The sequence below is a fragment of the Allobosea sp. NPDC055332 genome, from assembly GCF_053645455.1.
On the sequence record NZ_JBSHMO010000006.1, the window covers coordinates 57084 to 282098 of the forward strand.

The following is a 225015-nucleotide window of genomic DNA, read 5'->3' on the forward strand; positions in this document are numbered from 1 at the left end:
GCCCTCGAGGAGGATGCGGCCGGCCGATCCCTCCACGAAACCGGCGATGAGACGCAGCGTCGTGGTCTTGCCGCAGCCGGACGGCCCGAGAAGGACCAGCATCTCTCCGCGGCGGACGCTGATGTTGACGTTGTCCACGGCCACGGCCGGACCATAGGTCTTCGTCAGGCCTTCGATTTCGAGAAAGGTTCCGTGGGCTTCGGTCATGACACGACGCTGCTCAGCTTCACATAGCGATCGATCGCCAGGAGCAAGGCACCAATCACAAGGGTTTGGGTGACGACGACCGCTGCCGCGAGCGGGTCGTAGCGGTATTCGAGATATTGCAGCACCGAGATCGGAAAGGTGATCGTGCCGGGGCTGATGAGGAACAAGGTCAGTTCGATGTTCTCGAAGGACACGATGAAGGAAAACAACGCGGCAGCGACGACACCTTGCTTCATCATCGGAAGTGTAACGCGAAGAAGAACCTTGAGTGGCGTGGCCCCCAGATTGGCGGCTGCCTCTTCGATCGATCTGTCGAGATGCATCAGGTTGGCGATGCACAGCCTGATGACCCAAGGCGTAGTGATAAGCAGATGGGCGAGAACCAGGACGACCGGAGAGCCGATCGTGGAAACGCCGCTGATGCGATCGACCTCGACCGTCTGGATATAGATGCCGAGCCCGATGACCACGCCTGGAACGCTGAGCGGAGCGAGCAGCAGGACGTTCAGGCCGGCACGTCCGAAGAAGCGGTATCTGACCAAGGCGATGCTCGCCGGCACGCCGATCAGAATGCTGCCGGCCGTGGAGAACAGCGCGATCTTCAGGCTGGTCGCGAGGCCGCTTGCGAAGTTTGGAAATTCGGCTAGCCGCGCATACCAGTCAAAGGTGTAGCCGCTCGGCGGGAAGACAATGACGCCGTCGGCGAAGAAGCTCATATAAGCGGCCATCACCAGCGGGATGGCCATGATCAATGCGCCGGCGAAGCATAGAAGGTTTAAAAGCAGTCGAGTCCATGTCGGCCAGACATGATAACCCGAGCCAAAGCCTGCATATGAGCGCATTATGGCTAACAAAGCTTCCCCCTCGCGCATTGGTCATGCGCGGTATTATTGATAATTGTTCGCTCAGGCTGACGTTTCAGCCTGGGAGAGGTATCGCCTCGGGGAGGAGATTGGGTCAATTTTGGCGTGGTTATACGGCTATACGTGCTCGTTATGACCGCAGGCGCCTCTGAGGTCGCTCGGTATCAGAGGGCACCTTCAGAGGCTTTGACATCATTGCTGCGGCGTTCGTTCGCAGCGGCTGCAGGTCATAGGCCTCGGCGATGTTGCCGGCGCCGGCTTCGCCTGCCTCGACAGGCGGTCAGAACGCCTGGACCGAACGCAGGGCAGGATCACATCCAGGGCAAAGCCCCTTTGGATCAGCGCGCGACCATGAGGCAGTCGATAAAATCCCTGACGAGATTGGATTTGGGCCGCCCCAGCGGCAACAGCAGCAGGCTCTTGATCCTGACCTCCGGCTCGAACGGCCGCAGGACCACACCGGCAATATTCAACGCGGGAAGAACGTGCGGGTGGACGAGTCCAACGCCGACGCCTTCGGCCACGAGCGTACACACGGTCGTGGCATAGATCGTCTCGACCACTGTCCGGGGCGGCTCGACACCGGCCTCGCTCATCACATGATGAAAGCGCTGCCTGGCCCTGTCTTCCGGGACATACTCGATGAAATCGACCCCTGACAGATGATGCGGCCGGATGACATCGTATTCAGCAAGAGGATGGCCTTGGGGGATCGCGCACAGCGCGGCAGGCGACACGAAGGGTTGATAGCTGACGCCCGTGGTGTCGATCTCGTCGGCAGCGAGCCCCAGATCGAACGCACCGGCCGCGACACCGTCCCTTATGTCCCTGGAGGTCAGCACCATCAGCGTGACGGCAATGCTCGGTTGAATGCCGCGAAAGCGCCCGATCGCTCGCGGTACAAGCGCCGATGCCAGGGCAGAGAGCGACCCGATCCGGATCTGGCCGGCACCATGATCGCGTATCCGCGCCGCGCTTGCGCGCAATTTGTCCAGTCCTCGGAAGTGCAGCTCGACCTCGGCGAGGAACTGCATGCCTTCCGGGGTTGCGACAATGCGGCTTTTAACCCGGTCGAAGAGCAGGAAACCCAGGGCTCGTTCGAGATCGGCGATCGCTCTGCTGACGGCTGGTTGGCTGATCCCGAGCGTTTCGGCGGCGCGGGACACTGTTCCGACTTTGATGACCGCCAGAAAAATCTCGATCAGCCGAGTGCTTATCGCATCGCGAGGATTCTGCCCGTCCATGCTCCGGAGCTAGCACGCCGATCCACCGGGTGTCGATGCGTCCGCCATGGCCCCGATCAGTGACGCGTGGAGCGATCCCGAACCATCCCGTTGCGACGATGGATCGAACGCCAACTGGGGCGACCGTCCAGCCATGAGCAGCGAATTGGCGCGAAGCTCCGTGGATTCCGGCGTAAAAACCAGACGGCCGACGGCTCAGGATAATGCCGCCGGCATGGCGATGATCTCCGGCTCGCTTCAGGCCATCGACACAGGCTTCGCAGCCTGAAGCGAGCGGCGCGGTTCCACGCGTCCGGACGTGAAGCGGGATTCGTCCCGCTCTACGCCGGCGCCAGCTCCGTCCGCCTCTCGGGGAACGGCCGGAACGTCCACAGGATCAGCATCGCCGCCAGGCCCATCACCCAGGAGCCGACATACATCGGCGCATAGGTGCCGAACCGGTCGTAGATCACGCCACCGAGCAGCGGGCCGGTCGACATGCCGAGGCTCCCGGCCATCGCCGTGCCGCCGATGATCGTGCCCATCATCTTCAGCGGGAAGTTCTCGCGGATGATCACGGCGTAGAGCGGCATCGTGCCGGCGTAGATGAAGCCGACGATCACCGCCACGGCGTAGAAGCCGGCGAGCTGGCCGACGAAGGCATAGGCGAGCACGCCGAAGGCCTGCGCCAGCAGCCCGAGGACGAGCACGCGCTGGGCGCCGAAGCGATCCCCCGCGACGCCGAAGCCGAGGCGGCCGAACATGCCGGCCAGGCCCTCGACGCTGTAGATCGACACGGCCGCGAGCATCGGGATGCCGCAGGTCACGGCATAGCTCACCGTGTGGAAGATCGGGCCGGAATGGGTGGCGCAGCAGAAGAAGTTCGCCAGCATCAGCGTGACGAATTGCGGCGAGCGCACCGCCTGGGCGACGCTCATCTCCCCTTGCGTCTCCTCTGTCGCTGTTGCCTGGGCAGCGGCCTCCAGGGCCGGCGGGCGGCGGACGAGGAGCGCCGCCGGGATCATCAGCGCCGCGGCGATGCCGGCAATGATCTGCATGGAGGTGCGCCAGTCATGGATGGTGACGAGCCAGGCCGCGAGCGGCGCCATCGTCATCGGCGCCATGCCCATGCCGGCTGAGACGAGCGAGACGGCCAGGCCGCGCTGGGTGTCGAACCAGCCGGTGACGCAGGCCATCATCGGTGCGAAGACGGCGGCGGTCGCGGCGCCGACCAGGAGGCCGAAGAGCAGCTGGAACTCGATCAGCGAGTTCGCATGGCTGGCGAGCGCCAGGCTGGCGGCGAGGACGACCGATCCGGTGAGCACCACCGGGCGTGGCCCGTAGCGGTCGGAGAGGTTGCCCCAGGCCATGCTCGCGGCCGCCATGGCGAGGAAGCCGATCGTCATCGCCGTCGAGATGCCGGTGACGGACCAGCCGGTGTCCTGCGACATCGGCCGCAGGAAGACGGGCAGCGAGAACATGGCGCCGATCGCGACGCAGCCCAAAAGGCCGCCTGCTGCGACGATCACCCAGCGATAGGACTGGTTCATGGGAGACTCCGGGGCGTTTCGCGTGCCGCCTGCGATGTCTGGCGGCAATCCGCGCGGTCGATGCCCCAAGGACGCAGCGGCACCGGCCTTGCCGACATGCCGCTGCGGATTTTTTGAGCGACGCGGAGCGATCAGCCCTGCGGCGGCTTCCAGTCGCCGGACGGAATGGTGTTGACCATCCAGGGGACGCCGAACTTGTCGACCAGGGAGCCGAAGCCGGGCGACCAGAAGGTCTCGCTGAACGGCATCACCGCCCTGCCGCCGTCGGCCAGCTGCTCGAACCAGCGCTGGCCTTCCGCCTTGTCGTTGGTGTGCAAGGTGACGTCGAAGCCGTTCTTGGGCTTGTCGACATTGGGAGCCCAGGCGGTGTCCATGTCGGCGCCCATCAGCGCCTGGTCGCCGACATCGAGCCAGCAATGCATCAGCCAGTTCTTGTACTTGCCGTCGGTGTCCGGCATGCCCATGCCGGGCGGGGCATCGCCGTAAGGCATGGCTGCGGTGATCTTGCCGCCCAGCACCTTGGCGTAGAACTCGAACGCCTCGCGGCATTGGCCCTGGAAACTCAAGCTGGTCACGATCTTCATGGTCGTCTCCTCTTTCTGTGTGCCCGGCGCAGGTCAGGCGAGGTTGCTGCAGCCCCGGGCGCCTGGTTTGTCCGTCCGTCTGAGCGCCATCTCGAGAACCTCGTCATCGCCGAGCAGCGAGACATAGAGCCTCGACATGGCTTCGGTGCGACCGCCCCCGGAACATCAGGAATGGCTGCATCGCGAGCATGAGCGCTGCTTCTCGACCGCACCTTTGAGAGTGCGGTCGTCGGCGCAGCCGCGGCTCGCGATATAGATTGATATCAACGTAATTACGCCCGGGATGTCAACCTCCCAGGTGGCGGTCGTCGGCTCGCTGGTCGCGCTGCTCGGGTTCAGGATCGGCCGTGCGGGTTCTTGTCGTGCGCGCTCCGGCCGATGTCTCAGGGGCTGCTTCGCCTCAATCGTTGATGATCGCCCGCAGGAAGCGGCGGGTGCGCTCCTGCGTCGGATTGGTGAAGAAGCTCCGGGCCGGCGCTTCCTCGACGATCTCGCCGGCGTCGAGCAGCATCGCCCGGCTGGCGACGCTCTTGGCGAAGCCGATCTCGTGGGTGACCACGACCATGGTCATGCCGTGGTCGTGATGGACCTGGCGGATCACCTGCAGCACCTCCTCGCGCATCTCCGGATCGAGCGCCGAGGTCGGCTCGTCGAACAGCATGAGCGTCGGCTGCATCGCCAAAGCGCGGGCGATCGCGACGCGCTGGCGCTGGCCGCCCGAGAGCTGGAACGGATAGGCATCGGCCTTGTCGGCCATGCCGACGCGCTCGAGCAGCCGCCGGCCTTCATCATTGGCCTCGCGCGCTGATTGGCCGAGGATCTTCATCGGCGCGATCGTGATGTTCTGCAGCGCGCTCATATGCGGGAACAGGTTGAAGTTCTGGAAGACGAAGCCGGTCGAAAGCCGGATCTGCTGCAGCTCCGCCGCGCTCGCGGTCGCGACATTGCGGCCGCCGACCGAGATCTCGCCGGCATTGATCGTCTCCAGCCCGTTGATGCAGCGCAGCAGCGTGCTCTTGCCGCAGCCGCTCGGCCCGCACAGCACCAGCACTTCGCCCTCGGCGACGTCGAGCGAGAGCCCGTTGAGGACCTTGACCGCGCCATAGGATTTATGGACGTCGCGAATGCGAATGAAGCTCTTGGCCGCCGGCGCGGCGGCGGTCGCCACCACTTTCAGATCGGTTGCCATTTCTGCAGCCTTTCGATCATCCGCATCATGATGGTGTAGCCCCAGATCAGCGCGACATAGAGCAGCGCCGCCCCGGTGTAGAATTCGAGCGGGCGGAAGAACTGCACCGTCAGCTCCTGCGCCCGGAACATCACCTCGGGCACCGCGATCAGCACGGTCACGGTGACGTTCTTGATCACGGTGATGTGGACATTGGTCAAAGAGGGCAGGGTGGCGAAGAAGGCCTGCGGCAGGGTGATGTAGCGCATCACCTTCCAGCGCGAGAAACCGAGCGACTGCGCCGCCTGGACCTGCGTCTGCGGGATCGCCTCGAGCCCGCCGCGGAAGGCTTCGCAGGCCAGCGCCGCGCCGTTGAGCGAGAGCGCGATGACCGAGCTCATCGTCGGCGAGAACGAGGCGCCGGTCAGGATCGGCAGGACGTAATGGATCCAGATCAGCAGCACCACCACGGGCAGCGTGCGGAACAGGTCGACGAAGACGACGGAGACGCCGCGCACCAGCCGGCGGCGCGACATGCTCATCGCGGCGAGCACGACGCCGATCAGGGTCGAGAACAGGATAGCCGGGAAGCTCGTCCACCAGGCATGCCAGAGGCCGCCGGCGAGATACGGCCCGTAATCGCTGAGAACGCCGAACTGGAAGGTGTAGTTCATGTCCTGACCCGATCGGGACTGCAGGCGAGGCGGGACGCGCCGGGGCGCGGTGCGTCCCGGGACGAGATCAGCGCGGCCCGGTGGCCAGCTCGGGCGGCAGCTTCCACTTCTCGGCGAGCGTGCGATACCAGCCGCGCAGCTGCATCGCCCGGACATAGGTGTTGAGGAACACCACGAGGTCGAGATCGGAATAGCGGACGGCGTGGTTCATGCTCGTCCACTCGGTCTTGTCGGCGGCGAAGCGGATGTTGCGCAGCTCGGTCGGACGCTCCTCGGCGCGCATCGCATTCGAGACGGAGTCGCCGATATAGGCCGTGGAGCGGCCCTGCATCACTTCCAGCACCGCCGCGGCGGTGTCGGAGAGCGGGTTCACCTTGGCGTTCTTGAAGGTCCGCTGGGCGAATTGCTGGGCGGCCGTGCCGCTGACCACCGAGACGGTGTTGCCCGCCTTGTCGAGATCCTCGAAGCCCTGCACCGGGCTGTCGGCGCGCACCATCGCGGTCGAGGACAGGTAGCCGATCGGGTCGGTGAAGGCGACGGCAGTGGCGCGCTCGGGGGTGGCGCCGAGGCCGCTCATCACCACGTCCCATTGCCCGGCCTGAAGCCCGGCGACCAGCCCGCTCCAGGTCGTGTTGACCAATTGGACCTTGATCCCGGTCATCTGCTCGAAATTGCGGATGTCGTCGGCGATGAAGCCCTCATACTCGCCGCTCTTCGGATTGAGCAGGACGAAGCGGTTCCAGGGCGCGACGCCCACGACCATCTTCTTGTCCTTGATGATCCGGTCGAGCGTCGGCCCCGCCTTGGCGGCCGAGGCCGAAAGCGCGGCGATCGCGGTGATCGCCACGGCCATCGTCATCGCTGCAATGCGTCTCAACATGGTCTTCCCCTCCCTGTTGCGGGCCGTCTCTGCGGCAGCCCCTTGCTGGCTCGCGAACCTCAGTGGACGGCGTCGGCGGCGAGGATGCTCTCGAAGCCGACGATCGGCGCGGTGGCGTCGGGATCGATCACGACGTCGAGCACGTAAGGCCCCTTCGCCGCCTGGCCGCGGGCGAGGCCGGCGGCGATATCGGCCGGATCGCTGATGCGCTCACCCCCGCATTTCAGCGCGCGGCCGAGCTCGGCGAAATCGATGTCGAGGAAGTCGCATTCGAGATAGCGGCCCATCACCTTCTGCTCCCAATGGCGCTGGAAGCCGAGCGTGCCGTTGTTGAAGACCACGACCAGGACCTCGACGCCGTAGCGCGCGGCGGTCTCGAGCTCGTTGAAGACATAGCCGAAGGCGCCGTCGCCGGTGACGCAGACGATGTTGAGCGAGGGATCGGCCAGCTTGGCGCCGATCGCCGCCGGCAGGCTCCAGCCGATGCCGCCGGTGCCGCGCGGCGAGAGGATGAAGCGGCCGGCCTTCGGCACATCGATATGGCTCATCGCCCAGCCGGTGACATAGCTCGCATCGGTGACGATCAGGGTCTTCCCGTCGGCACGGGCTGAGATCTCGGCAAGCAGCCGCTCGGGCCGGATCGGCACCTGGCCGGAGGTGGCGACGGGCCTGAATTCCTCGCGCCAGTCGCGTGTCAGGCTATCCAGGCGCTCGCGGCCGCCTGCGTCGGTGCGCGCCAGCCCATGCTCGGCGCAATGGGCGAGGAGGTCGCGCAGCGTGTCGCGGACATCACCGACCATCGCGATGTCGGTCGAGAAGTTGCGGCCGATCTCGGCCGGGTCGATGTCGAGATGGATCAGCCTGGTGCCGGGCTTGGGCAGGGTCCAGTCGCTGTAGCAGAGCTGCCCGGTGCGCGAGCCGAGCACGAAGACGACATCAGCCTCGGCGAACAGCGTGTTCGAGATCCGGCCGCGGCCATAGCGCCCGCCAGTGGTCGAGCCGAGCGGGCCGGCAGCGAGGGGATGGGCATCGGGGATGGCGCCGCGCCCGGTCATCGTCGTCGCGACCGGCATGTCGAACAGCTCCGCCAGGAGGCGGACCTCCTCCTCGGCGCCGGAGATGATCGTGCCGCCGCCGGCGATCAGCAGCGGCCGGCGCGCCGAAGCCAGCAATTGTGCGGCGCCGGCGATCGCTTCCCGGTTGGCCCGGACCCGGTTGGCCGGGAAATGGGTATAGGCCGGGTCGGCAGAGGTCTCGGCCTCGGCCTCGGCCGCCATCACGTCGCCGGGGCAGAGCAGCACGACCGGGCCGGGGCGCCCCGTCGTCGCGATCCGGAAGGCCTTGCGCACCGCGTCGCCCGCCTGCTCCGGCATGTCGATGCGGATGACCTCCTTGACGTAAGGGCTGAGCGCCACGGCGTGGTCGAGTGCGCTGCTGGCATGCTTGTTCTTCAGCCGCAGCGCATGGTCCTGCACCAGCGCGACCACCGGAACGGAGGAGCGCTGCGCCTCGAGCAGGCCGGTGATGAGATTGGTCGCGCCGGGGCCGAAGGTCGCCGCGCAGACGCCCGGGCGGCCGGTCACCTGGGCATAGCCATGCGCCATGATCGCCGCATGCTTCTCGTCGCGCACCGTGACGATGCGGGTGAAGGATCGATCGACCGCGTGGAAGACGTGGATCGGGTCTTCCATGCCGAACAGGCACGTCACCCCATGGCTCTTCAGGGTCGCGTAGAGCAGCGCGCCGCCGGTTCCTCGCATCGTCGTCTCCCGTTGACGTCTTGTTTGTGTTGCGTATTATGCAACATGTTGTTTATTCATCGTGGCGGCGCTTTGCCGCCGCGTCAAGCCGCAATGCGAGGCCCGATGAAGTCGATCGAGAAGGCGGTCAGCGCCCTGCAACTCATGGTCGAATCGGGCGGCGAGCTGCGGGTCGGCGATGTCAGCCGCCACCTCAAGGTCAATCGCAGCACCGCCTCGCGCCTGCTCGCTTCGCTGGCGGGCGGCGGCCTGATCGAACAGGATCCGCTAACCCAGCGCTATGGCGCGGGAATCCTCGCCGTCCAGCTCGCCGCCGGCTTCCATCGCAAGTTCGACCTGGTCGAGCAGGCGCAGAAGGACATGGAGGGGCTAGCCCGCGAGACGCAGCACACGGTCTGGTTGGGAGTGCTCTCCGGCGCGGAGGTCGTCGTGCTCAAGACGGTGCGTGGCTCGCAGCCGATCCAGTTTGCGGTCGAGCCCGGTCACAGGCTGCCGGCCCATGCGGCGGCGATGGGCAAGGCGCTGCTCTCGCTCAAGCCTGATCAGGAGATTCGCGGCCTGTTCGAGGGGCCGCTGGCTCCCACCACCAGGCAGACGCTGCACTCGGTCGACGACCTCTTGCGCGAGCTCGCGCTGACGCGCCTGCGTGGCTATGCGGTCTCCGATCAGGAGCTCTTCGACGGTGTGAGGGCGGTCTCGATCGCGCTGACGGAGCGGCACAAAGGGACGTCGATCGCGGTCAGCGTCTCCTATCCGCTGTTTGCCCTGACCGGCGGCGACGATCGCCTGATCATCGAAACCCTGCTCGCCTTCGGCCGCCATTTCGGCGCCCGCATCGGCGATGCCCGCTGGACACGCTGAGCCGGCTCGCTGGCGCGCGAGGGCGCCAGTCTGTAAGCGGTGATGCAGGTGAGGGCAGGGCGCGCGGCGCGGCGGATCGTGGCAGGGGAGCAGAAGCAGCTTCTGAGACTGGCGCTCGGCACGGGCGACGCGGGCTATGCCGGCATGCTCGTCCTCGTTCTGGGGGCGACCGCTCTGGCCGGGCTGATCGTCTGGTTCGCGCCGCTGGAGAGCGTCTCGGCGATCTACATGCTGCCGGTGCTGGTCGCCGCGATCCGCTACGGCACCGGCCCGGCGATCGCCGCCGCGCTGCTCGGCGCGGTGATGACCTCCCTGTTCTACCCGCCGCTGTTCAGCGTGCTGGTGTTCCGGCCGGCGCAGATCATCGACCTCGTCGCCTCGCTGGCGGTGGCGCTGACCTTGGGCTGGCTTGCCGGCCATCTGCGCACCGAGATGGTCAAGGTCCGCGAGGAGGAGCGCCGTATCCGCCAGCTCTATCGCCTCAGCAGCGAGATCGCCGGCGCCGTCGACGTCGCGGCGATCTATGACATCGTCGCCGCCCATATGGCCGACCTGTTCGGGCGCGAGGTGGCGCTCTTCGTCGCCGCCGATGGCCGTTCCTGGCGCATGATCCGCGCCCCGGCGGCGGGAGCGCCGGTCGAAGCGCTCGGGCGCGCGGTCGAGAGCTTCACCAGCCGGACCGGCGACGCCGGAGGGGCGGAGGTCGAGGTGCTGGCTCTCGGACCCGAGGCGCATTGGCTGCTCTGCAATCTCGGCGGTCCGGACCGACCGAAGGCGGTCCTCGCGGTGCCGCTCGGCAGCGATGACGTCGGCGCGACCGACACGGTCGTCGCCCAGGCCCGCTCCATCCTCGCCGAAGGCGAAAAATCGCTCGAGCGGCTCGGCCTGAGCCGCGCGCTGGAGGAGCGGCAGCTGCGGCAGCGCAGCGATGCCCTGCGCGACATCCTGATCGAGGCGGTCTCGCATGAACTGCGCACGCCCGTCGCCGGCATTCTGGGCTCGGCGAGCGTGCTGTCGGTCGCCTCGCCCGTCGCTTCCGAGCCCCGCCTGTCCGATCTGTCGAAAGCTATCGCCAGCGAAGCCGGCCGCCTCGACCGCCGCATCCAGAATCTGCTCGACGTCACCCGTATCCGCGCCGGCGCCCTGCAGCCGCGCTTCGACGAGCTCGACCTGGCAGATATCGTCAATGCCGCATTGGACAGCGCCGCGGAGCGGTTGGCTGGCCGCAAGGTCGTGCTTGATCTGGCGCGGGACCTGCCTTTCGTCCGGGTCGATCCGGTGCTGGTCGAGCAGGCGCTGGTCAACATCCTGGAGAACGCCGCCAAGTTCGCGCCGGACTCGGCGCCGATCGCGATCGGCGCCAGCGAACGCGACGGCAGGCTGGTGGTGGAGGTCCGCGATGAAGGGCCCGGTCTCGACCGGCACGAGGCCGAGCAGATCTTCGAGCGCTTTCATCGCGGCGAGCGTCATGCCGATATTGCCGGCGGCAGCGGTCTGGGGCTTACCATCGCGAAGACCTTCGTCGAGGCGAATGGCGGCGCCATCGAGCCGCTGAGCGAAGGCCCGGGCAAGGGCACGACGATGCGGATATGGCTGCCGCTCGCAGCGCGGCGCGTGAAGGAAAGCGGTGATGACTGAACCCCGGCAGCAGGCTGGCCCGCTCGTCCTCGTGGTCGACGACGAGCCGCAGATCCGGCGCTTCCTCAAGACCGGCTTCGAGATGCAGGGCTTCCGCATCGCCGAGGCCGAGACGGCCAAGCAGGCGCTCGAGCTCGCCGTCATGCGCCGGCCGGATCTGGTCGTGCTCGATCTCGGCCTGCCCGATGCCGACGGTGCGAGCGTGCTGGAGGCGCTGCGCGGCTGGTTCCACGGCGCGGTCATCGTCCTCTCCGTCCGCAGCTCGGAGGAGGAGAAGGTCGCGCTGCTCGAGAAGGGCGCCGACGACTACGTCGTCAAGCCTTTCGGCATGGCCGAGCTCCTGGCCCGGGCCCGGGTCGTGCTCCGGCGCGTCGCCCAGCCGGGCGCAGCCGAGCCGGTGCTGCGGGTCGGCAGGCTGACGGTCGATCTCGCCCGGCGCCTGGTCAGCCTCGACGGCAGCCCGGTCGTGCTCTCGCCGAAGCAGTTCGCGCTGCTGCGGGTGCTGGGCAGCCATCACGGCAAGGTTCTGACCCATCGCCAGCTGATGAAGGAGCTCTGGCCGCAGGACCCCGACGAGGACGTGCAGTATCTGCGCATCCTGATGAAGAAGCTGCGCGACAAGATCGAGCCCGATCCGGCCCGCCCGGCCTATCTCGTGACCGAGCTCGCCATCGGCTACCGGCTGAGGACGCAGGAGCAGCTCGACGCCATCGGCTATGCGCAGGCTATGCGCTAGCCCGGTTGCCGACATGGAACGGCTAAGCGCGTAGCTGCTAGCGACGAGGTCCGAGAAGCACGCGGGGACGTGCCCGGAGCCGGGAGCAGAAGCAATGGTGGGCCTGAAGGGCGTCCCGCCGCGCCGTCGCGCGGCGCAGCATGGCGCTGGGGAATCCTGAATGTTCAAGCTTTGGTTGGCGCTCGCCACGGTGGGCGGCATGGCAGCCGTGGTCGGCATCGCCTGGACCTTCTGCCGCCAGCTGATGCCGCTGGCGCGGGCGATCGACAAGCTCGGCAGCTCCCTCGGCGTCATCGCGAGCTGGCTCGTTCTGCTCGCCTGCCTGATCAGCGCCGGCAATGCGACGATCCGCTATGTCTTCTCCTACAGCTCCAACGCCTGGCTGGAGCTGCAATGGTACATGTTCGCGGGCATGGTGCTGCTCGGCTCGGCCTATACGCTGCGGGTCAACGAGCACGTCCGCGTCGACCTGTTCTACGGCGCGGTTTCTGACCGGATGCGGCACTGGATCGATCTCGTCGGTGGCGCGGTGTTCCTGCTGCCGATGTGTCTGGTGATGATCTGGTTCACCTGGCCCTGGTTCGTGCAGTCCTGGACGCTGAACGAGGCCTCCAACAACGCCGGCGGCCTGATTCGCTGGCCGGTGATCCTGCTCCTGCCGGTCGGCTTCACCCTGATTCTGCTGCAGGGCCTCTCCGAGATGGTCAAGCGCGCCGCAGCGCTGCGTGGCTTCCACCAGCACGAATACGCTTACGAGAAGCCGCTGCAATGATCGACGCCATCCGCGCCAATCTCGGCCCCATGATGTTCGGGGGCCTGATCGTCTTCCTGCTGATCGGCTATCCCGCAGCCTTCTCGCTCGCGGCGGTCGGGCTGTTCTTCAGCTTCATCGCGATCGAGATGGGGGTGATCGCGCCCCAGTACATGGGCAATCTCACCTTCCAGCTCTACGCGATCATCTCGAACGACCTTTTGCTCTCGATCCCGTTCTTCACCTTCATGGGGGCGGTGCTCGAGCGTTGCGGCCTGGCCGAGGACCTGCTCGATTCGATCGGCCAGCTCTTCGGCAGCGTCCGCGGCGGCCTGTCCTATGCCGTGATCTTCGTCGGCGCGATCCTCGGCGCCATCACCGGCACGGTTGCAGCCTCGGTCATCGCCATGGGCGTGATCTCGCTGCCGGTGATGATGCGCTACGGCTACAACATGCAGCATGCCACCGGCGTCATCGCAGCTTCCGGCACCATCACGCAGCTGATCCCGCCCTCGCTCGTCCTCGTCGTGCTCGCCGACGTGATGGGCAAGTCGGTCGGTGACATGTATGCCGGCGCGATCGGCCCCAGCATCGTCCAGGTCGCGCTGTTCTGCATCTGGGTCGCCATCCTCAGCATCATCAGGCCCGCCCAGGTCCCGGCCCTGCCGCCGGAGGCGCGCACGCTGAAGGGCTGGGCGCTCGCGATCAAATGCGTCCGCGGCATCGTGCCGTCGGCGGCGCTGATCTTCCTCGTGCTCGGCACCATCTTCATGGGCCTGGCGACCCCGACGGAAGCGGGCGCCATGGGCGCGGTCGGCGCGCTCGCTTTGGCTGCGATGTATCGCACGCTGACCTGGAAGCTGACCTATCAGGCGATGTCCTCGACCATGCGCATCACCGCGATGGTGACGATGATCCTGATCGGCGCGCGCGTCTTCAGCCTGGTCTTCCAGGGTGTCGGCGGGGGCTTGTGGATCGAGCATATGCTGACCGGGTTGCCCGGCGGTCAGGTCGGCTTCCTGGCCTTCAGCATGGTGTTCGTCTTCTTCATCGCCTTCTTCCTCGATTTCTTCGAGATCGCCTTCATCATCATCCCGCTGCTGACGCCGGCGGCGGCGAAGCTCGACATCAATCTGATCTGGTTCGGCCTTCTGGTGTGCGCCAACATCCAGACCTCGTTCATGCATCCGCCCTTCGGCTTCGCGCTGTTCTACCTGCGCGGCATCGCGCCCCCGACGGTGAAGAGCCGCGACATCTATCTCGGCTCGATCCCCTGGATCGTGCTGCAGCTCATCCTGGTCGCGCTGATGATCGCCTTCCCGGAGATGGTGACCTACTGGCTCGACAAACCGGTGGCCGTCGATCCCGCGGCGCTGGAGCGGCAGCTCAACAACATGCCCGGCCTCGGCACGATCGAGCTCGACGGGTTGAGCCTGCCCAAGCCCTGAGCGGCTAAGGCCCCGCTGTCGCCCTCAAGAATCGAGGCCGGCGAGCATCCGCGTCAGCGCCGCCGAGGACATCGGCCTGGCGAGCGGGAAGGCCTGGCCGGCCCAGAGCAAGGTGAAGTCGTCGCGGCCGGCCGCCTCGGCGGCGCTGCGCAGCGGGCCGAGCGCCGTACCGGCGGTCGGGAAGGCCGGGGCGAGCTCGGAGATCGGGCCGAGCTCCGCCATCGCGCGATTGACGATGCCGCGCGCCGGCCGGCCGGTGAACAGGTTGGTGAGCGCGGTCGGTCGATCACTCATGCCGAGCGCCTTGCGATAGATCGGCGAGATGCTCGCTTCCGGCGTGAACATATAGGCGGTGCCGACCTGGACGGCGGCTGCCCCGAGCGCGAAGGCTGCTTCCACGCCACGGCGGTCGGTGACGCCGCCGGCGGCAATGACCGGGACGGAAACGGCGTCGACGACCTGCGGCACCAGCGCGAAGGTGCCCACCTGCTCGGAGATCCTGTCGTTGAGGAAGATGCCGCGATGGCCGCCGGCCTCGGCGCCCATGGCGATGACGGCGTCGACGCCGTGCTCGGCGAGCCAGCGCGCCTCGGGCACGGTGGTGGCGGAGGCGATGATCCTGGCGCCGGTGCGCTTCACCCGCTCGAACAGCTCGAGCGCCGGCAGGCCGAAATGGAAGCTGACGACCTCGGGGCGGTATTCCTCGACGACACCAGCAAGGGCGGCGTCGAAGGGCGTGCGTCCGCTCGGCGTCTTCGGCATGTCCGGATCGAGCCCGGCCTCGGCATAGTAGCGGTCGAGGTGCTTCAGCCAGGCCGCCTGCCGCGCTGGGTCGTCGGCCGGCGGCGTATGGCAGAAGAAGTTGACGTTGATTGGCCGGCGGGTCGCAGCCCGCACCTTGTCCAAGGCGGTTCGTAAGCCCGCCTCGTTGTATTGCGCGCCGGCCAGCGAGCCGAGGCCGCCGGCTTCGCTGACGGCGATGACCATCTCCGGCGTCGAGGCCAGGGCCATCGGCCCCTGGATGATCGGCAAGTCGATGCCGAACAGGTCGAGCAGTCGCGCTTGTGCGGTGCTGGTCATGATCGTTCCTCAAAAAGGCCGGACGGGCAGCGGCCAGTGTCCGCCGCGGCCCGCCGATTTCAAAGGCGAAGGTCAGCCCAACCGCAGTGCAGGATTGAGCGAGACCGGTTCCGGATGGCTGGCGGCGAGACTAGCTCGCCGCGCGCCGCTTGCGGTACTCCGCGGCGGGCAGGCCGCCCCAGCCCCAATTGTCGAGCTCGACCTCCTCGATCACGACGAAGGTCGCCTCGAGTGGCTTGTTCAGCACGTCGAGCAGGAGTTGGCTGGCGCCGGCGATGAGCCTGGCCTTCTCCTCGGGCGTGACCGAGGAGCGGCCCGGGCCCGAGCCCTCGCGCGTGACCTGGATGGTGACGATCGGCATGGAAGCCTCCTTCTCGGCTTGGCGTCAGTGGCCGGCGCTCTGGCCGCCATCGACGTGCAGGATCTCGCCGGTGACGAAGGGGGCGCTCTCCAGGAACAGCACGGCGTCGACGATGTCCTTGATCTCGCCCATGCGCTTGACGGGATGCAGGTTGGCCAGGAACTCATGCGTCTGCGGCGCGTGCATCGGCGTCTTGATGATGCCGGGCGAGACCGCGTTCACGCGGATGCCCTGGGTGGCGTATTCGACCGCCAGCGCCTTGGTCGCCGAGTTGATGCCGCCCTTGGTGAGATTGGCCAGCGCGGCCGGGACACCGGCGATCGCATGATCGGTCAAGCTCGTGGTGATGCTGACGATGTGGCCGGAGCCCTGCTTCAGCATGGTGGCCGCGGCCTGCTGGGTGACGTGGAAGAAGCCGGCGAGATTGGTCGCGATCTTGGCCTGGAAGTCCTGTGCCGTGTAGTCGGCGAAGGGCTTTGCGATGAAGATGCCGGCATTGTTGACCAGCGTGTCGACGCGCCCGAAGCGGGCAATCGCCTCGCGAACGACCGCTTCGGCCGTGGCCGGGTCGGCGATGTCGCCGGGAACGGCGAGAATGTCCGGGTCGCTGCCCTGCCTGATCGAGCGCGATGTCGCGACGACCCGGTAGTTGCGGTCGCGGAAGCCCTTGACCAGCGCGGCGCCGATGCCCTGCGAAGCACCGGTGATGATGGCGACCTTCCGTTCGTTGCTCATGATGATCCTCACTGTTTCGTCAGCGAGCAGGATTGCCGCTGATGGCCTTGTCCGGCCTGGTGAGGGAAATCTGGAGTATCGCGCTGCTTGATTGAATGTCCGCTGCTCGGCGGTCATTCTTCCCTGGATCGGAAGAATAGCTCAGGACATCAGGCGTCCATGGCGACCGCTTCGGCCGATAGCCGGGCGAAGGCGGCGCGCAGCGGCGGGACCGCAAAATCCAGGAAGGCGCGGACCTTCGGGACAGCGTTTCGCCCTTGCGGCATCAGCAGGGTGACCGGCCTCGCCGGCGGCTCGGCATCGCGCAGCAGGAGGCGGAGCGAGCCGTCCTGGATCCGCTCGCCGACATGGTAGCTGAACAGGCGTGTGACGCCGAGGCCGTCGGCGGCGGCCCCGCGGGCGGCGCGCACGCTGTTGACGATCAGGCGCGGCTTGAACTGGACCGAGCGGGGTACGGAACCGCCTTTCGCCGGCGGGAACACCCAGGAATCGCGTCCGAAATCGGTGCAGGCGATGATGGTGTGCTTGAGGAGGTCGCTGGGCTCGTCGATGCGCGGATGCTGGGCGAGGTAGCGCGGCGAGGCAACGATGACGGGTTTGACGCCGCCGCCGATATGGACCGCCGTCATCGCCGAATCCGGCAGTTCGGCGATCCGCAGGGCGATGTCGATGCCCTCCTCGACCAGATTGGCGAGGCGCACGAGCAGGACGAGATTGACGGTGACGGCCGGGTAGGCCTCGACGAAGGTGTCGATGATCGGGCGCAGGATCTCCTCGCCGCTGATCGGCGGCGCCGTGATGGTCAAGGTGCCGCGCGGGGCGGCTTGCTCGCCGGCACCGACCGCATCGAGCTCCTGCAGGTCGGCCAGGACACGGCGGCAGGCGATGGCATAGTGCTCGCCGATCTCGCTCAGCCGGATCGAGCGGGTCGTACGGTGCAGCAGCGGCGCGCCGGCCTGTTGCTCCAGGAACGCCACGGCCCGGCTGACGGCGGCCGGAGAGCGGCCGAGCAGGCGTCCCGCCCCGGCGAGGCTGCCCTCGTCCAGCGCGGCGATGAATACCTTCATCGCGTCGATGCGATCCATGATGCTCCCGAGCCTCAGGCCTTAAGCTCGGTCAATCCCGCGGGCTGTCAAGCGCAGGCGGCGCCAGCCCAGGCCTCGCCGCGTCAGGCCGGCTTGTGCGGCAGAGCGAGGCCATAGCTCTCGTCGGCGGGCTGCTCCTCGGCCTTGCGCAGCCTGGTATCGCTGAGCTCGTCGGCCGCCTCCAGGATCGGATAGGCGATCGAGGTGATGTGGCCGTGGATGCGCTTCAGGTCGCGCAGCACGTCGAGATGGATCGAAGAGGTCTCGAGCGACTCGGTCACGCCGCTGCGCAGGCGCTCGTAATGCTTCTCGGTCGCCATGCGCTCGGCGACGCGCATCGCGCTCTTCTCGTCGAAGAGCTGGCGGGCGAGGGTGATGTCGCGCGAGGCGAGCACGTTGAGCGAAAGCTGCAGGCTGTGGCTGACCCGGGCGTGGAAGGCGCGGATCTCGGCCAGGCCTTCTTCCGAGAAGCGGTAGCGCTTGCGGATCTTCTTTTCCGCCAGTTCCCGCAGGTTCTTGTCGATGATGTCGCCGATATGCTCGAGATTGGTCGTCGCGGTGATGATCTCGAACAGGCGCCGGCTGTCCTCCTCGCAGAGCGGACGGCGCGAAAGCTGGACGAGATAGAGCTTGATCGCCTCGTGGATCGTGTCGACGCCGTCATCGGCCGCGGCGATCTCGCGCGAGAGTGCGAGCTTGTCCTGCTCCAGCAGGATCAGCAGGTCCTTCAGCATGGCGCCGACGCGGTCGCCGAGATGCAGGGTCTCGCGCTGGGCGCTGGCGAGCGCTTCGGATGGGCTGTCGAGCAGGCTGGGGTCGAGATAGAGCGGGCGCGTGCGCGTCTCCGCTTCGGGCGCAGCCGGGGTCAGGCGCGTGATCAGCGCCGCGATCGGGCCGGTGAAGGGCAGGAAGGCGAGGGCGCCGACGATGTTCAGCGCCAGATGGATCTCGACCGCGAGACGTGTGGGGTTCTGCGAGAGCTGTGAGAACCACCCCGCCAGCGGCTTGGCGAAGGGGATGACGACGAGCGCGATGATGATGCGCGTCAGCAGGTTGGCGAGCGCGACGCGGCGCTGCACGACCGGGGCGCCGAGCTGGTCGATCACCGGCACCAGCGCATTGCCGAGATTGGCGCCGACGATCAGGATCAGCGCGGTCGGGGCCGGGAACAGCCCGCCGGCCCAGAACGAGGCGATCAAGAGGACGATGGCGAGGCTCGAATGGGTCAGCCAGGTCGCCGCCACCGTGATCGCGATGGCGAGCAGGGGCTCGCTGGCCAGAGCCTCGAACGCCATTCGGAAGACCGGCGATTGCGCCAGCGGCGCCGAGGCGGTCTTGAGCTCGGCGAGCGAGAGCAGGATCAGCCCGATGCCGACGATCAGGCGGCCGATATTGCGGGCGCGGTTCATCGCCTCGTTGGCGAGATAGAGCGTCACGCCGACGGCGAGGCACGCCCCCCAGATCCAGCCGAGCTCGAACGAGACCAGGAAGGCCGCCAGCGCCGTGCCGATATTGGCGCCGAGCAGAACGGCGAAAGCCATGGGGAGGCCGATCAGGGCCTGGCCGGCGAAGGAGGAGAGCAGCAGCGTCGTCGCCGTCGAGCTCTGCAGGATCAGGGTCACCACCGCCCCGCTCGCCATGGCCGAGACGCGGTTGCCGGTGAAGCGCGCGATCGCCTGCCGCAGCGACGATCCGAAAGCTCGCGTCGCGCCCGTCCGTACCAGCCTGACCGCCCAGATCAGCAGCGCCACCGAACCGGCGAGATGGATCAGGATGGCGGTGGTGCTCTCGGCGGCGTTCATCGTGGGGAGGGCGCTCTTTCGGCGGAAATCGGGAGGGACGAAGCGGCGGATTATGCCGCCAAATTCATTAGCCGTCTTATAAAATCGGCGAGGGAAATGGTCTACTTCTCTCGCATGTGCACTGGAGTGGAAACGGTCGTCGCACGCTCAAAAGCGCAAGCGCCGGCGGCCGTGGCGATCCACGACAACGCTGGCGAAGCTGTCTTCCTAGCCGGTCAGTGTGGAAGAATTGAGGTCGCGGCCTGCGCAGCGCTGACGGCTATGCGGCCGGAGTTGGCTTCGACTGGGATTTGCTCGCAAGGGCGGCGCGTTCGGCGGCCATCGCCGCGATCAGGCGCGGATAGGCCTCCTGCATGGCGTCGCGGAAAGCCTCGAACGGCATGTCGTCATGGTCGCCGCGGTCGAGCACGTAGTCCATGTGCTGACGCCCTTCCGCGTCGAAGGGCTGGAAGATCGAATCGGTGCTGCCGTCGAAATCAAGCGGCTCGACGCCGAAGCGGGCGCAGAAGGCAAGGTCGAAGGCCGGCGTCGCCTTGACCCAATGGCCTTCGAGATGGAGCAGCGTATAGGCGTGCCAGCGGAAGACGTCGCTGCCCATCAACTCGAGAATGCGCGGCGAAGCCAGATGGTTGCGGACATCGGCGAAGCCAACTCGCGCGGGGATGCCGGCGGCGCGGGCGACCGCCGCGAGCGTTAATGCCTTGGGTACGCAGAACGAACCCTTCGCCTCCAGGCAGCGCGAGGCGACGAAGATGTCGCGCTCGATGCCGAAATAGCGCAGGTCGTAGGGAATGGCGTCGCGGACAGCGTAATAGAGCCGCACGGCGCGGTAGCGGTCCAGGCCGGTGCCGGCATGTTCGTCGACGAAGGCGCGGATCGCCGGCGCATTGGCATCAATGAAGGGCGTGGCCTTCAGCGCCCCGGCGAGCCTGTCGTCGCTCATCGCACCCTCCAGTCTGCGGTCAGCCACGCGGATGCTGCAGCCGCCAGGCGATCTGCGGCAGGCGGTCGGCGCCGAAGAAGCTCTCGCCGTCGAGCGTCACGAAGGGCACGCCGATCAGGTTCGCGGCGCAGGCCTCGTCCACGGCTTCGCCTAGGCGCTGGCGGCCCTCAGGTCCGTCGATCATGGCGCGGATCGTCTCCGAAGTCTCGTCCGCAAGACTGGGCAGGGCGGCGAGCACGGCCGGATCGGTGATGTCCTCGCCCTTGGCGAAGAAGGCTTCGAAGATCTCACTCGCCAGGCGCAAACCGTCCTGCGGCCGTGTCGCGGTCCAGGCGTGGTAGAGCCGGCCGGCGAGATGGGCGGAAATCTGCAGTGGATCGGGGACCCGGAACGGCAGGCCGAAGAATTCGGCCGAGCGCGTCACGTCCTCGAGGAAATAGCGCCGCCGCGCCGGCGTCTCCAGCGGGTTGATGACGCCCTGCCGCTTGAACACCGCCCAAAGCAGGATCGGCCTGAGTTCCAGCACTCGGCCGTGCTCTTCGGCCAGCCGCGCCAGCGGACGAAGCGCGAAATAGGAATAGGGCGAGGCGAAATCGAGATAGAGGCGCAGCGGACCCGGCATGGCCATCAGAACCGGAAGACGCCGTAGCCGGGCGGGCCGAGCGGCGCGTTCAGCGAGGCCGAGATCGCCACGCCGAGTGCATTGCGGGTGTCGAGCGGGTCGATGATGCCGTCGTCCCAGAGCTCGGAGGTCGAGTAATAGGCCGAGAGCTGCTCCTGGTAGGCCTTGCGCGTGTCCTCCCAAAGCTGGTCGATCTCGCTCTGGTCGACCGCGCCGCCATTGCGCTTCATCTGGTTGGCCTTGACCTCCGCCAGCGTGTTCGCCGCCTGATCGCCGCCCATCACGCCGATCTGGTGGTTCGGCCAGGAGAACAGGAAGCGCCCGTCGAAGGCGCGCCCGCACATGCCGTAATTGCCGGCGCCGAACGAGCCGTTGCACATCACGGTGAACTTCGGCACCCGCGAGCAGCTCTGCGCCATGATCATCTTGGCGCCGTCCTTGGTGATGCCACGGCGTTCGTATTCGCGCCCGACCATGTAGCCGGTGATGTTCTGCAGGAAGACCAGCGGCGTGTTGTTCTGGTTGCAAAGCTCGATGAAATGCGCGCCTTTGATCGAGGAATCGTTGAAGAGTACGCCGTTATTGGCAAGAATCCCGACCTTGAAGCCCCAGATATTGGCAAAGCCGCAGACCAGCGTCGTGCCATAGTTCGGCTTGTATTCGTGGAAGCGGCTGCCATCGACGACACGCGCGATGATCTCGCGCATGTCGAAGGCCTTCTTGATGTCGTCGGGCACGATCCCGTAGATCTCGGCGGGATCGTAGAACGGCTCCTCCGGCGCCTCGCGCTGCGCCTCCCAGCGCGGCAGCCGGTCCCATTGCGCGACGATGTCGCGGCCGATCTCGATCGCGTGCTCCTCGCTGTCGGCCGGGTAGTCGCAGGTGCCCGAGACGCTGGTGTGCATCTCGGCGCCGCCGAGCTCCTCGACCGTGACGTCTTCGCCCGTCGCCGCCTTCACCAGCGGCGGGCCACCGAGGAAGACCGCGCCGGTGCCGCGCACGATGACGCTGTAGTCGGAAAGCCCCGGAATATAGGCGCCGCCGGCGGTGCAATGGCCGAAGACGAGAGCGAGCTGCTTCACGCCCATCTTCGACAGCAGTGACTGATTGCGGAAGATCCGCCCGCCCATATAGCGGTCCGGGAACAGCTCCGACTGCAATTGCAGGAAGCCGCCGGCGGAATCGCAGAGATGCACGACCGGCAGCCGGTTCTCCATGGCGATGTCGAGGGCGCGGACGATCTTCTTGACCGTGAGGGGATACCAGGCCCCGCCCTTCACCGTCGGATCGTCGGCGCGGATCATCACCTCGCGGCCGGAGACCATGCCGATGCCGACGATCGAGCTCGCCGAGGGCGATTCTCCGCCATAGGCCATGTTGGCGGCGAGCGAGGACAGCTCCAGAAAGGGTGTGCCGGGATCGAGCAGCATCTCGATGCGCTGGCGCTGCGGCATCTTCTGCTGGCGGGCGAGCCGGTCGAGATCGCGCTGAGGGCGGGCGTGGCGCGCGGCCTCCTGCTTTGCCTTGAACTCGGCGACGAGGCGGCGGTTATGCGCCTCGTTGCGACGGAAGTCGGCGGAGGCGGTGTTGATCGACGATTGCAGTCTGGACATCCGGTCAGCCTTCCGCCGGAGCCGCGAGACGGGCGAGGACGGCGTCCTTGTCGAAGCCCTCGCCCTCGCGCGCCGCGATCTCGGCGATCTCGCCGTCGCGCGGCGCATCGAGTTTCATCTGCAGCTTCATGCTTTCGATGGTGACGACGGTCTCGCCGCGCTGGACCTTGTCGCCGACGCGCTTGTGGACCACGACGACCGTGCCCGGCATGGGCGCGCGCACGACATTCGCGCCGCCACCGGCCGCCGAGGCTTCTGCGGCATCGCGCCGGTGCAGGGCGAAGCTGCGTCCATCCAGGCGGATGATCGCGCCATCGGCGCTGCCGGCCCGGGCGAAGGTGACGGGCTCGCCGTCCAGGGTCAGCCGGCGGCTGCCGTCGCCGGCTTCGTCGAGGCCTTGGACGACATGCCGGCGGCCGTCGACTGAGAGCACCAGATGCGGGCGGCGCGCCAGGATAGTGACGTGATGCACGCTGCCGTCGAGATCGAGCTTGAGGACCATGCTCAGTTCCTCCAGGGCCCGATCGAGGCATGCGGCTCGGGCACGCCGAGGACGAGATCGCGGAAATCGCGCAGGCCGAGCGCCGCGGCGATCAGGACCTTGTCGCGCGTCGCCTCATCCGGCTCTCCGGCGGCAAGCGCCGCCTTGTGCTGCACGACGAAGCCGGTGTGCAGTTCACCGGCGGCGAAGGCGGGGTGGCCGAGCACGCGGGCGAGATAGTCGATATTGGTCTTGACCCCGAGCAGGGCGAGATCATGCAGCGCCGCAATGCCGCGCCGCGTCGCGCCGGCCCGGTCCGGCCCGTGCGCGACGAGCTTGGCCAGCATCGGGTCGAAATCGGCGGTGACGCGCTGGCCGCGATCGAGCGCGTTCTCGAAGCGCAGGTATGCAGCCTGCGGCGCATCGAGATGCAGGATCGTCCCGGTCTCGGGCAGGAAATCATGCTCGGGGTCCTCGGCGCAGATGCGGCATTCGATGGCGTGGCCATCGGCGGTGACGGCTTCCTGCGCGAAGGGCAGGCCGCGCCCGGCGGCGATCTCGATTTGCAGGCGTACGAGATCGAGCCCGGTGATCATCTCGGTGACGGGATGCTCGACCTGCAGGCGCGTGTTCATCTCCAGGAAGAAGAAGCGGCCATCGGCGCCGAGGATGTATTCGACCGTCCCGGCATTGCGGTAGTTCGCCGCCGCCGCGAGACGGACGGCGGAGGCGCAGATCTCGTCGCGTAAGGTCGCCGGCAGGTTTGCAGCCGGCGCTTCCTCGATGATCTTCTGGAAGCGGCGCTGCACCGAGCATTCGCGCTCGAACAGATGGATGGCGCCGCCCTTGCCGTCGCCGAAAACCTGCACCTCGATATGGCGGGGCCGCTCGACGAAGAGTTCGGCATAGACGCGCCCGTCGCCGAAATAGCGCTGCGCTTCGCTCGCGGCGAGGCGGGCGGCGCCTTCCAGCTCCTCGGCGGAGCGCACGATGCTCATGCCCTTGCCGCCGCCGCCCGCCGCCGCCTTGATCAACAGCGGGAAGCCGATCGCCGTCGCCTGGCGGGTGAATTCGGCAAGGTCTTCGGTTGGCATCACCGAGGGCGCCACCGGCACGCCGTGATCGGCCGCGAACTGGCGTGCCGAGATCTTGTCGCCCATCAGCGCGATGGTATCGGCATCCGGGCCGATGAAGGTGATTCCGGCCTCGGCCACTGCGCGGGCAAAGCGGGCATTCTCGGAGAGGAAGCCATAGCCGGGATGGATCGCATCGGCCCCGACCGCGCGGGCGGCGTCGACGATCTGGGCGATGTCGAGATGGGCCGCGACCGGCGTCTCGCCCAAAATCTCGATCGCCTGATCGGCCTCGCGCACATGCCGGGCGCGGGCCTCAACCGGGTGATGGATCGCGACCGAGGCGATGCCCATCTCGCGCAGCGTGCGGATCACCCGGCAGGCGATCTCGCCGCGATTGGCAATCAGGACCTTTCGGAACGGCGGAGTACTCATCGTGCGTCGTCCGTGGTCCTGGAGCCGTGGAGGGGGCCGCCGGGTGCTAGCCAGGCGGCAGGGACGGGCACGGGCAGGCTCATCAGCACCTGCGCCATGGCCTTGCCCTGCGGGTCATGGCGCAGCGAGGCGATGCCGCCGCCGCCGAGCGCCCGATGCATGACGAGGTTGAAGCCGCCGAGGCCTGGCCAGTCGAAGCGTTCGACCGTGCCCGCGACATGGTGGGCGAAGTGCTTTCCGACCGCCTCCGGCGTCAGCGCGCGGCGGAGCCAGGGCAGGAAGGCGGCATCGCGCGCGATCACGCCGATATTGGCGATGTCGCCCTTGTCGCCGCTGCGGCCGAAAGCGAGGGCGATAAGCGGGACGGTGGCGGTCTTACCGGCTGCCTCCGCGATATCCGCGCCTGCGCTGGCGGGAGAGGGAGCATTCGTGGCCGCCGCGGGGATATGTGCCGGCACCGGCAGGCTCGTTTCGCCCAGACTTACGGTCGGCTGCAGTTCGGCCTTGTCGATCAGGAAGGAGAACAGCCTGATCACCGGCTGCGGCTCGGGCCGGCCGCCGGCGAAGCCGGTCAGGCTCTGCGCCATCGCGGTCGCGGCCGGGTAGATCTCGCGGGCGAAGATCTGCAGCGCTTCCTTGCTCGGGTGGCGCACGCCGATCTTGAGCACGACCTCGCGCGTCGCCCGGGCCTGGCTCTGGGCGCCATAGCTCGCTTCGGCGCCGAGCGTCTCGACCGATGTCTCGGCGAAATCGGGAAAGCCGGCCTCGCGGATCAAGCGGCCGCAGCGGGAAAGGATCGCCCTGGCGACCGCTTGCGCCCGCTCGGCCGCGTCATCGCCGACGATCATCATCGTCGCCGTGCAGCGATAGCCGTCGGGATAGGTGGCGCTGACCTTGTAGCTGTTCGACGGCGCCCGGCCGCGGGCGCCGGAGACCCGGACGCGGTCCGGACCTGACGCGTCAAGCCTCACCTGGGACCAGTCGCAGCAGACATCGGGCAGCATATAGGCGGCGGGATCGCCGACCTCGTAGACGACTTGCTCGGCGATGGTCGAAGGGGTGACGCGCCCGCCGGTTCCCTCGGGCTTGCCGACCTCGAAGCTGCCATCGGCGCGGCAATCGGCGAAGGGGAAGCCCATATCGGCCCAGTCGGCCGCGACGTCGCGCCAGTCGGTGACGATGCCGCCGGTCGCCTGCGCGCCGCATTCGAGGATGTGGCCGGCGAGGCTCCCGGCCGAGAGCCGGTCGTAATCCTGCGGCGTCCAGCCGAATTCATGGATCAGCGGGCCGAGCACCACGGCCGAGTCGACGCAGCGCCCTGTCACCACGACATCGGCGCCCGCTGCGAGCGCAGCGGCGATCGGGAAGGCGCCGAGATAGGCATTGATGCTGGCGATCCTGTCGGGGAAGGGCGCGCCGGAGAACATCTCGCGGATGCCGGCGGTGCGCAGGCGCTCGGCTTCACCCGAGAGATCGTCGCCGGTGACGATCGCGACCTTGAGATCGACGCCGACCTCCTTGAAGGCGGCGAGCAAAGCGTCGCGGCAGGCTTCCGGATTGACGCCGCCGGCATTGGTGACGACGCGGATGCGCTTCTCGGCGATTTCGCGGGCGAGCGGCTTCATTACCAGCGAGACGAAGTCGGTCGCGTAGCCGAGCGCCGGGTTCTTCGCCTTCATCCGGGCGAGGATCGACATGGTGATCTCGGCCAGATAGTCGAGCACGAGATAGTCGATGCCGCCCTGTCGGACGAGCTGGCGTGGCCCTTCCGGGCTGTCGCCCCAGAAGCCGGCGCCGCAGCCGATGCGGATGCTCTCGCGCATAGCATTCACCGTCCGGTCCAGGCCGGCGGACGCTTTTCTGCGAAGGCGGCGAAGCCCTCGCGCGCATCCTCGGTACGGGCCATGTTGGCCAGCATGAACTGGGCGTATTCGAGCGCCGTATCGGTCGACATCTCCCTGATCTTGGCGAGGCTCTGCTTGCCCAGGCGAATGCCGGTCGGCGACTTGTCGACGAGTCGGCCGACCAGCCAGTTTGTCCTGGCGTCGAGCTCAGCTGCCGGCACGGCGTAGTTGACGATCGCGCCGGCTTCCGGATCGCCCGCCCGAATGGTCTCGCCCGTGAGGCAGAGCTCCATCAGCCGGCGATAGGGCAGCACCCGCATCAGATAGGGTAGGATCATCATCGGGAAGAGCCCGACCTTGACCTCGGTCACCCCCAGCAGGGCGTCGTCGCGCGCCACCACGAGGTCGCAGGCGCAGACCAGGCCGAAGCCGCCGGCGAGCGCATGGCCGTTGACCCGCGCCACCAATGGCAGCCGGCAGGCATCCATCCGGCGCAGCAAACGGGCGACGTAGTGGCGGGGATCGGCCGCCTCGATGGTGAAGGGCGTTCCGTCCGCGTTCGGCTTGAGGTCGCCACCGGCGCAGAAGGCCTTGTCGCCGACGCCGGTCAGGATGACGGCACGCACCTCGGGGTCGGCCTCCGCCCGGTCGAGCGCGGCGACGATGCCCTCGGCGACCGCTTCGTTCAGGGCATTGCGGCGGCTCTCGCGATTGATCGTGACGACCAGCGCCGCGCCTTCGCGTCGGGTGATGACCTCTTCGCTCACGGTTCCATCCCTGCGCGGCTCGCTGAGGGAGCCTTCGCGAAATAAATGATTTCAATTCATTTGATGTGTCAATAGCCGTTCGTATGGCGAAGCATGGGAAACGGCACTCAAACGGATTATTCGATTTTACCGGATCAACCTCGCGTTGACAGCGCTGCGCGTCACTGATGAAATGAGCTCAATAAGATTGAAGGAGCCGAATGGCTCGCTGCCCGCACCGCTGCGTGACGAGGCGAGGGAGGAGATCGACGTGAACGCCGTGAACGGTAGCAACCGCGCCAACGCCTTCGGCCTCGACGAGGAGCAGAATGCGATTCTCGATGGTGCCGACCGCTATGCTCGCGCCGAGCTCTATCCGCTGTCGCAGCGCATGGACGACGAGGAGTGGTGGCCGGACGAGGCCTTCCGCCAGATCGGCGCCAGTGGCTTTCTGGGCGCGACGATCCCGGAGCAATATGGCGGGGCGGGGCTCGACCTGCTTCAGGCCGGGCTGGTGCTGCAGGGCTTCAGCCGCTGGAACCACGCCATGGCGCTCTCGGTCGTCGCGCATGACAATCTCTGCGCCAACAACATCTATCGCAACGGTAACGAAGAGCAGCGGCGCAAGTACCTGCCCGATCTCTGCTCAGGGAAAACGATCGGCGCGCTCGGCCTGACCGAACCGGGGGCCGGCTCGGATGCGCTCGGCTCGATGCGCACCACCGCCCGCCGCGAGGGCGACCATTACATCCTCAACGGCAGCAAGATCTTCATCACCAACGGCCCGGTCGCCGACGTGCTGCTGGTCTATGCCAAGACCGACAAGGAGCGCGGCGCCCACGGCATCTCGGCCTTCATCGTCGAGAAGGATTTCCCCGGCTTCAAGGTGGCGCAGAAGCTGGTGAAGATGGGCTATCGCGGCAGCCAGACGGCGGAATTGCTGTTCGAGGATTGCCGCGTTCCGGCCGCCAATCTCGTCGGCGCCGAGAACCAGGGCGTCGCGATCGTGATGAGCGGGCTCGATCTCGAACGGGCGATGATCTCGCCGCTCTGCCTCGGCGTCGCCGAGCGGGCGCTCGAGCTCTCGATCGACTACGCCAGGACGCGCAAGCAGTTCGGCAAGCCGATCGGCGCCTTCCAGATGGTCCAGTCGATGCTGGCCGAGATGTATGTGCTGGTCGAGACCATGCGCAGCTTCAGCTACCGCACTTTGGCCGAAGCTGCGCCGCTCGAAGTCGGCGGCGGCGGGCGCGGCGACATCCATCGCCTGACCGCGGCCTCGGTGATGTATGCGGCGCAGGCCTGCCACGATGTGCTCGACAAGGCTGTGCAGGTCCATGGCGGCGCCGGCTATATCTGGGAATCCGAGATCAACCGGCTCTTCCGCAGCACCAAGCTGCTCGAGATCGGCGCTGGCACCACCGAGGTGCGCAAGATGATCATCGCCGGCGAGTTGCTGAAGGGGATGGACCGCCATGGCTGAGGCCGATGCCCGCGAGCTCGGGCTGGAGGATGCCGATCTCGCCAAGCTGCCGACGGTCTACGGGCCGGAGGCCTTCGCCGGCCGCACTGTCCTGATCTCGGGTGGCGCTGGCGGCATCGGCCGGGCCACCGCCTGGCTGCTCGGCCGGATCGGCGCGCAGGTGATCATCGCCGGGCGCGACGAGGGCAGGCTGGAGGCGGCGGCCGAGGCGATGCGCGCCGCCGGGCTCAAGGCGGCGGGCAAGGCGGTGAACGTCCGCGATCCCGCGACGATCGCGGCGCTGCACGATTGGATCGCCGCCGAATTCGGCAGCATCGACATCCTCGTCAACAGCGCCGGCGGGCAGTTCCCGCAGGCGGCGATCGATTTCTCGACGAAGGGCTGGAATGCCGTCGTCGACACCAATCTCAACGGCACCTGGTACATGATGCAGGAGGCGGCGCGGCGCTGGCGCGATGCCAAGCGGCCGGGCAGCATCGTCTCGATCGTGGTGGTGACCCGTCAGGGCCTGCACGGCGTCGCCCATACCATCGCGGCGCGGGCCGGCGTGGTCGGCCTGACCCAGGCTCTGGCGGTGGAGTGGGCGCCGCTCGACATCCGGGTGAACTGCATCGCGCCTGGCGCGATCGAGACGCCCGGCTGGCGCGTCTATGCTCCCGAGCAGATCGAGGCCTATCCGCGCTCCAACCCGATGATGCGCACCGCGACGACCTGGGAGGTGGCGGAAGCCTGCGCCTATCTTTGCGGGCCCGCCGCGGCTTACGTCACCGGCGAGGTGCTCAACGTCGCCGGGGGCGCGCAGCTCTGGGGCGAGACCTGGACGATCCCGCGCCCAGCCTTCTTCGATGGCCCGGGCAGCGGCGGCGGCGAGTAGGGCGATGATCTCAGCGTGGTCGGGAGGAGCGCTTCGCCGGAGTGATCCCGGCCGCAGCCTCGAGCCGGGCCGTCGCCGTCTCCAGCCTGGCGACCACGCTCTCCATCGGGGAAGCCGGCTCATCGCCGAGTCCCAGGCCGTGATGGACCAGATTGGTGATCGCATCCGCCATCTCGGCCGGGTCGAAGTCGCCTTCGCCGCGCAGGAAGGCCCAGGTGCGATGCTCGATGCAGCCGAAGACCAGGTCGCGCACCAGGTTCGGCGAGGTTTCGGGGCGCAATTCGCCCGCGGCGATGCCCGCCTTGACCACCTCGACCAGGCGATTGGTGTAGGCGCGGTTCAGTTCGAACAGATGCGAGCCGCGATAGTCGGGCGCCGGCCGGATCTCCTGGAACATCAGGCGCGACAGCGCCGGGTCGCGATGGATCGAGGTCAGGTGGGTGTAGACGATGAAGCGGATCTGGTTCCAGCTGCCACGCACGGCGGCGAACTGTTCGGCATCGTCGCGCAGCATCTGTTCGAACCAGTGCTCGACGACCTTGACCAGCAATTCGCGCTTGTTGGCGAAGAAGCGGTAGATGCTGCCCTCGACCACGCCGGCGCGCAGCGCGATGTCGGTGATCAGCGCGTCGTTATAACCCTTCTCGACGAAGACCTGCTTGGCCGCGGCCATGATGTCGGAGATGCGCCGCTCGGGCGGGAGCCGGTTGACCTGTCGCTTCACGGCGCTGCGGGGCGGCATCGATGATCCTTGTCGGGGCGAAGCGGCGGGCCACTCTTTGCTCTGGCCGAGCGGCGGCGCGCTGGGGCGGGGCGTTGCTAATAAATAGCATTCATCATCGGCGCGCACCAGACGGGCATTCGGGCTGCCGGCGCTAGATTGCGTGGGTTCCTTAGGGGAGGTGTCATTGCCGTTGCCTGCCGCTTTTGCCGGACGCCTGCGCGTTCCCATCATCGCCGCGCCGATGTTCCTGATCTCGGGGCCGGATCTCGTCGTCTCCTGCTGCCGCAATGGCGTCGTCGGCAGCTTTCCGGCACTCAATCAGCGCAGCACGGCCGGCTTCTCCGACTGGCTCGACGAGATAGTGGGGCGGCTCGATGGGATGGGCGATGCTGCGCCGTTCGGCGTCAACCTGGTGGTCCACCGCAGCAATCCGCGCCTGGAGGCCGATCTCGCCATCGTGGTCGAGCGCAAGGTGCCGCTGGTCATCACCTCGCTCGGCCTCAACCGCGACCTAATCAAGGCCGTGCATGGCTATGGCGGATTGGTCTTCCATGACGTGATCAACCTCGCCTTCGCCGCCAAGGCGGCCGAGGCCGGGGTCGACGGGCTGATCGCCGTCTCGGCCGGCGCCGGCGGCCACGCCGGGCCGCTCAACCCCTTCGCGGCGCTGGCCGATATCCGTCGCATCTTCGATGGCGCGCTCGTGCTCGGCGGGGCGCTGAGCTCGGGTGCCCAAGTCGCGGCCGCCCGGATGGCGGGTGCGGACATGGCCTATCTCGGCACGCGTTTCATGGCGACGCAGGAGAGCATGGCACCGCAGGCGCTGCGCGACATGCTGCTGGGCGCCTCTGCAGCCGACATTGTCTACACCCCTGCGATCAGCGGCGTGCACGGCAATTTCCTGCGCCCCAGCATCCTGGCCGCGGGGCGCGATCCCGACGATCTCAGTAGGCCCGCGAGCTATGATTTCGGCACGGCGGAAGCCAAGGCCTGGCGCGACATCTGGGCCGCAGGGCAGGGCGTCGGCGCGATCCATGACTTGCCGACTGCGGAGGACCTCTGCCGGCGGCTGGCCAATGAATACGAGGCGGCTCTGGCCGGCGCGTCGCGCCTGTCATGTCGAGCGACTGCCCTTCAGACGAGCTGAGCCCGGTTCATTCAGGGTACTTCCAATGCCCTGGCCGGAGGTGCTGCGCCGAGGATGACGCGGCTTACTCCGGATGCCGCGGTGCGAAAAATCGCAGCTGCCAACGGCACTGAATCCGAGGGGTAAAAGAGTTGACAGCATAAGATGAATTATATTCATTAGCTGCATCGAGCTGACGCTTATCGAAACAACAAGCCAGCGCAGCCGGGGAGGATGCCGTGGGAGTCAACGCCGTTCGCGCGGCGGCGCCGCATGCGCGCCGGGTGCTCGCAGATGTCGCGGTCGGGAGCCTTCCGGCTGGCCGTTCCGGATGCCTCGGATGAATGAGGTTCAATATCGCCCCGCCGCGAGCGTGGCTGACGCTCCAGTTGCGCTCTCCTGCACGGGAATCGAGCGCAGCTTCGGCGGCCTGCGGGCGCTGAAGGGCGTCTCGCTCGATGTCCGCCAGGGCGAGATTCTGGGATTGGTCGGCCCGAACGGTTCGGGCAAGACCACCATGGTCAACGTGATCACCGGCTTCTACCCGCCCAATGCTGGGCAGGTGAGCCTGTTCGGCGAGGACATCACGGCGCTGAAGCCGCATCGCATCGCCGCGCGCGGCGTCGCCCGCACCTTCCAGAACCTCGCCTTGTTCAAGGGCATGAGCGTTCTCGACAACATTCTGATCGGCCGCCACACCCACATGAAGCCGAGCGCGCTCGGGGCGCTGTTCTACTGGTGGTGGGCGGAGCGCGAGGAACTGGCGCACCGGCGGGTGGTCGAAGAGATCATCGAGTTCATGCAGCTCCAGGACATCCGCGACGAGCCGGTCGAGGTCATTCCGCTCGGCCTGCAGAAGCGTGTCGAGCTGGCGCGCGCCCTCGTCGCCGAGCCACGCCTGTTGATCCTGGACGAGCCGATGGCCGGCATGAACCAGGAGGAGAAGGAATACATCGCCCGCTTCATCCTCGACGCACAGGAGGCGCGCGGCGTCACCATCCTGATCATCGAGCACCACATGGACGTCGTCACCTCGATCTGCGACCGCGTCGTCGTGCTGAGCTATGGCGAGGTGATCTCGGAAGGCGAGCCGCAGGCGGCGATCTCGCATCCGAGCGTGGTCAGCGCCTATCTCGGCGAGCGCGCCGCCAAGCGCCACCGGGCCGGGAGCGCGGCATGACGGCGGCGCTCGGCAAGATCGGGGAGGGCGTCCACTGGCCGGTCGCCGCCAATGGCGAGCCGGCGACGCTGATCGCGGCGCTCGCCCGCAATGCTGCTGAGTTCGGCGACCGCGTCGCCTTCCGCGAGCGACGCTATGGCATCTGGCAGGAGCAGAACTGGCGCGAGGTCTTCGACGAGATCGCCGCCATGGCCGCGGGTCTTGAGGAGGCCGGACTGGTCGCCGGCGCCGCGATGACGGTGATCGGCGACAACCGGCCGCGGCTCTATTACGCTATGCTCGCCGCCAACATGCTGCGGGCCTTCCCGTCTCCGGTCTTTCCGGACGTGCCGCTGGAAGAGCTGATCGTCGCGACCCGGTATGGCGCGCCGCCCGTCGGCATCGCCGAGGATCAGGAGCAGGTCGACAAGCTGCTCGAGCTCAGGGCTGCGACCGGGCGCGTCGCCACCATCCTCTATGACGACGAGCGCGGCCTCGACGGTTACGACCTGCCGGGGCTGATGTCGCTCGATACGCTGGTGGCGAAAGGGCGCGAGCGGCTGGCACGCGAGCCGGAACTCCTCCGGCGCTTCGTCGACCAGCCGCAGGCCGACGACATCTCGGTGCTGCTGCATTCATCGGGCACAACCGGCCTGCCTAAGGGCATTCCGCTGCGCCACCGCAACGTCACCGGCGGCCTGCTCAATGCCGGCGCCAGCGGCTATTTCCACCAGCACGAAGAGCTCTACGCCTATCTGCCCACCGCCTGGGTCGGCGACTTCGTCTTCACCCTGGGCGCCGGCATGATGATGGCGGCGACGATCAATATCCCGGAGCGGCAGGAGACGGTGATGCGCGACCTGCGCGAGGTCTCGCCGACCTTCTATCTCGCCGCGCCGCGCGCCTGGGACCAGATGCTGACCCGCGTCCAGGTCGGCATGAAGAACTCGACGCCGTTCAAGCGCTGGCTGTTCGAGACGACGATGGAGCGCGCCGTAACCTACGAGCGCAAGCGGCTCAAAGGCGACACGCTGACGCTGAAGGAGAAGCTGCTCGACGCGGTCGGCAACGTCCTGGTCTATGCGCCGCTGCGCGACCATCTCGGGCTCGGCCGGGCCGAACGCGCCTTCACCGGCGGCGAGGCGCTGGGCGAGGACACCTTCCTGTTCTTCCGGGCGCTCGGCATCAAGCTCAAGCAGTTCTACGGCCAGACCGAGACCTGCGCGCTGACCGCGGCGCAGACCGAAGGCCAGGTCAAGCTCCACACGGTCGGCAAGCCGATGGAAGGTAGCGAGATCAGGATCGACGAGAGCGGCGAGATCCTGGTGCGCTCCACCTCGGTGGTCGACGGCTACTATGACGACCCGCAGAGCAGCGCCAAGGCGCTGGTCGATGGCTGGCTGCACACCGGCGATGCCGGGCGCATCGACGAGGACGGCCAGCTCGTCGTGCTCGGCCGCGTCAGCGAGGTCGTACGCACCGCCTCGGGCGAGCGCTACATCCCGAACTTCATCGAGAACCGACTGAAGTTCAGCCCCTATATCCGCAATGTCGCGGTGATCGGCGCCGGGCGCGACCAGCTCACCGCGATCGTCTGCATCGATTTCGACGCGGTCGGCCACTGGGCCGAGGAGCGCGGCATCTCCTACACCTCCTATGCCGAGCTCTCGCAGAAGCCGGAGGTGCAGGGGCTGATCGGCCAAGTGGTCAAGCACGTCAACGGCACGCAGCCGGAGGGCCTGCGCGTCCGTCGCTTCTCGAACCTGCACAAGGATTTCGACGCCGACGACGGCGAGATCACCCGCACCCGCAAATTGCGCCGCAACGTCATCGAGACGACCTACGCCTCGCTGATCGACGCACTTTACGGCGGGATCTCCGAGACCGTCTTCGACGCCACCATCGCCTATGAGAACGGGGAGCGCGGCGTGATCCGGCGGACACTCAAGATCAGCGAGGTCGTCGCCTGATGGACTGGATCCTGCTCGCGGAACTCTCGACCAATGGCGTCTTCGTCGGCCTGATGTACGCTCTGGTCTCGCTCGGCATCGTGCTGATCTACAAGACCTCCGGCACGGCCAATCTCGCCCAGGGCGCCATCGCCATGACGGGCGGCTACGTCACCTGGGCGCTCGCCACCCTGGTCGGCCTGCCGATGTGGCTGGCGATCCCGGCCGCGCTCGTCGGGATGTTCGGTTTCGGCCTGCTGATGGAGCGCATCGCGCTGCGCCGGATGATCGGCCAGCCGGTGATCATGACGATCATGCTGACGCTCGGCGTCGAGATCATGCTGCGTGGCCTGCTGCCGGGAATCTTCGGCGCGGCAGTGAAGCGTCTCGACATCGGCCTGCCGCAGCAGCCGCTCTTCGTCGGAGAACTCCTGCTCAACCGCTCGACGATGATCGGTGGCTCGATCTCGCTGCTGCTGATCCTGCTCTCGCTGTTCTTCTTCAACTCACGCTTCGGCGTGGTGATGCGCGCCGTCGCCGATGACCAGACCGCCTCCTGGTCGGTCGGCATCAGGGTCGAGCGTGCGATCGCCGTCGCCTGGGGCCTCGCCGCCGTCTCCGCCACCGCTGCCGGCGTGCTCTGGGGCAGCACCCAGGGCATCGACTGGTCGCTCTCGCTGCTGCTGATCAAGGCGCTCGCCATCGCCATCCTCGGCGGGCTCGACTCGATCCCGGGCGTGCTCGTCGCCGGCGTCATCGTCGGCGTCGCCGAGAGCCTCGCCACCGGCGTGCTCGACCCGCTGGTCGGCGGCGGCTCGCGCGACGTTGTCGCGGCCGTGATCATCCTGGTGACGCTCCTGCTCAAGCCGCACGGCCTGTTCGGCCGCCACCATATCGAGAGGGTCTGACGCCGTGTTCTATCGTCGCGCCGGCATCCGCCACACGCGCTATCAGGACGAGCGCCAGCTGTTTCCGCTCGGCTTCGACCGCGGCCTGATCATCGCGGTCATCCTCATCCTGCTGGTGGCGCCGTTCCTGTTCGACCGGCTCTATGTCTCCGGCTACCTGCTGCCCTGGCTGATCTGGACCTCGGCGGCGCTCGGCCTCAACCTCTTGATGGGCTGGTCCGGCCAGATCCATCTCGGCTACGGCGCGGTGATGGGCATCGGCGCCTACGGCTCGGTGCATCTGGTGCGCCTCGGCGTGCCGCTCGAGATCGCCATGATCGCCGGCGGCCTGCTCAGCGCCACCATCGGCACCATGTTCGGCGGCGCGGCGCTGCGCATGAAGGGCATCTATCTCGCCATGGCGACGCTCGCCATGCAGTACGTCGTCGACTTCGTCATCTCGCATTCCTCGGTGATCAGCGGTGGCTCGCTGGCGACGCTGCAGGTGCCGCCGGTGCGTTTCCTCGGTATCCCCCTGCAGGGTGATCTGCCGACCTATTATCTCGCTTTCGGCGTCTGCTTCGTCATCACCCTGTTCATGCTGAACGTCCGGCGCACCAGCTTCGGCCGGGCCCTGGCGGCGCTGCGCGAGAAGGACTACGCCGCGCAGATCCTCGGCATCTCGACCTTCCGCTACAAGCTGCTTGCGTTCTGGGTCTCGTCCTTCATCGGCGGCGTCGTCGGCTCGGTGCTGGCGGTGACCTATCTCAGGGCGATCTCGCCGGACCAGTTCCATATCGAGCTCTCGATCCAGATCCTGGCGATGATCATCGTCGGCGGGCTCGGCAGCGTGCTCGGCCCGTTCTTCGGCACGGCGCTGATCCTGTTCGCGCCGATCCTGCTCAACAACCTGCTCGGCGCCGCCGCCGGCACGTTCGGCTGGTCGTTGCCGATCGACCTGCGCGCCCATTTGCCGCTGATGGCCTATGGCGCGCTGGTGATCGGCTTCCTGCTCTACGAGCCGCTCGGCCTCGCCAAGATCTACGCCAATTTCCGCAATTACTTGCTCGTCTGGCCGTTCCGCCATGCCCAGCGGTGACGGTGTCTCGAACAACAAGAGGGCTGGAGGAAACAGGATGTCGCTCGATCGCCGTTCGTTCATCGCCGGCTCGGCTGCGCTGGCAGCGCCGCTTGCCCTGCCGGTCCAGGTCTTCGCCCAGGAGAAGATCGTCCGCTTCTCGCTGCCGCAGGATTTCACCCGCATCTACACTTTCGTGACCTCGGAATATAACCAGGGCCAGCGCGACTACTTCACGTTGGTCAACGATCGCGGCGGCATCGGCGGCTACAAGATCGTCGCTGACATCACCGACCACGCCAACGACCTGCCGCGCGCCATCGAGGCCTATGAGCGCGGCAAGCGCGAGGGCGCCGTGCTGATCGATCCGCTCTCGACGCCGGTGGCGCGCGCGCTCGTCCCCCGGGCGCTCGAAGACAAGATCAACATGATCACCGCCTATTCCGGCCGCAGCGACGCCGCCGACGGCAGCGCCTTTCCTTACGTGCTGCCGCTCTCGATCAACTATTGGACCCAGGCCGGCCTGATCATCGAGCAGTTCAAGAAGACCGAGAAGGGCAGCCTCAAGGGCAAGAAGATCGTCTTCGTCCACATCGACACGCCCTTCGGCAAGGAGCCGCTGCCGATCCTCAACGTGCTCGCCAAGAAGGAAGGCTACGAGCTCACCGCCTTCCCCTATACGCCGCCGGGCAATGACCAGTCGGCGATCTGGCCGCAGGTTCGTCGGGCGCGGCCCGATTTCGTGATCTTCTGGGGCGCCGGCGTCGGCCAGACCGTGGCGCTGACCGAGGCGATCCGCAACGGCCTGCCGATGGACCGGGTCTCGGGCAGCGTCTGGCTCTCGGAATCCGACATGGACGTGGTCGGGCGCGAGGCGGCCAAGGGCGTGATGAAGGTCGAGCCCTGCGTCGGCGGCCGCGAGCCCAAGGTGATCAAGGACATCCTCGCGGACGTCGTCGGCAAGGGCAAAGGCGCCGGCCCGGAGAACAAGGTCGGCACCGCCTATTACAATTACGGTGTCCAGATGGCGACGCTGATGGTCGAGGGCGTGCGCAAGGCAGCCGAGAAGGCGCCGAACGGCCCGGTCACCGGCCCCTGGCTCAACGAGGGCCTGCGCTCGATCACCAACTTCACCGCCGACGGCCTGCTGCCGCCGACCACGATCACCAAGGACGACCACCAGGGCGGCGGCATGGGCCGGATCGCGCGCTGGGACGGCGCCAAGTTCGTGCCGATCACCGATTGGTTCTCCGCCAACCAGGACGTGGTCTGGGAGGAGATCCGCAAGAACTCCGACGAGTTCAAGAAGACCGGGAAATGACGAGGTCCGGGCGGCGCGTGTCTGACGCGCCGCCCGCCATTATCGGATCGGGCCGATGACGCTGCTGGCGCTGAACAATATCGAGATCGTCTACGATCAGGTCTTCCTCGCGGTGCGCGGCGTCTCGATCGAGGTGCCCGAGAAGGGGCTCGTCGCCGTGCTCGGCGCCAACGGCGCCGGCAAGAGCACGGTGCTGAAGTCGATCTCGGGCCTGCTCAAGCCCGAGCGCGGCGCGGTCACCCGCGGCGAGATCAGCTTCGACGGCCGCTCCATCCTTCAGGTCGATCCGCCGGAGCGCGTGCGCCTCGGCATCGTCCATGTGCTGGAAGGGCGGCGCGTCTTCGGCCATCTGACGCCGAAGGAGAACCTGATCGCGGCGGCGACCATGCATCGCGAGCGCGGCCATGTCACGGCGCTGATCGACCGGATGTTCGAGACCTTCCCGCGGCTCGCCCAGCGGGCCAAGGCCGAGGCCGGCTACCTCTCCGGCGGCGAGCAGCAGATGCTGGCGATCGCCCGGGCGCTGATGACAGAGCCGCGCCTGCTGATGCTCGACGAGCCGAGCCTTGGCCTCGCGCCCTTCCTCGTCGACGAGATCTTCGACATCGTCCGGCGCGTCAACGAGCGCGACGGTGTCGCCGTGCTGCTGGTGGAGCAGAACGCCACCGCGGCGCTGGAGATCGCCCAATACGGCTACCTGATCGAGAATGGCCGCATCCTGATGAGCGGCGAGGCAGCGGTGCTGAGCGCCAATCCCGACGTCGCCGACGCCTATCTCGGCGGCCACGAGAAGGTCGACTACCACGCGGTCAAGCACTACCGGCGCCGCAAGCGCTGGCTGGCTTGAGAGATCAGCATGGCCAAGCACTACGACCGCCTGGAAACCCGCGCCCCCGCGCGCCGCGAGGCCGATCTGTTCCAGCGCCTGCCGCAGGTGCTTGCAGCAGCGCAGCGACTGCCGGCCTGGCGCAGGCGTCTGCGCGGCATCGATCCCGAGGCGGTAGCCGACCGGGCGGCCCTCGCCAGGCTGCCGGTGCTGCGCAAATCCGACCTGCCGGCGACACAGCGCGGAAAGCCGCCCTTCGGCGGTTTGCTGCCGGGCCGCCCGAGCGATTACCGCAGGCTGATGATGTCGCCGGGTCCGATCTTCGAGCCCGAGAGCCACGACGACGATCCCTGGCGGGTCGCACGGGCACTCGCCGCGACCGGCGCCGGCTGGCGCGACGTCGTGCTCAACACGTTCTCCTATCATCTGACGCCCGGCGCCTGGTGCTTCGATGCCGGCGCGCGCGTCCTCGGCTGCGCCGTGATCCCGGCCGGGCCCGGTAACAGCGACGCCCAGCTCGACCTGATCGAGGCCTACCGCCCGACGCTCTATGCCGGCGTGCCGGATTTCCTGAAGATCCTGCTCGATCTCGGCGCGGCGCGCGGGCGCAACCTGTCGTCGCTCAAGCGCGCGGTAGTCTCCGGCGCGGCCTTTCCACCCTCGCTGCAGGCCGAATTCCGCGCGCGCGGCATCGACGCCTATCAGTGCTACGCCACGGCCGAATGCGGCATCATCGCCTATGAGACGCCGGCCCGCGAAGGCCTTGTTCTCAACGAGGACATCATCGTCGAGATCCTGCGCCCCGGCACCGGCCAGCCGGTGGCGGACGGCGAGGTCGGCGAGATCGCGGTGACCATCCTCCATCCGAAGAAGCCGTTGATCCGCTTCGCCGTCGGCGATCTCACCGCGGCGCTGCCCGGGCGCTCGCCTTGCGGGCGAACCAACCAGCGCATTCGCGGCTGGCTCGGCCGGGCCGACCAGTCGGCCAAGGTCAAGGGCATGTTCGTTCGGCCCGAGCAGGTCGCGGCGGTCGCCGCGCGACATCCGGAACTCGGCCGTTGCCGGCTGGTGGTGATGCGTGCCGGCGAGACTGATGCGATGTGCTTCAAGGTCGAGGCCGCCGCGCCGGAGGCGGGGCTGGCGGAGGCGGTGAAAGCCTCCGTTCGCGAGGTCTTCAAGCTGAGCGGTACGATCGAGCTGGTTGCGCCGGGGACGTTGCCGAACGATGGCAAGGTCATCGACGATACGCGGGCGCCGGGCTGAGGCTCGTGGCGCAGACGGGATGAGGATGAGACGATGAGCGATGCGGCAGGCGAGGTGGTGATCACGCAGCGGCAGGGCCCGATCCTGACCGTGACGATGAACCGCCCCAAGGTGCTCAACGTCCTCGACGAGGCGATGGCCGATGCGCTGGTCGCGGCCTTCTCCGGGCCGGCGGCAGATGAAACGATCCGCGCCGTCATCCTGGCCGGGGCAGGGCGCTCCTTCATGGCTGGCGGCGATCTCGCCCGCTTCCAGGCCGACCTTCCGGGCGCGCCGCAGACCGCGACCAAGCTGATCGACCGCTTCCACACGCTGATGCGGCTGATCAAGGCGATGCCGCAGCCGGTGATCGCCGCGGTGCAGGGGCCGGTCGCCGGCGGCGGCGTCGGGCTCGCACTCGCTTGCGACCTCGTGGTGGCGGCACAGGATGCCAGCTTTCTCTCGGCCTATACCAAGCTCGGCACCAGCCCCGATGGCGGCACCACCTGGACGCTGACGCAATTGCTCGGCCCGCGCCGGGCGCTGGAGTTCGTGCTGCTCAACGAGGCTGTGAACGCCGAAACTGCGCTCCAGCTCGGCCTCGTCAACCGCGTCGTGCCGCATGGCGAGCTCATGGAGGCGGCGCACGCCATGGCAGAAAAACTCGCCCGCGGCAGCGTCGGCGCGCAAGGGGCGAGCAAGGCGCTGGTCCAGGCCGCGACTCACGGCTCCTTCGATGCGCAGCTCGATCTGGAGAAGCGGAACTTCGTCGCCAATGCCGGCACGGCGGATTTCCGCGAGGGCATTGCCGCCTTCTTCGAGCGCCGGCCGCCGAAGTTCTAGCCGCGCGGCGCGCGCCAGGCGGCAACCAGCCCGGCGGCGAGCACCACCAGCAGGACGACGTGGAAGGCCTTGTCCGCCAGCGTCTGCGACCCGATGCCGATCGTGATGGTGAAGACGCCGACCAGCGTGCCGAGCAGCGCGAAACCCTGCACCACGAGGGCGATCACGCGCGTCGCCGCCGGACGCAGCAGGCAGATGACTAGGCCGAGCGCCAGCACAGTCCCGATCACTCCTTCCGCCGTCCTGGCCTGGGCATGTTCATAGCCGCCGATCAGGACGCCGGCATGGACCAGCGCGGCTCCGGCGAAGAGCAGGATCTCGACGACCAGAATCGCGGTCAGCGTCGCGGGAGACTTCATCACGCCTCTCCGTCAGCCTCGGCGCGCAGGCCGATCCGGTCGAGGACGCCAAGCAGTATGGCTTTCCGATCGTCTACCGAATCCGACATCCGCCATGCCACGAAGCCGTCCGGGCGGACCAGAACGGCGCCCTGGTTGCCTATGCCGTAGCTGCCGAGCCAATCCTCTGAGCCAGCACCCCAGCTGGCGAGCGGCAGGCTGCATTCGGTCCGGATTGCCTCGGCGGCCGCATGCCAGGCTGGATCGCGGCTGAGCAGAACGAAGTCCTTGCCGAAGAGGTCGAGCAGGGAAAGCGCCTCGCCCTGATGCTCGATCTGATGATGCGGCGCCCGTGTTCCCGGTCGCCCGGACAGCGCCGCGAAAGCTTCGAAGGGCGCTTCGGGCGGCACGCCGTCGCGGAGGATTGCGCCGGCATCGTAGCGTTGGCCGAAGATCACATCGTAATCGGCGACGATCGGCGGTGGCTTCGGCAGGCGCCCGGCCGGGTCCCGGAACCAGGCCTGGAGCCGGGCGAGCGCCTGCGCCAGCGTGGCTGCGATCACCGGGCGACGCTCGCGGTCATAGCTGTCGAGCAGCTCCGCCCGCGCCTCGCCGCGCATGACCAGAGCGAGCTTCCAGGCGAGATTGTGCGCGTCGTGAATGCCGGAATTGCCGCCGAAGGCGCCGGTCGGCGGCATGAGATGCGCCGCGTCGCCGATCAGGAAGCAGCGGCCTTCGCGAAAGCGCTCGGCGATCTGGGCGGCCAGCGCCCAGGGGCGCGCATCGACCAGCTCCGCCTTGACATCCGGGCGTCCGGCGCCCCTGGCAACCAGCTCGCGGCAGCGGCGCGCGTCGAAATCCTCAGGCTTGTCGCCGTTCTCGGGAAAATACTGCAGCGCCAGCAGCCAGCGTCCCTCGCGGCGCGGGGTGAGCGTGGCGTTGAGCTCGGTGACGAAGCAGGAGGTGAAGCGCTTGCCGCCCAGAGTAGGCGGCAGGTCGGTGTCGAAGATCAGGTTCATCCAGTGCTGCAGCACGCCGGGGCCGCTCACGCCGATGCCGAGGCGCTGGCGCAGCAAACCGCCGGCGCCATCCGCGACGATCAGGTAGTCGGCGACGACGGTCTCCTCGGCTCCGCTGGTCCGATCGCGAATCCGGGCGCGGACCTGCCGCGCGTCCTGCTCGACGGCCTCGAACTCGGTGTTGAAGCGCATGGTCGCTCCGAGCCGCTCGGCATGACGCCGCAGGATCGGCTCCAGCACGTTCTGGTCGCAGGTCGCAGGCTGGGTCGGGCTGTAGGGAGTGGCGTCGGGCCAGCCGATCTCGCTCCATTGCACCTCGGGATCGGCGAGGGTCCTCGCCCGGGCGATGCCGCCGCTTTGCTGGTCGCCGGTACGCCGGGCGCGGATCTCCGCTTCCAGCCCGAGGCTGCGGAAGATCTCCATGCTGCGTGGTGAGATGCCGGTGAACTTGTACTGGATCGAGGTGTCGGCATGACGCTCGACAACCATGCAGTCGATGCGATGGTGGGCGAGCAGCGCGGCGGCCGCGAGTCCATTCAGGCCGCCGCCGACGATGAGGACTCCGGTGCTGGTGATCATGATGGTTTCCTCTGGAATGACAAAGCTTTCGCGAGGCAGCGGCAGGAGCGGCGAGGCTCTGTGTGGCGTCGCGAGGGCAGAATATGAATATTAATTTGATGACTCAAAATATTTGATATATCAAAATATGTCAAGACACCGAGGTCCTGAACCGATGACGCGTGATGCGACGACGCCATCTCCCGAAGAGGCGGCCGCTGGAGCCGCCGAGGCCTGGCGGCTGATGTTCGGCTTCCTGATGCGCTCGGCGCCCGAGCGACTGCAGGCCCAGCAGGAGCGGGGGCTGACGCCGAACGATTCCCGCGCGCTGTTCTCGCTCCTCGCTGGCGACAAGCCGATGGGCGCGCTGGCAAAGGAATGGAGCTGCGATCCCTCGACCGCGACCTGGCTGGTCGACCGATTGGAGCGGGCTGGCCTGGCCGAGCGCGTCGCCTCGGCTGCCGACCGGCGCGTGAAGCTCGTCCGGGCGACGCCGAAGGGCAGGGACGTCATGCAGGAGCTGATGGCGGCCTATCACCGGCCTCCGGCCGAGCTCACCCGGTTGGCGCAAGGCGATCTGGATGAGCTCGCCCGCATTCTGAGGATACTGCAACCGGACAAGGCATGACCATCGCCGGATGCCCATGCGAGCCATTCTTGGCCGCGCTGCGCTTACGCCACTGACGTCTGTGCGCGCGTTCCCGGCATAGTGCGACCGAAACTTCGCCCGGGAGATACCGACGCATGACGATGCCTATCCGGATCGGTGCCTTGGCCCCGCTGTCGCCGCCCGGTTGGGCCGAGGCGGGCCGGCATCTGCTCGCAGGGCTCGAGCTCGCCGTCGCAGACATCAACGGTGCCGGAGGGATCGACGGGAGGCCGCTCGAGCTCATCGTACGCGACACCGCGGCCGATCCGCAGAAGGCGGTGGCCGCCGTCGATGAACTGGCCGGCCTGGGCATCGTCGCCCTTGCCGGGGAATACCACAGCGTCGTCGCCCGCGCTGCCGCTGCCAGGGCCGATGCCCTGAGGCTGCCGTTCCTCTGCTCCTCCGCGGTTCTCGATGCGCTCACCGAGCGGCCGACCGATTGGGTTGCGCGCATTGCCCCGGCGCAATCGCGCGGCTGGCGGCTCTATGCCGACTTCCTGCTCGATGCTGGCCATCGGCAGGTCGCCGTCGCCACCGTGCCGAGCGTCTATTGGGCCTCCGGGACACGCATCCTGCAGGACTACATCACGCCGCGCGGTGGCAGCGTCACGGAGTTCGAGATGAACTCGCTCGCGCCTGCCGCGCTCTGTGATGAACTCGCCGGCAAGCGTACCACGGCCCTGCTGCTCCTGGTCGGCCACCCGGAGCCGGCGGTCTCGATCGTCAAGGCCGTCCGCAGCGATCCGCGCCTTGGCGGCGTCCTGATCGGTGCGCCGGCCGGGCCGCCGGAGCTGCCCGAATGGCTGGCGTTGCTGGGCGGGGACGGGGCCGCGATCCCGTTCCTGCGCTATCTGTCCGAGCAGCTTCCTCCGCTCGGTATGCGGGTCGGGGCGGCCCTGCGTCAGCGGCTGGCGCAGGCGCCGTCCTTCGTCGCTTTCGAGGGCTACGACACGATCGCCGTCCTTGCCGCGATGATGCGGTCCCATGGCACGGAGCCGGGACGTCTGGCGCAAGCCTGGTCGGAGGTATCGGTCGAGGGCACGCGCGGGCCGATCCGGTTCTCGCGCGTGCCGGGCATCAGCGTCTGGCAATGGGCCTGGCCGCCGATCCAGGTGGTCGACCGGGACCCGATGGCGCCCGATCGCTTCAGGGTTCTGCACGCCGGCTGAGAACCTGCCCAGCCGGCCGGGCTTTCGTCCTCAGCCGGTCTTGGCCTGGTTGAAGTCCGAGATGCCGCCATGGGCGGCCGACCACTTGGCCGGCTCGTTGAGGAAGCTCTCGACCTCGGCGAGCACCTTCGGCTCGAAATGGCCGCTCGCCTTGGCGACCTTGAGCACGTCCCACCAGGTGGTGAGATAGTGCAGGCCGACGCCGATGTCCTGCATCATCGCGCGGCCCTGCGGGAAGATGTCGTAGTAGAACAGCACGAAGCAGTGATCGACCTTGGCGCCGGCATCGCGCAGCGCCTTGCAGAAATTCACCTTGCTGCCGCCATCGGTGGCGAGGTCCTCGACCAGCAGGGTGCGCGCGCCCTCGACCACCTCGCCCTCGATCTGGGCATTGCGGCCGAAGCCCTTGGGCTTCTTGCGGACATACTGCATCGGCAGCGAGAGCCGGTCGGAGATCCAGGCAGCGAAGGGGATGCCGGCCGTCTCGCCGCCGGCGACGATGTCGATCGATTCATAGCCGATATCGCGCACGATGGTGGTCGCGGCGAAGTCGATCAGCGAGGAGCGCAGGCGCGGGAAGGAGATGATCTTGCGGCAGTCGATATAGACCGGGCTCGCCCAGCCCGAGGTGAAGATGAAGGGCTTGTCGCTGTAGAAGTGGACCGCCTTGATCTCGAGCAGCATCTTGGCCGCTTCGAGCGCGATGGTCTCCCGGTCGACCGGCATGTAAAGATTCGACATGGTCTCGTTCTCCAGGGCCAGCGCGCGCCATCCTTCGCCGTTTGCAGGCGTTGGCGCGGCTCGGATCAAATTCGCAAACGGCCCCTTCTCGACAGGTTGCCGGTGAAGGTCAATCCCTCCCGCGCACTGTCCCCGGCGTGATTGTTTCGATGTGCTCGCGCCGCCTCGCCAAGGCGGCTATGGAAAGCCAGCTCGCCGGCGGATTCGTCTGGCGGGCAGGTCAGCACAGGGGCAGGTCATGAGCGTCACGGAACTCTTCGGCAGCAGCGAAGCCAAGGCAGTCACCACTCCGTCGCAGACGCTGACGATCCGCCGGCCGGACGACTGGCACGTGCATCTGCGCGACGGCGCCATGCTGAAGGCGGTGCTGCCCTTCACCGCCGCCCAGTTCAGGCGCGGCATCATCATGCCGAACCTGGTGCCGCCGGTGACATCAGTCGATGCGGCCTCCTCTTATCGCGAGCGCATCCTCGCGGCGCGGCCGGAGGGCAACGACTTCACCCCGCTGATGACCTGCTATCTGACCGATTCAACGAATCCGGACGAGATCGAGCGCGGCTTCAAGGAAGGCGTCTGGGCGGCCGCCAAGCTCTACCCGGCCGGCGCCACCACCAACGCCCATTACGGCGTTACCGATATTCCGAAGCTCGCCCCGGTGCTGGAGCGCATGGAGAAGATCGGCATGCCGGTCCTGGTCCATGGCGAGGCGACCGACCCGGCCGTCGACATCTTCGACCGCGAGGCGGTGTTCATGGAGACCGAGATGCTGCCGCTGCTCAGGCGGCATCAGGGCCTGAAGGTCGTGGTCGAGCATGTCACCACCGCCGAGACCGTGGAGTTGGTGCGCGCCCATGCCGGCCGCGCGGCGGGTACCGTCACGCCGCATCACCTGATCATCAACCGGACCTCGATCTTCCAGGGTGGCCTGCGGCCGCATCTCTATTGCCTGCCGGTCGCCAAGCGCGAGCGCCATCGCCTGGCCTTGCGCAAGGCGGTCACAGCCGGCGACGGCAATTTCTTCATCGGCACCGACACCGCCCCGCATCTGCGCAGCGCCAAGCAGGCCGAATGCTGCTCGGCCGGCGTCTTCGGCGGCGCCACCGCGCTGCAGACCTATGTCCAGGTCTTCGACGAGGAGGGCGCGCTTCCCCATTTCGAGGCCTTCGCCTCGGAGAACGGCGCGCGCTTCTACGGCCTGCCGCTGAACGAGGGCACGATCACGCTGGAGAAGCGGCCCTGCCGGGTGTCGCCCACCGTGGCGGTCGGCGAGGAGGACGTCGTCGTCTTCCGCGGCGGCGAGGAGCTGCCCTGGGCGCTCGGCGAGGTGAGGGGCTGATCCCAAGCCGTCATGCTCGCCCTTGTGGCGAGCATCCGCGTCTCGAACACCGCCTGCGCTCTATGAAGCGAAGACGTGGATGGTCGGGACAAGCCCGACCATGACGGGAAGGGCGTCCGCGCCCCTGAGGCTCAGCCCACCGCAGCCGGCTCGATCAGCCTGGCGATGTTGAGCAGCTGCTGGTCCCGTCCGGCGACCGCGCTCAGCATGAGCCCGCCCGAGAGCTTGTCGCCGAGCGGCATCGGCAGCGAGATCGAGCACAGGTCGAACAGGTTGCCGAAGGCCGGGTTGCGCAGGATCAGGCGATTGGCCGCGAAGAAGGCCTCGTCACCGGCCTCCATCGCGGCGATCGTCGGCGCCTCGATCGGCACGGTCGGCGCCAGGAAGCCGTCGAGCCCGTCGAGCTGGGCAGCGAGCCGAGCGATCAGCGCCCGGCGCTTCTCCATGGCGATAATGTAGTCGGCCGCCTTGCAGGGCACGCCGATGGCGATCCGGGCCGCGACGCGCCGGTCGTAAGTCTCGGCCTTGCTCGCCAGGAGATCGCGATGCACTGCGGCAGCCTCGACCGTGACGAGCGGCACGGGGGCGACCGCCAGCATTTCCTTGTAGAACCCGTCGAGATCGATCGGCTCGACGGCGATGCCGAGCCGCGTCACGCGCTCGATCGCCGCCTCATAGGCCTTGGCGACGGACGGATCAGCCTCGGCCAGGAAGCCGCCGCGCGCCACGCCGAGACGGATACGACCGGCAGACATACCGTCTGCGAGATCGAACGGCCGGTCGGCCAGCACCGAGAGCAGGCGCGCGCAGCCGGCGACGTCCTTGGCCAGCGGGCCGATCGAATCGAGGCTGGGCGCCAGCGGGAAACAGCCCTCGTCGGGGACCGTCTTGTGCGTCGGCTTCATCCCGGTGATGCCGTTGAAGGCGGCGGGTATGCGGCAGGAGCCGCCGGTATCGGTGCCGACGGTCAGCTCCGACGACCCTTCCGCCACCGAGACGGCCGCGCCGGAGGAGGAGCCGCCGGGGATGCGTGCCTTGTCGAGCGCGCTGCCCGGCGTGCCGAAGGTGGTGTTGAGGCCGATGCCGGAGAAGGCGAACTCGGTCATGTTGGTCTTGCCGATGATCACCGCGCCGGCCCGGCGCAGCCGCGCCACCGAGGGCGCGTCCTGCGTCGCCGGCGGCGCACCCTTCAGCGCGCTCGAACCGGCCCAGGTTGTGACGCCGTTCACGTCGAGCAGGTCCTTGACCGAGACGATCGTGCCGTCGATCGCGCTCAGCTGCAGCCCGGCCTCACGGCGGCGGTCGGCCGCATCGGCCTCGGCGCGGGCCGTGTCGGTAAGGAGCCTGGTGAAGACCGGGGTGCCGTCGCCGATGCGGGTGAGGGTGGCTTCGAGCTTGTCGCGGACGCTGCGGGACATCGGACGGACCTGGCTGCTGGAGGGCGCGCGGCGGACGGCCGCGCCTCTGGTTAGGCCAGTTCGCGATGCGATGGAACCGCTGGGGCCGTCATCCCCGGCTTGCGCCTAAGCCGCTTGCTCGGACTGATGAGCGAGCGCTTCTGCGGCGACGCCACCAGGGCAGGGCAGCAGCGGCCTGCCTTGAAGCAACGCGTTCCGGGCGAACAGTTCGGCCAGCCAGTCGACGAAGACGCGGACCTTGTTGGAGAGGTGACGGTTCGGCGGGTAGATGATGTGCAGCGGCTTCGGCTTGGTGCACCAGTCGGTCAGGACCGGGACGAGCCGGCCGGAGGCGATGTGCGCCCCGGCCATGAAAGTCGGCACCTGCATGACGCCGAGCCCCGCCAGTCCGGCGGCGACATAGCCGGTCCCATCGTTCAGGGAGACCACATAGTCGCCCTGGATTTCGATCGTCTCCTTCGGGCTGGCGAAAGTGAAGGGCATGATGCGGCTGGTTCCGGCCCGGCGATAGCCGATCGCGAGATGGCCATCCTCCAGATCGCGCGGGTGCTGCGGCGTGCCGTGCTTGGCGAGGTAGCCCGGCGTCGCACAGGTGATCAGCATCATCTCGCCGATGCGGCGGGCGATCAGGCTCTGGTCGTCGATCGCGCCGGCACGGATGGCGAGGTCGAGATTCTCGCCGATCAGGTCGGCCGGCCGATCGGACAGGCCCATATCGATCTGGATCTCGGGATAGCGCGCAAGGAAGCCGGGCAGAGCCGGCAGGATGATGTCGGTCGCGAACGAGGCGCTGACATCGACGCGTAGCCGCCCGCTCGGCCGGGCCTGCGAGGAGGTCATGCTCTGGTCGAGCTCGTCGATCTCGCCGAGAACGCGCAGCGCCCGCTCGTAATAGGCGGCGCCATCCATCGTCACGGTGACGCGGCGCGTCGTGCGGTTGAGCAATTGCGCATGCAGATGCCCTTCGAGCTGCTGGATCAGCTTGGTCACGGTCGGCTTGGGCAGGTCGAGCAGTTCCGCGGCCCGGGTGAAGGTGCCGACTTCGACGACGCGCACGAAGGCGCGCATGGCGTTGAGCTGATCCATATCGAGGCCCCGGATGATCCGTCGATTATTTCCATATGGAAATAATGTAGGAGCAGAACGGCGGTTTATTAAGCGCAGAGCATCACCTAAATCGTGATGCACCGCAACATTCACCGGCCATCACCGCCATGCTCGCCCCGTCCGTCCCCGAAAGCCGCTATCGCCGCGCCGTCTTCTGGCGCGAGCAGAGCGTCGCGGTCGGGCGCGACAAGCTCGCCGGCCGGCTCTATGCGCCGGCTGCCGTGCCGGACGAGGCGGGCCTCGTCGTCCATCTGCATGGCGGCACGTTCGATAGCGGCACTCTTGCTTCCGGCGAAGCTGTCGCAACGACGCTGGCCGAGGCCGGCGCGATCGTGATCTCGCTGCCGTATCCACTCGCTCCGGCCAATCCGTTCCCGCAGGCGCTCGAAGCCTCCTATGCGGCGCTCGAGAAGATCGCACGCGACAAGGCGCGCTGGGTCGGCAAGAACGCGCCGCTCTATGTGGCGGGCGAGGAGGCCGGCGGCAATCTCGCCGCGGCGCTCGCTATGATGGCGCGCGACCGGCACGGGCCGCCGCTCTCCGGCCAGATCCTGTTCTCGCCGATGCTCGATTCCTGCCTCGGCACCTATTCCTTCCGCAATGCCGAGGCCGGTCCGGTCGGCTGTCGCTGGGCCGATGGCTGGCATGCCTATCTCGGCTCGCCGGAGAAGGCGGCGCATCCTTACGCCGCCCCGGTCAATGCCGTCAGGCTGACCGGACTCGCCCCGGCGCTGATCGTCACCGCCGAGGACGATCTGCTGCGCGACGAGAGCATCAATTATGCCCACCGGCTGAAGGCGGCCGGCGTCGACACCACCATCCGCGTCGTCGGTGGGCCAAGTCGCTGGCCGGACGCCTTCGCCGAAGGCCCCTGCGACGGCACCTGCCTGTGCGCGGCCTGTCATCACGTCAGCGAGTTCTTCACCGCGACTGCGCCGTCCTAGCGACCGCATCGCCCCCGCTCTTTCAATCTCTCTCCACGAAGGACTAGACCCATGATTCTGGGAACGATCCGTCATGCCCTGTTGGGCGTTGCTCTTACCGCTGGCGTCTCGCTCGCGGCGCTCGCTATTGCCGTCCACGGCTCGAACACGGCACAGGGCGACACTGCCCCTGCCGCGCCGGCCGCGACGCCGGTTTCGGTCGCCACGGTCGAACAGCGCGAGCTGGTCAGCTGGGCCGAGTTCTCCGGCCGGCTCGAGGCGATCGAGCGTGTCGAGATCCGCTCGCGCGTCTCCGGTGTGGTCGAGCAGGTGCATTTCTCGCAGGGTGCGCTGGTCAAGCAGGGCGACCTGCTCGTCAGCATCGACCAGGCGCCGTACCAGGCCGAGTTCGAGCGTGCCCAGGCGCAGTTGCTTGCCGCCGAGGCCCGCGTCGCGCTCGCCGCCAACGAGCATGAGCGCGGCCAGAAGCTGATGTCGACGCAGAACGTTTCGCAGCGCGACCTCGACGCCAGGCTCAATGCGCTGCGTGAGGCGCAGGCGAATGAGCGCGCCGCTCGCGCTGCGCTGCAGTCGGCCAGGCTGAACCTCGACTACACCCAGATCCGCGCCCCGATCGGCGGCCGCATCGGCCGGCTCGAAGTCACCGTCGGCAACCTCGTCGCCGCCGGCGCCAATGCGCCGCTGCTGACGACGCTGGTCTCGGTCGACCCGGTCTATGCCGGCTTCAACGCCGATGAGGGCTCGCTGCTCAAGGCGCTGGCGACCCTGCCGGCTGAAGCTGGCAAGCCGCGCGACCTCAAGCGCATCCCGGTGCAGATGACCACAGCGACGAACGAGGCGGCGCCGATCTCCGGCCATCTCAACTTCGTCGACAACGGCATCGACGCCGCGACCGGCACGGTCCGCGTTCGCGCCATCTTCGACAACAGGGACGGCTCGCTGATGCCCGGCCAGTTCGTGCGCCTGCGCATGGGCCAGGCCAGGAGCGAGCCGGCCCTCGTCATCAACGAGCGCGCCGTCGGTACTGACCAGAACAAGAAGTTCGTCTTCGTCGTCGGCAAGGACCACAAGGCGATCTGGCGCGAGGTCACGCTCGGCACCGCCGCCGAGGGGCTGCGCATCGTTACCAGCGGGCTGGAAGCCGGCGAGCAGATCGTCGTCAACGGCCTGCAGCGCATCCGCCCGGGTGCGTCCGTCGCCCCCGAGCAGGTGCCGATGGCCGAGCGTTCTGAATTGAAGAAGCCCAAGACCGAGCTTGCGCAGCGCTGAACCACCGCCGTCATTCCGGGGCAGGCCGAAAGGCCTGAGCCCGGAACCCAGAGCCGATGCCGGTTCCGGGTTGAATGACCCGATCCCGCGCATCTGAGAGCAAGCGCGTCGGTTCTGGGTTCCAGGCTCTTCGCTGCGCGAAGCCCCGGAATGACGGCGCGGTTCCTCACTCCCTATTCCCCGCCCCGCCGGCCGCTTCGGGACCGGCGGGGCCGCCGCCTTGAAGGGGCACCCTCATGAATCTCTCGAAGTTCTTCATCGACCGGCCGATCTTTGCCGGCGTCCTCTCCGTCCTGATCTTCCTCGCCGGCCTGCTGGCGCTGCGGGCCCTGCCGATCTCGGAATATCCCGAGGTCGTGCCGCCGACCGTGGTGGTGCGCGCGCAATATCCCGGCGCCAATCCGCGGGTCATCGCCGAGACCGTGGCGACGCCGATCGAGGAGCAGATCAATGGCGTCGAGGGCATGCTCTACATGTCGAGCCAGGCGACGACCGATGGCGTGATGACGCTGAACGTCACCTTCAAGCTCGGCACCGACCCGGACAAGGCCCAGCAGCTGGTCCAGAACCGGGTCTCGCAGGCGGAACCGCGCCTGCCGGAGGAGGTGCGCCGCCTCGGCGTCACCACCATCAAGAGCTCGCCGGACCTGACGATGGTGGTGCACATCACCTCGCCGAACGGCCGCTATGACATGACCTATCTGCGCAATTACGCCGTCCTCAACGTCAAGGACCGGCTGGCGCGCATCGACGGCGTCGGCCAGGTCCAGCTCTTCGGCTCGGGCGACTATTCGATGCGCGTCTGGCTCGACCCGCAGAAGGTCGCCGAGCACGGCCTCTCGCCCTCCGACATCGTCCGCGAGATCCGCGCCCAGAACGTCCAGGCCGCGGCCGGCGTCATCGGCGCCTCGCCGAGCGGGCCGGGGCTCGACTTGCAGCTTTCGGTCAATGCGCAGGGCCGCCTCGCCAGCGAGGAGGAGTTCGGCGAGATCATCGTCAAGACCGCCCCGAGCGGCGCGGTCGTGCGCCTCAGGGATGTCTCCCGCATCGAATTAGGCGCCGCCGACTACGCGCTGCGCTCCCTGCTCAACGGCAAGTCGGCCGTCGCCGTGCCGGTCTTCCAGGCGCCGAACTCGAATGCCATCGCCATCGCCGACCAGGTTCAGGCGGTGATGAAGGAGATCAAGCAGAACATGCCCGAGGGCGTGGACTACTCGATCGTCTACGACACCACCCAGTTCGTGCGCGCCTCGATCAAGGCGGTGATCACCACGCTGCTCGAGGCGATCGCGCTGGTCGTGCTCGTCGTCATCGTCTTCCTGCAGACCTGGCGTGCCTCGATCATCCCGCTCGTCGCCGTGCCGATCTCGGTCGTCGGCACCTTCGCGGTGATGTACCTGCTCGGCTTCTCGATCAACGCGCTCTCGCTGTTCGGCCTCGTCCTGGCGATCGGCATCGTCGTCGACGACGCCATCGTCGTGGTCGAGAATGTCGAGCGCAACATCGAGAACGGCCTCTCGCCGCGCGAAGCGACCTACAAGGCGATGCGCGAGGTCTCCGGCCCGATCATCGCGATCGCGCTCGTGCTCGTCGCGGTCTTCGTGCCGCTTGCCTTCATCTCCGGGCTGACCGGCCAGTTCTACCGCCAGTTCGCGCTGACCATCGCGATCTCGACGGTGATCTCGGCGATTAACTCGCTGACCCTGTCGCCGGCGCTCGCCGCGCTGCTGCTGCGCGGCCACGACGCTCCCAAGGACGCGCTCACCCGCGTCATGGACAAGCTGTTCGGCTGGTTCTTCCGCGGCTTCAACCGCTTCTTCAACCGCTCCTCGCAGGCCTATGGCGGCGGCGTCACCCGCATCCTCGGCCGCAAGACGGTGATGCTCGTGGTCTATGCCGGCCTCGTCGGGCTGACCGTCGTGCTCTTACAGAAGGTGCCGTCGGGCTTCGTGCCCGGCCAGGACAAGCAGTACCTCGTCGGCTTCGCCCAGCTGCCCGACGCTGCGACGCTCGACCGCACCGAGGACGTCATCCGCAAGATGGACGCGATCGCGCTGAAGCATCCCGGCGTCGAGAACGCGATCTCGTTCCCGGGCCTGTCGATCAACGGCTTCACCAACTCGTCCAATGCCGGCATCGTCTTCGTCGGCCTGAAGCCCTTCGACCAGCGCAAGACGCCCGAGCTCTCCGGCAACGCCATCGCCATGCAGCTCAACAAGGAGTTCGCCGGCGTCAAGGAGGCGTTCATCGCGATGTTCCCGCCGCCGCCCGTCCAGGGCCTCGGCACCATCGGCGGCTTCAAGCTGCAGATCGAGGACCGCGCCGGCCTCGGCTACAAGGCGCTCGACGAGGCGACCAAGGCCTTCATGGCCAAGGCCGCGGCGGCGCCCGAGCTTGCCGGCATGTTCTCGAGCTTCCAGGTCAACGTTCCCCAGCTCTATGCCGACATCGACCGCACCAAGGCGCGCCAGCTCGGCGTTCCCGTCACCGATGTCTTCGAGACGCTGCAGATCTATCTCGGCTCGTCCTATGTGAACGACTTCAACAAGTTCGGCCGCACCTACACCGTGCGCGTCCAGGCCGATGCGCCCTACCGCGCCTATCAGGAGGACATCGGCAAGCTCAAGGTCCGCTCGAATTCGGGCGAGATGGTGCCGCTCTCGGCCGTGCTCAACGTGCGCACCGATTCCGGTCCCGAACGGGCCATGCGCTATAACGGCTTCCTCAGCGCCGACATCAATGCCGGCCCGGCCCCGGGCTTCTCCTCGGGCCAGGCGCAGGACGCCGTCGAGCGCATCGCGGCCGAGACCCTGCCCAAGGGCTTCGCCTTCGAATGGACCGAGCTGACCTATCAGGAGATTCTCGCCGGCAACTCCGCCATGCTCGTCTTCCCGGTCGCGATCCTGCTCGTCTTCCTGGTGCTGGCGGCGCAATACGAGAGCCTGACCCTGCCGGTCGCGATCCTGCTGATCATCCCGATGGGCCTGATGGCGGCGATGGCCGGCGTCTGGTGGAGCGGTGGCGACAACAACGTCTTCACCCAGATCGGCCTCGTCGTTCTGGTCGGACTATCGGCCAAGAACGCCATCCTGATCGTCGAATTCGCGCGCGAGCTCGAATTCGAGGGCAGGACGCCGGTCGAGGCCGCGATCGAGGCCAGCCGCCTGCGCCTGCGGCCGATCCTGATGACCTCGCTCGCCTTCGTCATGGGCGTGGTGCCGCTGGTGCTCTCGACCGGGGCGGGCGCCGAGATGCGCCAGGCCATGGGCATCGCGGTCTTCGCCGGCATGATCGGCGTCACCGCCTTCGGCATCTTCCTGACGCCGGTGTTCTACGTGCTGATGCGGAAGCTGTCGGGGAACAAGCCGTTGCGCCAGCATGGGGTGGAGGAGAAGGGGGAGATGGCTGAGGCGGCTTAGTAGGAAAAGAGATGTCGCCCAACTGCTCAGAATAGTTCTATTGCCCGCCATGTCTCAGCGCATGGCGGGCGGCTATTTTGGAGAGGGCGCAGGGTTATTCTTGAGGCCTATTATCCTCCCGTCCAGCCTTTTGGATGCGCAATTTTGAGTTCATTCGCCAAATTTGCGAGATCCGGATAAATGTCCCCTCTGCGAAATCCACAAAGTCGAATCTCGTCCGCTAGCGCCTGAACGCTTTCCTGTGGGACGATCATAGATCTTAGATATTCTTCATGATTCGGAGTTTCGTTCAACGGAGTGCTTCTTGAATGAATCGTAAAGCATCCTTGCTGGACAAACATTCGAATATCTGACTCGGCTGCCATGGCCGCTATCACTTTATTGTTCTCTTCGTAGCCGTTGGCGAATGCAGGAATAAGCATCCCAAGGCATTTATTCGCGTCGATCGGTGGTGTAATTGGGCTAAAACCTTCTGATTCATTGAGGCGGAAAGGATTCAGTATCCAAATTTCGGCAGCTTCCGTGCTTGCCGCTCCTTCAATGTAACTCTCTAATGCAAAATAAGTTGCAATCAGAGGAGATCTTGTCCAATCAAGTAATCTTGTCGGCATTCCATAATGTTGCATAAGACTTAGCCAGTGAGCATTGTCGTTATATTTTGGACTATTCGAATAACGAATTCCAGCTCTGGCTCGAAATCGATTAGTGAAATTCCTTTCATCGCTGCGAGAGTACCCTCGCCAAATAGTAGGCGTAACTTTATACTTTATTGATTTATGTCCGCGATACCATAGTTCTTCATCTTCATGTTGTCTAATCGATTGGATATACGAAATTATCTCTCCGACGGTGCGTACTTCATTATTCTCATTCATTAGATATCACCATGGCTTGGTGGTTGTAGAGATTGTCAGTGAATCATAAAGTTTGCAACGATTTCAGATGCAACCGTGCAGGTCGGGACGGCCAAGGTACTGATCCACTAGGCTATTTGCCATCTAACCTGCCTCGTCATCCCCCGCTCGGCAGATGCGCTTCGCCGCTCTCCTTGCGCTTCTTGATCTCAGCACGGGCAACAGTGCGCAGGCGCCTGACCCGTCGATGAAAAGCAGGGCCAGGCTCCGTGGAGGCAATGAAGGCCAGCGATGTATCGTTGGCGAGCCCGCCGGCACGGAGGCCCCGCATCGCTGATCCGCGGCAGCAATCCGTCGCGCCTTCGTGCATGGCGGGGCTCTCGTCGTCCGCGCTAAAACGGCACATCGCCTTGGCCATGGCCCTGTACCACCGGGTGGTCACGCGAAGGGAAGGGGACCTGCCGGTCCTGTGCGGGATGATGCGGATGCGCGGGCGCGACTTCGACAGCGACGATGCAGAGGGGCTACAGCGCTACGCAGCCGCTCCGATGGCGGCGATGATGCCTGAGCGCGGCGGGAGGTTGACCGGCATCGCATCGAGACAGGCCAGGGCCATCGCGGCAGGCGCGCTGATCGCCGGTGCGCTCGCCTGCGCCGCGCCCTCGGCCGCCTCGGCACGCGAGCTGCGCCTTCGCTACGATGTCACGGTGCTGGGCGGGGTCACGCTCGGCGAGATCGAGGTGACCTCGATGCTGGACCGCGCCGGCTATCGCATCGAAATCCGCACGCGCCCCTACCGGGCGGCCCAGCTCGTCGGAGCAGCCGAGCAATCCGGCAAGGTGGAAGGCCGCTGGGGCCGCGCCGGACCCGAGCCGCGGCTCTATCAAGCGAACGGCTCATGGCGCGGCCGGGCCTATGTCAGCGAATTGCACTATCAGCGCGGGGTCCCGACGATCCGGCGGCAGGAGCCGTCGAACGAGGATCGCGAGGCCGTCCCGCCCGAACTGATCCGGGGCACGGTCGACTCGCTCTCCGGCGTCGCCGGCATGCTGAAGAAGGTCGCGGAGAGCGAAAGCTGCGACGGCTCGACGGCGATCTATGACGGGCGCCGCCGCTCGGTCGCGGTGATGACCTCCTCGGCCAAGGTGCAGGTGAGCGACCAGGGCCCGCTGAACGGCCGCGGGCTGAACTGCGGCTTCACCGTCCGGACCATCGCCGGCTTCCGGCATGACGATGATCGCGAGGCGGCGATGCGGCCGCTGAAGGGCTCGGTGCTGATCGCGCTGCGCGAGGGCAGCGAGTTTCCCGTGCCGGTGCGCTTCGAGGTCGAGACGCGCTGGTTCGGCACGGTCGCCGTCCAGCTCGCCGGAGCGCCGGTTGCGGCCGATTGAGAGCTGGCGCCCGGCCGGCGCCAAATCCCCCGGACGGATGCAGGGCGGCCCACCGCAAACGGCAGCGGCGCCGGCCGGCATTTTCGGTCTAGGCTGACGCCATGGCGGCCTTGCGGGGCAGGGCGGCCGGCCGACAGCCCTGGGGAGTGCTCGCGATGGAACTGCGCTGCGTCGATTGCGCGACGGCTTACCCGCCGGTGCTGCTCTATCGCTGCAAGGCCTGCGGCGGCATCCTGGAGACGGTCGGCGACGACGATACGCCGCGCGTCTCGCTCGGCGAGAGCGTCACGCCGCTGCTGCGGGCCCGCCGGATCGAGGCTTCGCTGCCCGGCTTCTCCGGCGAGATCTGGCTGAAGGACGAGACCCGCAACCCGTCCGGCTCGTTCAAGGACCGGCTCGTCGGCGCCGCCATGGGCCGGGCACTGGCGCTCGGGATCGGCAAGGTCGTCTGCGCCTCCTCCGGCAATGCCGGGGCGGCGACCGCCGCCTATGCGGCGCGTGCCGGCATCCCGGCCGTGATCATCGTGCCGGCCCATACCCCGCTGGGAAAGGTGACCCAGATCGCGGCCTATGGCGCGATCCTGCTGCTGGTCGAGGGTCACTACAGCCGCTCCTACGATCTCGCGCTTGCCCTCGCCGAGCGGCACGGCTTCGCCAATTTGACCACCACCTTCATCAACCCCTATGCCGTCGCCGGCCTCACCGCCGTCGGCAGCGAGCTGGTCGAACAGCTCGGCGGCGCGCCGAGCCATGTGCTGGTGCCGACCGGCAGCGGCCCGCTGGTCAAGGGCGTCCGGCAGGGCATCGCCGCTGCCGGCGGCACGACCAGATTGATCGCCGTGCAGGCAGAGGGCTGCGCACCGATCGTGCAGGCCTTCGCGGCCGGGGCCGGGGAGGTGACGGCCTGGGGCACGCCGCAGACCATCGCCTCGGGGATCAGCGACCCGCTGATCGGCTATGAGCGCGACGGAACCTATACGCTGAAACTGGTCCGCGAGAGCGGCGGCCTGGCGATCGCGGTCGGCGACGACGAGTTGCGCGAGGCGATGCGGCTGCTCGCCCGCAGCGAAGGCGTCTATGCCGAGCCGACCGGTGCGAGCCCGATCGCGGCTTTGCCCCGGCTGCTGGCGCAGGGCGCATTGCCGCCGGGCTCGCGCGTCGTCTGCATGGTGACGGGGCACGGCTTCAAGGACGGCAAGGTCTATCAGGAGATGCCGGTGCGGACCCACAAGGTCGCGGACCCCGCCGACATCGCTGCGGTCGCCGGGCTCTGCGAGGCTGCCCTGCAGGCCGCATGAAGGTTGCCTGAAGGTTGCCGGGTCTTCCCTAGCGTCAGGACGCATAATTCGGCTTTGCAGCTGGCATTTTTCTTGCCACGTTCATGCTGCTGCGGGCCGAAGTCTGCAGGGAACGTGGATCAAAAGAGGGGAGTTCGTGATGGGCATTCATGACGACGGAACTTTGGACGGCGCCACTCCCCCGAAAGACGAGGCGGCCCTGATCCTGGAGCGACGCAGCCTGTTCGGCCTCGGCCTCGCCGGCGCCGCGATCGGCGCTGCGGCAAGCGGGCTGCTCACCCCTGCCGCTGCCCAGGCCCAGACGGTGGCCAAGAGCAAGCTCTACGCCGTCAAGGAACGCGGCAAGCTGATCGTCGGCACCGGCAGCACCAATCCGCCCTGGCACTTCCAGGACGCCAGCGGCAAGCTCGTCGGCATGGACATCGACCTCGCCCGACTGCTCGCCAAGGGCCTGTTCGACGACTACGAGAAGGTCGAGTTCGTGCTGCAGGGCTCCGATGCCCGCATCCCGAGCCTGGTCACCGACAAGGTCGACATCGTCGTGCAATGGATGACGGTGACGCCCGGCCGCGCCCAGCAGGTCGACTTCACCATCCCCTATTATCGCGAGGGCGTCGGCCTGCTGATGCTGGCCCGCGGCGGCAAATACAAGAACTACGAGGAGCTGAAAGCGGCCGGCAAGGAGGTCTCCGTCGGCGGCATGCAGAACGTCTTCCTCGAGGAATGGATCCACAAGGCGCTGCCGGCATCCAAGGTCGATGCCTTCGACAGCCCGGACGCGGCGATGCAGGCGCTGAATGCCCGCCGGATCGATGCCTCGATGCAGGATCAGTCGGCCATGCGCTGGCTGATGCAGCAGGCGCCCGGCCGCTTCGTCGATTCCGGCTTCGGCTGGATGCCGAATTCCTATGCCTCGGCGGTCAAGCCCGGCGACCCGACCTGGCTGAATTGGGTCAACACCGCTTACAAGGAGGCGATGATGGGCGTCGATTTCGACTATTTCGCCGCCTCCTACAAGAAGTGGTTCGGCATCGAGCTGCCGATCCCCAAGGTCGGCTTCCCGCAGGAATTCGCCTGATCCCGCATTCGCCTGATCGCAACGTGGCGATGGCGGGCCGGACGTCCGGCCCGCCGCTTTCGGGACCTTCGCGACAGCCATGATCGACTACCATTTCGACTGGTCCGTCATCGCGCGGAACTGGGACAAGCTGACCGACGCGCTTTTGCTCGGGCTCTGGCTGGCGGTGATCTCGCTGGCGATCGGCTGCATCATCGGCATCCTCACCGCCTATGCCCGGCTTTCGGGCAAGAAATGGCTCTCAGGTCCGGTCTGGGCCTATGTCGAGTTCATCCGCTGCACGCCGCTGCTGCTGCTGATCTTCTTCCTCTATTTCGGCCTGCCCGAATTCGACATCAACTTCCTCAACAAGACCCAGAGCTTCGTGCTCTCGCTCTCGCTCTATGCCGGCGCCTACATGTCCGAGGTCTTCCGCGCCGGGCTCTCCTCGATCCCGAAGCAATATGTCGAGGCGGCCAAGGCGATCGGCCTGCGGCCCTGGCAGCGCCAGGCCTATGTCGTGCTGCCGGTGATGTTCCGGATCACTCTGCCGGCGGTCAGCAACAACCTGATCTCGCTGTTCAAGGATACCTCGCTGGCGGCCGCGATCGCCGTGCCGGAGCTCACCTTCGTCGCGCGGCAGATCAACGCCAACACCTTCCGGGTCATGGAGGTCTGGCTCACGGCGAGCGCGCTCTATCTCGCCACCGCCTATCTCATCGCCATCCTGCTGCGCATGGTCGAGCGCCGCTACGCCTCGATCCGCTAGAGCAGGATACGAAAAAGTGGAAACCGGTTTTTCGCGGCAATCCTGCTCTAAACTCTTAGAATCGATCACGTTTTATGATTTTGGATCGACTCAATCCAAAATCATCGTGATCTAGGGGGCACGCGATGGATTTCTCGATGGCTCCCGGCACCTTCTGGTTCGAGGCCTGGCAGGCGCGCGCCTCGCTGCTCTCTGGTCTCGGCGTCACCTTGCTCAGCTCGGCGCTGAGCATCGTCATGGCGACGGTCTGCGGCATCCTGATGGGGGTCGCGCTGTCCTATGGCTGGTGGTGGCTGAAGCTGCTGTCCCGGCTCTATGTCGACCTGATGCGCGGCATTCCGGTGCTGGTGCTGATCCTGTTCACCTATTACGGGCTCGCCCTGTTCGGCGTGAACGTCGCCGCCTTCTGGGCTGGCGTCATCGCGCTCGGCGCCTTCGCCACCGCCCATGTCGCCGAGAACTTCCGCGGCGCGGTCGAATCCGTGCCGGCCGGACAGATGGAGGCGGCCAAGGCGATCGGCCTGACCTTCGGCAAGCGCCTGTACTACGTGATCCTGCCGCAGGCCTTCCGGCGCATGCTGCCGCCCTGGGTCAACACCGGGCTCGAGATCGTCAAGGGCACGACGCTGCTCTCGATCATCGGCGTCGTCGAATTGCTGCTCTCGGCCCAGCAGCAGATGGCGCGCAACTACATGATCGTCGAGTTCTACCTGCTGACGATGGTGCTCTACCTCATCATCAATTTCGCGCTGGCGCAGCTCGGCGCGCTGCTCGAACGCAAGACCTCCTATCTGCGCTACTGAGCATGCTGCGAAAAAGTGGGAACCGGTTTTTCGCGTGAAGCATGCTCTGGAACTCCTGGATTGATCTGAACGGGACGCGACTGCCGATGACAGAGACTGCGCTGCTTCAGGCCACCAATGTCCGCAAGCATTTCGGCCAGATCGAAGTGCTGAAGGGCATCGACCTCACCGTCAGGCAGGGGCAGGTCGTCTCGCTGATCGGCGCTTCCGGCTCGGGCAAGACCACCTTCCTGCGCTGCGTCAACCTGCTGGAGGAGCACGATGGCGGCGAGATCCTGCTCGACGGCGACCCGATCGGCTACCGGATGGCAGGGGAGACCCGAAAGCGCCTGAGCGAAACGAAGATCTCGGCCCAGCGTGCTCGCATCGGCATGGTCTTCCAGCAGTTCAACCTGTTCCCGCACCTGACCGCCGGCCAGAACGTCATGCTCGGGCTGACCAAGGTGCAGGGCAAGAGCGCCGCCGAGGCGCGGGAGATCGCCGACCACTGGCTCGGCCGCGTCGGCCTGGGCGAGCGCCGCGACCACTATCCCTACCAGCTCTCGGGCGGCCAGCAGCAGCGCGTTGCGATTGCCCGTGCTGTCGCCATGCAGCCACGTCTGCTGCTCTTCGACGAGGTCACCTCGGCGCTCGACCCGGAGCTGGTGGCCGAGGTGCTCGGCGTGATGCAGGCGCTCGCCGAATCCGGCATGACCATGCTGCTGGTCAGCCATGAGATGCTCTTCGTCCGTGAGGTCTCGCACCACGTCCTGTTTCTCGACCAGGGCCGGGTCGCGCAGGAGGGCAAGCCGTCAGAAGTCTTCGACAATCCCGAGAGCGAGCGTCTGCGCAGCTTCCTCGGCCGCTTCCACGGCATCTTCAGCCGTTGAAGCGGCCTGCCGGAATGACGGCATGGACCAGGTTGGCCGAGCTCAGGATTCGGTCGGCTTCACCCAAGGCCGCACCACCCCTTGCTCGGCAAAGGTGCTGCGGTTGCTCTCCTTGCGCTTCTTGATCTCGGCGCGGGCGATGGTGCGCAGGTGGACCTCGTCCGGCCCGTCGATGAAGCGTAGCGCCCGGCCCCAGCTGTAGATGAAGGCGAGCGGCGTGTCGTTGGAGAGCCCGCCGGCGCCAAAGACCTGCATGGCCCGGTCGGCGATCTTGGTCTGCAGGCGCGTCGCCGCGACCTTGATCGCCGAGACCTCGGTGCGCGCGGCCTTGTTGCCATGCTTGTCCATCATCCAGGCGGCGCGCAGGCAGAGCAGGCGGGCCTGGTCGATCTCCATCCGCCCTTCGGCGATCCAGTCCTGGACATTGGCGTAGTCGGAAAGGTTGCGCCCGAAGGCCTTTCGCTCCAGCGCGCGCTCGACCATCAGCTCGAGCGCGACCTCGCATTGGCCGATGGTGCGCATGCAATGATGGATGCGCCCTGGCCCGAGCCGCGCCTGCGCCAGCGCGAAGCCCGCACCTTCCTCGCCGAGCAGGTTCGCGGCGGGCACGCGGACATTGGTGAAGTCGGTCTCGGTGTGGCCCTCGATCGAATAATGGTTCAGCAGCGGCAGGTTGCGCATCACCGTAAGGCCCGGCGAATCCATCGGCACGATGATCATGCTGTGGCGCTTGTGCGGATCGGCGTCGGGCCGCGGATCGGACAGGCCCATGACGATGCAGAACTTCACCTTCGGGTGCAGCGCCCCGGTCGTCCACCATTTGCGGCCGTTGATGACGTAATGGTCGCCGTCGCGGATGATGGTGGTCTGCAGGTTGGTCGGGTCGGAGGAGGCGACGCCCGGCTCGGTGATCCCGACGCAGGAACGGATCTCGCCATTGAGCAGCGGGTTCAGCCAGCGTTCGCGCTGCTCAGGCGTCGCGAACATGTGCAGGATTTCCATATTGCCGGTGTCGGGAGCGTTGCAGTTGAACACCTCCGAGGACCAGTAGATCCGGCCCATGATCTCGGCGAGCGGGGCGTATTCGAGATTGCTCAGCCGCGTGCCGGGCTCGTCGGCCTTGAGCGCCGGCAGGAAGAGGTTCCATAGCCCTGCCGCCTTCGCCTTGGCCTTGAGGCCGTCGACCAGCGCGCTGGGGTAGCGCCCGGCCTCGACCTCGTGCTTCCAGGCGGCGTCGGCCGGCTGGATATGAGCATCCATGAACGCCTGCAGTTTGGCGCGCAGTTCCTCGACCCTGGCCGAATAGGCGAAATCCATGGCGTCCCTCGTCAGTTCGTCTGGTCGATCAGCGCCTGCGCGCGCTGCGCAAAGCTCTCCGCCATCGCGCCGACCGCGACTGCATTCTGGGCGGCGGCGTTCCCGGTCTTCGCCCTTGCCGCGATGCCGTCGAGGATGACGGCGAAGCGGAACAGCGAGAAGGCGAGGTGGAAGCGACCCGGGCCCTCAACCCGCCCGGCGGCGGCGCAATAGCGGGCGATGTAGTCTTCCTGCGTTGGTATACCCAGCGCCTCGCGATCGAGCCCGACGATGCCGGCATACATTGATGGCGTCGAATGCCAGGGCAGGCAGGAGAAGGCGACGTCCGAGAGCGGGTGGCCGAGCGTCGAGAGCTCCCAGTCGAGCACCGCGACGACCTTCGGCGCGTCGGGCGCAAACATCAGATTGCCCAGCCGGAAATCGCCATGGACGATGGTCGTGTCCGGCGTCTCGTCGAGGTTTGCGCCGAGCCAGTCGATCAGCCGGTCGATCGCCGGGATCTCGCGCGTCCTGGTCTCGCGCCATTGCCGGCCCCAGCGGGCGAGCTGGCGGGCATAGTAATTCCCAGGCTTGCCGAAATCGGCGAGGCCGGCGCCCTGCCAGTCGAAGCCGTGCAACGCCGCCAGCGCCTCGGCCATGGCGAAATACATGGCGCGCCGGTCCTCAGGCGCGAATCCGGGCAAGCCGGTGTCATGGAAGACACGGCCCTCCAGCCGCTCCATCAGGTAGAACGGCGTGCCGACGACGTCGTCAGCCTCATGCAGCAGCAGGACCGGCGGCACCGGCACGGCCGAACCGGCGAGGGCCTTTAGAATCCGGTATTCGCGCTCGACCGCATGAGCAGAAGGCAGGAGCGGCCCCGGCGGCTTCTTGCGCAGGACGAGCCGCGTGCCGGCATCGGGATAGGAGACGAAGAAGGTCGGGTTCGACTGGCCGCCGCTGATCCGCTCGATGTCCATCTGCCCTGCAGCCCGGCTAGGCAGGGCCGAACGCAGAAAGGCGTCCAGCCGGGCGGGGTCGAATTCGGGTGGGACGGAGGGAGCAGCCGGCATGGCCGGCATATTCGAAGGCGAGGGCGGAGAGGTCAACGCGCCATTGCTCACGCCTCGCTACCACTCTTCACCCGGACCACCGAGACCGAGCAGTGCGCCTCGGCGACGACCTTGGTCGAGACGCTGCCGAGATGGCGGCGCACTGCCGAGGAGGAGCGGGCACCGAGCACGATATGGTCGATGTCGTTGTGTTCAGCATAGCGCAGGATCGCATCGGCGGCGCTGACCGCCTCGATGACATGGTAGCTGACCCGGTCCTCCGGCAGGCGCAGCGGGCGCGCCCAGTCCTTCAGCGCCACCAGCCGGCCGATATAGAGCGAGCGCCCTTCCGCATCGACGGTCCTGGTTTCGCCGATGATCTCGGTCCTGAGCACGGTCAGGCAGGCGAGGGAGGAATCCGGCCGTGCCGCCAAGAGTCGGCTGGTCTCGGCCAGGATCGCCGCGGCGAGCGCGTCGGGCCCTTCCGACAGATCGACGGCGGTCAGCACGATCGACGGGCCGGCCTTGCGTCGCGCCACCGTCGGCGCGCCGGTGACCTCGGCTTCGTCGCGCTTCTGGAAGAGATCGACCAGCCGCTTGCCGAGGCTGCGCTCCTCGGCCGTGCGGCGCTTGCGCGCGACGGTGACCTGCTCGGGATGGCGCAGGTCGAAGGCGAGCTTGCCGGCATCGGCATAGCGCCGGCCGCGATCGACCTCGAGGCAGCGGGAGACGATCTCCTCGAGCCAGGCCGGTGCCTGTTCATTGACGGCGCGCAGCGGCTTGGGCGCGTGATAGAGCCGCCGCTTCATGCCGGGCACGGTCCTCGGCCGGCCGAACGGCTCCTCGCCCGCGGCCAGCTGATAGAGCAGGCAGCCGAGCGAAAAGAGATCGCTCGCCGGGTCGGAGCGCTCGCCCAGCACCTGCTCCGGCGCGATATAGGCTGATGTCCCCATTGGCTCGCGGCTTTCCTCGCCGAGCAGATCCGGCAGTTCGGCATGGCGGGCGAGGCCGAAATCGAGCAGCACCGCGCCCTTATCGGTCAGGATCACGTTCTCGGGCTTGAGATCGAGATGGACGACGTTCTGCCGGTGCAGATCGGCCAGCGCCGTCGCGATCGCGATGCCGATGCGCTGCACCTCGACGAAGGGCAGGGGCGCCTGCTTGATCCGCTCGGCCAAGCTCTCGCCGGCGATGAAGCCCATGGCGATGAAGGGAATGCGGCAGAGATCGCCCGACGCGACGAAGCGCGGCACATGCGGCCCCGACAGGCGCTTGTGGATCAGCACCTCGGTCTCGTAGCCGATGATGGCCGAGACGTCGGCGCCGGGGTCGAGCACCGGGATCTTCACCACGAGCGGGCCGGGATGATCCGGGTGCGTGGCGCGCCAGAGCGTCGCCATGCCGCCGGCCTTCAGCCGCTCGCCGAGCGTGAAGCCGTCGATGACCGAGCCGGTCTGAGGCCGTTCCATCTTGCCCCCTATCTGCCGATCTGCAGGCGCAGGCCGAGCCAGTCCGGCAGGCCGGCCGCCCTGATCTTCCGCGCGGTTTCCTGCGTGTCATAGGGCACGCGGACCATGGTGACTTCCCGCGCCTTCGTATCCAGCAGGGCAAAGCAGGCAGCCGGATCGCCATCGCGCGGCTGGCCGACCGCGCCGACCACGACGACATGCCGGTGCACGGCCGAGAGCGGCGCGGGCACATTGCGCAAGGGGATGAAGGCCACCGGCTCGCGCCCGGCCCTGGCATAGAAGATCGTCGGCAGATGAGTGTGGCCGCAGATGACCGTTCGCGCGTCGGTCGCGGCGAGACAGGCCTCGGCGCTGCCGAGGTCGCGGACATAGTGCCAGGCGGCGGGATCGCGGGCGCTGGCATGGACGAAAAGCACGCCGTCGAACTCCGCCGTCAGCGGCAGGCCGGCGAGGAAGGCGCTCTGCTCGGGGCTGAGCTGCGCCCTGGTCCATAGCGCCGCCTCATGCGCGTTCGGCGTCATGCCGGAAGGGCCATGCACGGCGGCTTCGTCGTGATTGCCACGAATGCCGATAGCGTCGGCCGCGACGAGCTCGCGCGCCGCATCGACGCAGAAGCCGGGCTCGGGGCCGTAACCGACGATGTCGCCGAGCAGCACCAGCCGATCGGGCGCGAGCCGGCGCACCGCGTCCAACACCGCCTCGAGCGCCTCGCGGTTGGCATGGATGTCGGAGAGGATGGCAACGCGCATTCAGTATCCAGCCCGAATCCGGGAGTATCGCATCGTGGCAGCGTCGCCGCCGGCTTGGCCAGCGCGCCTTTCGGCTCAGGCGGCCGCTCGCGGGTTGATCGCGCGAAGTGCGGCTGCGATACTCACCCCACCATGATGATGTTCGCCGTCTTCGATCTCGCCTGACCTGCCTGCGGGCCTGACGCGCGTTTCGCGCTCCGGTACCGCAAACGGACACTCCTTGCGTCCGAAGGTCCTTTGCCAGCCTGCCCGCGCGGCGGGCGCTTTGGCTGGCCTACGTCGAAAGACTTTCAATAATGGCTCACCCTGAATCCGGTGCGCGCGTCCTCGACGCCGCGCAGATCGCCCATTTCGTCGAGCGCGGCTTTGTCCGGCTCGACCATGCCTTCCCACCTGCGCTGGCCGAGGAGGCTCGCGTCATCCTCTGGCGCGATCTCGGCTGCGATCCGAACGATCCCGCAAGCTGGACCAAGCCGGTGATCCGGCTCGGCATGTACACCGACGCGCCCTTCGTCGCCGCGGCGAACACGCCGCGTCTGCACGGAGCCTTCGACCAGCTCGTCGGCGCCGGGCGTTGGCTGCCTTGTCGCGCCATGGGCACCTTTCCGGTGCGTTTTCCATTGCCGGAGGATCCGGGCGATGCCGGCTGGCATGTCGATGTCAGCTTCGGCTTCGACGATCCGGATTTCATGAGCTGGCGTGTCAACCTCGCCTCGAAGGGCAGGGCGCTGCTGATGCTCTTCCTGTTCTCGGATGTCGGGGAGGACGATGCGCCGACGCGCATCCGGGTTGGCTCGCACCATGACATCGCCCGCCAGCTCGCGCCGGCGGGTGAGGCCGGGCTGTCGCTGCGCGAACTGGCGTCTGACGGCTTCGCCGGCAGCGCCGGGCGCGACGAGGTCCTGGCGACCGGGGAGGCCGGCACGGTCTATCTCTGCCACCCCTTCCTGGTGCATTCCGCGCAGCCGCATCGCGGCACGAAACCGCGTTTCATGGCGCAGCCGCCGCTGCTGCCGCGCGGGCCGTTAAGGCTCGATCGGGAGGATGGCGCCTATTCGCCGATCGAGGCCGCCATCCGACAGACGCTTTGACGTTCTAACCACTTCGCCCGGGTTCACATCCGGGCGGAGTGATGCCAAGTTGCCGCCGGCGACATCCCTGTCACCATTCCGTCACGCAACGCCCAGTGGAGAGAAACCTTGGACGCCGTGCCGAATCACGAGGTTGCGCAGCCCGATCAGGCCGCGACCGCTGCGACGCAGAAGCAGCCGCCGCGCGAGATCGAGTTGAAGCTGGCCGCTTCGCCCGCCGCGCTGGAGACGTTGCGCGGCGCCGATCTGATTGCGCGCCATGCCCGCAACCAGGGCGTCACCCGCCGGCTCGACGCGATCTACTACGACACGCCCGACCGCCTGCTCGATCGCAACGGCCTGTCATTGCGCGTGCGCCGCAGCGGCAAGCGCCATGTCCAGACCTTGAAGCGCTCCGGCGCGGGCGACCCGCTGGCGCGCGATGAATGGGAGGTCGCGCTGCCGGACGGCGCGCTCGACCTCGCCTTGCTGCCGCTCGCCGAGATCGGCGAACCGCTGGCGAGCCTGTCGGCCGGCCAGCTCGCGCCGGTCTTCGCGACCCGCATCCGGCGCCGCCTGCGCCGGCTCGACTATGCCGGGGCGCTGATCGAGATCGCCTTCGACGACGGCACGATCGAGGCCGGCGAGAAGAGCCTGCCGGTCGCCGAGGTCGAGCTGGAATTGAAGGAGGGCGAGGCTGCGGCGCTTTACGAACTCGGGCTGGCCTTGCTCGACATCGCAGCGCTGCAGGTCGAGACACAGAGCAAGTCGGCGCGTGGCTATGGGCTCGCCTTCTCGCGGCTGCCAAGGGCGGTGAAGGCGAAACCGATCGAGATCAGCGCGCATGACAATGCCGATGCGGCCATCGCCGCGATCCTCGGCAACACCTACAGGCAGCTCCTCGGCAACCTCGCGCCCGTCTCCGCCGCCTCCGGGCCCGAGGGCGTCCACCAGATGCGGGTGTCGCTGCGCCGCCTGCGCTCGGCGCTGTCGGTGCTGAAGCGCGAGGTGGCGTCGCCCGCATTCGCACCGATCGGGCAGGAGGCGAAGCGCCTCGGTCAGGTTCTGGGGCCAGCGCGCAACTGGGATGTCTTCATCACCCAGACGGTGCCGGACATCGAGGCCGACGGGCTGGGCGACTCGGGACTATCGGTGCTCCGGACAGCGGCCGAGCCGCATCAGGCCGAAAGCTATGCCGCGGTGCTGAAGCGTCTGGCGAATCCGCAAACCAGCCGCTTCCTTCTGTCCTTCGGTGCGCTGATCGAGCGGCGCGGCTGGCGTAACGGTCTCGCCAGCGAAACCATGACGGTGCTAGCCGAGCCGGCCGCAGATTTCGGCGGCCGGGCGCTGGCGCGGACCCATCGTAAGGCGCTGAAACGCGGCCGCGGCTTCGGCAGCCTGCATCCGGAGGCGCGCCACCAATTGCGGCTGGCTTTGAAAAAGCTGCGCTACACCGCCGAGTTCTTCCTGCCGCTGCATGACGGCGCGGCGGCGCGCAAATATCTCGGGCGACTGTCGCGCCTGCAGGAGGCGCTCGGCCTCGCCAACGACGCGGCGACGACGCAACAGCTTCTTTCCGATCTGCGCGGCGGCAAGGCCGGGCCGGAGCTGCATTTCGCCGCCGGCGCCGTGCATGGCTGGCAATCGCGTCACACCATCGAGGCTGGCCGCAAGCTCAAGCGACGCTGGCGGCGCTTCGAAGGAACGGCGCCGTTCTGGGCTTAAGGCGCCGTCCTTTCATCGGGTGCTCCTAGCTGGAATGGCGCTCCGAGGCGCCGATCAGCTGGTCTTTCTGGTCACGATCGTGAGCTCGCCTTCGTTGCTCACCTGGGCCAGCACGACGTCGCGCGATGAAAAACCCTTGGCCTCGACGGCGGACTTCACGGCCGGCGCCTTCTCGATCGCCTGACGCAGCTTTTCCAGCTCGTCGGCGGTGCGGGTCGCGACCAGCTGGTTCACCTGTGCCTTGCTGGCCTCGGGCAGTTCGTCGATCTCGACGACCTTGACCGAGGTGATCGTCGGTGCGCCCGCGGGGGCTTCCTGCGACGAGGCGGGCGGCTTAGCCGAAGGGCGCTCCGTCGACGGCGCCTGGGCGTTGGCGGCGCCGGCCAGGATAGTAGCGGCGCTTGCAACGGCGATCGTGAGCATACGCATGGCGTGTCCTTCCATCGGTTGGGGGAAGGATGAGTTGACGCCAAAGATGGGACTAGAGGCTGGAGGCGATCAGGTCATTTCGTGATCATATGGCGGCGCGAGCAGGGCAGCGCCGCCAAGATGCCGCCCTGGTCTCAGGCCGCGTCCAGCCCGTAGAGCGAGTGCAGGGTGCGGACCGCGAGCTCGGTATAGGCGGCGTCGATCAGCACCGAGAACTTGATCTCGGAGGTGGTGATGGCGCGGATGTTGATGCCCTTCTCGGCCAGCGCCCGGAAGGCGCGCGCCGCGACGCCGGCATGGCTGCGCATGCCGACGCCGATCGCCGAGATCTTCACCACGTCCGTTGCGCCCTGGATGTCCTGGTAGGCGATGCTGTCATGTTTCGATTCGAGCAGGCCCTTCGCGCGCTCGTAGTCGGCGGTCGGCACGGTGAAGGTGATGTCGGTGGTCGCCTGGTCGTCCGAGACGACCTGGATGATCATGTCGACATTGATGTTGGCATCGGCCAGCGGCCCGAAGATCGCCGCGGCGACGCCGGGCTTGTCGGCCACGCGCCGGAGCGTGATCTGGGCTTCGTCGCGCGAGAACGCGATGCCGGTGACGATCTGCTGTTCCACGATGTCGTCCTCGTCGCAGATGAGGGTGCCTGGATTGGGGTTGTCGGGGTCGTCGAAGGAAGAACGCACATAGGTCGGCACGCGCTGGACCATGGCGATCTCGACCGAACGCACCTGCAGCACCTTCGAGCCGAGAGAGGCCATCTCCAGCATCTCTTCGAACGAGACCTTGTCCATGCGCCTCGCCTTCGGGACGATGCGCGGGTCGGTCGTATAGACGCCGTCGACGTCGGTATAGATGTCGCAGCGATCAGCCTTCAGGCCCGCGGCGAGCGCGACCGCGCTGGTATCGGAGCCGCCGCGGCCGAGCGTGACGATACGGTGGCTGCGCGGGTTGATGCCCTGGAAGCCGGAGCAGACCGCGATCTCGCGGTTGCGGTCGAAGCCGGCGAGGATGCCGGAGCCGTCGACGCCCTCGATCCGGGCCGAGCCATGCGCGTCCGAGCCGTAGAGCGGGATCTGCCAGCCCTGCCAGGAGCGGGCCGGCAGACCCATCTCCTGCAGCACGATCGCCATCAAGCCGGAGGTCACCTGCTCGCCCGAGGCGACGACGGTGTCGTATTCGGCCTGGTCGAAGACGGGCGACGCCTCCTTGCACCAGGCGACGAGCTCGTTGGTCTTGCCCGACATCGCCGAGACCACGACTGCGACCTGGTTGCCGGCGTCGAATTCGCGTTTGACGTGACGGGCGGCGTTCTTGATGCGCTCGACAGTGGCGACCGAAGTGCCGCCGAATTTCATCACCAGACGGGCCATGACGTCCAAGAGCTCTCAGCAACGGACCCGGCGGAGGCCGGGACAAATAGCGCCCTCGCGCCTAGCGAAGGGCGGGTGTAGATGACGGGCAGCGCGGAAAGTGTCAATGCAGCCACGGCCTGCACGAGCATAAACGGGATATCAAAGGCGATGACGGCAGCGGCACGCGAAGGCTCCACCATCGACCCGGTCGAGGTCGCGCGCTTCGATGCGCTGGCCAAGAGCTGGTGGGACCCGAAAGGGCCGATGGCGGTGCTGCACAAGTTCAACCCCGTGCGCCTCGCCTTCATCCGCGACCTTGCCTGCGAGCGCTTCGGCCGCGATCCCAAATCGCTCCAGGCACTGAAGGAGCTGAGCATCGTCGATATCGGCTGCGGCGGCGGCGTGCTCTCCGAGCCGCTGGCGCGACTGGGCGCCGAGGTGACGGGGCTCGACCCGGCAACGACCAATATCGCCGTGGCGCGTGCCCATGCTGCCAAGGCGGGCATTACGGTCGACTACCGCGAGGAGACGATCGAGGCGGTCGTGGCGTCGGGCGCGCGCTTCGACATCGTCCTCGCCATGGAGGTGGTCGAGCATGTCGCCGATGTCGACGCTTTCGTCGCCTCCTGCTGCGCGGCGGTGAAGCCGGGCGGCCTGCTCGTCATGGCGACGCTCAACCGCACGCTGAAATCCTATGCGCTCGCCATCGTCGGCGCTGAATACATCCTGCGCTGGCTGCCGCGCGGCACCCATGACTGGGAAAAGTTCGTCACCCCGGACGAGCTCGAGGTGGCGATCGAGACCGGCGGGCTCTCTGTCTTCGCCCGCGAGGGCGTCGCCTACAATCCGCTGACTGATCGCTGGTCGCGCTCGCGCGATCTCGACGTCAACTACATGCTGGCGGCGGGGAGGGCCGGCTGAGGTTCTGCCGGAACCTTCCGCATTTCCCCTTGTTTTTTGCGCTGCGGCATAATTCGATAGGAGTATGGCGCAGCGCAGCAATGGTCTGCATGATGCCGGCAACGCCACCGGATCACAGGCGTGGCGACAAGGGAGAATGAGCCGATGGCACAGCTGCAACCCGTTGCGAAGCCCGCGTTGAAGGATCTCTACGAGCTCGGCGAATTGCCGCCGCTCGGCCATGTCCCGGCCAACATGTACGCCTGGACGATCCGCCGCGAGCGCCACGGCCCGCCGCAGGACAGCTTCAAGGTCGAGGTGGTGCCGACCTGGTCGATCGGCGAGGAGGAGGTGCTGCTCCTCGTGATGGCCGGCGGCGTCAACTACAATGGCATCTGGGCCGGCCTTGGCCAGCCGATCTCGCCCTTCGACGTGCACAAGGGCCAGCTTCACATCGCTGGCTCCGACGCCTCGGGCATCGTCTGGGCCGTCGGCTCCAAGGTGAAGCGCTGGAAGGTCGGCGACGAGGTCATCGTCCACTGCAATCAGGACGACGGCGACGACGAGGAATGCAATGGCGGCGACCCGATGTTCTCCTCATCCCAGCGCATCTGGGGCTACGAGACGCCGGACGGGTCCTTCGCCCAATTCTGCCGGGTGCAGTCGCGGCAATTGATGCTGAAGCCGAAGCACCTCTCCTGGGAGGAGTCGGCCTGCTACACGCTGACGCTGGCGACCGCCTATCGCATGCTGTTCGGCCACGCCCCGCACACCATCAAGCCGGGCGACAACGTGCTGATCTGGGGGGCTTCGGGCGGTCTCGGCGTCTTCGGCGTGCAGCTCTGCGCGGCGTCGGGCGCCAACGCGATCGGCGTCATCTCCGACGAGACCAAGCGCGACTATGTGCTCGGCCTTGGCGCCAAGGGCGTGATCAACCGCAAGGACTTCAATTGCTGGGGCCAGATGCCCACGGTCAACTCGCCCGAATATGCCGAGTGGACCAAGGAAGCCCGCAAGTTCGGCAAGGCGATCTGGGACATCACCGGCAAGAAGGACGTCGACATCGTCTTCGAGCATCCGGGCGAGGCGACCTTCCCGGTCTCCTGCCTCGTCGCCAAGCGCGGCGGCATGGTGGTGTTCTGCGCCGGCACTTCAGGCTTCAACATCACCTTCGACGCCCGCTATGTCTGGATGCGGCAAAAACGCGTGCAGGGCTCGCACTTCGCCCATCTCAAGCAGGCGTCTGCGGCCAACCAGTTCGTCATCGACCGGCGCGTCGACCCCTGCATGTCCGAGGTCTTCCCCTGGGACAAGATCCCGCTCGCCCACCACAAGATGTGGAAGAACGAGCATGCGCCGGGCAACATGGCCGTGCTCGTCTATGCCCCGCGCACCGGCCTGCGCACCTATGAGGACGTGGTCGAGGCGCTGGAGGGCTGAAAGCCTGGCGCGGGCAGGCGCTCGCGCCTGTCCGCCGCGATCCCGAGCAGCGGCCTCAGCCAGCCTGTGCGCCTGGCGATCTCGTAGCTCGCGGCGCAGCTCAGTGCCGTGACCGCGATGACCAACGACGCTTCCTGCCCGGCCGGCAGGGCGAGCGGCTTCAGCCAGTGTGCGGCCAGGATGATCGCGGTCTGGTGGACGATGTACCAGCAGAACACGGCATCGACGAGGTAGCGCCGGGCTGGCCCGTCGCATCGTAACAGGTGTCGGCGGGCGAAGCCGAGGATCGCGACGATCCAGCACCATTGGTCGAGCCCATAGACGAACGGTCCGACGAGGCGGCGCAGCTCCCCCGGCGGCTGGGCGCGCAGCCAGATCATGGCGAGGAAGGCCACGGCGGCGAGGAGGAGCGCAAGCCAGCGCAGCCGCTCGGTCCGCTCGGCCAGCGCCCGCGAGCGCGCGGCGAGAAAGCCGAACAGGAAGCAAAAGCCGTAGAGGACGTGCTGATACCAGTCGCCGACGACGGTGTGGTTCGGCGGAAACGTCGGGAAAACTAGGAAACGATTGAGCCCGAGCAGCAGCGCTGGCCCGAGCAGCAGGAGCAGGCCGGGCAGGGCGCGTTCGAGCATTCGCTCGCCACGTGCGGCCAGACCGGGCGCCAGCGCGATCAGCCCGGCGAGCGCCATGGAGTAGAGAAAGAGATAGACGACGAACCAGAGATGGTTCCAGGTCGGCAGGATCAGGCAATTCTGCCGGCCGTTCTCGACCCGGCAGAAGCTCTGGTCGAAGGCGAGATAGTGCCCGAACCAGAAGTCGGGATAGCTGCCGGAAAAGCCGAGCTTCTCGACCACCTCCGCCCAGGATTGCGGCGGCACCACCACCAGCATGCCGAAGGCGAGGGGGATGAGCAGTTGCGCGGAGCGCCGCCGCGTGAAGGCCCCGATCTCGCATTTGCCCAGCATGAAGCGCGTCGCGGCGCCCGAGACCAGGAAGAGCAGCGCCATCCGCCAGGGGTTGAGCAGCAGCATCAGCGGCTCGAGCTCGCGCAGCCGATGGGCGCTCTTCACATGGAAGCCCCATGACACATAGAGCATGCCGACATGGTAGAGGATCAGCAGGCCGAAGGCGCCGATCCTGATCCAGTCGAGATCGAGCCGGCGTTCGGCGGTCTGTGGTGGCGAATGATCGGTTTGCGCAGGCATGGCGGCTATCCCTTGCTCGCCCTGAGCAGGCCGGCATGGCGGGCCTGAGGTCGAGACGGTGCGGGACGAGCAGCCGATGCTGCGTGACGAAAGCCAGCGGGCCGGGATGAGTGGTGGCGATGCCGTGACGAATGGTGGCGAGGCTTCACCCCGCCGCGATGTCGGCCGTTTGCCGACCCGGCTGCCCTATCTGGCGATCGCGCTCGGCACGGCCTTGACCTGCCTCGTCAACGCCTTCTCGACCCTGCACGATCTCGCCCGTGTCGGCCGCGCCGTGCCGCTCTGGCAACCCTTGCTCTGGGAAGCATCGAGCGGCGTCATCATCCTGGCGCTGGCGCCATTGGTCCGGCGGCTGGTGCTGGTCTCGCTGACGCGATCGAGCCGGCCATGGCTGCTTGCAGCGCTGCATGCCGGCGCGATCGTGGCCTTCTCGGCGCTGCACGTCGGCGGCATGGTCCTGCTGCGCAAGCTCGGCTACTGGGCCGCGGGCGCCGGCGAGTACAGCTTCGGCTTCTCCAGCGGCAACCTGTTCTACGAATTGCGCAAGGACGTCCTCGTCTACCTGCTGCTCGCGATTCTGTTCTGGCTGGTCGAGCTCTGGCGGCGGCGTCCGCAGCCGCAAGCCGCAGCGGCCATGGTTGCTGCACCATCAGGCTTCTGGCTGCGCGACGGTACGGTCAATCTGCGGCTCGAACCTGCCGAGATCGTCGCCGTGGTCTCGGCCGGCAACTATGTCGAATACTGCCTGGCGAGCGGCAAACGCCACCTGATCCGTGCCACGCTGCAGGCCGAGGAAGAGCGATTGCGCCCGCTCGGCTTTGCCCGCATCCACCGCACAAGGCTGGTCAATGCGGCCCGCATCCGGCGCATTGCTGGCCGGCCCTCGGGCGACTTCGACGTCGAGATGGCGACCGGCGAGGTCTTCGCCGGCAGCCGCCGCTATCGCGAGGGCCTCACCGCGCTCACGCCTTAAGGCGGCGCGGGCCGGCCACTCACAACCCGCTTAAGACGTCTCCGCTCGACTTCTCCGGCGCCCGGTGCAGCGCGATCGCGGCGTTGAGCTCGGCGCCATAGAGGAAGATCGCCGCCAGCCAATAGAGGAAGACCAGCGCGATCATCGCGGTGGCGAGGCCGGCATAGGTCGTGATGTAGGCGCCGGCGAAGGAATCGAGATACCAGCCGAAAACGATGCCGCCGATCAGCCAGACCACCAGCGTCATCAGGATGCCCGGCCACATCGCCCCGATATGCGGCGCTCGGGCCGGCAGCAGCTTGTGCGCGACCGCGAGCGCCAGCACGATCAGCACCGTCGCGCCGGCAATGCGCAGAAAGGCGAGCAGGAAGCCGAGCGGCGCAAGGGCGGGCGCAAAGCCGACGATGCCGCGCCAGATCAGCGGGCCGAGCACGACGAGCAGAGAGAAGGCGAGCATGAAGACCGCGCCGCCGACCACATAGGCGATCGATTCCAGCCGCGTGCGCCACCAGCTGCGCCATTCATAGGCTTCATAGGCGCGATTGAGCCCGATCCTGACGGCCTCGACCCCGGAAGAGGAAAAGTACAGCGCCAGGATCGCGCCCAGCGTCAGCGCGTCCTTGCGCACCGCGGTCAGCACCGAGCGGACCTCGCGCGCGATCGGCTCGGCCACCTCGCGCGGCCAGGCTTCGAGCAGCAATTGCGCCGCTTCGTCGGCCGCTGCCTGCGAGCCGAAGAAGCCGCCGAGCGCGGTGACGAGGATCAGGAACGGAAACAGCGACATCAGCACCGACAGCGCGATGTGGCTGGCGATCGCCCAGCCGTCATGGGCGATGAAGCGCTCGAAGGCGAGGGCGGGAACTGAGCGCGGTGACATGCAGGTCTCGGACGGGGCAGGGCGGTGATTGTCGCTGGTTCAGGGCGGCTGGCAAGACGGGAGGGGCGCGGTATCTCCCTTCTCCCCTTGGGTGAGAAGGGAGGACGCACGCCAAACATGCCGCCACAGCGTCCGCATGCGGCGACAACTGCCGCTATCCGGCCTATCAGGCGCCTAGAAAGCTCCGCCAATGTTCGATTCCCCGCTCTTCCTGCGCCTGTCGCCGGCGCTCTTCGTCTTCCTCTGGTCGAGCGGCTGGATCGTTGCCGGCTATTCGGCGCGCTATTCCGATGCGCTGACGTTCCTCTCGGTTCGCTTCGCCTGCGCCGGCCTCGCCCTCACCGTGCTCGCCGTCGCGCTCGGCGCACCCTGGCCCAGGAGCCGGCGCGCCATCATCGATTGCGTCATCGCCGGCATCCTCTTGCACGCCATTTATCTCGGCGGCGTCTGGTGGGCGGTGCGCCATGGCCTGCCGGCCGGCGTCTCCGGCCTGATCGCCGGTCTGCAGCCGGTGCTGACCGCGCTGTTCGCCCCCCTGATCGTGCGCGAGCGCATCTCCCCGATCCGCTGGCTCGGCATCGTCTTCGGTTTCGTCGGCATCGCTCTGGTGCTGGAGCCGAAGCTGGTCGGCGTCTCCCCCGAGGCGCTGTCCGCCATCGCGTTGCCGATCATCGTCAACGTCATCGGCATGTTCTCCGTCACCTTCGGCTCGTTCTGGCAGAAGGCGCGCATCGTCGAGGGCGACCTGCGCACGGTGACGGCGGTGCAGTACATCGCTGCCTTCCTGTTCACGCTGCCCTTCGCCTATTGGCTCGAGCCGATGCGGATCGAGTGGAACCTGACGATGGGCCTGGTGCTGGCCTGGTCGGTGCTGGCGCTCTCGCTCGGCGGGATCGGGCTCTATCTCGTGCTGATCCGCCGCGGCCAGGTCTCGCGCCTGGCGACCTTCCTCTATCTCGTGCCGCCGGCGGTTGCGGTCGAGGCCTTTCTGCTCTTCGGCGAGACCCTGACAGCCACCCAGCTCGTCGGCATGGCCGTCGCGGTGTTCGGTGTGGTGCTCGCCAGCAGAAAATAGGTCTGCTGCGCAGATATGCGCCGCCGGTGCGATCTCCGGGTTCCCGCAGGCCGGTCGATGCTGTAGCCAGAGAGCAGGAGGCGGCGAGGTATCGCCGCGCTGGCGACAGGGACGAGACGACCATGGCTGTGACGACCGAGACTGTTCCGGGGACTCTTGCCGGCGCCTTCATCGGCGCCCGCCGCGGCCACAAGCTGGTCGACATCGCGACCTTGCCGGTCCCCGCCGATGTCGATGCCGGCTTCGCCGCGCAGGCCGAGATCAACAAGGCGATGGGCTATCCGCTCGCCGGCTGGAAGGTTTCGCTCGGCGAGGGCGGCCGGCCGATGGCCGGGCTGATGCCCGGGCCCTATCTGAAGTCGGGCGACACCTATCGCGGCGTGCACGGCGCCGAACTGCGCGTCGAGATCGAGCTCGCTGTCCGGCTCGGCCGCGACATGCCGCTGCGGCCCGGCCAGCCCTATACCCGCGACGAGCTGATCGACCATTGCGACGCGGCGCTCGTCGGCATCGAGATCGTCGAGAGCCGCATCGCCGACTGGACCAATGTGCCGTTCCCGCTCTGGCTTGCCGACGCGATGGGCCATGGTGGCTACCTGATCGGCCCCGAAGTGCCCTTCAGCATCTTCGACGACGTTCCGGCCCTGACCTGCACGGTCGAGCTCGACGGCGACGTGCTCTATGAGCGCCAGGCGCTGCACGCCAATGGCGATCCGCTGGTCACGGCGCTCGGCTGGGCGAACCGCTCGGTCGAGGGGCCACTCGGCCCGCTCAAGGCCGGCCAGATCATCACCACCGGCAGCCTTTGCGGCGGCGTGCTGGCGCCGACGGTCGGGCCGGTGATCGCAAGGCTCGACCCGGTCACGGCGATCTCCTTCGCGCTGGCCGAGCAGGGCGACTGAGGCGCGGCTGCGACCTGACTATGGCCGTTCGGCAAAGTCCGGGCGGCCAACGATTCGTTCAGGTTTTCGGTTGACGGTGACCTGATCCCGAGCGTCGAATTGTGATCAACTGGAGGCGCGATCACAAAATCAACGCATTCGCTGCGTTCTAGTTGGGTTGCGTTGGAGGTTTGATGCGGTCATGGCGAAGGGGCAGGATCGGCATTGCCGGCGGAGGCTTGTTTGCTTTCGCAGCGATGCTTGCCGGTGAGATTTCGCCGGCGCGCGCCTTCGACCTGTCATCGCTCGACGTCTTCAACCTCTTCGGCAGCAAGGACAAGCCGCCGCCGGTCAGCGAGACGACGCTGCCCTATGAATTGAAGTTCGAGCTAGGCGATGTGCCCGATGCCAGCGCGCTGAAGCGCAGCCTGCAGGACGCCTCTCTGCTCTATCGCCTGCGCGAGGATGCGCCGCCGGATGGCGAGACCCTGGCTCGCCGCGCCGCCGCGGACATCAATCCGCTGATCGACGCGCTCTGGGCCCAGGGCTATTTCAACGCCCAGGTCGCGATCGCCGTCGATGGCGTCGCGGTGACCCAGGCCGGCGAGCCGCCGCCGGGGCTCGCGCGCACGGCCGAGCGCTATCGCAACCGCGCGCCGGCGCCGGTGGTCGTCACGGTCGATCCCGGCCCGCTGTTCTCGCTGCGCAATGTCGAGATCGTGCCGGGCAGCCGCCGCGATGCCGCAGCGGTCATTCCCGATCCCGGCAAGGTCTCGGGCCTCGTTCCGGGCGCGCCCGCCACGTCCTCCTCGATCAGGGCAGCGCAGAGCGCGCTGGTCGACTACTGGCGCGGCAAGTCCCGCCCGCTCGCCCGGATCGTCGAGGTCCGTCCGGTCGTCGACCATGCCGCCAAGATCATGGACGTCGCACTCGTCGTCGATCCTGGTCCCGTCGCCGGCTTCGGCGATGTCTCGGTGACCGAGACCGGCGACATCCCGCCCGAGGTGATCCGCTCCTTCATCTACCTGGAGCCGGGCGAGCCCTATTCGCCCAAGGCACTGGCGGATACCCGCAAGTCGATCGCGACCATCCCCGCCGTCGGTTCGGTCCGCATCCGCGAAGGTACTTCGCTGGACCAGACCGGCAACCTGCCGATCTTCGTCGAGGTCAACGAGCGACCCAAGCACCTGCTCGGTTTCTCCGCGCGCTATTCGACCATCGATGGCCCGGCGGTGAAGACCTATTGGGAGCACCGCAACCTGTTCGGCGGCGCCGAGCGCCTGCGGCTCGAGGCCTCCGTCTTCTTCGCGCCGCGCATCGACGGCACCAAGGTCCAGCGCTTCGGCGATTTCGAGCCGACCGATCTCGGCGCGCGCTTCTCTGCCAGCTTCCTGAAGCCCGCGCTCGGCGGCAGCCGCAACGACCTGCTGATCGACGCCAGCGGCGTGCGCGAGCGTGTCGGCACCAACCGCTATGGCGGCTACACCGCGCGCTACGCCAATATCACCGCCGCGATCCGCCATCGCTTCAGCGACGTCTTCTCGATCCAGGCCGGTATCGAGGCCGAGCGCGGCCAGACCAGCGACGTGCTCGGCCAGGTCAACTACATGATCGTCGGCGTGCCGCTGTCGCTGCGCTACGATTCGACCGACAGCCAGCTCGACCCGACCCGCGGCGTCAGGGTCGCCGCCTCGGTCACGCCCTATGCCGCTTTCGGCGATACCGACGCGCCCTTCGTCCAGAGCAAGTTCTCGGTTTCCGGCTATTACGCGCTCGATGACGACGCCCGCTATGTCCTGGCCGGCCGGGTCGCGCTGGGCTCGATCGCCGGCGCCGATCTCGACGAGGTGCCGGCGACGCGGCGCTTCTATGCCGGCGGCGGCGGCTCCGTGCGTGGCTATGCCTATCGCACGCTTTCGCCGCTCGGCCCGCTCAATCACCTGACCGGCGGGCGCAGCCTGTTCGAGGCCTCGGTCGAGGCACGCATCAAGATTACCAACACGATCGGCATTGTGCCCTTCTTCGATGCCGGCATGGCCTTCGCCTCGCAATTCCCTAACTTCAAGGAGAAGATGCAGTACGCCGCCGGCCTCGGGCTGCGCTACTATACGCCGATCGGGCCGATCCGGGTCGACGTCGCCGCCCCGCTCAACCCGCGCAAGGGCGACAAGCCCGTCGCTCTCTATATCAGCATCGGGCAGGCCTTCTGATGGGCACGCTCCGCATCTCGCGATGGGTCGCCGGCCTCGCGGCGCTCGTCATCGCCGCCGCGCTGGTCCTCGTCACTGGCCTCGGCGGCTTTGCGCAGAATGCCGGCGATCGCGGCGTTATCGCCGACCTGATCTCCAAGGCGCTTTCGACCGATGGCAGCCAGGTCTCGATCGGCGCCGTCGACGGCGCGCTCTCCTCCGACGCGACCATCCGCGACATCGTCATCTCCGACCGCGACGGGCCCTGGCTCCGGCTCGACCGCGCCCGGCTGATCTGGACGCGCTCGGCGCTGCTGCTGCGCCGGCTCGAGGTCAACCGGCTCGAGATCGGCAAGCTCGAGATCCTGCGCAAACCATTGCCGGAGCCGGGTGCCCCGCCGCCGGCCGACAATTCACCGATCCTGCCCGAACTGCCGCTCAAGGTGATCATCGAGGCCTTCCAGCTCGGCGAGCTGGCGCTGGGGCCGACCGTGATCGGGGCGCCGGCCAGGCTCTCGGCAACCGGCGCGGCCCGCCTCGGCCCGCCGAACGAGGGCCTCGATTTCCGCCTCGCCGGGCGCCGGCTCGACATGGGCGGCACGCTCGACGTCAACCTGCGCTTCGTGCCGCAGTCGACGCAGCTCCAGCTCGCGCTCAAGCTCGACGAGCCGGCGGGCGGCCTGATCTCGACCATCGCCGATCTGCCCGACCGGCCGCCGGTCAAGCTCGACCTCTCCGGCGACGGCCCGCTCGACCGCTTCCGGGCGACGCTCGCCTTCGCGGCGGGTCCGACGATCGGCGCCAACGGCACGGCCGATCTCAGCCGCCAGGGCGCAGGGAGGCGGCTCCTGCTCGCGCTCGACTCCCGTATCGCCGGCCTGATGCCGCCGCCGGTCGCGCCGGTCTTCGAAGGCTCGACCCGGCTCGACGGCACCGTGGGACTGGCCGATAGCGGCGCGGTCTCGGTCGATCAGATGGCGCTGGTCTCGGCCCTGGCGCGGCTCGACGTGAACGGGCTCTACGGCGTCGACAAGAACCTGGACTTCAAGATCACGGCCGCCGCCCGCCCCAATGCGGAAGGGCGCACCGTCGCCTCCGGCGCCGAGATCGCCAAGCTCACCTTCGACGCGACGATTCGCGGGCCCGCGGCCGGGCCGCGCGTCAACGCCAGCCTGCAGGCGGAGGGGGCGAGCGTCCCGGCCGGCAAGCTCGGCAAGCTCGATTTCACCTTCACGGCGACGCCGACCGGCGCACTCAACGATCCGGCGACGCGGACCGTGCTGGTCTCCGACGGCGAGGCCTCCGGCGTCGCGCTCGCCGATCCCGGTCTGGCGCGCTTCATCGGCGACCGCCTGCGCTTCACCTTGCGCGGCACCGCTTCCGAAGGCGGGGGCGGCGAGTTCGAGACATTGAAGCTCAGCTTCGGCGGGGCCGAGCTCGGTTATGCCGGCCGACTCGACCCGGCCCGCATCCTCGGCAAGGTGCAGGCGCGGCTGCCGGACCTCTCCCGGCTCAGCACGCTGGCCGGCCGTTCGCTCAAGGGCGCGGCCAATGTCAGCGCCGACGTCGATGCCGAGCCGAGGAAGAAGCTCTATGCCGTCAAGCTCGATGGCGGCGCCGAGTCGCTGACGCTCGGCCAGGAGGCGCTCGATCGCCTGCTAGCCGGCAAGCTCTCCCTGACTGGCGAGATCCGGGTGCCCGCCAGCAGCGGGTTGGTCGTCAACGGGCTGCGCATCGCCGGAACCCATGTCGCGGCGACGGCCGACGGCGCGCTCGGCGCGCAAGGCTCGAACCTGAAGGCCAACATCGCGATTCCCGATCTGCGCCGGGCCGACCCGAAACTCTCGGGGCAGGGCGCTTTCGACGCGACGCTGACCGGGCCGCTCGACAAGCTGGGTGCGACGCTGAAAGCGGGGATCGTCAACGCGACCGCGCTCGGCCGTCCGGTGCCGCGCCTCGCGCTCGATGCGACCTTGCGTGATGTGCAGGGTGCGCTCTCCGGTGATGCCAGGCTCTCCGGCGAGGTCGATGGCCGGCCGGCGACCGGCGCCCTGCGATTCGCCAAGCGCGATCCCGGCGGCTGGGCGCTGCCGCAGCTCGATGTCGCCATCGGCTCGGTCACGCTGAACGGCGCGCTCGATCTCGACGCTTCCAACCTGGCCGAGGGCAATCTCAAGCTTGCGGCGCGCAATCTCGACGATCTCTCGGCGCTGGCGCTCGCCAAGCTCGGTGGCCGGATCGAGGCTGATGTGAAACTGGCGCGGCCCACCGGCGGCCAGAATCTCGATCTCAAGGCGAGCGCGCAGAAGCTTGTCGCGCCTAGCCTTTCGCTCGATCGGCTCGACGCGAATCTCGCCATCGTCGATGCGCTGCGCAAGCCGCTGATCAACGGCACCGTCCAGATCGACCGGGCGGTGATCGCCGGCGAGCCGGTGAGCGCGATCCGCCTGGTCTCGACCGGCGCCGCCGACGCCAGCGACATCAGCCTCGACGCCACGGCGCGCGGCTTCTCGCTGGCGTCGAAGGGCCGGCTCTCGGTCTCCGATCCCTTGCGCTTCGATCTTTCCACCTTCACCGCGACGCGTGACGGCCGCCGCATCGCGCTGGCAAAGCCGGCGAGCTTCACCGCGATCGATGGCGGCGTCGCGATCCGCGACCTCGCCATCGCGCTCGACGGCGGCCGGATCACGCTCGACGGCGAGGCCGGCAAGGCGCTCGACCTGCGCTTCGCGGCGCAGAACGTCCCGCTCTCGGCCGCGCGCCTGGCGTCGCCGACGCTCGATCTCTCCGGCACGCTCGACGCCGAGGCGACGATCAAGGGGACGCCCGAGGCGCCGACGGGCCCGTGGCGCTTGCGCATCGCCCGCCTCGTCGCGCCGCAGACCCGCTCCGCCGGCCTGCCGCCGATCGAGATCGCCGGGCAGGGCGCGCTGGGGGGGCGCCAGACCAGCCTCGACGCCAGCCTGAATGCCGGCCGCTTCGTCAACCTGACCGCCAAGGGCACCGCGCCGCTCGGCGGCGACGGCGCGCTCGATCTCTCGGTCCAGGGCCGCGCCGATGCGGCGCTCGCCAACACCCAGCTCGCCGCTGACGGTCGGCGACTGACCGGCCAGCTCGCGCTCGACCTGCGGGCCGGTGGCACGCTTTCGGCGGCGCGCCTCTCCGGCGGTGCGACGCTCTCCGGCGGCAGCTTCAGCGATGCGCTCCAGGGCGTGAAGCTGACCGGGCTCGAGGCGAGAGTGACTGCCAACGGGCCCGAGCTGGTGATCGAGCGCTTCACGGCGCAGACGCCGGGCAACGGCACGCTCTCGGCCCGCGGCAACGTCAAGCTCGACCCGCAGGCCGGTTTCCCCGGCACGATTCGCATCGAGGGCAAGCGAGCCCAGCTCGTCGACAGCGGGCTGGTCCGCGCGGTCACCGATCTCAATCTCGATCTGGCCGGCCCGCTGGCGCAGCGGCCGCGCATCGCCGGCCGCGTCGACGTCGTGACGATCGAGGTTTCTGTCCCCGACCGCCTGCCGTCCAGCTCACGGCCGATCGACGGCATCCGCCATGTCAACGCCAAGGGCCAGGCGGCCGCCCGCCTCGCCGCCGAGCGCAGGGCCCGCGCGGTGGCGAGCCGCAAAGGTGGCCGCGCAGCTGCTTTCGACGCGGTGCTCGACATTACCGTCTCGGCGCCGGGGCGCGTCTTCATCCGCGGCCGCGGTATCGATGCCGAACTCGGCGGCGACCTGCGTATCGGCGGCACCTCCGGCGCGCCGGCGCTGACCGGCGGCTTCGACCTCAGGCGCGGGCGCCTCAGTCTTGCCAGCCAGCGCCTCGATTTCAGCCGTGGGCGCGTCACCTTCTCCGGCGACGTGATGCCGACGCTCGATTTCGTCGCCGAGACCCGTGCCGCCGACGTCACCGCGCGGATCATCGTCTCCGGCGAGGCCTCGGCGCCCGAATTCACCTTCACCTCCTCGCCGGAGCTGCCGCCGGACGAGGTGCTCTCGCGTCTGCTCTTCGCCCGCGCCTCCGGTTCGCTCTCGCCTTTCCAGGCGCTGCAGCTGGCCCAGACCGCGGCGCAGTTCTCCGGCGCCGGCGGCGACGATGTCTTCGAGCGCATCCGCCGCTCGCTCGGCGTCGACAACCTCGATATCCAGATGGGGCCCGGCGGCCCGACGGTCGGTGTCTCCCGCGCGATCTCGGACAATATAACCCTCGGCGTGAAGGCCGGCGCCAAGCCCGAGGACAGCGGTGTCTCCGTCGGCATCGACGTGACCCGCCGCCTGAAGCTCCAGGCCGAGACCAATGCCGATGGCAGTGCCGCGGTCGGCGTCGGAGCCGAGTGGGAATACTGACGTCCCGACTCAATCGACGGGATGACGCCGCAGATTCGCCCCCGGGACGGCGGACAGGCGGCTCCGGAAGCCCGCAAACCACCCTATGCGGTTAACGCTCTCTTAAGTTCGGCGGTCAAAGCGTGGCTCGGCTGCAACACCGGGGGGCAAAGCGGGTCCAGGGTGGGGACTGTGGCGTGATCGTGGTTGATCGGCGGCCGGGCATTCGTAATGGTGACTGTGCGGCGGGACGTTCCCGGTCGCTGTTTTTCGTCTTCGCCTCCGAACGGTTCGGGGACGCGGGCGAAAGACCGGGATAAGCGGGTTCGCCGAACAGGTCTCCTGGGGCCGTCGGACAAGGAACGCGCCGACGCCCGAGGGTCTCGAAACTCTTTTGGAGGTAATCAAATGAAGCTCGTCAAGAGCCTCCTCCTCGGTTCCGCCGCCGGCATCGCCGCGGTTGCCGGGGCTCAGGCCGCCGACCTTCCTTCGCGGAAGGCCGCTCCGGTCGAGTACGTTCGCGTTTGCTCCGCTTATGGCGCGGGCTTCTTCTACATCCCGGGCACCGACACCTGCCTTCGCGTTGGTGGTCGTGTTCGCGCCGAGTACACTGTCGGCACCCGTTACGGCGATCTGCAGGACGCCTACGGCATGCGCGCTCGTGGTCGTCTGAACGTTGACGCCCGCACCGCGACTGCCTTCGGCACGCTGCGTACGTTCTTCCGTTACGAGATCACCAACAACTCGGGGATGTATCAGAACACCACCCCGGCTGGTAACCAGGGCATCACGTTCCCGGGCAACATCCACTCGACGGCTTCGACGACCTCGACGGTCCTCGATCTCGCCTTCATCCAGTTCGGTCCGATCACCGCCGGTCGCGCTCAGTCGTTCTTCGACTTCTACGCGAACGACTTCGGCTTCTCGACGATCCGCACGGCTGACTCGCGTCTGAACCTGTTGGCCTACACCGCCACCTTCGGTTCGGGCTTCTCGGCCACGATCTCGGTGGAAGACCGCACCTCGGGCACGGGTAACCGCGAAAACCTCGCGATCACCCAGTTCGGTGGCGCCAGCGTCCTGTATGATGGTCAGGACTTCCCGGATCTCGTCGCCTCGCTGCGCGTCGATCAGGGCTGGGGCTCCGCTCAGCTGTCGGGTGCTCTCACCCAGCGTAAGGTCTCGGGTCTCTCCCTGGCTGGTGCTGCGCTCGGTTCGAGCCAGGACGAGTTCGGCTGGGCCATCCAGGGCGGCGTGAAGATCAACCTGCCGATGCTTGCGGCTGGTGATCACCTGTTCTTGCAGGCTGCCTATGCTGACGGCGCTCTCGGCTACCTCGGCTGGTCGGGCAACTACGGCGTCGGCCGCACCGGTGGTCTGCTGCTCGGCGACATCGGCTACGATCCGGTCACTGGCCGCACCAAGACCTCGACCGGCTGGTCGGTCGTCGCTGGTCTGCGTCACTTCTGGACCCCGCAGCTGCGTTCGGAGCTCTACGGCTCGTACTCGGAAGTCAAGCTCGGCTACCTCAACGCCGGCTCTTATGCCGTCGGTGCGGTCGGTCGCTCGCTTGATCCCAAGGAGCTCATCGTTGCCGGTAACCTGATCTGGTCGCCGGTCTCGGGCCTCGATATCGGTGTGGAAGTCCTCTACACCCGCGTCGAGCTGCGCGACCAGGTCGGCGCTGCCGTCAACGGCTTCGGCGTCGCCCGCAACGGTCTGATCGGCGTCAAGTCCGACGACGCTTGGGCTGGCCGTCTGCGCATCCAGCGCGACTTCTGATCGATCATCTGATCGTTCAAGAGAGGCCCCGGGGAAACCCGGGGCCTTTTTCGTTTTGTCCATCCCGCCGCTGGAAATCCTGTCTGTCGCTCGCAAGGGCAGGGCGGCGCCTTGCTTGACTCGGGGCTGCGATAGGGCGTGATTTGCAAAGGGCCGCGGGCGTCCGGATTCGGCGTCAGCGATCCCTGGACGAGCGAGGATTTCGGCATGGCGCGGCACGCCGGTTGGCTCTGGGGGCTTGCTCCGCTCGCTGCGCTCTGGGTCACGGCGAATGCTTTGAAGATCGAGCCGGTGCGGCGAGACATCGAGGCTCGGGCGCTCGCAGCCGGGGCAGCGGCAGGGACCGCCGCCGGGGCACGCGGTATCTCCGTCCGGATCAGCGGGCGGGATGTCTATCTCGATGGCGAGGCCGTCACCGCTGATGGTGCCAACAAGGCCCTGGCACAGCTTCAATCCGAATTCGGTGTCAGGCGCGTCCTTGGCGGGCTGACGCAGGTCATCGCGCAGAAGCCCTATAGCTGGTCCGCGACCCGGCAAGGCGATCTCGTGACTCTTTCCGGTTTCGTCCCCGACGAGGCGAGTGCCACCGCGGTGTTGTCGGCGGCACGGGCCCTCGGTCCGGGAATACGGATCGACGACCAGCAGAAAATCGCCTTTGGCGCGCCGGCCGGTTTCGCCGATATCGTTGCTGCGCTGATGCGTGATTTCGGCCGGCTGTCGGCCGGCAAGGTGGCGCTCGACGACGCCCGCTTCTGTGTCGAAGGGACGGCTGCGACGCCGGAGGGTTTTCTCGCCTTGCGCGACAGTGCCGCATCGTCCGGCTCTCGGGGGTTCACGCGCGTCGATTGCATGCTCACCCCGCCAAGGCTGTCACCCTATCGCTGGAGCGCCGAGAAGGACGCCGCCGGTGCCGTCTCCGTCGCGGGTTACGTCCCCGGCGAACAGGCCCGGCGCGATATCGCTGCCATGCTCGCGCGCGCCTTTCCGGGCTCCGCTGCCGTCACGGACCGCACGGTTCCGGCGCTTGGCGAGCCGCCTGCCTATGCCGCGAGGGTGGCGCGTGCCGTAGCCGACCTCGCCCGCCTGCGCAGCGGCAAGGTCGAGATCGAGGGCGATGCCTATCGAATTTCAGGTCTGGGGCCGGAGAATCGCGAAGCCTGCGAGGCCCTGCGCCTGAACATCGCGCAGGGCGACGGTCCCGATTCGGTTGCGCTCGCCAGCATCACTTGCCCGGCGCCGGCGCCGAAGAGCGATCTCGTGCCGACGCCGCCGGCGCCGGCAGTACCGCAACCGGCCGCGCCCGCGGCAGATCCGGCTCCTGCCGCGCCGAGTTCGGCGGCGGGCGTCACGGAGCCATCGGGGTCTCCGCGGCAGGCGGCTCCCGGCACGCCCTCCGCCCGGCCGGCACCCGCGGTGCGGAACTACGGCTTCGCGGCTTCGATCGACAGGTCGGGTGGCTATCTGACGGGCTATCTGCCCGATGCCGCCGCCAGGGAGGCGATCGCCACGCTGATCGAGGCTTCGCCGCTGCGCGGACGCATCAATGACGAGACCGAGATCCTGCCGGCAGCGCCGACCGGTTTCGGCGTCGCGGCGCGGGGGGCTGTCCAGGATCTGTTGCGGCTCGACCTCGGCTCGGCGAGCGTGGTCGACCGGGAGATCAATGTGCGCGGGCTGACCTGCCGGGCGTTGATCCGCGACGAGGTCGAGACCAATCTGGCGAACGGGTTGCCGCAGGGCTTTTCCGGCAAGGCCGAAATCAGCATGCGCCAGACGGGTTGCGTCATCGACCCGGCGAGCACCTGCCAGAACGAACTCGATGCGCTGACGCAGCGCTACTACGTCATCTTCGCGTTGGGCACCAATGTCACCACCCTCGATCCGGTGACCGAGCGGGCGATGACCGAGGCTGCCTTGATCCTGAAGCAGTGCCCGGCTGCGCGCGTGACGGTGGAGGGCCATACCAATCTCGATGGCGAGCGGAGTGGCTTCAACAATCTCGACCTGGCGAACAGGCGGGCGCTGCGCGTCCGGGAGGAGCTGATCCGCCGGGGCGTCCCTTCGACCCAGCTCGAGACCAAGGCCTATGGAACCGATCGGCCACTGGCTGCTCCGACAGATCCGGAAGCGAAGATCAAGAATCGCCGTGTCCAGTTCACGGTCGCGAAGTAGGAGGCGGCGATGCTCTATCTCGCGGTCCAGTTTTCCTGGTTCCTCCTCGCTGCCTTCGCGATCGGGCTCGCTTTCGGCTGGCTGACGCTCGGCCGCGGCCGAAGCGAGGTTGCAACCGGACCGATCGCCGGCTTCGTCCTCCTCTGGGGCGCTCTGGCCGGGCTGGTCTGGTTCCGCCTCGTCAACGACCAGGCGGCGTTCTGGATCGAGACGGCCTTGCTCCACCTCCTGGCTTACGCCGCCGGCTGCCTGGTCGGCAGCGTCTTTGGCGCAGGCGGCGGCGAGGCGCTTCCGGCGCTTGCGCCGCCGGCCCCACGTCTTGCCTTGCCGCAGCCTGCTCCATCCCTCCCGGCGCCGTCCGCCCCGACTGAGGTTTCCGCGCCGCATGAGACGGTTGCGGACGTCGTTCCCGAGGTGGCGGAGGAGCGCGCTGGCGCCGGCAAGCGACCGGGCAATCTCCTACCGGGTGCGCGCGGCGGCAAGCCGGACAATCTGCGCCTGATCGCGGGAATCGACCTGGCGACGGCCGAAAAGCTCAATGCGCTCGGGCTCTGGCATTTCGACCAGATCGCGGCGCTCGGCCCGGACGAATTGCGCTTCGTGGCAGATCATCTCGGCCTCCCGGAGAGCGGCGCGGCGGAAGGCTGGAGAACGGAAGCCGAAATCCTGGCCAAGGGTGGCGAGACCGCTCATTCGCGCAGCGTGAAGGCCAAGCGCAGCCGCAAGAAGCGCTGAGCCGGGCGGTTCGGCGCGCCTCGCCTCAGGCCGCCTGCTTCTCCGCCTTCGCGATCAGCTTGCCGATACGGCGGACCATGTCCTTGCTGCCGAGCAGGGGAGCATGGCCCTGGCCCGGCGCGGTGAAGGTCTCGCAGCGTGGATGGCGCTGCCCCATCTCCTCCAGCGTCTTCTCCGCCAGAAGATCGGAGTTCTCGCCGCGGATCGCCAGCACCGGGACATGGTTCAGCGCTGCGAAATAGGGCCAGAGTTCCGGCAGCGGGGCCTCGAGATCGAGCTCTTCCAGCGTCTTGAGCAACCGAGGGTCATAATCCGGCACCAGCGCGCCATTGCGCTCGGTCCAGGTCCGGCGCGCCATCATCTCCCATTCGGCTTCGCCGAAGAGCGGGAATTGCTGGTCCGAGAGTCGCTTCAGGATCTCGGCGCCCTCGGCGAAGCTGCGCGGCGTCGGCAATTTGCCGACATAGCCGCGGATGCGCAGCAAGCCGCGCGCGTCGATCACCGGGCCGACATCGTTCAGTACAGCGCCGCGGACTGCTCCAGGGCGTGCCGCCGCCAACGCCATGGTCAGGAGCCCGCCGCGCGAGGTGCCGACGAAGACGGCCTCCTCGACGCCGGTCGCCGCCAGGACCTGCATGAGATCGTCGAGCTCGACGCGGATGTCGTAGTCGTGCCAGTCCTTGGCATAGTCGGAACGGCCGCGGCCGCGATAGTCGAGCGCCAAGACACGCCTTGGCCCGTCTTCCGCCAGCGCCAGCGCGAGCTCGTGGAAGTCGGCGGAGGTGCGCGCCAGCCCCGCCAGACAGACGATCGGTAGAGCAGATGCCGCCTGCGGCCCGTATTCGCGAACGTGCAGCTTCAGCCCGTCGCGGGCGCTGATGAAGAGGGAGCGGAAGCCGGTATCGGAATTCATGCAGGGGGACTCAAGGGTGCTAGGCAAGCTGTCAGCACCTAACCATGGCGGTGCCGGGGGCGAAAGCCGGGCTCTGCTCCGACCCGTCGCAAGGCGCTATGACGCGGCGCCCCAATCCTTCAGCTTGGCGATGCAGCGGTTGAAGACCGCGAGCTCCTCCTGCGTGGCGAGCATCCACATCTTGAACACCGCGTTTGCCAAAGGCAGACGTGGATGGTCGGGACAAGCCCGACCATGACGGAAAGACTTGAGCGACCCCTCATCCGGCGCTTCGCGCCACCTTCTCCCGCAAGGGGAGAAGGGAAGAGCCCTCAATCCCGCTTGCCGCCCCGCTTCAGATCGTAGTCGATCATATAGGCGGTGCGCTGGTTGAGGCGCTGGCGGTAGACCTGCAGGTTCTCCATCACCCGCTGCACATAGTTGCGCGTCTCGGTGAAGGAGATGCGCTCGACCCAATCGACCGCATCGACCTCGGGGGTGCGCGGGTCGCCATAAGCCGCGATCCATTTCTTCACATTGCCGGAGCCGGCATTATAGGCGGCGAAGGTCAGGATATAGGAGCCGCGCCAGTCGCCGAGCAGGTCGTTGAGATGGGCCGCGCCCATCTTGGCTGAATAGAGCGGGTCCTTGGTCAGCCGGTCGAGCTCGAAGGGGAATTGCGCCCGCCGCGCCGTCTCGCGCGCTGTCGCCGGCATCATCTGCATCAGGCCGAGCGCGCCGGCATGCGAGACCGCCGCTGGATCGAAGGCGCTCTCCTGCCTGGCGATGGCATGGACGATGGCGCGCTCCATCGGATCGCCCACCGACGGGAACTCGGGCACGCCGAAGGTCGGGAAGGCGGCCTCGTCGAGCGGGAAGCCGCGCTGCAGCGCGATCTTGCCGATGGTCAGCAGCGTCTTGGCGTCGCCGCGCTGGCGGGCGATGTCGGCGATGGCTTCGAGCGCGGCGGCATCGTGCAGACGTTGCGAGAGATCGATCAGCAATTGCCCGGCGAGATCGGGCGCCTCGATCGCATAGAGCAGCTTCGCCGCCTTGAAACCGGGCAGATGCGTCAGTGGCGCCGCCATGGTGCGCCGGACCGGCAGTTCGGTGAGACCGAGCCGGGCGCGGGCCAGCTGGCCGTAATAAGCGACCGGGTGCTCGGCGGCGCGGCTGTAGAAGGTCTTCGCCTCGTCGCTCTTGTTCAGAGCGTCGGCGGCGCGGCCTTGCCAATAGGTGGCGCGCGCCACCGAGATCGGCGTCTCGGCGATCTTGGCGGCCTCGGCGAAATGCTTCGCCGCCCGCTCGGCGTCCTTCTCGAAGCGCAGCGCGATCCAGCCGGCATGCCATTCGGCGTCGATGCGCTCGGCCGTGTCCTCGGCGCCATGGCCGGAGGCGACTGCATAGGCACCCTTGGCGTCGCCCTCGTCGAGCAGCTTACGGGCGATCAGCCGGCGCTCTTCCCACCAGCCGTCGCCATCGCCGAGCAAAGCCGGGTCGCGCGGCACCTCGGCGATCGCCTTGGCGGCATCGGCCGGCTTGCCGGAGCGGCGGGCCTGCTGCGCCTGCAGGAAGGCGAAGGAGATGTCCTTCTTGAGAGGCGCCGGCACGGCGTCGATCTGCTTCTGCGCGATCGGTCCCTTGGCCTTGGCGCTCGCGAGCCGGACTTTCGCCAGGGCGACATAGTCCTGCGAGACGCGGGCGGCATTGCGCAGCGCCTCCTCGCTCTTTCCGGCGAAGAGATAGCGTTCGGTGCGCAGGCGATGATCGGCGGCGGTGAGCTTGTCGCCGAAATTGTCGAGCACGATCTTTTCGAGCCCGGCACCGAGATGGTCCTTGAGCCAGGTCCGGCGGGCGAGCGCCAGCGCCTCGTCCGTCTTGCCCTCGGCGGCGAGAGCCCGCGCCAGCGCGATACGCCCGGCCGGGCTGATCGGCTCGCGGCCATGGAAGAAGGCACGGACGGTCTCAGGGCTGCGCCGGTCGGTGACCAGCGCCGCCTCGGCGCGCCGGCGGAACGGCGTCGTGCCGGGATAGTTCGGGAACTCGTCGAGGAATTCGGCGATGCGCTCGAAGCTGACGACATTGGAGAGGCTGCGCAGCGCCACCCATTCCAGCATGCCGCGCACCGCCTTGTCGTCGATACGGCGGGCGATGGCATCGCCTTCCTCGAGCTTGCCGGCGCGATAGGCCGCGACCACCTTCTTCAGCGGTTCGAGGTCGATGCGCTCTTCCGGCCGGGCGATCTCGGCCGGTGGCACGGGCGATGCGGGCGGCTCGGTCTGCGGCGCGAGCGAGGCGGTCACGCCGACATCGACGCTCGTGCTGGCGCTCGTATCGACACGCGCCAACTGCTCGATCTGCAACGGGTGCGAGCCGTCAGGGCCCGCAGAGCAGGGTCCAACAGCAACAAGGATAAGCGTCAGGCCAGTTCCGAAGAACCGTCGGCCCGGCGATAGCGCCATCAAGGGATCCCCCTAGCGCGCTTTCCGTTCGACCAGGACGGCCGAACGAAAGAAATCGCGCAACTGTACAAGGTGGAGCATGTTCTGGTCGCAAAAGTGGGTTCCACTTTTGCGACCAGAACATGCTCCGGCAAGCCGGATCGGTAGCGTAGACCATGCTCCCGTAGGGAGCTTTAGGAAGTCCTAACCATGCCGCCACGATTTTTGATGGGTTGCCGGCTTTGCGGACTGCAGCTGAAAGGCTATGTCTGTCGCCCGTTTCACGCCGAACTTTGTCGTTTTCAGGACCGTCCATGACCAAGCATGCGCCACTCACCGGTTCGATGCCCGCGCTGGTGACGCCGTTCAAGGGCGGAAAGATCGACGAAGCGACGCTGCGCGCTTTGGTCGACTGGCAGATCGAGAGCGGCTCGACCGCGCTGGTTCCGGTCGGCACCACTGGCGAGAGCCCGACGCTCAGCCACGAGGAGCACGGCCACGTCACCGAGATCGTGCTTGACCAGGCCAAGGGCCGGGTGCCGGTCATCGCTGGCGCCGGCTCGAACAACACCACCGAGGCGATCTCGCTGGCGAAGCACGCCGAGAAGGCGGGCGCTCAGGCCGTGCTCGTGGTCACGCCTTATTACAACAAGCCGACCCAGGAGGGCATGTACCAGCACTTCAAGGCGGTGAACGATGCGATCGGCATCCCGATCATCATCTACAACATCCCGCCGCGCTCGGTGGTCGACATGTCGGTCGAGACCATGGCGCGCCTCTATGAGCTGAAGAACATCGCCGGCGTGAAGGACGCCACCGCCAATCTCGCCCGCGTCTCGCAGCAGCGCCATGTGCTCGGTCCGGACTTCATCCAGCTCTCGGGCGAGGACATGACGGCTTTGGCCTATATGGCCGCCGGCGGCCATGGCTGCATCTCGGTCGTCGCCAATGTCGCGCCGAAGCTCTGCGCCGATCTGATGAGCTGCGCCCTCAAGGGCGACTATGCCGGCGCCCTGAAGATCCAGGATCGGCTGGTGCCGCTGCACGACGCCATCTTCAAGGAGCCGGGCCTTGCCGGCGCCAAGCATGGGCTGAAGCGCCTCGGTCGGATCGAGGAAGAGGTCCGCCTGCCGTTGATCCCAGTGACGCCGGCGACCGGCGAAGTCATCCGCAGCGCCATGGTTCACGCCGGCCTGCTGAATGCTTAAGTGAGGTAGCCGGCAACGCCGACTACCGGAGTGTTTCGATGAGTAAGCCCGATCCTGAGCGCTACAAGCTTGCGGCCGACAACCGCAAGGCGCGCTACAGCTATGCCATCACCGAGACGCTGGAAGCCGGCATCGCCCTGCAGGGCACCGAGATCAAGTCGCTGCGCGGCGGCAAGGCGACGATCGGCGAGAGCTATGCCGGCCCGATGGGCAACGAGCTCTTCCTGTTCAACGCCCATATCCCGGAATATCTCGAAGCCAACCGCTTCAACCATGATGTCCGCCGGCCGCGGAAGCTGCTGCTTCATCGCCGCCAGATCAACAAGCTGATGGGCGCGATCCAGCGCGAGGGCTACACCGTCATCCCGCTCAAGGTCTATTTCAACGACAAGGGCCGGGCGAAGGTCGAGCTCGGCCTTGGCAAGGGCAAGAAGCTGCACGACAAGCGCGAGACCGAGAAGACCCGCGACTGGAACCGCGACAAGGCGCGAATCCTGAAGACGGGTGGGTAGGGCGCCGGAAGCCGCGCTATTCGGTGATCTCGCGAGGCTCGACGAAGCCCCCGTCCGGCGCCGGATGTGGCAGCGACCAGCCGAAATAGACTTCCGCCTCGACGATCCTGCCGTCCCGGATCGTCAGGATCTCGGTATTGCGGAATCCTTTGCCGTCGTTTCCGTCGACCTCATAGGTGACGAAGACCGTCTCGCCGATCGCTATGACATGCCTGAACCGGCAGGCGCGGATGCGCTCGCTGTTCGGCCAGCAACGCTCGAAATAGGTCTCGCGATCGAGCCGGTTGTCGAGCGGGCTGGTGAAGTGAAAGTCCTCGGCAATGAGGGCTTCGAGCGCCGCCCGGTCTTTGTCGACATAGGCCTGGTAGCAGGCGCGTGCGATATCGCTGGCATCGTCCGGCATAAGCTGCCCCTCGTATCCCCGTTACAACCGTAACGGGAAACGGAGGGCCAGGTTCCGCCGGCTACCCCATTGCCTTCTTGAAGTTCTCGTTCGCCTTGTCCCAATTCACCGTCTTCCACCAGGCGGTGAGATATTCCGGCCGGCGATTCTGGTACTTCAGGTAATAGGCATGCTCCCAGACATCGACGCCGAGCACAGCCTTGGCGCCGAGCTCGAGCGGCGTGTCCTGGTTCGCCGTCGAAATGATCGCGAGCTTCTTGTCCTTGCCGACGACGAGCCAGGCCCAGCCCGAGCCGAAGCGCGTCGCACCGGCCTGATTGACCCGTTTCGTCAGCTCGTCGATGGAGCCGAAGGCGCCATCGATCGCGCTCTTCAGCTCTGCGCCGGGCTGCTGCGCGCCGCCCGGCGTCATCAGCTCCCAGAAGAAGCTGTGGTTCCAATGGCCGCCGACATTGTTGCGCACGGCGGTGCGGACAGCGTCCGGGGCGGCACTGAGATCGGCGAGCACGGTCTCGATCGGCGTCGTCCGCAATGCCTCCCATTGGCCGGCGGCTGCATTGGCGCCGTTCACATAGGCCTGGTGGTGCAGCGAATGGTGGATGCGCATGGTCTGCGCGTCGATGACCGGCTCCAGCGCCTCATAGGCATAGGAGAGCTTCGGCAGCGTGAAGACCGCCGGCGGAGCGGCGGGCGCCGGCGCGGTCTGCGCCAGCACCAGCGCGGGGCGGGCGATCACGAAGGCGGAGCCGGCCGCGAGGCCGGTGAGAAAGCTGCGGCGTTCCAAGGCGTGCCCTCCGGGTGTCGTTGCGGAAACAGAGCTTGCGCGAGCCGTGGTCGCGGTCAAGTGCCGTCGACGCCAAGCCGCCTGTCCATTCGTCAACAACGCATGAGGGAGGGGGCTGGTTCAGCCCTCGGGCGGCTCGTCGCCCTGGCGGATGCCGTAGCGGCGCTCCAGGCCAGGATTGCCCTGTCCTGGTGCGCGCGCGGCGCGCTCGGCCGGGTCGCGCCCGACCTTCTGCATCAGGCTGGCGAGCTCGACGAACTCGTCGCATTGCCGGCGCAGATCGTCGGCGACCATGGGCGGGTTGGTGTTGATGGTCGAGACCACCGAGACCTTGACGCCCTTGCGCTGCACCGCCTCGACCAGCGGGCGGAAATCGCCGTCGCCGGAGAACAGGTAGATGTGGTCGAGATGGGGGGCGAGCTCGAGCATCTCGATGGCGAGCTCGATATCCATGTTGCCCTTGACGCGCCGGCGGCCGGTCGCGTCGGTGAACTCTTTCGCCGCCTTGGTGATGACCCGGTAGCCGTTATAGTCGAGCCAGTCGACCAGCGGGCGGATCGAGGTGTATTCTTCGCTTTCCACGAGTGTCGTGAAGTAGAAGGCCCGGATCAGGTTGCCGCGGCCCTGGAATTCCTTGAGCAAACGCCGGTAGTCCATGTCGAAGCCGAGCTGCTTCGACGTTGCATAGAGGTTAGCTCCGTCGATGAAGAGCGCGATGCGCGGTTCACCTGCCATGTAATGGCTCCTGGCTCAAATACGGTCGATCAATAAGAATCGGCACGGATCAAGGTTGAATAATGTCAGGCTTACGCTCCAAATCGAGCGGTCCTTCGGCGTTTATGTGGTGAATGCGGCGTACCGCGCAAGATTGCGGTCAAATTTTACCAGTTTCGCGTGCGATGTCGCATGTATTCAGCTTTTTGGAAAATCGAGCCCCATCTCGCGATAGCGCTCCGGATCGTCGCTCCAGTTCTCGCGGACTTTGACGAACAGGAAGAGGTGGACCTTCGCTTCGGCCGCCTCGGCGATCTCGATGCGGGCCTTCTGGCCGATCGCCTTGATCGTCTGGCCGCCTTCGCCGAGCACGATCTTCCGCTGGCCCTCGCGCTCGACATAGATCGTCTGCTCGATCCGGACCGAGCCGTCCGGGCGCTGCTGCCAGCTCTCGGTCTCGACGGTGGAGCGGTAGGGCAACTCGTCGTGCAGGCGCTCGAAGATCTTCTCGCGGGTGATCTCGGCGGCGAGGAAGCGCAGCGGCGCATCCGAGATCTGGTCTTCGGGATAGAGCCATGGGCCGGGCTTCAGCCGGGTCTCCAGCCAGCTGAGGATATCCTTGACGCCGTAGCCGGTCAGCGCCGCGACCATGAAGGTCGTCTCGAACTTGGCCTGCTCGTTCATCGCCGCGGTGATGGCGAGCAGCTTCTCCTTCGGGATCGTGTCGATCTTGTTGAGGATCAGGAACTTCGGTTGCTTCAGCTGGGCCAGCCTCTCCAGCAGCGCGGTGTTCTCCTCATGGTCGAAGCGGCCGACATCGATCAGCACGCCGATCAGGTCGGCATCGGTCGCTCCGCCCCAGGCGCTCGTCACCATGGCGCGGTCGAGCCGGCGCTTGGGCGCGAAGATGCCGGGCGTGTCGACGAAGATGATCTGCGTCGGGCCGGACAGGGCGATGCCGCGCACCTGCGTGCGCGTCGTCTGCACCTTGCGCGAGACGATCGAGATCTTGGCGCCGACGAGCTGGTTGAGCAGCGTCGACTTGCCGGCATTGGGCGCGCCGATCAGCGCGACGAAGCCGCAGCGGGTCTGCTGGTCGCTCTCAGCCATGGTCCGCCTCCGCTCCTTCGTTCCACAATCCCTGCCGGCGCAGGAAGGCTTCGGCCGCCGCCTGCTCGGCCAGCCGCTTCGAGCGGCCCTCGGCTTCCGCCTCGACCAATGTGCCGATCCGCACGGCGATGCGGAAGATCGGCGCATGATCCGGACCGGAACGGCCACGCTCGGCATAGGTCGGCGTCGGGTGACCCTGGCCTTGCGCCCATTCCTGCAGCGCCGTCTTGGCGTCACGGAGCGGCGTCACCGGCTTCAGCAGCCGCTCGCCGAAGCCGGCTTCGACCAGCTTGCGCGCGGCATCATAGCCGCCGTCAATGAAGACCGCACCGATGATCGCCTCGCAGGCATCGGCCAGGATCGCCTTGTTCTTGCGTGCGCCCGAGAGGATCTCGCCCTCGCCGAGGCGCAGATGCGGCCCGACATCCCAGGCGGTCGCGACCGCAGCGCAGGTTTCCTTGCGCACGAGGTCTGCGAGGCGGCGCGACATGTCGCCTTCCTCGGCCTGCGGATAGGTGGTGAACAGCATGTCAGCGACCGAGAGGCCGAGCACGCGGTCGCCCAAAAATTCGAGCCGCTGATAGCTCGCGATCCGGCGCGCATCGGCGCTCATATGCGTGAGCGCCGTCTCCAGCAGGCTGCGGTCGCGGAAGCGGTGGCCGAGCCTGTCCTCGAGCCGCGAGAGCTCAGGCAGCTTGCGGCCGCTATCGGTGGTCTTGCTCACTTGATCGTCGAGAACATGCGGTTCCAGCGTACCGTCCAGGGCCATTCCCAGATGCGCCAGGCCGACGCGCCTTCGTCGATCGAGAAGAAGATGATCTCGGCGCGGCCGACGAAGTTCTCGAACGGCACATAGCCGACGCTGCGGTCGCGCGAGTCGAGCGAGTTGTCGCGATTGTCGCCCATCATGAAGAAATGGCCGTCGGGCACGCGGAAGACCGGCGTATTGTCGAAGGTGCCGGTATCGCCCTCGCGCTCGATGATGTTGTGGCTGACCCCGTTCGGCAGGGTCTCGCGGTACTGGATCGCGTTCGCGGCGCGGCCCCAGGCGTCGGTGGTGACGAAGTCGGCGATGCGCTCGCGCTTCACCGGCTGGTTGTTGATGTGCAGCACGCCGTCGATCATCTGGATGCGGTCGCCGGGCAGGCCGATGACGCGCTTGATGTAGTCGGTCGAGTTGTCGCTCGGCAGCTTGAACACGGCGATGTCGCCGCGCTTCGGTTCGGCGGCCCAGACCCGGCCCTGGAACAGCGGCGGGCTGAACGGCATCGAGTGCTTGGAATAGCCGTAGGTGTATTTCGAGACGAACAGATAGTCGCCGATCAGCAGCGTCGGGATCAGCGAGCCGGACGGGATGTTGAAGGGCTGGAACAGCAGGGTCCGGATCACCAGGGCGATCAGCAGCGCCTGGACGACGACCTTGATCGTCTCGAGGATGCCGCCTTCGTCCTTGGTCTTGCTCTTGATCTCGGCGTCGTTGGCCACACGGGCCTCCTGCTGGCTACGGTTCGAGTGCGCGGTCTAGCCGACTATCGGGCTCCGGACAACGCAGTCGCGATATGGGAGGGGCGGAAGGCCGTTGCAGCGGCCGAAGGCGCGCCGTGCCGATACCCCTTCGAACCGGCGGCGAAAAGCCTCCGGCGGTGCCTGCGGCGCAGGGCGAACCTGCGAGCGATGCCGGGGTCGGTCCTTACGTGGCCCGGCCGATGGCGAACGAGTGTTCGCACGGGCCGGCGCAGACGGCCTCGCCGCGTTCCGCCAGTGCTGATCAGCCCCGCATCTGCGCCAGATTGACGCTGGGTTGCCCCGCGATCACAGTCCTGTGACCGCAACCAAAGGGCGAATCGACATGAGCACGAAGAAATATGTCGCGGAGGCCATCGGTACTTTCTGGCTGACCTTCGCCGGCTGTGGCAGCGCCGTCATCGCGGCGGGCTTTCCGCAGGTCGGAATCGGGTTGCTTGGTGTTTCTCTCGCGTTCGGCCTGACCGTCGTCACGATGGCCTATGCGATCGGCCACATCTCCGGCTGCCATCTCAACCCGGCCGTCACCGTCGGCCTCGCGGCGGGCGGACGCTTCCCGGCGGGGCAGGTCGTTCCCTACATCGTCGCGCAGGTCGTCGGCGCGATCATTGCCGCGACCGTGCTCTACTTCATCGCGGTCGGGGCGCCGGGCTTCGACCTTGCCAAGGGCTTTGCGTCCAATGGCTTCGGCGAGCATTCGCCCGGCAAATACGGCTTGGCCTCGGCCTTCCTGACCGAAGTCGTGATGACCATGATGTTCCTGTTCATCATCATGGGCGCGACCCACGGCAAGGCGCCGGCGGGCTTTGCTCCGCTCGCCATCGGGCTCGGGCTCTGCCTGATCCACCTCGTCAGCATCCCGGTGACCAACACCTCGGTCAACCCGGCGCGCTCGACCGGGCCGGCGCTCTTTGTCGGTGGCTGGGCGCTCCAGCAGCTCTGGCTGTTCTGGCTGGCGCCGATCATCGGCGGTGCGCTCGGCGGCGTGATCTATCGCTGGCTGAGCGATGAGCCCGAGGCTCAGGTCACCGGCGTCACCCCGGCTCCGGCCGAGTAAGAAGAAACGCTTCCGGGGTCAGGCCCGTATGGGCCTGGCCTCGATCACCACGAAGGCCTGTGCCAGCGGCGGATCGTCGGTCAGCGAGACATGCACGACCGCCTCATGGCCGGGCGGTACCATTTCGGCGAGACGCGCTGCGGCGCCGCCGGTGAGCCGCATGGTCGGCCGTCCGCTCGGCAGGTTCACCACTTCCATGTCGCGCCAGAACACGCCCGAGCGTATCCCGGTGCCGAGCGCCTTCGAACAGGCCTCCTTGGCGGCGAAGCGGCGGGCATACGATGCCGCGCGCGTGGCACGGCGATCGGACTTGGCCTGCTCGCCAGCCGTGAAGATGCGCTGCGTGAAGCGCTCGCCGAAGCGGGCGAGCGAATTCTCGATGCGGCGGATGTCGCAGAGATCGGAGCCGATGCCGAGGATCATGCCAGCGGTCTAGCTGGCGGCGCGTCCCTCGTCCATCGCCCGCCGCATCACGGCGATCGCGGTCTCCAGCCCGACGAAGATCGCTTCGCCGATCAGGAAATGGCCGATGTTGAACTCGACGAAGGCGGGAACGCTAGCGAGCTTGCGGGCGGTATCGTAGTCGAGCCCATGGCCGGCATGGACTTCGAGGCCCAGCGAGGCCGCGAAGGCCGCGCCATTGGCGAGGCGTTGGAATTCGGCCTCAGCCTTGTCGGCATGGCCGTCGGCGACGGCATGGCACCAGGTCCCGGTGTGGAGTTCGACCACGGGGGCCCCGAGCTTCACCGCCATCGCGATCGGCGCCTCGTCTGCCTCGATGAACAGCGAGACGCGGCAGCCGGCGGCCTTCAGCCGCGCGATCGGAGCGGCGAGGGCATTTGCCTGGCCGACGACGTCGAGCCCGCCTTCGGTGGTGCGCTCCTCGCGCTTCTCCGGCACCAGGCAGGCGGCATGCGGCCTGAACCTCTCGGCGAGGCCGATCATCTCCGCCGTCGCAGCCATCTCGAAATTCAGCGGCTTGCTGAGCTCGCTTGCGAGCCTCTGCATGTCGGCGTCGCGAATATGGCGCCGATCCTCGCGCAGATGGGCGGTGATGCCGTCGGCGCCGGCCGCCACCGCGAGAAGGGCGGCGCGCACCGGATCGGGCAGGGCGCCGCCGCGCGCGTTCCGTACGGTCGCGACATGATCGATGTTCACGCCCAGGCGCAAGCGGTTCTGCATGATGGTCGTCCCCTCGTCCTTCGCCCTCTACGCCCCACCTCGCGCAGGTTCAAGGCAAGGGATGTGATCGACCCCGTCAGCATTTTTGATCGATAGGCACACGCAATGGGTGTATTAACCGAAATGGTCGCGAAAAATGCGGCATGGCTATTGTTAAGCCTCCGAAATTAGCCTCGGCGAGCTTCCGGAGATGTTTTCAGCGCTATCATGCAGCTTCCAGCGAACCATCGGCAGTTCGAAAGCGAGATCGCGCCCGACCGGCGCGACGTGAACCAGTCGGGCGACCGTGCGCTCGGGCGCGTGATCGCCTGTTCAGGCTCGCGCGCAACCATTGCGACCAGCGCCTCCGAGGCTGCGCCAAACACGCATGACGGTTGCGCCATCGGCCGCCTGCTTTCGATCAATCTCGGGAAAAGCCGTGTCGTCGGGCTGGTCTACGAGATGCGCGCGCTGCAGCCGACCTGGGACGAGGCGGGACCCAATACGATCGCGGTCGAGGTCGAGCTCCTCGGCGAAGTCGTCGATGGCGAGAACGGGACGGCGCATTTCGACAGCGGCATCACGACCTATCCGCCGATCGGTGCGCTGGCGCATCGTATTCGTTCGCGCGACCTGGAACACGTCCATGATCTCGGCCAACGCAAGGGCGTCGTCCTCGGCTCCCTGACCCAGGATGCGGCCGTCGCCGCGAGCGTCGATATCGAGCGCCTGCTGGCGCGCCATTTCGCCGTGCTCGGCACCACCGGTGTCGGCAAGTCGAGTGCCGTCGCATTGATCCTGCGCAAGGCGGTCGCGGCAAAGCCGAATCTGCGGGTGCTGATCCTCGATCCGCACAACGAGTACGCGCACGCCTTCCCCGACAATTCGGCGCGGATCGATGCGAGCACGCTCGACCTGCCGTTCTGGATCTTCCGCTTCGAGGAGTTCGCCGACATCGTCTTCCGCGGTCGGCCGCCGCTCGAGGACGAGGCCGAGATCCTGCGCGAGACCGTCGCCGTCGCGCGGGCCCGCTATCGCAATGTCTCGGCCCAGGACATGGCCCGCGATCTCGGCAGCAGCGTGCTGAAGCGGCCGCTCGATCTCGGCACGCGCCGGGCGCCGGATTCCGGCGGCGGCACTGGCCTGGCTACACCCTATCGCATCGCCGATCTTTTTGCCGCGATCGACGAGCTGATCGGGCTGCACGAGCTGCGCTATCCGCGCTCGGCCCTGCGCTCGCTGCGGGTGCGGCTGGAAGCTCTGCACAATGATCCGCGCTACGGCTTTCTGTTCGCCCATGCCAACAGCATGGAAACGATCGCGCCGGTGGTCAGCCAGATCTTCCGCGTGCCGCATCGGGGCCGGCCGATCACCGTGTTCCAGCTCGCCGGCCTGCCTTCGGAAGTCGTGAATGCCGTTGCGTCCGGCCTGGCAAGGGTCGCCTTCGATCTGGCCATGGCGAGTCGTGGCAGCTACGAGATCCTGCTGCTCTGCGAGGAGGCGCATCGCTACGCGCCGCAAGACCCGGCGCTGGGTTTCGCGCCGACGCGACAGGCGATCGCCCGCATCGCCAAGGAAGGGCGCAAATACGGCGCCTATCTCGGTGTCGTGACGCAGCGGCCCAGCGAGGTCGACGCGACGATCCTGTCGCAATGCTCGACCGTCTTCGCCATGCGCCTCGCCAACGATCGCGACCAGCAGATCATCCGCGCCGCGATTGCCGGAGCCTCGGCCAGCACCATCGCCTTCCTCTCCTCGATCGGGAATCGCGAGGCCATCGCCTTCGGAGAAGCGGTGGCCACGACGATGCGCATGCGCTTCCTGGAGCAGCGGCCGGAGGAACTGCCGGCCATGGCCGGTTATGTTCTCTCCGATACGGAACGCCGCGAGCCGCCGGTCGACGAGCTGGTCGCCCGCATGCGCGGGGGCTGACGATCGAGTTCGCCACCGAGCGGAACATGGCCAGCGCCGACGTCGAGGCCGTCCGGCAGCGGCTGAAGGCGGTGGCGGCGCCGTGATCCAGGCAAGGTGCGTCGATGCCATCGGCAAGCCGGTTCAAAACCTTGCATCCGCTGCGTTCAGCCTGTATGAGCGCCGTTCAACCTTTCCATCGCATCGCGCACGATCAGAAGGAGCCGCGAATGGCTCGCGTCACCGTTGAGGACTGCATCGACAAGGTCGAGAACCGCTTCGAGCTGGTTCTCCTCGCGAGCCACCGCGCCCGCATGATCGCTTCGGGCTCCTCGATCCTCGTCCAGCGCGACAACGACAAGAACCCGGTCGTCGCCCTGCGCGAGATCGCCGACGAGAAGCTCACCCCCGAGGATCTCAAGGAAGATCTGATCCACTCGCTGCAGAAGCATGTCGAGGTCGACGAGCCGGAGGCCGACACCGTGCCGCTGCTGACCTCGCAGTCGCACGTCGCCACCCCCGATTCCGAAGTCCAGTTCGATCGGATGAGCGAAGACGATCTGCTGCGTGGCCTCGATGGGCTCGTCCCGCCGACCGAGAGCGCCGACGACGAAGATTGAACCGTCGGAAAGCGTTGACGATATCTGCTAAAGCCCGGCCCTGCCGGGCTTTTTCATGCCTGCCACGCACGGATTGATCTTGCCGCGGCCTGCCGCGATCGTTGATATTGAAGCGAATCCAATCGAGTTGAGCGGTGGAGTTGCGCCCGCATGGGCATGATGCGGCAATATGAGCTTGTCGACCGGGTCAAGCGCTATAACCCGAACACCGACGAGGAGCTGCTCAACCGCGCCTATGTCTACGCCATGCGTGCGCACGGCACGCAGAAGCGCGCCTCCGGCGACCCGTTCTTCGCCCATCCGCTCGAAGTCGCGGCGATCCTGACCGAGCTGAAGCTCGACGACGCCACCATCGTCGCCGCCGTCCTGCACGACACCGTCGAGGACACCGAGGCGACGCTGGAGGAGATCGAGACCCTGTTCGGGCCCGATATCCGCCGCCTCGTCGACGGTCTCACCAAGATCAAGAAGCTCGACCTTGTCTCGAAGAAGGCGGCGCAGGGCGAGAACTTCCGCAAGCTCCTGCTCGCCATCGTCGACGATATCCGCGTGCTCCTGGTCAAGCTTGCCGACCGGCTGCACAACATGCGCACGCTCCATTACGTGCCGCCGGAAAAGCGCCTGCGCGTCGCCGAGGAGACGATCGAGATCTATGCGCCGCTCGCCGGCCGCATGGGCATGCAGGAGCTGCGTGAGGAGCTGGAGGAGCTCGCCTTCCGCCACATCAAGCCGCAGGCGCATGAGACCATCACCAAGCGGCTGGAAGAGGTGACCCAGCGCGAGGGCAAGGTCATCGGCGAGATCGAGAGCGATCTCAAGACCAAGCTCGCCGAGCGCGGTATCGAGGCGCAGGTCTATGGCCGGCGCAAGCGTCCCTATTCGATCTGGAAGAAGATGGAGCGCAAATCCGTCTCCTTCGAGCAGCTCTCCGACATCTTCGGCTTCCGCGTGATCGTCGACAAGCCGGAGGACTGCTACCGCGTGCTCGGCATCGTCCACATGACCTGGCCGATGGTTCCCGGCCGCTACAAGGACTACATCTCGACGCCGAAGCAGAACGACTACCGCTCGCTGCACACCACCGTGGTCGGCCCCGGCCGCCAGCGCGTCGAACTGCAGATTCGTACCGACGGGATGGACCGCGTCGCCGAGTTCGGCATTGCCGCCCATGCTCGCTACAAGGACGGGCGGACGGCCGGCGTCGTCGCCGCCGCCGATGAGAGCCGCGCTTATCAATGGCTGCGCCGCACCGTCGACCTCCTGGCCGAGGGCGACAATCCCGAGGAGTTCCTCGAGCACACCAAGCTCGAACTCTTCCATGACCAGGTCTTCTGCTTCACGCCCAAGGGCCGCCTGATCGCCTTGCCGCGCGGCGCGACGCCGATCGATTTCGCCTATGCGGTCCACACTGATGTCGGCAACACCGCGGTCGGCGCCAAGATCAACGGCCGGATCGCGCCGCTATTGACCGAGCTCCAGAACGGCGACGAGGTCGAGATCACCCGCGCCGAGGGCCAGGCCCCACCGGCCGCCTGGGAATCGCTGGTGGTCACCGGCAAGGCGCGCGCCGCCATCCGCCGCGCCACCCGCGTCGCCGTGCGCCGGCAATATGCCGGGCTCGGCCGCCAGATCCTCGAGCGCGCCTTCATGCGCGCCGAGCGGCCCTTCACCGACGACAAGCTCAAGGCGGCGCTGAAGCGGCTCGCTCGCACGGCGGTTGACGACGTGCTCGCAGCCGTCGGGCGCGGCGAGATGTTCTCCGGCGATGTGGTGCGGGCGGTCTACCCCGATCTCGAGCCGGAGAAGCGCGCGACCGGCGAGGCCAAGGCGCCGCCACCCGGCAAGGGCTGGTTCGAACTGCGCCAGGGCGAGAACCTCAAGTTCAAGCTGCCGAACGAGACACCGGGCAGCGATGCGATCCCGATCCGCGGCCTTGGCGGCGATCTGCCGGTGCGCTTCGCGCCGGGTGGCGGCGCCGTGCCGGGCGATCGCATCGTCGGCATCCTGACGCCGGGCGAGGCGGTGACGATCTATCCGATCCAGTCGCCCTCGCTCGCCGCCTTCGACAACGAGCCGGAGCGCTGGCTGGATGTGCGCTGGGATCTCGACGACAAGCGCCCGCAGCGCTTCCCGGCGCGCATCGCGCTCAACTCGATCAACGAGCCGGGCTCGCTCGCCCAGATCACCACCACCATCGCCGAGCATGACGGCAATATCGACGCCGTCTCGATGGTCCGTCCGACGCCGGACTTCACTGACGTCACCATCGACCTGACGGTCTGGGACCTGAAGCATCTCAGCGCGATCATCAGCGAACTGCGCGAGAAGCGGGTGATCAGCCGGGTCGAGAGGGTGGTGGCTTAAGCACTCCCGTCATGGTCGGGCTTGTCCCGGCCATCCACGCCTTCCTTCGGGAAGAGCAGTGTTCAAGACATGGATGCTCGCCACAAGGGCGAGCATGACGGTTCGGGATGCGGCCCGCTCACCCCGTCCGGAACGCCGCCGCGAGCTCCCTGACGAAGGCGTTGGCGCGTGGCGTCGCGACATTGCTGCGCAGCACGACGTCGAAGGTATCCAGCGCCGGCAATCCCCAGCCCGGACCGAGATCGACCGCTCCGCGCGGCGCGATCCGGGGGGCCAGCGGCGAGATGCCGAGTCCGCCTTCGATCGCCGCCAGCACCGCCGCCATGCCGCCGCCGATGAAGGCCTCGCGCCAGGTCAGGCCGGCGCTGTCGAGCGCGTCCATGGCGTGGCGGCGCAGGCCGCATTCAGGCATCAGGCTGACCAGCGGCACCGGCCCGTCGGGCTTCGTCAGCGACGGCGCGCCGAACCAGCTGAACGTATCGCGCCGCAGCACCTCGCCGGTGCGCCCCGGTCCGAGCCGGCGCACCACTGCGACATCGAGCTCGCCGCGCTCGAAGGCCGTGTCGAGCGCTGCCGAGGGCTCGATGCGCAAGCCGATCACCAGCGAGGGATCGTGCCGGGCAAGCCGCGCCAGCAGGGCAGGGGCGTCGGCCCCGACCGCCTGCTCGCTGATCCCGATGCTGATGCGCTCCTGGACCTGCTGGAACGAGGTCCGCGCCCGCTCATGCGCCGCCATCAGCTCACGCGCCGCCGGCAGGAAGCGCTCGCCCTCGGCGGTCAGCCGGACGAGCCGCGGATGCCGCTGCAGCAGCAGCTGGCCGAGCGCTTCCTCCAGCTTCTTGATGCGCGTCGAGACCAGCGACTGCGCTGTGCCGAGCGCCTCAGCGGCGCGGGTGAAGCTGCTGAACTCCGCCGCGCGCAGGAAGGCGGCAACGCCGTCGAGATCAAGTGTGGTGCTCATGATAAATCTGAATTCGAGATTATTGATATCATCAAAGATACTGTTTTCAGATTATCATTTCAAGCCTAGGTTGAAGACGTCGGCGGCAGAGACCGCCCCTCGCTTCATGGAGCCCATCATGCCTCTGATCCGGATTTCGATGCGCCGCGGCCGCCCGGCCTCGCATCCCGCCGCCATCGTCGACGGTGTCTATCGTGCCCTGCGCGCGACCTTCGAGGTGCCGGAGAACGACCTCTTCGCCGCGGTGCACCAGCACGAGGCCGAGGAGTTCATCTTCGACAACAACTATTTCGGCTTCAACCGCAGCGACGCTCTGGTGATCATCCAGCTCTATGTCGCCAACACCCGCGGCGTCAGCCAGAAGAAGGCGCTCTATGCGGCCATCGCCGAGAACCTGCAGAAGGAGCCGGGGCTGAAGCCCGACGACATCTTCATCAACCTCGTCGAGGTCAAGCGCGAGGACTGGTCGTTTGGGGGAGGGATCGCGCAGTACGTGGCGTGAATAGAAGTTGCCGGAGAAGGCGCGGGGAACCCTCTCCTGGAAGAAGAGGGCAGGGTGAGGTGTAGTCCGTAGGACCAGTGCCGCGAGCGCCGACCGCGCGGTCGGGTTCAGGCCAATGTTTTCAGTCCGAGCACCTCACCCCTACCCCTCTCCTTCCAGGAGAGGGGATCCCGCGCTTCTGCTGACAACGTTGTGCCTGCGGGCACTGGAAACATCACCCGTATTCGCCCTAACTCTCCCCGCATGGAATGGAGCGACGAGGGCACGATCATCGGCGTCAGGCGTCATGGCGAGAACGCCGTGATCCTGGAGGTGATGACGCGTGACCATGGCCGTCATCTCGGCCTCGTCCGCGGTGGCCGTTCCAGCAAGCAGCAGCCGGTGCTGCAGCCGGGCAATCTCGTCTCGCTGACCTGGCGGGCCCGCCTCGACGAGCATCTCGGCGAATACAAGGTCGAGCTCCTGACCTCGCATGCGGCGCGTTTGATGGCGCAGCCGGTCGCTCTCTACGGGCTCGCCAATGTCGCAGGGCTCCTGCGCCTGCTGCCCGAGCGTGATCCGCATCCCGGCCTTTATGAGGGCCTCTCGGTGCTGCTCGCCCATCTCGACGAGATCGCGATCGCGCCGGCGCTGATGGTGCGCTTCGAGCTCGCCATGCTCTCCGAGCTCGGCTACGGGCTCTCGCTCGAACGCTGCGCCGTCACCGGGCTGCGCGAGGACCTCACCCATGTCTCGCCAAAGTCAGGCAAGGCGGTGAGCCGCAAGGCGGCCGAGCCCTATCTCGATCGGCTCCTCGGCCTGCCGGCCTTCCTCAGCGAGGGGCAGGGCGCGCGCCGGCCGGCCCCGGCCGAGATCGCCGCGGGCTTTGCGCTCACCGGTTTCTTCCTGCGCCGAGACCTCTATGAGCCACGCGGCCTGCAGGAGCCGCCGGAGCGGGCGCGGCTGCTGGAGCTGGCGGCGAGAATCCACTGATTTCCGCTGATTTTCCGGCGCCGGCGCTTTGCGTCGCTTGCATCGCGGCTGCATCGTTGCATCAAGTGATTCGGGCCCTTATTCCCTCGTTGTTGCGAGGTATGGACCGGTGTCGGCTCCAACAGAGCTGCGCGTCGAACTAGGTTGGTAGAGAAGCATGGGCAAACCCGTCGAGCCGCCTCCGGAGGAGGAAGCCGAACGCGTCGATCTGAAGAGCGCGCTCGAAGAGCGCTATCTCGCCTATGCGCTGTCGACGATCATGCATCGCGCCTTGCCGGACGCGCGCGATGGCTTGAAGCCCGTCCATCGCCGCATCCTGCACGCCATGCGCCTGCTCCGGCTCGACCCCGGCCAGGTTCACAAGAAATGCGCCCGCATCGTCGGCGACGTCATCGGCAAGTTCCACCCGCATGGCGACCAGTCGGTCTACGACGCGCTGGTGCGCCTCGCCCAGGACTTCGCCCAGCGCTACCCGCTCGTCGACGGCCAGGGCAATTTCGGCAATATCGACGGTGATAACGCCGCCGCCTACCGCTACACCGAAGCGCGCATGACCGAGGTCGCGCGCCTCCTGCTCGACGGGATCGAGGAGGACGCGGTCGATTTCCGCGAGACCTACAACGGCGAGGACGAGGAGCCGATGGTGCTCCCGGCCGCCTTCCCGAACCTGCTCGCCAATGGCTCGCAGGGCATCGCGGTCGGCATGGCGACCTCGATCCCGCCGCACAACGCCGCCGAGCTCTGCGATGCCGCGCTCTATCTGATCCAGCATCCGGAGACGACCTCCGAGCAGTTGATGACCTTCGTGCCGGGACCCGACTTCCCGACCGGCGGCATCATCGTCGAGTCGCGCTCCTCGATGATCGAGACCTACCGGACTGGGCGCGGCGCCTTCCGCACCAGGGCGCGCTGGCATGTCGAGGATCAGGGCCGCGGCACCTGGTTCGTCGTCGTCACCGAGATTCCCTATGGAGTCTCGAAGGGCCGGCTGATCGAGAAGATCGCCGAATTGCTCAACGAACGGAAGCTGCCGCTGGTCGCCGACCTGCGCGACGAGTCGGCCGAGGATATCCGCGTCGTCATCGAGCCGCGTGCGCGCAATGTCGATGCCAACCTGATGATGGAATCGCTCTTCAGGCTCTCCGAGCTGGAAGCGCGCATTCCGATGAACATGAACGTGCTGACCGGCGGCGTGGTGCCGCGCGTGCTCAGCCTGGCTGAAGCGTTGCGGGCCTGGCTCGACCATCGCCGCGAGGTCCTGCAGCGGCGTTCGCGCTTCCGCCTCGGCCAGATCGAGAAGCGCCTCGAAATCCTCGCCGGCCTGCTGATCGTCTATCTCGACCTCGACAGGGTGATCAAAATCATCCGTGAGGAGGACGAGCCGAAGATCGAGCTGATGAAGGTGTTCGCGCTCAACGAGGTGCAGGCCAATGCCATCCTCGACACCCGCCTGCGCGCCCTGCGCAAGCTCGAGGAGATGCAGCTCAAGACCGAGTTCGACGAGCTGACCCAGGAGAAGGGCCAGGTCGAGGGCCTGCTCGCCTCCGAGGCGCAGCAGTGGAAGACCATCTCCTGGGACATCCGCGAGGTGAAGAAGCTGTTCGGTCCGGAGACAGCGATCGGCAAGCGTCGCACCAGCTTCGCCGACATGCCCGACACCGCCGATATCGACCTGACCCAGGCCATGGTCGAGCGCGAGCCGGTGACGGTGGTGATCTCGAAGAAGGGCTGGATCCGGGCGCTGAAGGGCCATGTCCAGGACCTCTCGACCCTGTCGTTCAAGGGCGATGACGGCCTGCGCACCGCCTTCTTCAGCGAGACGACGTCCAAGATCTTGGTGATGGCGACCAACGGCAAGGTCTTCACGCTGGAGGCCTCGAAGCTGCCCGGCGGGCGCGGCTTCGGCGACCCGATCCGGCTGATGATCGAGCTGGAGGAGAGCGCCGAGATCGTCGCTGCCTTCCCTTACAAGGCGGGTTTGAAGCTTCTGGTCGCCAGCACGGAAGGGCGCGGCTTCGTCGTGCCGACCGACGATGTCGTCGCCAACACCCGCAAGGGCAAGCAGGTGCTGAACATCGAGGCACCGGTCGAGGCGATGCTCGTCGTGCCGGCCGAGGGCGACCATGTCGCGATCATCGGCCAGAATCGCAAGCTGCTCTGCTTCCCGATCTCCGAGGTCGCGGAGATGAGCCGCGGCAAGGGCGTCAAGCTGCAGCGCTACAAGGATGGTGGCCTGTCCGACGCCAAGACCTTCAAGCTGGAGGACGGGCTGACCTGGCTCGACACGTCCGGCCGCACCTGGACGGTAGCGCAGGCCGAACTGCTCGAATGGCTAGGCCACCGCGCCGAAGCCGGCCGCCTGCCGCCCAAGGGCTTCCCGAAGAACAACAAGTTCGGGGGATGATGGAGAGCGTCATGCTGGGGCTCGGCCCGAGCATCTCAGGCCGGAGGAGGCTCCGGTGGCCTATTCGTCACGATTCTTGGGTCGGCGCTTCGCCTTGCCAGAAAACGGCTCTATTTCAAGGATTTAGAGAATTTTTCTGACTCGCCTCGCCAGCCGCTTGAATCAAGCTGGCAGCGCCTTGAATCGCTGCCTCAGCGGATCGCGGACCCGACCACGCCGACTTCGAGTCCGAGCGTGATGTTGTTGGTCACGGCCCATTCGATGCCGGCGCGTGCCTCTGGCCTGACAGCGATGTCGGAGCGCGAGAACGGCGCCGAGAACGAGGTTGCGCCATAGCGGAAGGTCTCGTTGGCCGCGGCCAGGCCGACCGTGGTGTAGAGCAGCACGTCGGGCGTTGCGAACACGCCGGCCTTGAGCTGGAAGATGCCGGCGATGTCGCGGGTGTAGCTCGCCTGGTTGAAGCCTGGATTGGCGTAGCCGCCGAAGGACGGGGAGAATTCGAGCGCGCCGGAGATGCCGTAGACGAAATCGCCGTCGCGCCACATCTTGCCGGCTTCCAGCCCGATCACCGGTCCGGCCGAGGTGCCGAAATGCTTCGAGCTGGTGACCTGGAAGCCGCTGGAGATGCGGGCATAGGAGCCTTCCCACTTGACGCCGCCGGGCGACAGGGTCGGCTGCGACCAGGCGAAGGAAGGCAGGATGCCGAAGCCGGAGAGCGGCAGGAAGGCCTGCGCCTGCGCCGGAGTTCCGATCGCGATCAGCGCCGCCAGGGCGGCACCAGCCGAAAGAAGCTTCATGCGTGCGGTGCCTGCGGCCAGGATCATGCTCATGGCTTAGCAGGTGAGGGCGGGATTGTCGCGCTTTTGTGGCGCAATGCTCTGTCGACTCAGGCCACCTTGGTCTTCAGGCGCAGGAAGCGCATCGTCCGCTCGGCGGTGGCAAGGTCGAGCTGGACATAGTTGGTGAGGTCGTCCTCGATGTCCTTGGCCTTGAAGTAGAGCCGCCGCCCGCGCAGCAGCAGCACGGCGTGGAAGGTGTCCTTGCCGAGTTCGAGCGTACGCGCCAGCACGGCGATGCCGCTGACGTCGCGTTGCATCAGCACGCGCAGGGCCTGCTCGTTGGTGACGTCGGCGCGGGTCGCGATCACCTGCGCGAGATGGAAGGCGCGATCCTCCTCCGCCAGCATGGTCACGACCTCGTCGAGGCTGCGTTCTCCTGCTTGCAGGTCGGCGATCAGCAGCCGGACCTCGCGACGCTGCTGCCGGGCCTGCCGCGCCATCATCGCGGTCTGATGCGAGCGCGCCTCGGCTGCTGGATCGGACATCTGCTCGACGATGCGCAGCACGCGCTCGGCGCGCTGCGGCGACAGGTCGGAGCGGCGTGCCAGCGCTTCGCCCACCGCCGTGTCGTCGCCGCCCCGCTGCAGCAGCCGGTCGAAGCCCTGGTCCGAGAACTGGGCGCCCTCGTTGCCGGACACCGTGCGCAGCACGGTCGAGTCGCCGCGCTCGACCAGGATGTCCGTGACACCTTCCGACAGGCGAGCGCGCTCGGCGATGGCCGCGAGATGCTCCTGCGTCTGGCTGATGGCGATGGCGGCGAGGTCGGTGTCGGTCAGAACCGGCGAGAGCTTGAGGACGAGCCGCGCGACCTCGCTGTCGGTATCGTTCGCCAGCGATACCGCGACCTGGTGCGGCAAGGTGTCCGTCTCGGCGACGGAATCGGCGTAATCGCGGCGCCCCTGCATGTCCAGATGCGGCAACGAGCGCAGCGCGATGTCACCGTAATGCTCCTTCGATTCCTCGCTCGGATCGGTGTCGAGCAGGAACAGGTCGGTGACGGCGTTGAGGAGCTTGCGCCGGGATTCGGAGGACATCTCCGCGGGCATCCGGGTGAGGTTCTGGAGCATTGGCGCGGATTCCGGCGAAGTATCACGATTGCGGCAATGGCCGGACGTTACGGCGCTCCATTTGATTTAGTCTTAAGCCGACCGAAGAATTGGCAGTACTTTCAGTACAATTGCGCATATCGCTGGTTGTGTTGATGATTTTCGCGCAACCTCTATGGCGTATCGGCCGCTTCGCCGATGGAACAACGCCGTCCGCCTGACGTTGGCAGATCGCCGCCCATCCGCGGCCCGTCGAGCCAGCGACAATGCGGAGTGTGATGACAAGCCGGTCAGGAACGCAGAGCTCCCCCTTCGGAGACTATTCGCGACGAGCCGCGGCCGAGCCGTCGCGTCGCGCAATGCTGGTCGCCCTGGCCGCGATCGGCCTCGCCCCATCTGCCCATGCCCAGGACGCGCGCCCGCCGGCCGCCGCGCCGAACACGACGCCAGCCGAGCAAGGGCGCGGCAAGTTCGGCTACGAAGATGTCGTTCGTCAGGCTCGCGAGCTCGCGGCCCACCCCTTCGACACGAGCGCTCCCGCCATCCCGGAAGCACTGAAGTCGTTGAGCTATGACAGCTATCGCGAGATCAGGTTCCGCAGGGACAAGGCGCTCTGGCAGGATGGCGGTTCGGACTACCGCCTGCACCTGTTCCATCTCGGCTTTCTGCACGACAAGCCGGTGCCGATCTATGTGATCAGCGACGGCAACGCGATCCCACTGCCGTTCAACATGGCGCTGTTCGAATACGGCAAGGCCCAGATTCCGCAGAAGCTGCCACTCTCGCTTGGTTTCGCCGGCTTCGCTGTCACCACGACACTGAACGATCTGAAGGTGCAGGACGAGGTGATCTCGTTCCTCGGCGCCAGCTATTTCCGCTTCCTCGGGCGTGGCCATCGCTATGGCCTCTCGGCGCGCGCGCTCGCCCTCGATGTCGGCGGCGAGCAGGCCGAGGAGTTTCCGTTCTTTCGCGCGCTCTGGCTGGAGAAACCAAAACCCGACAGCGTCGACCTCGTCATCTTCGCCCTGCTCGATTCACCCTCGGTCAGCGGTGCATTCCGCTATGTCGTCACGCCCGGCCAGCAGACCAGCGTCGCCGTCACGGCGACGATCGTGCCGCGCCGGACGATCGAGCGCATCGGCATCGCGCCGCTGACCTCGATGTTCCTCGCCGGCGAGGGCGACCGCGAGCAGCGCACCGATTTCCGCCCGGAGGTCCACGATTCCGACGGGCTGATGCTGAAGACCGGCGCCGGGGAGTGGCTCTGGCGGCCGATCCGCAACCCGCAGGCGCTGACGATCTCCTCCTTCCACGATCGCAATCCGCGCGGCTTCGGCCTGATCCAGCGCGATCGTGAATTCGGCCACTACCAGGATCTGGAGGCGCATTACCACGCCCGCCCCGGATACTGGGTCGAACCATCGGGCGATTGGGGCGAGGGCCGCGTCGACCTGATCGAGATCCCGACCCAAGGCGAGGAATTCGACAACATCGTCTGTTGCTGGACGCCGAAGACGCCGTTGCCGACCGGCCAGCCGACCGAGCTGAACTACCGCATCACCTCCGTATCCACCACCGAGACGCTGCATAAGCTGGCGCAGGTGCAGAGCAGCATTGCCGCTCGCGAAGAGGTCGACGCGGCGGCAGGGTTGGCGAAGCGTCGCTTCATCGTCGACTTCAATGCCGGCGACCTCGAATACTATCTGTCCGATCCCAAGCGCGTCTCGGTGGTCGCGACGCTCTCGGCCGGCACCGTCGCCAGCGCGACGCTCGATCCGAACTTCGCGGCGAAGGGCTTCCGGGCGATCGTCGATGTCAGCGTACGCCCGGGCGAAAGCACCGATCTGCGCGTCTTCCTGAGGACGGCGAAGCACACGCTCAGCGAAACCTGGACGGCGTCCTGGACCGCGCCGGCTGTGCCCGCCGCGGCTGTGGATGCCGCCGCTCCGGCCGCGGGACGCTGAGCGAGGGATCGACCGCGCCGGCGGGCTACGGCGCCGGGAAGAAGTTGCTCGGCAGATTGCTGGGGCGTGCGGTCGACTCGGTCCGCACCGGCTCTCTTGCGCCCGCCCCGTAGCCCCGGTCGAAGGCGGTGCCGTCCTGCTCGTTGCAGGTCGGCCGCTGTGGGTTCTTGGCGATGGCCGCCGACTTGGGGAAGGCGGTGTTGTCGACCGCATCGGTGGTCGGCTGGCCGATATCGATGCGTGAGGTCACCATCGCGACCGTCGGCTTGGTGGTGGGGGAGGTCCAGCCCAGCGTGCCATGCCAGATGATGTGCCAGCCGATCCGCGCCAGATGATGCACCGTCGAGCCGCGTTCCCTTGCGACGAAATAGGCGATGAAGCCTTCGTCACGCCGGGCCGTGTGCAGGAAGTTCGGCGCAGGCACCTTGCTGTTGGTCTGGCGCAGGGGAAACGGGTTGTTGGGATGGTCGCCGAGCTTGTAGGTCACCAGGAAGCCCTTGGTGCCGGTGGTCTGGTCGGTGATGACCTGATTGCTCGGGTCGAAGATCATCTCGTCGACGGTCGGCAGGTCGCCGTCGCCGTCCAGCGATGGATTGGTGCCGAAGGCGGATTTGAGGTTGACGACGATGCTGCCTTCATTGGCCATCCGCCCGGCATAATGCGCCTCGTAGACCACGATGTCGGCGACCAGGATCATCCCGAACTCCCAATTGCTCATCAGGTCGATCTTGTCCTGCCGGTTGGCCGGATCGCCCGACATCAGCACGGTGCCGGTGCAGGTGATCATCGGGCCGGTATGGCCGGGGTGCCCCGCCGCTTCGTCGGCTGCTGCACGGCGTGCGCTGGTCGTGCAATGAAGCAAGGCGTGCTCGGTGCCGACATGGATGTCGGTGCGCGAGCCGCCCTTGCTGGCGGTGATCGTGGCAGTGCCGGGAGCGATCGCGACAACCATGGCTTCTCCTGCGGTTATCCGACTGTCTGATTTGCCGGGGGCTGCCCGGAGCCGGGCGTGTCGACTTAGCGAACCGCCGCGCTGTGCGTGCGCGCCTTGGCAGCTTCGGCGCGCCGGTTGAGGGCGCTCACCGCGATGATGGCGCGTTCCAGCGCCGCCATGGTCAGCGGCCCGACGATGGCGTCGGCGACGAGCCCATTGGCCGTCTGGAAACTGCGGACACGGTTTGCCGTCTCCGGGCCGAAGATGCCGTCGGGCAGGGTGCGGCCCTGGCCGGTCGAGTTCGGCATCGCCATGCCGAGGTCGATCAGGGCGAGCTGGATGATCGCGACGGCCTGGCCGTGCTCGCCCTGCTTCAAGGGCGGCGCGTTCTCGGCCGCCTTCCTGAGCCGGTCATTGTTCGAAAAGCGCGGCGAGCTGAGCGGCATGGTCTTGATCCTGCCCGTCCCCGATGACCCAAGGTTAGTTCGGGCTCCGGGGAGGGGTCAAGGATCGCGGCGCGGCTTTCGACCTCAGGCCGCCGGCAGGCAGGCCGGGCCGAGCGGCTCGAAGCTCTTATAGGTCAGGATGAACTCCTGATGGCCGAGCTCTTCCGACTTGGTCCGCCCGCCCTGCGCCAGCGAGACGACGAGGTCGCGGATCTCGGCACCGACCTCGTCGAGGCTGGCCCGGCCTTCGAGGATGCGGCCGGCATCGACGTCCATGTCGTCGCTCATCCGGCGATAGGTCTCCGGATTGGCGCAGATCTTGACGACCGGCGAGATCGCCGAGCCGACCACCGAGCCGCGGCCGGTGACGAACAGCACGCAATGCGCGCCGCAGGCGATCAGTTCGGCGATTTCGGCATTGTCGTTGATGTTGGGGAAGCCGAAGCGGACCTCGCCATCCGGCACCACGTCGAGCAGATAGAGCCCGCCGCGCGGCGGCACGTCACCGGGCTTCAACAGGCCCGAGATCGGCGATGCCCCCGACTTGGCATAGGCGCCCATCGACTTCTCCTCGATGGTCGAGAGCCCGCCCTCGGCATTGCCGGCGGCGAAGGAGCCATAACCCAGCGTCGCATAATAGCGCGCCGCCTTGGCAACGGATTTCTCGAGCTCGACGCCGAGCTCGGGCGTGATCGCGCGCGCCGCCATGATGTGCTCGCAGCCGATCAGTTCGCCGGTCTCCTCGAAGATGCAGGAGGCGCCCTCGGCGATGAGCTGGTCGAAGGCGCGTCCCGCGGCGGGGTTGCCGGTGATGCCGGAGGTGCCGTCGGAGCCACCGCAGACGGTGCCAATCACCAGCTCGCTGACCTGCATCGGCACGGTCTCGGCGGCATCGAGCGCGATGCGCTGCTCCTCGACCCAGGCGCGGCCCTCCTTGATCGAGGCGCGCGTGCCGCCGGTGCCCTGGATCACGATGGTCTTCACCGGCCGGCCGGTGGCGCGCACCACCCGCTCCAGCGCATACTTGTTGAAGCTCTCGCAGCCGAGCGAGACCAAGAGCACCGCCCCGACATTGGGATGGGTGCAGAGCTGCTCCATCATCCGCTCGGCATAGGGGTTGGGGTAGCAGCCCGGGAAGCCGATGGCGTGGACCTCGTGCTCGCGCCAGGGCAGGGCGATCTCGCGCGCGACATGATGGGCGCACTCGACGAGATAGGCGACGGCGACGACATTGCGGATGCCCTTGCGGCCGTCGCTGCGGAGGTAGCCTCTGAGCTCGCTCATTGTGCCGCTCCCGCCTTGCGTTCGTCCTCGAGATGATAGGTCGGCGTGTAGTCGCTCTTCATGTTCTGGACGTGGACATGGTGACCTGCGGCGATGGCGATCGTCGCCACGCCGATCGGCGCACCGTATTTCAGGATCTTCTCACCGGGCGCTATGGCGCGCCGGGCGATCTTGTGGGCGAGGGCGATGTCGCGGTCGATCACCGCCGGACCGCTGCCGGTCTCGATGGGCTCGCCCGCCGGCAGGCGGGTGCGCGCGACGAAGACGTTGTCGCGCGGGTCGAGCAGGATCAGGCGGGGATCGTGCTGGGACATCAGAACTTGCCGAACTGCAGATAGGCCTGCTGGGGGTCGGTGCCGGCGAGGATCGCGGTGCGGACCTTGTTCTCCGCCGAGATCGCCGTCTCGGATTTCTCCAGCACTTCCTCGATGATCTCGGCCGGAATGCAGACGACGCCGTCGCGGTCGGCGAGGATATAGTCGCCGGGCCGGATCCAGACCTCGCCGATCTTGATCGGCTCGTCGACCGCCTTGGGCAGCCAGACGCCGACGATGTCGCGCGGCGTATAGGCCTTGAAATAGGCCTGGAAGCCCATCTCGACCATGAATTCGGTATCGCGCGACAGACCGTCGATGACGCAGCCGCGCACGCCCTTGTTCTTCAGCGTTTCGGCCGAGAGTTCGCCCATCAGCGCGACCTCTTCGGTATTGGGCTGGCACACCCAGACATGGCCCGGCTTGGCGGCGGAGAGCAGGCCGGTCCAGCCGAGCAGGGTCTCGTGCGCATCGAAGTCGCCGGTCTTGCCCTCGACGGTGAAGGCCGGGCCAGCGAGCTTCACGCCGGGCAGCAGCGGACGCAGCGCCGGCGGCAGGGTGAAGTCCTTCAGGCCCATGGCGCGCATCGTGTCGTGAATGATGCCGGTGTAGCAGCGTTCGAGGCGCTCGGTCAGCGTATCCGTCATGTTTCCTCCGGTGCGGCCACTCCAGCGGCCTTGGGGGCACCTTGCGCAGAGCGGAGCACAGCGGGCAAGTGCGGATTCTGCAGCGCTGGCGTGCGTATTAAACGATTTAAATTGCCGAAACTGGCTTGTCTCGCGTCCAGATTGCGTTGGTGCGCGACGGAGGCGCGATTGCGCGAGCCAGGCTCAGCCGACCCGTTCCCAGCCTTGGGGCATCAGGCGCTCCTGGGGCAGGAAACGGGCCTTGTAGGCCATCTTCGGCGAGCCCTCGACCCAGTAGCCGAGATAGACATAAGGCAGGCCGAGCTTGCGGGCGCGCTCGACATGCTCGAGCACCATGAAGGTGCCGAGCGAGCGCGCTTCGAGCGCAGGGTCGTAGACCGAATAGACCATGGAGAGCCCGTCGCTCAGCCGGTCGGTCAGAGCGAAGGCGAAGAGGTCGCCCTGGCCGCGGCCGGTGAAGCCGCTGTCGGGTCCGCGCCTGCGATATTCGATCAGGCTGGTCTCGACATGGGTGTCCTCGACCATCATCGCGAAGTCGAGCGCCGACATCGTCGCCATGCCGCCTTCGGGGTGGCGATCGTCGAGATAGCCGCGGAACAGCGAATAATGCTCCGAACGCGGCTGCGGCGGCAGCGCCTCGCCGATCAGGTCGCTGTTGCGCGAGAGAATCTTGCGGAAGGTGCGCGAGGGCCGGAAATCGGCGACCACGACCCTGACCGAGATGCAGGCCCGGCAGGTCTCGCAGGCCGGCCGGTAGGCGATGCTCTGCGAGCGCCGGAAGCCGCCTTGCGAAAGCACATCGTTGAGGTCGCGCGCCCGTGCGCCAACGAGGTGCGTGAACACCTTGCGCTCCTCGCGGCCCGGCAGATAGGGGCAGGGCGTCGGCGAGGTCAGGTAGAATTGCGGGGCATCCCGCAGGGGACGTGTCACGTCAGCAGGCTCCGGAACCGCCGAGTTGAGGGAGAGTTTAGCAGTCGGTGCGGCGGCAACAAGCGGCAAGGCTAAGGCGGCCGCATCGCATGGGATAACCCGCGGATTGATGCTAGCCTGCGCTCGCGGGGATATCCGGAGACCCCCAAGGGCAGGGGTGATGCGATGCAGACCGAAACGGTCGCGTTGACCCGCGAAAAGGAAACCCTGCTGATCACGCTCTGGGCCAAGGCCGGCGAGAGCCTGCTGCCCGATTCCCTGCTCAAGGATCGCTTCGCCGCCGCGGCGGCAGCCCGCATCGACTATGATTTCGCCAGGCTCAAGGTCGACCGTGATTTGATGGTCGGCCTTGCCATGCGCGCCCATACCTTCGATGGCTGGACGCGCGATTTTCTCGCGGACAACCGTGATGCGATCGTGCTGCACCTCGGCTGCGGGCTCGATAGCCGCGTCTTTCGGATCGATCCGCCTGCCGGCGTCGACTGGTTCGAGGTCGACTATCCCGACGTCATCGCGCTTCGGCGGAGGCTCTATCCGGCGCGCGACGATTATCACCTGATCGGCTCCTCGGTGACCGAGCCGGGCTGGCTCGATGTACTGCCGAGGGACCGCCCGGCGATGATCGTGGCCGAAGGGCTTCTGCCTTATCTGCCGGAGGAGGAGGTGCCGCCGCTGCTGGAGCGGCTGGTGCGGCATTGCCGCAGCGGCGAGATCGTCTTCGATGCCTATAGCCCGCTCGGCCTCAAGCTGATCGCGCTGCAACCCTCGATCAAGGCAACCGGCGCGGTGCTGCATTGGGCGCTCAACGATCCCGCCGAGCTGGAGCGGCAGGTGCCGGGCCTAGCGCTCGTGACGGAGCTCACAGCCTATGATCCTGACGGCTACGATGCCCAGCAGATCGCGCGGATGTCCTGGCCGGCGCGCTTCGCGATGCAGTTCTTCTCGCTGATCCCGCCGCTGGCGCGCATCGGCCTCCTGCTGCGCTATCGCTTCTGAGGCCGGCTTAGGCGCGGACCACCACGAGGCCGGTCAGGATGTCGTGGCCGAGGCGCCGGTCCTCGCGCACCAGCCCGCAGGCGATGTCGAGGAACCACAGGCCGACCGTGCCGGCGGCGACATAGAAGAACAGCGCGTGCACGGCGGCGGCCAGCGCGTCCGGCCGGCCGCCCGAGGCGGTCTCGACCCGAAGGCCTGCCATGCGCATGCCGAGCGTCGCCTGCTTGCGCCCGCCGATGGTGATGGCGGCATAGCCGAGCGCGACGGCGACCGTCGCTCCGCCCATCAGCAGCCAGGTCAGGCCGAAGGTGACGATGCCGAGGATCGCGAGCAGGAACCAGACCATGCTGCCCAGGATGAACAGGACGACGACGTCGCCGATCCAGGCGAACAGGCGCGAGCCGAGCACGCCGCGCGTATCCTGCAGCGGCCGGTCCTCCAGCGCGACGATCGGCGGCTGGCGATAGGACGGGTTCGACATCGACGTTGAGTTCCTCATTGCTCCGGAGGCCGGCATGGCCCACTGGCCAATAATGTTTGATCAGCTCCCCGGTTCCGCAAGGCCACGCGGATAGATCCGCCTGGGTGCGTAGCCTTCCTGACGCAGCGCCTCCTCGATCGCGGCGGTGTGAGCCTCATCGCGGGTCTCGACGGTGACGTCGAGCGTCACGCCCTTGGCCGGCACGTCGAGGAAGAGCCGGCCATGGCTGACCTCGAGGATATTGGCGCCGAGCGTGCCGAACAGGCTCGCGACCTTGCCGAGCAGGCCGGGGCGGTCGCTGGCGGTGAGGCGGAAGGCGGCGATGCGCTGCTCGCGCTCCAGCTCGCGCACCATGATCGCCGCCAGCAGGCGCGCATCGATATTGCCGCCCGAGAGCACGAGCCCGACCTTGCGGCCGCGATAGCGCTCCGGCTCCTTCAGTATCGCCGCGAGCCCGGCGGCGCCGGCACCTTCGGCGAGCGTGTGCTGCAAGGTCGCGCAGGCGTTGACGGCGCGCTCGATCAGGTCCTCGCCGACCAGCACGATGTCCGAGACCAATTCCTTCACCACCGGCAAGGTCTGGGTACCGACCGTCTTGACCGCGATGCCTTCCGCCAGCGTCGCGCCGCCGATCGGCATCGTCGTGTCGTGCACCGCATTGTGGAAGGACGGATAGAGCGCCGCTTCGACGCCGATCATCTCGATCGATGGCTTCAAGGCCTTGGCCGCGATGGCATTGCCGGCCATCAGCCCGCCACCGCCAAGCGGAATCAGCAGCATGTCGAGATCGGGTGCCTCGCGCAGCATCTCCAGCGCGACGGTGCCCTGTCCGGCCATCACGGCGGCATCGTCATAGGGATGGACGAAGACGAGGCTCCGCTCGGCGGCGATCTCGCGGGCGTGCTGGGTCGATTCATAGAGGGTCTCGCCGAACAGCACGACCGTGGCGCCATGGGAGCGGGTGTTCTCGACCTTCACCAGCGGCGTCGTCTCCGGCATCACGATCGTCGCCGGGATGCCGAAGCGCTTGGCGTGATAGGCGACGGCCTGGGCATGGTTGCCGGCCGACATGGCGATGACGCCGCGGCGCTTCTCATCGGCGGTGAGGCCGAGCAGCTTGTTGACCGCGCCGCGCTCCTTAAACGACGCCGTCGCCTGCATGTTCTCGTGCTTGACGAAGATCTCGGTGCCGGTCAGGGCCGACAGGCGCGGCGCCGGCATCAACGGCGTCTTCAGCACATGGCCTTCGATCCTGCGCGCAGCCGCCTCGATATCGGCGAAGCTGATCGCGAAGCCGCTCTGCATCCGTTCCCCCGTCATGCCGTTCTTCAGACCTGGCGTGGCGTCAGCGCGCCGTCGCCGAAGAAGCCGCCGGGACGCAGGATCAGCGTCACGGCGAGCAAGCTATAGACCGCGATGTCGCGCTGTTCGAGCGGCATCGTCGCCGACCACAGCACCTCGAAGGCGGCGATGGCGAGCCCTCCGAGGCAGGCGCCGGGCACCGAGCCGATGCCGCCGAGCACGGCCGCAACCAGGGCCTTGAGGCCGAGCGTGAAGCCGCCGGAAAAGCCCATGCCGCCATAGATCACGGTGACGATGACGCCGGCCGCGCCGCAGATCGCACAGGCGATGATCAGCGCCCGGTCGTGCACCGCGCCGGTGTCGATCCCGAACAGGGAGGCGGTCTTGGCATCGTCGGCGACGGCGCGCCAGGCCCGGCCATAGGCCGAGCGGGCGAGGTAGAGGATGAGGCAGGTCGCGGCGCTGAAGCCTAGGCCTGCCATGGCGAGCGAGACCGGCGTCGCGGTGACGATGAACTGCTCGGCCCGCGCCAGCGGCAATGGCTCGTTGAACACTGGCGGCAACCAGCGCAGCTCGGCGCCTTGCGCCAGGCGCAGGTATTCCGAGAGCGCGATGGCGAGCCCGATCGTCGCGATCAGCACCTGCTGGCCATTGCTCTTGTCGAGATGGCGCAGCACGAAACGGCCCATGGCGAAGCCGTGCAATGCACTGACCGCGATGGCGACGGCAAAGGCGATGAACAGGCCCGAAACCGGCGTGGAGGCGGCGAGGGACAGCGTCAGCGCCACGCCGACCACCGCCGCGAGCGCCCCCAGAGCCGAGAACTCGCCGAAGGTCAGGAGGATGCGGCCATTGAGCCCGTAGATCAGGGCATAGGCGCTGGCGAGCAGCGCGTAGATCGCGGCCGAGGGCAGGGCGGCGAGACCTTGCTGCAGGCCGTAGGCGACGCCCGGCGACAGGTTTAGCAGGTCGGCGCCCGGCACGGCGCCCGGGTCGACCGGAGGCTCCGCCTTGTACTCGAGATAGAAGCGCCGCAGCAGCAGGAAGCTGGCATCGGTCATCGGCACGCCGTCGGAGGCGAGGCCCGCCAGCGCCCCGCGCTGCAGCGTCGTGCCTTCTCCGGCGAAGATGCAGTCGATCGTGCGCCTGCGCGGCTGCGCCTCCGGCGCCTGCGCCCGGTAGGTGATGCGCAGAATGTCGGCGCGCGGGCCGGTGCCGGTGCCCTCGATGGTGATGGCCGTGTCTGTCGGGTTCAGCGCGGGGATCGCCAGCCGGCAGGCGCGGATCTGATCGGTGTCGAAGCGCCCGCAGGCAGCGAGCGCGAGGCAGAGCAGAATCGACGTGAGCAGGGCGCGCATCGCGGCGCACGCTAGCGCGAGAATCGGGGCGTTGGAACTCGCAGCGATGCTGCGTGCATGCGCAATTGCGGGTCTTGATAAATCGAGGGGGCGGCGCACATCCGATCGGGCCGGCAGCGCGATAGGGCAATGGTCATGCAGCGGGACGAGATCTGGGGTGCCGAAGCGGCCTGGACCTCCCTGAACGACTAGTTGTCTGACCGCGTCATGGAGCAGGCGTTGAGGCGACTATCGAGCGCAATCGCTCTCGAATTTGCGCGCAGCGAGCGCGCGCGATTGCCCGAGAGCTGGCAGGGAGGTTGTGGATTTTCCGATCCTGGTGGTGATCGTGCCCTCGCTACGAAGCAGCGCCAAAAGCGGCTTGATCTCGGTTAAGAACTCTACCGTCTCGCCATCGACGTCGTCCGGGGTGAATGTCGTTTCGAGTCGTGATTTTCCGACCTGAAGCACAAGTTTATGGCCATTTTTGATTTCTTCAGAAGAAGGTTTAAGCCCAAGAATTGCTTTAATCTGTCTCTCGCGAGGAGTGCATATCGCCACAAATCCAATAATATCTGAGTTCGGTACGCCGTATACGATCTTATTTTCAAGGATGTCCCAGCTGGGCAGGTCTTCGTCTTCGGATCGTACGGGGGCTGCCAGCCCAAATTGCAACGCCATGAAAGCGCAGATGAGGCGCAACTTGATCAACGACGATCTCGCAGTCATGCGCCATCCCGTAAGTCATGAGGCCCTAGACAAAAGACGCCTTTGCTTCATCGATCGCCGGGCGGTGTTCAAGACCAAGCTGCCCGCCCCAATGGCGCGTTGGGCGGCAGGCGGCCTAGCTCAGCCGCGCTCCTTCAGCATCTTCGCCACCCGCGGCGCGAAATAGGTCAGAACGCCGTCGGCGCCGGCGCGCTTGAAGGCGAGCAGGCTCTCCAGCATCGCCTTGTCGCCGTCGAGCCAGCCATTATTGGCCGCCGCCATGATCATCGCGTACTCGCCGGAGACCTGGTAGGCGAAGGTCGGTACCCGGAAGGTGTCCTTCACCCGCGCGATCACGTCGAGATAGGGCAGGCCGGGCTTGACCATCACCATGTCGGCGCCCTCCTCGAGGTCGAGCGCGACCTCGGCGATCGCCTCGTCGGTGTTGGCCGGATCCATCTGGTAGGTGCGCTTGTCGCCGATCAGCGTGGCGTTGGTGCCGATCGCGTCGCGGAACGGGCCGTAATAGGCCGAGGCGTATTTGGCCGAGTAGGCCATGATCTGCACGTCCTCATGGCCGCTGGCGTCGAGCGCGGCGCGGATCGCGCCCACGCGCCCGTCCATCATGTCGGAGGGCGCGATCACATCGGCGCCGGCATCCGCGAGAGCCAGTGCCTGCCGGACGAGGATGCCGACGCTGGGGTCGTTCAGGATCCGTTCGCCATCCATCACGCCGTCATGGCCATGCGAGGTGTAGGGGTCGAGCGCCGCGTCGCAGATGATGCCGATCTCCGGCACCGCCGCCTTGATCGCCCGGACTGCCCGGCACATCAGGTTGCGGCTGTTGAGCGCTTCCGAGCCGGTCTCGTCGCGCAAGGCGCGGTCGACATACGGAAAGGGCGCGATCGCGGGAACGCCGAGCCTTGCCGCGGCTTCCGCCTGGCGCACGGCCTCGTCGATGTTGAGCCGGTCGACGCCCGGCATCCAGGCGACGGGCGAGATCGGCTCGGCGGAATCGATCAGGAAAATCGGCCAGATCAGGTCGTCGGTGGTCAGGCGGTTCTCGCGCACCAGCCGGCGCGACCACTCGGCCTTGCGGTTGCGGCGCATGCGGCGGGTGAGCCCGAGCGCGTCCGTCATGGCGGCCGCTGCCTCGGCCTTCCGCTCCTGCGGTGCCGGGAAAGGGCGCACAACCTTGGATGCCATCGACGCCTCCGCTTCGAACGCGATACTTGCTTGCCGGCGATGCTTTAACACATCGGAACGATTCCAAAACAGTCACGATGGTCGCAGCCAGCGAGAGCAGGCCAGAGCGGCGCAAGGCTGCCGGCGCGGGCGATCTCGCGGTCATCAAAGGATAGGCGATGCGCCCACGGCCTCTTGCTCTCGCTGCGCTTGCGGCAATGCTGACCGCTACGACTTCGCAGGCCGAGGTGACCCGTCGCGATGCGATCGAGGCGCAGACGGCAAGCGCCCTGGCGTCCGCCGACTATGCGGAGCGTCATTGCCCGTCGCTGCGCATCGGCCAGGACAAGCTCGAGAAGAATTTGCGCGAGATCAAAGGCACGCTCGCCGGCCTGCGCGCCACCGAAAGTTATGCCGAGCAGGTCGCGGCGCTGCGCTCGGTCGAGCAGAGCCACGGCCGGGCGATGGTCTGCGTGGTCCTGCCCAAAGCCCATGGCGGCTTCGGCCGCGGCATCGTCACCGTGCGCTGAGACGCGGACGGGGCCGGGCCGGCACTCGCGTTGACAAGCCGGGGCGCGCCTTCCAGAACCGCCCGAGGGATCGGGTCGAGGCGGGCATGGCGCAGGATCAGGACATCATCTGTGAAATCCGCGGTAGCGCCGGCTTCGTCGTGCTCAACCGGCCGAAGGCGCTGAACGCGCTCAATCTCGGCATGGTGCGCGAGCTCGCCAAGGCACTCGACGCCTGGGAGCACGATCCCGCCGTCACCCGCATCGTCATCACCGCAGCCGGCGAGAAGGCGTTCTGCGCCGGCGGCGACATCCGCGCCCTGCACGATCTCGGCAAGGCCGGCCAATACGAGGAGATGCTCACCTTCTGGCGCGAGGAGTACATCCTCAACGCCCGCATCCAGAGCTATCCCAAGCCTTATGTCGCGCTGGTCGACGGTATCGTCATGGGCGGCGGCGTCGGCGTCTCCCTGCATGGCGACCATCGTGTCGCCGGCGAGCGCTGGCTCTTCGCCATGCCCGAGGTCGGCATCGGCTTCTTCCCCGATGTCGGCGCGACCTATGCCCTGCCGCGGCTGCCGGATCATAGCGGCACCTATCTCGCTTTGACCGGCGACCGTGTCGGCCAGGCCGATGCGCTGGCGCTCGGGCTCGCGACGCATGCAGTGCCGTCGGCGCGCATGGCCGAGCTCGCCGAGGCGCTGACCGGCGCCGAGCCGGTCGATGCGACGCTGGCGCGCTTCGCTCACGATCCCGGGCCGGGCAAGCTCGCGCCGGAGCGGGCGACGATCGCGCATTGCTTCGGCGCGGCGACCCCGTCCGATGTCCTCGGTCGTCTGGACGCCAGAGCCGCCGCTGGCGATGCCTTTGCCGCCAAGACGCTCGCGACCATTCGGGGCAAGTCGCCGACCAGTGTCGCCATCGCCTTCGAGCAGATGCGCCGCGGCGGCTCGCTGAGCTTCGCCGAAGCCATGCAGCTCGAATTTCGCATCGTCTCGCGCGTTACGCACGGCCACGATTTCTATGAAGGCGTGCGTGCAGTAGTGATCGACAAGGACCAGGCGCCGTCCTGGCAGCCGCAGACGCTGGAGGAGCTCGATCCGGCGGCGGTGGCGGCCTATTTCGCCCCGCTCGGCGAAACCGAACTCGTGCTGGGCGGCTGAGATGGCGGTGTTGCGCGACGGCGAGATCCTGCGCGGTCCGGGCCAGACAGGCGAGGTTAAGCGCCGGGTTCGTTGGCGGCTGCTGCTGGTCTGGCTGCTGCGCCTGCTCTCGGTGGTCTGGATCGGCAAGGGCCTGATGCACTGGGCGACGATCCTCGGCCTCGGACTGGTGTTCGAGCCCGGGCCCGCCTTCGAGACGCGCCCGCTGACCTTCCAGGCGATCACGGTCTATTTCGCGGTGTTCGATCTCGTCGCCGGCGTCGGCCTCTGGCTGACCGCGACCTGGGGCGGCGTGCTCTGGTTGCTCGCCGCCGTCAGCCAGTTGCTGCTCGGCTTCTTCTTCCCGCGCTGGCTGACGGTTTCGCCCGCCTTGATCGGCACCTATGTCGCACTGGTGCTGGCTTATTTCCTCGCCACCTGGGCGGCCGAGAATCAGGAATCCTGAGGCCGCCAACCTGTCTCGAATACGCTGAGCTACGGTAAGAATCGCTTTAGCTTAAGAGATTTGCGGTTCATTTTGGATTCACCCAAAAGGGTAAATCCCTGATTCATCCTGATATTTAAACTCGTTTTCATCCGCCCCGCCTATGGTGTCTCTCAGAAGCGGACCGGGAGACAAATCCTGGCCGGTAATCAACAGGCGGGATATTACCATGAAGAGCAATGTAAAGACTGTGGAGCCGGCTGCGTCCGAAGAGGTTCAGCTCAAGGTGAAGCCACTTTACCTTGAGTCCCTCACCTTGGTCGAGCGGTTGCATCGCCGGCTGCTCGACGTGATCAAGGACGAGTTCGAGCGTCGCAACCGCGACGACGTCAACAGCGTGCAGGCGCTGCTGCTCTACAATATCGGCGACGCCGAGCTCTCGGCCAGCGAGCTGCGTACCCGCGGCTACTATCTCGGCTCGAACGTCTCCTACAACGTCAAGAAGCTGGTCGAGCTCGGCTTCCTGCACCATGCCCGTTCGCGGATCGACCGTCGCTCGGTGCGCATCAGCCTGACCGACAAGGGCCGCGAGGTGCACCACATCGTCAAGGGCGTCTACGACAAGCATGTCCGCACGGTCGAGCAGATCGGTGGCATCGCGGCCGACGATTTCGAGCGGATGAACAACGCCCTGCTGCGCCTCGAGCGCTTCTGGACCGACCAGATCCGCTACAAGCTCTGAGAGACGGGGCATTCAGCCCCGTTCCAAGAAGAATATCCCGCAGCGCGCTTCGGCCTCCTGGCCGAGGCGCGTGCGCCTGTTTCTTTCTGGCAACCGCCGGCAGGCGTTTGCGCGACAATTGCGCAGCAGCCTATCCTCGGTTTGTGCTCCGGCGTGGCACAGGATGCGGGAAGAGCTGGTGGAGAAGATTTAGGCGTGACTGGGGAAAAGTGCCACACGGGAAGGTTGAACATCGGGCGGCCTGATATAAGGCCACATGGTTCAAAATCCGCCAAAAAAGCACCATTACATCCCGCAATTCTATCTGAAACGCTGGGCGCTTACCGATAACAAGCTTGCCGTCTACAATCGGCCAAACCCTCGCACTCGGGCTGTACAAGCCAAGATGAAGCACCCGGCCGAAACTGGCTGGAAGGAAGGGGCCTATCAGTTTGAGGGGTTGCCTGACGGCAAAAGGAATCGTCTAGAAACCGCGTTCTTCAGTATGCTGGACGGCAAGGCGGCCGATGCCCGCGCCCTGATGGAAACGCCGGGCAGCACCTGGACCGTTGAGCTTCGGTACGCCTGGGTGATGTTCCTGATGTCGCTTATCAGCCGCCACCCGGACGACATCGAGGCCTTCAAGTCGGTGTACATCCGCGATTTCAACAAGGTGTCGCAGGCGGAGCAGGGCGCTTACGAGAAGGCTCGCGAGATAGGGGACCCGGCCACAGCGGAGGAGTTCTTCGCCAATGTCGGCCGGGAGTTCCTGCGGAACATGGCGATCAACAACATCCCCAAGCTCATCATGCACGAGAATGCGGTGAAGAGCCTGATGAGTATGCATTGGAGCGTCGCCACACCTCCGGACCATGGGTACTTCTTGACTTCAGACCGCCCAACGCTTCGCACGTTCCTTGGCCGCAGAAACTCGCAATGGATGGTTCCGATTGGGCCGAAATGGCTGTTCGTGGCGGCGGAGACTCCGGAACTTGGGAGGCGCATCAGGAGGTCCATGGCGAGACAGGGCTGGGAGGAGGTGAACAGGCAGGTGGTCCGGCAGGCTGTCGAGTTCGGGTATGCGGTCACCGAGGAACACCTGCCGTTCTTCGACAAGCATCTGGCGAAGGCCACGCGGCCGTCGATGTATTTAAGCTTTGTCCCCGACCCGAAAACGGCGCCACCGTTGAAAAAGCCGCCCTAGTGGGTGATCGTCGCCAAATCTGCAAGGAAAGCACTTTGAGCGAGAGTCCGAAAAAGATTGAGAAGGCCCATTGCCCGACGTGCAATCGCTCGCAGAACTGCGACTTGCACGGCCATATTCATAAGCCTTGGGAGTGGTCGGATAACCAGGGCCACAGCATGTCCGGCGGCCATCACTACACCCTCTACGAATGCCGGGGTTGCGAGACGGTCTTCCTGGAGACGGCGGCGTGGGACGACAACGATGTGGATTATTGGTACGATCACAACGGCGAGACGCAAGGCGAGATGGTCCTTACAAAGACCACCTATCCCAAGCCTCCCTCTCGGCCTCGCCCTGACTGGTTGGACAAGATCGGGGCGCTTCACCCGGATTTGTATCAGATCCTGGATGAGACCTACAAAGCCGATGAGCACGACTGCCACCTCTTGACGCTGGTTGGGCTGCGCACGGCTCTGGACAGCTGCGTGACGATCCTAGGCATCGATCCGGGGCAGACCTTCGAAGAGAAACTTCAGACTCTGCGCGACGGCGGCTATATCGGAGAGACAGAGCTGATGGAGCTGACCGTTCTGACGAATGCGGGCAATGCTGCCGCGCATCAGGGCTGGTCGACTGCGCGGACCGAGATCGGCCACCTGCTCGATGTGCTGGATACCTTTGTCAAGCGGGTGTTCGTGAACGGCAAACGCGCACTCGCACTAAAGGATGCCATTCCTAAGAAGCAGCGTCGTCAAAAAAAGACGAAGAAGGGCGCCGCTGCTGCCGCTCCCGAGGAGCAGGGGGCTGTCCTTAGTTTCGAGATGGGAAAGCTGAAGGCGTAGCGCCCTTCACTTTCACTGCTGATCCGTCGCTACGCGCGAAACTCGATCTCAGTGTTCGCGCCGCTAAAGTGCTCGATGGAGAAAGGCATCACCGCGTGCGCCTGTTTCTTTCCGGCCACAGCGACTTCTTTCCGGCTACGGCGATCAAACCCGCGTGAGCGCGACGCATCGCTGCCCTAAAAATGCCGCGCTCATCATGAGCTGTTAACTGTGGTAAGGGATCGTCCCCAGCGACCGGCCGTGGCTCATGCCCGGCCGAAGGGGCGGGTCGCGTCCCGCTCCGATGATATGCGAAGTCCAAGGGGTTACGATCGATGCCGAAACTCAGCCTGACGCGTCGCGAGACGCTCCTGGGCCTGTTGTCGGGTGCTGCCGCCGGCGCAAGCCTGCCGGCTTTCGCCCAGCAGGCCGAATGGCGCCAGAGCTATGACGCCGGTTCGCGAAATGCGGTCCAGCGCTCCTCGACGCCGATGCTTTCACCGGCCGCACTGACCGCGACCGAGCAGGCGGTAGAGGCCTATCGGGCGCTCGCTGCGCGCGGCGGCTGGCAGCCTCTGCAGGTCAGCGACAAGCTCGCCGTCGGCTCGCGAGGCGCCAGCGTCGTCGCCCTGCGCCAGCGGCTGATCATCACCGGCGATCTCGACGCCTCCGCCGGCGACAGCAACATCTATGATTCCTATGTCGAGGGCGGCGTGCGCCGCTTCCAGTCGCGCATGGGCCTGTCGACCACCGGCAGCATCAACCGCGCCACGCTGACTGCGCTCAACGTGCCGGTCGACCGGCGCATCCGCCAGCTCGAGACCAACATTGTGCGCCTGCGCACCTGGTCGGGCAATCTCGGCAATCGCTATGTCGTGGCGAACATCCCGGCGGCTGCGGTCGAGACGGTCGAGAACGGCCATGTCGCGACCCGCCATGCTGCCGGCGTCGGCAAGATCGACCGCCAGTCGCCGCTGCTGCAGACCAAGATCCCCGAGGTCAACTTCAACCCAACCTGGACGGTTCCCGCTTCGATCATCCGCAAGGATCTGATCCCGAAGATGCAGAAGGAGCCGAACTACCTGACCGAGAACAAGATCCGCATCATCGGTCCCAGCGGCGAGATCCCGCCCGAGCGCGTCAACTGGCGCTCGGACGAAGCGACCCGCTACACCTTCCGCCAGGATCCGGGCGGCGAGTTCAACTCGCTCGGCTTCGTGCGCATCAACATCCCGAGCCCGCACGGCGTCTACATGCACGACACGCCGTCGAAGGGCATCTTCGGCGACGATTTCCGCTTCGTCTCGTCAGGCTGCATCCGCGTTCAGAACGTGCGCGACTACATCGCCTTCCTGCTCAAGGAGACCCCCGGCTGGGATCGCGCCAAGATCGATGAGACCATCGCCTCGGGCGAGCGCGTCAACGCCCGCATCGCTAATCCGGTGCCGTGCTACTGGGTCTACATCACCGCCTGGGCGACGCCGGATGGCGGCGTGCAGTTCCGCGACGACATCTACAATAAGGATGGCCTCGGCCCGGTGCCCGTCGCTGCCTTGCAGGGCGATCAGGACATCTGAGCCCGGCTGCGGCCAAGGCCCTCGTCATTGCGAGCTCCCGGCGAAAGCCGGGAGCTTTTTTTGCTTGTGTGGCAGACTATTGCAGCCCGCTTTTGGCCTGTCGCTTGACCTTCGTGACCGTGTCGAGGATCGCCACCGCCCGCCGCAGCGCGGCATAGGTCGGGTCGGGCTTGGCTCCGGGCCTGAGCAGGTCGGTGGCCGCGAGGTGAATGCGTTCGAAATGGGGAGCGAGCTCCCCGGAGGACGCACTGGCCTGCTTCGCGATCTGCGCGAGCGCCTTCGCTGTCTGTGAGGAAGGCCATTTCTGAAAGTCGGATGCGAGCTGCTTGATCGAGGCGACGGAATGATCGGCAGTCGGCATCTGAAGGCTCCGGCCGCGCCCCCGAAGCTGGGGCGCGCCCTGTCAATGCACCAGCCCTGAACCCGTTCCCTTTTCCGTCATGACCTGCGCGGGATGGCCGGTTGCTCTGACGTCAGGCCGCCTTCGCCGCTTCGGTCAGATTGGCGGCGACGCAGCTCGCGAAGGCCCTGGTGCCGAGCGGTCCGCCGAGATCGCGCGTGCGCAGTTCCGGCGCCTTGATCGTCAGGTCGATCGCCCGCTCGATCGCCTGCGCCGCCTGCAGCAGGGCAGGGGCCTGCCGTCGCTCGCCGAGCCAGGCGAGCAGCATCGCGGCCGAGCCGATCAGCGAAGCGGGGTTGGCGAGGTCGCGGCCGGCGATATCAGGCGCCGAGCCGTGCTGGGCCTGCGCCACCGCATGGTTCTCGCCGGCATTGAGCGAGGCGGCGAGGCCGAGGCTGCCGGAAATCTCGGAAGCCTGGTCGGAGAGGATGTCGCCGAACATGTTGGTGGTGACGATCACGTCGAAGACGCTGGCGTCACGCACCAGCAGCGCCGCCATCGCGTCGATGATCTTCTCCTCATACTCGACATCCGGATAGCGCTCCGCCACCGAACGCACGCATTCCAGGAACAACCCGTCGGAGATGCGCAGCACATTGGCCTTGTGCACGGCCGTGACCTTGCGCCGGCGCTGGCGGGCGAGGGCAAAGGCACTCTCGGCGATGCGCAAGGAAGCCTGCCGCGTCACCTTGCGGAACGACATGGCGAGGTCCGGCGTCGGCATGATCTCGCCGGGCCCCAGATGCATCGAGCGGTCGGAGTAGAAGCCTTCGGTGTTCTCGCGCACCATGACGAGGTCGAGCGGCTTGCCGCAGCGCGGCGCGAAGCCCTCGCGTGAGCGGGCCGGGCGGATATTGGCGTAGAGGTCGAGCCGCTTGCGCAACTGGCCGGACGGGTTGAGCCCGCCCTTCTCGGCCGGCGGATACTCGTTGTGCGAGACCGGGCCGAGGATGACGCCATCCGCTCGCTTCGCCGCCTCCAGCACGGTCTCGGGAAAGGTCGTGCCCTGGTTCTTCAGCGCAGCGAAGCCGATCTCCGCCTGCTCATAGGCGAGCTTGAAGCCGAACAGCGCGCTAGTCGCGTCGAGCACCTTGCAGGTCGCCGCCGCGATCTCGGGGCCGATGCCATCCCCTTCGAGGACGAGCAGGTGCAGGGCAGGTGAGGTCGCGTCGGTCATGTCGGCGTCGGTCCGGATGTCATGGAAGGGAAAGGGGACGAGGAGGCGTCACTCGATCTTGATGTCGGCCTCGGCGACGACCTTCGACCACTTCTCGCGCTCGGCCTTGACGAAGGCGGCGAACTCGGCAGGCGTATTGCCGATCGGCTGGGCGCCTTCGAGCTCGAGATTCCGGCGCACCTCCGGCAGGTTGATGATGGTCGCGACCTCGCTGCGCAATTTGTCGATGATCGCCTGCGCCGTGCCTTTGCGCACGAAGACGCCGTACCAGCCGCTGGCCTCGTAGCCGGGCACGCCGGCTTCCGCGAGCGTCGGCACCTGCGGCAAGGCGGGCGCCCGCTCCGCCGTGGTGACGGCGAGCGCCTTCAGGCTGCCGCCATGCACATGGCCGATCGCCGAGGGCAACGTCGCGAACATCATCGGGATATGCCCGCCGATGAGGTCGTTCAGCGCCGGCCCGGCGCCGCGATAGGGCGCGTGCTTCAGCTTGACGCCTGCCATCAGCTCGAACAGCGCCGTGGCGATATGATTGGCCGAGCCGTGCCCGGCCGTGCCGTAGGTCAGACCCTCCGGCTGCGCCTTGGCCAGCGCGATCAGTTCTGCGACCGAGTTCGCCTTGACGGAAGGGTGTACCAGCAGGAGCAGCGGCGCCTTGGCGATCAGCGTCACCGGCTCCAGCACCTCGGCCGGGTCATGCTTGAGGTTCTTGAACAGGCTCGGATTGACCGCCATCGGGCCGATATTGCTGATCAGCACGGTGTAGCCGTCAGCCGGAGCCTGTGCCGCCGCGGTGGTGCCGAGATTGCCGCCGGCCCCGGCACGGTTCTCGACGACGACGCCGACCGCGAGACGATCCTGCAGCTTCTGCGCCACCGCCCGCGCGATCACGTCGGTGCCGCCGCCGGCAGCGTAGGGCACGACCATGGTGATCGGCTTGCTCGGCCAGTCCTGCGCCTTGGCGGCGACGGTGGGCATGGCGATCAAAGCGGCGGTGAGCAGAAGCTTGGCGATCCGGCGTGACAAGGTGGCCTCCCAGACGGTTCTTATTTTCAGTATACCGAAGTATGCTGAAATGAGAGAGTGAGGGCAAGCGTTGATTTCGGCGCGAGGGCGGGCGATCACCGCAGCCGGCATCACGGAGCAGGAGAGGGCGCAGTTTGACGGTCTTCGCGGATGTTCAGCCGGTGCGTTCGCTCGCGGGCCAGGCCTATGCGCGTCTGCGTGAGGCGATCGATGCCGGCGAGCTCAAGCCGGGCATGCGCCTGCGCGAGGAGGACCTCGCGACCCGCCTGGAGATGAGCCGCACACCCTTGCGCGAGGCGGTGCGCCGGCTCGAGGCCGAGGGCTTCTTCACCCGCGATTCGCGCACGCTCGTCGTCATGACGCTCGATCACCAGGCGGTGTCCGAACTCTACGCGATGCGCGAGGTGCTGGAGGGAACTGTCGCTGCCTTCGCCGCACGCCACGCCTCGGAAGGCGAAGTCGTGCTGCTGCGCGATCTACATGCGATCGAGGCCGGGTTGCTCGCGCGCCCGCTGGAGCTCGCCCGCCATAATGAGCGCTTCCATTCGGCGCTCTACGGTGCGGCGCATAATCGTTACCTGCTGAAGGCTCTCAATGCGCTGCGCGATGCCCGTGCGCTGCTCGGCCCGTCGACGCTGCTCGATGCAGGCCGAGCCGCGCAGGCCCATGCCGAGCACGATGCCATCGTTTCGGCGGTGGAGGCTCGCGATCCGGCGAGAGCCGAGGCGGCCGCCCGCGATCACATCAGGGCCGCCGGGCGCGAGCGCCTGCGGCGGCTGGTGCAGGCGGGTTGACCTCGCCTGCGTCGGCCCGGGTCAGGCCAGATTGTCGGCGATCAGGAAGCCGAGCAACGAGATGCACGCCATCACGATCGAGATTTCCAGAAGACTGAAGCCCATTGCCGCCTCCACCGCTGGAGAGGCAACGCAACTCGCCCGCCATGGTTCCGCCGCAGCTGCGGCGATTTTGTGATCCTGCTCCGAGCTCCTCAGTGCGACCGCTGGATCACCGGCGCGGGATCGTCGCCCGTCGCCAGATGCCGGCCGGCGAGATGGAGCACGACATAGCCGATCACCGCCGACAGTGCCGAGCCGGCGAGCACGCCGATCTTGGTGGCGTCGTTGAGCGCGGCACTGTTCGCGAAGGCGAGCGCCCCGATGAACAGGCTCATGGTGAAGCCGATGCCGCAGAGCAGCGAGACGCCGTAGAGCTGCGCCCATGTCGCCTTGGCCGGCATGGTGCCGAGACCGAGCCGCACCGCGAGCCAGGCGAAGCCGAACACGCCGATCTGCTTGCCGAGGAAGAGCCCGAGCACGATGCCGAGTGGCACCGGCGTCAGCAGCAGCGAGGGCGACATGCCGGCGATCGAGACGCCGGCATTGGCGAAGCCGAAGACCGGCACGATGAAATAGGACGACCAGGGGTGGAGCCGGTGCTCGAGCGTGTGCAGCGGTGAATGCTCGGGCTCGTCGCTCTCCGCGCCATGGCCGCCGATCGGGATGGTCAGTGCCAGCGCGACGCCGGCGAGCGTGGCGTGGATGCCGGACTTCAGCACGAAGAACCAGAGCACTGCGCCGATCACGAGATAGAGCGGCAGCAGGCGGACGCCGCGCAGATTGAGCGCCATCAGGATGGCAAGGCACGTGCCAGCGCCGGCCAGCATCGGCAGCGAGAGATTGCCCGAATAAAACAGGGCGATGATCAGGATTGCGCCGAGATCGTCGAGGATGGCGAGCGCGGTCAGGAAGATCTTGAGCGAGACCGGGACGCGCGAGCCGAGGATGGCGAGGACGCCGAGCGCAAACGCGATGTCGGTCGCGGCGGGGATCGCCCAGCCGCGCAGCGCTGCGGCGTCGCCTTTGGCGAGCGCCGCATAGATCAGGGCAGGCGCGATCATGCCGCCGAGCGCGGCGAAGGCGGGCAGGGCGCGGCGGCTCCAGCTCGCCAGCTGGCCCTCGACGAATTCGCGCTTGATCTCCAGTCCGACGACCAGGAAGAACACTGCCATCAGCGCGTCGTTGATCCAGTGCAGGACCGAGAGGCCCGCGATCTTTGCTTCGAGCAGCTTGAAATAGACGATGCCGAGCGCCGAGTTGGCGATGATCAACGCCAGGGCCGCGGAGAAGACCAGCAGCACGCCAGCGGCGGCGCCGCTTTCGAGAAAGGCGTGCAGGGGCGAGCGGCGCTTCGGCGGCCAAGCCGGGGCTTCGGCTTCGATTTGCTGCGCATCCTGGGTCACGCCGGCATCCCCTTTTTTCTCGTTGCTCGATATCGCAGGGCCCCTGCGACATCGCGATGTCGGTTCGATTGCAGCCGGCGGTTGCACGGGGGCGATTCGACCGACTCATCCCAACGAATAGAGGAAAGCGGGCTCGAGGCTGCGTTCCATATCGCCGCACTATTGCCTGCGTAGCCGGTTCGCGCCACCCGCCAGCGCGGCCATTGCCGTCATCAGGACCAGCAATGCGGCCGTGCCGCCGAAGAGGAAAGCGTAGCTGCGTCCTGCGATCAGGGGCGTGCTGATGATCGGCGAGCAGAACTGGCCGATGAAGATCGAGGTGGTCAGGATGCCGCCGGCCAGCCCGCGCTTCTGCGCCGGTGCGAGGTTGAGGGCGAGTGCCACGAAGCTCGGCGAGACCAAAGCGTAACCCGCGCCGATTGCCGCGACGGCGGCAAAGATCGCCAGGGTCGTCGAAGCGAGCAGCAGAACGAGGAAGCCCACGGCCATGGCGCCGTAGCCCAGCGCGAAGATGCCGACATAGCCGACGGCGCGCTGGATGCGGGGGTAGAGCAGCGCAGAACCGCCGCCCGACAGCATCAGCATGCCGAGCGCCGAGCCGGTCATGATCGCGCTGTCATAGCCCTGTGCGTCCAGAAAGAAGGACAGCTGCGTCGGCATGACGAAGAAGATCATGTTGGTCGCGCCCTGCAGCAGTACCAGCAAGGCAAGCGGAAGCCGCCAGGCGCGATGGTCGTCACTGCCATCTACCTGCCTACCGCCGGCAACCGACGACAGGCGCGGCGGATCGACGATCACCAGCCACATCAGCGGCAGGAAGGCTGCGGCGAGCCCGTAGATCGCGAAGGGCAGGCGCGGCGAGAGCGTCGCGACCCAGCCCGCGGTGAGGATGAAGACGAGGCCGCCGAGATTGCGGGCCGAAATCTGCAGGCCGCTCAGGGCATTGCGGTCGTCGCCGCTGAAATAATCGCCGATCAGCGCCGTCTGCGCCGTCATGATCAGCGCGACCGCCACTCCCAGGACGAGCCGGCTCGCGAAGATCGTCGGCAGGTCGGGCAGGACGAGCCCGGCGCATCCCGAGACGACGAACAGCAGGACGCCGACGAGCAGCAGTCTGCGCCGCCCGGTCCGGTCGGCGGCGATTCCCGCGAGCGGCGCGCAGATCGCGACGGCGAGCGAGGGCGCCGGTACCAGCAGCCGCGTCAGCAGGGCGGCGTTGGGATCGTCCGCGAACAGTCGCTCCAGCCCGGGCAGGGCCGGGGCGATCGTCGCGTTCGCCATGGTGGTGAGCGATGCCGCCATCAGGAGGGCGATGGCGCGCGGGTCCTGCCAGACCGGGATTTGCCTTGAAACGAGAATAGCTTCCATGATGAACCTCTTGCCGAAGTGAGCCTTTCGGCAGAGCGTACGAATTCAAGTCGACTTGAGGTCAAGCATGCTTGCTCTGGACATTGGCGAGGTCGCAGAACGCTCGGGCGTGACAGCGTCGACCCTGCGCTATTATGAGGAGATCGGCCTGATTTCCTCGGTAGGGCGGTATGGCCTGCGGCGGCAATTCGATGCCGATGTGCTGCTGAAACTGTCGCTGATCGCCATGGGCAAGGCGGCCGGCTTCTCGCTGGAGGAGATCGCCGGCATGTTCGGGCGCGACGGCAGGCCCGAGATCCCGCGCGACCAGCTGCTCGTCAAAGCTGACGAGTTGCAACGGCAGATGGCCGAATTGCGAATGCTGCGGGACATCCTGCGCCATGTCGCCGATTGCCCCGCGCCTTCGCATCTGGAATGCCCGAGCTTCCGCAAGCTGATGCAGGCCGCTTCGCGCCGGAAGCTCGTCTACCGCCCCTCCATCCGACGCTCGGGCGCGCGCCGGGCAGCTCCTTAGCCGCGTCCATCTATCGCTTGGACAGGCAAACATCGCGTGATAGGGACCGCGCACGGGGCTGGGCCGCGATCGGCCGCCGCATTCTTCAGGAGCCGGACATGACCGACGCCGCGCGCAAGCACCTCTCCAACTCCTTCTTCGGCGCCGGCCTTGCCGATGTCGATCCCGAGATCGCCCGCGCCATCGAGCTCGAGCTCGGCCGCCAGCGCGACGAGATCGAGCTGATCGCCTCCGAAAACATCGTCTCGCAGGCCGTGCTCGAAGCGCAGGGCTCGGTGATGACCAACAAATACGCCGAGGGCTATCCGGGCCGGCGCTATTACGGCGGCTGCCAGTTCGTCGACATCGCCGAGAAGCTCGCGATCGAACGCGCCTGCCGCCTGTTCGACTGCCAGTTCGCCAATGTCCAGCCGAATTCCGGCAGCCAGGCCAACCAGGCCGTGTTCATGGCGCTGATGCAGCCCGGCGATACCTTCATGGGCCTCGACCTCGCTGCCGGCGGCCATCTCACCCATGGCGCCCCGGTCAACCAGTCGGGCAAGTGGTTCAAGGTCGTGCCCTATGGCGTCTGCGTCGTCGACCAGATCATCGACTATGACGCGATGGAGCGCCTCGCCGTCGAGAACAAGCCGAAGATCATCGTCGCCGGCGGCTCGGCCTATGCCCGCCATTGGGACTTCGCCCGCTTCCGCGAGATCGCCGACAAGGTCGGCGCCTATTTCATGGTCGACATCGCCCATTTCGCCGGGCTGGTCGCCGGCGGTGCGCATCCCTCGCCGTTCCCGCACGCCCATGTCGTCACCACCACCACCCACAAGACCCTGCGTGGCCCGCGCGGCGGCATGGTGCTGACCAATGACGAGGCCATCGCCAAGAAGATCAACTCGGCCGTGTTCCCCGGCCTGCAGGGCGGGCCGCTGATGCACGTCATCGCCGCCAAGGCCGTCTCGTTCCATGAGGCGCTGCAGCCGGAGTTCAAGACCTACGCCCATGCCGTCGTCGCCAACGCCAAGGCGCTGGCCGAGACCCTGAAGAGCAAGGGCTTCGACCTCGTCACCGGCGGCACCGACAACCACCTGATGCTGGTCGACCTGCGCTCGAAGAAGGTCACCGGCAAGGCGGCCGAGGCCGCGCTCGGCCGGGCTCACATCACCTGCAACAAGAACGGCATCCCCTTCGATCCGGAGAAGCCGATGGTCACCTCCGGCATCCGCCTGGGCACGCCGGCGGCGACCTCGCGCGGCTTCGGCGTCGCCGAGTTCAAGAAGGTCGGCGAGCTGATCGCCGAGGTTCTGGATGGCCTCGCCGCCAATGGCGAGGAGGGCAACGCCGCCGTCGAGCAGGCGGTCAAGGCCAAGGCGCACGAGCTGACCGCGCGCTTCCCGATCTACTGAGCGGGAAGAGGCCGGGACCGGTCTTTAAGGGAAGGTCCCGGTCAGCTTGATCATGAACAGGTTTTCCGGACCGCCGGGCGCATCGCCCCGGTTGGTCCGGCTGAGCTCGGCATTGAGGTCGAGCCCCTTCATGACCTTGTAACCGGCCGAGGCGCTGCCGCCGAACTGGCCGTCCTTGACCTGCGCGGCGACGGCGACGTTGAAGCGGTCCTCCGTCGCGCTCAGTTTGAGATTGAGGTCGACGGTCGGCTTGGTCACGTCCTTCTTGACGATGCCGCTGAGCTCGAACGAGCCGTACTGGACCATGACCTCGCCCTCGACCTTCTCGATCGCGGCCGACTTGGTCACCACCTGAAGCGAGAGATCGAGCTTCAGCCGGTCCCATTTCAGCTTCCCGGTCAGTTTGGCGCCGACCAGTTCGGCCGTCGGGTCGAAGACGATGCCGCCGACGCCGAGCTTGAGCGCGCCGAGCTTGACCACCTCGAATTTCAGCTTCTCCAGCTGCTGCAGGCCGAGCGTCACCGCGCCATTGTTCGGCTTGGTGACGAAGAGGGCAGCGCCCGCTCCGAGCGCCAGCGCCGCGCCGACGACGTAGACGATGCCCTTGTGCTGATCGACCCAGACGCCGAGTGCTGACGAGCTGGCTGCTTCCTTGAAGGCGTCGACCTGCTTTTCGAGGGACTTATAGGCCGACGACTTCTTGATCTGCTTGAAATACTCGTCGGCTGCCTTGGACAGGACATCGTCGCCGATCGAGCGGAGCTTCTGGATGTCGTCGGACGAGAGCTGGGTCGTCTGGCTCTTGAGTTTGGCGTTCGCGAAGCTCAGCAACCCCTTCTGCGCCGTCGAGAGCACGACCGGGCTCTTGAGGATCTCGGCAAGACGTTCGGGAGACCTGTGGATCTCGCTGTCGAGAAGGTCGAAGGCCAGGACGACCAGGCCGCCAAAGGCGTCGCCGATAGTGTCATTGGACATCTGCGAAACTCCGATTGGTGAGCTGTGGATCGGAAGGCAGGCGCAGGCGGTGACTGGCAGGCGCGTCGCAGGATGCTACCTTGCCATGAGACGGCAATCGTCCGGGGTCTTTATTCGAGAGGGCTGCGATCCGCCGTCGGAGCGTCATGCGATCTCGTGCTTGCCCCCTTGCCGTCGGCTGGTCGTTTTTCGCTGGCCTGCGACGGCATGGCTGGGGCAATGAAGGGCCGCGGACGGTATCGTCCCTCAAGTCAACCTCGAGGCCCCAGGCATGCGCTGTCCCTATTGCGGCTCGCTCGATACCCAGGTGAAGGATTCGCGGCCGACCGACGATCACGCCTCGATCCGGCGCCGGCGCGTCTGCCCCGATTGCGGCGGTCGCTTCACCACTTTCGAGCGCGTGCAGCTGCGCGAGCTCACCGTGGTCAAGCGCTCCGGCCGGCGCACCGTCTTCGATCGTGACAAGCTGCAGACCTCGATCGAGGTGGCTTTGCGCAAGCGCCCCGTCGCGCCCGAGCGCGTCGAGCGCATGGTCAACGGCATCGTCCGCCAGCTCGAAAGCTCCGGCGAAGGCGAGATCCAGAGCTCGGCCATCGGCGAACTGGTGATGGAAGGGCTGAAGTCGCTCGACGACGTCGCCTATGTCCGCTTCGCCTCGGTCTACAAGAATTTCCGCGAGGCGCGCGATTTCGAGGAACTGCTCGGCCAGCTCGGGAGTGACGAGATCGAGCCTGACAGCAAGCCGGCACCTGCTCGCGACGATGCCTGATCAGGACGCGATCGACCGCGCCTTCATGGCGCGGGCGCTGGAACTCGGTGCACGCGGGCTCGGCCGGACCTGGCCGAATCCGAGCGTCGGCGCCGTGGTCGTGCGCGACGGGCCGGACGGTCCGGTGATCGTCGGCGAGGGGCATACCCAACCCGGTGGTCGCCCGCATGGCGAGGCGATGGCCTTCGAGCAGGCCGGCGCGGCCGCGAGCGGCGGCACGCTCTATGTCACGCTGGAGCCCTGCTCGCATCGCACCGTCCGCGGCGGCACGCCTTGCGTCGAGCGCACCCTGCTTGCCGGCGTCCGGCGCGTCGTCTCGGCCATGTCCGATCCCAACCCGCAGATCGCCGGCCTCGGCCATGCCCTGCTGCGCATGGCGGGTGTGGAGGTCGTCACCGGCGTGCTCGAAAATCAGGCGCAGCGCAGCCATCGCGGCCATGTGCTGCGGGTGACGCAAGGCCGTCCGATGGTGACCTTCAAGGTCGCGCGCACGGCGGACGGCTTCGCCGGCGGGGCAGGGGGCGCAAGGCTAGCCATCTCCTGCCCGGAATCGGGCGAGTGGGTGCATCGCCTGCGCGCCAGCCACGACGCGATCATGCTCGGCATTGGCAGCGTCCTCGCCGATGATCCGTTGCTGACGGTGCGCCTGCCGGGAATGGAAGTCCGCTCGCCGATCCGCGTCGTGCTTGATTCCTCGCTCCGCCTGCCGCTGACCGCCAAGCTGGTGCAGGGAGCTGCGACCGTGCCGCTCTGGGTGATCGCGGCCGAAGACGCCTCGGTCGCGGCCGAGGAGAAGCTCGTCGCTGCCGGCGTCGAGGTCATGCGCGTCTCCCGTGGCGCCGATGGCCATCTCGATCTCGCCGAGGCACTGCGCCTGCTGGCGGTCCGCGGCATCACGCGTGTCTTCTCGGAAGGCGGCCCGACGATCGGCGAGCAACTGGCGCTGCAGGGCCTCGCCGACGAGGTCATCGTCTCGACCTCGCCGAAGCCGCTCGGCACAGAGGGCATCGTCGCCGTGCGGCCGGGGCTTGCGGCGCTGCTCGCCGATCCCGAAATCTACGCCGTCACGCAAGCCGGGCAGATCGGCTGCGACCGTTTCGAAGTGTTCACGAGGATCGCCTGATGTTCACCGGCATCGTCACCGCCATCGGCACCGTCACCCGCGCCGAGACCAAGGGCCCGAGCCTCAAGCAGTTCGATATCTCGTGCCCCTGGGAAGCCTCCGGCATCGAGCTCGGCGCCTCGATCTGCTGCGCCGGCGTCTGCCTGACCGTGACGGCGCTCAAGCCGCGCGAGGATGGCGAGCCCGGCTGCATCTTCCAGGTCGAGACCGCGGCCGAGACTCTGGCGAAGACCCGCGTCGCCGAATGGGCGCCCGGTACGAAGATCAATCTGGAGCGCTCGCTGAAGATGGGCGACGAGCTCGGCGGCCATCTCGTCACCGGCCATGTCGACGGCGTCGGCACGATCCTGAAGATCGACGAGATCGCGCCCGATCCGAACGAGCCCTGGGGCGCGACGGCGCGTTTCCATATCCGCGCGCCGCAGGGGCTCGCCCGCTTCATCGCCGCCAAGGGCTCGATCTGCCTCGATGGCACCTCGCTGACCGTGAACAGCGTCGAGGACGACGTCTTCACGGTGCTGCTGATCCCGCATTCCTTCAGCGTCACCACCTGGGGCGAGCGCCGGAAGGGGGACGGCGTCCATGTCGAGGTCGATCTGATGGCGCGGTATGCCGCGCGGCTTGCGGAGGCGCGCCCGGGCGGCTAACCAGCGTCCTCAATCCCAGACGAGGAATTTCACCATGGCCGGATCCCGGCAATCATCGGCCGTTTCGGTCACCCCGCTCGATGGCGCCCGCGTGCTCGTCGTCGAGGCCCGCTTCTATGATGGGCTCGCCGACGAGCTCCTCGCCGGCGCCACCGCAGTGCTCGAGAAGGCCGGCTGCCGTGTCGACGTCGTCACCGTGCCCGGCGCGCTCGAAATCCCCTCCGCCATCGTCATCGGCCTGCGCGCCGCCGACGAGGCGGTCGACCCTTACGAGGCCGTCGTCGCGCTCGGCACCGTCATCCGCGGCGAGACCGGCCATTACGACATCGTCGCCGGCGAGAGCTCGCGTGCGCTGATGGACCTGTCGGTCGCTTTTGCCCTGCCGCTCGGCAACGGCATCCTGACCGTCGAGAACGATGCCCAGGCCTGGGCCCGCGCCAACCGCAGCGAGATGGACAAGGGCGGCGGCGCGGCGGAAGCTGCGCTCGCGGTGCTGCGTTACAAGCGCTCGCTGGCGGAGGAGTCGAAATGAGCCGATCCGAGATGCGCCGCGGCGCGCGGCTCTCGGCCGTCCAGGCGCTCTACGAGATGGAGGTCGGCGGACGCGGCGTGGTCGAGGCCATGGCCGAGTTCGAGGCCTTCTGGATCGGCAAGGAGGTCGAGGACATCGAACTCCCCAAGGCCGAAATCGCCTTCTTCCGCGACCTGCTCGGCGGTGTCGTGCGCGAGCAGCGGCTGGTCGACCGCTCGGTCGACGAGCTCCTCGCCTCCGGCTGGCCGCTGAAGCGCGTCGAGGCGGTGGTGCGCGCCATCCTGCGCGCCGGTGCTTATGAGCTCGCCTTCCGCAAGGACGTGCCGGCCCGCGCCGTGATCTCGGAATATGTCGCGGTCGCCCGTTCCTTCTACGAGGGCGAGGAGGTCGGCATGGTCAATGCGGTGCTCGACAAGATGGCCCGCGACGTCCGCGCCGAGGAATTCGACGCGCCGGCAGCGTGAGCGGCGCCGTGGCCGGAACCCAGTCCCCCGGCGAATTCGAGCTGATCGCCCGCTATTTCGCGCCGATCGCTGGCCGCGACGGGCTTGGTCTCGTCGATGATGCTGCCCTGCTGCGCCCGGCGCGCGGCTATGAGCTCGTCATCACCGCCGATGCGCTGGTCGCCGGCGTGCACTTCTTCCCGGACGATCCGCCGGCCTCGATCGGGCGCAAGGCGCTTGGCGTCAATCTCTCCGATCTCGCCGCCAAGGGCGCCAGGCCCGACGGCTTCGTGCTGACGCTGGCTTTGCCCCGGGGATGGACGGAAGACTGGCTCGCCGGTTTCGCCGAGGGCCTCGGCGCCATGGCGGGCGAGGGCGGTTGCCCGCTGATCGGCGGCGACACCGTCTCGACCGTGGGCCCGCTGACGCTGTCGATCACCGCTTTCGGCAGCGTGCCCGCTGGCCGCATGGTGCTGCGCTCCGGGGCGAAGCCGGGCGATGTCGTCGCCGTCACCGGCACGATCGGCGATGCGGCGCTCGGGCTGAAGGCGCATGGGCCGGACCGCCCGGCATGGGTCGGCAAGCTCTCCGAAGCTGATCGCGCTTTCCTCGCCGACCGCTATCTGCACCCGCAGCCGCGAACCGCGCTCGCAGCTGCCCTGCAGGCGCATGCCTCGGCCGCGATGGACATCTCCGACGGCCTCGTCGGTGACCTCGGCAAGCTGCTGGCGGCGTCGAAAGCAGGTGCCGAAATCGACCTCGACGCGGTGCCGCTCTCGCCCGCGGCCCGCACTGCCGTCATGGCCGATCCCGCATTGGCGGAACTGGCCTGGACCGGCGGTGACGACTACGAAATTCTCTGTACGGTCCCGGAAGGAGAATATCCTTCTCTGCTTGCTGCGGCTAAGGCAGCGGGGCTCGGTCTGGCGCGCATCGGGCGCGTCACCGCCGAGGCTGGGAGCGTGCGCTATACCGAAGCGGGCCGGCCGCGAACCTTCGCACGCGGCTCCTTCGCTCATTTTTAGAAAGCGGCCGCGCGGCCGCGAAGGGCGGCGGCTGCGATGAACCAGCATGTTCCGGTGATGGATGGCGACACGCTCGCCAGGCGCAACGCGCTGGTGCTCGCCGGCGCCCAGGCGCTCGGTGGTGCGAGCCCCGCGATCGTGATCTCGCTCGGCGGCATCGTCGGATCGCAACTGGTCTCGAACCCGGCCTTCGCCACCGTCCCGGTCAGCCTGATGCAGCTGGGCCTCGCCGCCGGCGTCATCCCCGCCGCCTTCCTGATGCGCCGGATCGGCCGCCGCCGCGGCTACGTCATCGGCGCACTGGTCGGCGCATTTGGCGCGAGCGTCGCTGCGGCCGGAGTGGCCGAGCGGCTGTTCTGGCTGTTCTGCCTCGGCACCTTCCTTTGCGGGCTCTACGGCTCCTATGTGCAGAGCTATCGCTTTGCCGCCGCCGACACGGCGAGCGAGAGCTTCAAGCCGCGCGCCATCTCCTGGGTGATGATCGGCGGGCTGGCGGCGGCGGTGATCGGACCGCAATCGGTCTTCTGGACGCGTGACCTGACGCCGGCTGCGCCCTTCGCCGCGAGCTTCCTGGCGCAGGGCGTGCTCGCCTTGCTCGCCATCGGCGTCGTGCTGGCACTGCGCGCTCCGCCGGTGAAGGAGGCGAAATCCGGTGGCGGCCGGCCGCTCTCCGTCATCATGCGCCAGCCGAAATTCATCGCCTCGGTGATCGCGGCGCTGGTCGCGTACGGGCTGATGAGCTTCGTCATGACGGCGGCGCCGCTCGCCATGGTCGGCTGCGGCCACAGCGTCGGCGATGCTGCGCTCGGCATCCAGTGGCATGTGCTCGCCATGTTCGCGCCGAGCTTCTTCACCGGCCGGCTGATAGCCCGCTTCGGCAAGGAGAAGGTCACCGCCGTCGGCCTGCTGCTGACGGCGCTCGCGGCGGTGGTCGGCCTCACCGGCCTCAGCGTCGCGCATTTCTGGATCGCGCTCGTCCTGCTCGGGCTCGGCTGGAATTTCGGCTTCATCGGCGCGACCGCACTGGTCACCGACTGCTACCGGCCTGAGGAGCGGGTCAAGGTCCAGGCCGCCAACGACTTCCTGGTCTTCGGCTCGGTCGCGATCGCCTCCTTCTCCTCGGGCGGCCTGCTCAGCGCCGGCGGCTGGGACAGCGTCAACTGGCTGGTCTTCCCGCCGGTCGCGATCGCGCTGGCGCTGGTCGCGTGGCAGAGCTTGCAGAAGCGCGTGGCGGCGTGATCCTTGCTGGGTAGGTCGAGCCGCCCAGCAGGAGATTTCGCATGCGCCCGCACCAGCTTCCCCAGTTCGCCGGCCGCCCCGTGGCGGGCGCGATCGGCCACAATCGCGGCGTCGTGCAGAGGAACTACGCCTTCATGCCGCCCGAGGGCGTGCTGGTCAGCCGGCTGCCGCATGTCGAGAAGACCATCGCGCGCATTCTCGCGGCGCCGGTGCTCGGGGCGCAGTTCGCGCAATATGTGCTCGAGATCGAGCCCGGCGGCGGCACGCTCGAGCCCTTCGCCGAGGACGGCGTCCAGCACTTCTATTACGGCCTCTCCGGCGAGGCGGCGTTCGCCATCGACGGCTCGGCCGGCAGCTCCTTCCGCCCCGGCAGCTTCGCCTATGTCCCGGGCGGAACACGGTTCTCGCTGCGCAATGACAGCGATGCCCGGGTGCGCGTGCTCGCCTTGCGCAAGCGCTACGAGCCGGCCGCCGGGCTCGCCGTGCCCGAGCCGATCCTGTCGCATCGCGACGCGGTGCCGCTGACCAATCATACCGGCATGGAGGGGCGCGGCTTCCAGTTCCTGCTGCCCTATGGCGACATGCGCTTCGACTTCGAGATGAACCTGATGTGGTTCAAGCCCGGCGCCTTTTTCCCGGATGTCGAAACCCATGTGATGGAGCACGGGCTCTACATGCTGGAAGGGCAGGGCCTCTATTTCCTCGGGCAGGACTGGCACGAGATCTGGGCCGAGGACTTCATCTGGATGGGCGGCTACTGCCCGCAGCAATTCTATCCGACCGGCTTCGGCGACGCCTGCTACCTGCTCTACAAGAACGTCAATCGCGACGTGGCACTCTAGAGCCGTTCTCGAAAGCGCGCGGCCGATCGGCAAACTGCTGCGTCGCGCCCTGACATTCTCCCAAAATTGTCAGCCGACCCGTTTGCGATTCTGGCGGAAACTGGGCAACAATCCGACCCGACACTGGTGATCGGCGCTGCAGGCCTGATTCTTTGTGAGGCCGACTGAGCCGTTCCTTGCGTTCAAAGAACCGGAAAACCGGCTCCGTCGGGGCGTCCTGCCCCGGATGACGAATTCTCAGGGATAGGAAATTCGATGTCGGCCTTGCTCATCATCATTGTCTTGAGTGCGTTATCGATCGTCTACGGCTTATGGGCCTATGGCGACGTGATGAAACGCGATGCCGGCAGCCAGCGCATGCAGGAGATTTCCGGCGCGGTGGCGGAAGGCGCGCAGGCTTATCTCAAGCGCCAGTACATGACGATCGGCATGGTCGGCGTCGTGCTCTTCCTCGCCCTGACCTGGCTGCTCGGCGCCTATGTCGGCATCGGCTTCCTGATCGGCGCGGTGCTTTCGGGCGTCGCCGGCTTCATCGGCATGAACGTTTCGGTCCGCGCCAACGTCCGCACCGCCCAGGCGGCGATGCAGTCGCTCGGCGAGGGACTCGACGTCGCCTTCAAGGCGGGCGCGGTCACCGGCATGCTGGTCGCCGGCCTCGCTCTGCTCGGCGTCGCCTGCTACTACGGCTTCCTCACCGGCATGAAGGGCTTCGCGCCCTCGAGCCGCGTCGTCATCGACTCGCTCGTCGCGCTCGGCTTCGGCGCCTCGCTGATCTCGATCTTCGCTCGTCTCGGCGGCGGCATCTTCACCAAGGGTGCGGACGTTGGTGCCGACCTCGTCGGCAAGGTCGAGGCCGGCATTCCCGAGGATGATCCGCGCAACCCGGCGACGATCGCCGACAATGTCGGCGACAATGTCGGCGACTGCGCCGGCATGGCCGCGGACCTGTTCGAGACCTATGCGGTGACGCTGGTCGCGACCATGGTGCTTTCGGCGATCTTCTTCGCCGGCCAGCCCGTGCTCGGCGCGATGATGCTCTACCCGATGGCGATCGGCGCTGCCTGCATCGTCACCTCGATCATCGGCACCTTCTTCGTCAAGCTCGGCGCCAACCAGTCGATCATGGGCGCGCTCTACAAGGGTTTCATCGCTGCCGGCGTGCTCTCGGTCGGCGCGATCGCCGCCGTGAATTACCTGATGTTCGGCGGCTTCGCGGCCTCGTTCACCACGGGGCAGGGCGTGACCTTCACCTCGGGCGGCCTGTTCGGCTGCGCGCTGGTCGGCCTCGCCGTCACGCTGCTGATCGTCGTCATCACCGAATACTACACCGGCACGGGCAAGCGCCCGGTCGTCTCAATCGCCCAGGCCTCGGTCACCGGTCACGGCACCAACGTCATCCAGGGCCTCGCGGTCTCGCTGGAATCGACGGCGCTGCCGACCATCGTGATCATCGCCGGCATCATCGTTTCCTATGGCCTCGCCGGCCTGTTCGGCATCGCCATCGCCACCACCGCGATGCTGGCGCTGGCCGGCGTCGTCGTCGCCCTCGACGCCTTCGGCCCGGTCACCGACAATGCCGGCGGCATCGCCGAGATGGCCGGCCTGCCCAAGGAGGTCCGTCACTCCACCGACGCGCTCGATGCCGTCGGCAACACCACCAAGGCGATCACCAAGGGCTATGCGATCGGCTCGGCCGGCCTCGGCGCGCTGGTGCTGTTCGCCGCCTACACCTCGGACCTCAACTTCTTCGTCGCCGAGGCCAACAAGGCGGGTTCGACGACCTTCCAGTACTTCAAGGGCGTCACCGTCGACTTCACCCTGTCGAACCCCTACGTCGTCGTCGGCCTGCTGCTCGGCGGCCTGATCCCCTTCCTCTTCGGCGGCATGGGCATGACCGCCGTCGGCAAGGCGGCAGGCTCGGTGGTCGAGGAAGTTCGTCGTCAGTTCAGGGAGAAGCCCGGCATCATGCAAGGCACGGATCGGCCGGACTATGCCCGCGCCGTCGACCTGCTGACCAAGGCGGCGATCAAGGAAATGGTGCTGCCGTCGCTGCTACCGGTGCTGGCGCCGATCGTGACCTTCTTCGTCATCAACGCCATCGCCGGCAAGAACCAGGCCTTCGCGGCCGTCGGCGCCATGCTGATGGGTGTGATCGTCACCGGCATCTTCGTCGCGATCTCGATGACCTCGGGCGGCGGCGCCTGGGATAACGCCAAGAAGAGCTTCGAGGACGGCTTCGTCGACAAGGACGGTGTGCGTCATCTCAAGGGCTCGGAAGCGCACAAGGCCTCGGTCACCGGCGACACCGTCGGCGACCCCTACAAGGACACGGCGGGCCCCGCCGTGAACCCTGCGATCAAGATCACCAACATCATCGCGCTCCTGCTGCTCGCCATCCTGGCGCATAGCTGAGCGGCGAGATCACCTGAGCAATGTTGGACCCCGCGGAGCGATCCGCGGGGTTTCTTTTTTGAATGCAAATGCTTGCGCGAAGCAGCGGAATCAAGCCCGGAGAGACTTGAATCGGTCCGGGAACCTACGGCCAGAACCGTAGCGTTCCGGCACGACGCGCCCGCCGTCGCCTGTCATGGTCCCGGCCATCCAAGGAGGACCCGATGACCACCCCAGCCGCTTCCGCCACCGCGCGATCCGGGCATCTGACCGATCTCGCCTCGCTGCTCCTGCTGGCGACGCTCTGGGGCGCCTCCTACAGCTTCATCAAGCTCGGGGTCGAGACGATCCCGCCGCTGACCCTGATCGCGGCACGGACGCTGATCGCCGGCGCGCTCCTCATCGTCGTCATCCGCTGGCGCGGCCTTGCCCTGCCGCGCGATCCCGTCATCTGGCGGCGCTTCCTGATCCAGGCCTGCCTCAACAGCGCCGTGCCGTTCACGCTGATCGCCTGGGCCGAGACCAGCGTCGATGCCGGCCTCGCAGCGATCCTCAATGCCGGCTCGCCGATCTTCGCCTTCCTGCTGAGCATGCTGCTCTTCCGTGCCGAGGCGGCCGCGGGCCGCAAGCTCATCGGCGTCGCGGCCGGCATGCTCGGCGTCTGCCTGATCATCGGCGTCGAGGCGCTGTCGGGCGTCGGCCGCGAGCTCTGGGCGCAGCTCGCTCTGGTCGCGGCGGCGGCCTGCTATGGCGGTGCAGCGCTGTTCGGGCGCAATTTCAAGGGGCTCGACCCGATCATGCCGGCGGCGGGCTCGCTGATCTGCGGCGCCGTGATCCTGATCCCCTTCAGCCTGATCATCGATCGCCCCTGGACGCTTTCTCCATCGATCGAATCGGTCCAGGCGCTGCTGGCGCTGGCGGTGTTCTCGACCGCGCTCGCCTTCATCCTCTATTTCCGGCTGATCGACCGGCTTGGCACGGTGGGGACAACCTCGGTCGCCTATCTGCGCGTGCCGACCGGTGTCGCCATCGGTGTCCTCTTCCTCGGCGAGCGCCTGAGCGCGACCGCCTGGGCCGGGCTCGCTCTGGTCATCGTCGGTGTGTTCGCGATGACGCTGCCGGAGCGAAAGCAGACAGTCCCCTGAGAATCCGGACTGGCACGCAAACAAAAGCCCCGCGGCGATGCCGCGGGGCCTTCATGTTCGCGAGGGAGAGCGTTCCTCAGCTGCCGCCGAACGGCGTGAACTTGGTGACGCCGCGGAACAGGTTGCGCAGGAAGCTCTGCTCCTCGCCGCCGGTTGCGGTGGTGCGGCTGATGAAGTCGAAGATCACGCCGTCCTGCAGGCCGTAATTGGCGATGCGTTCGACCTTGAAGCCCTTGTTGAAATAGATCACCAGCACGTTCTGGTCGATGACGCTGAAATCCTGGAACTGGAAGCGCCGGCGAACCTTCTGGCTGATGTAGTAGAAGGTGCGGTTGCCGACCGTCGAGGTGGTCGACGGCGTGCCGAGCGTGGTCAGCACCGTCTGGACGTCCATGCCGACCTTCACCTTGGCGATCAGCTCGTCGTCCATGACAAAGCCGCGGGTGAACTCCTCGTTGAGGCCGGCCGAGGTGCGGACGCGGAAGCCGAGATTGGTGGCGTTGCCGCAACCGGCCAGCGCCAGCGCAGCGGTCAGCGAGCCGATCAGGGCGGTACGGCGGGTCGGAGCAGTCATGCGTGGCGGATCCGAAGGGGAGGCGCGCGGAGCTGCCGCGCTTGTCAGGGTGGGTGCGCTTGGCGTAACGCCCGAGCATGGCTTTGGCAAGGCAAGTCGCTTTTTAGTCAAGCAAGTCGGGAAAGGTGGGGTAGGGCTGTGATCTTCGGCCTGTTCGGCAGGAAGCGCGCGCGCACGGCGCCGGTCAACGTATTGCTGGAGCGCATCGTCGGCGCCTCGCGCCAGCCCGCCCTCTTTCTGCAAGGCGGCATTCCGGATGACTTCGAAGGGCGTTTCGAGGCGTTGACGCTGCATCTTTTCCTGGTGCTGCGCCGCCTGCGCGAATTGCCGGCGCCCGCGGCTGACGCGGCGCAGGATCTGATCGACGCCAGCTTCGCCTATCTCGAGCTCGGCTTCCGCCAGGGCGGCATCAGCGACATCGCCGTGCCGAAGCGGATGAAGAAGATCGGCCGCAGCTTCTATGGCCGTCTCGGCGGCTATGAGGAGGCGTTCGCCTCACAGCAGGCCGACGCCTTCGAGGCAGCGCTCACCCGCAATATCGCACCCGGGGTTGCCGCATCGACGCTCGCACGCCATGTCAGGGCGGCGGCGCTCGTCTTGGCCACGCGCTCGCTCGACGATATCCTCGCCGCCGATCCATTGTTCCCACCTTTCTCCGACAGCGTTGCCGCATGACCGTTTCCGATCAGGACAAGTTACCGCTTCGCCGCCCGATCCGGGTCGAGAGCATCACCTTGCGCCCGGTCGCGGTCGAGATCGTGCCGGAACAGGGCGATCTTGCCGCGATCGCGACCTTTCTCGGCGTGGCCTCGGTCGAGGCGCTGAAGGTGAGCTACTCGCTCTCGCGCAATGGCGAGCGGGTGAAGCTCGAAGGCATGATCAAGGCGGGGCTGCACCAGAACTGCGTCGTCACGCTCGAGGCCTTCCCGGTCGAGCTCAACGTACCGGTCAAGCTCGATTTCGTGCCGGAGGAAGAGATCGCCGCAATGGCGCAGCCGTCCGAGGACGACGAGATCGACATCGAGGTGCTGCTCAACGAGGAGGAGCAGCCGGAGGCGATCGTCGACGGCGCGATCGATCTCGGTGCGGTCACGCTCGAATTCCTGGCGCTGTCGCTCGATCCCTATCCGCGCAAGCCTGGCGTGGAGTTCAGCGAACCGGCTCCCGAGACGCCGGCCGAATCGCCCTTCGCTGCGCTCCTGCAGCTGAAGCGCGGGCAATGACTGCCAAAAACCTCAACGCCTTGGCTTGCGGCGGGCGGCCAACCCGCTATTGTCCGCCGCCCGCCCGGCCGCCCCGGCAGGGGGCGCAGCGCCTGGAATCGATCACCTCCGCATGACACGTCCGGTTACAATCGCGCTCGACGCCATGGGCGGTGATCACGGCCCGTCCGTGGTCATTCCGGGCGCCGCCATCACGCTCGAACGCCGCCCCGATACGAAGTTCGTGATCTTCGGCGACGAGGCGCTGGTCGTGCCGCTGCTCGACGCGCATCCGCAATTGAAGGCCGTCACCACCTTCCACCACACCGAGGTCTCGGTGAAGATGGACGACAAGCCGAGCCAGGCCCTGCGCTACGGCCGCTACAAGTCGTCGATGTGGCGCGCCATCGACGCGACCAAGACCGGCGAGGCCGATGTCACCATCTCGGCCGGCAACACCGGCGCGCTGATGGCGATGTCGAAGTTCTGCCTGAAGTCGATGCCGCAGGTCGACCGGCCGGCGATCGCCTGCCTGTGGCCGACGGTGCGCGGCGAGAGCGTCGTGCTCGATGTCGGGGCGACGATCGGCGCGGACGCGCAGCATCTGGTCGATCTTGCCGTGATGGGCGCGGCGATGGCGCGTGTCGTCTTCGATATCGACCGACCGAGCGTCGGCCTGCTCAATGTCGGCGTCGAGGAGATCAAGGGCGTCGAGGCGGTCAAGGAGGCCGGCCGCATCCTGCGCGAGGGCAACCTCCCGCATCTCGACTATCATGGCTTCGTCGAGGGCGACGATCTCGGCAAGGGCACGGTCGACGTCGTCGTCACCGAGGGCTTCACCGGCAACATTGCGCTCAAGACGGCCGAAGGCACGGCCAAGCAGATCGGCGAATATCTGCGTGCCGCGATGGGCCGCTCGCTGATGTCGAAAATCGGTTACCTTCTTGCCCGTGGCGCCTTCGCTGCGTTGAAGGACAAGATGGACCCGCGCAAGGTCAATGGCGGCGTCTTCCTCGGCCTCGAAGGCATCGTGATCAAGAGCCATGGCGGTACCGATGCCGTCGGGTTCGCCAGCGCGACCGAACTGGGCTACGAGATGGCGCGCGAGAATCTGATGGCGAAGGTGCGCGAGATGGTCGCCGCGACAGCGCGGCCCAGCGCAGCACCGGCTGTTCCGCAAGCCGCTAGAGCCGGATCTGATCAGACTGAAAAATCTGATCAGTGAATCCGTCTCCAGGTTTAAGTAGGAGACCGCTTTGCCGATCGCTTGCGACGCAAGCTGATCGGCGCGGGCTCCAGGGCGAGTAAGGAAGAGAAACGTCCTTGTCCAGAATGCGATCCGTCCTGCGCGGCTGCGGCTCCTATCTGCCGGCGCGCATCCTGACCAATGCCGAATTGGCCGAGAAGGTCGACACCAGCGACGAGTGGATCGTCCAGCGCACCGGCATCCGCGCCCGCCATATCGCCGCTGAGGGCGAAACCACTGGCATGATTGGCCTGAAGGCGGCCGAGGCCGCGCTCGCCAATGCCGGCATCCCGGCGAGCGAGGTCGACCTCATCATCGTCGCCACCGCGACGCCCGACCACACCTTCCCGGCGACCGCGACCTATATTCAGGCCGAGCTCGGCATCACGCAAGGCGCGGCCTTCGACCTGCAGGCCGTCTGCTCCGGCTTCGTCTTCGGGCTCGCCACTGCCGACAAGTTCCTGACCAGTGGCGCCGCCAAGACCGCGCTCGTCATCGGCGCCGAGACCTTCTCGCGCATCCTCGACTGGGAGGATCGCGCCACCTGCGTGCTGTTCGGCGACGGCGCTGGGGCCGTCGTGCTGCGCGCCGAAGAGGGCACCGGCACGCTCGCCGACCGCGGCGTGCTGACGACCCATGTCCGCTCCGACGGCCGCTACGCCAACAAGCTCTATGTCGATGGCGGGCCGGGCTCGACCAAGACCGTTGGCTTCCTGCGCATGGAAGGCCGTGAGGTCTTCAAGCACGCCGTGGTCAATCTGGCCGACACGGTGCGTCATACCTTCGAGGAGACCGGGCTCACCGGCGACGATATCGACTGGTTCGTGCCGCATCAGGCCAACCGCCGCATCATCGACGCCACGGCCCACAAGCTCGGCATCGGCGAGGACCGGGTCGTGGTCACTGTCGACAGGCACGGCAACACCTCCGCGGCCTCGATTCCGCTGGCCCTGGCCGAGGCCCATGCGGACGGTCGGATCAAGCCCGGCCAGCTCGTCCTGATCGAGGCGATGGGCGGCGGCTTCACCTGGGGCTCGGCGCTGATCCGCTGGTAGCGGCGCCGGTTCGGCCGGCCAAGCTAAGCGCTTTGGATTTATGACATTTTCTTAGCGGTCGTCAGCGCGGATTTTCCGCGTTTTTCAACCTGTGCGAGCGCGTCGAGGATTGACCGCAATCGCCTGCCCGCCTAGCGTCCGCCTCCGGTGGGGCTAGGGTTAACGGGGACGCCGCTACTGGAAGAAACGCCTTGGAGGAATTGATGGCGGGGCAAACGATTACGCGCGCTGATCTGTGTGAAGCAGTCTATCAGAAGATAGGCCTGTCGCGGACGGAGTCGTCAAAGCTGGTCGAGGCGGTGCTGGACGAGATCTGCGACGCGGTCGCGCGTGGGGAAAACGTCAAATTATCCTCGTTCGGCTCGTTCGTTGTGCGCGACAAGGGCGAGCGAATCGGGCGTAATCCGAAAACCGGCGTCGAAGTCCCGATCGAGCCGCGTCGCGTGATGGTGTTCAAGCCGTCGAACGTGATGAAGGCGCGGATCAACGGACTGAACGGCGCGGGTGAGGAGGAGTGACTCTGGAGTTCCACGACGGCGGATTCGAGGCCGAATTGGATAACAAGAGCCCAGACGCTTTCAGAACCATCAGCGAGGTCGCAGAAGACCTCGACATTCCCCAGCATGTCCTGCGTTTCTGGGAAACGCGCTTTTCCCAGATCAAGCCGCTGAAGCGCGGCGGCGGCCGACGCTATTACCGGCCCGACGATGTCGCCCTGCTCAAGGGCATCCGCCGCCTGCTCTATGGCGAGGGCTATACGATCAAGGGCCTGCAGCGCATCCTGAAGGAACAGGGACCGCGCTATGTCCAGGCGATCGGCCGCGGTGGCGAGATCATCGGCGGCAAGGCTCCGGTTCCTTCGCCTGCGGCTCAGGTCGCGGCCTCGCGTGTCGAGCCGATGCCGGCGCCCCAGACGGTGCAGCAGCACAACCCTGTCGCCGCCGCCGAGCCGGGCTTCGCAGCGAAGGCGCTGCTCTCGTCCCTGCCACGCTCGGCCCAGCCACTGGTCGGTGCCGACGATCTTGCCTTCCTGAAGGCGACGCTCTCCGAGCTGATCGAATGCCGTCGCCTGCTGCATGGCACCCTGGCGACAGCCTCGGCCGGCGAGGACGCCTGAGCGGGGCATCGTGAGCCCGGGTGCTTGAACCTTTGGCTCTCGCTCGCTAGATCAGCCGGTGAGGACGACCTCCGCAGGCTTTCCGCCTGCGTTTTCCCAATAGGCGCGGACGACCTCGCCCTTCTCATGAGGAGGGCCGCCATGGCCTGGACTTATCTCTTCTTCGCCGGCCTGTTCGAAATCGGCTGGGCCATCGGCCTGAAATACACGCATGGTTTCACGCGTTTTGTCCCGACCGTGCTGACGGTCGGCAGCATGGTGGTGAGCCTCGGTCTGCTCGGCCTTGCTCTCAAGAGCCTGCCGCTCGGCACCGCCTATGCGATCTGGACCGGCATCGGCACGATCGGCACCGCCATCCTCGGCATCATCCTGTTCGGCGAGCCGGCGACCGCGCTGCGCCTTGCCTGCATCGGCCTGATCGTCGCCGGCATCGTCGGCCTCAAGCTCGTCTCCTGAGCGAATTTGGCAAACCTGACCGGCGGCCGTCTCAGCGCCGCCGGAACGCCTCGGGCCAGAGGCCGTTGCGCTCGAGCAGTACGACCACGACGATGACGGCGAGCGTCACAACGACGGTCATCAGCTTGGCGTTCCAGGGCACGCCGCGGCCGACCAGCCAGATCAGTGCGAGGCCCGCGATCAGGGGGATCAGGAGTTCCATGCGGGCAGCCTAGCGCAGATGTCCGCGGGCTGCATCCACCGCCGCAAATCTCCGGAACAGTTCGCGGCGGCACACGTTGCAGCGACAGGGAAGCACGTTGTCGGCAGACGGCGTCGGTTTCAGCAATCCGGACAAATGCGAGCAGGAGGAAGGCATGGGCCTGTTTTCCAAGGACATCAAGACGATGGACGATCTCTTCGTGCATCAGCTCCAGGACATCTATTACGCCGAGAAGCAGATCAGGAAAGCGCTGCCGACCATGATCGAGAAGGCCACCGACACGCAGCTGCGCAATGGTCTGCAGGCCCATCTCGGCGAGACCGAGGGGCATATCCGCCGGCTCGAGCAGGTCTTCCAGCAGCATGGCGTCGAGGCCAAGGGCACTGACTGCCCGGCGATCGACGGCATCCTCGAAGAGGCTGACGAGGTGACCGGCGAGGTCGAGGACAAGCAGGTGCTCGATGCCGCCATCATCGCCGCGGCGCAGGCGGTCGAGCACTACGAGATCACCCGCTACGGCACGCTGACCGCCTGGGCCAAGCAGCTCGGCCGCGAGGATTGCGCCGCCTTGCTGCAGCAGAATCTCGACGAGGAGCATGCCGCCGACAGCAAGCTGACCAAGCTGGCGGAATCCGGGATCAACCGTCAGGCGGCCTGATCTTCGTCTCGATTTCCCTTCAGCTCTCGGGCAGCGAGGATGCTTCAGGGTCCTGGCTGCCCATGACGCTGCCTTCCATCAAGGATCGCAACTTGGTGAGCTCGGCCGCCATGAAATCGAGGAACAGGCGCACACGTGGCGAATGGCGCAGATCCGGGTGGGTCAGGAGCCAGAGATCGGCGGCATAGCCGGTCTGTGGCGCCGCGAGCCGGACCAGGCCCGGGCGCTTGTCGGCGATGAAGCAGGGCAGGAAGCCGATGCCGATGCCGGCTTCGACGGCCTCGGCCAGGCCAAGCACCGTGTTGAGCTTGTAGACGGTCTGATCCGCCGGAATGTGCTTCTGCCGATATTGCACCACCTTGAAGTTGCTGAACTGGTCGCCGAGCGAGATCCAGCGGAGCTGCGCAAGTTCCGTTTGATCAGCCGGCGCGCCCTCCGGAAAATCTGCGGCGCGCCCGTAAAGCGCCCAGCCGATCTGGGCTACGCGTCGGCCGATCAGGTTCTCCGGCGGATTGTCGGTGGCGCGGATCGCGACATCGGCGTCGCGCTTGCTGAGATTGAGGGCCTGGTTGCCGAGCAGCACGTCGAGCTTGATATCAGGACATTGCCGCATGAAGGCGGCGAAGAGCGGGGTCAGCAATTCGACCAGCAACGAGTCGTTGGTGGTGACGCGCAGCTCTCCGGCCGGCAGGATCTCGCGGCCGGCGAGGCGGCGGGTGAAGCCGGTGATGTCGGTCTCCAGCCGCTCGGCGAGAACCGCCATCTCCTCTCCGGCAGGGGTCGGCACATAGCCGGACCGGTGCCGCTCGAACAGGCGGGTGCCGAGCGCCTCCTCGATCTGGCCGAGCCGGCGGAACACGGTAGAATGGTTGAGGCCGACCAGCTCAGCGGCTGCCGGCAGGCTGCGCGCCTCGGCGATGGCCTTGATCAGCCGGAAATCGTCCCAGGCGACGGAAGAGGCGGCGTTCGGCAAGCGGGCGGCTCCGGCGAAATCATGCTGCCCTTCAAAGGCTGCCCTGCAAAGATGGTACGAGCGACAGGTTGCAGCAACCTGTCGCCCGTTCAGTCTGGCAGTGAGATGACGCTCAGGCGAGTGCGGGCTTGGGGGCGGCGCCAGCCGGGCGCAGGGCAAGAGCGCCATCGCCGATCAGCACATGGGCGAGGGCGGTGAACGCCAGGAAGGCGGGATATTCCCAGCCGCCGTTCGGGGCGGTGAAGAGCCAGCCATTGGGCGCGTGGACGCTGAGCGCGCCGAGCAGGATCGGCAGCAAGGCGAGCGAGACATAGCGGCCATAGAAGCCGGTGAGGATTGCGAGCCCGCCCAGCGTCTCCGCCAGGATGATCGGCCAGGCGAGGAAGCCGGGCAGGCCGATCTGACCAAGGAAGCCGGCAAAGCCAGGAACGGTGAAGATGACGAGCTTCAGATAGGCGTGGGCAATGAACATGACGCCGAGCGCGACGCGCAAGGCGAGGGCGCCATAGGGGGCGAAACGGGTGTCGATCATGGTCTTTCTCCGAAGGACCGGTTTGGTCTGCGGCGAAGAATGACGATTTCGATTCAGCAATTCAAATTGGCAATTTCAGAGAATGACATTGCTGCTGTGCAATGATCGGAGTCTGGCAATTTGGCGAAACGCAATCATCTTGGCGTCAACGAGGGCGGCGTCTCGCAGCCCGGAGGACGACATCATGCAGATCAATGGCATCCACCACGTCACCGCCATCGCCGGCCCTGCTCGCCGCAATCTCGACTTCTACAGCCGGGTGCTCGGCCTGCGCCTTGTCAAGAAGACGGTGAATTTCGACGACCCGACCACCTGGCATCTCTATTTCGGCGATGGCGGCGGCAATCCGGGCACGATCCTGACCTTCTTCCCCTGGGAACATGTCGCGGCCGGCCGTCTCGGCGTCGGCGAAACGCAGGAAACCGCCTTCCGCATCCCGGAAGCGGCGGTCGGCTACTGGACGCACCGGCTCATTGCCAACGGCGTCGCCCATGACGTGCCGCAGAAGCGCTTCGGCGAGACCGTGCTGAGCTTCCGCGATCCGGACGGCATGCGGCTTTCTCTGGTCGCGGTGCCCGGCAGCGAGAGCGAGCCGGCCTGGGACAATGGCGAGGTGCCCGCTGAAGTCGCGATCCGCGGCTTCCACGGCGTCACCCTGCTGCTCGACAAGACGGAGACGACCGCGGCGATCCTGCGCGACGTCTTCGGCTTCGTCGAAGCCGGCCGCGAGGGCAGCACTGTCCGCATGCGGGCGGAAGGCACAACGCATGGCAGTGTCGTCGACCTGCGCGCCGCCGGCGGTTTCCTGCCGGCTCGCATGGGGGCGGGCTCGGTGCATCATATCGCTTTCCGCGCCGGCGACGACGCCGAGCAGGAGCGCATGGTGAAGACGCTGTCCGACACGTTCGGCCTGCGGACAACCGAGCAGAGGGACCGGTTCTATTTCCGCTCCGTCTACTTCCGCGAGCCCGGCGGCGTGCTGTTCGAGATCGCGACCGACGCGCCCGGCTTTGCCATCGACGAGCCGGCCGAGGATCTCGGTGGCGCGCTCAAGCTGCCGGCGCAGTACGAGACGCGCCGCGCCGAGATCGAGGCCGTCCTGCCGGCCCTGGTCTGATCCACGACTGCGCTCCGCCTTCGGGCGGGGCGCCCCTTATCGAACATTCTGAAAGGAGGCCGTGCCATGAGCGCGTCCGAAACCTTCATCCATCGCTTCGAGCCGGCGACCGCGCCCGGCCAGGCGCCGCTCCTGCTGCTGCACGGCACCGGCGGCGACGAGAACGATCTGCTGCCGCTCGGGCGCACCGTCGCGCCGGGAGCGGCGCTGCTCTCGCCGCGCGGCCGTACGCTCGAGGCAGGCATGCCGCGCTTCTTCCGCCGTCTCGCCGAAGGCGTCTTCGACGAGGATGATCTGCGCCAGCGCACCCATGAACTCGCCGATTTCGTCGAGCAGGCGCGGGCGCAGTACGGGCTGCCGGCGCCGATCGCGCTCGGCTTCTCGAATGGCGCCAACATCGCCGCCGCGATGCTGCTGCTGCGGCCGGAGGTGCTGTCGGGAGGTGTGCTGCTGCGGGCGATGTCGCCCTTCGCCAGGCCGCCTGCCGCGACGCTGGCGGCCAAGCCGGTGCTGATCGTCTCAGGGAGTTTCGATCCGATCATCCCGGAAGAGAACGCGGCGCGGCTGGCGGCGACGCTCAAGGGGGCAGGGGCTTCAGTCGAGCATCGCAGCCTGCCGACCGGGCATGGCCTGTCGCAGGCGGATCTGGGATTGGTGCGGGACTGGTTCGCGCAGCGTCCGGCGCTCGCCGCCTGAGGTTGGCTTAAGCTCCAGGCCTGGCGTGCTTCGTGAAATAGCACGTCAGGCCGAGCCCGCCGAGCACCACCGAGATCATATAGGGGCCGAACAGGCAGGCGACGAACACCGCCGCGATGAAGCCGAGCATCAGGCTGTTACGCCAGTCCAGGGTCATGACGGGCCTCCACGAATCGGTGCCTATATCATGAAGATAACGTTCACCCTGTGAACCGCATTTGAACAGAATACGTTAATGGAATCTTGCCTTTGCCGGGCCTTGCTCAGGCGGCTGCCGGCAGCGTCAGCAGGGCTCGCGCCTCTACGGCCGTGGCCGGACGTCGCCCGTATTGCGGGCAGAGCGCGACGATGCGCTCGACCAGCGCGGCGTTTGACGGCGCCAGCGTGTCGCGGTCGAGCCTGACATTGTCTTCCAGCCCGGTGCGGCAATGGCCGCCGAGCTCGAGCGACCAGCGGTTGAGCGTGATCTGGTCGCGGCCGATCCCGGCGCCGGTCCAGGTCGCGTCCGGGGCGAGGCGCTTCAGCGTCGCGATGTAGAATTCGAACACGGCGCGATCGACCGGCATGGCGTTCTTCACACCCATGACGAACTGGACGTGCAGCGGCCCCGCGATCGCACCCGCCATGCCCATCTCGACCGCCTTGAAGATCATCGACAGGTCGAAGGCCTCGATCTCCGGCTTGACGCCATGCGCCTTCATCTCGGCGGCGAGCCAGTCGACCAGCTCCGGGCTGTTCTCGTAGATCCGGGTCGGGAAATTGCAGGAGCCGGTCGAGAGCGAGGCCATGTCGGGCCCGAGCGGGATCATGCCGCCGCGCTCTCGGCCGGCGCCGGAGCGCCCGCCCGTCGAGAACTGCACGATCATGCCCGGGCAGTGCTTGCGCAGGCCTTCGAGCAGCCGCCCGAAGCGCTCGGGATCGGAGGTCGGCGTGCCCTCGTCGCTGCGGACATGGCAATGCGCCAGGCTGGCGCCGGCCTCGAAGGCGGCATGGGTCGATTCGACCTGCTCGGCGACCGTGATCGGCACTGCCGGGTTATCGCGCTTGCTCGGCAGCGAGCCGGTGATCGCGACCGTGATGATGCAGGGCGTGGCCATGTAGGGAAACCTCCAGCTTCGCCTCACTGAAGCCGATTCCGCTCATGCCGGCAAAAGTCACCGACGGCATTTCATGAGCTGGAACTCACATCGGGCCGGAGCCGGCAGCTCAGCCGCAATCCTTGAGGAAACGGCGCGCGACATGGCCTTCGGTGAAACCGTCATAGCCCTTCGCCAGCCTGGTTTCGCCGGGCCAGTGCCTGACCTTGCTCCAGCCGCCGCGTCCGCCTTCGATGATCTGGACTTCGTCGCCGGCTCTCATGCGCAGGATCATTCGGCTCTGCGCTCCGGGCTTGGCGCGCAGGGCGACGAAGCCGTCGGCCGTTTCGGGGACGAGGCAGAACAGTGAGGCCCTGGCGTCGCCGCCGTGGAGAAAAGGGCCGAACAGGGCGAGCAGGGCAGGGCGGATCATCGAGCGTCCCGATTGGAAAGGCGCCTCAGCATGCCGCAGGATGCCGGGCCTGTCGCGGTTCGACGGCACTTTGGCCGCCTTCACGCGTTGACCTTGCTTGACGATTTGCCGCTTCGCCAGGAGAGTTGGCACATGGTTGGCCGGCTGAATTCTGGATTGGCCATGGCGCGGGGACCTGCCTCGTCGCCCTGCCGCCTTGCGGCCGGCTGGCGGCTGGCATGACCAACATTCTCCTCGCCATCGGGATCCTTGCGACGCTCGCAGCGTCGATCTGGCTCGCGTTCGAGGACAGCGCCGCGCTGGCCGTGCCTCTGGTGATCGTGTTCGCCGGGCTCCTTCGCACGCTGGTGCGTCGTTTGGGCCGCAGAGGCATCACTCCGGCCGAGGTTGCACCGCCGTCGCATGACGACCGGTAGCTGTAAATCCGGCGTCGCCATCCGGCAATTGCCGCGTTGCATCGCGGCGCACGGCCCTCTATAAGCCGTCGCGTCGGAGCGTAGCGCAGCCCGGTTAGCGCACTTGTCTGGGGGACAAGGGGTCGGAGGTTCGAATCCTCTCGCTCCGACCATTTTCTTCTTAAATTTCAAGATATTGGGCAATCCGCGCCGGCGGGTTTCATCAGCCGTTTCGGAACGAAACGGGAGCAAAGCGCGCCGTTCGGGACAGAAAGTCCCATCAAAAGTCCCATCAGTGTTCGCGTCGTATCCTCGTCGCCAGCGTTGCGCGAATCGACCCATCGGACCGAGCGCAGGGCGGACGCCGGCGATTATGCGGTCGGGCCGCATCCCGCGAATGCAGCCAAGGGACTTTCTTTCCGGCGATTCGATCCCATCTGTTTGGGAACACTCAGGAACTGAAGGACCCGACCGCCCATGTCGTGCGATTGCGAACGGCTGGCCGAAGCGATCTATCGCGAGATCGAAAGGCAGCTGCCAAAGCGCGGCGGCGACCGCCTGCTCGACAATCGCGACCTTCAATCGGTTTTGGTCGACGGCCAGTTGGATCTCGTGAAAATCGCGGCGTCGCTGACGAGGCGGTTCTGCGTTTTGGGCGACGATCTGGAAACGGTGATCGCGGACGAGGCCGGCGAGATGGGCGATGCTTCAGGCCGCTGCATTCCAAGAGGAACCGAGGATGGGGCAATTCCGTTGAATGCTGCGAAGGCTGGCTAAAGCCAGCTGCTTTGGAGCCGACGATGCCCGCTCTTGGGACGTTTTCACGGACGATTGTCAACCTGATGGCGTATGCCATCGTCCTTCGCTGGGCATTTCAGCCGGACCGGGATGCGAACGTCGGCTAGCCGCTTCGTTTCGAGCAGTTCGCGCTCATGCGTTAACCGTCTCTTAAGGCTTCGATTGCGCCGCACTTATGCCGGGCGCAGGGTCGGCGCATCAAAGCAGGAAACGGGACATATCGTCATGTCGATGGCGTTGACCAGCCGGCAGCCGGCCCGGCCGCAGGGCGTCGTCGCGACGGGCAGAGGCTCGCTCGAAAGCTTCTTCGCCGGCCTCCAGCCCGATTGGCATTCCAGCTGGGCCTGGGATCACTACGAGGCGACGATCCTGGCGCTGATGCATCAGTTTCGCCTGAAGCGTCTCTGCGAGATCGGTGGCGGCCGCGACCCGCTCTTCAGCGCCGAGGAGGCGGGCCGCTACGGGCTCGACCTCGTCGTCAACGACATCGATGCGGGCGAGCTGGCGCTGACACCGGAGGGGTTGCGTACCGCCCGCTTCGACATCGCCGGCGATCTCTCCGAGCCGGACATCGCCCGCGGCGGCTACGACATGATGGTCTCGCGCATGGTGTTCGAGCATGTCCATGACGTCGAGCGCGCCTGGAGCAACATCCACGCTCTGCTGGCGCCGGGCGGCATCGGCCTCGCCTTCGTGCCGACCCTGTGGGCGCCGGTCTTCGCGCTCAACCACATCCTGCCGGAGAAGGCTTCGCGCGCCATCGTGCACGCGCTCTTCCCGGCCCGGCGCGATGGCGGCGGCGATCCGAAGTTCCCGGCCTTCTACGACTGGTGCCGCAGCAGCAGCGATACGCTCGCACCGATGCTGCAGCGGGCCGGCTTCCGCGACATCCACATCCAGCCCTTCTGGGGCCACGGCTATTTCGATCGGATTCCGGGGCTGCGCGGCCTCGATGCTGCCTTTAACCGGCTGGCGGCCAAGGTCGACTGGCGCTTCGTGACGACCTACGCCTATGTCGTGGTGCGCAAGGAGCGCTGAGCGTCCGAAGCCGGCGTCGGCAATGCCGCCAGCCCCCAGATCAGGCCGAGCATCAGATAGAAGTGCCGCCAGTGGTCGGTATCGATCTGCAGGCCCTGCAGGATCGTGACGAACAGCACCGACCAGATCACGATCGCATGGCCCTGCCAGGGCGTGCGGCGGAATACCACCCGCCAACCGGCGATGCAGGTCGCGGCGGTCAGCGCCAGGTAAGCGAAGCCGCCGATCCAGCCATAGGAGGCGAAGGCGTTGACGTAGACGTTGTGCGGATCTTCCGGGAAGGTGAAGCGGAAGCGCAGCGGCCCGAATCCGTTCGGCAGGTCGAGCAGCATCGGGATCGAGCGCAATTGGTTGCCGAAGCGGCCGGTGACGCCCTGGTCGTAGTCCTGGTCCAGGCTGGCGCGGACCTCGAAGACGCTGCGGATGTTCTCGAAGGAGAGCGCGATCAGCATCGCCACGACCACCAGCACCAGCATCGCCAGGGTCAGGAAGACGATGCGGGCGCGCTGCGAGGCGCTGGTCGAGGTCAGGAAGCTCAGGCCGACCATCATCAGGGTCGCGGCGACGATGTTGCCCCAGGCGCCGCGCGAGAATGACAGGAAGATCGCCAGCAGCGGAATGCTCATCAGCAGGAAGCCCTTCACCAGCCCGATGCGGCCGATGAGCACGGCATGCAGCAGATAGATCAGCGGCAGCACCAGGAAGGGGCCGAGCACGTTCGGATCCTTGAAGGTGCCCGAGGCGCGGCCGCTGAGCGTGAAGATGTCGCCCAGCCCGGCGATGTCGAAATAGCCGATGACGCCGGCAAGGCCGCCGCACCAGGCGGCGAACAGGTAGCCCTTGCGCAGGGTGTCGAGCCTGGCGAGCGTATCCTCCGCCATGATCGCGGCGAAGAAGATCGCCGTCAGCATCAGATAGACCGAGACGGCGGTGAAGCGGACCGAGGCCGCCTCGTCCATCCAGGGGATCAGCGAGATCACGCCGCCGATATTGTAGAGCAGCAGCAGCAGCGCCATCGGCAGCAGCTTCTGCGAGAAGCGGATGCCAGTGAGCGCAAAGACAAGCAGTGCGATCAGGAAGACGAATTCGTAAGGCGAGGGCTCGATCAGGGCGACGAAGCTCACCGCCGTCAGCAGCCAGAGCGCGCCGCGCCTGATCGCTGCATGGGAGACGGTCAGCCGCCTGCGGCGGGCTCCATCGTCATGCGCATGTACCAGCGTGCTCAATAGGCGTTCTCGTTCTTGGTCATCAGCGAGAACGGCGTCTTGATCAGGATGGAGAGATCGAGCAGCACCGACCAGTTCTCGATGTAGTAGAGATCGTGCTCGACGCGGCGCTGGATCTTGTCCTCGGTGTCGGTCTCGCCGCGCCAGCCATTGATCTGGGCCCAGCCGGTGATGCCGGGCTTGACCTTGTGACGGGCGAAATAGCCGTCGACGACCTGCTCATAGGCGCGGTTCTGCATGGTGGCATGGACCGCGTGCGGACGCGGGCCGACCAGCGAGAGATTGCCCTTGAACACGACGTTGAAGAGCTGCGGCAACTCGTCGATCGAGGTTTTGCGGATGAAGCGGCCGACGCGGGTGACGCGCGGATCGTCCTTGGTCACCTGCTTGGCGGCGGTGAAGTCGCTCATCTCGTGATAGAGCGAGCGGAACTTCAGCACCTCGATCATCTCGTTGTTGAAGCCGTAGCGCTTCTGCCGGAACAGCACCGGGCCCCTGGAGTCGAGCTTGATCGCGACCGCCGTCGCCAGCATCAGCGGCGAGAGCGCGATCAGCGCCAGCGTGCCGACGATCTTGTCGAACACCCATTTGACGACGATGTCCCAGTCGGCGATCGGCCGGTCGAACACGTCGAGCACCGGGACCGCGCCGATATAGGAATAGGAACGCGGCCGGAAGCGCAGCTTCGACATATGGGCCGAGAGCCGGATGTCGATCGGCAGCACCCAGAGCTTTCGCAGCATGGTCAGCAGGCGCGCTTCGGCCGAGATCGGCAAGGTGAAGATCACGAGGTCCAGCTTGGTGCGGCGCGCGAACTCGACGAGGTCGTCGATCGTGCCGAGCTTGGGGTAGCCGGCGACGAGATCGGGCGAGCGGTCGTCATTGCGGTCGTCGAACACGCCGCAGATGCGCAGGCCGGTGTCGCGCTGGGCTTCCAGCGCCCTGATCAGCTCCTCGCCGGCGGGACCGCCGCCGACGACGGCGGTGCGCCGCTCCAATCGTCCCATCCGGGTGAGGCGCAGCACGATGAGCGAGACTGCCAGCCGCTCGGCCAGCAGCAGCGCGAGGCCCACCGCATAGAAGCTGGCGAGCCAGACGCGCGAGACCTGGTCGCCGACCTTGAGGAAGAAGAAGCCGGCGAGCGCGAGCAGGAACAGGACGGTCCATCCGGCTGCGACCCGCATGGCCATGGCGATGAAGTTGCGCAGTGCGCCGACATGATAAAGGTGCAGCGCCTGGAAGGCGACGAGCGCGCCGACCGCCATCAGCGGAACGGTGACCTGGTAAGGCAAGCTGTAGTCGACCGCGCCGGCGACGTAGAAGGCGAAGACCAGTCCGCCGACGCCAAGGATCACCAGCATGTCGGCGAGGCGCACGAGGCCCTCGATCAGTACCGGCGACAATGTCTGCTTGACCGGCAGGGCGGCGATGCGCTCGGCCAGCGGGTGGAAGGTCCGGGTGCTGCCGGCGTCTCCGCTCGTCGGTGCGGAGCCGGCGGAATCCGCCTTGATCAGGTCGCGAACGTCGAAAGCGCCCATCTCGTCCAGTCCTCGCGCGCGGCGGCAGGCACCGCCGTGCAGAAAGCCATCGTCACCTAGCGCAAATTGCTCACGGAAGACTTAATCGGACTCTGCGGAAGCGATCGGGATTTGAAGTGCTTTCAACCTATCGGGAACGCTCCGGAACGGCGGCGTCGCAGCATCTTTTTTCAGGTATACGAAAAGGTCGATTTTCGCTCGGGCCTTCAAGGTATTAGCGTAGGGTTTCGATAGTCGGAAAACGAGCTCGAAAAGCCCTGAAAGTCGTGTTTGAGTTGACAAAAAGCATAGATTCAGGCATTTGAGGCGACGATGAGTGTCTGAGAAGCACATATTTCATTGACCTTGCCCACGGGTATTTCCGGTGATTTGGGCATGGCGATGTGCTGGCCTTGGGCGGAAGCCTGAACGCTCCTTTCATCTCAAACATCGTCTCTTAAACGCTAACGATGCGCACCCCGCAGACGCCGCACCCGCGCCGCCTGCGCCCTGGGCCAGCGCCCCTGTGTGACTTATGTCTTTTCATTGGTTGATCCTGCTCGCGGCCATCGCCGTGGAGCTGCTCGCGACGTCGGCGTTGAAGGCCTTTGTCGCGGGCCCGGTCCTCGTCGCGGTGCTGCCGCTCGCGCTGATCGGATTGTCCTTCGCCCTGCTCAGCGTCGCCTTGCGGGTCATTCCCATGGCCGTCGCCTATGCGGTCTGGGAAGGCCTCGGCATCGTCGGCATCGCCCTGATCGGCCATGCCTTCTTCGCCGAGCATCTGACGGTCTCGCGCATTCTGGCGCTGGCCCTGATCATCGGCGGCATCGTGCTGCTGGAACGCGGCGTCGGTCACGACGCTTCCGAGGAGGACGAGCGGAGGCTGGTGTGACCTTCGCCGCCTCCGCGCAAGCCTTCGCGCTTGCCTGGCTTGCACTCGCCGTTGCCCTAGAGGTGATCGGCACCAGCCTGCTCAAGCTCTCCGACGGGCTGAAGCGCCGCCTCGTCGGCGCCCTCGGGGTGCTCTGCGTCGTCGGCGCCTTCGCCGCCCTGGCGCAGGCAATCCGCGGCATGGACCTCTCCGTCGCCTATGCCGTCTGGGGCGGCGTCGGCCTCGTCCTGACGGCCGTGGTCGGTACGCTCGCCTTCGGCCAGCGTATCCGCCCGGCTGGCTGGCTCGGCATCGCGCTGGTCGTCGCCGGCGTGGTCGCGCTCAAGCTGTTCTGACCGGGCGGCGCCGCCTCAGTTCAGGAACGGGTTCTTCCACCCGCCCTGTTGGGACGGCGCCTTCGGCGGAAAGACCTGGGCGAGATAGTCGAGCACCTTCTCGCGCTCGTCCGCGGCGGGCGCCGGCATGTTGTGCTTGCTCACCATCCAGTCGAGCGTCTCGCTCCATTTTTCGCGGCTCAGCCCCTGGGCCGCGACCAGCTTGAAGTTGTGGCAGGCGATGCAGGCATAGAAGGCCTCGTCGCGGTTCGGCCCGGCCGGGAACATCTCCGGCGTCTCCTCGGACGGGGCAGGGGCCTGCGCCAACGCCGAGGATGCGGCGAGGAGAAGCCCCGCGCCGAGGCCAAGCCCGGCGCGGCGGATACGTGCGATCATGGCGCTCACCCGACCAGCACCGCGACCCGGTGCATCGGATTGGCGCCATAGCCCTGCGGGTTCCAGCCGCCGGCGACATGCGGCTGCGCCCGACCCTTGCTGTCGGTGGCACGGACCCAGAGCTCGTAATAGCCGTCTGACGGCAGCTCGACCTCGGCGGTCCAGCGCCGCCAGTCATAGCGGTTGCGCGGCTCGGCCGCCTTGGCCGGCTGCCAGGTCGCGCCGAAATCGATGGATACGTCGACCCGCGAGACGCCCTCGTGCCCGTCCCAGGCGGCGCCGCGCAGCGGAAGCTTGCGCGTGCCAGCGGCGAGGCGCGTGCCGTTGGCCGGATTGGTGATGATGCCGCGCACCGGCATGTCGGTCATGGTGCGCATGTTGGCGTCGTCGGTCTTGCCGCCGGGGATCATCGGCTTGATCGCGACCGAATAGGAGGTGCCGCCCATGCCCTGGCCGTCATGCACCTTGTCGCGGATCGCGATCCGCTTCAGCCATTTATGCGAGACCGAGGCCGGGAAGCCGGGGATGATCACGCGCAGCGGCCCGCCATGGACGGCCGGTAGCGGCTGGCCGTTCATCCCCCAGACCAGCAATGCATGCGGCTCCAGCGCCGCCGCGATCGGCACGCCGCGCGAGATCGCATCCTTGCCCGCCTCGCCGGAGAGATGCTGGTCGGCGCCGTAATTGCCGGTATGGACCGCGGTCGACTTCAGGCCGGCGCTCTGCAGGACGTCGGCGAGCGGCACACCGGTCCATACGGCGCAGCCGGCGCCGCCATTGGTCCACTGGTTGCCGCGCGCCTGCGGCTGGAAGAAGGAGCGGCCATTGCCGCCGCATTCCAGCACCGTGCGGAAGGTCTTGTGGGTGAACTTCTGCTTGAGCTCGCCGAGCTTGATCTTCAGCGGCGCGTTGACTTCGCCGTCGATGGTCAGTTCCCAGGCGTCGCCCTCCGTGAAGGCGTCCGGCGTCTGGCCGTTGTTGCGGATGAAGAACTTCTCGAACGGCGTGGTGTCGTCGTCGAGCAGGTGCTCCGGCGTCTCGGCGACGAGCGGCCGGTCGCCGAGCAGGATCAGGCCCTTGGCCTTGCCGGGGAAGTCGAGCAGTTGCGGGCCCTTCGGCGCCGCAGACGCGGGGGCGGCGGAGGGCGCAGGGGAGGCGGGTGGCGCGCTTTGCGCCAGGGCGGCCGGGATCAGGCCGGCCGGCATCTGCTCCGAGAACGGGATCGTGCCGCCGACGGCGGCGCCCATCGCCGCGAGCCCGGCACCACCGAGAAAGCCACGGCGCGAGGAACCGGTGCGGCGGCCAAAGGCGAGCGCGTCGCCGCGTTCGGGATCGTCGCCATAGAGTTCGCTCAGGGACCGTTCCTGCTTCGCCATGGTGTCCTCCTTCGCGGCGGCGTCACTGCGCCGGCGTTCAGGAACAAGACGTGCGACGATGCCGGATCATTCCATCCGAGGCGAAATTATTGTCGCGCAATCAGGCGAGGCAGGGTTGGGCGCTGCGCCAGTCGCTTTGCAGGGCGGTGCGCAGCGGCTCGACCTTGTCCGCCGGCTCGCTCGTCAGCGCCTTGATGAAGCCGGCGATCAGCTCGAAACGGGCCGGCGGCATCCCGGTCGCGATCAGAAGATAGCTCTGCTCGCCGGCATTCCAGCCTGCCAGCGTCGGGGCCGCCTGGTCGGGCGCGGGAGCGGGTTCCGTCTGCGGGCTGACATGCAGGCTGAGCCGGCAGCCGCGCGCGCCGACGAAACCGATCCTCACCTGGCCAGCCGCCGAGGTCGCCTGCCAGACCGGCTGCAGGCCGAGGCGGGCGAGCTCGGTCGCGACGCGTGCAGTGGCCGCCGGTGCGATCGCCGCGGTGGGCTGGAATGGCGCTGCGATCGCAAATTGCTCATGCGCCGCCAGGGATGCCGCAAGGAAGGTCTCGGAGGCATCGCGTCGCAGCAGCATTGGCGTCAGCGCAACGGCTGTCGCGATGACAAGGGCGGCAGCGATCGACGCAGCCTGTCGCCAGCGCGGCCACGGCCGGCTCGACAGCGTCGGCAGGGCCGGCGGCGCATCGTCGGCCGGCAACCCTTGCAATTCCTGCTTCAGCCTGACGATGCCGCGCAGCGCTTCCGCCGCCTCGGGCGAGGCCGCCAATCGCTCCGCCATGGCGCGCTGCTCGGCCGGCGCCAGCTCGCCATCGGCGAAGGCGTTGAGCGTCTTCCAATCCTCGGATTGGTGCGGATCAGCCTGATGCGGCATGGCGAGCCGGGAGCACGCGGATATTGGCTCCCCCTATGATCGAAAGCAGCATGGCCCGGGCGCGCGACAGGCGGCTCATGACGGTGCCGGCCGGCACGCCCGTGAGCGCTGCCGCTTCCGCATAGCTGAAGCCGTCGAGATCGACCAAGACCACCACCTCCTTCATCGCGACAGGCAGCTGTTCCAGCGCCTGCCGCACTGTGATCGCGCTGAGCGCGCGTTCGTCGAATCGCCAGTCGGCCGGCTCGGGTGCTTGCGTTCCCTGCTCGCGCTGCTGCCGCCGGACCTGGTCGATCAGCAGGTTGCGCAGGATGCTGTAGAGCCAGCGGCGATAGGCGGGGTCGTCCGCCGGTTCGCTCCTCGCCGTCAGCACCCGCAAGGCGGCTTCCTGCGCGGTGTCGGCCGCCCGCTCCCGGTCGCGCGTCAGCGCACAGGCATAGCGGAAGAGCCGCCCCCATTCGCGTTCGAGCCGCGCGCGGCGCGCTGCTGCCTTGCGTTCGTCGCGCCACATGCTCGCGCCATCCGAACCGGTTGGAGCCGCGAGCGGACAGGGCCAACGCCGAGGACCCGCGACGCGGACAAGCATAGGGAAGGATTCGCGAAAGCGGAACCGAGGCGTTCGGGAGCCTGTCGGCCGTCAGCCGGTTCGCCTGACGAGCGCGGCGCGATAGGCGTCGAGCACGCCGTCGACCATGGCGTCGAGGCGGAAATTCGCCCTGACATGCGCGGCGAGGTCGGTGGCTTCGGCGAGGCGCTCCACGGCCGGCGTCGCCAGCGTCTTCCGGATCGTATCGGCCAGCAGCGTCGGCTCGTTGGGTGCGATCAGCCGGCCGGCATGGCCGGGGCCGTAGATCTCCTTGATGCCGCCGACATCGGTCGCGATCAGTGGCTGTGCCGCGGCTGCCGCCTCGAGAATGACATAGGGCAGCGATTCCGCCCGCGACGGGATCACCATCACATGCGCCTTGGCGAGTGCGGCACGAATCGGTCCCGGCGGCTCGAACACGCATTGCGCCGAGACGCCCTGGTCGACCGTCATCTGCCGCAGCAGCGCCTCGTCCGGCCCGGAGCCGACGATCAGGATGCGCGGCGTCAGCCCGTCGCGGCGTTTCAGCAGCGCCAGCGCCTCGATCAGCGTGTCGACGCCCTTGGCCGAGCGCAGCTCGCCCAGATAGACGAGGTCGAATTCGGCCTTGGCATGGTCGATCGGCTCGAACTCGGCCTCCGAGATGCCGTTCAGGACGATGCGATGATCGGTGCGCGGCTTGTGCCCGACATGGGCCTCGAAGCGCCCGGCGATGAAGGCGCTCTCGAACAGGAACATGTCGGTCGCCGGTTCGAGCAGGCGCTCGATCGCCATGTAGATGCGGTGTTCGGCGCTGCCGGGCTTGTAGTTGAAGCTGCCACCATGCGGCGTATAGGCGGTGACATAGGCTCGCCCAGGCGCGACCAGAGCGGGCAGGCGCGCATAGACGCCACCCTTGGAGCCGTGCGCGTGGACGATCTGCGGCGCGATGCGCTTGCGGGTCGTCACCGCCGATGCGAGGGCGCGCATGTCGGTGAGGCTCGGATAGCGCGACATCGGGACGCGCGTCACGCCGAGCGCCAGCTGTGGCCCGAGTTCGGCGAAGACCTGGTCGGCGCGCGCTCCGCCCGTGCTCGAATCGCAGAAGATGCCGACCGCGTGGCCGCGCGCGATCTGGCCGCGGGCGAGGTCGAGCGCATGCCGGAACAAGCCGCCGAGCGGCGCACGGAAGACGTGCAGGATCGTCAGGGGAGCGGAGCCGGCCGCGGCGGACATGGGTCTCAAGACCTCCGGCGCGCTCAGAACCAGCGTTCCTTGATCACGATCGTGTCACCGGGCCTGACCGGATAGGTGATCGGCACCGTGCCGGTGACGAGCTGGCCGTCCATCAGCCGGGTGACCTCGGCGTAATTGCGCTGGCCGCGCGGCGTGAAGCCGCCGGCGATCGCCACCGCCGTTTGCACCGTCATGCCGTTGACGAAGGGGAACTGGCCGGAATTGGTGACTTCGCCGAGTACGAAGAAGGGGCGGTAGGCGTCGACCTCGACCGAAACCTTCGGCTCGCGCAGATAGCCGGCGCGCAGGCGTCCTTCGATCGCCCGCTCGAGCTGCTGTGTCGTGCGCCCTTGCGCATCCACCGCGCCGATCAGCGGCATCGAGATGCGGCCGGCGCCGTCGACGGCGTAGATGTTGGAGAGATTGTCCTGGCCGAAGACGATGACGCGCAGCTTGTCGCCACTGGCGAGCTGGTAGGGCGCTGATGTCTCGACCGCGAATTCCGGCGCAGCGACGCGCGGCGCGCAGCCGGACATGGCGAGCGCGGCGGCAAGCGCCAGACAGACGGGATGTCTACTCATCATCACCGGCGGACCCATCGAGACATGTTCCTAGGGATAGGTCGTCATGGTTAACAAAAGCTGATCGAGCCAGCGCTTCGCCGCATGATCGGGCTTGCTGCTCTTAACTCGCCACTAACCTTAATGGGCTCACATGACGCTGCGTCTCTCGGGGGCGCGAGAGTTCTGCGTGAATGGAAGCCTCATGACCGCTCGCTACGACACCGTTGCGGCCGCCGGCGAGAGCCGCTCCGATCTGCTCGACCTGCCGGCGCTCTGGGCCGCGATCAAGGCGCGCAAGCTCTGGATCATCGGGCCGACGCTGGCTGCGCTCGGCCTGTCCTTCGTTGCGGTCAATGTCGTCACGCCGCGCTACACCGGCGAGGCGCGCCTGCTGCTCGAGAACCGCGACAGCTTCTATACGCGGCCGGGGCAGGCGGGGGGCGAGAGTTCCGGCCAGCAATTCGACCCCGAGGGCGTGCAGAGCCAGGTTCAGGTCATCATGTCGCGCGACCTTGCGCGCGAGGCGATCAAGCGCATCGGCCTGGTCGGCAATTCCGAATTCGATTCCGGCGCCGGCGCGCTCGGCGCGCTGAAGAAGGTCGGCGTCCTCCTCGGCATCGGCGCCCATCCGGCCGACCGCTCGCCGGAGGAGCGGGTGCTGGAGAAGTATTACGACCGGCTCCTGGTCTTCCCGGTCGGCCGCTCGCGCATCGTCTCGATCGAGTTCACCTCGCAGGACCCGGTGCTCGCCGCCAAGGCGGCGAACGAGATTGCCGCCGTCTATCTGGAGATGCAGGAAGCAGCCAAGCAGGACACCGCCCGTAGCGCCTCCTCCTGGCTCTCGACCACGATCGAGCCCCTGCGCAAAAGGCTGGCGGAATCGGAAGCCAAGGTCGAGGAGTTCCGCTCCCGCCACGGCCTGCTCGTCGGCGCCAACAACACCACGATCACGGCCCAGCAGCTCGCCGACCTGTCGACGCAGCTCTCCAATGCGCGCAACCAGCAGGCCGAGTCGCAGGCCAAGGCCGCGATCATCCGCGATGCGATCAAGGCCGGGCGCACTTTCGAGATTCCCGACGTCGCCAACAATGACCTCGTCCGCCGCCTGATCGAGCAGCGCGTCAACCTGCGCGCCCAGCTCGCGCTGGAATCGCGTAACCTCCTGTCGGAGCATCCGCGCATCAAGGAGCTGAACGCCCAGCTCGCCGATCTCGAAGGCCAGATTCGCGCCGCCGCCGAGCGCGCCGTGCGCACATTGGAGAATGAGGCCAAGATCGCCGGCCAGCGTGTCGAGAGCGTCACCGCGGCGCTCGAAGGCCAGAAGAAGACCGCCTCGGGCGCCAATGACGACGAGGTTCAGCTCCGCGCGCTCGAGCGCGAGGCACGCACCCAGCGCGAGCAGCTCGAGCAGTACATGCTGCGCTATCGCGAGGCGCTCGCCCGCGACGCCCAGAACGCGGCCCCCGCCGATGCGCGCGTCATCTCGCGCGCCATCGAGCCGACGCAGCCCTCCTTCCCGAAGAAGTTGCCGACCATTCTGGTCGCGACGCTGGCGACCTTCCTGGTCGCGCTGGCCGCTGTGATTTCGCGCGAGCTTCTGAACGGTGGCGCATCGACGCCGGCTGAGGATGCCCCGCTCCGCAAGGGGCCGAACCGCGGCGCGCCGAGCTTCGGTACGCCGAAGGACGAGGAGGCGGCCAGGGAGGAGGGCGAGGCCCAGGCGCCGCCGCCGCAGCCGCGCCGCGAGCGCATCGCCGGCCTCCTGACCCATGGCGGGCGCATCGGCCAGCTTCATCTCGATCTCGCCGATCCCGATGCCGGGGCGGCCGAACTCGCGGCTACCGTCAACAAGGCGAGCGACGACCATGCGCCGCTCGTGCTGGTGCTCGACGGGGCCGAGCCGGGCGAAGCCTCGCCGCGTGCTCTGGCGCAGCTCCTCTCCGAACGCAGCCGCTGCATCCTGGTCGATCTCGCCAGCGATGGCCGCGACCAGGCCGGTTTCTCCGAACTGCTCGCCGGCGAGGCGATGTTCTCCGACATCATCACCCGGCAGGAGGATTCACGCCTGCACGAGATCGCGCCGGGCCGGGCCGGGCGCGAGGCGGTGCTGGCGGCGCCCGACATCGTCGACGTCGCGCTGGATGCGCTCTGCGAGACCTATGACTGGGTGCTGGTCGCGACCGCCTCGACCGACGAGGCCGAGGTGCTGTCGCCACTGCTGGCCCGCGCACAGGGCGCGCTGGTCATGGCCGGCCATGCCGGCAACGGCCACGCGGTCGAGGCAGCCTACCGCCTCACCGATCTCACCGGGGCGCCGATCGTGCTCGTCACGGTCGATGCGCCGGAGCGGGCCGAAATGGTCTCGCAGGACAAGGAGCCGGTTCCGGCCTGAGCATCGGACCGAAAAGTGGGGGCCACTTTTCGGTCCGATGCTGTGACCGACAGATCGTCGGCTACCAGAGGTTCTTGCCGTCGATCACGCTGACCGGGACGGCGCCGAGGTCGAAATCGTCGAGCACGCGCGCGTTCACCGCGACCTTCGGATTGTCGAAGTCCGGCTCGCCGCTCGACCAGTCCGGCGACTCGGTGAAGGTGGTGCAGCCACAGGCGCCGCAGAAATGATGCGCCACCATCCGGCTCTGCCAGCGATAGGTCGTCAGGTTCTCGCGCGGCGTCAGCAGCCTGAACTGCGCCGGCTTGTGGTAGCTCCACAGCGCGCCGCGCTTGGAGCAGATCGAACAGGTGCAGGCCGTGACCTCGGTCACCGGTTCCAGCACCTCGAACTTCGTCGCGCCGCAATGGCAGCTGCCGCTGATGATCGTCATGTCGCCCACTCCTTGAAGAGTATGCGGACAGATCAACCTCAATTTCTTGTCAGTACCTGGCAGGAGTGGGTTACTCGTCCTGCTCTGCTGGTTTGCGGCGTCTCAACCAGCCAAGGACGCGTTGCGCCGTCTTCAGGGCGAGAGGCGAGGCCTTGATCCGCCGCTTGAGCGCCCGCTTGGCCTGGCTGTAGCCGGCATAGGCCCGTCCCTTCGCCGTCAGGGGGAAGAAGGTGTCGACCAGTTCGTCGCTGTCATCGCAGATCGTCGTCTTGTAGCGGGCTTCGCCGATACCGAGGTCGAACATGGTGAGGCCGGCCTGGCATTTGCGCTTGATCAGCTCGACCAGGAGGATCTCGCCGGGACTGGTGCGGGCCGCTTCCGAGCCGAGGTCGAAGGATGTCGCCATGCCGGAGAAGCGCTCGTCCTGCACGGCGCCGACATAGGTCGCGACCGATTGGCCCGCGAGGTCGAGCGAGTAAAGCTCGATCGCCGGTGGCCGGCCGGGTTGTCCGATCGCGCCCTGACGCAGGAAGGCGCGGATGGCCGGTGTGGCGAACGGGTCGGGCAGGCCCATCTGGGCGAAGCGCGCGGCCTTCTGCGCCAGGAAGGCGTCGAGCACGCGCTCGATCTCCGTTTCGCTGCGCGCCTGGACCAGTTCGGACGGACCGAACTCGGCGAAGCGGTTGCGCTTCGTTGTCAGCTTCTTGCGCGCATGCTTGCTCATCGAGCGCCTGAGCGTGCCGTCGCAATCACCGGGGTCGAGCGCGAGCTTGTAGGCGCGGCTCGGGCTCTGCCCGGCGGCGAGCCCGGCCGGCGGGTTGGCGATGCCTTGCCAGGCGGCCGGCTGGTTGATCAGGAACAGCGCGTCGATCCCGCCGATCGCCGCGCCGACTTCCTTGAGCAGCAGTTGAGTGGTCGCTGCATCGAGCGCCTCGGCGAAGCCCGGCTGGTAAAGCGCCATGTGATAATTGGCATGCTTGCCGCCGATGAATTCGGCGAAGCATGTGCCGAGGCGCCGGGTGATCACCAGCGGGAACAGGGCCAGCAACGCGCCATGGCCGTCCTCGACGCGGACGAACCGGAATAGCTGGCCCTCGGCCCGCCCGATCGTCTCGACGTAAGGGCGTACCCAGTCATAGGCCTGGTACGGCGTCACCAAGGCCTCGGCTTCGAGCGCCCGCCAGTCCGCTTCCAGGGCCGCGATGTCACTGCTCGCCCGGATCTGGGCCCAGGGACGCGCCTCTTCCTCCCGACGCAAGGCGGGGATGGCGGACGTATCGGGCGCACGATCGGCGACGGCGGACATGCCCTTTCCTTAACCCGGCATTGTGAACGGACCTGCCACTGTCGCGGACGTTGCAAGACAGCTTCGCCAAACAGCGTTAGCGAAGGGTTGAATCGATCTCTCGGAGACGCCGGGCATGAGCCTGCGCCATAAGGCTTTTTCGGCCGCCTTCACGGCCATCGCGGCGACCGGCGCCGATCGCTGGGGCAGGGGGCTCGCCCAGGGCAAGGGCGCGATCCTGACGCTGCACCATGTCCGCCCGGCGACGGCGAACGGCTTCCGGCCGAACGGCCTGCTCGAGATCACGCCGGAGTTCCTCGACCGGGCGCTGACGCTGATCCGGGCCGAGGGCTACGACATCGTCTCGCTCGACGAAGCGCTGGCGCGGCTGGCCGATCCGCGGCCCGGTCGCTTCTTCGTCGCGCTCACCTTCGACGATGGCTATCGCGACAATCTCGACCATGCCTGGCCAGTCCTGGCGAAGCATGAGGCGCCGTGGACGCTCTATGTGGTGCGCGGCTTTGCCGAGCGCACCGCACGGCTCTGGTGGCTGGAGCTGGAGGAGGCGATCCGGGCGCTGCCGCATGTCTCGGTCGAGCTGCCCGATGGCCGCTTCGACGCGTCAGCTGGAACCGATGCCGAGAAACAAAGTGCGTTCGACCGCCTCTACTGGCGTCTGCGCAAGGCGCCGGAAGCGATTCTGCTCTCGGTGATTTCCGGACTGGCAGCGCAGGCTGGCATCGACCCTGCCGCGCTGGTCGAGCACGAATGCCTGCCGGTCGAGACATTGCGCTCGCTCGCCGGCGCGCCCGGCGTCACCATCGGCGCGCATACGCTGAGCCATCCGATGCTGGCCAAGCATCCGGAGGAGGCCTCGCGCCGCGAGATCGTCGAGAGCAAGGCCTGGCTGGAGCAGGCGCTCGGCGCGCCGATCCGCCACTTCGCCTATCCGGTCGGCGATCCCACCTCCGCCGGGCCGCGCGAGTTCGCTCTGGCCAGGGAGGCGGGCTTCACGAGCGCCGTGACGACCCGGCCGGGCCATCTCTTCGCCGGGCATGCGGAGCATCTCCACGCGCTGCCGCGCATCTCGCTCAACGGCCTGCACCAGAGCGAGGCTGCGCTCAGGGCCCTGCTGTCGGGGCTGCCGTTCCTCCTGTGGAATCGCGGGCAGAGGTTACGGGTCGACTAGAGCGCGTGCCGCATCGCGACCGGAGCCCTGTGGTGCTCGCACCGGCGTCGCGCGGACGGAACGCTTCCGTGCCGGCGCGGCATGCTCTAGAGGAACAGCCGATTCCACAACGGTTCGGCTTGAGCGATGTACGACATCAGATGGATTCGCGAGAACGCTGACGCGTTCGACCGGGGCTTGCAGCGTCGGGGGCTCGCGCCGTTGTCGTCGTCGCTGCTGGCGCTCGACGACCAGCGCCGCTCCGCCATCGGCAAGTCTCAAGCCGCGCAGGAGCGCCGCAACGCCCTCTCCAAGGAGATCGGCAAGGCGATGGGCCAGAAGGACCTCGCTTTGGCCGAGCAGCTCAAGGCCGAGGTCACCTCGCTCAAGGAGCAGGTGCCGGCGCTGGAGGCTGAGGAGAAGGCCGCCGTCGAGGCGCTGAACGTAGAGCTCGCCGCGATCCCGAACATGCCCTTCGACGAGGTGCCGGACGGCGCTGACGAGCACGGCAACGTGCTCCTGCATGCGCAGGGCGTGAAGCCTGAAGAGAACGGTCGGCTCGCCGGTGTCAACCAGGCCAAGGAGCATTATGAGCTCGGCGAGGCGCTCGGCCAGATGGACTTCGAGACGGCCGCAAAGCTCTCCGGCTCGCGCTTCGTCGTGCTCGACCGGCAGATCGCCCGGCTCAACCGCGCCATCGGCCAGTTCATGCTCGATACCCATGTCGAGGAGCACGGCTACACCGAAGTCAACCCGCCGCTGATGGTGCGGGATGATGTGATGTTCGGCACGGCTCAGCTGCCGAAGTTTGAAGATGATCAGTTTTCGACAACCGGAACGCCAACGAGTGAGCTGCTGCATCAGTTTTTGTACGAAACCCTGAATGACGGGGCTTTGGATGAGAACTGGATGAGAACGCCGCCCGGTCAAGGTGGTGGTTTGCAGCTTACCGAAGCAGGGAAGCGAAATTTCAGAGCTTTTCTAGCGAGGTCGAACCGCCTTTGGCTCATCCCGACCGCCGAGGTACCGCTGACCAATCTCGTGCGCGAATCCATCCTCTCCGAGGAGGAGCTGCCGCGCCGCTTCACCGCGCTCACCCCCTGCTTCCGGGCCGAAGCCGGCTCGGCCGGGCGCGATACGCGCGGCATGCTGCGCCAGCACCAGTTCGAGAAGGTCGAGCTCGTCTCGATCACCGCGCCGGAGAAGTCGCGCGAGGAGCACGAGCGCATGCTGTCTTGCGCCGAAAACGTGCTGAAGAAGCTCGATCTGCATTATCGGGTGATGACGCTCTGCACCGGCGACATGGGCTTCGCCTCGCAGAAGACCTACGACATCGAGGTCTGGCTGCCCGGCCAGAAGACCTATCGCGAGATCTCATCCTGCTCGGTCTGCGGCGATTTCCAGGCGCGGCGCATGAATGCCCGCTACAAGACCAGGGACGGCAAGGGCCCGTTCTTCGTCCACACCCTCAACGGCTCGGGCACGGCGGTCGGCCGCGCCTTGATCGCGGTGATGGAAAACTACCAGAACGCCGACGGCTCGATCACCGTGCCCGACGTGCTGGTTCCCTACATGCGCGGGGTGGCCCGCATCGAGAAGGCGGCCTGAGCCCATGCGCATCCTGGTGACCAATGACGACGGCATCCATGCCGAGGGCCTCGCCATCCTCGAGCAGATCGCCAGGCAGCTCTCCGACGATGTCTGGGTGGTCGCGCCCGAGACCGACCAGTCGGGCGTGGCGCATTCGCTGTCGCTCTCGAACCCGCTGCGCCTGCGCCAGATCGAGGAGAAGCGCTTCGCCGTGCAGGGCACGCCGACCGATTGCGTGATCATGGCGGTGCGTTCGGTCATGGCCGAGATGAAGCCCGATCTCGTGCTCTCCGGCGTCAATCGCGGCCAGAACGTCGCCGAGGACGTGACCTATTCCGGCACCATCGCTGCCGCCATGGAAGGCACGCTGCTCGGCATCCCCTCGATCGCGGTGAGCCAGGCCTATATGCCGGGCGACCGCACCAGCATCATCTGGGACTGCGCCCTGCAGCATGCGCCCGGCATCATCCGCCGCCTGCTGGAGGAGGGGATTCCCGACGGCATCCTGTTCAACCTCAACTTCCCGAACGTGGCGCCGAGCGAGGTTGCGGGTGTCGCCGTCACGGCGCAGGGCCGGCGCGATCAGGAGCTGATGCGGCTGGAGCCGCGGCGCGACGGGCGCGGCAATCCCTATTACTGGATCGCCTTCCAGCGCGGGAAGCACGAGCCGGCCAACGGCACCGACCTGCGCGCGCTCGCCGAGAAGAAGATCTCGGTGACGCCGCTCGAGCTCGACCTGACGCATGAGCCGACGATGACGCGCTTCGCCCAGCTCTTCGCCTAGAGCCGATCGATACTGCGATGAGCGAGGAGAGCGCCAGCAACGAGAGCGAACGCACGGTCGCCTTCCTGCTGTCGCTCAGGGCGCGCGGCGTCCGCGATATCGCGTTGCTGCGGGCGATGGAGCGCGTGCCGCGCGAGCATTTCGCGCCGTCGCGCTTCGCCGATCTCGCCCGCCAGGACGTCTCGGTGCCCTTGCCTTGCGGCCAGACGATGACGGCGCCGCACACGGTCGCCGCGCTCGTCGGCGCGCTCGAGATGAAACCCGATTGCCGCGTGCTCGAGGTCGGCTCCGGCTCGGGCTATGTCGCGGCACTGCTCGCGGCGATGGGCGGCAAGGTCGTTTCGCTGGAGCGCTACCGCACGCTTGCGCTCGCCGCGCATGAGCGCCTCACCGGTGGCGGCTTCGCCAAGCTCGTCGAACTGCGCCATGCCGACGGTTTCCAGCCCGACCGCACGCTCGGCCGCTTCGAGCGCATCCTGGTCAACGGCGTGATGCAGACGGTGCCGGAGGCGTTGCTGGCCCGGCTCGAGACCGGTGGCCGGCTGGTCGGCGCGCTGCGCGTCGAGGGGGCAGGGCGGCTCGTCGTCGTCACGCGCAGCGAGGATGGCTTCGACCATGCGCTCGGCCCGGTCATCCGCATCCCGCCGCTGGCGCCGGGATTGTCGCAGGCACTGTGAGCGGCGGCCATTCCGGGGCACGCCAAGGCCTGACGCTCGAACCGTCAATGCTCTCCCAGCTCGTCATGCTCGGCCTTGTGCCGAGCATCCTCGTCTTGAACGCCACGCTCGACCAGCGAAGACGTGGATGGTCGGGACAGGCCCGACCATGATGGGAGCCTCCCGTCAGGAAGATTGCGGCCGCCTTCAGAAATTCACCTGAGCTGTCAGCAGCGAAACGCCTTCTTAACCTAACCGGCTCTTTAATGCGGACCGTAGAGTTGCGTCGTTCGCGAGTGCAGAGTCCATGCGTAAGCAAGTCGAGCTGGCCGTGCCGAAATCCGTGGTTCGCGTCGTGTCGGTCTGCGCCCTTGCAGCCGGTCTGGGCGCCTGCTCCTCGGAGGCGATGCGCTTCACCGAAGCGCCCTTCGGCAACCCCTTCAAGACGGCTCAGGCCCCCGCGCCCCAGCGCGATCCGGCGACCACCGGCTCGATCGGCCGCGGCGCGCCCAACCAGTCCTATGAGACGGCCTCCGCCACCGGCAATCCCGGTGTGCGCAGCCAGCCCCTGCCGCCGCCGAGTTCTTCCGTCGCGCTTCGTGCGACGCCGCCCGCGGCACCTGCGCCGAGCGCGCCCGGCTCGGCTGCCGGCTGGAGCGCCCAGGGCGGTACACCGATCGTCGTCGCGCATGGCGAGACGCTGGAAGTGATCTCCGGCCGCTACGGCGTGCCGCGCTCCGCGCTGATGCAGGCCAATGGTCTCTCCGGCGAGGTCACGCCGGGCTCGCGCATCGTCGTTCCCGTCTACAATGGTGGCGGCGCTCAGGCCGCCGCGCGCCAGCCGGCGCCGAGCGACAATCGTTTCGAGCAGCCGCGCCTTGCGCCGCCGCCAGCGTCCCGCCCGGTTGCGTCCGTGCCGGCCAGGCCGGCCGCCGCTGTCCCCAAGGTCGCAGCCGTCGATCCCAGGGCCGAGGCGGCCGAGGCCAAGGAGAAGGCCGCCGCCGACGCCAAGCGCATGGGCGAGGCCCGCGCCCGCTTCGCTGCCGAGGCCAAGGCCAAGGCGGCTGCCAAGGCGGCCAACGAGACCAAGACCGCGGCGCTGCCGGCTCAGCCCCCCGCTGCCAAGCCCAAGGCCGCTGCGCCGGTCGTCGCCAGCGCTCCGGCTGACAAGGTCACCACTCAGCCCAGGGCCGTCGCGCCCGCTCCGGAGCCCAAGGCCGCGGAGCCGCAGACCACCGCGAGCCTGCCCAAGGCGGAGGAGCCGGCTTCGTCCAACGCCGATTTTCGCTGGCCGGCCCGCGGCCGCGTCATCGCCGGCTATGCCGGCAAGGGCGGCAACGAAGGCATCAACATCGCTGTGCCGGAAGGTACGCCGGTCAAGGCGGCCGAGGGCGGCGTCGTCGCCTATGCCGGCAGCGAGCTCAAGGGCTATGGCAATCTGGTCCTGATCCGCCACCCGAACGGCTATGTCTCGGCCTACGCCCATAATGGTGAGATCAGCGTCAAGCGTGGCGAGCAGGTCAAGCGCGGCCAGGTCGTCGCCAAGTCGGGCCAGACCGGCAACGTCAACTCGCCGCAGCTGCACTTCGAGCTGCGCAAGGGTTCGACCCCGGTCGACCCGATGCCCTATCTCAGCAGCAGCAACTGATCTTGAACTAGACTTCGGCCGGTACTCGCGAGACCCCGCCGGTCGAAACGAGGCGGGGCGGTCCCAGGAAAGGCCGCCCCGTTTTGCTTATGTGAGATGCGTTGAGCAGGAGCGGTTGCAGTTCACTCAGTTCCTGAGCTCTTTCAGAAGATCGTCAAAAGGTCTCAAATCTCGCTTCAGCCGCTCAAAACTCTCGGCGATCTTTACCGAGCAGTCTCTGGTGACGAAGTCCTTGCCAAAAAAATAGGGTACAAAAAGATAGAGAATTTCGCCGCTGAGTAAGTCTATTAGGGCAATGTCTCCGCCATTAGAGGTTCCAATTGGGAGCCAATCCGCGGAAACTCTGCTTTCAAGTATATCAATTTCGTTCAAAATCTTGTTTATAGAGAACATCTCCGCGATATCAGCTATCGGCTCGTCATCGAGTCCGCTTTTGATCGCGCTGTCGATCAATTTCCCACCGCCGGTTTCGGAAAGCCAGTTGCGATAGGCCTCTGGCAGCTTCCGGCCGATCTGGCTTTCCAGATCGAGCAGTTCCGCTTCCTCGGGCCTGCCGTTTTCTCGCTCCAAGCGCACGCTTTCCTCGCTATCTTGCCTTGCCTCGACTCGTCATTTCGATCCGAGCCGGACGGCGGCTTCACACTGCTCTTACGTGAAGCCGCGCCGAGTTTAGCGAGCCTATGCGCTCCAGCGTCACCCTTCCAGCTTCGTCTCCAGCCGGCCGGCCAGGTCCTGGATGTACTGCCAGGCCGTGCGCCCCGAGCGCGAGCCGCGCGTCGTCGCCCATTCCAGCGCCTCGCGCCGCAATGCTTCAGGCTCGATCGTCAGCCCGAAATGGCCGACATAGCCGTCGATCATCGCCAGGTATTCGTCCTGGCTGCATTTGTGGAAGCCGAGCCAGAGGCCGAACCGGTCCGACAGCGAGACCTTCTCTTCCACAGCCTCACCAGGATTGATCGAGGTTGAGCGCTCGTTCTCGACCATCTCGCGCGCCAGCAAATGCCGGCGATTCGAGGTCGCATAGAACACGACATTCTCCGGCCGGCCCTCGACGCCGCCGTCGAGCGCCGCCTTCAGCGATTTGTAGGAGGTGTCCTGCCCGTCGAAGGAGAGGTCGTCGCAGAAGACGATGGCAGGGTGCGGATCGGCCTTGAGCAGCCCCATCAGGACCGGCAGGCTCTCGATGTCCTCGCGATGGATCTCGATCAGCTTGAGCGGGAGGGCGCCGGCCGGCAGGCGCTGGTTGGTGTCGGCATGCACGGCCTTGACCAGCGACGATTTGCCCATGCCGCGCGCGCCCCAGAGCAGGACGTTGTTCGCCGGCAGGCCGCGGGCGAAACGCTCGGTGTTCTCCGCCAGCGTGTCGCGCACCCGGTCGACGCCGCGCAGCAGCGACAGCGCGACGCGGTTGACCTTGGCAACCGGCGAAAGCTCGTGGCCGGCCGCATGCCAGACGAAGGCGTCGGCAGCGGTGAGATCAGGCTTGCGCTTCGCCGGCGGAGCGAGGCGCTCGAGCGCGTCGGCGATGCGCAGCAGGGTGGCGAGCGTCGGATCGGTGGCGGTGTCGGTCATTGCAGGCATGTCCGCATGAATGATGCGTACCGAACGGTACGGTACGCTCATAAACCTCCGCGGCCTCGGAAGGCAAGACCATTGCGCGCAGGGCAGGGAGCGCTTAGCTGGGGGATGCGGCCGAAAGACCGGTCGCTTTCGATTGATTTCATGACATCGCTGGCTATAGTCCGCGCGATTTTGCAACCCCCGCGCCGGCCGGCCGTCAATCGGCGGCGACGTGAAGGAGCCTTCCCGTGATCACCCCCGCTTTTGCCCAGGGCCTTGGAGGCGGCGGCACCAACGACGTGCTGATGTCGCTGGTTCCGTTCGTCCTGATCTTCATCATCATGTGGTTCCTGATCATCAGGCCGCAGCAGAAGCGGGTGAAGTCGCATCAGGAAATGATCAAGAACGTGCGCCGCGGCGACACGATCGTCACCTCGGGCGGCATCATCGCCAAGGTCTCGAAGGTGATCGACGACGCCGAGATCGAGGCCGAGATCGCCGATGGTGTGCGCGTGCGCATCCTCAAGGGCATGGTGTCGGACGTGCGCGCCAAGGGCGAGCCGGTCAAGAGCTGAAGGCCGTGAGGCGCGGGGCCTGAAGGCACCCGCGCCCGCCAACAAGGCTGTTCATACAGATGCTTCGTCTCCAGGCCCGCAAGGTCATTCTCGTTCTGCTCGTGCTGGTCTTCGGCTGCGGGCTCGCCGTGCCGAACCTGTTCTCGCCCGAGACCCGCAAAGCGATCGAGCAGGGCGCGCCGGCCTGGATTCCGCGCTTCCTGCTGCCGATCCATGCGATGACGCTCGGCCTCGATCTGCAGGGCGGCTCGCACGTTCTGCTCGAGATTGACCGGGCCGACCTGATCCGCAGCCAGGTCACGCAGCTGCGTGACGATGTCCGCCGCATCCTGCGCGAGGAGCGCGTCGGCCTGCAGGGCGGCATCGGCCTGACCCCGCGCGGCGTGCAGTTGCGCGTGCCGGATCAGGCAGACCGCGCCAAGCTGATGCCGAAGTTCCGCGAACTGGCGCAGCCGATCGGTACGCTGGGCGCCTTCGGCCCGTCCGGCAACCGCTCGATCGACGTGAGCGAGAATCCGGACGGTCTGATCCAGCTCAACGTGACCGAGGCCGGTGCCAACGAGCGCATCCGCCGCGCCGTCGAGCAGGCGATGGAAGTGCTGCGCCGGCGCGTCGACGCGCTCGGCACCACCGAGCCGAACATCCAGCGCCAGGGCCTCGACCGCATCCTGGTCCAGGTGCCGGGCCTGCAGGATCCGCAGCGGCTGAAGCAGATTCTCGGCGAGACTGCCAAGCTCCAGTTCCGCATGGTCGCGGATGCGAACGCCAGCGATGTCGACATGCTGCCGTCGCAGGATCAGGGCGGCCAGCCGATCCCGATCAGCCGCCAGGTCATCGTCGAGGGCGAGGATCTGATCGACGCCCAGCCGGCCTTCGACCAGCGCACCAGCCAGCCAATCGTCAATTTCCGCTTCAACATCCGCGGCGCCCAGCGCTTCGGCCAGGCGACGACCGAGAATCTCGGCCGCCAGCTCGCCATCGTGCTCGACAACAAGGTGATCTCGGCCCCGGTGATCCAGTCGCCGATCACCGGCGGCTCCGGCCAGATCTCCGGCAACTTCACCGTCGAGCAGGTCAACAACCTCGCCATCCTGCTGCGTGCCGGCGCGCTGCCGGCGAAGATGACGATCGTCGAGGAGCGCACCGTCGGCCCCGGCCTCGGCCAGGATTCGATCCAGGCCGGCAAGATGGCGACGATCATCGCGACCGTGCTGGTCATCCTCTACATGATCGGCAATTACGGGCTGTTCGGCTTCATCGCCAGCATCGCGCTGCTCGTGCACGTCTGCCTGATCCTCGGGCTGATGTCGCTGCTCGGGGCAACCATGACCTTGCCGGGCATTGCCGGCATCGTCCTGACAATCGGCACGGCAGTCGACTCGAACGTGCTGATCTATGAGCGAATGCGCGAGGAATCGCATCTCGGCAGATCGCTGGTCTCGGCGCTCGAGGCGGGCTTCCAGCGCGCCTTTGCCACGATCATCGACTCCAACGTCACCATGCTGATCGCGGCGGTCGCCCTGTTCGCACTCGGCTCCGGCCCGGTGCGCGGCTTCGCCGTCGTCTTCATCCTGGGCATCCTGACCACGGTCATCACCGCGGTGACGCTGACGCGCATGCTGATTGCGCTCTGGTATCGCTGGGCGCGGCCGAAGGCCCTTCCGTTCTGAGCCCGCAGGCCAGGAGTTAGAGAAAAACCATGCGCCTGCTTCGCATCGTTCCCGACAACACCCGCTTCCGCATCGTTCACTGGCGGCGCCTCGCCTATCCGTTTTCGGCGGCCTATTCGGTGCTGGTGCTGGTGCTGTTCCTGACGGTCGGCCTCAATTTCGGCATCGATTTCCGCGGCGGCACGCTGATGGAGATGCAGGCCAAGAGCGGCAAACCCGACATCGCCCAGGTGCGCCAGACCGCCAACAGCTTCGGCTTCGGCGAGGTCGAGGTCCAGGAGTTCGGCAATGCCGGCGATCTCTCCATGCGCTTTGCGCTGCAGCCGGGCGGCGAGGTCGCGCAGCAGGCGGTGGTCACGAAGGCACGGGCGGCATTCGCCGAAGCCTACGAGTTCCGCCGCGTCGAGACGGTCGGCCCGCGCGTCTCGGGCGAGCTCGTCCAGGCCGGCACGCTCGGCGTCGTGCTCGCGATCATCGGCGTGCTGGTCTATCTCTGGTTCCGCTTCGAGATGCAGCTCGCCATCGGCGCGATCGTCGGCACCATGCATGACATCGTGCTGACGCTCGGCTTCTTCCTGATCACGCAGCTCGAATTCAACCTGACCTCGATCGCGGCGATCCTGACGATCGTCGGCTACTCGCTGAACGAGACCGTCGTGGTGTTCGACCGTACGCGCGAACTGTTGCGCCGCTACAAGACCATGCCGATCCCGGAGCTGCTCGATCTCTCGGTGAACTCGACCCTGTCACGCACCGCGATCACCTCGACCACCACCGTGCTCGCGCTGATCGCGCTGGTCTTCTTCGGCGGCACTGCGATCGAGGGCTTCGCGCTGGTCATGTTGTTCGGCGTGGTGGTCTGCACCTATTCGGCGATGTTCGTCTCGACGCCGGTGCTGCTCTATCTCGATGTCCGCGCCGGCCGCCTCGACCAGAGCGAGGACGTGGCCGAGGCCAAGGTTCGGGTCTGAGGGTTGGTGGAACGGCGCTTCGACGGCTTCGTCCCCGGCCGGTACCAGCTCGATGGCTTCGGCGCCGGCGGATTCCGCTTCGCCGAGATGAGTCATCGCGGCTCGATCCTGGCGACGCCGGCCGGCATCCGGATCTGGCCGGTCACGTCCTTTGCGGAGGTGACGCTGGAGAGCCTGCAGCCGGTTCTCGACGAGGCCGGGACGATCGATTTCCTGATCCTCGGCATCGGCCACGACATCGCTTTCCTGCCGGCCTCGCTGCGCGACCCCTTCAGGGCTGTGGGCATCACAGTGGAGGCGATGGCGACGCCGGCTGCGGCGCGCACCTACAACGTCCTCGTCGGCGAGGAGCGGCGCGTTGCCGCGGCGCTGATCGCGGTCGACTGATTGGCGATCAAATCCAACCAGCCATGTCGCTCCCGCGTAGCCAAGGCCGCTGGCTGAGCCTAGACTGCGGCCGCTTCGACCCGCGTGACGGCGGGAGCGGGGAGGGCGCATGATTACCAGAACCGAGGACCGCGCCGGCACTGCGCCGGGTCCGCTCTCGCAGGCCTATGGCCACTGCCTGGCGCTGGTGCGCGAGCATGATCCGGACCGCTATATCGCCTCGCTCTATGCGCCCGAGGCGCTGCGCCCCGGCCTGTTCGCCCTCTACGCCTTCAGCCACGAGATCGCGCGCGTGCGCGAGCAGGTCAGCGAACCGCTGCCGGGCGAGGTCCGCCTGCAATGGTGGCGCGACGTGCTCGAGGCCGGTCCGGACGCGCCCGCGCCGGGCCATCCGGTCGCGCAGGCGCTGCTCGACACCGTCAGGCGCTTCCGTTTGCCGATCGCCCCGCTTTCGGGCCTGATCGAGGCCCGCGTCTTCGATCTCTATGACGATCCCATGCCGGCGCTCTCCGATCTAGAAGGCTATGCCGGCGAGACCTCGAGTGCGCTGATCCGGCTCGCCTGCCTGGTGCTGGCGCAAGGGCGCGATCCCGGCGGTGCCACGGCCGCAGGCCATGCCGGCGTCGCCTATGCGCTCGCGGGGTTGATGCGCGCCTTCCCCTGGCACGCGGCGCGCGGCCAGGTCTACCTGCCGGCCGACCTGCTCAGCCGCAACGGCGTCACCCGCGAGGACATCGTGCGCGGCCGCGGTGGGCCTGGACTGATCTATTCGCTGAAGGAGATGCGGGCGCTGGCGCGCATCCATCTGCGCAAGCTCAACGATCTTTCTGCCACCGTGCCGGCTTCGATCCGGCCGGCCTTCCTGCCGGTCGCACTGGTCGAGCCCTATCTGCGCCAGATGGAGCGGCGCAGCTATGATCCCTATCGTACGATTATCACGCTCTCGCCGCTGCGGCGGCAATGGGCGCTGTGGCGCGCGGCACGGACGGCTGGGCGGTAGGCGCTCGCAAACCATACGAACTTGTCATCCCGGGCGTAGCGAAGCGAAGACCCGGGATCCATGCCTGAGCCTCATTGAGTGGCGTTCCGGCATGAATCCCGGATTGGCGCGGCTGGCGCCGCTTGTCCGGGATGACCTGATCAGGATTGGGCCGGTTCACTCCGCCGCCTGCGCGCTGCTCGCGCCAACCCACTCATCCAGCTCCACCTTCGCCCGCGCCGTCAGCGCCTGCTTGCGGGCAACACTCTTGGCCGGGCCCTTCAGGCGCTTGCCGTCCGGGCCCGTCGTCGCCACGCCATCGATCGGCGGGAACAGGCCGAAATTGATGTTCATCGGCTGGAAGGAGCGCGGCCCCTCGTCGATGGTGACGATGTGGCCGCCGGTGATGTGGTTGACCAGCGCCCCCAGCGCGGTCGTCGCCGGCGGCAGGACCAGCGGCTGGCCGAGCCGCTCGGCCGCGGCGAGCCGGCCGGTCAAAAGGCCGATCGCGGCGCTCTCGACATAGCCCTCGCAGCCGGTGATCTGCCCGGCGAAGCGCAGGCGCGGATCGGCCTTCAACCGCAATTGCGGATCGAGCAGCTCCGGCGAGTTGAGATAGGTGTTGCGATGGATGCCGCCGAGTCGGGCGAATTCGGCGTTCTCCAGCCCAGGAATCATCCGGAAGATCGCGGCCTGCTCCCCGTATTTCAGCTTGGTCTGGAAACCCGTCATGTTGAACAACGTGCCCAGCGCATTGTCCTGGCGCAGCTGCACGACGGCATAGGCCTTCACCGTCGGGTTGTGCTTGTTGGTCAGGCCGACCGGCTTCATCGGCCCCCAGCGCAGCGTCTCGCGGCCGCGCTCGGCCATTACCTCGATCGGCAGGCAGCCGTCGAAATAGGGCGTGCCCTCCCACTCCTTGAACTCGGTCTTCTCCGCCGCGAGCAGCGCGTCGATGAAGGCCTCGTACTGGTCGCGGTCGAGCGGGCAGTTGATGTAGTCGGCGCCGGTGCCGCCCGGCCCCGCCTTGTCGTAGCGCGATTGGAACCAGGCGACGTCCATGTCGACCGAATCGAAATGGACGATCGGGGCGATCGCGTCGAAGAAGGCGAGCTCGCCCGCTCCCGTGAGCGAGCGGATGCCCTCCGCCAGCGCCGACGAGGTGAGGGGGCCAGTCGCGACGATGACCTTGTCCCATTCGGCCGGCGGCAGGCCGGCGATCTCGCCGCGTTCGATCGTGACGTTGGGATGGGCTTCGAGTGCGGCGGTGACGGCGGCGGAGAAGCCGTCACGATCGACCGCGAGCGCGCCGCCCGCCGGGACCTGGTGCGCATCGCCCTTGGCCATGATCAGCGAGCCGAGCCGGCGCATCTCCCAATGCAATTGGCCGACGGCGTTGGAGGACGAATCGTCCGAGCGGAACGAGTTGGAGCAGACCAGCTCGGCCAGCCCTTCCGTCTTGTGCGCGTCGGTGCCGCGCACCGGGCGCATTTCGTGCAGGACGACCGGAACGCCGGCCTCTGCGATCTGCCAGGCGGCTTCCGAACCGGCGAGGCCGCCGCCGACGATGTGGATGGGTGCGATTGCGGTGGATGTTGTCATGGCCGCGATGTGTCCGCGGCGGCGCCCGAGGTCAAGGGCGTTGGGCTGCATCCAGGCCCAGAAACGCAAAATGCCCGCTCGAAAGCGGGCATTCGCTCTTCGACCAGACCCTGAGGGGAGGAACGCGGGGTCTAGGAGAAACTACTCGTCCAACCTGGGCGGTCGGAAATCAGGCAGTCGCGTGGGTACGGGCGACGTACTGGATGTCCGAGCGCGACAGGCCGAGGTCGTCGAGCTCACGGTCGGTGAGGCGGGACAGCTCGCGGACGGTCTCGCGATAGCGAAGATAGGCGCGGATCTTGGAAGCGATCATGGACAGGAACATGGCGATAACCTTTTGGTTTTTCGGGGTTTGGCCCCGACAGCGATGAATTCGTTGTGCACTGCATATAGAGAGGTCAGTGTGCTTCTCACAGGGGCGCGTCGTCAGTTCTGTTATGCTTTCAATGCATGGCAAATTAAGAGATCGTTTGGAAACGGCCGCTGACCCGCGCAGAGCGCTTAACGATTTTGTCAGAACAGTGAAATTTTGGCCTAAATTTTAGGCGACAATAGGCCTCGTTCTGGAGCGCTTCGGCCATTGCCGCGATTTCGTGCAGAATCGCTGCGGTTTGCCATGCGATTTGCACTGCAACATTGGTTGCGGGGCCGAAGGGGCGCGTAACGCCCTGTTCACCATCAAGGGATTCGAGAAGAATTCCACCAATCCGGCCGGCGGGCGTCATGAGCGCGCATGGGATCGGTGGCATGATTCGGTGATTCTGGTCAGAGCGGGGCAGGGCATGCAGGGGGCGGGCTATTGCGAGCGGTTGAGCGGGGCTTTTTGGGCCGAGCCGCTCAATGCGATCAGCAATGGTGCCTTCCTGCTGGTGGCGCTGGCGGCATTCCTTCTGCTGCGCCTGCAGGGGCGTCGCGACTGGCCGGCCGAAGCGCTGACGGTGCTGGTCGCGATCATCGGTGTCGGCTCCTTCCTGTTCCACACCATGCCGCAGCGCTGGACCCTGCTGGCCGACGTCGTGCCGATCCAGCTCTTCGCGCTCTGCTATTTCGGCCTGGCGCTGAGCCGGTTCCTGGGCCTGTCGCCATTGGCTGCAGCGATCGGTGCGCTGCTCTTCCTCGCCGCCTGCTTCGGTCTGGCCGCGGGTCTCTCTCCGCTATTGCCCGCCGGCATGCGCGGTTCGGCCGGCTATGCCGGCTTTGTCGTTGGCCTCTTCGGCGTCGCGCTGGCGGCAAGGCTGCGCGATGATGGTGCCACGGCAGCTCGTATCGCCGTCGCGGGCCTCGTCTTCACGCTGTCCCTGACCTTCCGCTCGCTCGATTCGATGCTGTGCGGCACGGTTCCGTTCGGCCTGCACTGGGGATGGCACCTGCTCAACGGGCTGTTGCTCTATCTGCTGCTCCGGGCAGCCATCCTCGCGCCACGTAACTGAACCGCATCGCCGTTTCGTTGGGTGCCGAACTAGGTGCTTGACCATGCATGTTTAGTTATATAACAAGATAGTTACATAAAGAGGTCGACATGAATAGGTTGGACGCAGCCTTTTCCGCTCTCGCCGATCCGACGCGCCGGGCGATCCTGGCGCGGCTGGCCCTCGGCGAAACCACGGTGATGGACCTCGCCGAGCCCTTCGCGATGTCGCAGCCGGCGGTGTCGCGGCACCTGAAGGTGCTGGAGGAGGCGGGGCTGATCACGAGGCGGATCGAGGGAACGAGGCGGCCCTGCCGGCTGGCGCCGGGAGCGCTCGAGGAGATCGACAAATGGCTCGCCATGCTCCGGCGAGCTCTGGAAGCGAACTACGACCGGCTGGACCAGCTTCTGGCCGAGATGGAACCGGGCAAGGAGAAAGACCAAAAATGACCAGGCTCACGCTGAAGACCGAGGGCGACACCCATGTCGTCGTCACCCGCCGCTTCAAGGCTTCGCCGGAGGCGGTCTACCGCGCCCATACCGATCCGGCGCTGATCCAGAAATGGCTACTCGGCCCCGATGGCTGGACCATGCCGGTCTGCATCAATGAGGCGAAGCCGGGCGGCAGGATCCGCTATGAATGGAGCGACGGGAAGGGCAACGGCTTCTACCTCACCGGCGAGTACGTCGCGCTCGAGCCGTTCAGCCGCATCCAGCATGTCGAGCGCATGCACCTGCCCGAGCCGTGCCCGGACAACCATGTCGAGACCCGCTTCGAGGCCGACGGTACCGGTACGCTGATGACCATGCGCATGACCGTGCCCGACCGCGCCACCCGCGAGGCCATGCTGGCCACCGGCATGGAGCACGGCATGGAGGCGAGCTATGCCCGCCTCGACGAGATGGCGCCCTGAACGCTGTTCCGCCCCACGCAGCGGCGATGGCTTGACCCGCCGCCGGCACGCCCGGAAGCTTCCCCTCGCCATAAAGAGGGGAAGCGCATGCCGGATCCGGCCCAGGAACTCGATCTCGCCGAACTTAAAGGCCGGCTCTATTCGGCCGTGCTTTCCGACGTGCTCGACGAGCTCGGCCATCCCGACCAGGCGGTGAAGCCCTTCGTGCGCCCGCTCGACGAAGCCTCGGTGCTCTGCGGCTTCGCCCGCACCGGGCTCTACATGAAACGTTACCATCTCCCGGCCGGGCACAACCCCTACGCCCTTGAGATGGACCTGATCGACAGCCTCAAACCCGGCGAGATTCCCGTGCTCGCCTGCGATGGGCCGACCGACCGGATCGCGCCCTGGGGCGAACTGCTCACCACCGCCTCGAAGGTGAGAGGCGCCGCCGGCTGTCTCACCGACGGGCTGGTGCGCGATGTCCGCCGCATCCGCGAGCTCGGCTTCCCGGTCTTCCATGGCGGCATCGGCCCGCTCGACACCAAGGGCCGGGCCGAGATGATGGCCGCCGACGAGCCGGTCGAACTGGGCGGCGCCCGCGTCGCGCCGGGCGATTTCATCTTCGGCGACGTCGACGGCGTCGTCATCGTGCCCCGCGCCATCGCGCCCGAGGCGATCCGGCGGGCGCTGGCCAAGATCGAGGCCGAGGATTCGACCCGCGAGGAGCTCCTCGCCGGGAACAGCCTGCGCTCTGTGTTCGAGCGCCACGGGGTGTTGTGACCCCATCCTCCGTCATTCCGGGGCAGGCCGAAGGCCTGAGCCCGGAATCCAGAGCCGATGCGCTCGATCGTTCTCCAAACGGATGCAGCGCCTTGTCCGGCGACGGCATCGGTTCTGGGTTCCGGGCCCTTCGCTGAGCGAAGCCCCGGAAAGACGCGCCGCCCTCAGCTACACCGCTCCAGCAGCCTAGACGCCGCGGTCACGCCTTCGAGCGAGAAGGTGTAGCTGGTCTCGTTGCCGCGGGCCGAGCGCGCCGCCAGCACCATCTCGTCGCCGGCCTTCATCGCCGCGAGCAGCTCGCCTTCGCGCTCCAGCCGCTGCAGCCAGGCATTGTTGCCCGAGGTCAGCATGCGGAAGCTCTCGTCGCCGATCGTCACGGTGACGGTCGAATCCTTGGCGAAATCATAGCCGGTCTGGAAGCTCGACTCGGTGCGGGCCTGCGCGTTTGGCGCTGTCTGAATGAAGAAGAACACATCACCATGACGCAAGGTAGCAGGTGTCTCGGCACTCGGTGAGGAGACGATATAGCAACGCTTGCCTTTATCGCCGTCATAAGCGGCTACGTTCCACTGTTTGAACTGGCCGAGTGGCTGGGCTGGAGCGGCGAAAGCCGAGGCCGTTGCCGCGAGAAGGCTGAGCGCCGCGAGAGGGGCCAGTCTGATCATCGGGTCATCTCCTGTTTGCATCGCAGGGATGTCCAAAAGCGGTTTAACAAGGCGTAAACAAGACCCTCACAATGCCGTGCGACGGAAGGGCGCGGGAGGCGCCTCTCCACCCTCCGCCCGGTCCGCGGCCGCCTTGCCGGCATCGATGCGTTCGGCCAGTGTGGCTAAGCTGCTCCGCCGGCATGGCGCGGTTCGCGCTCATTGTCGCAGCCCGGGGGGCGAGCCGTGGATGACGAGGGCCGGGACCTTCACAGGACGCTGGAATACCGCGCCACCACCAGCATCGCCCGGCTGCTTCCGACTGGCCTGCTGCTGATCTTCATCGGGCTCGCCCTCCTCGTCCTGGCCGATGCCAACGACAAGCTTGCGTCACGAGGCCACTATCTCTTCATCGCTTTGGCCGTGGTCGTGGGCCTCGGCGTCATCGCGGTTGCGCTCCGGGCGCGCTACCGGCGCGGCGAGCCGATGTTCGTCCTGTCGCCGGCCGGTATCCATCATCGTTGGGTCAGGCAGGTGCTCATCCCCTGGCACGAGGTGCAGGCCATCGAGACCGCCGACATCGTCACGAGGCTGTTCAATCCCGTGTCGCTGATCTCCGGCAGTCAGGCCCTGCTCTACAGAACCTCGCTTTATCCCGATGTCACCGTGATCGTGGTGTCACGGCAGTTCTACGAGAGCAGGCTCCATGTGAACTCGTTCTGGCTGCGCGGCCCCGGCTGGAGGGGCAATTTCATCCCGTATGGCGAGACGGTGCAGGTCGCGCTGCACCACGAGCTCGTCGCGGCCGATCGACAGCAGCTCCGCCAGGCGGTTCGGTCCCGCTGGCTCGCCTTCCGCGATCGGACGGAAACGGGGCAGGGAACACAGACCGTCCCGGTGACAGGTCCCTCCCGCGCTCGGCCGGAGGGCGTGGCCATGGGCGACGATCCGCGGACGCTGTCGCGCTTTCAGCTGCTCCAGATCGCCGTGCTCCTGGCCGGCATCGCCGCCGCCGGGGCCAATATCGCAGGATTCTGGCAGCTCGACGGGCAAGGCGCGGCGAGGCAAGCCCGTGCCAAGGTCCTCGATGACCGCCGGGAGCGGCAGGCTGCCCAAAAGCGGATGCAGGAGGAGGCGAAGCAGCGCGCCGCCGAGGACAAGCGACGGCAGGAGGAGAACGAGGATGTCCTGCGCCGGGCCTTCGGTCGCTGACGCGACGCCTGCCTTCTCCCAGACGAGGTCCGGCGGGCAACCCGGCAAAGTGACGCTGCAGCCATGCCCTCGGGAACATCCCCGCCGCAGCGCCGTAATCTCTGGACCAGGTACGGCATGGAGACGACGATGAAGGTCCGCAAGTTCTCGCTCGGCGACGCGTCGCTGGAGCGCTCCCCCGGACAGGATGGCGAGGTCTTCGTCGGCAATCTGGTCGACGAGCGCCATGGCGGTCCGATCACGATCGGCTATGGCCGCTACGGGTCGGGTCAGCGCCTCGCCGAGACGATGGCGGTCGACGACGTCATGATCGTCCTAGAAGGGCGGCTCTCGGTCGAGACGGCGGCCGGCACGCTGACCGCCGGCCCCGGCGAGATTATCTACATGCCCAAGGGCGAGATGGTGACCATCCGCTCGCATGAGGACGGCGCCGTGACGGCCTATGTCACCTATCCGCACTGGCGCGAGGCGCACGCCTGAACGAGCCGAGCACAGCTCACGCACGACACGCAGGTTTGACGGGCGAGGCGAGGGAACCGCGACCCAGCCTTCTCCCCGGCGAGAGAAGGTGGCGCGGAGTGCCGGATGAGGGCCTGCCCTATCCGCGGAAGGCGCTGCGGCCTCGTACGGGGAGGGCGGGCCCTCACCCCTGCCCCTCTCCACTGATCTCGGGCTTGCCCGAGATCAGCACGCGAAGTGTCGAAGTCGGGTTGACCCGACTTCGATGCGGAAGAGGGGTTCTCCGTCGCGCTCCCCACGCGCTTCCTTCACCCAGCCTTGAGTTCGATCTCAAACGGACCGGGAGGCGGCCGAGGCGATGTGATCAGCGAAAGGGGGGCGGGGGCAATGGTGGCTCTTCACTGAGTAGAGTGATCCTCACCCGTCGGTTTGGCGCGATGTAGGGATTGTCGGGGAAGACCGGCTCGGTGTCGGCGCGCCCCACCACGGAAGCGAAGCGGTCGTTGGGGAACCCTGCGCCCGACAGGATCTCGCGGACGGCGAGTGCGCGCCCGGTGGTAAGGCTCCAGGGCTCGGCGCCCGCCGCCGAGCCCGGGCGTGCGGCGGAGGTGTGGCCGGTGATCGCCAGGCGGTTGGGCAGGCGGCGCAGAGTCGGCGCGAGCGTCTCCAGCACGCGACGGGTGCTCGGGTAGGGCTGGACCGAGCCCTCGGGGAACATGGAGCGGCCGGACTCGTCCATGAGGGCGACATCCAGCCCCTCCTTGGTCGGCTCGATCACGATGTTGCGCGACAGATCGGCAATTTCGGGCATGCTCTGGAGCGTCTGCCGGAGGCTGGCTATCGCGCTGTGGCTGGCCTGCTGGCCGGCAGCCGAGCGGTTGGCCTCGCGGTCGCCGCTGCCGCCGGAGCTGGTCCGGCGCGCCTTGTCCTCCGGCTTGGAGGTCCCCGTCGCTGCCTCGCGTGGCGTCAACGGTTTGCTGCCTGATTTGTCGAGGGCGCTACCCCAGAGCATGCCGCCGGCGCCACTGGTGCTGGGGCTCAAGGACCCCGGCGCGAAATACTCCGCCAGGCCTTCCTTCTGCTCCTGCGTCGTCATGCTGATCAGCCACATCAGCAGAAAGAACGCCATCATTGCGGTCACGAAGTCCGCATAGGCGATCTTCCAGGCGCCGCCATGGTGCGCATGAGCGGCCTTCTTGACCTTCTTGACGATAATCGTCTGGGCGGGCTTGCTCATCGGGTCCCTGCTGGAGATTGGGCCGGATTAGGCGGCCAGTTTGGCGGTTGCCGCTTCCACTTCGCTGAAGCTCGGGCGGACGTCGCTCATCAGAGCCTTGCGGGCGAACTCGACCGCCATCACCGGCGGCTGGCCGCTGATATGGGCGAGGAGACCCGCCTTGAGCGACAGGAAGTATTTGGCTTCCGCCTCGAAGGTGCTCTTGAGCGACGCCGCCATCGGCGCGAAGAAGCCATAGGCGACGAAGACGCCGAAGAAGGTGCCGACGAGCGCGCCGCCGATCAGGTGTCCCAGCACCTCCGGCGGCTCCTTGATCGCCCCCATCGTCTTGATCACGCCGAGCACGGCGGCGACGATGCCGAGCGCCGGTGTTCCGTCGGCGATCGACTGCATGGCCGAAACGAGACGCTCCTGCTCCTGGTGGTGCGTCTCCAGTTCCTCGTCCATGAGGGCGTCGATCTCGTGGGCGTTGTTGGCGCCCAGCGTCAGCATGCGCATGTAGTCGCAGACGAACTCGACCGCATGATGGTTCGCCGCAAATGTCGGGAAGGCATTGAACAGCGTCGACTCGCTCGGATTTTCAATGTGCTGCTCGACCGCGAGCATGCCCTTCTGCTTCACGAGCTTGTACAGTGAATACTGCATCCCGAGCAGCTCGACATAGCATTCCTGTGTGTATTTGGAGCCCTTGAAGATCGTGCCGAGCATGGACGGCACGGCCTTGAGCACCGGCGGGGGATTGCCGATGACGAAGGCGCCGATCGCTGCGCCGAGGATGATGACGAACTCGAAGGGCTGCCAAAGGACCTCGAGGTGGCCACCCATGGCCGCGTAACTGCCGAAGACGCAGACGAAGACAATGATTGCGCCGACGATCAGCCGCATGGTTTGCTACCCTCGCACCACAGCAGCTACAGCCCGCGCGAAGCCACCACTCCTCCGAAGAAATGAACGATCGAGGTTAATGGCGAGTTAGGGGCACGAAAGGCCTGGGGCGACAAATTGGCCCAGCGGAGGAAAAGAGCCCGCAGGACCGCTAGCCGATCAACCCGACCATGCCGACGACGATGGGCCCCATCAGCGGCAGCAGCACATTGGAGATCGCGTAGGTGACGGTGTAGCCGATGACCGGCGTGGAGTTGCCCGCGAGCGAGACGAGCGCGCTGATCGCGGGCGTGCTGCAATGCTGCCCCGCAATGGCGCCGAGCAGGATCGGCGCCTCGATCCTGAGCAGATAGCGGCCGATATAGAGCGAGGCGAGCGCGGGCAGGGCCGAGACCAGGATCGACAGCACCGGCAGGATCAGTCCGTATTGCCTGAGCAGGGCGAAGGCCTCCGGCCCGACCGAGAGCCCGACCGCGGCAATGAAGGTCGCGAGCCCGAAATCCTTCATGAAATCGGCGGCCGCGTGCGGGATCGCGCCGCGCTGTGGCCGGTGCATGTGCAGCCAGCCGAAGATCAGGCCGGAGACCAGCGCGCCACCGCCGGTGCCCAGCGTCAGGTTGAGTGCCCCGATCTGCAGGCTGAGCTCGCCGAGCAGGAGGCCGACGACGATGCCGAGCCCGAGCATGACGAAATCCGTCGCGGCGCTCGCCGGCAGCAGATGGCCGAGCTCCGGGGCGGCGCGGATGATCGCCTCCTCCGAACCGTAGAGGGTCAGGATGTCGCCCTGCTCGAGAACCGAGCCGGGCAGGGCAGGGATATTCTGGCCGAGCCGCCGGATGCGCGAGATGAAGACGCCGCGTCGCTGCTCGGCGCTGGCGAGCCGGCGCAGATCGCGGATCCGGCGCCCGCTGACCTCGCGGCGCACGAGCACGACCTCGCGCTCGACCAGCGGGACATTGTCGCCGGCCGGCATCGGCACCTCCGCGCCGAGGCGTTCGCTGACGGCGATGACGGAGCGCCGCCGGCCGAGCACCAGGACGATGTCGTCCGGCTCCAGCACGGTCTCGGTCGCAGCCTTGGTGAAGCCCGAGCTGCGCCCGACCTGATCGATGGTCACGACGCCGTTGACGCTGTTCTCGAAGGCGCCGACGGTGCTGCCGGCGATCGGCCCGACGCGGAAGCTGCGCGAGACGATCTCGGGCACGCCGTTCTCCTTGCCAACCTCGTCCTCGGCCCCGAGGTCGCGGGCAAGCGCCGCCGAGGCCTCGCGGATATCGACCCCGAGCAGCAACGGGCCGATCTGGGTGACGACGACGACGATGGCGACGAGGCCGAACAGATAGGTGACGCTGTAGGCGGTCGCCATGTTGGCCTGAAGCCGGTCGATCTCGCCGGCCGGCAGAGAAAGCCGCGCGATCGCCTCGGAGGCCGTGCCCAGAACGGCGGATTCCGTCGCCGAACCGGCGAATAACCCCGAGGCCGTGCCATAGTCGAGCCGGAAGAGCGCGACGGCCGCCGCCAGCAACAGCAGCACGGTGACGACCTCGACGAAGGACAGGATGCCGTAGCGCCAGCCGCCGCGAATATTGTTGAAGAATTGCGGGCCGGCCGTGAAGCCGAGCGCGAAGATGAAGAGCGCGAAGGCGACGTTCTTCAGGTCCGGGCTGATCTTCACGCCGAGCTGTCCGATCGCCAGCGCGACGAACAGCGTGCCGCAGACACCGCCGACCTGGACGGAGCCGATCCGGATCTTGCCGATCAGATAGCCGAGGGCCAGGGAAAGGAAGAGCGCAACAACCGGTTGTTCAACGAATGACACGATGAAACCCAGTCTTGGAGCAATCTGCGACCAAGACTATCGATGGCGCTCCCGAAGCGCGCAAGGCCCAGCGATTTTCGCTTGCGTCAGCCGCGGACGACAGCTCGACGGCTCCTGCCGGCCGTGACGCCGCCGCTTCCTTCTCCCGGATGGGAGAAGGTGGCGCGGAGCGCCGGATGAGGACTTGCCGTCGCCGCAGAAGGCGCGGCGGCTCCGTTGCGGCCTCATGCGGGGAGGGCGGGCCCTCACCCCTGCCCCTCTCCACTGATCTCGGGCTTGCCCGAGATCAGCACTCAGAGTGTCGAAGTCGGGTAGACCCGACTTCGATGCGGGAGAGGGGTTCTGTTGCGCTTCCCGCGCCCTTGCACCACACACGCGCCAAACCCCGCCCGCAGGCCTGCCTGCGGGCGCCTCCAAATACGGGGCTGGCGGAGCGCCGCGAGGCGCGTTGAGTAGCATCCGCTTCCGTTGAGCCAGGAAGCGGCGCGGATGGTCCCCATCCGCACGCCCCGTGGCGCTCCGCCTTCGGCGTTTTCAGTCTCCGGGCCGCGCTTCTGCGAAGCCGGCTGCTGACCGTGTCGCGATGCCAATGGGCGCCAGTTCCCCTCTTCGGGTCGTCGCTCCCTTCGGCCATCGCGTTGGTCCGAGCCGGGCTCGACCGGATTGGATCAATCCGATCGAGCCCGTCTCTCACTTTGAGTAAGAGACCGCTTTGTCCAATCGGCAAGCCGATTGGAGCGGGCTTTCGTGCAGCCGCTTCATCTAGCGAGCTCCTCGCACAGGGGTCGTAGTGCCCCCAGGGCGGTGCCCCGAAGCCTCCCGGGAGCGGGGCGTAACCCCCACCCGCAGGCGCCGACCCTCACCCAGCCTCTGGCATACCTCCGGACGGCCGCCCCGTATGGGTGATGGGCGAGGGGATCATACGGGAGGTTTTGGCAGCGGGGATAAGTTCGTTGCCGCCGGCTCTGAAGCTATGAATTCTGGAGGGATTTGGCGCTTCAATCTGCGGCGGGTTATGGTTAACGCCCTATTAGCTGCGCGTGCCTATGCTCTCGGAGCAGCTTGCATCGTCCGAAAAATGAACCGGTATGTTCTCTATTTGTTCTTTTTCTGGAGTGGCGTAAACTGCACGGCTCCTGAAGGTGACGACCGTGGCGCAGAAATCAGAAATCGAGTGGACTGACGCGACTTGGAACCCGGTGACGGGATGCACCAAGATCGGTCCTGGGTGCGACAACTGCTATGCGGAGCGGTTCGCGGAACGGTGGCGCGGGACGCCGAACCATCCCTATACCCAAGGCTTCGACCTGACGCTCTGGCCGTCCCGCTTGGAGCAACCCGCGCTTTGGCGGAAGCCGCGCATGATCTTCGTCAATTCCATGAGCGATCTTTTCCACAAAGAGGTCGACCGCGCTTTCATCGACCGGGTGTTCGACGCCATGGAGAAGGCGGATTGGCACGTCTACCAAGTCCTGACGAAGCGCAGCTCGCTTATGCAGAAGTACGTCCGCACTCGATACAATGGCGGCCCGGTGCCAAAGCATATCTGGCTTGGGGTTTCTGTCGAGGACGCCGGGCATGTCAGTCGGATCGAGCACTTGAAGGCCATCAATACGGAGGCCCGATTCATCTCGTTCGAGCCACTACTGGGGCCGATCGATGAGGTTGACCTTGTCGGAGTGGCATGGGCGATTGTCGGCGGGGAAAGCGGTCCGGGGGCTCGGCCGATGCATCCTGACTGGGCGCGCCGTCTCCGCGATATCTGTGACCGAGATGCGGTCGCCTTTTTCTTCAAGCAGTGGGGCGGTGCTAGGCCAAAATCTGGTGGGAGACTTCTCGACGGCGAGGAGTGGAATGGTTTTCCGTGGCAGATTGTGCCTAAAATAATTCTCGATTCCTTGGGTCATGAGCATGTCTGATGCTGCCGAAAATCGAGAATTACTATCTCCGTGAGCAGTCATATATTAAGCATCTATTTCTAGTAAAATATCTTGAGAATGCGGCCTACAAGTTATTCCTTGGGAGGTCGCCAGTTTTCAATTACGTGGATGCCTTCTCTGGACCATGGAGGAATTCCGACGTCGAGGCCATGTCTGATACATCATTCGGCCTTGCGATTGCGTCACTCGAAAAGGTCCGTTCGATACTGGTGAATATGGGTTTCTCCGGGCTAAAGGTACGATTTCGCTTTTGTGAGAAGAATCCTGAGGCATTCGCCAAACTTCAGGCATTCGCCGCGGGCAAGTCTGATTTTGATATCAAGGTGTTTCCTGGTGCATTTGAGAACAATCTCGATGCGATAAAGGCGTCGTGCGTCGATGTCCGTGAAAGCTTCACGTTCACCTTCGTCGATCCTACTGGATGGGATGTCGATTCTGGACCCATATTCTCATTCCTGAAGGATCTCCGTGGGGAAGTTCTCTTCAATTTCATGGCGGAGCATGTGAATCGGCATGCGGGGTGGGATGGTGTTGCGCAATCGGTAGGTCGCTTCTTGGCTGACTCGAACTGGCGGCCAGCCTTCGAAGCCATCATCGGGGGATCAAATGAAGAACGCATCCTCCAGCTGCTCAAAGCGAACATGCGCCGTGCGGGGGCTGCCACCTATCTGCCGGACATTGTGATTAAAAAGCCGCGCGAAAACCGCATCAAGATGCGTCTAATCCTCGGCACTCATAGCGGACACGGCGTGGACGTCTTCCGGAAGGTACAACAGGACGTCGAGTCCGATGCTCTGCGGACTCGCAATGCGATTAAGACGGCAGAAAGCGGGCAGTTCCCGCTGTTTTCCGATGAGCAGATCGTCGATTTCGAGGCACAGCGCGCTGGCGTGGGATGCCCCGCCAATCTGGAGGCAGCTAGGCAAGCACTGCTGCAAGCCGTCTCCACTCGTCCCGGAACAGCTTATGGCAAGCTGGCATTTGAGATCATGGAGCAAGTGCCTGTCACTCGAACGCACGTGAACAAGATCGCGATGGCCGAGCGCAAGAGCGCGCGGCTCCGGTTTGATCTTCCCCCGAACAAGCGGACACCCCAACTGGAGACCAAGCTGTCTCCGGGAGCGTGATTACTTAGGCCTAGCCTACTCCGCCGCCTGCCTTGCCCCCGTGCCCTTCAACGGCCGCCGCTCCAGCACTTCCTTGAGGAAGCGCGCGGTGTGGCCTTTGCCGATCCGGGCGACATCCTCCGGCGTGCCTTGCGCTACCATCTGACGACCTTCAACCGATTGGCTCGGGGAGGGGGCGGCTCGCGGCGTATCCGGGGAACAACCCAGCCTAGCGCGAGCGCGCAGGCTTCAACGGCCGCCAGGGGCCGATCATGCAGACCACGGCGTCGACATCGTCGAACGGCACGATGAGATGATAGGTGTCGGATTGCAGGCGTCCGGCCGGGATCGACTGGTTGCGATAGGCGAACCGGAATGGCTTGTCGGTCTTGCGATCGGCTTCGCAGGTAAAGGTCTGGAAATCGACCGGCAGGGGCGCCTCCTTCTTGAAGCGCAGCCGGATCTCGTAGGAATAGAGCTTGTCGCCCTGATTGACGATGAAGGAGCGCTCGGGGACGAAATCCCGCGACGCCGAACGCCGGACGGCGATGCCCGTGATCTGGGGCGGCTCGTTGGCAGCCTGCGCGCAGGCGACGCCGGGACCGACGAGTGACAAGGCCAGGGCAAGGGCCGCTGCGTTCTTCATGGCGCCTGATTCCATCCGTGCGGCCGTTCCGCACGCGGCTGGTTGCAGGCCAACTCTTGGTTGTCAATCGGCCGCGCTGGTGACGGTGTGCGGCGCGACGGGCGCAGCCCGCTATTCCGCCGCCTGCCTTGCCCCCTTGCCCTTCAACGGCCGCCGCTCCAGCACCTCCTTGAGGAAGCGCGCGGTGTGGCCCTTGCCGATGCGGACGACATCCTCCGGCGTGCCTTGCGCCACGACCTCGCCGCCGCCGTCGCCGCCTTCGGGGCCCATGTCGATGATCCAGTCGGCGGTCTTGATCACTTCGAGATTGTGCTCGATCACCACCACGGAATTGCCCTGCTCGACCAGCTCGTGCAGCACCTCCATCAGCTTGGCGACGTCGTGGAAATGCAGGCCGGTGGTCGGCTCGTCGAGGATGTAGAGGGTGCGGCCGGTGGCGCGCTTGCTGAGCTCCTTGGAGAGCTTGACGCGCTGCGCCTCGCCGCCCGAGAGCGTCGTCGCCTGCTGGCCGACCTTGACATAGTCGAGCCCGACGCGGGCGAGCGTCACCATCTTGTCGCGGATCGAGGGCACGGCCTTGAACAGGTCCTTGGCCTCCTCGACCGTCATGTCGAGCACGTCGGCGATCGAGCGCTCACGGTATTTCACCTCGAGCGTCTCGCGGTCATAGCGCTTGCCCTTGCAGACGTCGCAGGTGACGTAGACGTCGGGCAGGAAGTGCATCTCGATCTTGATGACGCCGTCGCCCTGGCAGGCCTCGCAGCGGCCGCCCTTGACGTTGAACGAGAAGCGCCCGGCCTGATAGCCGCGCGCCTTGGCCTCGGGCAGGCCGGCGAACCATTCGCGGATCGGCGTGAAGGCGCCGGTATAGGTCGCCGGGTTCGAGCGCGGCGTGCGGCCGATCGGCGACTGGTCGATGTCGATGACCTTGTCGAGATGCTCCATGCCCTCGATGCGGTCATGGCTGGCCGGATGCTCGATCGAGCCGTTGAGCTTGCGCGCGATCGCCTTATAGAGCGTGTCGATGATCAGCGTCGACTTGCCGCCGCCCGAGACGCCGGTGATGCAGGTGAACAGGCCCAGCGGCACGTCGATCGTGACGTCCTTGAGGTTGTTGCCGCGGGCGCCGACGATCTTCAGGCTCCGGCCCTTCTGCGGCTTGCGGCGCTTGGCCGGCACCGGCACGCTCATCTCGCCGGTGAGGTATTTGCCGGTGAGCGAGTTCGGGTCGCTGAGGATGTCTTGCGGCGTGCCCTTCGAGACGATCTCGCCGCCATGGATGCCGGCGCCGGGGCCGACATCGACGACATAGTCGGCGGTCAGGATCGCGTCCTCGTCATGCTCGACCACGATCACGGTGTTGCCGAGGTCGCGCAGGCGACGCAGCGTGCCGAGCAGGCGCTCATTGTCGCGCTGGTGCAGGCCGATCGAGGGCTCGTCCAGCACATAGAGCACGCCGGTGAGGCCGGAGCCGATCTGCGAGGCCAGGCGGATGCGCTGGCTCTCGCCGCCCGAGAGCGTGCGCGAGCCGCGGGCGAGGGTGAGGTATTCGAGGCCGACATCGAGCAGGAAGGTCAAACGGTCGCGGATCTCTTTCAGGATGCGCGGGGCGATCTCGTTCTGCTTCGCCGACAGGCGCGAGGGCAGGGCGCTGACCCAGGCGAGCGCGTCCTTGACCGAAAGCTGTGAGATCTCGCCGATATGGCGCATGTCGATCTTGACCGCCAGCGCCTCGGGCTTGAGCCGGAAGCCGTTGCAGGCGGCGCAGGGCGTCTCCGACATGAAGCGGCCGATCTCCTCGCGGGCCCAGTCGCTCTCGGTCTCCTTCCAGCGCCGCTCCATATTGGTGATCACGCCCTCGAAGGGCTTCTTCACCTCATAGGCGCGCAGGCCATCGTTGTAGGCCATGCGAACGGCTTCCGTGCCGGTGCCGAACAGGATGGCGTCGCGGGCGCTCTGCGGCAGCTCGCTCCAGGGCTTGGTGGTCGAGAAGCCGAAATGCTTGGCGAGCGCATCGAGCGTCTGGCCGTAATAGGGCGAGGTCGACTTGGCCCAGGGCGCGATCGCGCCCTTCTTCAGGCTGAGCGAATGATCCGGGACGATCATCTCCGGATCGATCCGCATCTCGTGGCCGAGGCCGTCGCAGGCCGGGCAGGCGCCGAACGGGTTGTTGAACGAGAACAGCCGCGGCTCGATCTCGGGAATGGTGAAGCCGGAGACCGGGCAGGCAAACTTGGAGGAGAAGGTGACGCGGCGGGCCTCGCCGTTCTCCTCCTTCTCGTCGGCATATTCGAAGACGGCGATGCCCTCGGCGAGGTCGAGCGCCTGCTCCAGCGAGTCGGCGAGGCGGGCGCCGAGATCGGGCCGGATCACGATGCGGTCGACCACCACGTCGATATCGTGCTTGAACTTCTTGTCGAGCGCCGGTGCGTCCGGAATCTCGTAGAACTCGCCATTGACCTTGACGCGCTGGAAGCCGCGCTTCAGCCAGTCGGCCATCTCCTTGCGGAACTCGCCCTTGCGGCCGCGCACCACCGGTGCGAGCAGGTAGCCGCGCGTCTTCTCCGGCAGCTCGACCAGCCGGTCGACCATCTGCTGCACGGTCTGGCTCTCGATCGGCAGGCCGGTCGCGGGCGAATAGGGGATGCCGGCGCGCGCCCAGAGCAGGCGCATATAGTCGTGGATCTCGGTGACGGTGCCGACGGTCGAGCGCGGGTTCTTCGAGGTCGTCTTCTGCTCGATCGAGATCGCCGGCGAGAGCCCGTCGATCTGGTCGACATCGGGCTTCTGCATCATCTCGAGGAACTGGCGGGCATAGGCCGAGAGCGACTCGACATAGCGGCGCTGGCCTTCCGCATAGATCGTATCGAAGGCGAGCGAGGATTTTCCGGAGCCGGAGAGCCCGGTGAAGACGACGAGCTTGTCGCGCGGGATCGCCAGGTCGATGTTCTTGAGGTTGTGCTCGCGCGCGCCGCGCACCGAGATGACGCGGGCGTTCGGATCGGCCGCACGGTTGCGGTCGAACATGTCTTCCAGCGTCGCGGCCTGTTCGGCGAGCGTGGTCTTCCGGGCCATGGCGGTGTCCGATTGAGCTTTAGCCGTACAGATAGGGCAATCGCCGTGCCGTGCCAGTGCAGCCGGGCGAGAGGCGGGCATGAGTAGCACGCAGTCGCGGATGTTGCCGCATTGTTCTTGTGGGGTGTGCTGACAGAGATTGTCAGGAGCGTGGCAGGCTGCGGGAGTGTTGTCGAACAATCGCCGCCAGCGTCTCAGATAACCAGCGCCTCGATCAATGCGCGGGTCGCCGCCGACAGGGCCTGGTGCGGCGCATAGAGCAGCGAAAACGGTCGCGAACGTCCAGAGGCCGCAGGCAAGAGCTCGACCAGCGTGCCGCGGCTGATCCGGTCGTCGACGATGAAGGCGAAGCTCTGGCACAGGCCCATGCCTGCCTCGGCGAGCGAGACCACGCCGAGTACGTCCTCTGCGACATGGATCGTCCCGCGCGGCGTCCAGTCGAGATCGGCGCCGGCCGCGTCGCGAAACAGCCACTGTGCCGGCCGGCCGGTGCTCGGCATGGTGAAGGGCAGGCAATCATGCCGGGCGAGCTCGTCGACCTGCTCGGGCACACCCTTGCGCGCCAGATAGGCGGGGGAGGCGACCAGCTTGACGGCGGCGTCCTCGAGCCTGCGGCCGATCAGGCCGCTATCGGGCAGCTGGCCGAGGCGGATCGCCAGGTCATAGCCCTCCGCGACGAGATCGACATTGCGGTTGCTGATCGCGACCTCGACATCGACCAGAGGATGATCGGCGTGGAAGCGGGCCAGCTTGGCCGGCAGCCGGAAATGGCCATAAGTGGTGGACACGCTCAGTCGGACGCGCCCGCTGACCTCGGCGCCACGTGCTTGCACCGAGCGTTCGGCATCGTCGATCAGCGCAAGGGCGGCTTCAGCCTGGTCGAAATAGGCCCGGCCCGGTTCCGTCAGGCTGAGCCGGCGCGTGCTTCGCCGCAGCAGCTGGATTCCGAGACGTGTCTCGAGGCGGGTGACTGCACGGCTGAGCACCGACGGGGTCGTCGAGAGCGCAACCGCGGCGGCGGTCAGCGAGCCCTTCTTCGCCACGGTCACGAAGACCTCGACATCGGCCATGTGATCGAAGCGGCGTGGCATTTTGCTCTCAAGCGAACAGGTAATTTGCTATCTGGCTCGTTTATCACCGAGTGGAGCAAGAATACATCGCGGTCATCGCACCGGCTGAACCGGCCGGCAGCAAGGAGACAGACGATGACCGACACCAAACAACCCACCGAGCGCAGGCCCGTCCTGTTCGTCCTGACGAGCCATGGCACGAAAGGCGCGACCGGCGAGCCCACCGGCTTCTATCTCGGCGAGGTGACGCATCCCCTCGCAATCATGGAGGAGGCCGGGATTCCGGTGGAGTTCGCCTCGATCAAGGGGGGCGAAGCGCCGGTCGATGGGCTCGATCTCGGCGACAAGACCAATGCCCGCTACTGGAACGATCCGGTCTTTCGCGCCGCGATCTCCTCCACCGCCAGGCTCGATGATGTCGACGCTGGCCGCTATGCGGGCATCCTCTTCGCTGGCGGCCACGGCACCATGTGGGACTTTCCCGGAAATCCGGCGATCGAGCGCGTCACGCGCAGCATCTTCGAGAGCGATGGGGTGGTCGCCGCCGTCTGTCACGGGCCGTCGGCGCTGGTCGACGTCAAGCTGAGCAATGGCAGCTATCTCGTCGCCGGCCGCAATGTCGGTGGCTTTACCGATGACGAGGAGCGTGCGGTCGGCCTGGAAGAGATCGTACCGTTCATGCTGGCGAGCAAGCTCAGCGAACGCGGCGCCATCCACCACCCGGCCCCCAACTTCACCGCCAAAGTGGTGGTCGACGGCAGGCTTGTCACCGGCCAGAATCCGCAATCGGCGGCGGGTGTCGGTGTGGCGATGCGCGATCTTCTTCTGGCCTAGCCTCCCGAGCGCAGGCCGCGGCGGAAGCGCAGCTTCAGCATCATGGCAGCCGCCAGCATGGCGACCGCCAGCATTCCCGACAGGATCAGCGCCGCCGATGCGCCATAGCGCTCGATCAGCAAGGCATAGCCGAGCGGCGAGGCGGCCGAGAGGAAGAAGCCGGGCGCCAGCAGGCGACCGACATAGGCGCCGTAGCTCTTCGGATCGAACAGCATCAGCGGCAGCGTGCCGCGCGTGATCGTCAGCACGCCGTTGCCGGCGCCGTAGAAGAAGGCGAAGGCCAGCGCGGCAAAGGCGCTCGCGCCGCCGGCGAGGCCGATGACGAAGCAGAGCGGCAGCACCAGGCAGGCGACGAGGTTGAGGTCGAACGGGCTGGTCTTCGCCCCGAAGAGCACCTCGCCGAGCCGCGCCAGCGACTGGCCGATGCCGCGCGTCGCGCCGATCCAGACCGCGGCCGCTGCCGGCAGGCCGAGCCCGGCGAGGATGCCGATCATATGGGCCGACATGCCGGCATTGAGGATGCCGGCGAAGGTGACGATCAGCGCATAGAGCAGGCCGGCGAAGCGGGTGTCGGCCGGGCTGAGCGTGACGACGGGCTTCGCTGCGGCCGCATCGGACAAAGGCCGCGCCGAGACGGTCGGCAGCGTCAGGTGCAGCGGCAAGGTGAGCAGCGCGAAGCCGGCATAGGCGATGAGCGCTCCGCGCCAGCCGAACTGCTCGGCGAGCGCATGGCCGAGCGGCCAGAACACGGTCGAGGCGAGGCCGCCGAGCAAAGTGATCTGGGCGATCGGCCGGCGTGCGGCGCTGCCGCCGATCCGGGCCAGCGCCGCGAAGGCGGCGTCATAGAGGCTGAGCCGCATGGCAAGGCCGAGGCAGATCCAGGCGGCATAGTAGGCGGCAATCGTATGGGCGAAGGCGAGACCGAGGCAGCCGGCGGCGGTGAACAGCGATCCCATGCACATCACGGTGCGGCCGCCATGGCGGTCGATCAGCCGGCCGACCGTGCCGGAGGTCAGCCCCATCACCAGGAGGCCGGCAGAGAGCCCGCCATGGATGACTGCTTGTGACCAGCCAAGCTCGTTGCCGATCAGTTCACCGAAGGCGCCGACCAGGTAGTAGGAGATGCCCCAGGAGATGAGCTGCGCCAGCCCGAGGCAGAAGACGGTACTGCGGGAAATCACCTTGCCGATCCAGCCGCCCAAGACTCTGGTGGTGCGCTATCGCCGGGGCCGAGGCTGCGCTGCATCAGCACGGTGTCGACCCAGCGACCGAACTTGAAGCCGGTCGAGCGCAAGGTGCCGACGGGTTCGAAGCCGAAGCGGCGATGCAGGCCGATCGAACCGGCATTGCCGCTGTCGCCGATCACCGCCAGCATCTGCCGCCACGGGCCGGCCTCGCAGCGGTCGATCAATCCCGAGAGCAGGGCTCCGCCGATGCCGCGCCCGGCCTGTCCCTGCGCGACATAGACCGAATCCTCGATCGTGTGGCGATAGGCCGGGCGTGGGCGGTAGCTGCTGGCATAGCTGTAGCCGACGATCCGGCTGCCCTGTTCGGCGGCGAGATAGGGCAGGCCGAGGCCCAGCACGGCCTGCCGGCGCGCCAGCATCTCCTCGACGCTTGGCGGCGTCTCCTCGAAGCTGGCGAGGCCGGTCAGGACATGATGGCTGTAGATCGCCTGGATCGCCGTTATGTCCGCCTCTTCAGCATCGCGGACGAGAATGGGCGCCGCCGCATTGCCGGCGAATTCGGAGGTCGTCATCGTCATCGTTCCGGCCCGGCAGGGCCGCCTTTCCGTCTTGTCGGGACGCCCGGTCAGCGCCTCCTGTCGCGTCACACCGATATCGGCGAGGCTGTGCTCGTCGAGTTCGCGCAGGGCCCGCAATTGCTGATAGCGCGAATGCTGGGAGGCGCCGAGATAGTTTGCCGCCTCGCGCAGCAGCTGTCGTCCCGCACCCCAGATCCCGGTCATCGCTCGCGCCCTGTCACGGCCGGCGTCTGCCCGAACCGCCAAGCCACCTTGCGCTTTGCCATCTCATAAATGAAGCTTCTCAAAGTTATACAGAGCATGAGAAATTCTTTGAGATGCGCGATCTTCGCCTCGACCAACTCGACAGCTTCCGCCAGGTGATCGCGCTCGGCAGCTTCTCGGCGGCGGCCGAGCGACTCGGGCTGAGCCAGCCGGCTGTCAGCCTGCAGATCCGCGAGCTCGAGCGCCGGCTCGGCACGGTACTGATCGAGCGCGTCGGACGCCGGGCGCAGCCGACGGCAGCGGGCACCGAACTGCTCGAGCATGCCGGCCGGATCGCGGCGGCGGTGGCGGCGGCGCAAGAGGCGATGGCGCGCCACGCGACCGGGGCGATGGGCCGTGTCCGGATCGGTACCGGCGCCACCGCCTGCATCTTCCTGCTGCCGCCGGTGCTGCGCGAATTGCGCCAGCGCCATCCGACATTGGAAATCACCGTCAGCACCGGCAACACCTCCGACATCGTCAAGGCGATCGAGGACAATCAGATCGATATCGGCCTGGTCTCGCTGCCGGCTGCGGGCCGCAGCCTGGATGTGACGCCGCTGCTGGAGGACGAATTCGCCGTGATCGCCCCACCGGGCATGGACTTGCCGGCGCGATTGACGCCGGAGGCGCTGGCGCGGCTGCCGGTGCTGCTGTTCGAACCCGGCGGCATCACCCGGCGCATCGCCGATGAATGGTTCGCCCGCGCCGGCGTGACGCTGCGCCCGGTGATGTCGCTCGGCAGCGTCGAGGCGATCAAGCGGCTGGTCGGCGCCGGCCTCGGCTGCGCCGTGCTGCCCGGCATGGCGGTGCGCGGCGAGAGCGACGGGCTGGTGGTGCGCTCTTTGTCGCCGCGGGTGCATCGCACCCTCGGCCTCGTGCTGCGCAAGGACAAGCCATTGCATCGCGGCCTGCGCGAGACGCTGAAGGCCTTGCGGGCGCTGGGCACGCTCGGCTGAGCGTGCTGCCTGCTGACAGGTCCGGTCAGGCGGGCGGTCCATGTCATCCGCCGTTTGCGCAGTGCCCATGATGTAAAAGCGGCGCTAAGGTTTTCGCCTGTTGGGCGGAACATTTCGCCCGCTTTCGCGCTTCGTGGACATGCCAGAAAGTCAGGTGCCATGCTCGGGCACAGCAGCCAGCGGGGGATCGTCATGATGAAAGCCGTTCTGCGAGGGGCAGCGCTGCTGTTCGGTCTCGGCCTCACCGCTCCCGGGTTCGCCTGCGAGCTCGACCGGCCGCTGAAGATGGCCGGGCTCGACTATGATTCCGCCGCCTTCCACGGCGCTGTCGCCAGCGCCATCGCCGAGAAGGGCTTTGGCTGCAAGGTCGAGCGCGTGCCGGGCGTCATCGCGCCGCTGGTCAACGGCCTGGGGCGCGGCGATGTCGACATCGTCATGGAGATCTGGCTGGCGAACCCGGTCGAGGCCTGGGTCAAGGAGTCAGCTGCCGGCAAGGTCGAGCCGCTGGGCACGACCTTCCCCGATGCCAACGAAGGCTGGTTCGTGCCGCGCTATCTCGTCTCCGGCCCCGACGCCAAGGCGCCCGAGCTGAAATCGGTGCAGGACCTCAAGCGCTACAAGGAGCTGTTCACCGATCCGGACGAGCCCGGCAAGGGCCGCTTCTACAATTGCGTCGCCGGCTGGGTCTGCGAAGGCATCAACAGCAAGAAGCTCGTTGCCTATGGGCTGTCCGGCGACTTCAACAATCTCCGCGGCGGTTCGGGCGAAGCGATCGTCGCCGCCGTCGAATCCGCCCTGAAGCGCAAGCGGCCGGTGGTGTTCTATTATTGGGGGCCGAGCTGGCTGCTCGGCGCCTATGACCTGGTCAAGCTCGAGGAGCCGGCTTTCGACCAGGCGATCTGGGACGAGCTCAAGGCGAGCGATGCGCCCAAGCGCGCCACCGCCTATCCGGTCAGCCGGGTCGTCATCGGCGCCAATGTCGAACTGGCGAAGAAGGCGCCGCAGCTTGCCGGCTTCTTCAGGAAATACACCACGACCAGCGAACTGACCTCGAAAATGCTCGCCGAGGCGCGCGAGAAGGGCGTCTCGCCCGAGCAGCAGGCGCTTGTCTTCCTCAAGACGCAACCGGACGTCTGGAAGGCCTGGCTGCCGGCCGAGATCGCCAGCAAGGTCGCGTCCGGCCTGTGACACTCGATGGATTGCCGGATTTCGGCAAGGCGCTGCAGAAGCTGGTCAACCAGGGTGTCGATGCCGTCGTCACCGGCTATGGCAACGACCTCGACGGCTTCAGCAGGCTGCTGACCGCGCCGGTGCGCGGCGTCGAGATCCTCCTGCTGTTTGTCCCCGTGCCGGCTTTCGTGCTGGCTGTCGCTGCAAGCGCCTGGTTTGCGCGACGCAACCTTGGTTTCGCGCTCGCCATGGCGGTGTTGCCGTTGGTGCTCGCCGGGCTCGGCGTCTGGACCGAGGCGATGCAGACCCTTGCACTCGTCATCGTCGCGGTGGTGCTGGTCGTCATTCTCGGCCTGCCGCTCGGTGTCGCCGCAGCGCGCTTGCCGAGGCTGGGAAAGGCACTCGCGCCGGTCTACGACCTGATGCAGACCATTCCGAACTTCGTCTATCTGATCCCGGTGGCGATGCTGCTCGGGCTCGGGCGGGCGCCGGCGCTGCTCGCGACCCTGATCTACGCGCTGCCGCCTTTCGCGCGGCTGACCGAACTCGGCCTGCGCGGCATCGATATCGGCATGATCCAGGCCGCCCAGGCGCTCGGCCTGCGCCCGCGCCAGACGCTGTGGCTGATCGAATTGCCGCTGGCGCGACCGGTGATCCTGCAGGGGCTCAACCAGGCGATCATGCTCTCGCTCGCCATGGTCGTGGTCGCCTCGATGATCGGCGCCAAGGGCCTCGGAGAGGTCGTCCTCCTCGGCCTGCAGCGCGCCGATCCCGGCCTCGGCTTCGTCGGCGGGCTCGCGGTCGTGGCGCTGGCGATCCTGCTCGACCGCATGGCGCAGGCGATCCTTCGGCAGCGGCGGCCGCCGGCGTGAGCTGCTGACGGATTCGGTCAGGACGATCGGTTGCGCTGCGTCCGTCGCTTGGGCAGGGTGCCGCCCGAAACGGGAGAGGGCCGCCATGTACGGGTTGATCGGAAAGATGCGGGCCAAGCCCGGCGAGCGCGAGGCGCTGATCGGCTATATCCTCGAAAGTAGCGGCGAAATGCCGGGCTGCCTGAGCTACATCGTCGCCCGCGATCCCGATGACGCCGATGCGATCTGGGTGACCGAGGTCTGGGACAAGGAAGAGAGCCACAAGGCTTCCCTCGCTCTGCCGGCTGTGCAGGCGGCGATCGCGAAGGCCAGGCCGATCATCGCCGGCTTCGACAGCCATGTCGTCACGCAGCCGGTCGGCGGGTTCGGACTGGCGAAGGGCTGATCCAATCCCCGTTATGGTCGGGCTTGTCCCGACCATCCACGTCTTCCCTCGAACAATACGGTGTTCAAGACGTGGATGCTCGCCACAGGGGCGAGCATGACGGTTTGCGCTCGCAATGACGCTGTGCCTTCCGCTTCCCGCCGGCACGGTCTAAGACCCTCGCGATCGAGCCGCGAGCCAGCCATGACCCAATCCGCCCTCAGCAAACTCACCATCCTGCCGACGACGGCGGCGCTGACCGGCCGCGTGATGCCGCCCGGCTCGAAATCGATCACCAACCGGGCGCTGCTGGTCGCGGCGCTGGCCAAGGGCACCAGCCGGCTCAGCGGCGCGCTGAAGAGCGACGATACCCGCTATATGGCGCAGGCGCTGCGCGACATGGGGGTCGAGATCGCCGAGCCCGACGCGACCAGCTTCATCGTCACCAGCGACGGACGCCTCAAGGCACCGGCCGGACCGCTCTTTCTCGGCAATGCCGGTACGGCGACCCGCTTCCTGACCGCTGCGGCGGCGCTGGTCGACGGCACGGTCGTCGTCGACGGCGACGAGCATATGCGCAAGCGGCCGATCCTGCCGCTGGTCGAGGCGCTCACCCGGCTCGGCGTCGCAATCAGCGCGCCAAGCGGCTGCCCGCCGGTCACCATCCGGGGGCAGGGTGGTTTCGAGGGCGGGCTGGTCGAGGTCGATGGCGGGCTCTCCAGCCAATATGTCTCGGCGCTATTGATGGCCGGCGCCTGCGCCCGCGATCCGGTCGATGTCGTGCTCGCCGGCCAGGAGATCGGCGCGCGCGGCTATGTCGATCTGACGCTGGCGACGATGCGTGCCTTCGGCGCTGAGGTCTCCGAACCGGCGAGCGGCGGCTGGCGGATCGCGCCGACCGGCTACACTGCGACCGACTACCTGATCGAGCCGGACGCTTCGGCCGCGACCTATCTCTGGGCGGCCGAGGTGCTGACCGGTGGTGCGATCGATCTCGGCGTGCCGGCTTCCGCCTTCACCCAGCCCGACGCCAGGGCGCATGAACTGATCGCCGCCTTCCCGAACCTGCCGGCCGAGATCGACGGCTCGCAGATGCAGGATGCGGTGCCGACGCTGGCCGTGCTCGCGGCCTTCAACCGCACGCCGGTGCGCTTCACCGGCATCGCCAACCTGCGCGTCAAGGAATGCGACCGCGTCGCGGCGCTGGCGCAGGGCCTGTCGCGGATTCGCGAGGGCCTTGGCGTAGAGGAGGGCGATGATCTCCTCGTGGCCTCCGATCCGGCGCTGGCCGGCCAGACGCTGCCGGCCGAGATCGACACCTTCGCCGATCACCGCATCGCCATGAGCTTCGCGCTGGCCGGGCTGAAGATCGGCGGCGTCACCATCCTCGATCCCGGCTGCGTGGCCAAGACCTACCCGGACTACTGGCGCGCGCTCGGCTCGCTCGGTGTGCGCTTCGAGGGTGAGCTGCCGTAGGAACTGGCACTGCCGTCATTCCGGGGCAGGCCGCAGGCCTGAGCCCGGAAGCGAGAAACGAAGAAGCGGCCGAAAGGAGCTCTCGGCCGCAACACTATCCCGGTAATTGGCAATGGTTCTGGATTCCGGGCTATTCGCTGCGCGAAGCCCCGGAATGACAGGTATGAAACCCGCTCAGAAGTCCTAGAACGGGATGTCGTCGTCGAGATGGCTCGACGAGCGCGAGCCGCCGCTGCTGCCGCCACCGCTCGCCATCGCCGGCTGGCGCGAGCCGCCGCCGACCGGGCTCGACCGGCCGAAGGAGCCGCCGCCCGACGAACCCTCGTCGCCATAGCCGCCGCTGCTGCCGCCGCCGAACTCGTCGCCGCCCTGGCCGCGGCTGTCGAGAATGGTGAGCTCGCCGCGGAAGCGCTGCAGCACGATCTCGGTCGTGTATTTCTCGACGCCCTGCTGGTCCTGCCATTTGCGGGTCTGCAGCTGGCCCTCGATGTAAACCTTCGAGCCCTTCTTCAGATACTGCTCGGCGACCTTGGCGAGGTTCTCGTTGAAGATCACCACGGAGTGCCACTCGGTGCGCTCCTTGCGCTCGCCCGACTGCTTGTCGCGCCAGGTCTCCGAAGTGGCGATCCGCAGGTTGACCACCGGCTCGCCGCTGCCGAGGCGCCGCACCTCGGGGTCGCGCCCGAGATTGCCGACCAGAATGACCTTGTTGACGCTACCAGCCATGACAGGCTCCATTTCCTGCGCACTTCAGCACAAATCCGGCCGGATGACCGGAGCCGGACCCTAGCGGGCCATGCCGGCACTATCAATGATGTTCATGTTTTGTTCAAGGCTTTTTCGAGGCTTGTCCCCGATAAAAATGCGAGCTGACGAGGGCGATGGAGGAAGCGGGCAGCCGGTGAGCGACGGGGCTGGCCCACGAGGCCTGCGGAAGGCGGAGCAGCAGCCTCAATAGCCGAACTGCTCGCGCAGGATGCGCTCGTCCAGGCTATGGCCGGGATCGTGCAGCATGACGAGGTCGAGCGAGCGGTCGATCGCGATCTGCACCGAGATGACGTTGTCGATCTGGGTGTGGTCGGCGACGGCGCTGACCGGGCGCTTCTCGGCCTCCAGCACGGCGATCGTCACCTTGGCATGGTCGGGCAGGAGCGCCCCGCGCCAGCGCCGTGGACGGAAAGGCGAGAGCGGGGTCAGCGCCAGCAATGGCGCGTCGAGCGGCAGGATCGGGCCGTTGGCCGAGAGGTTGTAGGCAGTCGAGCCGGCCGGCGTCGCGAGCAGCACGCCGTCGGCGACGAGCTCGGACAGGCGCACCTGCCCGTCGACCGAGATCCGCAGCTTCGCGGCCTGGTAGGAGCGGCGGAACAGCGAAACCTCGTTGATCGCGCGCGCCTCGACGCGCTTGCCGTTGCAGTCGGCCGCCGTCATCGTCAACGGGTGGACGACGCTGCGCTGCGCCGCCTCGAGCTTCTGGCGCAGGCCGCGCTCGCGGAACTCGTTCATCAGAAAGCCGACCGAGCCACGATTCATGCCGTAGATCGGCTTGGCGGTGCCCATGAAGCGATGCAGCGTCTGCAGCATCAGCCCGTCGCCGCCGAGCGCGACGATCACCTCGGCTTGCGCCGGGTCGGCATCGCCATAGCGTTCGACCAGCTTGGCGCGCGCGGCCTGGGCCTCGGGCGTCTCGCTGGCGACGAAGGAGATGGCGGTGAAACGCTCGGTCATCGCTGGTATCCGGTCGGCATAGCTGGGATCGGTCTAGCACGCCCCGAAGGAGGATCGCGAGCCGGGTCGCCGCCAAAAAGAAAGGCCGGGGCGCATGCCCCGGCCTTTCCCCAGCGGAGTGCGCGAGGGTCTCAGATCGCGCTGCTCCACTGCACCGGTACGAGCTCGAACCCGTTGCCGGCCTTGGCGATATGGCCGGTGGCGGGGAAGGGGGCATGATAGAAGCAGACCTGCATCTTGTCGGCGACAGCCATGTCGAGCAGCTTGCGACGGGTGGCGGCTGCCTGCGGCCCGTCCATGTCGAACACCGCCGACCAGTCGGGATTGCGCACGAACAGGGCAGGGTGGTTGGTCGTGTCCGACAGCACCAGCAGCTTGCCGCTGCCGGAGGAGACGGCGAAGACGGTGTGCCCTGGCGTATGGCCGGGCGCCGCGATCGCGGTCACGCCCGGCACGATCTCCTTGCCGGCCTCATATTGTTTCACATCCTTGGCAACGGGGCCGAAGACGCGGCGCACGCCGGCGAAGGCGCCCTTCATGGCTTCGGGGGCCGCGTTCATCCTGGCGTCGTCCATCCAGAAGGCCCATTCGGCCGCCGGCACCATCACCTCGGCGTTCGGGAACACGGCAGTGCCGTCCTTGAGCCGGAAGCCGTTGATGTGGTCGCCGTGGAAATGGCTGAAGACCACGCTCGAAACATTCTTCGGGTCGAACCCGGCGGCCTGGAAGTTCTTCATCCAGGCGCCCGAGGTCGGTGCGCCGGAATCGCCGTTGCCGGTGTCGATCAGGGTGATCTTGTCGCCGATCTGCAGCGCCAGCGTGGTGAAGGTGATCGAGAGCGCGTCGCTCGGCAGATAGGCCTGCTCCATCGCCTTCTTGACGTCGGCGAGCTCGGCATTGCGCACGAAGCCCTCGAGCGGGCGCTTGGCGAAGCCGTCATTCAGAGCGGTGACGGTGATGTCGCCGACCTTGTAGCGGTAGAAACCCGGGTTCTGGTTCACGGACGCTCCTTGCGCATGGGCCGGCGCGATGCCGACGGGCAGATCGAGCGCCGCAGCAGCGGTGAGCGCGCCGGCGCCCGCCATCATGGTGCGGCGCGAGGGTTCGAAACGGGCCATGTCAGCTCCAGCAACGAGAAGAGCACGACCTCCCCCGGATAGCGCCCCGCCAGCCGGCATCGTGCCCTGGGCTTCGGATCGGCCCGAGCGCCAAACTAGCTTGGGCAACAACGCCTTCAACCGCCGTGTGGTTTCCCAGGGTCAACTTTCCGTGAAGTTGCCGCGGCCGGGACAGTTGATCGGGCGGGTTGAATCGATGTGTGCGGCGAATCGGCTTCGCCCTTGAAGTCGCGGGCGTTCTACTGATCGCCCTGCGCCGGGGGCTGCTCCGAACGTCCCCTGGCGAAGGCCTTGAGCAGCGCGGCGCAGAGCGCCAGCGAGGCGAGTGCGCCCTGGCCCGAGCAGCCGGCTACCAGCGCCTCATAGGTCTGCTGCTCGGTCGCGACCGACTGCAGGCTCCAGTTCCAGTCCGGTGCCTTTTCGCGGATGATGTTGACCGCGACGTCGATCTCGGCGCTGATCTTGCCGATCGCCTTCCACAGCGAGCCCTGCTGGTAGATGCCGCCGGGCGGCGTGCGCGGGGCGAGCAGGGTGGTCGGCTTGCGCCGGACGGTGAAGCCGAGCGCCTCATAGATGTCGGCGTCGAGATTGCGGTCTGGGCGGCCGGTGCGCTCGCAACGTTGCGCGAGGGCTAGCAATTGGTCGTGCTGGTCGGCAGAGGTCATCGCTCGGTGGGCTCCGGTCGTCCTCGTCGTCGCGGTGGCATGGCAAGCAAGCGACAGGCCACCGAAGTCGGGTGGTGCCGGCGGAGAGGATCGAACTCCCGACCTTCGGTTTACAAAACCGCTGCACTACCGCTGTGCTACGCCGGCCCTGTGCGCTGCGGTATCAGGCCGGTGCGGCGAGGGCAAGGCCGGCGATGCGCGGACCGGTGCCGAAGCGACCGCTGGGTGCACGCGATCCGGACGCGCTCCGCGCCGCGTTGGCGGCGCTGGCTTCCGACCAGATTTTGATCCGTGGCTTTGCCCGGTCCGCCAGCTGGGGTCGGTGGCCGTGGCAAATCTGCGACAGCCGGCCTATTTGACGCGATGTGAACGGCTGTTCATTGCCTCGCGCGCGAAGCTGCCTGAGCTTGCCACTAGGCGGGGGTCAGTGTTGGTGCCGGAGACGATCGATCAGAAGCCTGCGGCGAGCAGGCTCGCCCGGCCTGTGCCGGGCGTGATGTCGTCTGCCCTCTCCGTGCGTGCGCTGATGCTGGCGGCCGGGTTCGCGCTGCTGGCGGGGGCGCCCGTCGCTCGCGCCCAGTCGGTGACCGGCACCGGCGACGTCAATCCGGCGATACCCACACCGCCGCTGACGAGCTGGGATCTTGCTGGTGGACAGCTTTTCGTCGGCGACTTCGCCACCGGGACGTTGACCGTCGACAATGGCGGCAGCGTCACCAGCGCCGCCGGCCATATCGGCTACAATACTGGCTCCAATGGCACGGTGACCGTGACGGGTTCCGGCTCGAGCTGGATCAATAGCGGCATCCTCCATGTCGGCTACAACGGCATCGGCAGGCTCACCATCGAGGACGGCGCCACGGTCTCGAACACCACCAGCACGGTCGGCCACAGCCTAAGTGGCGACGGCACGGTGACGGTGACGGGCGCCGGCTCGACCTGGATCAACAGCGGCGCCCTCACGATCGGTAGTTCCGGCACCGGCACCATGACCGTCGAGAATGGCGGCACGGTCACCAGCGCCGCCGCCACGATCGGCTACGCCGGCATTGGGACGGTTACGGTGACCGGCGCCGGCTCCTGGAATAGCGGCGAACTGTTCGTCGGCGATTTCGGCACTGGCACGCTGACTGTCGCGAATGGCGGCACGGTCACCAGCGCCGCCAGCAATCTCGGCTACAACAGCGGCGCCAACGGCACTGTGACGGTCAGCGACGTCGGCTCGAGCTGGACCATCGGCGGCGTCGTCCAGGTCGGCTACAAGGGCACTGGCACGCTGACGATCGAGAGCGGCGCCACGGTATCGAGCACCGGCGGCACCATCGGCTTCAGCAATGGCGGCAACGGCACGGTGACGGTCACGGGCTCCGGCTCGACCTGGACCAACAGTGGCGAGCTCATCATCGGCGGTTCCGGCACCGGCACGCTGACCGTCGCGAATGGCGGGACGGTCACCAGCTCTGCCGGCAAGATCGGCGGCACTGGCTCCGTGACGGTGACGGGCCCCGGCTCGTCCTGGACCAATAGCGGCGTCCTGACCGTCGGCTCTGCCGGCACCGGCACGCTCACGGTTACGAATGGCGGCAGCGTCACCAATACCACCGGCACGATCGGCTACGCCGGCACGGGCACGGTGACGGTCAGCGGCACCGGCTCGTCCTGGACCAATAGCGGCCAGCTCTTCGTCGGCGATTTCGGCAGTGGTACGCTGACCATCGAGAATGGCGGCGCGGTTACCAATACCCAAGGCTATATCGGCTACAATTCCGGCAGCACCGGCGCGGTGACGGTGAGGGGCGCCGGCTCGTCCTGGACCAATACCGGTGATCTTTTTGTCGGCTATCTGGGTACCGGCACGCTGACCATCGAGAACGGCGGCGCGGTCTCGAGCAGCATGCTCTATGTCGGCACAAACGCCGGTGGCACCGGCACGGTGACGGTGACTGGCGTCGGCTCGGCCTGGAACAGCGATCTCGTCGTCGGCAACGGCGGCACCGGCACGCTGAAGGTCGAGAACGGCGGCGCGGTCTCTGCCTCCCTGCTCTATGTCGCCAACGGCGGCACCGGCACGGTGATAGTGACCGGCGCGGGCTCGACCTTGAGCACGAGCGCCGACTTCACTGTCGGCTCTGCCGGCACCGGCACGGTGACCGTCTCGAATGGCGGCACGGTCTCGACCACCAATGGCAATCTCGGCGGAACCCAGTCTGGCACTGGCACGGTGACGGTGACCGGCGCCGGCTCGACCTGGACCAATAGTGGCATGCTCGCTGTCGGCGTCTCAGGCACCGGAACGCTGAGGATCGAGAACGGCGGCACGGTCTCGAGCGTCACTGGTCATGTCGGCTACAACGCCGGCTCCACCGGCACGGTGACGGTGAGCGGCGCCGGCTCGACCTGGACCAATAACAGCGTGCTTCGTGTCGGCCGTGCCGGCACTGGGACTCTGACGATCGAGGCTGGCGGCACGGTCTTGAACACCACTGGCTATCTCGGCGCGAACGCCGGCGGCAGCGGTACGGTGACGGTGACCGGCGCCGGCTCGATCTGGACCAATTTCAGCGACCTCTATGTCGGTTTCGCAGGCAGCGGGACGCTGACCATCGCAGCCGGCGGCAAGGTTCTGAACACCGGCGGCTATGTCGGCCAGTCTTCTGGCAGCACCGGCACGGTGACGGTGACCGGCGCCGGCTCGACCTGGACCAACAGCGCTACGCTGCGTGTCGGCATCTCGGGTACTGGCACACTGATCGTCGAGGCTGGCGGCAAGGTCTCGAACACCGCCGGCTATGTCGGCTTCAACGCCGGCGGTACCGGCACGGTGACGGTGACCGGCGCCGGCTCGACCTGGACCAACAGCGCCGATCTGAGTGTCGGCTATAGGGGTACCGGCAGGCTGACGATCGCCGATGGCGGCGTGGTCACGAATGCCGGGAATGCAGGCACCATCGGCGCATTGGCCGGCTCCACCGGCACCGTGACGGTGACAGGCGCGGGATCGAGCTGGACCAGCGCCCAGCTCTATGCCGGCTATGAGGGCGCCGGTACGCTGATCGTGGAAAACGGCGGTGCGGTTACGAACACCTCCGGCTATGTCGGCTATGCGTCCGGCAGCACTGGCACAGTGACGGTGAGGGGCGCTGGCTCGACCTGGACCAATAGCAGCGAACTCTTTGTCGGCTACTCCGGCACCGGCACGCTGACCATCGAGAACGGTGGCAAGCTCACCGATACCAACGGCGTGATCGGCTTCAATGCCGGCAGCATCGGCACGGTGACGGTGACCGGCGCCGGCTCGACCTGGACCAATAGCGGCGAACTCCATGTCGGCGCTTCTGGCACCGGTACGCTGACCATCTCGGATGGCGGTACGGTCACGAGCACCAGTTACGCCTATGTCGGCTCTTTTTCCGGCAGCACAGGCGCGGTGACGGTCACTGGCGCCGGCTCGCGCTGGAGCAGCGACGACGCGATCGTCGTCGGTTACAGCGGCACTGGCACACTGACGATCGAGAATGGTGGCACGGTCACCAGCCGCATCGCCTCCATCGGCGCTGGCGGCACCGGCACGGTGAAAGTTGCCGGCACAGGTTCTGCCTGGACCAATGGTGGCTCGTTCAGTGTCGGCATTTCCGGTTCCGGCACGCTGATCGTCGAGAATGGTGGCACGGTCACGAGCAGAAATAGCTTCCTCGGCGTAAGTCCTGCTGGCACCGGCACGGTGACGGTGACAGGCGCTGGCTCGACCTGGAGCAACAGCGAGGAGCTCTCTGTCGGCTGGGAGGGCACCGGCACGCTGACCGTGAGCAATGGCGGCAAGGTCAGCGCGCTGACGACGACCTTGGCAACCCGCTCGGGCTCCAACGGCACGCTGAACCTGCTCGGCGACGCCGTGAACGGCCGCGGCGTGCTGGAGACCGGCCAGGTGATCAAGGGTGCCGGCACGGCGACGCTCAACCTCAATGGCGGCACCCTGCGGGCGACGCGCAACGAGGCCGACTACCTGTCTGGCTTCACCGCGCTGACGCTGGGCGCGAACGGCGCCGTCTTCGACAGCAACGGCTACGACATCGACGTTTCGGCCAATCTCGGCGGCAGTGGCGGGCTGACCAAGCAGGGCGGCGGCAGGCTGACGCTGACCGGGAACAACAGCTATGCCGGCGGCACGACGGTCACAGGCGGCAACCTCGCGGTCGGGGCGGACGCCAATCTCGGCGCGGCCTCCGGCGGCTTGACGCTGGATGGCGGCACGCTGTCGGTGACAAGCAGCTTCTCCTCCGCGCGCACGGTGACGCTGGGTAGCGCTGGCGGCGGCATCGAGGTCGTGGTCGGCCAGGCCTTCACGCTGTCCAATTCGATCTCGGGCACCGGCGGATTGACCAAGAGCGGGGATGGCCAGCTGGCCCTGTCGGGCACCAGCACCTATTCGGGCGCGACCATGGTGTCGGCCGGCGAGCTCCTCATCGACGGCGCGCAGGCCATGTCGGCTGCGTCCGATTACGCCGTCGCAGCGGGCGCCTCGCTCAATGTGAACAATGGGCTCGGCACGGTCACGGCCGGCTCGATCGCCGGCGCCGGCCAGATCCGGATCGCACAAGGCTCGACGCTGGAAACCGGCGCGACCAACGCCTCGACCACCTTCAGCGGCCAGATTTATGGCGATGGCAGCCTGCGCAAGACCGGCACGGGGACGCTGACGCTGACCGAGAACAATACCTATACCGGCGGCACCACGATCGCGGGCGGGACGATCAGCATCTCGAAGGAGAGCAGGCTCGGCGCGACCTCCGGGGCGCTGACGCTGGATGGCGGCGTGCTGCAGGTGACCGACACGGTGCTGCACGGGCTGACTCGCAATATCGTCTTCGGTGCGAATGGTGGCGGATTCGACATCGTCGAGGCCGGGAATACCTTCTCGGTTTCACAGTCCTTCTCGGGCACCGGCGCGCTCTCGAAGGCCGGCGCCGGCACCTTGGTTCTCAAGGGCACGCACAGCTATTCCGGCGCGACCACGGTCTCAGGGGGCACCCTCCAGGCGGGCGCCGCCGGTGCGTTCTCGTCGAGCTCCGCCTTCACCGTGGCGAGCGGCGCGACGCTCGATCTTGCCGGCTTCAATCAGACGATCGCCTCGCTTGCCGGCGCTGGCACGGTCACGCTCGGCTCGGGCACGCTGACGGCGGGCTCGGACAACAGCTCGACCAGCTTCTCCGGCACGATCACTGGCACCGGCGGCCTGACCAAGGCGGGGACCGGCACGCTCACCCTGACGGGCACCAACACCTATACCGGCGCGACCAAGGTCTCGGGCGGCAAACTGGTGGTGAACGGCTCGCTCGCCAGCAGCGTCACGCTGGATGGCGGCACGCTGGGCGGCTCCGGCACGATCGGCGGCATCAGCGTCGCCAGCGGCGCGACGGTGGCGCCGGGCAACTCGATCGGGACGCTGAATG

213 protein-coding genes, 2 tRNA genes and 2 pseudogenes (1 of these 217 cut by a window edge) are annotated in these 225015 nt (G+C 67.0%); 115 read left to right on the top strand and 102 right to left on the bottom strand.

The window, feature by feature from the left end; genetic code table 11:
* The 3 genes from ACWIGM_RS29085 to ACWIGM_RS29095 all read right to left on the bottom strand — a co-directional run.
* Positions 1 to 207, bottom strand: partial view of an ABC transporter ATP-binding protein gene (locus ACWIGM_RS29085; protein ID WP_454029470.1) — the start only. 921 nt of this gene lie to the left of the window's left edge; 207 of the gene's 1128 nt are visible here — the first part of the coding sequence; its start codon is at positions 205 to 207; the stop codon falls past the left edge of the window.
* Positions 204 to 953, bottom strand: coding sequence for an ABC transporter permease (locus tag ACWIGM_RS29090; RefSeq protein WP_454029471.1), 750 nt, complete (start codon positions 951 to 953; stop codon positions 204 to 206). Before ACWIGM_RS29090 ends, ACWIGM_RS29085 begins: the two co-directional genes overlap by 4 nt.
* Before the next feature lie 455 nt (positions 954 to 1408).
* A complete protein-coding gene (locus tag ACWIGM_RS29095; RefSeq protein ID WP_454029472.1) occupies positions 1409 to 2314 on the bottom strand; it encodes a LysR substrate-binding domain-containing protein in 906 nt (301 codons plus the stop codon).
* 46 nt (positions 2315 to 2360) lie between these two features.
* Between ACWIGM_RS29095 and ACWIGM_RS29100 the strand changes: the two genes are divergently transcribed.
* On the top strand, positions 2361 to 2582 hold the full coding sequence (locus ACWIGM_RS29100) for a hypothetical protein (protein WP_454029473.1): 222 nt from the start codon (positions 2361 to 2363) through the stop codon (positions 2580 to 2582).
* A 52-nt stretch (positions 2583 to 2634) separates the two neighbouring features.
* Here ACWIGM_RS29100 and ACWIGM_RS29105 read toward each other — a convergent pair whose 3' ends face one another.
* The 6 genes from ACWIGM_RS29105 to ACWIGM_RS29130 all read right to left on the bottom strand — a co-directional run bounded on the left by ACWIGM_RS29105 (position 2635) and on the right by ACWIGM_RS29130 (position 8909).
* A complete protein-coding gene (locus ACWIGM_RS29105; protein WP_454029474.1) occupies positions 2635 to 3843 on the bottom strand; it encodes an MFS transporter in 1209 nt (402 codons plus the stop codon).
* 131 nt (positions 3844 to 3974) lie between these two features.
* A complete protein-coding gene (locus ACWIGM_RS29110; protein ID WP_454029475.1) occupies positions 3975 to 4427 on the bottom strand; it encodes a VOC family protein in 453 nt (150 codons plus the stop codon).
* Positions 4428 to 4827: 400 nt separating this feature from the next.
* A complete protein-coding gene (locus ACWIGM_RS29115; RefSeq protein WP_454029476.1) occupies positions 4828 to 5616 on the bottom strand; it encodes an amino acid ABC transporter ATP-binding protein in 789 nt (262 codons plus the stop codon).
* Positions 5601 to 6269 (bottom strand): amino acid ABC transporter permease, encoded by a 669-nt coding sequence (locus ACWIGM_RS29120; protein ID WP_454029477.1) that lies wholly within the window; start codon positions 6267 to 6269, stop codon positions 5601 to 5603. Before ACWIGM_RS29120 ends, ACWIGM_RS29115 begins: the two co-directional genes overlap by 16 nt.
* A gap of 67 nt (positions 6270 to 6336) precedes the next feature.
* Positions 6337 to 7149: a transporter substrate-binding domain-containing protein gene (locus tag ACWIGM_RS29125; RefSeq protein ID WP_454029478.1), complete on the bottom strand. Its 813-nt coding sequence runs from the start codon at positions 7147 to 7149 to the stop codon at positions 6337 to 6339.
* A 59-nt stretch (positions 7150 to 7208) separates the two neighbouring features.
* Positions 7209 to 8909, bottom strand: coding sequence for a thiamine pyrophosphate-binding protein (locus ACWIGM_RS29130; RefSeq protein ID WP_454029479.1), 1701 nt, complete (start codon positions 8907 to 8909; stop codon positions 7209 to 7211).
* A 105-nt stretch (positions 8910 to 9014) separates the two neighbouring features.
* On the opposite strand from ACWIGM_RS29130, the gene ACWIGM_RS29135 reads away from it, so the two are divergent.
* The 5 genes from ACWIGM_RS29135 to ACWIGM_RS29155 all read left to right on the top strand — a co-directional run bounded on the left by ACWIGM_RS29135 (position 9015) and on the right by ACWIGM_RS29155 (position 14343).
* A complete protein-coding gene (locus ACWIGM_RS29135; RefSeq protein WP_454029480.1) occupies positions 9015 to 9770 on the top strand; it encodes an IclR family transcriptional regulator in 756 nt (251 codons plus the stop codon).
* 48 nt (positions 9771 to 9818) lie between these two features.
* Entirely contained in the window at positions 9819 to 11408 is a 1590-nt protein-coding gene (locus tag ACWIGM_RS29140) for a sensor histidine kinase (RefSeq protein WP_454029481.1), read from the top strand.
* Positions 11401 to 12144, top strand: a complete 744-nt coding sequence (locus ACWIGM_RS29145; RefSeq protein ID WP_454029482.1) for a response regulator — start codon at positions 11401 to 11403, stop codon at positions 12142 to 12144. The genes ACWIGM_RS29140 and ACWIGM_RS29145 overlap by 8 nt, the downstream gene beginning before the upstream one ends.
* 199 nt (positions 12145 to 12343) lie before the next feature.
* Positions 12344 to 12916, top strand: coding sequence for a TRAP transporter small permease subunit (locus ACWIGM_RS29150; RefSeq protein ID WP_454029666.1), 573 nt, complete (start codon positions 12344 to 12346; stop codon positions 12914 to 12916).
* Positions 12913 to 14343: a TRAP transporter large permease gene (locus tag ACWIGM_RS29155; protein ID WP_454029483.1), complete on the top strand. Its 1431-nt coding sequence runs from the start codon at positions 12913 to 12915 to the stop codon at positions 14341 to 14343. The genes ACWIGM_RS29150 and ACWIGM_RS29155 overlap by 4 nt, the downstream gene beginning before the upstream one ends.
* A gap of 24 nt (positions 14344 to 14367) precedes the next feature.
* Here ACWIGM_RS29155 and ACWIGM_RS29160 read toward each other — a convergent pair whose 3' ends face one another.
* The 12 genes from ACWIGM_RS29160 to ACWIGM_RS29215 form a co-directional block, all read right to left on the bottom strand.
* Positions 14368 to 15423 (bottom strand): NAD(P)H-dependent flavin oxidoreductase, encoded by a 1056-nt coding sequence (locus tag ACWIGM_RS29160; protein WP_454029484.1) that lies wholly within the window; start codon positions 15421 to 15423, stop codon positions 14368 to 14370.
* Between the two features lie 130 nt (positions 15424 to 15553).
* A complete protein-coding gene (locus ACWIGM_RS29165) occupies positions 15554 to 15784 on the bottom strand; it encodes a tautomerase family protein (RefSeq protein ID WP_454029485.1) in 231 nt (76 codons plus the stop codon).
* Between the two features lie 24 nt (positions 15785 to 15808).
* Positions 15809 to 16519, bottom strand: coding sequence for an SDR family NAD(P)-dependent oxidoreductase (locus ACWIGM_RS29170; protein ID WP_454029486.1), 711 nt, complete (start codon positions 16517 to 16519; stop codon positions 15809 to 15811).
* Between the two features lie 149 nt (positions 16520 to 16668).
* On the bottom strand, positions 16669 to 17604 hold the full coding sequence (locus ACWIGM_RS29175) for a LysR family transcriptional regulator (protein ID WP_454029487.1): 936 nt from the start codon (positions 17602 to 17604) through the stop codon (positions 16669 to 16671).
* Positions 17605 to 17687: 83 nt separating this feature from the next.
* On the bottom strand, positions 17688 to 19406 hold the full coding sequence (locus tag ACWIGM_RS29180; RefSeq protein ID WP_454029488.1) for a Na/Pi cotransporter family protein: 1719 nt from the start codon (positions 19404 to 19406) through the stop codon (positions 17688 to 17690).
* Between the two features lie 259 nt (positions 19407 to 19665).
* On the bottom strand, positions 19666 to 20349 hold the full coding sequence (locus tag ACWIGM_RS29185; RefSeq protein WP_454029489.1) for a transglutaminase-like domain-containing protein: 684 nt from the start codon (positions 20347 to 20349) through the stop codon (positions 19666 to 19668).
* Positions 20350 to 20368: 19 nt separating this feature from the next.
* Positions 20369 to 20971 carry a 2-hydroxychromene-2-carboxylate isomerase gene (locus ACWIGM_RS29190; RefSeq protein WP_454029490.1) on the bottom strand — a complete coding sequence of 201 codons (603 nt, stop codon included), beginning with the start codon at positions 20969 to 20971 and terminating at the stop codon, positions 20369 to 20371.
* 5 nt (positions 20972 to 20976) lie between these two features.
* Positions 20977 to 22584, bottom strand: a complete 1608-nt coding sequence (locus tag ACWIGM_RS29195) for an acyl-CoA carboxylase subunit beta (protein ID WP_454029491.1) — start codon at positions 22582 to 22584, stop codon at positions 20977 to 20979.
* A 4-nt stretch (positions 22585 to 22588) separates the two neighbouring features.
* Positions 22589 to 23086 (bottom strand): acyl-CoA carboxylase biotin carboxyl carrier protein subunit, encoded by a 498-nt coding sequence (locus ACWIGM_RS29200; RefSeq protein ID WP_454029492.1) that lies wholly within the window; start codon positions 23084 to 23086, stop codon positions 22589 to 22591.
* 2 nt (positions 23087 to 23088) lie between these two features.
* Positions 23089 to 24573: an acetyl-CoA carboxylase biotin carboxylase subunit gene (locus tag ACWIGM_RS29205; protein WP_454029493.1), complete on the bottom strand. Its 1485-nt coding sequence runs from the start codon at positions 24571 to 24573 to the stop codon at positions 23089 to 23091.
* Positions 24570 to 26396, bottom strand: a complete 1827-nt coding sequence (locus tag ACWIGM_RS29210) for an acyclic terpene utilization AtuA family protein (protein ID WP_454029494.1) — start codon at positions 26394 to 26396, stop codon at positions 24570 to 24572. Before ACWIGM_RS29210 ends, ACWIGM_RS29205 begins: the two co-directional genes overlap by 4 nt.
* A gap of 5 nt (positions 26397 to 26401) precedes the next feature.
* Complete coding sequence (locus ACWIGM_RS29215; RefSeq protein WP_454029495.1) at positions 26402 to 27184, bottom strand: enoyl-CoA hydratase-related protein; 783 nt, start codon at positions 27182 to 27184, stop codon at positions 26402 to 26404.
* A 187-nt stretch (positions 27185 to 27371) separates the two neighbouring features.
* Between ACWIGM_RS29215 and ACWIGM_RS29220 the strand changes: the two genes are divergently transcribed.
* Together ACWIGM_RS29220 and ACWIGM_RS29225 are read left to right on the top strand one after the other, a co-directional pair.
* Positions 27372 to 28646, top strand: a complete 1275-nt coding sequence (locus ACWIGM_RS29220; protein WP_454029496.1) for an acyl-CoA dehydrogenase family protein — start codon at positions 27372 to 27374, stop codon at positions 28644 to 28646.
* Positions 28639 to 29520 carry an SDR family oxidoreductase gene (locus ACWIGM_RS29225; RefSeq protein ID WP_454029497.1) on the top strand — a complete coding sequence of 294 codons (882 nt, stop codon included), beginning with the start codon at positions 28639 to 28641 and terminating at the stop codon, positions 29518 to 29520. Before ACWIGM_RS29220 ends, ACWIGM_RS29225 begins: the two co-directional genes overlap by 8 nt.
* A 10-nt stretch (positions 29521 to 29530) precedes the next feature.
* Here the strand turns inward: ACWIGM_RS29225 and ACWIGM_RS29230 are convergent, their stop codons facing one another.
* Entirely contained in the window at positions 29531 to 30262 is a 732-nt protein-coding gene (locus tag ACWIGM_RS29230) for a TetR/AcrR family transcriptional regulator (RefSeq protein WP_454029498.1), read from the bottom strand.
* A gap of 160 nt (positions 30263 to 30422) precedes the next feature.
* Between ACWIGM_RS29230 and ACWIGM_RS29235 the strand changes: the two genes are divergently transcribed.
* From ACWIGM_RS29235 to ACWIGM_RS29275, 9 genes are all read left to right on the top strand, one after another.
* Entirely contained in the window at positions 30423 to 31391 is a 969-nt protein-coding gene (locus ACWIGM_RS29235) for an NAD(P)H-dependent flavin oxidoreductase (protein ID WP_454029499.1), read from the top strand.
* A 319-nt stretch (positions 31392 to 31710) separates the two neighbouring features.
* Positions 31711 to 32550, top strand: a complete 840-nt coding sequence (locus tag ACWIGM_RS29240) for an ABC transporter ATP-binding protein (RefSeq protein ID WP_454029500.1) — start codon at positions 31711 to 31713, stop codon at positions 32548 to 32550.
* Positions 32547 to 34499 carry an AMP-dependent synthetase/ligase gene (locus ACWIGM_RS29245; protein ID WP_454029501.1) on the top strand — a complete coding sequence of 651 codons (1953 nt, stop codon included), beginning with the start codon at positions 32547 to 32549 and terminating at the stop codon, positions 34497 to 34499. Before ACWIGM_RS29240 ends, ACWIGM_RS29245 begins: the two co-directional genes overlap by 4 nt.
* Positions 34499 to 35386: a branched-chain amino acid ABC transporter permease gene (locus tag ACWIGM_RS29250; protein WP_454029502.1), complete on the top strand. Its 888-nt coding sequence runs from the start codon at positions 34499 to 34501 to the stop codon at positions 35384 to 35386. The genes ACWIGM_RS29245 and ACWIGM_RS29250 overlap by 1 nt, the downstream gene beginning before the upstream one ends.
* 4 nt (positions 35387 to 35390) lie before the next feature.
* A complete protein-coding gene (locus ACWIGM_RS29255) occupies positions 35391 to 36464 on the top strand; it encodes a branched-chain amino acid ABC transporter permease (RefSeq protein WP_454029503.1) in 1074 nt (357 codons plus the stop codon).
* Between the two features lie 37 nt (positions 36465 to 36501).
* Positions 36502 to 37764, top strand: a complete 1263-nt coding sequence (locus tag ACWIGM_RS29260) for an ABC transporter substrate-binding protein (RefSeq protein WP_454029504.1) — start codon at positions 36502 to 36504, stop codon at positions 37762 to 37764.
* 55 nt (positions 37765 to 37819) lie between these two features.
* Positions 37820 to 38611, top strand: a complete 792-nt coding sequence (locus ACWIGM_RS29265) for an ABC transporter ATP-binding protein (protein ID WP_454029505.1) — start codon at positions 37820 to 37822, stop codon at positions 38609 to 38611.
* Between the two features lie 9 nt (positions 38612 to 38620).
* Positions 38621 to 39853, top strand: coding sequence for a phenylacetate--CoA ligase family protein (locus ACWIGM_RS29270; RefSeq protein WP_454029506.1), 1233 nt, complete (start codon positions 38621 to 38623; stop codon positions 39851 to 39853).
* Between the two features lie 33 nt (positions 39854 to 39886).
* The gene (locus ACWIGM_RS29275) at positions 39887 to 40675 is read left to right on the top strand and encodes an enoyl-CoA hydratase/isomerase family protein (protein ID WP_454029507.1); all 789 of its coding nucleotides are present in this window, start codon (positions 39887 to 39889) and stop codon (positions 40673 to 40675) included.
* On the opposite strand, the gene ACWIGM_RS29280 is transcribed toward ACWIGM_RS29275, so the two are convergent.
* Entirely contained in the window at positions 40672 to 41034 is a 363-nt protein-coding gene (locus tag ACWIGM_RS29280; RefSeq protein ID WP_454029508.1) for a hypothetical protein, read from the bottom strand. The genes ACWIGM_RS29275 and ACWIGM_RS29280 overlap by 4 nt on opposite strands.
* Positions 41034 to 42611, bottom strand: a complete 1578-nt coding sequence (locus ACWIGM_RS29285; protein ID WP_454029509.1) for an FAD-dependent monooxygenase — start codon at positions 42609 to 42611, stop codon at positions 41034 to 41036. Before ACWIGM_RS29285 ends, ACWIGM_RS29280 begins: the two co-directional genes overlap by 1 nt.
* 154 nt (positions 42612 to 42765) lie before the next feature.
* Between ACWIGM_RS29285 and ACWIGM_RS29290 the strand changes: the two genes are divergently transcribed.
* Positions 42766 to 43218, top strand: coding sequence for a MarR family winged helix-turn-helix transcriptional regulator (locus tag ACWIGM_RS29290; RefSeq protein ID WP_454029510.1), 453 nt, complete (start codon positions 42766 to 42768; stop codon positions 43216 to 43218).
* 116 nt (positions 43219 to 43334) lie between these two features.
* Entirely contained in the window at positions 43335 to 44408 is a 1074-nt protein-coding gene (locus ACWIGM_RS29295; protein WP_454029511.1) for an ABC transporter substrate-binding protein, read from the top strand.
* A gap of 30 nt (positions 44409 to 44438) precedes the next feature.
* Here the strand turns inward: ACWIGM_RS29295 and ACWIGM_RS29300 are convergent, their stop codons facing one another.
* Positions 44439 to 45149, bottom strand: a complete 711-nt coding sequence (locus ACWIGM_RS29300) for an orotate phosphoribosyltransferase (protein WP_454029512.1) — start codon at positions 45147 to 45149, stop codon at positions 44439 to 44441.
* Between the two features lie 238 nt (positions 45150 to 45387).
* Between ACWIGM_RS29300 and pyrC the strand changes: the two genes are divergently transcribed.
* The gene (gene pyrC / locus ACWIGM_RS29305; RefSeq protein WP_454029513.1) at positions 45388 to 46485 is read left to right on the top strand and encodes a dihydroorotase; all 1098 of its coding nucleotides are present in this window, start codon (positions 45388 to 45390) and stop codon (positions 46483 to 46485) included.
* Positions 46486 to 46616: 131 nt separating this feature from the next.
* On the opposite strand, the gene ACWIGM_RS29310 is transcribed toward pyrC, so the two are convergent.
* Together ACWIGM_RS29310 and ACWIGM_RS29315 are read right to left on the bottom strand one after the other, a co-directional pair.
* Entirely contained in the window at positions 46617 to 47903 is a 1287-nt protein-coding gene (locus tag ACWIGM_RS29310; RefSeq protein WP_454029514.1) for an amidase, read from the bottom strand.
* 105 nt (positions 47904 to 48008) lie between these two features.
* Positions 48009 to 48989, bottom strand: coding sequence for a LysR family transcriptional regulator (locus tag ACWIGM_RS29315; RefSeq protein ID WP_454029515.1), 981 nt, complete (start codon positions 48987 to 48989; stop codon positions 48009 to 48011).
* Positions 48990 to 49117: 128 nt separating this feature from the next.
* Between ACWIGM_RS29315 and ACWIGM_RS29320 the strand changes: the two genes are divergently transcribed.
* The 3 genes from ACWIGM_RS29320 (at position 49118) to ACWIGM_RS29330 (ending at position 54642) form a co-directional block, all read left to right on the top strand.
* Positions 49118 to 49954 carry an alpha/beta hydrolase fold domain-containing protein gene (locus ACWIGM_RS29320; RefSeq protein ID WP_454029516.1) on the top strand — a complete coding sequence of 279 codons (837 nt, stop codon included), beginning with the start codon at positions 49118 to 49120 and terminating at the stop codon, positions 49952 to 49954.
* A gap of 51 nt (positions 49955 to 50005) precedes the next feature.
* Positions 50006 to 51223, top strand: a complete 1218-nt coding sequence (locus ACWIGM_RS29325) for an efflux RND transporter periplasmic adaptor subunit (protein WP_454029517.1) — start codon at positions 50006 to 50008, stop codon at positions 51221 to 51223.
* Between the two features lie 236 nt (positions 51224 to 51459).
* Positions 51460 to 54642: an efflux RND transporter permease subunit gene (locus ACWIGM_RS29330; RefSeq protein WP_454029518.1), complete on the top strand. Its 3183-nt coding sequence runs from the start codon at positions 51460 to 51462 to the stop codon at positions 54640 to 54642.
* Between the two features lie 110 nt (positions 54643 to 54752).
* Here the strand turns inward: ACWIGM_RS29330 and ACWIGM_RS29335 are convergent, their stop codons facing one another.
* Complete coding sequence (locus tag ACWIGM_RS29335; RefSeq protein ID WP_454029519.1) at positions 54753 to 55517, bottom strand: FRG domain-containing protein; 765 nt, start codon at positions 55515 to 55517, stop codon at positions 54753 to 54755.
* 464 nt (positions 55518 to 55981) lie between these two features.
* Between ACWIGM_RS29335 and ACWIGM_RS29340 the strand changes: the two genes are divergently transcribed.
* From ACWIGM_RS29340 to ACWIGM_RS29365, 6 genes are all read left to right on the top strand, one after another.
* A complete protein-coding gene (locus tag ACWIGM_RS29340) occupies positions 55982 to 56887 on the top strand; it encodes a DUF3108 domain-containing protein (protein ID WP_454029520.1) in 906 nt (301 codons plus the stop codon).
* A gap of 155 nt (positions 56888 to 57042) precedes the next feature.
* Complete coding sequence (thrC, locus tag ACWIGM_RS29345; RefSeq protein WP_454029521.1) at positions 57043 to 58185, top strand: threonine synthase; 1143 nt, start codon at positions 57043 to 57045, stop codon at positions 58183 to 58185.
* Between the two features lie 139 nt (positions 58186 to 58324).
* Positions 58325 to 59263, top strand: a complete 939-nt coding sequence (locus ACWIGM_RS29350; protein ID WP_454029522.1) for a transporter substrate-binding domain-containing protein — start codon at positions 58325 to 58327, stop codon at positions 59261 to 59263.
* A gap of 82 nt (positions 59264 to 59345) precedes the next feature.
* Positions 59346 to 60011, top strand: a complete 666-nt coding sequence (locus ACWIGM_RS29355; protein ID WP_454029667.1) for an amino acid ABC transporter permease — start codon at positions 59346 to 59348, stop codon at positions 60009 to 60011.
* A gap of 125 nt (positions 60012 to 60136) precedes the next feature.
* A complete protein-coding gene (locus ACWIGM_RS29360; RefSeq protein WP_201303036.1) occupies positions 60137 to 60814 on the top strand; it encodes an amino acid ABC transporter permease in 678 nt (225 codons plus the stop codon).
* An 86-nt stretch (positions 60815 to 60900) separates the two neighbouring features.
* Positions 60901 to 61683 carry an amino acid ABC transporter ATP-binding protein gene (locus tag ACWIGM_RS29365; protein WP_454029523.1) on the top strand — a complete coding sequence of 261 codons (783 nt, stop codon included), beginning with the start codon at positions 60901 to 60903 and terminating at the stop codon, positions 61681 to 61683.
* Positions 61684 to 61725: 42 nt separating this feature from the next.
* Here ACWIGM_RS29365 and ACWIGM_RS29370 read toward each other — a convergent pair whose 3' ends face one another.
* Genes ACWIGM_RS29370 through ACWIGM_RS29385 form a run of 4 tightly spaced genes read right to left on the bottom strand, consistent with a single transcriptional unit; the run spans position 61726 to position 66249 of the window.
* Positions 61726 to 63000 carry an acyl-CoA dehydrogenase family protein gene (locus tag ACWIGM_RS29370; RefSeq protein ID WP_454029524.1) on the bottom strand — a complete coding sequence of 425 codons (1275 nt, stop codon included), beginning with the start codon at positions 62998 to 63000 and terminating at the stop codon, positions 61726 to 61728.
* 11 nt (positions 63001 to 63011) lie between these two features.
* On the bottom strand, positions 63012 to 64052 hold the full coding sequence (locus ACWIGM_RS29375; RefSeq protein WP_454029525.1) for a phosphotransferase family protein: 1041 nt from the start codon (positions 64050 to 64052) through the stop codon (positions 63012 to 63014).
* A gap of 47 nt (positions 64053 to 64099) precedes the next feature.
* Positions 64100 to 65500 carry a protein kinase domain-containing protein gene (locus tag ACWIGM_RS29380; protein WP_454029526.1) on the bottom strand — a complete coding sequence of 467 codons (1401 nt, stop codon included), beginning with the start codon at positions 65498 to 65500 and terminating at the stop codon, positions 64100 to 64102.
* Positions 65501 to 65508: 8 nt separating this feature from the next.
* Positions 65509 to 66249 carry a metallophosphoesterase family protein gene (locus tag ACWIGM_RS29385; protein WP_454029527.1) on the bottom strand — a complete coding sequence of 247 codons (741 nt, stop codon included), beginning with the start codon at positions 66247 to 66249 and terminating at the stop codon, positions 65509 to 65511.
* A gap of 296 nt (positions 66250 to 66545) precedes the next feature.
* On the opposite strand from ACWIGM_RS29385, the gene ACWIGM_RS29390 reads away from it, so the two are divergent.
* Both ACWIGM_RS29390 and ACWIGM_RS29395 read left to right on the top strand, forming a co-directional pair.
* Positions 66546 to 67340 (top strand): phytanoyl-CoA dioxygenase family protein, encoded by a 795-nt coding sequence (locus ACWIGM_RS29390; RefSeq protein WP_454029528.1) that lies wholly within the window; start codon positions 66546 to 66548, stop codon positions 67338 to 67340.
* Positions 67341 to 67457: 117 nt separating this feature from the next.
* The gene (locus ACWIGM_RS29395) at positions 67458 to 69044 is read left to right on the top strand and encodes a CYTH and CHAD domain-containing protein (RefSeq protein ID WP_454029668.1); all 1587 of its coding nucleotides are present in this window, start codon (positions 67458 to 67460) and stop codon (positions 69042 to 69044) included.
* Between the two features lie 54 nt (positions 69045 to 69098).
* On the opposite strand, the gene ACWIGM_RS29400 is transcribed toward ACWIGM_RS29395, so the two are convergent.
* Both ACWIGM_RS29400 and ACWIGM_RS29405 read right to left on the bottom strand, forming a co-directional pair.
* Entirely contained in the window at positions 69099 to 69467 is a 369-nt protein-coding gene (locus ACWIGM_RS29400) for a hypothetical protein (RefSeq protein WP_454029529.1), read from the bottom strand.
* 140 nt (positions 69468 to 69607) lie between these two features.
* Positions 69608 to 70846, bottom strand: coding sequence for an aspartate kinase (locus ACWIGM_RS29405; protein WP_454029530.1), 1239 nt, complete (start codon positions 70844 to 70846; stop codon positions 69608 to 69610).
* A 150-nt stretch (positions 70847 to 70996) separates the two neighbouring features.
* Between ACWIGM_RS29405 and ubiG the strand changes: the two genes are divergently transcribed.
* Both ubiG and ccrA read left to right on the top strand, forming a co-directional pair.
* Positions 70997 to 71749 (top strand): bifunctional 2-polyprenyl-6-hydroxyphenol methylase/3-demethylubiquinol 3-O-methyltransferase UbiG, encoded by a 753-nt coding sequence (gene ubiG, locus ACWIGM_RS29410; RefSeq protein ID WP_454029531.1) that lies wholly within the window; start codon positions 70997 to 70999, stop codon positions 71747 to 71749.
* Positions 71750 to 71893: 144 nt separating this feature from the next.
* Positions 71894 to 73168, top strand: coding sequence for a crotonyl-CoA carboxylase/reductase (ccrA, locus tag ACWIGM_RS29415; RefSeq protein ID WP_454029532.1), 1275 nt, complete (start codon positions 71894 to 71896; stop codon positions 73166 to 73168).
* On the opposite strand, the gene ACWIGM_RS29420 is transcribed toward ccrA, so the two are convergent.
* Positions 73135 to 74370: an acyltransferase family protein gene (locus ACWIGM_RS29420; protein ID WP_454029533.1), complete on the bottom strand. Its 1236-nt coding sequence runs from the start codon at positions 74368 to 74370 to the stop codon at positions 73135 to 73137. The two genes, ccrA and ACWIGM_RS29420, sit on opposite strands and share 34 nt — an antisense overlap.
* A 76-nt stretch (positions 74371 to 74446) precedes the next feature.
* Here ACWIGM_RS29420 and ACWIGM_RS29425 point away from each other — a divergent pair, with 76 nt between their 5' ends.
* Positions 74447 to 75343, top strand: coding sequence for a LytTR family DNA-binding domain-containing protein (locus ACWIGM_RS29425; protein WP_454029534.1), 897 nt, complete (start codon positions 74447 to 74449; stop codon positions 75341 to 75343).
* Positions 75344 to 75362: 19 nt separating this feature from the next.
* Here the strand turns inward: ACWIGM_RS29425 and ACWIGM_RS29430 are convergent, their stop codons facing one another.
* Positions 75363 to 76220, bottom strand: coding sequence for a YihY/virulence factor BrkB family protein (locus tag ACWIGM_RS29430; RefSeq protein WP_454029535.1), 858 nt, complete (start codon positions 76218 to 76220; stop codon positions 75363 to 75365).
* A 190-nt stretch (positions 76221 to 76410) separates the two neighbouring features.
* On the opposite strand from ACWIGM_RS29430, the gene ACWIGM_RS29435 reads away from it, so the two are divergent.
* From ACWIGM_RS29435 to ACWIGM_RS29465, 7 genes are all read left to right on the top strand, one after another.
* Positions 76411 to 77295, top strand: a complete 885-nt coding sequence (locus ACWIGM_RS29435; RefSeq protein ID WP_454029536.1) for a DMT family transporter — start codon at positions 76411 to 76413, stop codon at positions 77293 to 77295.
* A 122-nt stretch (positions 77296 to 77417) separates the two neighbouring features.
* Positions 77418 to 78197, top strand: coding sequence for a fumarylacetoacetate hydrolase family protein (locus tag ACWIGM_RS29440; RefSeq protein WP_454029537.1), 780 nt, complete (start codon positions 77418 to 77420; stop codon positions 78195 to 78197).
* Between the two features lie 218 nt (positions 78198 to 78415).
* Positions 78416 to 80386, top strand: coding sequence for an autotransporter assembly complex protein TamA (locus tag ACWIGM_RS29445; protein WP_454029538.1), 1971 nt, complete (start codon positions 78416 to 78418; stop codon positions 80384 to 80386).
* The gene (locus ACWIGM_RS29450; RefSeq protein ID WP_454029539.1) at positions 80386 to 84708 is read left to right on the top strand and encodes a translocation/assembly module TamB domain-containing protein; all 4323 of its coding nucleotides are present in this window, start codon (positions 80386 to 80388) and stop codon (positions 84706 to 84708) included. Before ACWIGM_RS29445 ends, ACWIGM_RS29450 begins: the two co-directional genes overlap by 1 nt.
* A 387-nt stretch (positions 84709 to 85095) precedes the next feature.
* Positions 85096 to 86469 carry a porin gene (locus tag ACWIGM_RS29455; protein ID WP_454029540.1) on the top strand — a complete coding sequence of 458 codons (1374 nt, stop codon included), beginning with the start codon at positions 85096 to 85098 and terminating at the stop codon, positions 86467 to 86469.
* Between the two features lie 207 nt (positions 86470 to 86676).
* Positions 86677 to 88641 (top strand): OmpA family protein, encoded by a 1965-nt coding sequence (locus ACWIGM_RS29460; protein WP_454029541.1) that lies wholly within the window; start codon positions 86677 to 86679, stop codon positions 88639 to 88641.
* 9 nt (positions 88642 to 88650) lie between these two features.
* Positions 88651 to 89376 (top strand): hypothetical protein, encoded by a 726-nt coding sequence (locus tag ACWIGM_RS29465; protein WP_454029542.1) that lies wholly within the window; start codon positions 88651 to 88653, stop codon positions 89374 to 89376.
* Between the two features lie 25 nt (positions 89377 to 89401).
* On the opposite strand, the gene ACWIGM_RS29470 is transcribed toward ACWIGM_RS29465, so the two are convergent.
* Both ACWIGM_RS29470 and ACWIGM_RS29475 read right to left on the bottom strand, forming a co-directional pair.
* On the bottom strand, positions 89402 to 90289 hold the full coding sequence (locus tag ACWIGM_RS29470; RefSeq protein WP_454029543.1) for an alpha/beta fold hydrolase: 888 nt from the start codon (positions 90287 to 90289) through the stop codon (positions 89402 to 89404).
* A 311-nt stretch (positions 90290 to 90600) separates the two neighbouring features.
* Complete coding sequence (locus ACWIGM_RS29475; RefSeq protein ID WP_454029544.1) at positions 90601 to 92616, bottom strand: lytic transglycosylase domain-containing protein; 2016 nt, start codon at positions 92614 to 92616, stop codon at positions 90601 to 90603.
* 407 nt (positions 92617 to 93023) lie between these two features.
* Between ACWIGM_RS29475 and dapA the strand changes: the two genes are divergently transcribed.
* Positions 93024 to 93917, top strand: a complete 894-nt coding sequence (dapA, locus tag ACWIGM_RS29480; protein ID WP_454029545.1) for a 4-hydroxy-tetrahydrodipicolinate synthase — start codon at positions 93024 to 93026, stop codon at positions 93915 to 93917.
* Positions 93918 to 93955: 38 nt separating this feature from the next.
* A complete protein-coding gene (gene smpB, locus ACWIGM_RS29485) occupies positions 93956 to 94429 on the top strand; it encodes an SsrA-binding protein SmpB (RefSeq protein ID WP_092158771.1) in 474 nt (157 codons plus the stop codon).
* Positions 94430 to 94445: 16 nt separating this feature from the next.
* Here the strand turns inward: smpB and ACWIGM_RS29490 are convergent, their stop codons facing one another.
* The 6 genes from ACWIGM_RS29490 to lepB form a co-directional block, all read right to left on the bottom strand.
* The gene (locus ACWIGM_RS29490) at positions 94446 to 94832 is read right to left on the bottom strand and encodes a nuclear transport factor 2 family protein (RefSeq protein WP_454029546.1); all 387 of its coding nucleotides are present in this window, start codon (positions 94830 to 94832) and stop codon (positions 94446 to 94448) included.
* A gap of 61 nt (positions 94833 to 94893) precedes the next feature.
* Positions 94894 to 95616 (bottom strand): superoxide dismutase, encoded by a 723-nt coding sequence (locus ACWIGM_RS29495; protein WP_454029547.1) that lies wholly within the window; start codon positions 95614 to 95616, stop codon positions 94894 to 94896.
* A gap of 120 nt (positions 95617 to 95736) precedes the next feature.
* Positions 95737 to 96351: a LabA-like NYN domain-containing protein gene (locus ACWIGM_RS29500; RefSeq protein ID WP_454029548.1), complete on the bottom strand. Its 615-nt coding sequence runs from the start codon at positions 96349 to 96351 to the stop codon at positions 95737 to 95739.
* A 177-nt stretch (positions 96352 to 96528) separates the two neighbouring features.
* Positions 96529 to 97440, bottom strand: coding sequence for a GTPase Era (gene era / locus ACWIGM_RS29505; protein ID WP_454029549.1), 912 nt, complete (start codon positions 97438 to 97440; stop codon positions 96529 to 96531).
* The gene (rnc, locus tag ACWIGM_RS29510; protein WP_454029550.1) at positions 97433 to 98164 is read right to left on the bottom strand and encodes a ribonuclease III; all 732 of its coding nucleotides are present in this window, start codon (positions 98162 to 98164) and stop codon (positions 97433 to 97435) included. The genes era and rnc overlap by 8 nt, the downstream gene beginning before the upstream one ends.
* The gene (gene lepB, locus ACWIGM_RS29515; RefSeq protein ID WP_454029551.1) at positions 98161 to 98925 is read right to left on the bottom strand and encodes a signal peptidase I; all 765 of its coding nucleotides are present in this window, start codon (positions 98923 to 98925) and stop codon (positions 98161 to 98163) included. The genes rnc and lepB overlap by 4 nt, the downstream gene beginning before the upstream one ends.
* A gap of 364 nt (positions 98926 to 99289) precedes the next feature.
* Between lepB and aqpZ the strand changes: the two genes are divergently transcribed.
* Entirely contained in the window at positions 99290 to 100021 is a 732-nt protein-coding gene (gene aqpZ, locus ACWIGM_RS29520; RefSeq protein WP_454029552.1) for an aquaporin Z, read from the top strand.
* An 18-nt stretch (positions 100022 to 100039) separates the two neighbouring features.
* Here the strand turns inward: aqpZ and acpS are convergent, their stop codons facing one another.
* Together acpS and ACWIGM_RS29530 are read right to left on the bottom strand one after the other, a co-directional pair.
* Positions 100040 to 100444 carry a holo-ACP synthase gene (gene acpS, locus ACWIGM_RS29525; RefSeq protein WP_454029553.1) on the bottom strand — a complete coding sequence of 135 codons (405 nt, stop codon included), beginning with the start codon at positions 100442 to 100444 and terminating at the stop codon, positions 100040 to 100042.
* Positions 100445 to 100453: 9 nt separating this feature from the next.
* Complete coding sequence (locus ACWIGM_RS29530; RefSeq protein WP_454029669.1) at positions 100454 to 101206, bottom strand: pyridoxine 5'-phosphate synthase; 753 nt, start codon at positions 101204 to 101206, stop codon at positions 100454 to 100456.
* A 204-nt stretch (positions 101207 to 101410) separates the two neighbouring features.
* On the opposite strand from ACWIGM_RS29530, the gene ACWIGM_RS29535 reads away from it, so the two are divergent.
* From ACWIGM_RS29535 to ACWIGM_RS29545, 3 genes are all read left to right on the top strand, one after another.
* Positions 101411 to 103114 (top strand): ATP-binding protein, encoded by a 1704-nt coding sequence (locus ACWIGM_RS29535; protein WP_454029554.1) that lies wholly within the window; start codon positions 101411 to 101413, stop codon positions 103112 to 103114.
* Positions 103115 to 103323: 209 nt separating this feature from the next.
* Positions 103324 to 103713, top strand: coding sequence for a DNA-directed RNA polymerase subunit omega (rpoZ, locus tag ACWIGM_RS29540; RefSeq protein ID WP_057192190.1), 390 nt, complete (start codon positions 103324 to 103326; stop codon positions 103711 to 103713).
* Between the two features lie 156 nt (positions 103714 to 103869).
* Positions 103870 to 106077, top strand: a complete 2208-nt coding sequence (locus ACWIGM_RS29545) for a RelA/SpoT family protein (protein ID WP_454029670.1) — start codon at positions 103870 to 103872, stop codon at positions 106075 to 106077.
* Between the two features lie 118 nt (positions 106078 to 106195).
* On the opposite strand, the gene ACWIGM_RS29550 is transcribed toward ACWIGM_RS29545, so the two are convergent.
* A complete protein-coding gene (locus ACWIGM_RS29550; RefSeq protein ID WP_454029555.1) occupies positions 106196 to 107038 on the bottom strand; it encodes a LysR substrate-binding domain-containing protein in 843 nt (280 codons plus the stop codon).
* A 118-nt stretch (positions 107039 to 107156) separates the two neighbouring features.
* Here ACWIGM_RS29550 and ACWIGM_RS29555 point away from each other — a divergent pair, with 118 nt between their 5' ends.
* The 3 genes from ACWIGM_RS29555 (at position 107157) to parC (ending at position 110916) form a co-directional block, all read left to right on the top strand.
* A complete protein-coding gene (locus ACWIGM_RS29555; protein ID WP_454029556.1) occupies positions 107157 to 107540 on the top strand; it encodes a tautomerase family protein in 384 nt (127 codons plus the stop codon).
* A 243-nt stretch (positions 107541 to 107783) separates the two neighbouring features.
* Positions 107784 to 108512 carry a DNA repair protein RecO gene (gene recO / locus ACWIGM_RS29560; RefSeq protein ID WP_454029557.1) on the top strand — a complete coding sequence of 243 codons (729 nt, stop codon included), beginning with the start codon at positions 107784 to 107786 and terminating at the stop codon, positions 108510 to 108512.
* 157 nt (positions 108513 to 108669) lie between these two features.
* Positions 108670 to 110916 (top strand): DNA topoisomerase IV subunit A, encoded by a 2247-nt coding sequence (gene parC / locus ACWIGM_RS29565; protein WP_454029558.1) that lies wholly within the window; start codon positions 108670 to 108672, stop codon positions 110914 to 110916.
* A gap of 191 nt (positions 110917 to 111107) precedes the next feature.
* On the opposite strand, the gene ACWIGM_RS29570 is transcribed toward parC, so the two are convergent.
* A complete protein-coding gene (locus ACWIGM_RS29570; RefSeq protein WP_454029559.1) occupies positions 111108 to 111713 on the bottom strand; it encodes an outer membrane protein in 606 nt (201 codons plus the stop codon).
* An 89-nt stretch (positions 111714 to 111802) separates the two neighbouring features.
* The gene (locus tag ACWIGM_RS29575; RefSeq protein WP_454029560.1) at positions 111803 to 112789 is read right to left on the bottom strand and encodes a DUF2336 domain-containing protein; all 987 of its coding nucleotides are present in this window, start codon (positions 112787 to 112789) and stop codon (positions 111803 to 111805) included.
* A 371-nt stretch (positions 112790 to 113160) separates the two neighbouring features.
* On the opposite strand from ACWIGM_RS29575, the gene ACWIGM_RS29580 reads away from it, so the two are divergent.
* Complete coding sequence (locus ACWIGM_RS29580) at positions 113161 to 114765, top strand: OpgD/OpgG family glucan biosynthesis protein (RefSeq protein WP_454029561.1); 1605 nt, start codon at positions 113161 to 113163, stop codon at positions 114763 to 114765.
* A gap of 25 nt (positions 114766 to 114790) precedes the next feature.
* Here the strand turns inward: ACWIGM_RS29580 and ACWIGM_RS29585 are convergent, their stop codons facing one another.
* From ACWIGM_RS29585 to ACWIGM_RS29610, 6 genes are all read right to left on the bottom strand, one after another.
* Positions 114791 to 115717: a hypothetical protein gene (locus ACWIGM_RS29585; protein ID WP_454029562.1), complete on the bottom strand. Its 927-nt coding sequence runs from the start codon at positions 115715 to 115717 to the stop codon at positions 114791 to 114793.
* Positions 115718 to 115782: 65 nt separating this feature from the next.
* The gene (locus ACWIGM_RS29590) at positions 115783 to 116145 is read right to left on the bottom strand and encodes a peptidoglycan-binding domain-containing protein (RefSeq protein WP_454029563.1); all 363 of its coding nucleotides are present in this window, start codon (positions 116143 to 116145) and stop codon (positions 115783 to 115785) included.
* 84 nt (positions 116146 to 116229) lie between these two features.
* Positions 116230 to 117429 carry a UxaA family hydrolase gene (locus ACWIGM_RS29595; RefSeq protein WP_454029564.1) on the bottom strand — a complete coding sequence of 400 codons (1200 nt, stop codon included), beginning with the start codon at positions 117427 to 117429 and terminating at the stop codon, positions 116230 to 116232.
* Positions 117426 to 117743 carry a UxaA family hydrolase gene (locus tag ACWIGM_RS29600; RefSeq protein ID WP_454029565.1) on the bottom strand — a complete coding sequence of 106 codons (318 nt, stop codon included), beginning with the start codon at positions 117741 to 117743 and terminating at the stop codon, positions 117426 to 117428. The genes ACWIGM_RS29595 and ACWIGM_RS29600 overlap by 4 nt, the downstream gene beginning before the upstream one ends.
* Complete coding sequence (locus tag ACWIGM_RS29605) at positions 117743 to 118390, bottom strand: RraA family protein (protein WP_454029566.1); 648 nt, start codon at positions 118388 to 118390, stop codon at positions 117743 to 117745. Before ACWIGM_RS29605 ends, ACWIGM_RS29600 begins: the two co-directional genes overlap by 1 nt.
* 183 nt (positions 118391 to 118573) lie before the next feature.
* Positions 118574 to 119320 (bottom strand): arginyltransferase, encoded by a 747-nt coding sequence (locus ACWIGM_RS29610; RefSeq protein ID WP_454029567.1) that lies wholly within the window; start codon positions 119318 to 119320, stop codon positions 118574 to 118576.
* Between the two features lie 165 nt (positions 119321 to 119485).
* Here ACWIGM_RS29610 and ACWIGM_RS29615 point away from each other — a divergent pair, with 165 nt between their 5' ends.
* Complete coding sequence (locus ACWIGM_RS29615; protein ID WP_454029568.1) at positions 119486 to 120316, top strand: class I SAM-dependent methyltransferase; 831 nt, start codon at positions 119486 to 119488, stop codon at positions 120314 to 120316.
* A gap of 7 nt (positions 120317 to 120323) precedes the next feature.
* On the opposite strand, the gene ACWIGM_RS29620 is transcribed toward ACWIGM_RS29615, so the two are convergent.
* The 5 genes from ACWIGM_RS29620 to hemB all read right to left on the bottom strand — a co-directional run bounded on the left by ACWIGM_RS29620 (position 120324) and on the right by hemB (position 125350).
* Positions 120324 to 120797 (bottom strand): RDD family protein, encoded by a 474-nt coding sequence (locus ACWIGM_RS29620; protein ID WP_454029569.1) that lies wholly within the window; start codon positions 120795 to 120797, stop codon positions 120324 to 120326.
* 60 nt (positions 120798 to 120857) lie between these two features.
* Positions 120858 to 122117 carry a threonine ammonia-lyase gene (locus ACWIGM_RS29625; RefSeq protein ID WP_454029570.1) on the bottom strand — a complete coding sequence of 420 codons (1260 nt, stop codon included), beginning with the start codon at positions 122115 to 122117 and terminating at the stop codon, positions 120858 to 120860.
* Positions 122118 to 122125: 8 nt separating this feature from the next.
* Positions 122126 to 123457, bottom strand: coding sequence for a branched-chain amino acid ABC transporter permease (locus tag ACWIGM_RS29630; RefSeq protein WP_454029571.1), 1332 nt, complete (start codon positions 123455 to 123457; stop codon positions 122126 to 122128).
* Positions 123458 to 123685: 228 nt separating this feature from the next.
* A complete protein-coding gene (locus ACWIGM_RS29635) occupies positions 123686 to 124147 on the bottom strand; it encodes a hypothetical protein (RefSeq protein WP_454029572.1) in 462 nt (153 codons plus the stop codon).
* A 138-nt stretch (positions 124148 to 124285) separates the two neighbouring features.
* On the bottom strand, positions 124286 to 125350 hold the full coding sequence (gene hemB, locus ACWIGM_RS29640; RefSeq protein ID WP_454029573.1) for a porphobilinogen synthase: 1065 nt from the start codon (positions 125348 to 125350) through the stop codon (positions 124286 to 124288).
* Positions 125351 to 125508: 158 nt separating this feature from the next.
* Between hemB and ACWIGM_RS29645 the strand changes: the two genes are divergently transcribed.
* The 7 genes from ACWIGM_RS29645 to ACWIGM_RS29675 all read left to right on the top strand — a co-directional run bounded on the left by ACWIGM_RS29645 (position 125509) and on the right by ACWIGM_RS29675 (position 131730).
* Entirely contained in the window at positions 125509 to 125859 is a 351-nt protein-coding gene (locus tag ACWIGM_RS29645; RefSeq protein ID WP_454029574.1) for a hypothetical protein, read from the top strand.
* Positions 125860 to 125945: 86 nt separating this feature from the next.
* The gene (locus tag ACWIGM_RS29650) at positions 125946 to 127001 is read left to right on the top strand and encodes an enoyl-CoA hydratase/isomerase family protein (RefSeq protein ID WP_454029575.1); all 1056 of its coding nucleotides are present in this window, start codon (positions 125946 to 125948) and stop codon (positions 126999 to 127001) included.
* Between the two features lies 1 nt (position 127002).
* Positions 127003 to 127446, top strand: coding sequence for a DUF6163 family protein (locus tag ACWIGM_RS29655; protein ID WP_454029576.1), 444 nt, complete (start codon positions 127003 to 127005; stop codon positions 127444 to 127446).
* A gap of 208 nt (positions 127447 to 127654) precedes the next feature.
* Positions 127655 to 128167, top strand: coding sequence for a transcriptional regulator LdtR (gene ldtR, locus ACWIGM_RS29660; RefSeq protein WP_427361582.1), 513 nt, complete (start codon positions 127655 to 127657; stop codon positions 128165 to 128167).
* A gap of 256 nt (positions 128168 to 128423) precedes the next feature.
* Positions 128424 to 129350, top strand: coding sequence for a DUF4238 domain-containing protein (locus tag ACWIGM_RS29665; RefSeq protein WP_454029577.1), 927 nt, complete (start codon positions 128424 to 128426; stop codon positions 129348 to 129350).
* Between the two features lie 35 nt (positions 129351 to 129385).
* Complete coding sequence (locus tag ACWIGM_RS29670; protein WP_454029578.1) at positions 129386 to 130174, top strand: DUF4145 domain-containing protein; 789 nt, start codon at positions 129386 to 129388, stop codon at positions 130172 to 130174.
* A 314-nt stretch (positions 130175 to 130488) separates the two neighbouring features.
* Positions 130489 to 131730, top strand: a complete 1242-nt coding sequence (locus ACWIGM_RS29675; RefSeq protein WP_454029579.1) for a L,D-transpeptidase family protein — start codon at positions 130489 to 130491, stop codon at positions 131728 to 131730.
* Positions 131731 to 131806: 76 nt separating this feature from the next.
* Here the strand turns inward: ACWIGM_RS29675 and ACWIGM_RS29680 are convergent, their stop codons facing one another.
* From ACWIGM_RS29680 to ACWIGM_RS29690, 3 genes are all read right to left on the bottom strand, one after another.
* Positions 131807 to 132091 (bottom strand): hypothetical protein, encoded by a 285-nt coding sequence (locus tag ACWIGM_RS29680; protein ID WP_454029580.1) that lies wholly within the window; start codon positions 132089 to 132091, stop codon positions 131807 to 131809.
* A 112-nt stretch (positions 132092 to 132203) separates the two neighbouring features.
* The gene (locus ACWIGM_RS29685; protein WP_454029581.1) at positions 132204 to 133307 is read right to left on the bottom strand and encodes an isocitrate/isopropylmalate dehydrogenase family protein; all 1104 of its coding nucleotides are present in this window, start codon (positions 133305 to 133307) and stop codon (positions 132204 to 132206) included.
* 48 nt (positions 133308 to 133355) lie between these two features.
* On the bottom strand, positions 133356 to 134330 hold the full coding sequence (locus tag ACWIGM_RS29690) for a Bug family tripartite tricarboxylate transporter substrate binding protein (RefSeq protein WP_454029582.1): 975 nt from the start codon (positions 134328 to 134330) through the stop codon (positions 133356 to 133358).
* Positions 134331 to 134491: 161 nt separating this feature from the next.
* Here ACWIGM_RS29690 and ACWIGM_RS29695 point away from each other — a divergent pair, with 161 nt between their 5' ends.
* On the top strand, positions 134492 to 135124 hold the full coding sequence (locus ACWIGM_RS29695) for a GntR family transcriptional regulator (protein WP_454029583.1): 633 nt from the start codon (positions 134492 to 134494) through the stop codon (positions 135122 to 135124).
* Positions 135125 to 135318: 194 nt separating this feature from the next.
* Here the strand turns inward: ACWIGM_RS29695 and nhaA are convergent, their stop codons facing one another.
* Entirely contained in the window at positions 135319 to 136569 is a 1251-nt protein-coding gene (gene nhaA, locus ACWIGM_RS29700) for a Na+/H+ antiporter NhaA (protein WP_454029584.1), read from the bottom strand.
* Positions 136570 to 136728: 159 nt separating this feature from the next.
* Positions 136729 to 137937 carry an MFS transporter gene (locus ACWIGM_RS29705; RefSeq protein WP_454029585.1) on the bottom strand — a complete coding sequence of 403 codons (1209 nt, stop codon included), beginning with the start codon at positions 137935 to 137937 and terminating at the stop codon, positions 136729 to 136731.
* 67 nt (positions 137938 to 138004) lie between these two features.
* On the opposite strand from ACWIGM_RS29705, the gene ACWIGM_RS29710 reads away from it, so the two are divergent.
* A complete protein-coding gene (locus tag ACWIGM_RS29710; protein WP_454029586.1) occupies positions 138005 to 138451 on the top strand; it encodes a helix-turn-helix domain-containing protein in 447 nt (148 codons plus the stop codon).
* Positions 138452 to 138549: 98 nt separating this feature from the next.
* The gene (gene glyA / locus ACWIGM_RS29715; RefSeq protein ID WP_454029587.1) at positions 138550 to 139845 is read left to right on the top strand and encodes a serine hydroxymethyltransferase; all 1296 of its coding nucleotides are present in this window, start codon (positions 138550 to 138552) and stop codon (positions 139843 to 139845) included.
* 24 nt (positions 139846 to 139869) lie between these two features.
* On the opposite strand, the gene ACWIGM_RS29720 is transcribed toward glyA, so the two are convergent.
* A complete protein-coding gene (locus tag ACWIGM_RS29720) occupies positions 139870 to 140820 on the bottom strand; it encodes a hypothetical protein (RefSeq protein ID WP_454029588.1) in 951 nt (316 codons plus the stop codon).
* A gap of 271 nt (positions 140821 to 141091) precedes the next feature.
* Between ACWIGM_RS29720 and nrdR the strand changes: the two genes are divergently transcribed.
* The 10 genes from nrdR (at position 141092) to ACWIGM_RS29770 (ending at position 150976) form a co-directional block, all read left to right on the top strand.
* The gene (gene nrdR / locus ACWIGM_RS29725; RefSeq protein ID WP_454029589.1) at positions 141092 to 141589 is read left to right on the top strand and encodes a transcriptional regulator NrdR; all 498 of its coding nucleotides are present in this window, start codon (positions 141092 to 141094) and stop codon (positions 141587 to 141589) included.
* Complete coding sequence (ribD, locus tag ACWIGM_RS29730; protein WP_454029590.1) at positions 141582 to 142712, top strand: bifunctional diaminohydroxyphosphoribosylaminopyrimidine deaminase/5-amino-6-(5-phosphoribosylamino)uracil reductase RibD; 1131 nt, start codon at positions 141582 to 141584, stop codon at positions 142710 to 142712. The genes nrdR and ribD overlap by 8 nt, the downstream gene beginning before the upstream one ends.
* Positions 142712 to 143359 carry a riboflavin synthase gene (locus ACWIGM_RS29735; RefSeq protein WP_454029591.1) on the top strand — a complete coding sequence of 216 codons (648 nt, stop codon included), beginning with the start codon at positions 142712 to 142714 and terminating at the stop codon, positions 143357 to 143359. Before ribD ends, ACWIGM_RS29735 begins: the two co-directional genes overlap by 1 nt.
* Positions 143360 to 143393: 34 nt before the next feature.
* The gene (gene ribH, locus ACWIGM_RS29740; protein ID WP_454029592.1) at positions 143394 to 143891 is read left to right on the top strand and encodes a 6,7-dimethyl-8-ribityllumazine synthase; all 498 of its coding nucleotides are present in this window, start codon (positions 143394 to 143396) and stop codon (positions 143889 to 143891) included.
* A complete protein-coding gene (gene nusB / locus ACWIGM_RS29745; protein ID WP_137883774.1) occupies positions 143888 to 144355 on the top strand; it encodes a transcription antitermination factor NusB in 468 nt (155 codons plus the stop codon). The genes ribH and nusB overlap by 4 nt, the downstream gene beginning before the upstream one ends.
* A gap of 8 nt (positions 144356 to 144363) precedes the next feature.
* Positions 144364 to 145359, top strand: a complete 996-nt coding sequence (gene thiL, locus ACWIGM_RS29750; protein WP_454029593.1) for a thiamine-phosphate kinase — start codon at positions 144364 to 144366, stop codon at positions 145357 to 145359.
* A 36-nt stretch (positions 145360 to 145395) separates the two neighbouring features.
* Positions 145396 to 146598: an MFS transporter gene (locus ACWIGM_RS29755; protein WP_454029594.1), complete on the top strand. Its 1203-nt coding sequence runs from the start codon at positions 145396 to 145398 to the stop codon at positions 146596 to 146598.
* A 41-nt stretch (positions 146599 to 146639) separates the two neighbouring features.
* Positions 146640 to 147440, top strand: coding sequence for a (S)-ureidoglycine aminohydrolase (gene allE, locus ACWIGM_RS29760; RefSeq protein ID WP_454029595.1), 801 nt, complete (start codon positions 146640 to 146642; stop codon positions 147438 to 147440).
* Between the two features lie 255 nt (positions 147441 to 147695).
* The gene (locus ACWIGM_RS29765; RefSeq protein ID WP_454029596.1) at positions 147696 to 149852 is read left to right on the top strand and encodes a sodium-translocating pyrophosphatase; all 2157 of its coding nucleotides are present in this window, start codon (positions 147696 to 147698) and stop codon (positions 149850 to 149852) included.
* 203 nt (positions 149853 to 150055) lie between these two features.
* Positions 150056 to 150976, top strand: coding sequence for a DMT family transporter (locus tag ACWIGM_RS29770; RefSeq protein WP_454029597.1), 921 nt, complete (start codon positions 150056 to 150058; stop codon positions 150974 to 150976).
* A gap of 76 nt (positions 150977 to 151052) precedes the next feature.
* On the opposite strand, the gene ACWIGM_RS29775 is transcribed toward ACWIGM_RS29770, so the two are convergent.
* A complete protein-coding gene (locus ACWIGM_RS29775; RefSeq protein WP_454029598.1) occupies positions 151053 to 151550 on the bottom strand; it encodes an outer membrane protein assembly factor BamE in 498 nt (165 codons plus the stop codon).
* Positions 151551 to 151688: 138 nt separating this feature from the next.
* On the opposite strand from ACWIGM_RS29775, the gene ACWIGM_RS29780 reads away from it, so the two are divergent.
* From ACWIGM_RS29780 to sugE, 7 genes are all read left to right on the top strand, one after another.
* A complete protein-coding gene (locus ACWIGM_RS29780; protein ID WP_454029599.1) occupies positions 151689 to 152225 on the top strand; it encodes a ubiquinol-cytochrome C chaperone family protein in 537 nt (178 codons plus the stop codon).
* Complete coding sequence (locus ACWIGM_RS29785) at positions 152222 to 152773, top strand: YceD family protein (RefSeq protein ID WP_454029600.1); 552 nt, start codon at positions 152222 to 152224, stop codon at positions 152771 to 152773. The genes ACWIGM_RS29780 and ACWIGM_RS29785 overlap by 4 nt, the downstream gene beginning before the upstream one ends.
* A 112-nt stretch (positions 152774 to 152885) precedes the next feature.
* On the top strand, positions 152886 to 153977 hold the full coding sequence (gene plsX / locus ACWIGM_RS29790) for a phosphate acyltransferase PlsX (protein WP_454029601.1): 1092 nt from the start codon (positions 152886 to 152888) through the stop codon (positions 153975 to 153977).
* 98 nt (positions 153978 to 154075) lie between these two features.
* Positions 154076 to 155053 carry a beta-ketoacyl-ACP synthase III gene (locus ACWIGM_RS29795; RefSeq protein WP_454029602.1) on the top strand — a complete coding sequence of 326 codons (978 nt, stop codon included), beginning with the start codon at positions 154076 to 154078 and terminating at the stop codon, positions 155051 to 155053.
* A 203-nt stretch (positions 155054 to 155256) separates the two neighbouring features.
* Positions 155257 to 155571: an integration host factor subunit alpha gene (locus tag ACWIGM_RS29800; RefSeq protein WP_137883763.1), complete on the top strand. Its 315-nt coding sequence runs from the start codon at positions 155257 to 155259 to the stop codon at positions 155569 to 155571.
* Between the two features lie 35 nt (positions 155572 to 155606).
* Positions 155607 to 156170 carry a MerR family transcriptional regulator gene (locus ACWIGM_RS29805; protein ID WP_454029603.1) on the top strand — a complete coding sequence of 188 codons (564 nt, stop codon included), beginning with the start codon at positions 155607 to 155609 and terminating at the stop codon, positions 156168 to 156170.
* 141 nt (positions 156171 to 156311) lie between these two features.
* Complete coding sequence (sugE, locus tag ACWIGM_RS29810; RefSeq protein ID WP_454029604.1) at positions 156312 to 156626, top strand: quaternary ammonium compound efflux SMR transporter SugE; 315 nt, start codon at positions 156312 to 156314, stop codon at positions 156624 to 156626.
* A 31-nt stretch (positions 156627 to 156657) separates the two neighbouring features.
* Here the strand turns inward: sugE and ACWIGM_RS29815 are convergent, their stop codons facing one another.
* A complete protein-coding gene (locus tag ACWIGM_RS29815) occupies positions 156658 to 156828 on the bottom strand; it encodes a hypothetical protein (RefSeq protein ID WP_454029605.1) in 171 nt (56 codons plus the stop codon).
* A 154-nt stretch (positions 156829 to 156982) separates the two neighbouring features.
* Here ACWIGM_RS29815 and ACWIGM_RS29820 point away from each other — a divergent pair, with 154 nt between their 5' ends.
* Entirely contained in the window at positions 156983 to 157486 is a 504-nt protein-coding gene (locus tag ACWIGM_RS29820; protein WP_427361609.1) for a YciE/YciF ferroxidase family protein, read from the top strand.
* Between the two features lie 19 nt (positions 157487 to 157505).
* Here ACWIGM_RS29820 and ACWIGM_RS29825 read toward each other — a convergent pair whose 3' ends face one another.
* Positions 157506 to 158459 (bottom strand): LysR family transcriptional regulator, encoded by a 954-nt coding sequence (locus ACWIGM_RS29825; protein ID WP_454029606.1) that lies wholly within the window; start codon positions 158457 to 158459, stop codon positions 157506 to 157508.
* A gap of 112 nt (positions 158460 to 158571) precedes the next feature.
* Complete coding sequence (locus ACWIGM_RS29830) at positions 158572 to 158991, bottom strand: DoxX family protein (protein ID WP_454029607.1); 420 nt, start codon at positions 158989 to 158991, stop codon at positions 158572 to 158574.
* A gap of 184 nt (positions 158992 to 159175) precedes the next feature.
* Here ACWIGM_RS29830 and ACWIGM_RS29835 point away from each other — a divergent pair, with 184 nt between their 5' ends.
* Both ACWIGM_RS29835 and ACWIGM_RS29840 read left to right on the top strand, forming a co-directional pair.
* Positions 159176 to 160108: a ring-cleaving dioxygenase gene (locus ACWIGM_RS29835; RefSeq protein ID WP_454029608.1), complete on the top strand. Its 933-nt coding sequence runs from the start codon at positions 159176 to 159178 to the stop codon at positions 160106 to 160108.
* 66 nt (positions 160109 to 160174) lie between these two features.
* Positions 160175 to 160804 carry an alpha/beta hydrolase gene (locus ACWIGM_RS29840; protein WP_454029609.1) on the top strand — a complete coding sequence of 210 codons (630 nt, stop codon included), beginning with the start codon at positions 160175 to 160177 and terminating at the stop codon, positions 160802 to 160804.
* Between the two features lie 7 nt (positions 160805 to 160811).
* Here ACWIGM_RS29840 and ACWIGM_RS29845 read toward each other — a convergent pair whose 3' ends face one another.
* From ACWIGM_RS29845 to ACWIGM_RS29855, 3 genes are all read right to left on the bottom strand, one after another.
* Positions 160812 to 160961, bottom strand: coding sequence for a hypothetical protein (locus ACWIGM_RS29845; protein ID WP_454029610.1), 150 nt, complete (start codon positions 160959 to 160961; stop codon positions 160812 to 160814).
* A 106-nt stretch (positions 160962 to 161067) separates the two neighbouring features.
* A complete protein-coding gene (locus tag ACWIGM_RS29850; RefSeq protein WP_454029611.1) occupies positions 161068 to 161901 on the bottom strand; it encodes a 3-oxoadipate:acetyl-CoA acetyltransferase in 834 nt (277 codons plus the stop codon).
* 109 nt (positions 161902 to 162010) lie between these two features.
* On the bottom strand, positions 162011 to 162313 hold the full coding sequence (locus ACWIGM_RS29855; RefSeq protein WP_454029612.1) for an SH3 domain-containing protein: 303 nt from the start codon (positions 162311 to 162313) through the stop codon (positions 162011 to 162013).
* A gap of 218 nt (positions 162314 to 162531) precedes the next feature.
* Between ACWIGM_RS29855 and ACWIGM_RS29860 the strand changes: the two genes are divergently transcribed.
* The 4 genes from ACWIGM_RS29860 (at position 162532) to ACWIGM_RS29875 (ending at position 164544) form a co-directional block, all read left to right on the top strand.
* Positions 162532 to 162729 (top strand): hypothetical protein, encoded by a 198-nt coding sequence (locus tag ACWIGM_RS29860; protein ID WP_454029613.1) that lies wholly within the window; start codon positions 162532 to 162534, stop codon positions 162727 to 162729.
* Positions 162730 to 162803: 74 nt separating this feature from the next.
* Positions 162804 to 162881 (top strand) — tRNA-Pro (locus ACWIGM_RS29865).
* 304 nt (positions 162882 to 163185) lie between these two features.
* Positions 163186 to 163485 carry a hypothetical protein gene (locus tag ACWIGM_RS29870; protein WP_454029614.1) on the top strand — a complete coding sequence of 100 codons (300 nt, stop codon included), beginning with the start codon at positions 163186 to 163188 and terminating at the stop codon, positions 163483 to 163485.
* 246 nt (positions 163486 to 163731) lie between these two features.
* On the top strand, positions 163732 to 164544 hold the full coding sequence (locus tag ACWIGM_RS29875) for a class I SAM-dependent methyltransferase (RefSeq protein WP_454029615.1): 813 nt from the start codon (positions 163732 to 163734) through the stop codon (positions 164542 to 164544).
* Here the strand turns inward: ACWIGM_RS29875 and ACWIGM_RS29880 are convergent.
* Both ACWIGM_RS29880 and ACWIGM_RS29885 read right to left on the bottom strand, forming a co-directional pair.
* Complete coding sequence (locus ACWIGM_RS29880; protein ID WP_454029616.1) at positions 164517 to 165770, bottom strand: O-antigen ligase family protein; 1254 nt, start codon at positions 165768 to 165770, stop codon at positions 164517 to 164519. The two genes, ACWIGM_RS29875 and ACWIGM_RS29880, sit on opposite strands and share 28 nt — an antisense overlap.
* The gene (locus ACWIGM_RS29885) at positions 165767 to 167308 is read right to left on the bottom strand and encodes an undecaprenyl-phosphate glucose phosphotransferase (RefSeq protein ID WP_454029617.1); all 1542 of its coding nucleotides are present in this window, start codon (positions 167306 to 167308) and stop codon (positions 165767 to 165769) included. Before ACWIGM_RS29885 ends, ACWIGM_RS29880 begins: the two co-directional genes overlap by 4 nt.
* A gap of 514 nt (positions 167309 to 167822) precedes the next feature.
* Here ACWIGM_RS29885 and ACWIGM_RS29890 point away from each other — a divergent pair.
* Positions 167823 to 168179, top strand: a complete 357-nt coding sequence (locus ACWIGM_RS29890; RefSeq protein WP_454029618.1) for a DMT family transporter — start codon at positions 167823 to 167825, stop codon at positions 168177 to 168179.
* On the top strand, positions 168176 to 168514 hold the full coding sequence (mdtI, locus tag ACWIGM_RS29895) for a multidrug/spermidine efflux SMR transporter subunit MdtI (RefSeq protein ID WP_454029619.1): 339 nt from the start codon (positions 168176 to 168178) through the stop codon (positions 168512 to 168514). The genes ACWIGM_RS29890 and mdtI overlap by 4 nt, the downstream gene beginning before the upstream one ends.
* Positions 168515 to 168529: 15 nt before the next feature.
* Here the strand turns inward: mdtI and ACWIGM_RS29900 are convergent, their stop codons facing one another.
* The 6 genes from ACWIGM_RS29900 to ACWIGM_RS29925 form a co-directional block, all read right to left on the bottom strand.
* Positions 168530 to 168889, bottom strand: a complete 360-nt coding sequence (locus ACWIGM_RS29900; RefSeq protein WP_454029620.1) for a hypothetical protein — start codon at positions 168887 to 168889, stop codon at positions 168530 to 168532.
* A 5-nt stretch (positions 168890 to 168894) separates the two neighbouring features.
* The gene (locus tag ACWIGM_RS29905) at positions 168895 to 170265 is read right to left on the bottom strand and encodes a sulfite oxidase (protein WP_454029621.1); all 1371 of its coding nucleotides are present in this window, start codon (positions 170263 to 170265) and stop codon (positions 168895 to 168897) included.
* A gap of 100 nt (positions 170266 to 170365) precedes the next feature.
* Positions 170366 to 171133: an anti-sigma factor family protein gene (locus ACWIGM_RS29910; RefSeq protein ID WP_454029622.1), complete on the bottom strand. Its 768-nt coding sequence runs from the start codon at positions 171131 to 171133 to the stop codon at positions 170366 to 170368.
* A complete protein-coding gene (locus ACWIGM_RS29915) occupies positions 171117 to 171644 on the bottom strand; it encodes an RNA polymerase sigma factor (RefSeq protein WP_454029623.1) in 528 nt (175 codons plus the stop codon). Before ACWIGM_RS29915 ends, ACWIGM_RS29910 begins: the two co-directional genes overlap by 17 nt.
* Before the next feature lie 126 nt (positions 171645 to 171770).
* Complete coding sequence (locus ACWIGM_RS29920; RefSeq protein WP_454029624.1) at positions 171771 to 172934, bottom strand: glycosyltransferase; 1164 nt, start codon at positions 172932 to 172934, stop codon at positions 171771 to 171773.
* Between the two features lie 23 nt (positions 172935 to 172957).
* Positions 172958 to 173533 (bottom strand): polysaccharide biosynthesis/export family protein, encoded by a 576-nt coding sequence (locus ACWIGM_RS29925; RefSeq protein WP_454029625.1) that lies wholly within the window; start codon positions 173531 to 173533, stop codon positions 172958 to 172960.
* 166 nt (positions 173534 to 173699) lie between these two features.
* Between ACWIGM_RS29925 and ACWIGM_RS29930 the strand changes: the two genes are divergently transcribed.
* The gene (locus tag ACWIGM_RS29930; protein WP_454029626.1) at positions 173700 to 175889 is read left to right on the top strand and encodes a GumC family protein; all 2190 of its coding nucleotides are present in this window, start codon (positions 173700 to 173702) and stop codon (positions 175887 to 175889) included.
* A gap of 61 nt (positions 175890 to 175950) precedes the next feature.
* Here ACWIGM_RS29930 and ACWIGM_RS29935 read toward each other — a convergent pair whose 3' ends face one another.
* Together ACWIGM_RS29935 and ACWIGM_RS29940 are read right to left on the bottom strand one after the other, a co-directional pair.
* Positions 175951 to 176322: a GFA family protein gene (locus ACWIGM_RS29935; protein ID WP_454029627.1), complete on the bottom strand. Its 372-nt coding sequence runs from the start codon at positions 176320 to 176322 to the stop codon at positions 175951 to 175953.
* A 70-nt stretch (positions 176323 to 176392) separates the two neighbouring features.
* Positions 176393 to 177628, bottom strand: a complete 1236-nt coding sequence (locus tag ACWIGM_RS29940) for a GNAT family N-acetyltransferase (protein WP_454029628.1) — start codon at positions 177626 to 177628, stop codon at positions 176393 to 176395.
* A gap of 115 nt (positions 177629 to 177743) precedes the next feature.
* Here ACWIGM_RS29940 and ACWIGM_RS29945 point away from each other — a divergent pair, with 115 nt between their 5' ends.
* From ACWIGM_RS29945 to ACWIGM_RS29970, 6 genes and pseudogenes are all read left to right on the top strand, one after another.
* Entirely contained in the window at positions 177744 to 178796 is a 1053-nt protein-coding gene (locus tag ACWIGM_RS29945) for a polysaccharide deacetylase family protein (protein ID WP_454029629.1), read from the top strand.
* Positions 178797 to 178922: 126 nt separating this feature from the next.
* Positions 178923 to 179600 (top strand): annotated as a pseudogene (locus ACWIGM_RS29950) (serine--tRNA ligase); the annotation flags it as partial.
* A 180-nt stretch (positions 179601 to 179780) separates the two neighbouring features.
* A pseudogene (gene serS, locus ACWIGM_RS29955) lies at positions 179781 to 180383 on the top strand (serine--tRNA ligase); the annotation flags it as partial.
* A 4-nt stretch (positions 180384 to 180387) separates the two neighbouring features.
* The gene (gene surE / locus ACWIGM_RS29960; RefSeq protein ID WP_454029630.1) at positions 180388 to 181149 is read left to right on the top strand and encodes a 5'/3'-nucleotidase SurE; all 762 of its coding nucleotides are present in this window, start codon (positions 180388 to 180390) and stop codon (positions 181147 to 181149) included.
* Positions 181150 to 181166: 17 nt separating this feature from the next.
* Positions 181167 to 181826 (top strand): protein-L-isoaspartate O-methyltransferase family protein, encoded by a 660-nt coding sequence (locus tag ACWIGM_RS29965; protein ID WP_454029631.1) that lies wholly within the window; start codon positions 181167 to 181169, stop codon positions 181824 to 181826.
* A gap of 286 nt (positions 181827 to 182112) precedes the next feature.
* Positions 182113 to 183453, top strand: a complete 1341-nt coding sequence (locus ACWIGM_RS29970) for a peptidoglycan DD-metalloendopeptidase family protein (RefSeq protein ID WP_454029632.1) — start codon at positions 182113 to 182115, stop codon at positions 183451 to 183453.
* A gap of 126 nt (positions 183454 to 183579) precedes the next feature.
* On the opposite strand, the gene ACWIGM_RS29975 is transcribed toward ACWIGM_RS29970, so the two are convergent.
* Together ACWIGM_RS29975 and ACWIGM_RS29980 are read right to left on the bottom strand one after the other, a co-directional pair.
* The gene (locus tag ACWIGM_RS29975; protein ID WP_454029633.1) at positions 183580 to 184023 is read right to left on the bottom strand and encodes an SMI1/KNR4 family protein; all 444 of its coding nucleotides are present in this window, start codon (positions 184021 to 184023) and stop codon (positions 183580 to 183582) included.
* Positions 184024 to 184146: 123 nt separating this feature from the next.
* Complete coding sequence (locus tag ACWIGM_RS29980) at positions 184147 to 185025, bottom strand: ATP-binding protein (RefSeq protein WP_454029634.1); 879 nt, start codon at positions 185023 to 185025, stop codon at positions 184147 to 184149.
* 293 nt (positions 185026 to 185318) lie between these two features.
* On the opposite strand from ACWIGM_RS29980, the gene yajC reads away from it, so the two are divergent.
* From yajC to ACWIGM_RS30005, 5 genes are all read left to right on the top strand, one after another.
* Positions 185319 to 185588 carry a preprotein translocase subunit YajC gene (gene yajC, locus ACWIGM_RS29985; RefSeq protein ID WP_454029671.1) on the top strand — a complete coding sequence of 90 codons (270 nt, stop codon included), beginning with the start codon at positions 185319 to 185321 and terminating at the stop codon, positions 185586 to 185588.
* A gap of 59 nt (positions 185589 to 185647) precedes the next feature.
* Entirely contained in the window at positions 185648 to 187258 is a 1611-nt protein-coding gene (secD, locus tag ACWIGM_RS29990; RefSeq protein ID WP_454029635.1) for a protein translocase subunit SecD, read from the top strand.
* Between the two features lie 29 nt (positions 187259 to 187287).
* Positions 187288 to 188229 carry a protein translocase subunit SecF gene (gene secF / locus ACWIGM_RS29995; protein ID WP_454029636.1) on the top strand — a complete coding sequence of 314 codons (942 nt, stop codon included), beginning with the start codon at positions 187288 to 187290 and terminating at the stop codon, positions 188227 to 188229.
* Positions 188230 to 188235: 6 nt separating this feature from the next.
* On the top strand, positions 188236 to 188616 hold the full coding sequence (locus ACWIGM_RS30000; protein WP_454029637.1) for an Mth938-like domain-containing protein: 381 nt from the start codon (positions 188236 to 188238) through the stop codon (positions 188614 to 188616).
* A 112-nt stretch (positions 188617 to 188728) separates the two neighbouring features.
* Positions 188729 to 189616 (top strand): phytoene/squalene synthase family protein, encoded by an 888-nt coding sequence (locus tag ACWIGM_RS30005; RefSeq protein ID WP_454029672.1) that lies wholly within the window; start codon positions 188729 to 188731, stop codon positions 189614 to 189616.
* Between the two features lie 156 nt (positions 189617 to 189772).
* Here the strand turns inward: ACWIGM_RS30005 and trmFO are convergent, their stop codons facing one another.
* Both trmFO and ACWIGM_RS30015 read right to left on the bottom strand, forming a co-directional pair.
* A complete protein-coding gene (gene trmFO, locus ACWIGM_RS30010) occupies positions 189773 to 191197 on the bottom strand; it encodes a methylenetetrahydrofolate--tRNA-(uracil(54)-C(5))-methyltransferase (FADH(2)-oxidizing) TrmFO (protein ID WP_454029638.1) in 1425 nt (474 codons plus the stop codon).
* A 169-nt stretch (positions 191198 to 191366) separates the two neighbouring features.
* A complete protein-coding gene (locus ACWIGM_RS30015) occupies positions 191367 to 191522 on the bottom strand; it encodes a DUF1127 domain-containing protein (RefSeq protein ID WP_092157112.1) in 156 nt (51 codons plus the stop codon).
* 430 nt (positions 191523 to 191952) lie between these two features.
* Between ACWIGM_RS30015 and ACWIGM_RS30020 the strand changes: the two genes are divergently transcribed.
* The 4 genes from ACWIGM_RS30020 (at position 191953) to ACWIGM_RS30035 (ending at position 194281) form a co-directional block, all read left to right on the top strand.
* Positions 191953 to 192627: a ceramidase domain-containing protein gene (locus ACWIGM_RS30020; protein ID WP_454029639.1), complete on the top strand. Its 675-nt coding sequence runs from the start codon at positions 191953 to 191955 to the stop codon at positions 192625 to 192627.
* 89 nt (positions 192628 to 192716) lie between these two features.
* Positions 192717 to 193055, top strand: a complete 339-nt coding sequence (locus ACWIGM_RS30025) for an ArsR/SmtB family transcription factor (RefSeq protein WP_454029640.1) — start codon at positions 192717 to 192719, stop codon at positions 193053 to 193055.
* Complete coding sequence (locus ACWIGM_RS30030) at positions 193052 to 193519, top strand: SRPBCC domain-containing protein (protein WP_454029641.1); 468 nt, start codon at positions 193052 to 193054, stop codon at positions 193517 to 193519. The genes ACWIGM_RS30025 and ACWIGM_RS30030 overlap by 4 nt, the downstream gene beginning before the upstream one ends.
* A gap of 87 nt (positions 193520 to 193606) precedes the next feature.
* The gene (locus ACWIGM_RS30035; RefSeq protein WP_454029642.1) at positions 193607 to 194281 is read left to right on the top strand and encodes an RraA family protein; all 675 of its coding nucleotides are present in this window, start codon (positions 193607 to 193609) and stop codon (positions 194279 to 194281) included.
* 164 nt (positions 194282 to 194445) lie between these two features.
* Here ACWIGM_RS30035 and ACWIGM_RS30040 read toward each other — a convergent pair whose 3' ends face one another.
* Positions 194446 to 194946 carry an invasion associated locus B family protein gene (locus tag ACWIGM_RS30040; RefSeq protein WP_454029643.1) on the bottom strand — a complete coding sequence of 167 codons (501 nt, stop codon included), beginning with the start codon at positions 194944 to 194946 and terminating at the stop codon, positions 194446 to 194448.
* 225 nt (positions 194947 to 195171) lie between these two features.
* Between ACWIGM_RS30040 and ACWIGM_RS30045 the strand changes: the two genes are divergently transcribed.
* Entirely contained in the window at positions 195172 to 196137 is a 966-nt protein-coding gene (locus ACWIGM_RS30045) for a hypothetical protein (protein WP_454029644.1), read from the top strand.
* Between the two features lie 129 nt (positions 196138 to 196266).
* Positions 196267 to 196617 (top strand): AraC family ligand binding domain-containing protein, encoded by a 351-nt coding sequence (locus ACWIGM_RS30050; RefSeq protein ID WP_454029645.1) that lies wholly within the window; start codon positions 196267 to 196269, stop codon positions 196615 to 196617.
* A gap of 343 nt (positions 196618 to 196960) precedes the next feature.
* Here ACWIGM_RS30050 and ACWIGM_RS30055 read toward each other — a convergent pair whose 3' ends face one another.
* The 3 genes from ACWIGM_RS30055 to aspT all read right to left on the bottom strand — a co-directional run bounded on the left by ACWIGM_RS30055 (position 196961) and on the right by aspT (position 200537).
* On the bottom strand, positions 196961 to 197833 hold the full coding sequence (locus ACWIGM_RS30055; RefSeq protein ID WP_454029646.1) for a flagellar motor protein MotB: 873 nt from the start codon (positions 197831 to 197833) through the stop codon (positions 196961 to 196963).
* A gap of 27 nt (positions 197834 to 197860) precedes the next feature.
* Complete coding sequence (motA, locus tag ACWIGM_RS30060; RefSeq protein WP_454029647.1) at positions 197861 to 198718, bottom strand: flagellar motor stator protein MotA; 858 nt, start codon at positions 198716 to 198718, stop codon at positions 197861 to 197863.
* 151 nt (positions 198719 to 198869) lie between these two features.
* Complete coding sequence (aspT, locus tag ACWIGM_RS30065; protein WP_454029648.1) at positions 198870 to 200537, bottom strand: aspartate-alanine antiporter; 1668 nt, start codon at positions 200535 to 200537, stop codon at positions 198870 to 198872.
* Positions 200538 to 201688: 1151 nt separating this feature from the next.
* Between aspT and ACWIGM_RS30070 the strand changes: the two genes are divergently transcribed.
* Entirely contained in the window at positions 201689 to 202456 is a 768-nt protein-coding gene (locus tag ACWIGM_RS30070; protein ID WP_454029649.1) for a DUF5131 family protein, read from the top strand.
* Positions 202456 to 203604, top strand: a complete 1149-nt coding sequence (gene tcmP / locus ACWIGM_RS30075) for a three-Cys-motif partner protein TcmP (RefSeq protein WP_454029650.1) — start codon at positions 202456 to 202458, stop codon at positions 203602 to 203604. Before ACWIGM_RS30070 ends, tcmP begins: the two co-directional genes overlap by 1 nt.
* Positions 203605 to 203619: 15 nt before the next feature.
* Here the strand turns inward: tcmP and ACWIGM_RS30080 are convergent, their stop codons facing one another.
* The 4 genes from ACWIGM_RS30080 to ACWIGM_RS30095 form a co-directional block, all read right to left on the bottom strand.
* Positions 203620 to 203745, bottom strand: coding sequence for a hypothetical protein (locus ACWIGM_RS30080; RefSeq protein ID WP_454029651.1), 126 nt, complete (start codon positions 203743 to 203745; stop codon positions 203620 to 203622).
* Between the two features lie 67 nt (positions 203746 to 203812).
* Positions 203813 to 204229 carry a hypothetical protein gene (locus ACWIGM_RS30085; protein WP_454029652.1) on the bottom strand — a complete coding sequence of 139 codons (417 nt, stop codon included), beginning with the start codon at positions 204227 to 204229 and terminating at the stop codon, positions 203813 to 203815.
* Positions 204230 to 204340: 111 nt separating this feature from the next.
* Positions 204341 to 207256, bottom strand: a complete 2916-nt coding sequence (gene uvrA / locus ACWIGM_RS30090; RefSeq protein WP_454029673.1) for an excinuclease ABC subunit UvrA — start codon at positions 207254 to 207256, stop codon at positions 204341 to 204343.
* Between the two features lie 242 nt (positions 207257 to 207498).
* Positions 207499 to 208395: a LysR family transcriptional regulator gene (locus tag ACWIGM_RS30095; protein WP_454029653.1), complete on the bottom strand. Its 897-nt coding sequence runs from the start codon at positions 208393 to 208395 to the stop codon at positions 207499 to 207501.
* 114 nt (positions 208396 to 208509) lie between these two features.
* Between ACWIGM_RS30095 and ACWIGM_RS30100 the strand changes: the two genes are divergently transcribed.
* On the top strand, positions 208510 to 209208 hold the full coding sequence (locus tag ACWIGM_RS30100; RefSeq protein ID WP_454029654.1) for a type 1 glutamine amidotransferase domain-containing protein: 699 nt from the start codon (positions 208510 to 208512) through the stop codon (positions 209206 to 209208).
* On the opposite strand, the gene ACWIGM_RS30105 is transcribed toward ACWIGM_RS30100, so the two are convergent.
* Together ACWIGM_RS30105 and ACWIGM_RS30110 are read right to left on the bottom strand one after the other, a co-directional pair.
* Positions 209205 to 210389 (bottom strand): MFS transporter, encoded by a 1185-nt coding sequence (locus ACWIGM_RS30105; protein ID WP_454029655.1) that lies wholly within the window; start codon positions 210387 to 210389, stop codon positions 209205 to 209207. The genes ACWIGM_RS30100 and ACWIGM_RS30105 overlap by 4 nt on opposite strands.
* Positions 210386 to 211177, bottom strand: coding sequence for a GNAT family N-acetyltransferase (locus ACWIGM_RS30110; RefSeq protein ID WP_454029656.1), 792 nt, complete (start codon positions 211175 to 211177; stop codon positions 210386 to 210388). Before ACWIGM_RS30110 ends, ACWIGM_RS30105 begins: the two co-directional genes overlap by 4 nt.
* 113 nt (positions 211178 to 211290) lie before the next feature.
* Between ACWIGM_RS30110 and ACWIGM_RS30115 the strand changes: the two genes are divergently transcribed.
* The 5 genes from ACWIGM_RS30115 (at position 211291) to aroA (ending at position 216057) form a co-directional block, all read left to right on the top strand.
* On the top strand, positions 211291 to 212175 hold the full coding sequence (locus tag ACWIGM_RS30115; RefSeq protein WP_454029657.1) for a LysR family transcriptional regulator: 885 nt from the start codon (positions 211291 to 211293) through the stop codon (positions 212173 to 212175).
* Between the two features lie 192 nt (positions 212176 to 212367).
* A complete protein-coding gene (locus tag ACWIGM_RS30120) occupies positions 212368 to 213363 on the top strand; it encodes an ABC transporter substrate-binding protein (RefSeq protein WP_454029658.1) in 996 nt (331 codons plus the stop codon).
* Positions 213360 to 214217: an ABC transporter permease gene (locus ACWIGM_RS30125; protein WP_454029659.1), complete on the top strand. Its 858-nt coding sequence runs from the start codon at positions 213360 to 213362 to the stop codon at positions 214215 to 214217. The genes ACWIGM_RS30120 and ACWIGM_RS30125 overlap by 4 nt, the downstream gene beginning before the upstream one ends.
* An 85-nt stretch (positions 214218 to 214302) precedes the next feature.
* Positions 214303 to 214602: a putative quinol monooxygenase gene (locus tag ACWIGM_RS30130; RefSeq protein ID WP_326877061.1), complete on the top strand. Its 300-nt coding sequence runs from the start codon at positions 214303 to 214305 to the stop codon at positions 214600 to 214602.
* Positions 214603 to 214785: 183 nt separating this feature from the next.
* A complete protein-coding gene (gene aroA, locus ACWIGM_RS30135; protein ID WP_454029660.1) occupies positions 214786 to 216057 on the top strand; it encodes a 3-phosphoshikimate 1-carboxyvinyltransferase in 1272 nt (423 codons plus the stop codon).
* A 183-nt stretch (positions 216058 to 216240) separates the two neighbouring features.
* Here aroA and ssb read toward each other — a convergent pair whose 3' ends face one another.
* The 5 genes from ssb to ACWIGM_RS30160 form a co-directional block, all read right to left on the bottom strand.
* Positions 216241 to 216783, bottom strand: a complete 543-nt coding sequence (ssb, locus tag ACWIGM_RS30140; RefSeq protein WP_454029661.1) for a single-stranded DNA-binding protein — start codon at positions 216781 to 216783, stop codon at positions 216241 to 216243.
* 225 nt (positions 216784 to 217008) lie between these two features.
* Positions 217009 to 217782 (bottom strand): NAD kinase, encoded by a 774-nt coding sequence (locus ACWIGM_RS30145; RefSeq protein ID WP_454029662.1) that lies wholly within the window; start codon positions 217780 to 217782, stop codon positions 217009 to 217011.
* Between the two features lie 131 nt (positions 217783 to 217913).
* Positions 217914 to 218900 (bottom strand): MBL fold metallo-hydrolase, encoded by a 987-nt coding sequence (locus ACWIGM_RS30150; RefSeq protein WP_454029663.1) that lies wholly within the window; start codon positions 218898 to 218900, stop codon positions 217914 to 217916.
* A 239-nt stretch (positions 218901 to 219139) separates the two neighbouring features.
* Positions 219140 to 219565, bottom strand: a complete 426-nt coding sequence (locus ACWIGM_RS30155) for a hypothetical protein (protein ID WP_454029664.1) — start codon at positions 219563 to 219565, stop codon at positions 219140 to 219142.
* 72 nt (positions 219566 to 219637) lie between these two features.
* Positions 219638 to 219712: transfer RNA gene (locus ACWIGM_RS30160), tRNA-Thr, on the bottom strand.
* 286 nt (positions 219713 to 219998) lie between these two features.
* Between ACWIGM_RS30160 and ACWIGM_RS30165 the strand changes: the two genes are divergently transcribed.
* The coding region (locus ACWIGM_RS30165) for a beta strand repeat-containing protein (protein ID WP_454029665.1) at positions 219999 to 225015 on the top strand (5017 nt) is incomplete at its 3' end.

Coding starts and splice junctions, on each gene's coding strand:
- ACWIGM_RS29090 (WP_454029471.1), bottom strand. CDS start 953: ATGGCCATCCCGCTGGTGATGGCCGCTTATATGAGCTTCTTCGCCGAC.
- ACWIGM_RS29095 (WP_454029472.1), bottom strand. CDS start 2,314: ATGGACGGGCAGAATCCTCGCGATGCGATAAGCACTCGGCTGATCGAG.
- ACWIGM_RS29100 (WP_454029473.1), top strand. CDS start 2,361: ATGGCCCCGATCAGTGACGCGTGGAGCGATCCCGAACCATCCCGTTGC.
- ACWIGM_RS29105 (WP_454029474.1), bottom strand. CDS start 3,843: ATGAACCAGTCCTATCGCTGGGTGATCGTCGCAGCAGGCGGCCTTTTG.
- ACWIGM_RS29110 (WP_454029475.1), bottom strand. CDS start 4,427: ATGAAGATCGTGACCAGCTTGAGTTTCCAGGGCCAATGCCGCGAGGCG.
- ACWIGM_RS29115 (WP_454029476.1), bottom strand. CDS start 5,616: ATGGCAACCGATCTGAAAGTGGTGGCGACCGCCGCCGCGCCGGCGGCC.
- ACWIGM_RS29120 (WP_454029477.1), bottom strand. CDS start 6,269: ATGAACTACACCTTCCAGTTCGGCGTTCTCAGCGATTACGGGCCGTAT.
- ACWIGM_RS29125 (WP_454029478.1), bottom strand. CDS start 7,149: ATGTTGAGACGCATTGCAGCGATGACGATGGCCGTGGCGATCACCGCG.
- ACWIGM_RS29130 (WP_454029479.1), bottom strand. CDS start 8,909: ATGCGAGGAACCGGCGGCGCGCTGCTCTACGCGACCCTGAAGAGCCAT.
- ACWIGM_RS29135 (WP_454029480.1), top strand. CDS start 9,015: ATGAAGTCGATCGAGAAGGCGGTCAGCGCCCTGCAACTCATGGTCGAA.
- ACWIGM_RS29145 (WP_454029482.1), top strand. CDS start 11,401: ATGACTGAACCCCGGCAGCAGGCTGGCCCGCTCGTCCTCGTGGTCGAC.
- ACWIGM_RS29150 (WP_454029666.1), top strand. CDS start 12,344: ATGGCAGCCGTGGTCGGCATCGCCTGGACCTTCTGCCGCCAGCTGATG.
- ACWIGM_RS29155 (WP_454029483.1), top strand. CDS start 12,913: ATGATCGACGCCATCCGCGCCAATCTCGGCCCCATGATGTTCGGGGGC.
- ACWIGM_RS29160 (WP_454029484.1), bottom strand. CDS start 15,423: ATGACCAGCACCGCACAAGCGCGACTGCTCGACCTGTTCGGCATCGAC.
- ACWIGM_RS29165 (WP_454029485.1), bottom strand. CDS start 15,784: ATGCCGATCGTCACCATCCAGGTCACGCGCGAGGGCTCGGGCCCGGGC.
- ACWIGM_RS29170 (WP_454029486.1), bottom strand. CDS start 16,519: ATGAGCAACGAACGGAAGGTCGCCATCATCACCGGTGCTTCGCAGGGC.
- ACWIGM_RS29175 (WP_454029487.1), bottom strand. CDS start 17,604: ATGGATCGCATCGACGCGATGAAGGTATTCATCGCCGCGCTGGACGAG.
- ACWIGM_RS29180 (WP_454029488.1), bottom strand. CDS start 19,406: ATGAACGCCGCCGAGAGCACCACCGCCATCCTGATCCATCTCGCCGGT.
- ACWIGM_RS29185 (WP_454029489.1), bottom strand. CDS start 20,349: ATGAGCGACGACAGGCTCGCCGGGGCGCTGAAGGCCACGCCCTTCATT.
- ACWIGM_RS29190 (WP_454029490.1), bottom strand. CDS start 20,971: ATGCCGGGTCCGCTGCGCCTCTATCTCGATTTCGCCTCGCCCTATTCC.
- ACWIGM_RS29195 (WP_454029491.1), bottom strand. CDS start 22,584: ATGTCCAGACTGCAATCGTCGATCAACACCGCCTCCGCCGACTTCCGT.
- ACWIGM_RS29200 (WP_454029492.1), bottom strand. CDS start 23,086: ATGGTCCTCAAGCTCGATCTCGACGGCAGCGTGCATCACGTCACTATC.
- ACWIGM_RS29205 (WP_454029493.1), bottom strand. CDS start 24,573: ATGAGTACTCCGCCGTTCCGAAAGGTCCTGATTGCCAATCGCGGCGAG.
- ACWIGM_RS29210 (WP_454029494.1), bottom strand. CDS start 26,396: ATGCGCGAGAGCATCCGCATCGGCTGCGGCGCCGGCTTCTGGGGCGAC.
- ACWIGM_RS29225 (WP_454029497.1), top strand. CDS start 28,639: ATGGCTGAGGCCGATGCCCGCGAGCTCGGGCTGGAGGATGCCGATCTC.
- ACWIGM_RS29230 (WP_454029498.1), bottom strand. CDS start 30,262: ATGCCGCCCCGCAGCGCCGTGAAGCGACAGGTCAACCGGCTCCCGCCC.
- ACWIGM_RS29240 (WP_454029500.1), top strand. CDS start 31,711: ATGAATGAGGTTCAATATCGCCCCGCCGCGAGCGTGGCTGACGCTCCA.
- ACWIGM_RS29245 (WP_454029501.1), top strand. CDS start 32,547: ATGACGGCGGCGCTCGGCAAGATCGGGGAGGGCGTCCACTGGCCGGTC.
- ACWIGM_RS29250 (WP_454029502.1), top strand. CDS start 34,499: ATGGACTGGATCCTGCTCGCGGAACTCTCGACCAATGGCGTCTTCGTC.
- ACWIGM_RS29260 (WP_454029504.1), top strand. CDS start 36,502: ATGTCGCTCGATCGCCGTTCGTTCATCGCCGGCTCGGCTGCGCTGGCA.
- ACWIGM_RS29265 (WP_454029505.1), top strand. CDS start 37,820: ATGACGCTGCTGGCGCTGAACAATATCGAGATCGTCTACGATCAGGTC.
- ACWIGM_RS29270 (WP_454029506.1), top strand. CDS start 38,621: ATGGCCAAGCACTACGACCGCCTGGAAACCCGCGCCCCCGCGCGCCGC.
- ACWIGM_RS29275 (WP_454029507.1), top strand. CDS start 39,887: ATGAGCGATGCGGCAGGCGAGGTGGTGATCACGCAGCGGCAGGGCCCG.
- ACWIGM_RS29280 (WP_454029508.1), bottom strand. CDS start 41,034: ATGAAGTCTCCCGCGACGCTGACCGCGATTCTGGTCGTCGAGATCCTG.
- ACWIGM_RS29285 (WP_454029509.1), bottom strand. CDS start 42,611: ATGATCACCAGCACCGGAGTCCTCATCGTCGGCGGCGGCCTGAATGGA.
- ACWIGM_RS29290 (WP_454029510.1), top strand. CDS start 42,766: ATGACGCGTGATGCGACGACGCCATCTCCCGAAGAGGCGGCCGCTGGA.
- ACWIGM_RS29295 (WP_454029511.1), top strand. CDS start 43,335: ATGACGATGCCTATCCGGATCGGTGCCTTGGCCCCGCTGTCGCCGCCC.
- ACWIGM_RS29300 (WP_454029512.1), bottom strand. CDS start 45,149: ATGTCGAATCTTTACATGCCGGTCGACCGGGAGACCATCGCGCTCGAA.
- pyrC (WP_454029513.1), top strand. CDS start 45,388: ATGAGCGTCACGGAACTCTTCGGCAGCAGCGAAGCCAAGGCAGTCACC.
- ACWIGM_RS29310 (WP_454029514.1), bottom strand. CDS start 47,903: ATGTCCCGCAGCGTCCGCGACAAGCTCGAAGCCACCCTCACCCGCATC.
- ACWIGM_RS29315 (WP_454029515.1), bottom strand. CDS start 48,989: ATGGATCAGCTCAACGCCATGCGCGCCTTCGTGCGCGTCGTCGAAGTC.
- ACWIGM_RS29320 (WP_454029516.1), top strand. CDS start 49,118: ATGCTCGCCCCGTCCGTCCCCGAAAGCCGCTATCGCCGCGCCGTCTTC.
- ACWIGM_RS29325 (WP_454029517.1), top strand. CDS start 50,006: ATGATTCTGGGAACGATCCGTCATGCCCTGTTGGGCGTTGCTCTTACC.
- ACWIGM_RS29330 (WP_454029518.1), top strand. CDS start 51,460: ATGAATCTCTCGAAGTTCTTCATCGACCGGCCGATCTTTGCCGGCGTC.
- ACWIGM_RS29335 (WP_454029519.1), bottom strand. CDS start 55,517: ATGAATGAGAATAATGAAGTACGCACCGTCGGAGAGATAATTTCGTAT.
- ACWIGM_RS29340 (WP_454029520.1), top strand. CDS start 55,982: ATGCGCGGGCGCGACTTCGACAGCGACGATGCAGAGGGGCTACAGCGC.
- thrC (WP_454029521.1), top strand. CDS start 57,043: ATGGAACTGCGCTGCGTCGATTGCGCGACGGCTTACCCGCCGGTGCTG.
- ACWIGM_RS29350 (WP_454029522.1), top strand. CDS start 58,325: ATGGGCATTCATGACGACGGAACTTTGGACGGCGCCACTCCCCCGAAA.
- ACWIGM_RS29360 (WP_201303036.1), top strand. CDS start 60,137: ATGGATTTCTCGATGGCTCCCGGCACCTTCTGGTTCGAGGCCTGGCAG.
- ACWIGM_RS29365 (WP_454029523.1), top strand. CDS start 60,901: ATGACAGAGACTGCGCTGCTTCAGGCCACCAATGTCCGCAAGCATTTC.
- ACWIGM_RS29370 (WP_454029524.1), bottom strand. CDS start 63,000: ATGGATTTCGCCTATTCGGCCAGGGTCGAGGAACTGCGCGCCAAACTG.
- ACWIGM_RS29375 (WP_454029525.1), bottom strand. CDS start 64,052: ATGCCGGCTGCTCCCTCCGTCCCACCCGAATTCGACCCCGCCCGGCTG.
- ACWIGM_RS29380 (WP_454029526.1), bottom strand. CDS start 65,500: ATGGAACGGCCTCAGACCGGCTCGGTCATCGACGGCTTCACGCTCGGC.
- ACWIGM_RS29385 (WP_454029527.1), bottom strand. CDS start 66,249: ATGCGCGTTGCCATCCTCTCCGACATCCATGCCAACCGCGAGGCGCTC.
- ACWIGM_RS29390 (WP_454029528.1), top strand. CDS start 66,546: ATGGCTCACCCTGAATCCGGTGCGCGCGTCCTCGACGCCGCGCAGATC.
- ACWIGM_RS29400 (WP_454029529.1), bottom strand. CDS start 69,467: ATGCTCACGATCGCCGTTGCAAGCGCCGCTACTATCCTGGCCGGCGCC.
- ACWIGM_RS29405 (WP_454029530.1), bottom strand. CDS start 70,846: ATGGCCCGTCTGGTGATGAAATTCGGCGGCACTTCGGTCGCCACTGTC.
- ubiG (WP_454029531.1), top strand. CDS start 70,997: ATGACGGCAGCGGCACGCGAAGGCTCCACCATCGACCCGGTCGAGGTC.
- ccrA (WP_454029532.1), top strand. CDS start 71,894: ATGGCACAGCTGCAACCCGTTGCGAAGCCCGCGTTGAAGGATCTCTAC.
- ACWIGM_RS29420 (WP_454029533.1), bottom strand. CDS start 74,370: ATGCCTGCGCAAACCGATCATTCGCCACCACAGACCGCCGAACGCCGG.
- ACWIGM_RS29425 (WP_454029534.1), top strand. CDS start 74,447: ATGCTGCGTGACGAAAGCCAGCGGGCCGGGATGAGTGGTGGCGATGCC.
- ACWIGM_RS29430 (WP_454029535.1), bottom strand. CDS start 76,220: ATGTCACCGCGCTCAGTTCCCGCCCTCGCCTTCGAGCGCTTCATCGCC.
- ACWIGM_RS29435 (WP_454029536.1), top strand. CDS start 76,411: ATGTTCGATTCCCCGCTCTTCCTGCGCCTGTCGCCGGCGCTCTTCGTC.
- ACWIGM_RS29440 (WP_454029537.1), top strand. CDS start 77,418: ATGGCTGTGACGACCGAGACTGTTCCGGGGACTCTTGCCGGCGCCTTC.
- ACWIGM_RS29450 (WP_454029539.1), top strand. CDS start 80,386: ATGGGCACGCTCCGCATCTCGCGATGGGTCGCCGGCCTCGCGGCGCTC.
- ACWIGM_RS29455 (WP_454029540.1), top strand. CDS start 85,096: ATGAAGCTCGTCAAGAGCCTCCTCCTCGGTTCCGCCGCCGGCATCGCC.
- ACWIGM_RS29460 (WP_454029541.1), top strand. CDS start 86,677: ATGGCGCGGCACGCCGGTTGGCTCTGGGGGCTTGCTCCGCTCGCTGCG.
- ACWIGM_RS29465 (WP_454029542.1), top strand. CDS start 88,651: ATGCTCTATCTCGCGGTCCAGTTTTCCTGGTTCCTCCTCGCTGCCTTC.
- ACWIGM_RS29470 (WP_454029543.1), bottom strand. CDS start 90,289: ATGAATTCCGATACCGGCTTCCGCTCCCTCTTCATCAGCGCCCGCGAC.
- dapA (WP_454029545.1), top strand. CDS start 93,024: ATGACCAAGCATGCGCCACTCACCGGTTCGATGCCCGCGCTGGTGACG.
- smpB (WP_092158771.1), top strand. CDS start 93,956: ATGAGTAAGCCCGATCCTGAGCGCTACAAGCTTGCGGCCGACAACCGC.
- ACWIGM_RS29490 (WP_454029546.1), bottom strand. CDS start 94,832: ATGCCGGACGATGCCAGCGATATCGCACGCGCCTGCTACCAGGCCTAT.
- ACWIGM_RS29500 (WP_454029548.1), bottom strand. CDS start 96,351: ATGGCAGGTGAACCGCGCATCGCGCTCTTCATCGACGGAGCTAACCTC.
- era (WP_454029549.1), bottom strand. CDS start 97,440: ATGGCTGAGAGCGACCAGCAGACCCGCTGCGGCTTCGTCGCGCTGATC.
- aqpZ (WP_454029552.1), top strand. CDS start 99,290: ATGAGCACGAAGAAATATGTCGCGGAGGCCATCGGTACTTTCTGGCTG.
- acpS (WP_454029553.1), bottom strand. CDS start 100,444: ATGATCCTCGGCATCGGCTCCGATCTCTGCGACATCCGCCGCATCGAG.
- ACWIGM_RS29535 (WP_454029554.1), top strand. CDS start 101,411: ATGCAGCTTCCAGCGAACCATCGGCAGTTCGAAAGCGAGATCGCGCCC.
- rpoZ (WP_057192190.1), top strand. CDS start 103,324: ATGGCTCGCGTCACCGTTGAGGACTGCATCGACAAGGTCGAGAACCGC.
- ACWIGM_RS29545 (WP_454029670.1), top strand. CDS start 103,870: ATGATGCGGCAATATGAGCTTGTCGACCGGGTCAAGCGCTATAACCCG.
- ACWIGM_RS29550 (WP_454029555.1), bottom strand. CDS start 107,038: ATGAGCACCACACTTGATCTCGACGGCGTTGCCGCCTTCCTGCGCGCG.
- ACWIGM_RS29555 (WP_454029556.1), top strand. CDS start 107,157: ATGCCTCTGATCCGGATTTCGATGCGCCGCGGCCGCCCGGCCTCGCAT.
- recO (WP_454029557.1), top strand. CDS start 107,784: ATGGAATGGAGCGACGAGGGCACGATCATCGGCGTCAGGCGTCATGGC.
- parC (WP_454029558.1), top strand. CDS start 108,670: ATGGGCAAACCCGTCGAGCCGCCTCCGGAGGAGGAAGCCGAACGCGTC.
- ACWIGM_RS29570 (WP_454029559.1), bottom strand. CDS start 111,713: ATGAAGCTTCTTTCGGCTGGTGCCGCCCTGGCGGCGCTGATCGCGATC.
- ACWIGM_RS29575 (WP_454029560.1), bottom strand. CDS start 112,789: ATGTCCTCCGAATCCCGGCGCAAGCTCCTCAACGCCGTCACCGACCTG.
- ACWIGM_RS29580 (WP_454029561.1), top strand. CDS start 113,161: ATGCTGGTCGCCCTGGCCGCGATCGGCCTCGCCCCATCTGCCCATGCC.
- ACWIGM_RS29585 (WP_454029562.1), bottom strand. CDS start 115,717: ATGGTTGTCGCGATCGCTCCCGGCACTGCCACGATCACCGCCAGCAAG.
- ACWIGM_RS29590 (WP_454029563.1), bottom strand. CDS start 116,145: ATGCCGCTCAGCTCGCCGCGCTTTTCGAACAATGACCGGCTCAGGAAG.
- ACWIGM_RS29595 (WP_454029564.1), bottom strand. CDS start 117,429: ATGAGCGAGCTCAGAGGCTACCTCCGCAGCGACGGCCGCAAGGGCATC.
- ACWIGM_RS29600 (WP_454029565.1), bottom strand. CDS start 117,743: ATGTCCCAGCACGATCCCCGCCTGATCCTGCTCGACCCGCGCGACAAC.
- ACWIGM_RS29605 (WP_454029566.1), bottom strand. CDS start 118,390: ATGACGGATACGCTGACCGAGCGCCTCGAACGCTGCTACACCGGCATC.
- ACWIGM_RS29615 (WP_454029568.1), top strand. CDS start 119,486: ATGCAGACCGAAACGGTCGCGTTGACCCGCGAAAAGGAAACCCTGCTG.
- ACWIGM_RS29620 (WP_454029569.1), bottom strand. CDS start 120,797: ATGTCGAACCCGTCCTATCGCCAGCCGCCGATCGTCGCGCTGGAGGAC.
- ACWIGM_RS29625 (WP_454029570.1), bottom strand. CDS start 122,117: ATGACGGGGGAACGGATGCAGAGCGGCTTCGCGATCAGCTTCGCCGAT.
- ACWIGM_RS29630 (WP_454029571.1), bottom strand. CDS start 123,457: ATGCGCGCCCTGCTCACGTCGATTCTGCTCTGCCTCGCGCTCGCTGCC.
- hemB (WP_454029573.1), bottom strand. CDS start 125,350: ATGGCATCCAAGGTTGTGCGCCCTTTCCCGGCACCGCAGGAGCGGAAG.
- ACWIGM_RS29645 (WP_454029574.1), top strand. CDS start 125,509: ATGCGCCCACGGCCTCTTGCTCTCGCTGCGCTTGCGGCAATGCTGACC.
- ACWIGM_RS29650 (WP_454029575.1), top strand. CDS start 125,946: ATGGCGCAGGATCAGGACATCATCTGTGAAATCCGCGGTAGCGCCGGC.
- ACWIGM_RS29655 (WP_454029576.1), top strand. CDS start 127,003: ATGGCGGTGTTGCGCGACGGCGAGATCCTGCGCGGTCCGGGCCAGACA.
- ldtR (WP_427361582.1), top strand. CDS start 127,655: ATGAAGAGCAATGTAAAGACTGTGGAGCCGGCTGCGTCCGAAGAGGTT.
- ACWIGM_RS29665 (WP_454029577.1), top strand. CDS start 128,424: ATGGTTCAAAATCCGCCAAAAAAGCACCATTACATCCCGCAATTCTAT.
- ACWIGM_RS29675 (WP_454029579.1), top strand. CDS start 130,489: ATGCCGAAACTCAGCCTGACGCGTCGCGAGACGCTCCTGGGCCTGTTG.
- ACWIGM_RS29680 (WP_454029580.1), bottom strand. CDS start 132,091: ATGCCGACTGCCGATCATTCCGTCGCCTCGATCAAGCAGCTCGCATCC.
- ACWIGM_RS29685 (WP_454029581.1), bottom strand. CDS start 133,307: ATGACCGACGCGACCTCACCTGCCCTGCACCTGCTCGTCCTCGAAGGG.
- ACWIGM_RS29705 (WP_454029585.1), bottom strand. CDS start 137,937: ATGGAAGCTATTCTCGTTTCAAGGCAAATCCCGGTCTGGCAGGACCCG.
- ACWIGM_RS29710 (WP_454029586.1), top strand. CDS start 138,005: ATGCTTGCTCTGGACATTGGCGAGGTCGCAGAACGCTCGGGCGTGACA.
- glyA (WP_454029587.1), top strand. CDS start 138,550: ATGACCGACGCCGCGCGCAAGCACCTCTCCAACTCCTTCTTCGGCGCC.
- ACWIGM_RS29720 (WP_454029588.1), bottom strand. CDS start 140,820: ATGTCCAATGACACTATCGGCGACGCCTTTGGCGGCCTGGTCGTCCTG.
- nrdR (WP_454029589.1), top strand. CDS start 141,092: ATGCGCTGTCCCTATTGCGGCTCGCTCGATACCCAGGTGAAGGATTCG.
- ribD (WP_454029590.1), top strand. CDS start 141,582: ATGCCTGATCAGGACGCGATCGACCGCGCCTTCATGGCGCGGGCGCTG.
- ACWIGM_RS29735 (WP_454029591.1), top strand. CDS start 142,712: ATGTTCACCGGCATCGTCACCGCCATCGGCACCGTCACCCGCGCCGAG.
- ribH (WP_454029592.1), top strand. CDS start 143,394: ATGGCCGGATCCCGGCAATCATCGGCCGTTTCGGTCACCCCGCTCGAT.
- nusB (WP_137883774.1), top strand. CDS start 143,888: ATGAGCCGATCCGAGATGCGCCGCGGCGCGCGGCTCTCGGCCGTCCAG.
- ACWIGM_RS29755 (WP_454029594.1), top strand. CDS start 145,396: ATGAACCAGCATGTTCCGGTGATGGATGGCGACACGCTCGCCAGGCGC.
- allE (WP_454029595.1), top strand. CDS start 146,640: ATGCGCCCGCACCAGCTTCCCCAGTTCGCCGGCCGCCCCGTGGCGGGC.
- ACWIGM_RS29765 (WP_454029596.1), top strand. CDS start 147,696: ATGTCGGCCTTGCTCATCATCATTGTCTTGAGTGCGTTATCGATCGTC.
- ACWIGM_RS29770 (WP_454029597.1), top strand. CDS start 150,056: ATGACCACCCCAGCCGCTTCCGCCACCGCGCGATCCGGGCATCTGACC.
- ACWIGM_RS29775 (WP_454029598.1), bottom strand. CDS start 151,550: ATGACTGCTCCGACCCGCCGTACCGCCCTGATCGGCTCGCTGACCGCT.
- ACWIGM_RS29785 (WP_454029600.1), top strand. CDS start 152,222: ATGACCGTTTCCGATCAGGACAAGTTACCGCTTCGCCGCCCGATCCGG.
- plsX (WP_454029601.1), top strand. CDS start 152,886: ATGACACGTCCGGTTACAATCGCGCTCGACGCCATGGGCGGTGATCAC.
- ACWIGM_RS29800 (WP_137883763.1), top strand. CDS start 155,257: ATGGCGGGGCAAACGATTACGCGCGCTGATCTGTGTGAAGCAGTCTAT.
- sugE (WP_454029604.1), top strand. CDS start 156,312: ATGGCCTGGACTTATCTCTTCTTCGCCGGCCTGTTCGAAATCGGCTGG.
- ACWIGM_RS29815 (WP_454029605.1), bottom strand. CDS start 156,828: ATGGAACTCCTGATCCCCCTGATCGCGGGCCTCGCACTGATCTGGCTG.
- ACWIGM_RS29820 (WP_427361609.1), top strand. CDS start 156,983: ATGGGCCTGTTTTCCAAGGACATCAAGACGATGGACGATCTCTTCGTG.
- ACWIGM_RS29830 (WP_454029607.1), bottom strand. CDS start 158,991: ATGATCGACACCCGTTTCGCCCCCTATGGCGCCCTCGCCTTGCGCGTC.
- ACWIGM_RS29835 (WP_454029608.1), top strand. CDS start 159,176: ATGCAGATCAATGGCATCCACCACGTCACCGCCATCGCCGGCCCTGCT.
- ACWIGM_RS29840 (WP_454029609.1), top strand. CDS start 160,175: ATGAGCGCGTCCGAAACCTTCATCCATCGCTTCGAGCCGGCGACCGCG.
- ACWIGM_RS29845 (WP_454029610.1), bottom strand. CDS start 160,961: ATGACCCTGGACTGGCGTAACAGCCTGATGCTCGGCTTCATCGCGGCG.
- ACWIGM_RS29850 (WP_454029611.1), bottom strand. CDS start 161,901: ATGGCCACGCCCTGCATCATCACGGTCGCGATCACCGGCTCGCTGCCG.
- ACWIGM_RS29855 (WP_454029612.1), bottom strand. CDS start 162,313: ATGATCCGCCCTGCCCTGCTCGCCCTGTTCGGCCCTTTTCTCCACGGC.
- ACWIGM_RS29860 (WP_454029613.1), top strand. CDS start 162,532: ATGACCAACATTCTCCTCGCCATCGGGATCCTTGCGACGCTCGCAGCG.
- ACWIGM_RS29870 (WP_454029614.1), top strand. CDS start 163,186: ATGTCGTGCGATTGCGAACGGCTGGCCGAAGCGATCTATCGCGAGATC.
- ACWIGM_RS29875 (WP_454029615.1), top strand. CDS start 163,732: ATGTCGATGGCGTTGACCAGCCGGCAGCCGGCCCGGCCGCAGGGCGTC.
- ACWIGM_RS29885 (WP_454029617.1), bottom strand. CDS start 167,308: ATGGGCGCTTTCGACGTTCGCGACCTGATCAAGGCGGATTCCGCCGGC.
- ACWIGM_RS29890 (WP_454029618.1), top strand. CDS start 167,823: ATGTCTTTTCATTGGTTGATCCTGCTCGCGGCCATCGCCGTGGAGCTG.
- ACWIGM_RS29900 (WP_454029620.1), bottom strand. CDS start 168,889: ATGATCGCACGTATCCGCCGCGCCGGGCTTGGCCTCGGCGCGGGGCTT.
- ACWIGM_RS29905 (WP_454029621.1), bottom strand. CDS start 170,265: ATGGCGAAGCAGGAACGGTCCCTGAGCGAACTCTATGGCGACGATCCC.
- ACWIGM_RS29910 (WP_454029622.1), bottom strand. CDS start 171,133: ATGCCGCATCAGGCTGATCCGCACCAATCCGAGGATTGGAAGACGCTC.
- ACWIGM_RS29915 (WP_454029623.1), bottom strand. CDS start 171,644: ATGTGGCGCGACGAACGCAAGGCAGCAGCGCGCCGCGCGCGGCTCGAA.
- ACWIGM_RS29920 (WP_454029624.1), bottom strand. CDS start 172,934: ATGTCCGCCGCGGCCGGCTCCGCTCCCCTGACGATCCTGCACGTCTTC.
- ACWIGM_RS29925 (WP_454029625.1), bottom strand. CDS start 173,533: ATGGGTCCGCCGGTGATGATGAGTAGACATCCCGTCTGTCTGGCGCTT.
- ACWIGM_RS29930 (WP_454029626.1), top strand. CDS start 173,700: ATGACCGCTCGCTACGACACCGTTGCGGCCGCCGGCGAGAGCCGCTCC.
- ACWIGM_RS29935 (WP_454029627.1), bottom strand. CDS start 176,322: ATGACGATCATCAGCGGCAGCTGCCATTGCGGCGCGACGAAGTTCGAG.
- ACWIGM_RS29940 (WP_454029628.1), bottom strand. CDS start 177,628: ATGTCCGCCGTCGCCGATCGTGCGCCCGATACGTCCGCCATCCCCGCC.
- ACWIGM_RS29945 (WP_454029629.1), top strand. CDS start 177,744: ATGAGCCTGCGCCATAAGGCTTTTTCGGCCGCCTTCACGGCCATCGCG.
- surE (WP_454029630.1), top strand. CDS start 180,388: ATGCGCATCCTGGTGACCAATGACGACGGCATCCATGCCGAGGGCCTC.
- ACWIGM_RS29965 (WP_454029631.1), top strand. CDS start 181,167: ATGAGCGAGGAGAGCGCCAGCAACGAGAGCGAACGCACGGTCGCCTTC.
- ACWIGM_RS29970 (WP_454029632.1), top strand. CDS start 182,113: ATGCGTAAGCAAGTCGAGCTGGCCGTGCCGAAATCCGTGGTTCGCGTC.
- ACWIGM_RS29980 (WP_454029634.1), bottom strand. CDS start 185,025: ATGACCGACACCGCCACCGATCCGACGCTCGCCACCCTGCTGCGCATC.
- yajC (WP_454029671.1), top strand. CDS start 185,319: ATGTCGCTGGTTCCGTTCGTCCTGATCTTCATCATCATGTGGTTCCTG.
- secD (WP_454029635.1), top strand. CDS start 185,648: ATGCTTCGTCTCCAGGCCCGCAAGGTCATTCTCGTTCTGCTCGTGCTG.
- secF (WP_454029636.1), top strand. CDS start 187,288: ATGCGCCTGCTTCGCATCGTTCCCGACAACACCCGCTTCCGCATCGTT.
- trmFO (WP_454029638.1), bottom strand. CDS start 191,197: ATGACAACATCCACCGCAATCGCACCCATCCACATCGTCGGCGGCGGC.
- ACWIGM_RS30015 (WP_092157112.1), bottom strand. CDS start 191,522: ATGTTCCTGTCCATGATCGCTTCCAAGATCCGCGCCTATCTTCGCTAT.
- ACWIGM_RS30025 (WP_454029640.1), top strand. CDS start 192,717: ATGAATAGGTTGGACGCAGCCTTTTCCGCTCTCGCCGATCCGACGCGC.
- ACWIGM_RS30030 (WP_454029641.1), top strand. CDS start 193,052: ATGACCAGGCTCACGCTGAAGACCGAGGGCGACACCCATGTCGTCGTC.
- ACWIGM_RS30035 (WP_454029642.1), top strand. CDS start 193,607: ATGCCGGATCCGGCCCAGGAACTCGATCTCGCCGAACTTAAAGGCCGG.
- ACWIGM_RS30040 (WP_454029643.1), bottom strand. CDS start 194,946: ATGATCAGACTGGCCCCTCTCGCGGCGCTCAGCCTTCTCGCGGCAACG.
- ACWIGM_RS30050 (WP_454029645.1), top strand. CDS start 196,267: ATGAAGGTCCGCAAGTTCTCGCTCGGCGACGCGTCGCTGGAGCGCTCC.
- ACWIGM_RS30055 (WP_454029646.1), bottom strand. CDS start 197,833: ATGAGCAAGCCCGCCCAGACGATTATCGTCAAGAAGGTCAAGAAGGCC.
- motA (WP_454029647.1), bottom strand. CDS start 198,718: ATGCGGCTGATCGTCGGCGCAATCATTGTCTTCGTCTGCGTCTTCGGC.
- tcmP (WP_454029650.1), top strand. CDS start 202,456: ATGCTGCCGAAAATCGAGAATTACTATCTCCGTGAGCAGTCATATATT.
- ACWIGM_RS30080 (WP_454029651.1), bottom strand. CDS start 203,745: ATGGTAGCGCAAGGCACGCCGGAGGATGTCGCCCGGATCGGCAAAGGC.
- ACWIGM_RS30085 (WP_454029652.1), bottom strand. CDS start 204,229: ATGAAGAACGCAGCGGCCCTTGCCCTGGCCTTGTCACTCGTCGGTCCC.
- uvrA (WP_454029673.1), bottom strand. CDS start 207,256: ATGTTCGACCGCAACCGTGCGGCCGATCCGAACGCCCGCGTCATCTCG.
- ACWIGM_RS30095 (WP_454029653.1), bottom strand. CDS start 208,395: ATGCCACGCCGCTTCGATCACATGGCCGATGTCGAGGTCTTCGTGACC.
- ACWIGM_RS30100 (WP_454029654.1), top strand. CDS start 208,510: ATGACCGACACCAAACAACCCACCGAGCGCAGGCCCGTCCTGTTCGTC.
- ACWIGM_RS30110 (WP_454029656.1), bottom strand. CDS start 211,177: ATGACCGGGATCTGGGGTGCGGGACGACAGCTGCTGCGCGAGGCGGCA.
- ACWIGM_RS30115 (WP_454029657.1), top strand. CDS start 211,291: ATGCGCGATCTTCGCCTCGACCAACTCGACAGCTTCCGCCAGGTGATC.
- ACWIGM_RS30120 (WP_454029658.1), top strand. CDS start 212,368: ATGATGAAAGCCGTTCTGCGAGGGGCAGCGCTGCTGTTCGGTCTCGGC.
- ACWIGM_RS30130 (WP_326877061.1), top strand. CDS start 214,303: ATGTACGGGTTGATCGGAAAGATGCGGGCCAAGCCCGGCGAGCGCGAG.
- aroA (WP_454029660.1), top strand. CDS start 214,786: ATGACCCAATCCGCCCTCAGCAAACTCACCATCCTGCCGACGACGGCG.
- ssb (WP_454029661.1), bottom strand. CDS start 216,783: ATGGCTGGTAGCGTCAACAAGGTCATTCTGGTCGGCAATCTCGGGCGC.
- ACWIGM_RS30145 (WP_454029662.1), bottom strand. CDS start 217,782: ATGACCGAGCGTTTCACCGCCATCTCCTTCGTCGCCAGCGAGACGCCC.
- ACWIGM_RS30150 (WP_454029663.1), bottom strand. CDS start 218,900: ATGGCCCGTTTCGAACCCTCGCGCCGCACCATGATGGCGGGCGCCGGC.
- ACWIGM_RS30155 (WP_454029664.1), bottom strand. CDS start 219,565: ATGACCTCTGCCGACCAGCACGACCAATTGCTAGCCCTCGCGCAACGT.